The organism is Streptomyces sp. NPDC006997, from assembly GCF_040635175.1.
Lineage (GTDB): Bacteria > Actinomycetota > Actinomycetes > Streptomycetales > Streptomycetaceae > Streptomyces.
In genome coordinates, this window is record NZ_JBEYHH010000016.1 from 1 (window position 1) to 199,744 (window position 199,744).

Annotated in this window: 171 protein-coding genes and 2 riboswitches; of the genes, 70 read left to right on the forward strand and 101 right to left on the reverse strand. The window is 72.7% G+C overall.

Annotated elements, in window-relative coordinates; all coding sequences use genetic code 11:
- Positions 1-174 precede the first annotated feature (174 nt).
- Positions 175-591, reverse strand: coding sequence for a hypothetical protein (locus tag ABZ659_RS17425; protein ID WP_360220050.1), 417 nt, complete (start codon positions 589-591; stop codon positions 175-177).
- 128 nt (positions 592-719) lie between these two features.
- On the opposite strand from ABZ659_RS17425, the gene ABZ659_RS17430 reads away from it, so the two are divergent.
- A complete protein-coding gene (locus ABZ659_RS17430) occupies positions 720-1,367 on the forward strand; it encodes a uridine kinase (RefSeq protein WP_360220053.1) in 648 nt (215 codons plus the stop codon).
- Between the two features lie 274 nt (positions 1,368-1,641).
- Here the strand turns inward: ABZ659_RS17430 and ABZ659_RS17435 are convergent, their stop codons facing one another.
- Complete coding sequence (locus tag ABZ659_RS17435; RefSeq protein ID WP_360220056.1) at positions 1,642-2,433, reverse strand: SigE family RNA polymerase sigma factor; 792 nt, start codon at positions 2,431-2,433, stop codon at positions 1,642-1,644.
- A gap of 183 nt (positions 2,434-2,616) precedes the next feature.
- On the opposite strand from ABZ659_RS17435, the gene afsQ1 reads away from it, so the two are divergent.
- The 5 genes from afsQ1 (at position 2,617) to ABZ659_RS17460 (ending at position 6,460) form a co-directional block, all read left to right on the forward strand.
- Complete coding sequence (afsQ1, locus tag ABZ659_RS17440) at positions 2,617-3,294, forward strand: two-component system response regulator AfsQ1 (RefSeq protein ID WP_360220059.1); 678 nt, start codon at positions 2,617-2,619, stop codon at positions 3,292-3,294.
- Between the two features lie 89 nt (positions 3,295-3,383).
- Entirely contained in the window at positions 3,384-4,904 is a 1,521-nt protein-coding gene (locus ABZ659_RS17445; RefSeq protein ID WP_360220062.1) for a HAMP domain-containing sensor histidine kinase, read from the forward strand.
- On the forward strand, positions 4,904-5,521 hold the full coding sequence (locus ABZ659_RS17450) for a hypothetical protein (protein WP_360220065.1): 618 nt from the start codon (positions 4,904-4,906) through the stop codon (positions 5,519-5,521). The genes ABZ659_RS17445 and ABZ659_RS17450 overlap by 1 nt, the downstream gene beginning before the upstream one ends.
- Positions 5,522-5,617: 96 nt before the next feature.
- Positions 5,618-6,169 carry a VanZ family protein gene (locus ABZ659_RS17455; RefSeq protein WP_360220068.1) on the forward strand — a complete coding sequence of 184 codons (552 nt, stop codon included), beginning with the start codon at positions 5,618-5,620 and terminating at the stop codon, positions 6,167-6,169.
- Between the two features lie 87 nt (positions 6,170-6,256).
- Entirely contained in the window at positions 6,257-6,460 is a 204-nt protein-coding gene (locus ABZ659_RS17460; RefSeq protein WP_360220071.1) for a PspC domain-containing protein, read from the forward strand.
- A gap of 83 nt (positions 6,461-6,543) precedes the next feature.
- Here the strand turns inward: ABZ659_RS17460 and ABZ659_RS17465 are convergent, their stop codons facing one another.
- Together ABZ659_RS17465 and ABZ659_RS17470 are read right to left on the reverse strand one after the other, a co-directional pair.
- Positions 6,544-6,912 (reverse strand): ATP-binding protein, encoded by a 369-nt coding sequence (locus ABZ659_RS17465; protein ID WP_360220074.1) that lies wholly within the window; start codon positions 6,910-6,912, stop codon positions 6,544-6,546.
- A 168-nt stretch (positions 6,913-7,080) separates the two neighbouring features.
- Complete coding sequence (locus tag ABZ659_RS17470; RefSeq protein ID WP_360220077.1) at positions 7,081-8,220, reverse strand: adenosine deaminase; 1,140 nt, start codon at positions 8,218-8,220, stop codon at positions 7,081-7,083.
- Positions 8,221-8,550: 330 nt separating this feature from the next.
- Between ABZ659_RS17470 and ABZ659_RS17475 the strand changes: the two genes are divergently transcribed.
- The gene (locus tag ABZ659_RS17475; RefSeq protein WP_360220080.1) at positions 8,551-9,309 is read left to right on the forward strand and encodes an alpha/beta hydrolase; all 759 of its coding nucleotides are present in this window, start codon (positions 8,551-8,553) and stop codon (positions 9,307-9,309) included.
- Between the two features lie 51 nt (positions 9,310-9,360).
- Here the strand turns inward: ABZ659_RS17475 and ABZ659_RS17480 are convergent, their stop codons facing one another.
- Positions 9,361-10,323: a LysR substrate-binding domain-containing protein gene (locus ABZ659_RS17480; RefSeq protein WP_360220083.1), complete on the reverse strand. Its 963-nt coding sequence runs from the start codon at positions 10,321-10,323 to the stop codon at positions 9,361-9,363.
- Between the two features lie 63 nt (positions 10,324-10,386).
- Here ABZ659_RS17480 and ABZ659_RS17485 point away from each other — a divergent pair, with 63 nt between their 5' ends.
- Together ABZ659_RS17485 and ABZ659_RS17490 are read left to right on the forward strand one after the other, a co-directional pair.
- Positions 10,387-11,658: an MFS transporter gene (locus tag ABZ659_RS17485; RefSeq protein WP_360220086.1), complete on the forward strand. Its 1,272-nt coding sequence runs from the start codon at positions 10,387-10,389 to the stop codon at positions 11,656-11,658.
- Positions 11,659-12,278: 620 nt separating this feature from the next.
- Positions 12,279-13,295 carry a sigma-70 family RNA polymerase sigma factor gene (locus ABZ659_RS17490; RefSeq protein WP_360220089.1) on the forward strand — a complete coding sequence of 339 codons (1,017 nt, stop codon included), beginning with the start codon at positions 12,279-12,281 and terminating at the stop codon, positions 13,293-13,295.
- On the opposite strand, the gene ABZ659_RS17495 is transcribed toward ABZ659_RS17490, so the two are convergent.
- The 14 genes from ABZ659_RS17495 to ABZ659_RS17560 form a co-directional block, all read right to left on the reverse strand.
- Positions 13,179-13,565, reverse strand: coding sequence for an STAS domain-containing protein (locus tag ABZ659_RS17495; protein WP_360220515.1), 387 nt, complete (start codon positions 13,563-13,565; stop codon positions 13,179-13,181). The genes ABZ659_RS17490 and ABZ659_RS17495 overlap by 117 nt on opposite strands.
- A complete protein-coding gene (locus ABZ659_RS17500; protein WP_360220092.1) occupies positions 13,561-14,139 on the reverse strand; it encodes a Uma2 family endonuclease in 579 nt (192 codons plus the stop codon). Before ABZ659_RS17500 ends, ABZ659_RS17495 begins: the two co-directional genes overlap by 5 nt.
- Before the next feature lie 95 nt (positions 14,140-14,234).
- Entirely contained in the window at positions 14,235-15,512 is a 1,278-nt protein-coding gene (locus ABZ659_RS17505) for a thymidine phosphorylase (protein WP_360220095.1), read from the reverse strand.
- Between the two features lie 83 nt (positions 15,513-15,595).
- Complete coding sequence (locus ABZ659_RS17510) at positions 15,596-15,988, reverse strand: cytidine deaminase (RefSeq protein WP_360220097.1); 393 nt, start codon at positions 15,986-15,988, stop codon at positions 15,596-15,598.
- Positions 15,985-17,259, reverse strand: coding sequence for an ABC transporter permease (locus ABZ659_RS17515; protein WP_360220100.1), 1,275 nt, complete (start codon positions 17,257-17,259; stop codon positions 15,985-15,987). Before ABZ659_RS17515 ends, ABZ659_RS17510 begins: the two co-directional genes overlap by 4 nt.
- Positions 17,256-18,380 (reverse strand): ABC transporter permease, encoded by a 1,125-nt coding sequence (locus tag ABZ659_RS17520; RefSeq protein ID WP_360220103.1) that lies wholly within the window; start codon positions 18,378-18,380, stop codon positions 17,256-17,258. Before ABZ659_RS17520 ends, ABZ659_RS17515 begins: the two co-directional genes overlap by 4 nt.
- Positions 18,380-19,996 (reverse strand): ABC transporter ATP-binding protein, encoded by a 1,617-nt coding sequence (locus ABZ659_RS17525; protein WP_360220518.1) that lies wholly within the window; start codon positions 19,994-19,996, stop codon positions 18,380-18,382. The genes ABZ659_RS17520 and ABZ659_RS17525 overlap by 1 nt, the downstream gene beginning before the upstream one ends.
- 365 nt (positions 19,997-20,361) lie before the next feature.
- Complete coding sequence (locus ABZ659_RS17530) at positions 20,362-21,411, reverse strand: BMP family ABC transporter substrate-binding protein (RefSeq protein WP_360220106.1); 1,050 nt, start codon at positions 21,409-21,411, stop codon at positions 20,362-20,364.
- A gap of 310 nt (positions 21,412-21,721) precedes the next feature.
- Positions 21,722-22,780: a BMP family ABC transporter substrate-binding protein gene (locus ABZ659_RS17535; protein ID WP_360220109.1), complete on the reverse strand. Its 1,059-nt coding sequence runs from the start codon at positions 22,778-22,780 to the stop codon at positions 21,722-21,724.
- 254 nt (positions 22,781-23,034) lie between these two features.
- Positions 23,035-24,264, reverse strand: coding sequence for an amidohydrolase (locus tag ABZ659_RS17540; protein ID WP_360220521.1), 1,230 nt, complete (start codon positions 24,262-24,264; stop codon positions 23,035-23,037).
- Positions 24,265-24,545: 281 nt separating this feature from the next.
- Positions 24,546-25,616 (reverse strand): hypothetical protein, encoded by a 1,071-nt coding sequence (locus tag ABZ659_RS17545; RefSeq protein WP_360220112.1) that lies wholly within the window; start codon positions 25,614-25,616, stop codon positions 24,546-24,548.
- Positions 25,617-25,663: 47 nt separating this feature from the next.
- Positions 25,664-26,602 (reverse strand): N-acetylneuraminate synthase family protein, encoded by a 939-nt coding sequence (locus tag ABZ659_RS17550; RefSeq protein WP_360220115.1) that lies wholly within the window; start codon positions 26,600-26,602, stop codon positions 25,664-25,666.
- Between the two features lie 13 nt (positions 26,603-26,615).
- Entirely contained in the window at positions 26,616-27,884 is a 1,269-nt protein-coding gene (locus ABZ659_RS17555) for an N-acylneuraminate cytidylyltransferase (RefSeq protein WP_360220118.1), read from the reverse strand.
- 35 nt (positions 27,885-27,919) lie between these two features.
- A complete protein-coding gene (locus ABZ659_RS17560; RefSeq protein WP_360220121.1) occupies positions 27,920-29,269 on the reverse strand; it encodes a DUF6716 putative glycosyltransferase in 1,350 nt (449 codons plus the stop codon).
- A gap of 198 nt (positions 29,270-29,467) precedes the next feature.
- Here ABZ659_RS17560 and ABZ659_RS17565 point away from each other — a divergent pair, with 198 nt between their 5' ends.
- From ABZ659_RS17565 to ABZ659_RS17610, 10 genes are all read left to right on the forward strand, one after another.
- A complete protein-coding gene (locus tag ABZ659_RS17565) occupies positions 29,468-30,454 on the forward strand; it encodes a glycosyltransferase family 2 protein (protein ID WP_360220125.1) in 987 nt (328 codons plus the stop codon).
- Positions 30,454-31,788: a polysialyltransferase family glycosyltransferase gene (locus tag ABZ659_RS17570; RefSeq protein WP_360220128.1), complete on the forward strand. Its 1,335-nt coding sequence runs from the start codon at positions 30,454-30,456 to the stop codon at positions 31,786-31,788. The genes ABZ659_RS17565 and ABZ659_RS17570 overlap by 1 nt, the downstream gene beginning before the upstream one ends.
- A 168-nt stretch (positions 31,789-31,956) precedes the next feature.
- A complete protein-coding gene (locus ABZ659_RS17575; RefSeq protein ID WP_360220131.1) occupies positions 31,957-33,180 on the forward strand; it encodes a hypothetical protein in 1,224 nt (407 codons plus the stop codon).
- On the forward strand, positions 33,177-35,375 hold the full coding sequence (locus tag ABZ659_RS17580; RefSeq protein ID WP_360220134.1) for a polysaccharide pyruvyl transferase family protein: 2,199 nt from the start codon (positions 33,177-33,179) through the stop codon (positions 35,373-35,375). Before ABZ659_RS17575 ends, ABZ659_RS17580 begins: the two co-directional genes overlap by 4 nt.
- Before the next feature lie 122 nt (positions 35,376-35,497).
- Positions 35,498-36,463 (forward strand): glycosyltransferase family 2 protein, encoded by a 966-nt coding sequence (locus ABZ659_RS17585; protein WP_360220137.1) that lies wholly within the window; start codon positions 35,498-35,500, stop codon positions 36,461-36,463.
- A 3-nt stretch (positions 36,464-36,466) separates the two neighbouring features.
- Positions 36,467-37,822 (forward strand): polysialyltransferase family glycosyltransferase, encoded by a 1,356-nt coding sequence (locus ABZ659_RS17590; RefSeq protein ID WP_360220140.1) that lies wholly within the window; start codon positions 36,467-36,469, stop codon positions 37,820-37,822.
- 62 nt (positions 37,823-37,884) lie between these two features.
- Positions 37,885-38,967 (forward strand): acyltransferase, encoded by a 1,083-nt coding sequence (locus tag ABZ659_RS17595; RefSeq protein ID WP_360220143.1) that lies wholly within the window; start codon positions 37,885-37,887, stop codon positions 38,965-38,967.
- 90 nt (positions 38,968-39,057) lie between these two features.
- Positions 39,058-39,984: a class I SAM-dependent methyltransferase gene (locus ABZ659_RS17600; RefSeq protein WP_360220146.1), complete on the forward strand. Its 927-nt coding sequence runs from the start codon at positions 39,058-39,060 to the stop codon at positions 39,982-39,984.
- Between the two features lie 133 nt (positions 39,985-40,117).
- Entirely contained in the window at positions 40,118-41,269 is a 1,152-nt protein-coding gene (locus ABZ659_RS17605) for an acyltransferase (protein ID WP_360220149.1), read from the forward strand.
- A 221-nt stretch (positions 41,270-41,490) separates the two neighbouring features.
- Positions 41,491-42,390, forward strand: coding sequence for a class I SAM-dependent methyltransferase (locus ABZ659_RS17610; protein ID WP_360220524.1), 900 nt, complete (start codon positions 41,491-41,493; stop codon positions 42,388-42,390).
- 1 nt (position 42,391) lies between these two features.
- Here the strand turns inward: ABZ659_RS17610 and leuE are convergent, their stop codons facing one another.
- A complete protein-coding gene (gene leuE, locus ABZ659_RS17615) occupies positions 42,392-43,039 on the reverse strand; it encodes a leucine efflux protein LeuE (protein ID WP_360220152.1) in 648 nt (215 codons plus the stop codon).
- A gap of 141 nt (positions 43,040-43,180) precedes the next feature.
- A complete protein-coding gene (locus ABZ659_RS17620) occupies positions 43,181-44,761 on the reverse strand; it encodes a methylmalonyl-CoA mutase family protein (RefSeq protein WP_360220155.1) in 1,581 nt (526 codons plus the stop codon).
- A 162-nt stretch (positions 44,762-44,923) separates the two neighbouring features.
- On the opposite strand from ABZ659_RS17620, the gene ABZ659_RS17625 reads away from it, so the two are divergent.
- Positions 44,924-45,736, forward strand: coding sequence for a L,D-transpeptidase family protein (locus ABZ659_RS17625; protein WP_360220158.1), 813 nt, complete (start codon positions 44,924-44,926; stop codon positions 45,734-45,736).
- 241 nt (positions 45,737-45,977) lie between these two features.
- Here the strand turns inward: ABZ659_RS17625 and ABZ659_RS17630 are convergent, their stop codons facing one another.
- The 7 genes from ABZ659_RS17630 to ABZ659_RS17660 form a co-directional block, all read right to left on the reverse strand.
- Positions 45,978-46,967, reverse strand: coding sequence for a hypothetical protein (locus ABZ659_RS17630; protein WP_360220161.1), 990 nt, complete (start codon positions 46,965-46,967; stop codon positions 45,978-45,980).
- Positions 46,967-47,641, reverse strand: a complete 675-nt coding sequence (locus ABZ659_RS17635; RefSeq protein WP_360220164.1) for an RNA polymerase sigma factor — start codon at positions 47,639-47,641, stop codon at positions 46,967-46,969. Before ABZ659_RS17635 ends, ABZ659_RS17630 begins: the two co-directional genes overlap by 1 nt.
- A gap of 725 nt (positions 47,642-48,366) precedes the next feature.
- A complete protein-coding gene (locus ABZ659_RS17640) occupies positions 48,367-48,945 on the reverse strand; it encodes a TetR/AcrR family transcriptional regulator (RefSeq protein WP_360220167.1) in 579 nt (192 codons plus the stop codon).
- Between the two features lie 116 nt (positions 48,946-49,061).
- Entirely contained in the window at positions 49,062-49,427 is a 366-nt protein-coding gene (locus ABZ659_RS17645; RefSeq protein ID WP_360220170.1) for a DUF1330 domain-containing protein, read from the reverse strand.
- Between the two features lie 1,216 nt (positions 49,428-50,643).
- On the reverse strand, positions 50,644-51,495 hold the full coding sequence (locus ABZ659_RS17650; protein WP_360220173.1) for a hypothetical protein: 852 nt from the start codon (positions 51,493-51,495) through the stop codon (positions 50,644-50,646).
- A 61-nt stretch (positions 51,496-51,556) separates the two neighbouring features.
- Positions 51,557-52,189, reverse strand: a complete 633-nt coding sequence (locus ABZ659_RS17655; RefSeq protein WP_360220175.1) for an RNA polymerase sigma factor — start codon at positions 52,187-52,189, stop codon at positions 51,557-51,559.
- A gap of 119 nt (positions 52,190-52,308) precedes the next feature.
- A complete protein-coding gene (locus tag ABZ659_RS17660) occupies positions 52,309-52,740 on the reverse strand; it encodes a hypothetical protein (RefSeq protein WP_360220178.1) in 432 nt (143 codons plus the stop codon).
- Positions 52,741-53,061: 321 nt separating this feature from the next.
- Between ABZ659_RS17660 and ABZ659_RS17665 the strand changes: the two genes are divergently transcribed.
- Entirely contained in the window at positions 53,062-55,761 is a 2,700-nt protein-coding gene (locus tag ABZ659_RS17665; protein WP_360220181.1) for an FG-GAP-like repeat-containing protein, read from the forward strand.
- 127 nt (positions 55,762-55,888) lie between these two features.
- On the opposite strand, the gene ABZ659_RS17670 is transcribed toward ABZ659_RS17665, so the two are convergent.
- The 3 genes from ABZ659_RS17670 to ABZ659_RS17680 all read right to left on the reverse strand — a co-directional run bounded on the left by ABZ659_RS17670 (position 55,889) and on the right by ABZ659_RS17680 (position 58,793).
- Positions 55,889-56,239, reverse strand: coding sequence for a hypothetical protein (locus ABZ659_RS17670; RefSeq protein ID WP_360220527.1), 351 nt, complete (start codon positions 56,237-56,239; stop codon positions 55,889-55,891).
- Positions 56,240-56,490: 251 nt separating this feature from the next.
- Positions 56,491-57,048 carry a hypothetical protein gene (locus ABZ659_RS17675; protein WP_360220184.1) on the reverse strand — a complete coding sequence of 186 codons (558 nt, stop codon included), beginning with the start codon at positions 57,046-57,048 and terminating at the stop codon, positions 56,491-56,493.
- A gap of 152 nt (positions 57,049-57,200) precedes the next feature.
- Positions 57,201-58,793 carry a family 20 glycosylhydrolase gene (locus ABZ659_RS17680; RefSeq protein WP_360220530.1) on the reverse strand — a complete coding sequence of 531 codons (1,593 nt, stop codon included), beginning with the start codon at positions 58,791-58,793 and terminating at the stop codon, positions 57,201-57,203.
- Between the two features lie 204 nt (positions 58,794-58,997).
- Between ABZ659_RS17680 and ABZ659_RS17685 the strand changes: the two genes are divergently transcribed.
- The 9 genes from ABZ659_RS17685 (at position 58,998) to ABZ659_RS17725 (ending at position 65,411) form a co-directional block, all read left to right on the forward strand.
- Entirely contained in the window at positions 58,998-59,534 is a 537-nt protein-coding gene (locus tag ABZ659_RS17685; RefSeq protein WP_360220187.1) for a 2-oxo-4-hydroxy-4-carboxy-5-ureidoimidazoline decarboxylase, read from the forward strand.
- A gap of 166 nt (positions 59,535-59,700) precedes the next feature.
- Positions 59,701-60,081 (forward strand): succinate dehydrogenase, cytochrome b556 subunit, encoded by a 381-nt coding sequence (sdhC, locus tag ABZ659_RS17690; protein ID WP_360220190.1) that lies wholly within the window; start codon positions 59,701-59,703, stop codon positions 60,079-60,081.
- A gap of 5 nt (positions 60,082-60,086) precedes the next feature.
- Positions 60,087-60,566, forward strand: a complete 480-nt coding sequence (locus ABZ659_RS17695; RefSeq protein ID WP_360220193.1) for a succinate dehydrogenase hydrophobic membrane anchor subunit — start codon at positions 60,087-60,089, stop codon at positions 60,564-60,566.
- A gap of 19 nt (positions 60,567-60,585) precedes the next feature.
- Entirely contained in the window at positions 60,586-62,340 is a 1,755-nt protein-coding gene (gene sdhA, locus ABZ659_RS17700) for a succinate dehydrogenase flavoprotein subunit (RefSeq protein ID WP_360220196.1), read from the forward strand.
- Positions 62,340-63,107, forward strand: a complete 768-nt coding sequence (locus ABZ659_RS17705) for a succinate dehydrogenase iron-sulfur subunit (RefSeq protein ID WP_360220199.1) — start codon at positions 62,340-62,342, stop codon at positions 63,105-63,107. The genes sdhA and ABZ659_RS17705 overlap by 1 nt, the downstream gene beginning before the upstream one ends.
- 97 nt (positions 63,108-63,204) lie before the next feature.
- A complete protein-coding gene (locus ABZ659_RS17710) occupies positions 63,205-63,630 on the forward strand; it encodes a VOC family protein (RefSeq protein ID WP_360220202.1) in 426 nt (141 codons plus the stop codon).
- A 107-nt stretch (positions 63,631-63,737) separates the two neighbouring features.
- Positions 63,738-64,133: a hypothetical protein gene (locus ABZ659_RS17715; protein WP_360220205.1), complete on the forward strand. Its 396-nt coding sequence runs from the start codon at positions 63,738-63,740 to the stop codon at positions 64,131-64,133.
- On the forward strand, positions 64,130-64,621 hold the full coding sequence (locus tag ABZ659_RS17720) for a DCC1-like thiol-disulfide oxidoreductase family protein (protein ID WP_360220208.1): 492 nt from the start codon (positions 64,130-64,132) through the stop codon (positions 64,619-64,621). Before ABZ659_RS17715 ends, ABZ659_RS17720 begins: the two co-directional genes overlap by 4 nt.
- A 37-nt stretch (positions 64,622-64,658) precedes the next feature.
- Positions 64,659-65,411 carry a TetR family transcriptional regulator gene (locus tag ABZ659_RS17725; protein WP_360220211.1) on the forward strand — a complete coding sequence of 251 codons (753 nt, stop codon included), beginning with the start codon at positions 64,659-64,661 and terminating at the stop codon, positions 65,409-65,411.
- Here the strand turns inward: ABZ659_RS17725 and ABZ659_RS17730 are convergent.
- A complete protein-coding gene (locus ABZ659_RS17730; protein WP_360220214.1) occupies positions 65,408-67,828 on the reverse strand; it encodes an MMPL family transporter in 2,421 nt (806 codons plus the stop codon). The two genes, ABZ659_RS17725 and ABZ659_RS17730, sit on opposite strands and share 4 nt — an antisense overlap.
- 147 nt (positions 67,829-67,975) lie before the next feature.
- Here ABZ659_RS17730 and ABZ659_RS17735 point away from each other — a divergent pair, with 147 nt between their 5' ends.
- Positions 67,976-68,665: a response regulator transcription factor gene (locus tag ABZ659_RS17735; RefSeq protein ID WP_360220217.1), complete on the forward strand. Its 690-nt coding sequence runs from the start codon at positions 67,976-67,978 to the stop codon at positions 68,663-68,665.
- Between the two features lie 5 nt (positions 68,666-68,670).
- Positions 68,671-70,134, forward strand: coding sequence for a HAMP domain-containing sensor histidine kinase (locus ABZ659_RS17740; RefSeq protein ID WP_360220533.1), 1,464 nt, complete (start codon positions 68,671-68,673; stop codon positions 70,132-70,134).
- Positions 70,135-70,336: 202 nt separating this feature from the next.
- On the opposite strand, the gene ABZ659_RS17745 is transcribed toward ABZ659_RS17740, so the two are convergent.
- Positions 70,337-71,605 carry a metallophosphoesterase gene (locus ABZ659_RS17745; protein WP_360220220.1) on the reverse strand — a complete coding sequence of 423 codons (1,269 nt, stop codon included), beginning with the start codon at positions 71,603-71,605 and terminating at the stop codon, positions 70,337-70,339.
- Positions 71,606-71,656: 51 nt separating this feature from the next.
- Positions 71,657-71,896, reverse strand: coding sequence for a hypothetical protein (locus ABZ659_RS17750; protein ID WP_360220223.1), 240 nt, complete (start codon positions 71,894-71,896; stop codon positions 71,657-71,659).
- A gap of 103 nt (positions 71,897-71,999) precedes the next feature.
- Between ABZ659_RS17750 and ABZ659_RS17755 the strand changes: the two genes are divergently transcribed.
- Positions 72,000-73,304 carry a D-alanyl-D-alanine carboxypeptidase gene (locus tag ABZ659_RS17755; RefSeq protein ID WP_360220536.1) on the forward strand — a complete coding sequence of 435 codons (1,305 nt, stop codon included), beginning with the start codon at positions 72,000-72,002 and terminating at the stop codon, positions 73,302-73,304.
- On the opposite strand, the gene ABZ659_RS17760 is transcribed toward ABZ659_RS17755, so the two are convergent.
- Positions 73,252-74,193, reverse strand: coding sequence for a YihY/virulence factor BrkB family protein (locus ABZ659_RS17760; protein ID WP_360220226.1), 942 nt, complete (start codon positions 74,191-74,193; stop codon positions 73,252-73,254). The genes ABZ659_RS17755 and ABZ659_RS17760 overlap by 53 nt on opposite strands.
- 131 nt (positions 74,194-74,324) lie before the next feature.
- On the opposite strand from ABZ659_RS17760, the gene ABZ659_RS17765 reads away from it, so the two are divergent.
- Together ABZ659_RS17765 and ABZ659_RS17770 are read left to right on the forward strand one after the other, a co-directional pair.
- Entirely contained in the window at positions 74,325-75,512 is a 1,188-nt protein-coding gene (locus tag ABZ659_RS17765) for an FAD-binding oxidoreductase (protein ID WP_360220229.1), read from the forward strand.
- Between the two features lie 20 nt (positions 75,513-75,532).
- Positions 75,533-76,327, forward strand: coding sequence for a decaprenylphospho-beta-D-erythro-pentofuranosid-2-ulose 2-reductase (locus tag ABZ659_RS17770; protein WP_360220232.1), 795 nt, complete (start codon positions 75,533-75,535; stop codon positions 76,325-76,327).
- Here the strand turns inward: ABZ659_RS17770 and ABZ659_RS17775 are convergent.
- The 3 genes from ABZ659_RS17775 to rocD all read right to left on the reverse strand — a co-directional run bounded on the left by ABZ659_RS17775 (position 76,321) and on the right by rocD (position 79,609).
- A complete protein-coding gene (locus ABZ659_RS17775) occupies positions 76,321-76,908 on the reverse strand; it encodes a 2'-5' RNA ligase family protein (protein WP_360220235.1) in 588 nt (195 codons plus the stop codon). The genes ABZ659_RS17770 and ABZ659_RS17775 overlap by 7 nt on opposite strands.
- 318 nt (positions 76,909-77,226) lie before the next feature.
- A complete protein-coding gene (trpS, locus tag ABZ659_RS17780; protein WP_360220238.1) occupies positions 77,227-78,240 on the reverse strand; it encodes a tryptophan--tRNA ligase in 1,014 nt (337 codons plus the stop codon).
- A gap of 163 nt (positions 78,241-78,403) precedes the next feature.
- Positions 78,404-79,609: an ornithine--oxo-acid transaminase gene (gene rocD / locus ABZ659_RS17785; RefSeq protein ID WP_360220241.1), complete on the reverse strand. Its 1,206-nt coding sequence runs from the start codon at positions 79,607-79,609 to the stop codon at positions 78,404-78,406.
- Between the two features lie 115 nt (positions 79,610-79,724).
- Positions 79,725-79,812: riboswitch (ZMP/ZTP riboswitch) on the forward strand.
- A gap of 44 nt (positions 79,813-79,856) precedes the next feature.
- Here rocD and ABZ659_RS17790 point away from each other — a divergent pair.
- Positions 79,857-81,305: a glycine hydroxymethyltransferase gene (locus ABZ659_RS17790; protein ID WP_360220244.1), complete on the forward strand. Its 1,449-nt coding sequence runs from the start codon at positions 79,857-79,859 to the stop codon at positions 81,303-81,305.
- Between the two features lie 49 nt (positions 81,306-81,354).
- Here ABZ659_RS17790 and ABZ659_RS17795 read toward each other — a convergent pair whose 3' ends face one another.
- From ABZ659_RS17795 to ABZ659_RS17805, 3 genes are all read right to left on the reverse strand, one after another.
- Positions 81,355-82,077: a hypothetical protein gene (locus tag ABZ659_RS17795; RefSeq protein WP_360220247.1), complete on the reverse strand. Its 723-nt coding sequence runs from the start codon at positions 82,075-82,077 to the stop codon at positions 81,355-81,357.
- Positions 82,078-82,205: 128 nt separating this feature from the next.
- Entirely contained in the window at positions 82,206-83,084 is an 879-nt protein-coding gene (locus ABZ659_RS17800; protein WP_360220250.1) for a hypothetical protein, read from the reverse strand.
- The gene (locus tag ABZ659_RS17805) at positions 83,077-83,691 is read right to left on the reverse strand and encodes a sigma-70 family RNA polymerase sigma factor (protein WP_360220253.1); all 615 of its coding nucleotides are present in this window, start codon (positions 83,689-83,691) and stop codon (positions 83,077-83,079) included. Before ABZ659_RS17805 ends, ABZ659_RS17800 begins: the two co-directional genes overlap by 8 nt.
- Positions 83,692-83,863: 172 nt before the next feature.
- On the opposite strand from ABZ659_RS17805, the gene ABZ659_RS17810 reads away from it, so the two are divergent.
- On the forward strand, positions 83,864-85,039 hold the full coding sequence (locus ABZ659_RS17810; RefSeq protein ID WP_360220256.1) for a PP2C family protein-serine/threonine phosphatase: 1,176 nt from the start codon (positions 83,864-83,866) through the stop codon (positions 85,037-85,039).
- A gap of 54 nt (positions 85,040-85,093) precedes the next feature.
- On the opposite strand, the gene fxsT is transcribed toward ABZ659_RS17810, so the two are convergent.
- On the reverse strand, positions 85,094-88,153 hold the full coding sequence (gene fxsT, locus ABZ659_RS17815) for an FxSxx-COOH system tetratricopeptide repeat protein (protein ID WP_360220259.1): 3,060 nt from the start codon (positions 88,151-88,153) through the stop codon (positions 85,094-85,096).
- A 198-nt stretch (positions 88,154-88,351) separates the two neighbouring features.
- Between fxsT and ABZ659_RS17820 the strand changes: the two genes are divergently transcribed.
- Entirely contained in the window at positions 88,352-88,477 is a 126-nt protein-coding gene (locus tag ABZ659_RS17820; RefSeq protein WP_360220262.1) for a hypothetical protein, read from the forward strand.
- Positions 88,478-88,493: 16 nt separating this feature from the next.
- Here ABZ659_RS17820 and ABZ659_RS17825 read toward each other — a convergent pair whose 3' ends face one another.
- A complete protein-coding gene (locus tag ABZ659_RS17825; protein WP_360220539.1) occupies positions 88,494-89,870 on the reverse strand; it encodes a PLP-dependent aminotransferase family protein in 1,377 nt (458 codons plus the stop codon).
- A gap of 125 nt (positions 89,871-89,995) precedes the next feature.
- Here ABZ659_RS17825 and ABZ659_RS17830 point away from each other — a divergent pair, with 125 nt between their 5' ends.
- Entirely contained in the window at positions 89,996-90,523 is a 528-nt protein-coding gene (locus tag ABZ659_RS17830) for a carboxymuconolactone decarboxylase family protein (RefSeq protein ID WP_360220265.1), read from the forward strand.
- Between the two features lie 100 nt (positions 90,524-90,623).
- Here ABZ659_RS17830 and ABZ659_RS17835 read toward each other — a convergent pair whose 3' ends face one another.
- The 3 genes from ABZ659_RS17835 to ABZ659_RS17845 form a co-directional block, all read right to left on the reverse strand.
- Entirely contained in the window at positions 90,624-91,430 is an 807-nt protein-coding gene (locus ABZ659_RS17835) for a hypothetical protein (protein WP_360220268.1), read from the reverse strand.
- Between the two features lie 280 nt (positions 91,431-91,710).
- A complete protein-coding gene (locus tag ABZ659_RS17840) occupies positions 91,711-92,076 on the reverse strand; it encodes a hypothetical protein (RefSeq protein WP_360220271.1) in 366 nt (121 codons plus the stop codon).
- On the reverse strand, positions 92,063-93,820 hold the full coding sequence (locus tag ABZ659_RS17845; RefSeq protein ID WP_360220274.1) for a hypothetical protein: 1,758 nt from the start codon (positions 93,818-93,820) through the stop codon (positions 92,063-92,065). Before ABZ659_RS17845 ends, ABZ659_RS17840 begins: the two co-directional genes overlap by 14 nt.
- Before the next feature lie 114 nt (positions 93,821-93,934).
- On the opposite strand from ABZ659_RS17845, the gene ABZ659_RS17850 reads away from it, so the two are divergent.
- Positions 93,935-94,897: a helix-turn-helix domain-containing GNAT family N-acetyltransferase gene (locus ABZ659_RS17850; protein WP_360220277.1), complete on the forward strand. Its 963-nt coding sequence runs from the start codon at positions 93,935-93,937 to the stop codon at positions 94,895-94,897.
- 23 nt (positions 94,898-94,920) lie between these two features.
- Here the strand turns inward: ABZ659_RS17850 and ABZ659_RS17855 are convergent, their stop codons facing one another.
- The 4 genes from ABZ659_RS17855 to ABZ659_RS17870 all read right to left on the reverse strand — a co-directional run bounded on the left by ABZ659_RS17855 (position 94,921) and on the right by ABZ659_RS17870 (position 99,547).
- Positions 94,921-95,910: a malate dehydrogenase gene (locus tag ABZ659_RS17855; RefSeq protein WP_360220280.1), complete on the reverse strand. Its 990-nt coding sequence runs from the start codon at positions 95,908-95,910 to the stop codon at positions 94,921-94,923.
- Positions 95,911-96,268: 358 nt separating this feature from the next.
- Positions 96,269-97,417, reverse strand: coding sequence for a DUF2690 domain-containing protein (locus ABZ659_RS17860; RefSeq protein WP_360220283.1), 1,149 nt, complete (start codon positions 97,415-97,417; stop codon positions 96,269-96,271).
- A gap of 644 nt (positions 97,418-98,061) precedes the next feature.
- Complete coding sequence (locus ABZ659_RS17865; protein WP_360220286.1) at positions 98,062-98,703, reverse strand: DUF3017 domain-containing protein; 642 nt, start codon at positions 98,701-98,703, stop codon at positions 98,062-98,064.
- Complete coding sequence (locus ABZ659_RS17870; RefSeq protein ID WP_360220289.1) at positions 98,693-99,547, reverse strand: bifunctional methylenetetrahydrofolate dehydrogenase/methenyltetrahydrofolate cyclohydrolase; 855 nt, start codon at positions 99,545-99,547, stop codon at positions 98,693-98,695. The genes ABZ659_RS17865 and ABZ659_RS17870 overlap by 11 nt, the downstream gene beginning before the upstream one ends.
- A 256-nt stretch (positions 99,548-99,803) precedes the next feature.
- Here ABZ659_RS17870 and ABZ659_RS17875 point away from each other — a divergent pair, with 256 nt between their 5' ends.
- On the forward strand, positions 99,804-100,496 hold the full coding sequence (locus ABZ659_RS17875) for an RDD family protein (protein WP_360220292.1): 693 nt from the start codon (positions 99,804-99,806) through the stop codon (positions 100,494-100,496).
- A gap of 60 nt (positions 100,497-100,556) precedes the next feature.
- Here ABZ659_RS17875 and ABZ659_RS17880 read toward each other — a convergent pair whose 3' ends face one another.
- Positions 100,557-101,552, reverse strand: coding sequence for a helix-turn-helix domain-containing protein (locus tag ABZ659_RS17880; RefSeq protein WP_360220295.1), 996 nt, complete (start codon positions 101,550-101,552; stop codon positions 100,557-100,559).
- Positions 101,553-101,859: 307 nt separating this feature from the next.
- Between ABZ659_RS17880 and ABZ659_RS17885 the strand changes: the two genes are divergently transcribed.
- Positions 101,860-102,597: an FHA domain-containing protein gene (locus ABZ659_RS17885; RefSeq protein WP_360220299.1), complete on the forward strand. Its 738-nt coding sequence runs from the start codon at positions 101,860-101,862 to the stop codon at positions 102,595-102,597.
- A gap of 21 nt (positions 102,598-102,618) precedes the next feature.
- Here the strand turns inward: ABZ659_RS17885 and purH are convergent, their stop codons facing one another.
- A complete protein-coding gene (gene purH / locus ABZ659_RS17890) occupies positions 102,619-104,190 on the reverse strand; it encodes a bifunctional phosphoribosylaminoimidazolecarboxamide formyltransferase/IMP cyclohydrolase (protein ID WP_360220302.1) in 1,572 nt (523 codons plus the stop codon).
- The gene (purN, locus tag ABZ659_RS17895; RefSeq protein WP_360220305.1) at positions 104,187-104,834 is read right to left on the reverse strand and encodes a phosphoribosylglycinamide formyltransferase; all 648 of its coding nucleotides are present in this window, start codon (positions 104,832-104,834) and stop codon (positions 104,187-104,189) included. The genes purH and purN overlap by 4 nt, the downstream gene beginning before the upstream one ends.
- Before the next feature lie 256 nt (positions 104,835-105,090).
- Here purN and ABZ659_RS17900 point away from each other — a divergent pair, with 256 nt between their 5' ends.
- Positions 105,091-105,894, forward strand: coding sequence for a hypothetical protein (locus ABZ659_RS17900; RefSeq protein ID WP_360220308.1), 804 nt, complete (start codon positions 105,091-105,093; stop codon positions 105,892-105,894).
- A gap of 12 nt (positions 105,895-105,906) precedes the next feature.
- On the opposite strand, the gene ABZ659_RS17905 is transcribed toward ABZ659_RS17900, so the two are convergent.
- Complete coding sequence (locus tag ABZ659_RS17905; protein ID WP_360220542.1) at positions 105,907-107,682, reverse strand: DUF6350 family protein; 1,776 nt, start codon at positions 107,680-107,682, stop codon at positions 105,907-105,909.
- A gap of 174 nt (positions 107,683-107,856) precedes the next feature.
- On the opposite strand from ABZ659_RS17905, the gene ABZ659_RS17910 reads away from it, so the two are divergent.
- Positions 107,857-109,035, forward strand: coding sequence for a sigma factor-like helix-turn-helix DNA-binding protein (locus ABZ659_RS17910; protein WP_360220311.1), 1,179 nt, complete (start codon positions 107,857-107,859; stop codon positions 109,033-109,035).
- A gap of 76 nt (positions 109,036-109,111) precedes the next feature.
- Here ABZ659_RS17910 and sucD read toward each other — a convergent pair whose 3' ends face one another.
- The 5 genes from sucD to ABZ659_RS17935 form a co-directional block, all read right to left on the reverse strand.
- Positions 109,112-109,999: a succinate--CoA ligase subunit alpha gene (gene sucD / locus ABZ659_RS17915; RefSeq protein ID WP_360220314.1), complete on the reverse strand. Its 888-nt coding sequence runs from the start codon at positions 109,997-109,999 to the stop codon at positions 109,112-109,114.
- 28 nt (positions 110,000-110,027) lie between these two features.
- The gene (sucC, locus tag ABZ659_RS17920; protein ID WP_360220317.1) at positions 110,028-111,209 is read right to left on the reverse strand and encodes an ADP-forming succinate--CoA ligase subunit beta; all 1,182 of its coding nucleotides are present in this window, start codon (positions 111,207-111,209) and stop codon (positions 110,028-110,030) included.
- Between the two features lie 314 nt (positions 111,210-111,523).
- The gene (locus ABZ659_RS17925; RefSeq protein WP_360220320.1) at positions 111,524-112,702 is read right to left on the reverse strand and encodes a VWA domain-containing protein; all 1,179 of its coding nucleotides are present in this window, start codon (positions 112,700-112,702) and stop codon (positions 111,524-111,526) included.
- A 124-nt stretch (positions 112,703-112,826) separates the two neighbouring features.
- Entirely contained in the window at positions 112,827-115,241 is a 2,415-nt protein-coding gene (locus ABZ659_RS17930; protein WP_360220323.1) for a DUF5682 family protein, read from the reverse strand.
- Positions 115,242-115,313: 72 nt separating this feature from the next.
- Positions 115,314-116,489: an AAA family ATPase gene (locus ABZ659_RS17935; protein WP_360220326.1), complete on the reverse strand. Its 1,176-nt coding sequence runs from the start codon at positions 116,487-116,489 to the stop codon at positions 115,314-115,316.
- Between the two features lie 132 nt (positions 116,490-116,621).
- On the opposite strand from ABZ659_RS17935, the gene ABZ659_RS17940 reads away from it, so the two are divergent.
- The gene (locus tag ABZ659_RS17940; RefSeq protein ID WP_360220329.1) at positions 116,622-117,989 is read left to right on the forward strand and encodes an SWIM zinc finger family protein; all 1,368 of its coding nucleotides are present in this window, start codon (positions 116,622-116,624) and stop codon (positions 117,987-117,989) included.
- 148 nt (positions 117,990-118,137) lie between these two features.
- Positions 118,138-119,760 (forward strand): DUF5691 domain-containing protein, encoded by a 1,623-nt coding sequence (locus ABZ659_RS17945; RefSeq protein WP_360220333.1) that lies wholly within the window; start codon positions 118,138-118,140, stop codon positions 119,758-119,760.
- Positions 119,761-119,834: 74 nt separating this feature from the next.
- Here the strand turns inward: ABZ659_RS17945 and ABZ659_RS17950 are convergent, their stop codons facing one another.
- Positions 119,835-120,251, reverse strand: coding sequence for a cobalamin B12-binding domain-containing protein (locus ABZ659_RS17950; RefSeq protein WP_360220336.1), 417 nt, complete (start codon positions 120,249-120,251; stop codon positions 119,835-119,837).
- A gap of 455 nt (positions 120,252-120,706) precedes the next feature.
- On the opposite strand from ABZ659_RS17950, the gene ABZ659_RS17955 reads away from it, so the two are divergent.
- Both ABZ659_RS17955 and ABZ659_RS17960 read left to right on the forward strand, forming a co-directional pair.
- Positions 120,707-121,585: an alpha/beta fold hydrolase gene (locus ABZ659_RS17955; protein WP_360220339.1), complete on the forward strand. Its 879-nt coding sequence runs from the start codon at positions 120,707-120,709 to the stop codon at positions 121,583-121,585.
- Positions 121,586-121,797: 212 nt separating this feature from the next.
- Entirely contained in the window at positions 121,798-123,348 is a 1,551-nt protein-coding gene (locus ABZ659_RS17960) for a M23 family metallopeptidase (protein WP_360220342.1), read from the forward strand.
- A gap of 93 nt (positions 123,349-123,441) precedes the next feature.
- Here the strand turns inward: ABZ659_RS17960 and pcrA are convergent, their stop codons facing one another.
- Positions 123,442-125,892 (reverse strand): DNA helicase PcrA, encoded by a 2,451-nt coding sequence (gene pcrA, locus ABZ659_RS17965; protein WP_360220345.1) that lies wholly within the window; start codon positions 125,890-125,892, stop codon positions 123,442-123,444.
- Between the two features lie 293 nt (positions 125,893-126,185).
- Positions 126,186-126,357: riboswitch (cyclic di-AMP (ydaO/yuaA leader) on the forward strand.
- Positions 126,358-126,364: 7 nt separating this feature from the next.
- On the opposite strand from pcrA, the gene ABZ659_RS17970 reads away from it, so the two are divergent.
- Entirely contained in the window at positions 126,365-127,567 is a 1,203-nt protein-coding gene (locus ABZ659_RS17970; protein WP_360220348.1) for an NlpC/P60 family protein, read from the forward strand.
- A gap of 53 nt (positions 127,568-127,620) precedes the next feature.
- Here the strand turns inward: ABZ659_RS17970 and ABZ659_RS17975 are convergent, their stop codons facing one another.
- Positions 127,621-127,974 carry a hypothetical protein gene (locus tag ABZ659_RS17975; protein ID WP_360220351.1) on the reverse strand — a complete coding sequence of 118 codons (354 nt, stop codon included), beginning with the start codon at positions 127,972-127,974 and terminating at the stop codon, positions 127,621-127,623.
- A 414-nt stretch (positions 127,975-128,388) separates the two neighbouring features.
- Here ABZ659_RS17975 and ABZ659_RS17980 point away from each other — a divergent pair, with 414 nt between their 5' ends.
- Positions 128,389-129,447: a C40 family peptidase gene (locus tag ABZ659_RS17980; protein WP_360220354.1), complete on the forward strand. Its 1,059-nt coding sequence runs from the start codon at positions 128,389-128,391 to the stop codon at positions 129,445-129,447.
- Positions 129,448-129,471: 24 nt separating this feature from the next.
- Here ABZ659_RS17980 and ABZ659_RS17985 read toward each other — a convergent pair whose 3' ends face one another.
- Together ABZ659_RS17985 and ABZ659_RS17990 are read right to left on the reverse strand one after the other, a co-directional pair.
- A complete protein-coding gene (locus tag ABZ659_RS17985; protein WP_360220357.1) occupies positions 129,472-130,218 on the reverse strand; it encodes a response regulator transcription factor in 747 nt (248 codons plus the stop codon).
- Positions 130,215-131,507, reverse strand: a complete 1,293-nt coding sequence (locus ABZ659_RS17990; protein WP_360220360.1) for a PspC domain-containing protein — start codon at positions 131,505-131,507, stop codon at positions 130,215-130,217. Before ABZ659_RS17990 ends, ABZ659_RS17985 begins: the two co-directional genes overlap by 4 nt.
- Positions 131,508-131,696: 189 nt before the next feature.
- Here ABZ659_RS17990 and ABZ659_RS17995 point away from each other — a divergent pair, with 189 nt between their 5' ends.
- The 4 genes from ABZ659_RS17995 (at position 131,697) to ABZ659_RS18010 (ending at position 136,119) form a co-directional block, all read left to right on the forward strand.
- Positions 131,697-133,190 carry a PspC domain-containing protein gene (locus ABZ659_RS17995; protein ID WP_360220363.1) on the forward strand — a complete coding sequence of 498 codons (1,494 nt, stop codon included), beginning with the start codon at positions 131,697-131,699 and terminating at the stop codon, positions 133,188-133,190.
- Complete coding sequence (locus ABZ659_RS18000) at positions 133,177-133,476, forward strand: hypothetical protein (protein WP_360220366.1); 300 nt, start codon at positions 133,177-133,179, stop codon at positions 133,474-133,476. Before ABZ659_RS17995 ends, ABZ659_RS18000 begins: the two co-directional genes overlap by 14 nt.
- A gap of 152 nt (positions 133,477-133,628) precedes the next feature.
- A complete protein-coding gene (locus ABZ659_RS18005) occupies positions 133,629-135,176 on the forward strand; it encodes a recombinase family protein (RefSeq protein ID WP_360220369.1) in 1,548 nt (515 codons plus the stop codon).
- A 349-nt stretch (positions 135,177-135,525) separates the two neighbouring features.
- Positions 135,526-136,119 (forward strand): recombinase family protein, encoded by a 594-nt coding sequence (locus ABZ659_RS18010; protein ID WP_360220372.1) that lies wholly within the window; start codon positions 135,526-135,528, stop codon positions 136,117-136,119.
- Here the strand turns inward: ABZ659_RS18010 and ABZ659_RS18015 are convergent.
- Positions 136,095-136,625 carry a DoxX family protein gene (locus ABZ659_RS18015; protein ID WP_360220375.1) on the reverse strand — a complete coding sequence of 177 codons (531 nt, stop codon included), beginning with the start codon at positions 136,623-136,625 and terminating at the stop codon, positions 136,095-136,097. The genes ABZ659_RS18010 and ABZ659_RS18015 overlap by 25 nt on opposite strands.
- A gap of 331 nt (positions 136,626-136,956) precedes the next feature.
- The gene (locus ABZ659_RS18020; RefSeq protein ID WP_360220378.1) at positions 136,957-138,246 is read right to left on the reverse strand and encodes a hypothetical protein; all 1,290 of its coding nucleotides are present in this window, start codon (positions 138,244-138,246) and stop codon (positions 136,957-136,959) included.
- A 176-nt stretch (positions 138,247-138,422) separates the two neighbouring features.
- On the opposite strand from ABZ659_RS18020, the gene ABZ659_RS18025 reads away from it, so the two are divergent.
- The gene (locus ABZ659_RS18025) at positions 138,423-139,310 is read left to right on the forward strand and encodes a DUF4429 domain-containing protein (protein ID WP_360220381.1); all 888 of its coding nucleotides are present in this window, start codon (positions 138,423-138,425) and stop codon (positions 139,308-139,310) included.
- Positions 139,311-139,330: 20 nt separating this feature from the next.
- On the opposite strand, the gene ABZ659_RS18030 is transcribed toward ABZ659_RS18025, so the two are convergent.
- Entirely contained in the window at positions 139,331-140,125 is a 795-nt protein-coding gene (locus ABZ659_RS18030; RefSeq protein ID WP_360220545.1) for a class II aldolase/adducin family protein, read from the reverse strand.
- A 150-nt stretch (positions 140,126-140,275) separates the two neighbouring features.
- Here ABZ659_RS18030 and ABZ659_RS18035 point away from each other — a divergent pair, with 150 nt between their 5' ends.
- Positions 140,276-140,761: a pyridoxamine 5'-phosphate oxidase family protein gene (locus ABZ659_RS18035; RefSeq protein WP_360220384.1), complete on the forward strand. Its 486-nt coding sequence runs from the start codon at positions 140,276-140,278 to the stop codon at positions 140,759-140,761.
- A gap of 7 nt (positions 140,762-140,768) precedes the next feature.
- Here the strand turns inward: ABZ659_RS18035 and guaA are convergent, their stop codons facing one another.
- A complete protein-coding gene (gene guaA, locus ABZ659_RS18040) occupies positions 140,769-142,346 on the reverse strand; it encodes a glutamine-hydrolyzing GMP synthase (protein ID WP_360220387.1) in 1,578 nt (525 codons plus the stop codon).
- A gap of 308 nt (positions 142,347-142,654) precedes the next feature.
- Between guaA and ABZ659_RS18045 the strand changes: the two genes are divergently transcribed.
- Positions 142,655-142,960 (forward strand): chorismate mutase, encoded by a 306-nt coding sequence (locus ABZ659_RS18045; RefSeq protein ID WP_360220390.1) that lies wholly within the window; start codon positions 142,655-142,657, stop codon positions 142,958-142,960.
- Between the two features lie 768 nt (positions 142,961-143,728).
- On the opposite strand, the gene ABZ659_RS18050 is transcribed toward ABZ659_RS18045, so the two are convergent.
- The 9 genes from ABZ659_RS18050 to ABZ659_RS18090 form a co-directional block, all read right to left on the reverse strand.
- Positions 143,729-145,516: a GMC family oxidoreductase gene (locus ABZ659_RS18050; protein WP_360220393.1), complete on the reverse strand. Its 1,788-nt coding sequence runs from the start codon at positions 145,514-145,516 to the stop codon at positions 143,729-143,731.
- A 60-nt stretch (positions 145,517-145,576) separates the two neighbouring features.
- Positions 145,577-147,208, reverse strand: a complete 1,632-nt coding sequence (locus ABZ659_RS18055; protein ID WP_360220396.1) for a succinic semialdehyde dehydrogenase — start codon at positions 147,206-147,208, stop codon at positions 145,577-145,579.
- Between the two features lie 104 nt (positions 147,209-147,312).
- Positions 147,313-148,764: a serine/threonine-protein kinase gene (locus ABZ659_RS18060; protein ID WP_360220399.1), complete on the reverse strand. Its 1,452-nt coding sequence runs from the start codon at positions 148,762-148,764 to the stop codon at positions 147,313-147,315.
- An 8-nt stretch (positions 148,765-148,772) separates the two neighbouring features.
- The gene (locus ABZ659_RS18065) at positions 148,773-150,458 is read right to left on the reverse strand and encodes a serine/threonine-protein kinase (protein WP_360220402.1); all 1,686 of its coding nucleotides are present in this window, start codon (positions 150,456-150,458) and stop codon (positions 148,773-148,775) included.
- A gap of 81 nt (positions 150,459-150,539) precedes the next feature.
- Entirely contained in the window at positions 150,540-151,730 is a 1,191-nt protein-coding gene (locus tag ABZ659_RS18070; RefSeq protein WP_360220406.1) for a serine/threonine-protein kinase, read from the reverse strand.
- A 123-nt stretch (positions 151,731-151,853) separates the two neighbouring features.
- The gene (locus tag ABZ659_RS18075; RefSeq protein ID WP_360220548.1) at positions 151,854-153,659 is read right to left on the reverse strand and encodes a protein kinase; all 1,806 of its coding nucleotides are present in this window, start codon (positions 153,657-153,659) and stop codon (positions 151,854-151,856) included.
- Positions 153,660-153,810: 151 nt separating this feature from the next.
- Positions 153,811-156,468: a protein kinase gene (locus ABZ659_RS18080; protein ID WP_360220409.1), complete on the reverse strand. Its 2,658-nt coding sequence runs from the start codon at positions 156,466-156,468 to the stop codon at positions 153,811-153,813.
- Between the two features lie 165 nt (positions 156,469-156,633).
- Entirely contained in the window at positions 156,634-158,598 is a 1,965-nt protein-coding gene (locus ABZ659_RS18085; protein ID WP_360220551.1) for a serine/threonine-protein kinase, read from the reverse strand.
- A 258-nt stretch (positions 158,599-158,856) separates the two neighbouring features.
- Positions 158,857-160,563: a glycerol-3-phosphate dehydrogenase/oxidase gene (locus tag ABZ659_RS18090; RefSeq protein ID WP_360220412.1), complete on the reverse strand. Its 1,707-nt coding sequence runs from the start codon at positions 160,561-160,563 to the stop codon at positions 158,857-158,859.
- Positions 160,564-160,823: 260 nt separating this feature from the next.
- On the opposite strand from ABZ659_RS18090, the gene ABZ659_RS18095 reads away from it, so the two are divergent.
- Positions 160,824-162,032: a nucleotide sugar dehydrogenase gene (locus tag ABZ659_RS18095; protein ID WP_360220415.1), complete on the forward strand. Its 1,209-nt coding sequence runs from the start codon at positions 160,824-160,826 to the stop codon at positions 162,030-162,032.
- A gap of 553 nt (positions 162,033-162,585) precedes the next feature.
- Here the strand turns inward: ABZ659_RS18095 and ABZ659_RS18100 are convergent.
- The 4 genes from ABZ659_RS18100 to ABZ659_RS18115 form a co-directional block, all read right to left on the reverse strand.
- Positions 162,586-163,710: a GuaB3 family IMP dehydrogenase-related protein gene (locus ABZ659_RS18100; protein WP_360220418.1), complete on the reverse strand. Its 1,125-nt coding sequence runs from the start codon at positions 163,708-163,710 to the stop codon at positions 162,586-162,588.
- A 107-nt stretch (positions 163,711-163,817) separates the two neighbouring features.
- Complete coding sequence (guaB, locus tag ABZ659_RS18105; protein WP_360220421.1) at positions 163,818-165,320, reverse strand: IMP dehydrogenase; 1,503 nt, start codon at positions 165,318-165,320, stop codon at positions 163,818-163,820.
- Positions 165,321-165,461: 141 nt separating this feature from the next.
- Complete coding sequence (locus ABZ659_RS18110; protein WP_360220424.1) at positions 165,462-166,058, reverse strand: sigma-70 family RNA polymerase sigma factor; 597 nt, start codon at positions 166,056-166,058, stop codon at positions 165,462-165,464.
- A gap of 338 nt (positions 166,059-166,396) precedes the next feature.
- The gene (locus ABZ659_RS18115) at positions 166,397-167,008 is read right to left on the reverse strand and encodes a response regulator transcription factor (protein ID WP_003948568.1); all 612 of its coding nucleotides are present in this window, start codon (positions 167,006-167,008) and stop codon (positions 166,397-166,399) included.
- A 379-nt stretch (positions 167,009-167,387) separates the two neighbouring features.
- Between ABZ659_RS18115 and ABZ659_RS18120 the strand changes: the two genes are divergently transcribed.
- On the forward strand, positions 167,388-167,726 hold the full coding sequence (locus tag ABZ659_RS18120) for a WhiB family transcriptional regulator (RefSeq protein WP_360220427.1): 339 nt from the start codon (positions 167,388-167,390) through the stop codon (positions 167,724-167,726).
- Positions 167,727-167,767: 41 nt separating this feature from the next.
- Here ABZ659_RS18120 and ABZ659_RS18125 read toward each other — a convergent pair whose 3' ends face one another.
- Positions 167,768-168,664 carry a LysR family transcriptional regulator gene (locus ABZ659_RS18125; RefSeq protein WP_360220430.1) on the reverse strand — a complete coding sequence of 299 codons (897 nt, stop codon included), beginning with the start codon at positions 168,662-168,664 and terminating at the stop codon, positions 167,768-167,770.
- 80 nt (positions 168,665-168,744) lie between these two features.
- Here ABZ659_RS18125 and ABZ659_RS18130 point away from each other — a divergent pair, with 80 nt between their 5' ends.
- The 3 genes from ABZ659_RS18130 to ABZ659_RS18140 all read left to right on the forward strand — a co-directional run bounded on the left by ABZ659_RS18130 (position 168,745) and on the right by ABZ659_RS18140 (position 171,117).
- Positions 168,745-169,413 (forward strand): MOSC domain-containing protein, encoded by a 669-nt coding sequence (locus ABZ659_RS18130; RefSeq protein WP_360220433.1) that lies wholly within the window; start codon positions 168,745-168,747, stop codon positions 169,411-169,413.
- Positions 169,414-169,529: 116 nt separating this feature from the next.
- Positions 169,530-170,303 carry an SDR family oxidoreductase gene (locus tag ABZ659_RS18135; protein ID WP_360220436.1) on the forward strand — a complete coding sequence of 258 codons (774 nt, stop codon included), beginning with the start codon at positions 169,530-169,532 and terminating at the stop codon, positions 170,301-170,303.
- A 103-nt stretch (positions 170,304-170,406) separates the two neighbouring features.
- Positions 170,407-171,117, forward strand: a complete 711-nt coding sequence (locus tag ABZ659_RS18140; RefSeq protein WP_360220439.1) for an ester cyclase — start codon at positions 170,407-170,409, stop codon at positions 171,115-171,117.
- Positions 171,118-171,198: 81 nt separating this feature from the next.
- Here the strand turns inward: ABZ659_RS18140 and groL are convergent, their stop codons facing one another.
- From groL to ABZ659_RS18160, 4 genes are all read right to left on the reverse strand, one after another.
- Positions 171,199-172,824, reverse strand: coding sequence for a chaperonin GroEL (gene groL / locus ABZ659_RS18145; protein ID WP_360220442.1), 1,626 nt, complete (start codon positions 172,822-172,824; stop codon positions 171,199-171,201).
- A gap of 127 nt (positions 172,825-172,951) precedes the next feature.
- A complete protein-coding gene (groES, locus tag ABZ659_RS18150; protein WP_132856129.1) occupies positions 172,952-173,260 on the reverse strand; it encodes a co-chaperone GroES in 309 nt (102 codons plus the stop codon).
- Positions 173,261-173,507: 247 nt separating this feature from the next.
- Entirely contained in the window at positions 173,508-174,200 is a 693-nt protein-coding gene (locus tag ABZ659_RS18155) for a polysaccharide deacetylase family protein (protein WP_360220446.1), read from the reverse strand.
- Complete coding sequence (locus ABZ659_RS18160) at positions 174,197-175,093, reverse strand: polysaccharide deacetylase family protein (RefSeq protein WP_360220449.1); 897 nt, start codon at positions 175,091-175,093, stop codon at positions 174,197-174,199. The genes ABZ659_RS18155 and ABZ659_RS18160 overlap by 4 nt, the downstream gene beginning before the upstream one ends.
- 144 nt (positions 175,094-175,237) lie before the next feature.
- On the opposite strand from ABZ659_RS18160, the gene ABZ659_RS18165 reads away from it, so the two are divergent.
- Positions 175,238-176,449, forward strand: coding sequence for a methyltransferase domain-containing protein (locus tag ABZ659_RS18165; RefSeq protein WP_360220452.1), 1,212 nt, complete (start codon positions 175,238-175,240; stop codon positions 176,447-176,449).
- Positions 176,450-176,494: 45 nt separating this feature from the next.
- Here ABZ659_RS18165 and ABZ659_RS18170 read toward each other — a convergent pair whose 3' ends face one another.
- From ABZ659_RS18170 to ABZ659_RS18190, 5 genes are all read right to left on the reverse strand, one after another.
- Positions 176,495-177,766 carry a sigma-70 family RNA polymerase sigma factor gene (locus ABZ659_RS18170; RefSeq protein WP_360220455.1) on the reverse strand — a complete coding sequence of 424 codons (1,272 nt, stop codon included), beginning with the start codon at positions 177,764-177,766 and terminating at the stop codon, positions 176,495-176,497.
- A 48-nt stretch (positions 177,767-177,814) separates the two neighbouring features.
- Entirely contained in the window at positions 177,815-178,168 is a 354-nt protein-coding gene (locus tag ABZ659_RS18175) for a YciI family protein (protein WP_360220458.1), read from the reverse strand.
- Positions 178,169-178,278: 110 nt separating this feature from the next.
- Positions 178,279-179,349: an LCP family protein gene (locus tag ABZ659_RS18180; RefSeq protein WP_360220461.1), complete on the reverse strand. Its 1,071-nt coding sequence runs from the start codon at positions 179,347-179,349 to the stop codon at positions 178,279-178,281.
- 82 nt (positions 179,350-179,431) lie between these two features.
- Complete coding sequence (locus ABZ659_RS18185) at positions 179,432-180,784, reverse strand: endo-1,4-beta-xylanase (RefSeq protein WP_360220464.1); 1,353 nt, start codon at positions 180,782-180,784, stop codon at positions 179,432-179,434.
- Positions 180,785-180,907: 123 nt separating this feature from the next.
- Positions 180,908-181,960, reverse strand: coding sequence for a LacI family DNA-binding transcriptional regulator (locus ABZ659_RS18190; protein ID WP_360220467.1), 1,053 nt, complete (start codon positions 181,958-181,960; stop codon positions 180,908-180,910).
- A gap of 213 nt (positions 181,961-182,173) precedes the next feature.
- Here ABZ659_RS18190 and ABZ659_RS18195 point away from each other — a divergent pair, with 213 nt between their 5' ends.
- From ABZ659_RS18195 to ABZ659_RS18210, 4 genes are all read left to right on the forward strand, one after another.
- Positions 182,174-183,541 carry an extracellular solute-binding protein gene (locus ABZ659_RS18195; protein ID WP_360220470.1) on the forward strand — a complete coding sequence of 456 codons (1,368 nt, stop codon included), beginning with the start codon at positions 182,174-182,176 and terminating at the stop codon, positions 183,539-183,541.
- The gene (locus tag ABZ659_RS18200; protein ID WP_360220473.1) at positions 183,538-184,437 is read left to right on the forward strand and encodes a sugar ABC transporter permease; all 900 of its coding nucleotides are present in this window, start codon (positions 183,538-183,540) and stop codon (positions 184,435-184,437) included. The genes ABZ659_RS18195 and ABZ659_RS18200 overlap by 4 nt, the downstream gene beginning before the upstream one ends.
- Positions 184,438-184,498: 61 nt before the next feature.
- A complete protein-coding gene (locus ABZ659_RS18205) occupies positions 184,499-185,350 on the forward strand; it encodes a carbohydrate ABC transporter permease (RefSeq protein WP_360220554.1) in 852 nt (283 codons plus the stop codon).
- A gap of 53 nt (positions 185,351-185,403) precedes the next feature.
- Positions 185,404-187,713, forward strand: a complete 2,310-nt coding sequence (locus ABZ659_RS18210; RefSeq protein WP_360220476.1) for a glycoside hydrolase family 3 N-terminal domain-containing protein — start codon at positions 185,404-185,406, stop codon at positions 187,711-187,713.
- 17 nt (positions 187,714-187,730) lie between these two features.
- Here the strand turns inward: ABZ659_RS18210 and ABZ659_RS18215 are convergent, their stop codons facing one another.
- The 5 genes from ABZ659_RS18215 to tsaB all read right to left on the reverse strand — a co-directional run bounded on the left by ABZ659_RS18215 (position 187,731) and on the right by tsaB (position 191,627).
- Positions 187,731-188,927 carry an NAD(P)/FAD-dependent oxidoreductase gene (locus tag ABZ659_RS18215; protein ID WP_360220479.1) on the reverse strand — a complete coding sequence of 399 codons (1,197 nt, stop codon included), beginning with the start codon at positions 188,925-188,927 and terminating at the stop codon, positions 187,731-187,733.
- 169 nt (positions 188,928-189,096) lie between these two features.
- A complete protein-coding gene (locus ABZ659_RS18220) occupies positions 189,097-189,363 on the reverse strand; it encodes a hypothetical protein (RefSeq protein WP_360220482.1) in 267 nt (88 codons plus the stop codon).
- Complete coding sequence (gene tsaD, locus ABZ659_RS18225; protein WP_360220485.1) at positions 189,360-190,451, reverse strand: tRNA (adenosine(37)-N6)-threonylcarbamoyltransferase complex transferase subunit TsaD; 1,092 nt, start codon at positions 190,449-190,451, stop codon at positions 189,360-189,362. Before tsaD ends, ABZ659_RS18220 begins: the two co-directional genes overlap by 4 nt.
- Positions 190,444-190,938 carry a ribosomal protein S18-alanine N-acetyltransferase gene (gene rimI, locus ABZ659_RS18230; protein ID WP_360220557.1) on the reverse strand — a complete coding sequence of 165 codons (495 nt, stop codon included), beginning with the start codon at positions 190,936-190,938 and terminating at the stop codon, positions 190,444-190,446. Before rimI ends, tsaD begins: the two co-directional genes overlap by 8 nt.
- A gap of 35 nt (positions 190,939-190,973) precedes the next feature.
- Positions 190,974-191,627 (reverse strand): tRNA (adenosine(37)-N6)-threonylcarbamoyltransferase complex dimerization subunit type 1 TsaB, encoded by a 654-nt coding sequence (gene tsaB, locus ABZ659_RS18235; RefSeq protein ID WP_360220488.1) that lies wholly within the window; start codon positions 191,625-191,627, stop codon positions 190,974-190,976.
- A gap of 112 nt (positions 191,628-191,739) precedes the next feature.
- Between tsaB and ABZ659_RS18240 the strand changes: the two genes are divergently transcribed.
- Positions 191,740-192,294: a hypothetical protein gene (locus tag ABZ659_RS18240; RefSeq protein ID WP_360220491.1), complete on the forward strand. Its 555-nt coding sequence runs from the start codon at positions 191,740-191,742 to the stop codon at positions 192,292-192,294.
- Positions 192,295-192,308: 14 nt separating this feature from the next.
- Here the strand turns inward: ABZ659_RS18240 and ABZ659_RS18245 are convergent, their stop codons facing one another.
- The 5 genes from ABZ659_RS18245 to ABZ659_RS18265 form a co-directional block, all read right to left on the reverse strand.
- Positions 192,309-192,485, reverse strand: coding sequence for a hypothetical protein (locus tag ABZ659_RS18245; RefSeq protein ID WP_360220494.1), 177 nt, complete (start codon positions 192,483-192,485; stop codon positions 192,309-192,311).
- Positions 192,486-192,685: 200 nt separating this feature from the next.
- Positions 192,686-193,279, reverse strand: a complete 594-nt coding sequence (gene tsaE, locus ABZ659_RS18250; RefSeq protein WP_360220497.1) for a tRNA (adenosine(37)-N6)-threonylcarbamoyltransferase complex ATPase subunit type 1 TsaE — start codon at positions 193,277-193,279, stop codon at positions 192,686-192,688.
- Positions 193,245-194,498 carry an alpha/beta hydrolase gene (locus ABZ659_RS18255; RefSeq protein WP_360220500.1) on the reverse strand — a complete coding sequence of 418 codons (1,254 nt, stop codon included), beginning with the start codon at positions 194,496-194,498 and terminating at the stop codon, positions 193,245-193,247. The genes tsaE and ABZ659_RS18255 overlap by 35 nt, the downstream gene beginning before the upstream one ends.
- A 122-nt stretch (positions 194,499-194,620) precedes the next feature.
- Complete coding sequence (gene alr / locus ABZ659_RS18260; RefSeq protein ID WP_360220503.1) at positions 194,621-195,793, reverse strand: alanine racemase; 1,173 nt, start codon at positions 195,791-195,793, stop codon at positions 194,621-194,623.
- Positions 195,794-195,908: 115 nt separating this feature from the next.
- Positions 195,909-197,342 carry an NAD(P)H-hydrate dehydratase gene (locus ABZ659_RS18265; protein ID WP_360220506.1) on the reverse strand — a complete coding sequence of 478 codons (1,434 nt, stop codon included), beginning with the start codon at positions 197,340-197,342 and terminating at the stop codon, positions 195,909-195,911.
- A 144-nt stretch (positions 197,343-197,486) separates the two neighbouring features.
- Here ABZ659_RS18265 and ABZ659_RS18270 point away from each other — a divergent pair, with 144 nt between their 5' ends.
- Entirely contained in the window at positions 197,487-198,632 is a 1,146-nt protein-coding gene (locus ABZ659_RS18270) for a hypothetical protein (RefSeq protein ID WP_360220509.1), read from the forward strand.
- A gap of 40 nt (positions 198,633-198,672) precedes the next feature.
- Entirely contained in the window at positions 198,673-199,050 is a 378-nt protein-coding gene (locus tag ABZ659_RS18275) for a nuclear transport factor 2 family protein (RefSeq protein WP_360220512.1), read from the forward strand.
- Positions 199,051-199,744: the final 694 nt, after the last annotated feature.

Below are 199,744 nucleotides of genomic sequence, written 5' to 3' on the forward strand. Positions count from 1 at the left end.
CGGGGTCAAGGGTCGGCCGCAGGCCGATCGGCGCAGCCGACGCGGAGCGACAGCGCAGCGCCCTTGAGGCCGGGACGCGGAAGCACGACCCTGGCCAAAGAAGCGGGCGGCCCCCACGGCAACTTGTCCGTGCGGGGTGCCCCCAACCCGGCACCCAGCCCCCCCGAGGGGCGTTCAGCCCCCCAGCAACCCCGCCACCTGCCCTACCTGCCTCACCCCCGGAAGGCTCCCCACCGACGGTGCCTGGGCGACGGGGCGGGTCAGAGCCTGGGACGTCAGCGGCTGGAAGTCGGCGAGCTGTGTGCCCACGCCGTTGTCGAGGGGGTCGACGCCCGTGCCCGCGAGGGGGTTGGGCTTGAGGCCCGCGAGAGGGCCCGTGACGTAACCGACCGAACCGGTGAGGGCCTGGACACCTGCCTGGGGGTCGATGTTGCCGAGGGAGGTGGGCCGGTAGTTCACCATGCCCAGCATCTGCTGGGCGTCCGCCGCCGCGGACGTGGCGGTGCCCGCGCCGAGGGCTACCCCGGCGAGGGTGAGGACGGCGAACGTCCGTCGGGGAGTGGACTGTGAGGAGTCGTTACGGGCCGTCATTGCCGTCCACCTTTTCTGCCGCGCTGGGTAATCGGGTCGACACGAAGGGTATTTGACACGTGACGTGGGCTTCAAAGCCGACCCGCTGAGTCGTTGACTGGGCGGGGGATGCCTCACACTGGTGTCCCGTGAGTCCCCATCCGCCCATACCCGCGCGAGTCGTGCTGCTCTGCGGCCCTTCCGGCTCCGGCAAGTCCCTCCTCGCGGCCCGCTCCGGCCTCCCGGTGCTACGGCTCGACGACTTCTACAAGGAGGGCACCGACCCGACGCTCCCCCTCGTCACGGGGAGCGCGGACATCGACTGGGACCACCCCGACTCCTGGGACGCGGACGCCGCCGTCACCGCCATCACCGAGTTGTGCCGCACGGGTCGTACGAACGTCCCGGTGTACGACATCTCGCTGAGCGCCCGTACCGGCGAGGACGGCGTCGACATCGGGCGGACCCCGCTGTTCATCGCGGAGGGCATCTTCGCCGCCGAGATCGTCACCCGGTGCCGTGAGCTGGGGGTCCTCGCCGACGCGCTGTGTCTGAGCCGGGGCCCGGTGAAGACGTTCCGGCGCCGCTTCCTGCGGGACCTGAAGGAGGGCCGCAAGTCGGTGCCGTTCCTGCTGCGCCGCGGCTGGCGGCTGATGCGGCAGGAGCGGACGATCATCGCCCGGCAGACGGCACTGGGCGCCCACGCCTGCGACCGCGACGAGGCGCTGGGCCGCCTGGCGTCGGCGGCGGGCCGCTGCCCGTCGTCGTCCCCGTCCTCCCCGCAGACGGCGGCGTGAGGGCGTAGCGGCGCACACAGAACAGCGGGACTGGATGGACCCCCCGGCCCTCCAGTCCCGCTCTCCGCGGGGCTCCCCCGAACCCCTGTGGTGCTCCCCCGTGTTCCCCTTTCCCCGCTCCCCCTTACTCCCCCGTGCTTCCCCCGTGATACCCCGTGGTGCTTCCCCCGTGGGGTGAGGGTGAGGAATCCCCCCCGGGTTCCCCGTCCTCGTAGTCAGGAGTCCCGGGCATCCCCCGTGATACACCCCGGCCCCGAACTTCTCTGGATTTTTTTCACGCGACCAGTTCGCCGAAGGCGGCCTCCTGGTCACGGCCGAAGCTGAGGACCTCGTCCTCGCGCAGCCGGCGCAGCGAGCGCCAGATGCTGGACTTCACCGTGCCCACGCTGATGTCGAGGATCTCCGCGATCTCCGGGTCCGTGCGGCCCTCGTAGTAGCGCAGGACCAGCATGGTGCGCTGGAGTTCGGGGAGCCGGGCGAGCGCCTGCCACAGGACCGCGCGCAGTTCGGTGCCGCGCATCGCGTCCGTGTCGCCGACGGTCTCCGGCAGTTCCTCGGTCGGGTACTCGTTCAGCTTGCGGCGGCGCCACGCGCTGATGTGCAGGTTGGTCATCGTGCGGCGCAGGTAGCCGCCGACGGCCGCCTTGTCGGTGATCCGGTCCCACGCGCGGTACGTCGAGAACAACGCGCTCTGGAGCAGGTCCTCGGCCTCGAAGCGGTCGCCGGTGAGGTGGTAGGCGGTGGCGTACAGGGAGGCGCGGCGCTCCTGGACGTAGGCCGTGAACGCGGCTTCCGCGTCCGCGGACGGCGTCGCCGGGCGGCGCTCTCCCGTTTCCTCCCGGTACGCGGTTCCCCCGTGCGCTTCCCCCGTGGGCGCGTCAACCACCGTCATGAAGGCGGTGTGCTGACGCCCGGTGCCGCGCACGCACCCCCGCCCTCCCCCAAGCTCTCGGCTCCGCTCGAGCAGGGAGGTCCCCCCATCGGCACCGGACTTCTCGGAACCCCGGCTCACGTCGTGCAGCCGAGTGATCACTGCGCTGGTGCTGTTGCCGTGCAGCGTGTTCATCTCGCGCCCCCCGTCGTGGACTTCCGGTGTTCGGTCTGGCTTCCGTGCTGTGTCGAGAATCCTGCCTCGGGCACTTCATCGCCGTGTCCGTCGACTGTCACAGACCTGTCACAGGGGCGCGTCGTACGGCCGTAGCCGTACAGGTGTCGAAACCCCCACCCCCCATGGGCCAGAATGACCCCCGTGCCTTCCCTGTTGCTGATCGAGGACGACGACGCCATCCGTACGGCCCTGGAACTGTCATTGACGCGCCAGGGACACCGGGTCGCGACCGCTGCCAGCGGTGAGGACGGTCTGAAACTGCTCCGTGAGCAGCGGCCGGACCTGATCGTGCTGGATGTGATGCTGCCCGGCATCGACGGGTTCGAGGTGTGCCGTCGCATCCGGCGCACGGACCAGCTGCCCATCATCCTGCTGACCGCGCGCAGCGACGACATCGACGTGGTGGTGGGCCTGGAGTCCGGCGCCGACGACTACGTCGTCAAACCGGTGCAGGGACGGGTGCTGGACGCCCGGATCCGGGCGGTGCTGCGGCGCGGCGAGCGGGAGGCGAACGACGCCGCGACGTTCGGCAGCCTGGTGATCGACCGGGCCGCGATGACCGTCACGAAGAACGGTGACGATCTCCAGCTCACCCCGACCGAACTGCGGCTGCTGCTCGAACTGAGCCGACGGCCGGGGCAGGCGCTGTCCCGGCAGCAGTTGCTGCGGCTGGTGTGGGAGCACGACTACCTCGGTGACTCGCGGCTGGTGGACGCCTGTGTCCAGCGGCTGCGCGCCAAGGTCGAGGACGTGCCGTCGTCGCCGACCCTGATCCGTACCGTGCGTGGTGTCGGCTACCGGCTGGATCCGCCTCAGTGACCCACCAGCAACATGAGCGACAAGAGCACGGTGATGAACGCGACGGGCACGGCGGGCACGGCGAGCCGCGTGGCTGGGTCGGCGCCCTCATGCGCAAGGGGATATGGTCCCGGCTCCGCCTGACCAGTCTGCGGCTGCGGCTGGTCGTGGTGTTCGGGCTGGTCGCGCTGACCGCGGCGGTGTCCGCGTCGGGGATCGCCTACTGGCTCAACCGGGAGGCGGTGCTCACCCGCGCCCAGGACGCCGTACTGCGCGACTTCGAGAGCGAGATGGAGAACCGCGCGGGCGCGCTGCCCGAGCACCCCACGCGGGACGAGTTGCAGCGGGCCGCGGGTCAGATGGCCACCGGTGGTCAGCACTTCACGGTACTGCTGGTCGCCGAGGACGCGAGCGGTCTGCCGGTGTACGGCGGTTCCGGGGGCCTGAACGGGTTCGCGCTGGCCGACGTGCCGGAGTCGCTGCGCGCCGCCGTCAACGAGGAGCAGCCGGTCGACTCCGGCAACGCGTCGCCGTACCACCTGTACTGGCAGCGGATCGTCGACGACGGCACCCCGTACCTGGTGGCCGGGACGCGGGTGATCGGGGGCGGGCCGACCGGGTACATGCTGAAGTCGCTGGAGCCGGAGGCGAAGGACCTGAACTCGCTGGCGTGGTCGCTCGGCATCGCCACCGCGCTGGCGCTGATCGGCTCGGCGCTGCTCGCGCAGGCCGCCGCCACGACCGTACTGAAGCCGGTGCACCGGCTGGGTGTGGCCGCGCGGCGGCTCGGCGAGGGGCGGTTGGACACCCGGCTGCGGGTGTCGGGGACCGATGAACTCGCCGACCTCTCGCGGACGTTCAACAGTGCCGCGGCGGCCCTGGAGAAGCGGGTCGACGACATGGCCGCGCGGGAGTCCGCCTCGCGGCGGTTCGTGGCGGACATGAGCCATGAGCTGCGTACCCCGCTGACCGCGATCACCGCGGTGACCGAGGTGCTGGAGGAGGAGCTGGAATCGGAGGGCGGCGGTATCGACCCGATGATCGAGCCCGCGGTGCGGCTGGTGGTGAGCGAGACGCGGCGGCTGAACGACCTGGTGGAGAACCTGATGGAGGTCACCCGCTTCGACGCGGGCACCGCCCGGCTCGTCCTCGACGACGTCGACGTGGCCGACCAGATCACCGCCTGCATCGACGCCCGCGCCTGGCTGGACGCGGTCGAGCTGGACGCCGAGCGCGGCATCCACGCCCGGATCGACCCGCGGCGTCTCGACGTGATACTCGCCAACCTGATCGGCAACGCGCTCAAGCACGGCGGGTCGCCGGTGCGGGTGTCGGTGCGGGACGCGGACGACTCGGTGACGATCAGGGTGCGGGACCACGGGCCCGGCATCCCGGAGGACGTGCTGCCGCACGTCTTCGACCGGTTCTACAAGGCGAGCGCCTCCCGGCCGCGCTCCGAGGGCAGCGGGCTCGGGCTGTCGATCGCCCTGGAGAACGCGCACATCCACGGCGGCGAGATCACCGCGGCCAACTCTCCGGACGGCGGCGCGGTGTTCACGCTGCGACTGCCCCGGGACACCTCCGAGGACGTGGACTCGGAGAAGGGCACGGCTCGGGAGGGGGACGCGTGATGGGCGTACGGCGGAGGATGGTGTTCCTCCCCGTGCTGACCGGGCTGGCCGCGGTGCTCGCCGGGTGCGGGATACGGCCTACGGAGGTGCCGACGGACTTCGGTCCGGCGCCGTCGCGGGCGCGGTGTTCGCTCGCGGGGCCCGACGTCGCCAACCAGACCTCACGCGGGATGCCGGTGCGGGTGTTCCTGCTCTGCGGGTCGTCGCTGGTCGCGGTGGACCGGACGATACGGGTTCCCGAGGTCGACTCGGAGACCGGGCGGCGGGTGCTGGTCGCGCAGGGCCTGCTGGACGAGCTGGCCCGTACGCCGACGACCGCGGCGAGGGAGGCCGGGTACGCCACCGCCGTACGGCCCGGTACGAGGGTCAGCGGGCCGCGGCGCGGGGACCCCGAGGACGCCCTGCGGCTGAGCAGCGCGCCGGGTGACCTGTCGGCGTACGCCCTCGCGCAGATCGTCTGCACGTTCTCCGACTCGGCGGCGGCGGGCGAGGTCGACGGGTCGGTGGTCCTGGGCGGGCCGGAGTCGGAGACGTTGCGCCGGTACGAGTGCACGGAGGGGGTGCGGGCGCGGCCGGGCGCGGGGGAACCGCCTTCCGGGGAGGTGTCGGCCGGGTGAGCGCGCGGGGGTGTCCTGGGGGTGTGGTGTATGCCTCATGAAGGCGGAGGGCGACATCCCGGAACCGATCGTGCCGAAGGCCGCGTCTAGGGGGGCGTGCAGCGTCAAGGCTCCATGGGCGGCAGCGCCGCGATCCACGTCCGTGTGACAGGGGGTGTCCTCCTCGTCGCGTATCTCGCGTTCGTCGCCTGGTTCACGCTGCGCCCCCTGGACGTCCCCTGGGTGATGCCCGCCAACCTGCGGCCCTTCGCCGGTATCCGGGCGGATCTCGCGCTGGGCTGGAGGCAGGCGGCGCGGTGCGTCGGGGAGGGGCTGGCGCTGCTCGCCCCGCTGGGCGTGCTGCTGCCGCTGGCGGGCGGCAGGCTGACCGTGTCGCCGTGGGCGTCGCTGTTCCGTACGGTCGCCGCCGGGGCCCTGCTGTCGCTGACCATCGAGCTGTTGCAGACGGGCGTGCCCGGGCGGGTCGTGGACGTCGACTCGCTGCTGCTCAACACCGCGGGCGTGGGGCTCGCCCACCTCGCCGTCGTGCCGGTCACCCGTGCCTGGCTGCGCCGCCGGTGCGCGTCGGGGCCGCGGGTGCCGCCCGTGGCGGACGAGGTGGGTCAGGGGCGGACCCCGACGATTCCCAGGGTCGGGATCGCCCCGTAGAGCGACGCCTCTCCCGCTTCGTTTGCCTACTGTTGGGGGTAGCAGAGACGAATCGACGGACACACACGGTGTCCCGAAGGAGGAGCCATGTCCCGCCTCGCCCGCCCCACCAACGGCCGCGTGATCGGCGGCGTGTGCGCCGCGCTGGCCCAGCGCTTCGGCACCTCCGCGAGGACGATGCGGGTGATCTTCCTGGTCTCCTGCCTGCTGCCGGGCCCGCAGTTCCTGGTCTACCTCGCGCTGTGGTTCCTGCTGCCCGCGGAGGACAAGGCCACGCGTACGGCGTGGTAGTGCGCCGCGTGCGCACGCCGACGGGGCGCACCCCTTGGGTGGGGGTGCGCCCCGTCGGCGTGTGCGGGGGGGGCGGGGCGGGGTCAGCCGCCCAGCGGGATGCCGTTGACCGGCGTGCCCTGGACGGGCAGGCCCTGCGTCGGGAGTCCGCCGAGGAGCGCGGCGGCCGGGCCGGTCGGGCCCTGGGCGAGCAGCTGCTGGACGGCGGGCTGCGCGGCCGTCAGCCCGGCGCCGACCGCCCGCTGGCCCTGCGCGAGCGCCCCGCTGCTGCCCGGCACCGTCTGCTCCAGGTTCTGCGCGGGCAGCGCGCGGACGGCGGTGTCCAACACCCGGTTGCTGACACCGGCGACATCGGGGGCGGCGTTCGCGGCACCCGTGCCGGCGGCGGCGAAGGCGGCGCCGAGGGCGGCGACGCCGAGGGTCTTTGCGGTCGTGGCGGCAGACTGCTTCATGGTGAATAACGTCCTTGGGAACGAACTGAATGGGAGCGGTCCAGGAACGTAAACACGGCAAGCCGTTCGCCGCAAACATCGAAATGCGGATGGGCGGGGAATTGCGGGTGGTATGCGGCGGAGCGGGCTTGTTGTGGGTTTGAGGCTAATGCGCTGGCCAGGAGCCTTTCAGCGGAACAGCCATTCGGATTTCAGGGTGGCGTATCCGGGCTTGATCACGTCATTGATCATGGCCAGTCGTTCATCGAAAGGGATGAATGCTGACTTCATAGCATTGACGGAGAACCACTGCATGTCGTCGAGCGTGTAACCGAACGCGTCGACAAGGTGCTCGAATTCCTGGCTCATGCTGGTGCCCGACATCAGGCGGTTGTCCGTGTTGACCGTCGCGCGGAACTGGAGCTTGCGCAGCAGCCCGATGGGGTGCTCCGCGTAGGAGCTGGCGGCGCCCGTCTGGAGGTTGGAGCTGGGGCACAGCTCCAACGGGACGCGCTTGTCGCGGACGTACGCGGCGAGGCGGCCGAGGGTGACCGTGCCGTCGTCCTGGACCTCGATGTCGTCGATGATGCGCACGCCGTGGCCGAGGCGGTCCGCGCCGCACCACTGGAGCGCCTGCCAGATCGACGGCAGTCCGAACGCCTCACCGGCGTGGATGGTGAAGTGGTTATTCTCCCGCTTGAGGTACTCGAAGGCGTCCAGGTGCCGGGTGGGCGGGTAGCCCGCCTCCGCGCCCGCGATGTCGAAGCCGACGACGCCCAGGTCCCGGTAGCGGTTGGCCAGTTCGGCGATCTCCAGGGCGCGGGCGGCGTGCCGCATCGCGGTGAGCAGGGCGCCGACGCGGATGCGGTCGCCGTTCGCCTGCGCGCGCCGTTCGCCCTCGCGGAAGCCCTCGTTGACCGCCTCGACGACCTGTTCCAGGGTGAGCCCGGCCTCCAGGTGCTGTTCGGGGGCGTAGCGGACCTCGGCGTAGACGACGCCGTCCGCGGCCAGGTCCTCCGCGCACTCGGCGGCCACCCGGACGAGCGCTTCGCGGGTCTGCATGACGCCGACCGTGTGCGAGAACGTCTCCAGGTACCGCTCCAGGGAGCCGGAGTCGGCGGCCTCCCGGAACCAGACGCCGAGCTTCTCGGGGTCGGTCTCGGGGAGCCGTGTGTAGCCCGTCTCGTGGGCCAGGTCGACGATCGTGCCGGGGCGCAGGCCGCCGTCGAGGTGGTCGTGCAGGAGGACCTTGGGGGCGCGGTGGATCTGCTCCGGGGTCGGGGAGTTGGCTGCCCTGGTGGTGTGGGTCCGGTCAGTCTCGCTCGTCATTTCCGCACTCTAGCGCCTACGCGCGTAGATCGTGCGCTGAATCGCGGCTTCGGCGGTTCCGGTTCGGGGCTCGTGCGGGTCCGGTTCGGGGCTCGTGCGGGTCCGGTGCGGGGCTGGGGAGGTTCGGGGTACGCGGCTCGCGCGGGTTCGGGGCTGAGGCTGGGGCGGTTCGGGGTACGCGGCTCGCGCGGGTTCGGGGCTGAGGCTGGGGCGGTTCCGGGTTCGGGGCTTGTACGGTGCCCCACTTCGCGGCTTGTACAGTTCCGCCGATATGTAACGGTGACCGCACGGACGGGTGGCGTATACCCGCGATTCTGACACTGTTCTGTCATGGTGCAGCAAGCGACGGCGGCCCGCAGGGCCCGGCTGGGGCGGGTGTTCGGACCGGTACCGACGGCGGTGAGCGGCGTGGCGCTGCTGCTGCCCGCGGGCGACGAGGTCTCGGGCCGCAAGCCCTCCCCCCTCGCGGTCGCGTCCGTCCGCGCGCTGGGGCGGCGGCTGGCGCGGGTGGGGCGGGCGCAGGGGCTCGCCGTCCACGTCGTCCACTACCGCTACCGCGGCTGGAACGGCAGCGAGGCGCATCTGGCGCGGGACGCGGCGTGGGCCGTCGACGAGGCCGTACGGCTCTACGGTGACGTATCCGTCTGTCTCGTCGGGCGGGACATGGGCGCGCGGGCCGCGCTGCACGCGGGCGGGCACGAGGCCGTCAACTCCGTGCTGGCGATCGCGCCCTGGCTGCCGGAGGACGATGTGGCGGCGGCGCCCGAGCCGGTGAAGCAGCTCGTGGGGCGGCAGGTGCTGATCGTGCACGGCACGAACGACGAACGGACCGATCCGGAGCTGTCGTTCCGGCTGGCGGCGCGGGCGAAGAAGGCGAACCGGGAGGTGTGCCGGTTCGAGGTGCACTCCGACCGGCACCGGTTGCGGCAGCACCGGGCGGAGGTGGCGGCGCTGTCGGAGGACTTCGTGATGGGGGCGCTGTTCGGGCGGGCGTTCTCGCGGCCCCTGCGGGACGCGTTCGCGGCGCCGCCGCCGTTGGGGTTGCGGATGCCGTTGGCCGCGGGGTTCGGGGGGAGTTGGCGGCGGTAGGGGGGTGCCCTGGGGGCGGTGGGGGGAGCGGTAGGATGCGGCTTGTTCGGGTTACGGCAGCAGGTTGCCCCTTCTCGACAGCAGGAACTTCTTGAACGCCGCGACCGGTGGGGTGTCCGGGTGGCCCTCCAGCCAGGCGACGCCGATCTCGCGCGCGGCGCGGGGTGCGGTGACGGAGAGTTCGACGACGCCGGGGCGGGGGACGGCCGGGGGCGGGAGGAGGGCGACGCCCAGTCCTGCCGCGACCAGGCCCCTGAGGGTCTCCGCCTCCTCTCCCTCGAAGGCGATGCGCGGTCTGAAGCCCGCCTCGTTGCAGAGGTCGTCCGTGATGCGGCGCAGGCCGTAGCCGGGTTCCAGGGTCACGAACGCCTCGTCGGCGGCCTCCGCGAGGCGGACGCGCCTGCGGGCGGCGAGGCGGTGGTCGGCCGGGACGACCAGGCGCAGCTTCTGCTCGTCCAGGCGGCGGGCGACCAGGTCGGGGTCGGTGGGGACGGGTGAGGTCAGGCAGAGGTCCAGTTCTCCGGCGCGGAGGCGTTCGATCATGGCCTCGCCGTAGTTCTGGACGAGGCTGAAGCGGACCCTGGGGTGGTCGGCGCGGAAGGCGTGGATCAGGCCGGGGACCGTCTCGGCGCCCATGGTGTGCAGGAAGCCGAACGCGACCTTGCCGGTGGCCGGGTCGGCGTCGGCGCGTACCTCCTCCACGGCGCGTTCCACCTCCGCGAGGGCGCGCTCGACGTGGGTGAGGAAGGTGCGGCCCGCGGGGGTGAGGGAGACGGTGCGGCCGTGGCGGGCGAACAGGTCGACGCCGAGGTCGTGTTCGAGGCGGACCAGGGCGCGGGAGAGCGTGGACTGGGGGACGTTCAGCTCCTGGGCGGCGCGGGTGACGTGCTCGGTGCGGGCGACTCCGGCGAAGTGGGCGAGGCGGGGGGCGAGGCGCGTGACGATGTCTGGTGCGTCACTCGTTGTGTCACTGGTTGGTGACAGGCGGGGCTGGGAGCTGGCTTGATGCGTCACGGGAACGATTATGGAGGTTCTGTGCATTGGACGGATGAGGCAGGGCGTTCGTAGGTTCGGGGTATGTCTCCTGCCAGTACCGGGGCGTCCACGGTCGTGGGCGCCGTCTCCGTCGCCGTTGATCCTGTCCCTGTTCCCGCTGTCCCCGACGGACGTATGGAGCCGGGTGGTCCCGGTTACCGGCGGATGAGCTTCGCGCTGTTCCTCGCCGGGGTCGCCACCTTCGCGCTGCTGTACTCCACGCAGGCGCTGCTGCCGTTGGTCTCCGGGGAGTTCGGGGTGACGGCGAGTGCGGCGAGCTGGACGGTGGCGGCGGCGACGGGTGGGCTCGCGCTGTTCGTGCTGCCGATGAGCGCGCTGTCGGAGCGGTTCGGGCGGCGTGCGGTGATGACGGGGTCGCTGGCGGTGGCGGTGGGTGTGGGGCTGGTGGTTCCCTTCGCGCCGTCGTTGCCGGTGTTGGTCGCGTTGCGGGCGGTGCAGGGCGCCGCGCTGGCCGGGCTGCCCGCGTCGGCGACGGCGTACCTGGCGGAGGAGGTCCGGCCGAGGGCGCTGGTCACGGCGATCGGGCTGTTCGTCGCGGGCAACAGTGTGGGCGGGATGAGCGGGCGGGTCATCACCGGCTGGGTCGCGCAGGAGTGGGGCTGGCGGGTCGCCGTCGGGGTGATCGGGGTCGTCGCGGTGGGGTGCGCGGTGGCGTTCCGGCTGCTGCTGCCGTCGCCGCGGCACTTCGTGGCGGGGTCGTTGCGGCCGGGGGTGCTGGTGCGGACGGTACGGGAGCACCTGGGGAATCCGCTGCTGCGGCGGCTGTACGCGATCGGTGCGCTGTTCATGACGGTGTTCGGGGGCGTGTACACCGTGATCGGGTACCGCCTGACGGAGGCGCCGTTCTCCCTGCCGCAGGGGGTGGTGGGGTCGATCTTCCTGGTGTACCTGGTCGGGACGGTGTCGGCGTCCGGTGCCGGGCGGCTGGTGGGGCGGCTGGGGCGGCGGGGTGCGCTGTACCTCGCCGGGGGGACCACCGCGGCCGGGCTGCTGCTGTCCCTGACGGACTCGCTGGGGGCGGTGCTGGCGGGGCTGGTGCTGATCACCGCCGGGTTCTTCGCGGGGCACGCGGTCGCTTCGTCGGCGGTGAGCAAGACGGCGTCACGGGGGCGGGCGCAGGCGGCCGCGTTGTACCAGTCCGCGTACTACATCGGGTCCAGTGCGGGGAGCACGGCCGGCGCGATGGCGTTCCACGCGGGGGGCTGGGGTGGGACGGTGACGGTCGGGCTGACGGCCGTGGCCGGTGTCGTCGCCATCACCGTGGCGGGGTCACGGGCGGCTGCCCGGGCGTGACGTATGCCTGCGGCGGCCTGTGGCTGTTTGGTGGGTGGCTGGGGTAGCGCTGTCCGCCCGGGGGTGGTGCGGGGCCGCGCCGGGGGGTGTCCGTCCTCGGAACCGCGCGGGCTGTGGGCTTCGGGGGTGTACGGGGTTTTCCGCGCGAACCACTGCGGGCGGACACCCCCCGACACGTCCCCTTCCGTGGTACGGCGACTGCGGGCCGTCGCCCACATCCGGCCTGGGTGCGGGCCGTCGCCCGGATCCGTCCTCGCTGGGGGCCGTCGCCCCCATCCACCCTCGCTGCGGGCCGTCGCCCACACCCACCCTCGCTGCGGGCCGTCGCCCACACCCACCCTCGCTGCGGGCTCGCCTGCCGCCCTGGCTGCGGGCAGTCGTGCCGCTGGGGCGATGGGGTCCCCCTGCTCGACGTGCCTGGGGGGAGGCACCCCGCCAGCGCCGGGCGCCCGGCCCGCCCTCGCGCCAGCGGCCACGTCGGGGCGGAGGAAGAACACCCCAACCCCTGCTGACCTGCTACTTCTCCGCTCCGGACGCCATTGTCAGTGGGCTGCGGTAGCTTCCAAGGTGCCGGGCGCGATGGGCGCTACCGGAATGCCACAGGGGTGGGTGGACGGACGATGAGCAACGGCACGGCGACGACGACGGAGCTTGAGGCGGAGCTGGAGAAGTACCGCGTCGAGCTGACCGGGTACTGCTACCGAATGCTCGGATCCTCGTTCGAGGCCGAGGACGCGGTGCAGGACACGATGGTCCGGGCCTGGCGGAGCTACGAGAAGTTCGAGGGGCGGTCCAGCCTCCGGTCGTGGCTCTACCGCATCGCGACGAACGTGTGCCTGGACTCGCTCACCGCGGGCAACAAGCGCGCCAGACCGATGGACCTGACAGAGGCCACCCCGCTGGCGCAGGCGGCGCTGTCGCCGCGTCCCGATCACACCTGGCTGGAGCCGATGCCGGACGCCCGAGTGCTGCCCACCACCGCGGACCCGGCGGAGGCCGCCGTCGCCAAGGAGTCGGTGCGGCTGGCGTTCATGGCGGCGTTGCAGCAGCTGCCGCCCAAGCAGCGGGCGGTGCTGATCCTGCGGGAGGTGCTGGCGTGGAAGGCGAGCGAGGTGGCCGAGTTGCTCGGCACTTCGGTCGCGTCGGTGAACAGCGCCCTCCAGCGGGCCAGGGCGACCCTCGCCGAGCGGGCGGACAGCGGCGCTGACGCGGCCGTGTCCGACCCGCTGGACGAGGAGCAGCAGAAGCTGCTGGAGCGGTACGTCGCGGCCTTCGAGGGCTACGACATGACCGCGCTGACGGCGCTGCTGCACGAGGACGCCGTCATGACGATGCCGCCGTTCGACCTGTGGCTGCTCGGTCCGTCGGACATCACCGGGTTCATGACGACGTTGGGCGCGTCGTGCGCCGGGTCGCGGCTGCTGCGGGTGGAGGTGAACGGGCTGCCCGGGTTCGCGCACTACAAGCCGGACGAGGAGGCGGGTGGTTTCACTCCGTGGGCGGTGCAGGTGCTGGAGATCTCAGGGGGACGCATCACTGGGTTCCACTGCTTCCTCGACACCAAGCGGTGGTTCCCGCTGTTCGGGCTGCCCCTCCACCTCGAAGCGGAGACCGACCAGGTCGAGGAGGGCAGGTAGTCCGGGGGCGGGGTTACGGAGGCGGATGTGGCCTCCGGCCCGTTTCGCCGTGAGTTGGAGGCGGGCGAGGAGGTCGACGGTCGTCAGGCCGGGTGGTCCGAGTCCGGCGACATCGCAGACGACGACTCTGACGGCGGCCCCCTCCAGCCGTACCCGTACGTCCTCACAGAGTCCCGTCACCTCGTCCCGGGTGACGGGGCCTACGAGCACGAGTTCGGCGGGTGTCTTGGCGTCCACGATCGGTAGACCGGGTGGACGCCGCGAACTAATCGGCGGGGAACTCCGACGTGTCGATGACCAGGTCAAAGGGGGCAGGCAGCTTGATCGGCTCGCCGAACTTGGCCGTGCTCAGGGGGCGGTAGACGTCGCCCTTCGGGTCTCCGTAGAGCGTCGCGGTGGCGCCTTCCGGAGCCCAGCGGTCGACCAGGAGGTAGAGGGGGATACCTGCGGTGGCGTAGGCGGCGGGCTTGGTGATGCGGTCATGACGGGCATTGGACTGGGAGGTGATCTCCACGACCAGTTCGGCCAGGGCGGCTGGCATGTGCCTCTCTGTGTCCTCCCGGACCGGCGCCACTACAAGGTCTGGGATGAACATGCCCATACGTGAGGGAATGGCGATGCTCTGCGTCTGGAACACCTCCCAGTCCTCGGGGATCACCGAGAGCAGACGACGATGGATGCGTGCCGCAGTGAGGTTGTGACGGTACGCGGGAGAAGGTGACACGGTGATGATCCCCTCGATGATCTCCACCTTGCTGCCCTCAGGCCATTCCATCTCCTCCCAGAAGCGGACGAGGTCGTCCCAGTTGTGCTCGGGGTCATGGCTGACGGTGAGTGCGCTCATGGCGGTCCCCTATCGGTGCGTCACCGGGTCCAGCATGGCGAACGGGACCGGTGCTGGTCCACCGATCCCGTTCACCCGAATGAGGAAACCGCTGGTCAGGCAATACGTTCCAGCACCACGGGGGATGCCGTGAAGTCCGTGCCGGGCTGCGCGATGTCGTAGGCGTTCGTGAGGGAGTCCAGGGCATACGCGAAGCGGTCGGGGGTGTCCGTGTGGAGGGTCAGGAGGGGCTGGCCCTCGGTGACCGGGTCGCCGGGCTTGGCGTGCATCTCGATGCCTGCGCCTGCCTGGACCGGGTCCTCCTTGCGGGCGCGGCCCGCGCCGAGGCGCCAGGCGGCCACGCCGATGTCGTAGGCGTCCAGGCGGGTCAGTGTGCCGGACGCCGGGGCCTTGATCACGTGCTGTTCGCGGGAGGTGGGCAGGGGGGCGTCCGGGTCGCCGCCCTGGGCGGTGATCATGCGGCGCCAGACGTCCATCGCCGAACCGTCGGCCAGGGCCTTCGCCGGGTCGGCGTCGTGGATGCCCGCCGCCGCCAGCATTTCGCGGGCCAGGGCCAGGGTGAGGTCTACGACGTCCGCGGGGCCGCCGCCGGACAGGACCTCGACCGACTCTCGGACCTCCAGGGCGTTGCCCGCGGTGAGGCCCAGGGGGGTGGACATGTCCGTGAGGAGGGCCACCGTGCGGACGCCGTGGTCCGTGCCCAGGCCCACCATCGTGGCCGCCAGCTCGCGGGCGTCCTCGATCGTCTTCATGAAGGCGCCCGTGCCTACCTTGACGTCCAGGACCAGGCTTCCGGTGCCTTCCGCGATCTTCTTGGACATGATGGAGGAAGCGATCAGGGGGATCGCCTCCACCGTGCCCGTGACGTCACGGAGGGCGTACAACTTCTTGTCGGCGGGGGCCAGGCCGTCGCCCGCCGCGCAGATCACCGCGCCGGTGGTGTCCAGGACGTTCAGCATCTCGGCGTTGGAGAGCAGGGCCCGCCAGCCCGGGATCGACTCCAGCTTGTCCAGGGTGCCGCCGGTGTGGCCGAGGCCCCGGCCGGAGAGCTGCGGGACCGCCGCGCCGCAGGCCGCCACGAGGGGGGCGAGGGGGAGCGTGATCTTGTCGCCTACGCCGCCCGTGGAGTGCTTGTCGGCGGTGGGACGGGTGAGGGAGGAGAAGTCCATGCGCTCGCCGGAGGCGATCATGGCCGCCGTCCAGCGGGCGATCTCGCGGCGGTTCATGCCGTTGAGGAGGATGGCCATGGCGAGCGACGACATCTGCTCGTCGGCGACCTCGCCGCGGGTGTACGCGTCGATGACCCAGTCGATCTGCGCGTCGCTGAGTTCGCCGCGGTCCCGCTTGGTGCGGATGACGGAGATGGCGTCCATGGCCATGGGGTTCCTTACCTTCCGAGTGGTTCAGGAAGTGTGCGGCCCCTCCGGGTGTGGTCCGGAGGGGCCGCAGTATCGCGTCAGGTGGTGAGGTGGTCGGGGCCGAAGGCCTGGGGCAGCATCTCGGAGAGCGGGAGGATGCCCGCGGGGGTCTCCAGGAGCAGGTCCGGGCCCCCGTGTTCGTAGAGCAGTTGGCGGCAGCGGCCGCACGGGACGAGGATGTCGCCCTTGCCGTCCACGCAGGTGAAGTGCGTGAGGCGACCGCCGCCGGTGCGCTGGAGTTCCGAGACCAGGCCGCACTCGGCGCACAGGCCGAGGCCGTACGAGGCGTTCTCCACGTTGCAGCCGGAGACGGTGCGGCCGTCGTCGACCTTCGCCGCCACGCCGACCGAGTAGCCCGAGTAGGGGGCGTAGGCGTGGGTCATGGCCTCGCGTGCCACCTCGCGCAGGGCGTCCCAGTCGGCGTCGGTCACTTGCCCTGTCCCTTCCGGTACGGCAGGCCGTCCGCCTTCGGCATCCGCAGGCGCTGCGCCGAGAGGGCCAGGACCAGGAGCGTGATGACGTAGGGGGTGGCGGAGACGACCTGGTTGGGGACCTCGTTGGTGCCCGCGTACCAGGCGAAGACCGCCGCGCCGACGACCAGGGTGATCACCGCGGGGACGTAGCTCTTGCGGATCGCCAGCCAGATCGCGCCGATCAGGAGGAGCAGGGCGCCGAGGAGGAGGAGCGCGTGGACGTTCTCCGAGCCGCCGCGGAGGTTGAGGCTGTCGGTGTAGCCGAACAGGCCCGCGCCGATCGCCAGGCCGCCCGGCATCCAGTTGCCGAAGATCATCGCGGCGAGGCCGATGTAGCCGCGTCCGCTGGTCTGGCCCTCCAGGTAGAAGGGGTTGGCGACGATGGAGAGGAAGACGCCGCCCAGGCCCGCGAGCGCGCCGGAGACGATCACGGCGATGTACTTGTACTTGTAGACGTTGACGCCGAGGGACTCGGCGGCGATCGGGTTCTCGCCGCAGGACCGCAGGCGCAGACCGAACGGGGTGCGCCACAGGACGTACCAGGTGCCCGGGATCAGCGCCACCGCGACCAGGGTCAGCCAGGAGACGTCGGTGACCAGGCCGCCGAGCAGGCCCGCGATGTCGGAGACGAAGAACCAGCCCTGGGCGTTGAGGTCCCGGAGCCAGTCGGAGAGGCCGGGGACCGTGAAGTGGCCGAGGGAGTCGACCGGCGGGGACTGCTTGGCGGAGCCGCCCTGGTGGCCCTCGAAGGCGAGGGGGGCCAGGTAGCGGGTGGCGCCCAGGGCGAGGATGTTGATGGCCACGCCGGAGACGATGTGGTTGACGTTGAAGGTGACCGTCACGATGGCGTGCAGCAGGCCGCCGAGCGCGCCGCCCGCGAGGCCGACGAGGACGCCGCTCCACGGGCCCCACTGGAAGCCCGCCCAGGCACCGAACCAGGTGCCGAGGATCATCATGCCCTCAAGGCCGATGTTGACGACGCCCGCCCGCTCGGCCCAGAGGCCGCCGAGGCCCGCGAGGCCGATCGGTACGGCGAGCTGGAGGGCGGTGGACATCTGGCTGACGTTGGTGATGCCGTCCGCGCCGGTGATGATGCGGACGAGCGAGGTCAGTGCCAGCGCTCCGGCGATGACCAGGAGCAGGACCGGCAGGGAGAGGCGGCGGCCGGTGGGTGCCGCGGGCGTCAGCGTCGGCTGGTTGACGTCGGTCGCCGAGGTCGTCGTGGTCATCGGCCAGCCACCTCCTTCGTGGTGTTGTTGTCGACGCCGAGCGCGTGCCCGGCGGCCAGTTCGGCGCCGACCTGGCGCTGCTGGCGGCGCAGGCCCCATTCGCGTACGGCTTCGTAGGAGACGACGACCGCGAGGACGATCACGCCCTGCATGATGACGGCGATCTCCTTGTCGTAGCCGTGGAAGTCCAGCTCGGGCGACGCCTTGTCGAGCCAGGCCCACAGGAGGGAGGCGAAGGCGATGCCGACCGGGCTGTTGCGGCCGAGCAGGGCGATGCCGATGCCGAGGAAGCCGATGCCGGTGGGGAAGCTGCGGCTGAAGGTGTGGGTGTCGCCCATGAGGATCGGCAGACCCGCGAGACCGGCGACGGCGCCGGAGATCAGCAGGGCGGAGAGCACCATCCGCTTGGGGTCGACGCCGCTGGCCGCGGCGGCGGTCTGGGAGGCGCCGGAGGCCCGCAGGTCGAAGCCGAAGCGGGTGCGGTTGAGGACGACCCAGTAGCCGACGCCGAGCAGGGCGGCGAGGACGACCAGGCCGTAGATCTCGCCCGCCGCGCCCATGTCGATACCGGGGACCCAGCCGGACTCGGACATCTCGCCGGTGGTGCTGTTGTTGCCGACCTTCTCGCCGAAGACGTCGGGCAGCCACATGTAGGAGATGAGGGAGACGGCGACCGCGTTGAGCATGATGGTCGCGACCACCTCGCTGACGCCCCGGGTGACCTTCAGGATGCCAGCGATACCGGCCCACAGCGAGCCGGTGAGGGCGGCGGCCAGGAGCAGCAGCGGGATCTGGATGACCGACGGCAGGTCCATGTGGGCGCCGACGATGGCGGCGATCATGGCGCCGAGCTGGTACTGGCCGTCGACGCCGATGTTGAACAGGTTCATCCGGAAGCCGATGGCCACCGCGAGCGCCGCGATGTAGTACATCGAGGCCTGGTTGATGATCAGGACCTGGATGTCGGAGAACGTGGCCTGCTCGAACATGATCGAGAACGGCTCGAACGGGTTCTTGCCGGACGCGACCAGCACGATCGCGCTGAGCACGAAGGCCACGGCGAGCGCGATGACCGGACCGGCCAGCGCGAGGAGCACGCGCTCCTTGTCGAACTTCTTCATCAGCGGGCCTCGTCTTCCGGAGCCTCGGGGGCCTGGGCCGGGGTCTCGGGGGTCTCTTCGTGTGCGAGGTGTCCGGAGGCCGCGCCGGTCATGGCGGAGCCCAGCGCCTCCGGGGTGATGGTGGCCGGGTCGGCGTCCGCGACCAGCCTGCCGTTGTAGACCACCCGGAGGGTGTCCGACAGGCCGATCAGCTCGTCCAGGTCGGCGGAGATCAGCAGCACCGCGAGGCCCTCGCGGCGGGCGGCGCGGATGTGGTCCCAGATGGCGGCCTGGGCGCCGACGTCCACACCGCGGGTGGGGTGGGCGGCGATCAGGAAGCGCGGGCCGCTGCTCATCTCACGGCCGACGATCAGCTTCTGCTGGTTGCCGCCGGACAGGGAGGCGGCGGTGACGTCGATGCCGGGGGTGCGGACGTCGTACTCCTCGACGATCCGGCGGGTGTCCTCCTGGGCGGCCTTCGGGTTCAGCCAGACGCCCTTGGCGTTGGGCCGTTCGGTGACGTGGCCGAGGATGCGGTTCTCCCAGAGGGGGGCCTCCAGGAGCAGGCCGTGGCGGTGGCGGTCCTCGGGGATGTAGCCGATGCCCTGCTCGCGGCGTTTCCGGGTGGGCCAGGCGGTGATCTCCTCGCCGGCGAGGGTGATCGTGCCGGAGTCGGCGTGCCTGAGGCCGATGAGGGCGTCCACCAGTTCGGTCTGGCCGTTGCCCTCGACGCCCGCGATGCCGAGGACCTCGCCCGCGTGGATGGTGAAGCTGATGTCGTCCAGCAGGGCCTTGCCGCTGGGGGCGGCCAGGTGGAGATGGTCGACGGTGATGACGGGGCGGTCGGTGACCGTGGACTCGGCGGTCTCCGGGGTGGGCAGTTCGCTGCCGACCATCATCTCCGCGAGCTGGCGGGACGTCGTCTCGGCGGGGACCGCGGTGCCGACGGTGGTGCCGCGGCGGATGACGGTGATCTCGTCGGCGACGGAGAGGACCTCGCCCAGCTTGTGCGAGATGAAGATGACCGACAGGCCCTCGGCGCGCAGTTCGCGCAGGTTGGCGAAGAGGGCGTCGACCTCCTGCGGGACCAGGACCGCGGTGGGCTCGTCCAGGATCAGGGTGCGGGCGCCGCGGAAGAGGACCTTGAGGATCTCCACGCGCTGGCGGGCGGCGACGCCGAGTTCCTCGACCAGGCGGTCCGGCTCCACGCCGAGGCCGTAGCGGTCGGAGATCTCCTTGATCTTGCGGCGGGCCTTGGCGCCGATGCCGTACAGCTTCTCGCTGCCGAGGACCACGTTCTCCAGGACCGTGAGGTTGTCGGCGAGCATGAAGTGCTGGTGGACCATGCCGATGCCGCGGGTGATGGCGTCGGCGGGCGAGTGCAGGGTGACCTGCTCGCCCTCGATGGTGATGGTGCCCTCGTCCGGCTTCTGCATACCGTAGAGGATCTTCATCAGCGTGGACTTGCCCGCGCCGTTCTCGCCGACGAGGGCGTGGACGGTGCCCTTGCGGACGCTGAGGTGGATGTCGTGGTTGGCCACGACGCCGGGGAAGCGCTTGGTGATCCCGGCGAGTTCGACGGCGGTCTGCTGACCGTTGACCGCCGCTCCGGCCGGAGGGCTGCTGGACGCGTTGATGGCGCACACTCCTGGGGACGGGGGTCGTCTACGCGCGTAGCGCCCCTACGGCATTCAAAGGGTCGACGCACCGCTGACAACGGGGTACGGGGAGAGGCCTCTTCCGTGGGAAAAGCCTCCCCGTACCCCGTTGAGCGGACGTAACCCCGCGGTTACACGCTGCTCAGGGTCTCGGGCATGTCTCGTGGATCCGGTCGGTGTCCCGGGTCCCGGCACAGGTGGCCGCCGCGCTGCCGTCAGTCGCCATGGCCCCGCCACGACTCCCTCCTCCGCCTCGCGGCCGCACCCGCCGGACCCCGGTCGGGCTGGCCACAACCTACCGCCGATCTACGGCGTTCCGGCCCATCGAGCGACCCCCTGTTTCGTCAGCTCGACTTGACCTCGATCTCGCCGCTGATGATCTTCTCCTTGGCCGTCTCGATGGCCTTCTGGAGGTCGGCGTCGCCCTTGAACGCGGGGTTCGAGTCGGACAGGCCGACCTCGCCCGTCTTCAGATCGCCCTTGACGATACCGGTCGCGGGGCTTCCGTCCTCGACCGACTTCGCCAGGTTGTAGACGGCCTTGGCGACGTCCTTCATCGCCGAGGTGAGGATCGAGTCCTTGTACCGGGCGAGGGCTTCCTGCTCGTACTGGTCGGAGTCGACGCCGATCGCCCACACCTTGTTGGCGGCGGCGGCCTCGATCACGCCCTGGCCGGAAAGACCGGCCGCCGCGTACACGACGTCGGCCTTCTTCTCGATCTGGCCCTCGGCGGCCGACTTGCCCTTGTCGGGGCTGGAGAAGCCGCCCTCCTCGGCCGTCTGGGTCAGGTACTGCGAGAGCACCTTCACCTTCGGGTCGGTGTCCGTCACGCCCTGCTCGAAGCCCGCCTGGAACTTGTGGATCAGCGGGATGTCCACACCGCCCACGAAGCCGACGGTGTTCGTCTTGGTGGACTTGGCCGCGGCGACACCGGCCAGGTACGACGCCTGCTCCTCGGAGAAGACCAGGTCGGCGACGTTGTCGGCCTCGATGGTGGCGTCGTCGACGATGCCGAAGGTGGTGTCCGGGAACTTCTCCGCGGCTTCCTTCACGGCGGCGGCGTACGCGTAGCCGACGCCGATCACCGGGTTGTAGCCCTGCTTGGCCAGCGAGGACAGCCGCTGGGCCTTGTCGGCGTCGGTCTCGCCGTCGGTGGGCTCGATGTCGGCCGTCTGGTAGCCGAACTCCTTCTTCGCCTGCTCCAGGCCCGCGAAGGCGGCGTCGTTGAAGGACTGGTCGCCCTTGCCGCCGACGTCGTACGCGATGGCGAGGCCCTTGTCACCCTTTGACTCCGAGGAGGCGTTGTCGGAGGAGGTGCCGCCGCAGGCGGAGAGGGCGAGGGCCAGAGAGGCGGTCGCTGCGCCTGCGACCGTGATCCGGGAAATCCGGCGCATTGTGGTGCTCCTGTCGTACTGGCGGGTCCGGAGAAGAAGGGGGTACCCACACTTCCCGGGGTCGCTTAGCGCCGGGACGGTTCAGCAACGGCGCTGGCTTTTCCGCAGATTAACGCGCGTAGACCTGCCTGAAAACCCCTTCTGTCCGCCTTGTTATGTCCCCGTGTTCTGGGGGGCGGAGAGCTTGGTCACAGGCCCTGGGGAGGGTGGCGGTGGGTGACGTCCCGGTCGCGGGGTGGTCCGGGCACGCCGAAGCGGGCGGGGCTGGGGGCGCCCGCCCGCTTCGTGCGTGTGGTACGACCGGTGACGGCTACTCGGTCTTGACCTTGATCGAGCCGTCGATGATGCCTTCCTTGGCCTTGGCCACGGCGTCCTGGAGGCCCTCGATCTCGGCGAACTCCGGGTTGGAGTCGGACAGGCCCACGCCGTCCACCTTCAGGTCGAAGGTCTGCGTGCCGGTCAGCGGCTCCCCGTCCTCGACGGACTTGGCCAGCGCGTACACGGCGCCGCCGACGTCCTTGAGGGCGGAGGTGAGGATGTAGTCCTTGTACGCGGCGAGGGCTTCCTGCTCGTACTGGTCGGAGTCGACGCCGATCGCCCAGACCTTGGCCTTGGCCGCGGCCTCGATCACACCCTGGCCCGACAGACCGGCCGCCTGGTAGACGACGTCGGCGTTCTTCTCGATCTGGCCCTCGGCGGCGGCCTTGCCCTTGTCGGGGCTGGAGAAGCCGCCCTCCTCGGCCGTCTGGGTCAGGTACTGCGAGAGCACCTTCACCTTCGGGTCGGTGTCCGTCACGCCCTGCTTGTAACCGGCCTCGAACTTGTGGATCAGCGGGATGTCCACACCGCCCACGAAGCCGACGGTCTTGGTCTTGGTGGCCTTGGCGGCGGCGACACCGGCGAGGTACGAGGCCTGCTCCTCGGCGAAGACGAGGGAGGCGACGTTGTCGCCCTCGACGACGGAGTCGATGATGCCGAAGGTGGTGTCGGGGTACTTCGCGGCGACGGCCTCCATCGCGGGGCCGTAGGCGAAGCCGACGCCGACGACGGGGTTGTAGCCCTGCTTGGCGAGGGAGGCCAGCCGCTGCTCCTTGTCGGCGTCCGTCTCGCCCTCGGTCGGCTCGATGTCGGCGGTCTTGTAGCCGAACTCGTCCTTGGCCTTCTCCAGGCCCGCGAACGCGGCGTCGTTGAAGGACTGGTCGCCCTTGCCGCCGATGTCGTAGGCGATGGCGAGGCCGAGGTTCTCCTTGCCACCGTCGCTGCCGCTGTCGTTGTCGCTGTCACTGCTGGTACCACCGCAGGCCGTGGCGGCGAGCGCGAGCGACGCGATCCCCACCGCGACGCGGGTCAGTCTGGATATCCGACGCATCGTGAAGTTCCCCATTCTCCAAAGCCCCGCAGCGGGTGCTCAGTTCGGCGCACATTAACGCGCGTAGACACTCCTGGGAACGGGGTCTTGGGCGGACGTTATCCATTCGTGCCGATGGCCGGTTACGCCCCTGTGAACCACCGGATCGAATGGGGTGCGGTAGGACAAGGTGCGCGCGCCGGAGCGCCGCGCGCACCACCTTGCCGGGGGCCGGGCGGGCCCGCAACCGGAGCCCGCCCGGTGCGGACTACGGGCTACCAGCCGCCGTCGACCAGCGCCGCCGCCGTGAAGAGTTCCACGCCTACGGTGATCGCGTGCTCGTCGACGTCGAAGTCACCCTGGTGGAGGTCGCGGACCACGCGTTCGCCGGGGGTGCGGACGCCGAGGCGGGCCATGGCGCCGGGGACGTGTTCGAGGTACCAGGAGAAGTCCTCGCCGCCGAGGCTCTGCTCGGTGCCCTCGACGGAGTCCGCGCCGCGGCGGACGGTCATCGCGTCGCGGAGGAGTTCGGTGGCGTCGGGGTGGTTGACCACGGGCGGGACGCCACGGACGTAGTTGATCTCCGACTTGGCGCCGTACAGGTTGGCCACCTCGTCGACGGCCGCGTGCACCACGTCGGGCGCGGTCCGCCAGGTGCCCAGGTCCAGGCAGCGCACCGTACCGGACAGCTCGGCGTGCTGCGGGATGACGTTCGGGGCGTGGCCGGACTCGATACGACCCCAGGTCACGGCGAGTCCGGCGCGGGTGTCCACGCGCCGGGCGACGATCGCGGGCACGTCGGTGACCACCCGGGCGACGGCGGTGACCAGGTCGGTCGTCAGGTGCGGGCGGGCGGTGTGGCCGCCGGGGCCGTCGAGGGCGATCTCCAGCCGGTCGCAGGCGGAGGTGATGGCGCCCTGGCGCAGCCCGATCCGCCCGGCGTCCACGCGGGGGTCGCAGTGCACGGCGATGATCCGGCCCACGCCCTCCAGCGCGCCGCACTCGATGACGTCGGCGGCGCCGCCCGGCAGCACCTCCTCGGCGGGCTGGAAGATCAGCCGCACGGGGCGGGGCAGCAGGCCGCGGCGGTGCAGGTCGGCCAGGACCAGACCGGCGCCCAGGACGACGGTGGTGTGCACGTCGTGGCCGCAGGCGTGGGCGCGGTCGGGCACGGTGGAGCGGTAGGGGCACTCGGTCTTGGCGTCCGGGATGGGCAGCGCGTCGATGTCGGCCCGCAGGGCGAGGACGGCGGGGCCGTCGTCCTGGGGGTCGCCGATGTCGCAGACGAGTCCGGTTCCGACGGCGAGGACGCGCGGTGCGAGGCCCGCCTTCTCCAGCCGGGCCTTGATCGCGGCGGTCGTGCGGAACTCCTGGTTGCCGAGTTCCGGGTGCATGTGCAGGTCGCGGCGGAACGCGACCAGCTCGGCACGCAGCGCCTCCGGCAGCGTGCCGGGCAGCGCGGCTTCCCCGGGGGCGTCGGCTTCGGCTTCGGACTCCAGTGACATCAATTGCTTCACCCTCTGAAGGGTAGGACGCCCGGACGGCCAACTGACCCGAGATCAACAAAACTTCAGCCCGTTAGGGGAAGAAAACCTGGCCGCCGGACGCATAGGCGTCGGGATGGATGGGTAGACTCGCCGGATTTTCGATCCTGCTGAGCCACCGGCGCCCACCCGCTCCCTCACGGATACCACGCCCCACTCGACCCACGCTCGCGCGTTCATCTGGCGGACGGGACTGTGGCACGAGGCGGGGCCGAGGATCCGCGCCCCGCCGCGGCGGCGGCTCAGGTGCCGGGTACCGGTACCGCCAGCAGGCGGTCGACTCCGCGGGCGGTACCGGTGACGCCGTCGAGGAAGCCCTGGGCGCGCGGGGAGGCGCCGCTGGTCAGCCAGTCGGGGTCGATGTCGCAGACGGCGACCCTGACCCCCGTACCGGCGAGGGCGAGCGGGAGGGTGTGCACGACCGTCGAGGGGAAGCTGAGGATGGTCCGGCCGATGGGGCCGCGGCGGGCGATCAGCTCCAGCGGGAGGTCGGGGCGGACGATCTCCAGGCCGGTCTCCAGGGAGAGCCGGTGCAGTTTGTCGGCGCTCTCCCGGCGGTGCGCGAAGTAGCGGGTGGCGCCGTGCGCCTTGGCGAGGGTGCGTACGGCCTCCAGGTACCGCTCGCCGTCGACGACGCCGGTCTCCACCAGGGAGGTGCCGACCAGGTCGGCGCCCTTGGTGATGCGGGGCGGGCCGAAGCGGGCGCGGGTCCAGGAGAAGTCGTTGGTGGTGGTCTCCACGCCGCCGGGGGCCTCCTCGATCGGCATCGAGGAGAAGACCGTGACCCGGCGCCGCTCGCCGGGGGTGAGGCGGCGCCGGGCGGCCGACGAGACCGGGCCGAAGACCAGGTCGCGGGGGCCGGGGCGGCTGCCCTTGCGGTGCCAGCGGACGAGGCGTTCGCCGCGGGCGAGCTGGGTGACGAACTCCATGGTCGCGGTGCCGTCGTCGACGACGACCAGGTCACGGGCGCGCGTGATCGTCAGCAGCAGTTGGACGTAGCGGGAGAACGGGTCGCCCATGACGATCCGTTCGGCGCGGCGCAGCGGGCCCACCAGGGAGCCGATGGTCTGGAAGGGCGCGGCGGCGCCGCCCCGCGCCTCCTCCCAGCGGACCTCGTGCCCCTCTTCCCGGGCCAGCTCGGACATGCGTCGGAGCTGGCCGCGGGTCATCGGGTCGATCGGGGAGAGCACGACGAGCGTGAGGTCCGCGCCGGGGGCGTGGCGGTGCGCCCACTCCAGCGTGTTCAGGAGCTGGACCGGGCTCTCGACGAAGGCGAGAGTGGGGGCGCTGGCGTTCCCGGCGCGGGTGCTCATCGGCGTACGACCGTCCCGTCGTAGGGGGTGTGCGGGTGGGGTGTTGCTCAGACGGCGACGGGCTCGCCCGCGGCGGCGGCGATCTCCGCCTCGGCGACGACGCCCTGGACGCGGCGGAGCTTCTTCATCGGGCCCAGCTCGGAGTCGTAGACCTTCTTGACGCCGTCGCCGAGGGAGGACTCGATGGTGCGGATGTCGCGGACGAGGCGCTGCAGGCCCTGCGGCTCGACGGAGGCGGCCTGGTCGGAGCCCCACATGGCGCGGTCGAGGGTGATGTGGCGCTCGACGAAGACGGCGCCGAGGGCGACCGCGGCGAGGGTGGTCTGCAGGCCGGTCTCGTGGCCGGAGTAGCCGATCGGGACGTTCGGGTACTCCTGCTGGAGGGTGTTGATGACGCGCAGGTTCAGCTCCTCCGCCTTCGCGGGGTAGGTGGAGGTGGCGTGGCAGAGCAGGGTGTTCTCGCTGCCGAGGACCTCCACGGCGTGCCGGATCTGCTTGGGCGTGGACATGCCGGTGGAGAGGATGACCGTGCGGCCGGTGGCGCGCAGGGCGCGCAGCAGCTCGTCGTCGGTGAGGGAGGCGGAGGCCACCTTGTGGGCGGGGACGTCGAACTTCTCCAGGAAGGCGACGGCCTCGGTGTCCCACGGGGAGGCGAACCAGTCGATGTCGCGGCTCTTGCAGTACGAGTCGATCTGGCGGTACTCGTCCTCGCCGAACTCCACGCGGTGGCGGTAGTCGATGTAGGTCATCCGGCCCCAGGGGGTGTCGCGCTCGATGTCCCACTGGTCGCGCGGGGTGCAGATCTCCGGCGTGCGCTTCTGGAACTTCACGGCGTCGCAGCCCGCCTCGGCGGCGGCGTCGATCAGCTTGAAGGCGTTCTCCAGCTCACCGTTGTGGTTGATCCCGATCTCGCCGGTGATGTAGACGGGCTGACCCGGACCGGCGGTCTTCGAACCGAGGGCGCGCAGACGGGAGTTGGTGCTCATGTCAGGGGGTTCCTTACTGGGTGAGGGGGTCGAGAGAGTCGAGCGAGGGTCCGAGGAGCCAGCTGGCGATCTCCCGGATCGCGCCGTCGCCACCCGGGACGGTGGTCACGGCACGGGCGGCGCCACGGACGACGTCGTGGGCGCTGGCGACCGCCACGGGCCAGCCGACGAGGGCGAAGCACGGGAGGTCGTTGACGTCGTTGCCGACGTAGAGCACGCGCTCGGGCGCGATGCCCTGGTCCTCGCACCACTGTTTGAGGGCGAGGTCCTTGCGGTCGACGCCGTGCAGCACCGGCAGCCTGAGCTTGCGGGCGCGGGCGGCGACGACCGGGTTCTGCTCGGTGGACAGGACCAGCATCCGCAGCCCGGACCTGCGCAGGGCGGCGATGCCGAGTCCGTCGCCGCGGTGTACGGCGACGAATTCCCGTCCCTCGGAGTCGATCAGCACCCGGTCGTCGGTCTGGGTGCCGTCGAAGTCGAGGACGACCGCGTCGATGTCGTCGGCGGTCGGCAGGGCGCCGGGGCGGTCCGCGTCGAAGAGCGGGGCGAGGGCGCGGGCGCGGGCCAGCTCGTGCGGGTCGTCGATCTCCAGCACGCGGGCGGGGTCGGTGCGCACGAGTTCGGTGTGGCCGAAGAAGCGGTGGCCGTGCTCGCGGAAGCCGGGGGCGGCCATGGCGTAGGCGGCGCCGGTCTCCAGGAAGTCCTGGGGGCGGTCCTGGCGGCGCGGGCGGAAGGACTTGTCGTGGTTGACGCCGTAGCCGCCGGTCGCCGGCTCCGCCGCGGAGTCGGTGTCGGTGGCCTCCTGGTCGGCGTCGCGCCAGACGAAGCCGTGGAAGGGGGCGACGGTGACGGCGGTGTCGGCGCCGTTCTGGGCGACCGCGGCGGCGACCCCGTCGATGTCCTCGCGGACGAGGAAGGGGCTGGTGCACTGCACGAGCAGCACCACGTCGACCGGGGCGCCGTGCAGCGTCTCGTGGGCGTCCATGGCGTGCCGGACGGCGGCCTCGGAGGTGGCGGTGTCCCCGGCGATGGCGGCGGGCCGCAGCACGACCTCGGCGCCCGCCTCCCGGGCGGCGGCGGCGATGGCGTGGTCGTCGGTGGAGACGACGACGTCGGTCACCAGGTGGGCGGCGCGGCACTCGCGTACGGCGCGGGCGACCAGCGGGACGCCGCCGACGGGGGCGAGGTTCTTCGCGGGCACGCCCTTGGAGCCGCCCCGCGCGGGGATCACCGCGAGCACCCGGCGCTTCGTCGCGCCCGGTGTCGCTTCCGGGTGGGTCATGGGCTGTACTCCTGGCTTCGAGGAAGGCGGGTGGGTCACAGCTCCCCCATCCGCCGGATGACGGGGGCGACCCGCTGGACGCCGTGCCGGTAGGCGCCGCGGGCGGCGCGGCGGACTATCTGCCGGACCGGTCCGGGGTCGCGGTCGTGGGCGGGGGCGCCGGGCAGCGGGGTGCCGTCGGGGCCGAGGTGGTGGCGGGCGAGGATGCCGGGGAGGTAGCCGGGCGCGGTCACGGGCGTGTAGTACGGCGTGATCGGCGGGAGTCCCCCGGGGGTCGCGAGGAGCTTGGCGATGCGTTCGCGGGCCGCGTCGAAGGCGGTGGCGTAGGTGCCGTCGGCGCACACGCCCTGCCGGGCGGTCCACGCCTCGTCGGCCTCGGGGCGGTGTCCCGCGTCGAGCTGCTCCCAGGAGGCGAGGCAGCCGGAGCCGGTGAAGTGGTGGTTGCCGAGGGTCTCGCGGATGCCGAGGTCGGTGAGGACGACGGTGGGGATCCGGCGGTGCAGGGACTCCAGGGCGGCCGTGGAGCTGACCGTGACCAGCAGGTCGGTGCGGTCCAGGACCTCGCCCATGTTGCCGTAGACGAGCCGGAAGTTGGGCGGGAGTTCGCCGTGCCGCTGGGCGAGCTTCTGGTAGGGCAGTTCCTCGATGTGGGTGGTGTGCTCGCCGGGCTTGGAGCGCAGTTTCAGGAGCACTTCGCGCTCGGGGTGCAGCCGGGCGTGCCGGATCAGCCGGTCGAGGAGGTAGGTGCGGTCCGTGCGGCTGTCGGGGACGGAGGGCTGCGCGGCGAAGACCACGGTGTACGGGTCGTGTTCGCCGGTGTAGGGGGTGCCGCCGAGGAACGGCAGGGCCACCTCGGTGACCGTCGAGGAGTCGGCGCCGACGCCGTCGTACACGGCGCGGAACCGGTCGGCGTCCTGGCGGGAGTTGGCGAGGACGAGGTCCGCGCCGTGCCGGAGCAGCAGGCCGTCGGCGAGCTTCTCGTAGACGACGCCGACATAGCCGGTGACGATCACGGGCCGGTCGGCGCGGCCCTCGAAGGCGCGTGCCAGTCCGTGCAGCATCGCCTGGGTGCCGCCGCCGACGAGGGACAGCACGAGGACGTCGTACCGCTCCCGTTCCATGGTGCGCAGGAACTCGACGGCGGTGACCTCGCGCAGCGAGTCGGCGCGCACGCCGACCTCGGCGAGCTGCCGGGGGGTGGGGGTGGCCCGGCCGCGCAGCAGGAAGCCGTCGAGCGCCGCGGTGACTTGCGTCCCGTCGAGCGGTCCGGCTTCCATGGTCGGGCCCGGAACGATGCGGCCCGCGGTCAGCGCACCCCATTTCCAGCGGGTGTCGGAGTCCGCGAGTACTGCGATCCGTGGGGGCTTCGTTGTACTTGGTGGCACAGCTCAAAACCTAGGGAGGAATTCCTAGTTGTGGACGAACCGCCACGCAACAAAAAGTAAACAGCAGACCACCGAAAGCCGAACTGGCCCGTCAACCCCCAGGAAGTACACGGGATGCACCAATCCGACACACCGAGTTCACCTTCTGTACCCCGAGTCGCAAGTTCCGCCGCCGGGCCCCCTCCTAGGCTTTCCCGGGTGCCCAAGCTCTCCGTGATCGTGCCGTTCTACAACGTCCAGCAATACGCCCCGGACACCTTGAGAAGTCTTCGCGCAAATGCTCGAAAAGACTTCGAATTCATCCTCGTAGACGACCATTCGAGGGACGAAACCCCGGCCATTCTCGAACGCGCTGCCGAGGACCTCGCCCGGTACGCCGAGGTGCGCCACGTCCGTCACGAGGTGAACGGCGGGCTCGCCACCGCCCGCAACACCGGGCTCGACCTCGCGCGGGGCGAGTACCTCACCTTCCTGGACGGCGACGACTGGCTGGCCCCCGGCTACCTGGAGCAGCTGGTCGCCGCCATCGAGGCGCTGGGCTGCGACTTCGTCCGCACCGACCATGTGCAGGCCACCGCGCGCGCCCGCTCCGTGCACCGGGCGCCGGTCGGCCGCCGCGACGAGGTGCTGGACCCGCGCGCCGCGATCCTCCCCGTGGACCGCACCACCTCCGTCGACTACGCCTACGCGTGGGCGGGCGCCTACCACCGGCGCCTCCTCGACCGGGGGGTCCTGCACTTCACCGACGGGCTGCGCACCGCCGAGGACCGGCCGTGGATCTGGAAGCTGCACCGCGAGGCGGACTCGTTCGCCGTGCTGGGTCTGCTCGGCGTCTTCTACCGCCGGGGCGTGGCCAACTCGCTCACCCAGATCGGTGACGTCCGTCAACTCGACTTCATCCGCGCCTTCGACCAGGTGGTCGCCGAGACCGCCGCCGACCGCGACGCCGACCGGCTGCTGCCCAAGGCGGTGCGCACCTACTGCGCGATCATCGCCCACCACCTGTCGGAGATCGAGAAGTTCGAGGCGCCGGTCGCCAAGCAGCTGCGGGTGAGGGCGGCGGCGGCCATAAGGCGGATGCCGCAGGACGCGCTCGGCGACGTCCTGGAGACCATGGACCTGCGGCGCGCCGCCAGGCTGCGGCGGCTGCGGCGCCGGATCACCACAGCGAAGGCGGCTGCCTGATGTCCCGTACCACCCAGATCTTCTGCGTCTCCACGCTCTACGGCGCCGCCACCCTGGCCGCCGCGGTCGACGCCGACTGCTTCGACCCCGCGGACCGCCGGATGCTGCTGGTGTTCAACAACGCCGTGACCCCGGAGACCACCCCGGCCGTGCACGAGATGCCCGGCTTCGGGGCGCTGCGCGACCGGTTCGACGACGTCGTCCTCTACAACGACGCCATCCGCCCCTTCCACCCGGGCGCCTGGTCGCCGCGCTCGGACGACCTGCCGCTGTTCGAACGGTACCTGCGGCAGCTGTGGGGGCTGGGCGACGACCGGGTGGCGCTGGTCCTGGAGTCGCTCCAGGTCAACCCCTCGCTCGCGCTCGCCCAGGTGTTCACCGGCGCCCCCGTGCACGTCTACGCCGACGGGCTGATGAGCTACGGCCCGACCCGCAACAAGCTGGACCCGCTGGTCGGCACCCGGGTGCGGCGGCTGCTCCACCTGGACCTGGTGCCGGGCCTGACGCCGATGCTGCTCACCGAGTTCGACGTGCCCGCGCGGGTGGTGCCGACACAGGCGTTCACCAAGGTGCTCAGCAGTCTCACCGGCGCCTCCGGCGAGCTGCCCGCGGTGCCGGAGAACGCGGCGCTGCTGCTCGGCCAGTACCTGTCCGCGCTGAACATCCTCACGCCGGACGAGGAGGAGGAGCTGCACGTACGGATGATGCGGGGCGCCGTGGCACGCGGGCACCGGTCCGTGGTGTTCAAGCCGCACCCCACCGCCCCGGCCCGCTACAGCCTCGCCCTGGAGGCGGCGGCGGCCGAGCTGGGCGTGGAGCTGACGGTGCTCGACTCTCCCGTCCTCGCCGAGGCGCTGTTCGTCCGGACCCGGCCCGCGCTGGTCGTCGGCTGCTTCTCCACGGCGCTGTTCACGGCGTCCGCGCTGTACGACCTTCCGGTGGCCCGCGTCGGCACCGAGCCGCTGCTCGACCGGCTCACGCCGTACCAGAACAGCAACCGGGTCCCGGTCACCCTGGCCGACGCGCTGCTGCCCGACCTGGAGGGGCGGGGCGGTGACGGCGGGCCCCTCCCGGCCGAGCTGCTGGGCCCGCTGCTCACCACGGTCGGGTTCACCATGCAGCCGCAGGTCTACCCGGCCCTGCGGCCCGCGGCGGAGCGGTTCCTCGCCGCGCACTACGGCCCGCTCGTCCAGCGCTACTTCAAGCGCCGCCGCCTGACCTCGCTGGGCCTGCCCGGCGGTATCCCGGAGCGGCTGGCGTTCCTGCCGCGCAACTCCACGGCGCGCCGGGTGGTGCGGCGGGCCCGGGCGTTGCGGAAGGCGGTCAGACGCTGAGGCGGTCCCCGGAGGCTGGGGTGGGTCGTTCTCTCGACCCGCCTCCGCCCCTCGGACCGCCAGGTCGGCTGTTCGAAGGGGACTGTTCACCGGCCATGCACCGGGAAGCCACCTGCGATCGCTCGCGGTGGGGCACATTCGTCCTCCGATCGGAGGACGGTGAAACGCATGACGAACCCCCTGGCGGGGCTGTTCAAGGCACGGCAGAAGGACGCCGCCAGACGGGACCTGTACGCCCGTGGTCTGCGCCGGTGCGGCGCCTACCTCGCGGAGCACGGCAGCACCTCGACGGCCGGTCAGGCCCGGCTCGCGCAGGCGGTCGGTGTCCTGACCGCCGCCCTGGACACCCCGGCGGCCGACCCCTTCGACGCCCTGCTCCAGGTCGGTGAGCGCGCGCTGGAGGCCGGGGGGCCGGACGAGCTCCGGCTCGCCCTCGACCTCGCGGAGGTGTCGGCCGCGCTGCGGCAGCGGTCCAAGGGGGCCTGGCGGCTGCGCGGGCTGGCCCTGGACGGGCTCGGGCGGGACGCCGAGGCGCTGGAGAGCTACGAGCGGTACCTGGCCCTGCTCCCCGACCCGGCGCACGCGGCGCCCCGGGTCGCCCGCAGAACGGCCACCCTGCGCGGACGGCGGACCTGCCTGGCCGAGGCCACCGCGCTGCTGCCCGGACCGGCGGTCACCGCGCCCGAGTTCGCCGCCCGGGTCCGGGAGCACACCGCCCGGCACGGCCTCGGCGACCCCGGGACGCGGCGGCTGCTGGACCTGTACGGCCGCCACCAGCGGCTGGTCGAGCGGGAGGCGGTGGCCGAGGAGCTGATCGGCGCGAGCACCCCCGTCGGCGCCGGTGACCTGCGCGCGCTGGTCGCGGACCGGGCGGTGTGCCTGGTGGCGAACGCCGCCGACGTCGCCGCCAGCGGGCTCGGCGCGGAGATCGACGGCTACGACGTCGTGGTGCGCTGCGACTCCTTCCGCCTGCGTGCCGAGGGCACCGGCGAGCGCACCGACCTGCACGCCGTCACCCTGCGCGGGGACAGCCCCTGGGAGGGGCCAGCCTGGACCCGGCGGGCCGGTGTCCGGCTGGTGTTCGGGGACCCGGCGGCGGCCTGGCGGCGTGCCGTCCGGGAGCGGCTGGTGCCCGGCGCGCAGGGCCAGGTCGGCGACGCGTCCCTGCGCCGGCCCCTGACCGACCCCGCGCTGCTGGGCGAGGGCGGCTGGGGCCCGGCCACCAGCACCGCCTTCACCGTCCTGCGGCTGCTGGACTTCCTGGACGTCAGCGCCCGGCTGGACCTCGTCGGCTTCGCCCCGCCCGGCCGGCTGCGGCCGGAGGAGGCCGAGTGGGTCATGGACCACGCCCAGCACGTCGACGACAGCAAGATGAGGATCGCCCTGCGATGACGCACTCCTCCGCGGACGACCGCAGCACCATCACCGGCAAGCGCCGGGTGGCCTTCGCCGTCCACACCGACGCGGACCGGCTGCCCGACGTGGCCGTCCTGCTGCGCAGCCTGGCGCTGACCAACCCCGGCGTGTGCGAGGACGTCGTCGTCCTCCACCCCGGCCTGCCCGAGGACGCCTTCGACGGGCTGCGCAGGCTGCACCCCCGGATCGTGACCCGCCGCGCGGCCGACCGCACGGAGGCGTTCCGGCTGGCGGAGTACGACACCGTCATCGCCCTCGCCCCCGGCATGGTCGTCCTCGGCGACCTCGGCGAACTGCTGCGTCTGCGGCACGGGGTGGCCGCCGTACCGCAGGTGTCGTACGACGCGGACGGCACGGAGCGGCGCGCGGTGCTGCCGGACGGGCTGTACGTCGTCCAGCGCGCCGACGTCGACGACGCCGCCCCCGACCCGGCCGCGGGCGGGCCGCTGACGGTGCTCGACGCGCGCTACGACTTCCTCGCCCGGCGGCTGCGCGACGACCTGCCGGTGCCCGCCGACGTCGCGGTGCTGCGGTTCACGGGGCCGGCCGACGCGCCCGGTCACGGTCCGGCCACCGAGGCGTGGCGCCGCTTCACGATGGCCGACGAGGACTTCTGGGCGGCGTACTGCGCCCTGCCCGGCGGCCGGCACCCCGACCTGCTGGCGCTGTGCGCGCCGCCGCTGCTCGCGGTGCGGTCCTCCCTCGCGCTGGCCCACACGGTCGCCGACGTCTACCGCCGCCAGGGCCGCTACGACGAGGCGGTGGACGTCCTGGCGCCGGTGGTGGCCGACCGGCTGGACGCGCCGCGCTGCCAGGAGACGCTGGGCCTGTGCCTGATGGCGCTGTCGCGGTACGACGAGGCCGAGGCGCGGCTGCTGCTGGCGGCGGCGTCGCCCGACGTGGCGCCGCGGGCCTTCGCGCAGCTCGCCCGGCTGGCCTGGCTGTGCGGCCGTACGGCCGACGCGCACGCCTACGCCCGGCAGGGCCTGTCCGCCGACCCGGCGGACGCCGGGTGCCACGCCTGGTCCGTGCGGACCGCCGGACCGGCGCAGCGGGGGGACGGGGACGACGACACGGACGCGCCCGCCGAGCAGTTGGCGCACGTGGCGCTGTTCGCGGAGGGGCGGGAGAACGCGGGCGACAAGGTGCTGCCGGAGGCGGTGCGGTTGTGCTTCGGCGCCGACACCGGCCCGCGCCGCTGGTACCGGCAGCCGGTGCACCGGCTGGTCGACGAGGCGGCGCTGGAGCGGCTGAACGCCCGGCGCGGGATCGTCGTGGGCGGCGGCGGGCTGTTCCTGCCGGACACCTCGCCCAACGGCAACAGCCACTGGCAGTGGAACGTCCCCGACGACGTGCTGACCCGGATCAGCGTGCCGCTCGCGGTGTTCGCGGTCGGCTACAACGTGTTCGACGGGCAGCTCTACCGCCGCAACCGGTTCGCGGAGAGCCTGCGCGTCCTCGTCGAGCGGTCGGCGTTCTTCGGGCTGCGCAACCACGGCTCCATCGACCGGGTCCGCGAGCTGCTCCCCGCCGGACTGCGCGACCGGGTGCGCTACCAGCCCTGTCCGACCACGGTGGCCCGGCAGCTGGTCCCCGGCTGGACGGACCCCGCGGAGCGCTCGGACACGGTGCTGGTGAACTGCGCCTACGACCGCGAGGGCCTGCGCTTCGGCCACGACTACGGCCACTTCCTCGCCGAGATGGCCACCGCGCTGCGGCGGCTGCGGGACCGGGCGGAGGTGCGGTACGCCGCCCACATGCCCGCCGACGAGCGGTTCGTGCACGACCTGCGCCGGGAACACGGCGTCACGCTGCGCGTCGAGCCGCTGTACGACATGACGAACGACGCCGTCCGCGCCCTGTACGCCCGTTCCCTGCTCGTGGTCGGGATGCGCGGGCACGCCGGGATGATCCCGTTCGGCTGCGGCACCCCGATCCTCAGTCTGGTCTCGCACCCGAAACTGGCGTACTTCCTCTCGGACATCGGCCACCGCGAGTGGGGTCTGTCGGTGCACGAGCGGGAGTTGGGCGCCCGGCTGGCGGAGCGGGCCACCGCGGTCCTCGACGACCACCCGGCCGCCGTGGCGGACGTGCACGCGGCCCAGGAATTCCTGTGGAAGACCACGCGGTCGAACCTCGACGAGCTGCGGGAGATCTTCAACCTCCGGTGAGTCGCCAAGAATTCACTTTCCCCGTGAATGGAATTCACCTGCCGGTGTCCGCACCGCCACCGCCTCTCACAGGAGGCCGCTAGCCTGTTCTAATCTCCATCCCCCGAACGTGAGAGGCCCGCGTGCCCAGACTGTCCGTTGTCGTCCCCATGCACAATGTGGGGGCTTTCGCCGAGGCCACTCTGCGAAGTCTCGCCAACAACGCGGACCCGGAATTCGAGTTCCTGATCATCGACGACTGTTCGACGGACTCCACCCCCTGGGCGATCGACCGCTGGGCGGAGAAGCTGCCGAACTGCACGGTGATCCGGCACGACCAGAACAGGGGCATAGCCCACGCCCGCAACAGCGGAATCGACGCGGCGGACGGCGAGTTCCTCACCTTCCTCGACGGTGACGACTGGTACGGCCCCGGACACCTCGCCGAACTGGTGCGCGCCATAGAGGAACTGGGCTGCGACTTCGCCCGCACCGACCACGTCCAGGCCACCGGCACCCAGCGGGTAATCCGGCGGCCCCCGGCGCGGGTGCGCAACGCCGTGATGGACCCCCGCGACGGCATCGCGCCCGCCGACACCGAGACGATGGTCGACTACCCCTTCGTCTGGGCGGGGATCTACCGCCGGCACCTCTTCGACGACGGTGCCATGCGCTACGAGACCCGGCTGCGCACCGCCGAGGACCGGCTGTGGATCTGGCGCCTGCACCTGAGGGCCCGCAGCTACGCCTCCCTCGGCCTGAACGGCGTGTTCTACCGGCGCGGCGTCGCCACCTCGCTCACCCAGGTCAAGGACGACCGCCAACTGGACTTCATCCCGGCGTACGACGCCCTCCTGAAGGACGTGCGCGAGGACGCCGAGAGCGACCGCTTCCTGCTCAAGGCGGTGCGGACGTACTGCGCGATGATCGCCTTCCACGTCGGCAAGGCGGACGAGTACGAGGCGTCGGCGGCCCAGCGGCTGCGACGGGAGGCGCGCGCCGCGCTGCACCGGATGCCCGAGCGGGAACTCGCGGAGACCCTCCGCACCATCGACAGGACCCGAGGCAGGTTGCTCAGCCGCCTGCGTGACGGGCGGAAGGCTGCCTGACCCATGCCCCACCGCACCCAGATATTCCAGGTCTCGACCCTGTACGGGGCCGCCACCCTGGCCGCCGCGCTCGACGCGGGCCGGTTCGGGCCGCGCGGGGACGTCCGCCGCGTCCTGCTGGTCTCCCACAACGCGGCGATACCGGAGACCGCGCTGCGCCTGGACGAGATGCACGGGTACGCCCGCATAGCCGCCCGCTTCGACGCGGTCCTCAGCTGGAACGAGGCGATACGCCCGTTCCACCCCAGCGCCTGGGGCCCCCGCGGCCACGACACCGTGATCTGGCAGAGGGCGTTCCGCCTGGCCTGGGGCATCGACGAACACGACCTGGTCGACCTCGTCGTCGAGTCGATCCAGGTGAACCCGGCCCGCGCGCTGACCGCGATCTTCTCCGAGAGCGCCGTCCACGTGTACGCCGACGGCCTGATGAGCTACGGCCCCACCCGGGACAAGCTGCCGCTGACCATCGCCAGCCGCATCCGGCGGCTGCTGCACCTCGACCTGATCCCCGGTCTGACGCCGCTGCTGCTCTCCGAGTACGGCGTGGCGCCCGAGGTCGTCCCGGACGACGCGTTCCGCGCGGTCCTCGACGAGATCTCGCGGGACGCCGCCGACGACCCGCGGCTGACGCCCGTCCTCGACGCGGCGCCCACGGCGGTGCTGCTGGGCCAGTACCTGGCCGCCATCGACGTCCTCAGCCCGCGGGAGGAAGAGGACCTGCACGTCCGGATGCTCACCGCCGCCGCGCGGGCCGGGCACCGGTCCGTGGTCTTCAAGCCCCACCCCACCGCCCCCGCCAGCTACTCGGCCGCCCTCAGCAAGGCCGCCGCGGAGGCGGGCGTACGGCTCACCGTGCTGGACGCGCCCCTGCTGGCCGAGACGCTCTACCAGCAGTGCGCCCCCGAACTCGTCGTCGGCTGCTTCTCCACGGCCATGGTGACCGCCTCCGCCTACTACGGCGTCCCGGTCGGCCGGGTCGGCACCGCGCTGGTGATGCGGCGGCTCAAGCCCTACCCGAACAGCAACCGGGTACCGCTGGCCGTCGTCGACCACCTGGTGCCCGACCTGGAGCGCGGCGACACCACCCCGGCCCTGGTCGGCACGGCGCCCGAGTCACTGCCGCCGCTGGTCCGGGCGATCGGCTACGCCATGCAGCCCAAGACGTACGCCAGCCTGCGGGAGCCGACCGAGCGGTGGCTGCGCGACCACCTGGCGGACAGCCCCGGCTACTACTTCCCCGAACTGCGGCTGGCCGAGCTGGACCTGCCCGGCAGCAGCCCGCAGGTCCGGGCGCGGCTGCGGGTGCGGCGCGCGCGCAGAGCGGTGCGCTCCGCCGTCCGCCGCGGCGCGAAGAAGTGACCCCGGGCCGCCAGAGCCCCACCCCCGATCCCCGCACGACGAAGACACCTGGGAGTTCCGCGGTGCCGAACGAGACCGCCGTACGTCTGCCACAGCAGAGCAGCGCCCCCTCGGGGGCCGGCGCCGAGGCGCGGGAGCACCGCTTCGACGTCGACCTGATGCGGCTGATCTGCTCCGCCACCGTGATGCTGGGCCATGTCGGCGCCCAGTTCATCCGGGCCACCGGGAACGACTCGGCCGAGGGGGCCGGGTCCTACTGGGTCGGGCACGTGGCCGAGGCGGTCAACCCGTTCGCCGTCCCGATGTACTTCGCCATCGCGGGCTGGGCCGTGCTGTCCGGCGCCCCGCCGCGGGACAGCGGCCGCATGGGGAAGCGGCTCGTCCGCAACACCGTGCCGCTCTTCGCGTGGACGGCGGTCTACCTGGCCTGGGCCTGGCTGCGGAACCGCAACGACGAGCCCATGACCGACCTGGCGGTCGACTCCCTCTTCGGCTCGGTGCAGCCCGCGTACCACCTGTGGTTCATGTACACCTACATCCCGATCATCGCGCTGCTGGCCTTCGCCTCCCTCATCCGGGCGGGACAGCGGCCCTGGCGGTTGGGCGCGGTGCTGTTCGCCATCGCGGTCGCGCCGAGCGTGCTGAGCACCCTCACCGAGGTCACCGACCACGAACTGCCCACGGTGGCCTGGGGCTTCGGCACCTACTCCCTGGTGTACGCGGTCGGCGGCGCGCTGCTGTTCAGCCTCCCCGCCGGGACCGTGCGCTGGCGCTGGCCGCTGGTCGCGCTGCTGCCGGTCACGATGGCCGGGTGCCTCTGGTACAACACGCAGGTCCACTACGTCATCCCCAACGCGCACCTGTTCGTGGCGGTGATGAGCGTCTGCGTGCTGCTGCTGGTCAGCAGGGTCCGCGTCCCCGAGAGGCGCCGCCCGCTGCTGCGCAAGCTGGCCGGTGCCGCGCTCGGCGCGTACATGGTGCACGTCCTCTTCGTGGAGGAACTGGTCACCCCCCTGGTCTCGGCGGACCTGTCCGCACCGGCGGCGGCCCTGCTGCTGGTCGGCCTGCTGGCCGCCGTCATGACGCTGTCGTTCGCCGCCAGCCTGCTGTGGGGGAGGCTGAACCTGCGTCGTCTGCTCGGCTGACCGGCCGGTCAGCGCCCCGCCCCCGGCCTTTCCCCCACCGCGAACCGCGCCACTCCGAAGCGACTTACGACGGATCGAGGTCTTCGCACGATGAAAAGGCGTTCCCTGCTCACCAGCTCGGCCTCCCGGCGCCTGCTGCGCCCGGTCGCCGACCTCGTCGACCAGCGCATCGACCGACGGCTCCGCTCGGCGGCGGCCGACAACTCCGCCCAGCTGGAACGGCTGCGGGAGGCCGTGGAGCGGGCCGGGGGCCACCAGCTCGCCGTCGACATGCTCCTGGGCCCCGGCGGCCGGGGCCTCTCCCGGACCGTCTACAAGGGCCCCCTGGAGCGGCTGCACACCGAGCTGACGGAGCTGGTCGGGGACCGGGAGTCCGCCGTCCGGGGCGTCGCCACCGCCTACCGGCTGCTGATCGCGCTGGAGTCGCTCGGGGTGGGCCGGATCGCCGGGGGCACCATGAACATCTGCGGCAAGCTGGCGGCCATACCGCTGCTCGACCCGCCGAACGACGAGATCCTGGAGATCGGCACGCTGTACGGCATGTTCTCCGCCGGGCTGGTGCGGATGATGGAGCGCGACGGCCGCAGCCCCGGCGTGACCATCGTCGACCCGTTCGCCGGGGTACAGCTCCAGCCCGGCACCGACCGCCGCCCCGACCCCACCGGCGCCCCCGTCGACGAGCACGCCGTGCGCACCAACCTCGCCCTGGCCGGTCCGGCGGGCGCGGCGGCCCGCGTCCAGCGGGGCTTCTCCGAGGACCCCGACACCCGTGCGGCCGTTTCCGACCGCGCCTACGGCGTCATCGTCATCGACGGCGACCACTCCCTGGCGGGCGTCCTCGCCGACCTCCAGTGGGCCGAGGAGATCGCCGCCCCCGGCGCGGTGGTCGTCCTCGACGACTTCGGCGACGCCAGGTGGCCCGGCGTGAAGGACGCCGTGGACAAGCACCTGGCGCGGGAGACGCGGTTCACCTACCTGGGCAAGGCGGCGCACTCGGCGTTCCTGAGGGCCACCTGAGCGCAACCTGTACGACCTTCAGGTGAACTGTGCGGGTGGGTCCCGCAAATCGCCACCTCTTCGAACGGAGGTGCGTGACACGGCGCCCTAAGGTCGGGGTGTTCCAGCCCGGCGGACCCCGAGAGGTGCCAGCGTGACCGAGACGGTCGTGAACACCACACAGCCGTCGGTGACGGCCACCGCGCCCGGCGTCCCCGCCCCCGCGCCCGCGCCACACCGCGCACGGGGCTCCGGCGGCAGGCTGCGCGCCCTGGACGGGCTGCGGCTGCTGGCCGCGCTGATGGTGGCGCTGTACCACTACGGCGGCCGGGGCGGTGACGTCAGCCGGGCCTGGGGGACGTCACCGCGGACGCAGTTCCCGACGCTGCACACGGTGTTCGCGTACGGCCCGCTCGGGGTGCACATCTTCTTCGTGATCAGCGGTTTCGTGATCTGCATGAGCGGCTGGGGCCGCCCGCTGCGGTCCTTCTTCGCCTCCCGCGCCGCCCGCCTGATGCCCGCCTACTGGGTCGCCGTCGCCCTGGTCACCGCCGTGTTCGCGCTGCCCGCGGTGGCGTACGACGCGGTCACCCCGAGCGAGGCGCTGCTGAACCTGACCCTGCTCCAGGAACCGCTCGGCGCGCACCGGGTGCTCGGCGTGGACTGGACGCTGTGGGTGGAGATCCGCTTCTACGCGCTGTTCGCCCTGTGTGTCGTGCTGCCGGGCGCCGACCGCCGCCGGGTCGTGCTGTTCTGCGCGGTGTGGACCCTGGCGGCGGCGCTCACCCAGGCGTCCGGGGAACCGTTCCTGGAGGTGCTGCTGATGCCGGAGTACGCGCCCTTCTTCATCGGCGGCATCGCGCTCCACCTCATCCACCGGGACCGCCGCGACCTCACCGCCTGGGGCCTGCTGGCGGTGAGCTGGCTGACCGGACAGCACATCGCGGTGTCCCACCTCTGGCACGGCGACCACCCCGGGCAGTTCTCCTACCGCTCGGCCACGGTCGTCGTCCTCATCGTCACCTTCGGCTTCGCGGCCGTCCTCGCCATCGCGCTGGGCTGGCTGGACTGGGCGAACTGGCGCTGGCTGACGGTCGCGGGCGCCCTGACGTACCCGTTCTACCTGGTCCACGAGCACCTGGGCTGGGTCGTCATCAAGGTGCTCCACCAGGACCTCGGCGTCCCGTCCTGGGCCACCTTCGCCGCCACCCTCACCGCGATGCTGGCCCTGGCCTGGCTGCTCCACCGGCACGTGGAGCGCCGGGCGACCCCGGCCCTGCGCAAGGCACTGATCGAGCGAAATTAGCCTTATTTTCTCGTTTTGGGAGGTTTGCTCCATTTTCAACGGGCAGTCACTGAGCAGTTCCTGACCGCATCCCGCAGAAGGAAGTGCTCCCGCACATGAGCAACGCACACAGCGCCGTGCGCCACGACGCCCCGAGCGGCCCCCCGGGCCAGACGGCGGACCCGACGCCGCCGCCCCGCCGTCTCGACGACGTCCGCGGCTGGTTCCCCGTACTCGACCAGATGCTCTTCGCCTGGCTCCTCGACCGGCAGGAGGCCCTCGGCACCCGGGGCGACCTGCTGGAGGTCGGGGTCTTCATGGGCAAGAGCGCGATCTTCCTCGGCCGCCACCTGCGGCCCGGCGAGCGGTACACGGTGTGCGACCTCTTCGAGGGCGACGCCCCCGACGACGCCAACCAGGCCGAGTCCCGCACGTCGTACGCCACGCTCACCCGGCGCGCCTTCGAGACGAACTACCTCGCCTTCCACGACGACCTCCCGCGGATCCTCCAGGGCCCCAGCTCCCTGGTCCCCGCCGAGGTGCCCGCGGGCTCCTGCCGGTTCGCGCACATCGACGGCTCCCACCTCTACGACCACGTGTACGGCGACATCGGCGCCGCCCGGGACGTACTGCTCCCGGACGGGGTGGTCGTCCTGGACGACTTCCGCTCCGAGCACACCCCCGGCGTCTCCGTCGCCGCCTGGGAGGCCGTGCTCAACCGGGGGCTGCGCCCGATCTGCCTGAGCACCCAGAAGCTGTACGGCACCTGGGGCGACCCGGAGCCCGTCCAGGAGGAGCTGCTGGCCATGGCGCGCGGCCGGGACGACTGCCACCTGAGCGTGCAGGGGGCGGCCGGCCACCGCCTGATCCGCCTCAAGGCCACCCGGGAGACGCAGGCCCCGCCGTTCCCCCTCTCCCGGTACGGCCAGTCGCCACCGGAGACCCCGGAACCGGCGCGGCCACAGGCGCAGACGCCGGTACCCGTGCTGGTGCCGGTGACGCGTCAGCCCGCGCCGCCCGCCGCGCCGCGCCGACGCCCCCGCGGCCGCGCCCGCCGGCTCGCCGTCGACCTGCTGCCGCCCCTGCTCACCCGCGCCCTGGTCAACGCCCGCGCGGCACGGCGCCCGCCCGCCCGGTCGTGAGCTACGTGCTCGCCAGCGACAGCTTCACCGCGAACCCCAGGAACAGCGCCCCCGCCGCCGAGGTCGCCCCCGCCGACAGGCGCCTGCGGCGGCGGAACGCGGCGGCCAGCCTGGTGCCGCTGAATATCAGCGCCGTCAGGTAGAGGAAGCTGGCGAGCTGCGCCAACGTCCCCAGGACGACGAAGGAGAGCGCCGGATAGGCGTACCCCGGGTCCACGAACTGCACGAAGAAGGCGACGAAGAACAGGATCGCCTTGGGGTTGAAGAGGCTGATCACCAGCGCCCTGCGGTACGGCCGCTCATCGGCGGCGGACTCCGGCGCGGCGTCGGCGACCGGCGACCGCCGCGCCCGCCACGTCCCCCACGCCGCCCGCAGCATCCCGACCGCGAGCCAGGTCAGGTACCCGGCGCCCGCGTACTTCACGATCCCGAACAGCACGGCGTTGGCCTGGAGCAGCGAGGCCACCCCGGCCGCCGACAGCGTCATCAGCACGGTGTCCCCGCACCAGACCCCGGCCGCGGCCGTGTACCCGGCCCGCACCCCGCGCCGGGCGGCCACGGAGAGGACGTAGAGGGAGTTGGGGCCGGGCAGCAGGACGATGAGGATCAGGCCCGCGAGGTACGTGGGGAGGTCGATGACACCGAACATGGACAGGAGTGTCGCACGCCCGGGGTCAGCTCCCGCTGTGGTAGGCCGTGGCGTCCTCCTTGTCGGGGCCCACTCCTCACGAGCGTGACCGGAGGCGGGCGGTCTCCGCCCCCGGTCGTCCCCGCGAGGGAATCGCCCAGGTCAGAAGGCGTCGCTCGGGACGTACGTCCCCCACACCTCCCGCAGCGCGTTGCACACCTCGCCCACCGTCGCCCGCGCCCGCAGCGCGTCCTTCATCGGGTACAGGACGTTGTCCTCGCCCTCGGCGGCCTTCTTCAGCGCGGCCAGGGCGGCGTCCACGGCCCCCTGGTCGCGCTCGGCGCGCAGCTTCGCCAGCCGCTCCGCCTGCTGCGCCTCGATGGCCGGGTCGACGCGCAGCGGCTCGTACGGCTCCTCCTCGTCGAGCTGGAAGCGGTTGACGCCGACGACGACCCGCTCGCCGCTGTCGGTCTCCTGGGCGATGCGGTAGGCGCTGCGCTCGATCTCGCCCTTCTGGAAGCCGTGCTCGATGGCGTTGACCGCGCCGCCGAGGTCCTCGACCTTGCGCATCAGCTCCAGCGTCGCGGCCTCGACGTCGTCGGTCATCTTCTCGATGACGTAGGACCCGGCGAACGGGTCGACGGTCGCCGTCACGTCCGTCTCGTAGGCGAGGACCTGCTGGGTGCGCAGCGCGAGCCGGGCGGACTTGTCGGTGGGCAGCGCGATGGCCTCGTCGAAGCTGTTGGTGTGCAGCGACTGGGTGCCGCCGAGGACCGCCGCGAGCCCCTGGACGGCGACCCGGACGAGGTTCACCTCGGGCTGCTGGGCGGTGAGCTGCACGCCCGCGGTCTGGGTGTGGAAGCGCAGCATCAGCGACTTGGGGTTCTTGGCGCCGAACTCCTCCTTCATCACCCGCGCCCAGATCCGGCGGGCGGCGCGGAACTTGGCGACCTCTTCGAGGATCGTCGTCCGGGCGACGAAGAAGAAGGAGAGGCGGGGCGCGAAGTCGTCGACGTCCATCCCGGCCGCGACCGCCGTCCGGACGTACTCGATGCCGTCGGCCAGCGTGAACGCGATCTCCTGCGCGGGCGACGCGCCCGCCTCGGCCATGTGGTAGCCGGAGATCGAGATGGTGTTCCACTTGGGGATCTCGGCCTTGCAGTACTTGAAGATGTCGGCGATCAGCCGCAGCGACGGCTTCGGCGGGAAGATGTACGTCCCGCGCGCGATGTACTCCTTCAGCACGTCGTTCTGGATCGTGCCGGTGAGCTTGTCCGCGCTGACGCCCTGCTCCTCGGCGACGAGTTGGTAGAGGAGCAGCAGCAGGGCGGCGGGGGCGTTGATCGTCATCGACGTCGAGACCTTGTCCAGCGGGATCCCGCCGAACAGCACCCGCATGTCGTCGACGGAGTCGATCGCCACGCCGACCTTGCCGACCTCGCCGTGCGCGATCGGGGCGTCCGAGTCGTGGCCCATCTGGGTGGGCAGGTCGAAGGCGACCGACAGGCCCATGGTGCCGTTGGCGATCAGCTGCTGGTAGCGGGCGTTGGACTCCGCCGCGGTGCCGAAACCGGCGTACTGGCGCATCGTCCAGGGGCGGCCCGTGTACATCGAGGGGTAGACACCGCGCGTGTACGGGTACGAGCCCGGCTCACCCAGCTTCCGAGCCGGGTCCCAGCCCTCGAGGTCGTCCGGACCGTAGACCGGCTCGATGGGGAGTCCGGACTCCGACTCGCGTGCCATGGTGCGCCTCCGCGTTACTTGGGTTACTCGCCAGTACGGCCGTCCCTTCGCCACGGACTGTAGCGGCGGCCGTGCGCCCGGTGGAGTGCTCCACGCTGGGACCTTCCTCACAACGATGCCCCGTGGTTGGCCCGCCGTCACGGACGGGGAAGGATCCAGGGCATGAGGACCACGAGGCCGTACCTCACCGCCGCGCTCGCCCTGCTGGTGGCGACGGTGGCGGGCTGCACGGTCCAGCCCACCGGGCCGGACGGGAAGCCGGTGCCGCCGGTGCGGTTCGAGACGCCGTCGACCGCGCCGACACCGTCGAAGGGCGGCACCACGTCCGCCCCCGCCGCCGCGCCGCGGGTGCTCTACGCGCGCGGTGCCAGCGGCCCGGGCGTACGCGAACTCCAGGCCCGGCTCCGCCAGATCGAGTGGCTCTACGACGGACCGACCGGCACCTACGACGACCTGACCGAGCAGGCCGTACGCGGCTTCCAGGACAAGCGCGGGCTGCCCACGACCGGCGCGACCGACACCGTCACCTGGGAGCGGCTGCTGGGGATGACCCGGGAACCGGGCAGGTGGGAGCTGTACCTGATGGGCGGCCAGCCCGCCGACGCGCCCGACCCGCGCTGTCTGACGGGGCGGGTGCTGTGCGTCAGCAAGTCCAGCCGCACCCTGCGCTGGATGGTCGACGGCCGGACGGTGTCGGTGATGCCGGTGCGGTTCGGCTCCGAGTACACCCCCACCCGGGAGGGCGTGTTCGAGGTCTACTGGAAGTCCCGGCACCATGTGTCCACGCTCTACGACTCCCCCATGCCGTACGCCATGTTCTTCAGCGGCGGGCAGGCCGTGCACTTCTCGTCGGACTTCGCGGCGCAGGGGTACGCGGGCGCGTCCCACGGGTGCGTCAACGTGCGGGACGAGGCGGCGATCGCGGATCTCTACGGTCAGGTCAGGAACGGCGACAAGGTCGTCATCCACTGGTGAGGTTCTGCTGGTGGGGGGCGCGTCTCGGGGTGCTGGCTTCTTCTGGGGCGCGGGCGGGACCGGGGGAACGTGTCCCGCCCGCGCCGAGATGCACGAGCCCTGGGTACGGGGGGAACCCCGGCTCTGTGCCGCGGAGCCGATGACCAGTCGGCTCACTCATTACTGCGTCTGGAGGGCCGAAAGTGTCACACCCTTCGGGAGGGAATCTCAGACGCGGGACGAAAGCACAGGTAGCGAACGCTCACGGAGCACGGTGACCCTTGCCGTTGCCCTCGTCCTCGCCCTTGTCCTCGCTGTCGTCCTTGCTCTTGCCTTCGTCCTTCTCCCCCTTGCCCTGGTCCCCGTCGGCCTTCTCCTGGTCGCCGTTGTCGTCACCGCGGCTGTCATCGCCGTTCTCCTCGGCCGTGGTGGCGGGGGTTTCGGGGAGGTCCGGGGTGTTCTTCTTCAGGGCGTGGTCGCAGAACTTCGGGACGCGGGACGGGCCGCCCGCCGCCCCCTCAAGGGCGCGTCGGCGGCTGGCGTCGAGGCTCTTGCCGTCGCGGAGGTCGCGGCAGGCGGAGGTGACGGCGGCGGAGGCGGACGGCCAGCCGCCGGGCGTGGTCGCGCGGTCGCCGCCGGCCGGGTCGCCGGTGTCGCCCTTCCCGGCGGGCTCGCGGGAGGCGCCGGGGGTGGAGGCGGTGGCTCCGTCGCCGGGGGCCGCGGTTCCGGTGCCACCGCGGTGGGTGCCGTCCGAGGACGGTGGGACCAGCGGGCGTTCGGGGGTCACGGCCGCGGAGACGGAGCTGGCGGGTGCCGGCGCACCGTCCTCGAACGGCGTCGGCAGGACTCCGGTTCCGGCCGCCACGGCGACCCCGCCGACCATGCCGACGGTGAGGGTGGCGGCCAGCCCGAACCGCAGGGGGCGGCTCCAGCGCGGGCGGCGCGGTACGGCACGGTGACCCTCGGCGCGGACCAGCCCGACGTCGGCGGGACGGGCTGCGGGGTCGCTCGCGCCGAGGGCGGCGCGCTGCCCGGCACGCTCGGCGCGCACCTGGCGGAAGGCGGCCAGCGCGGCCTCCTCGCCTGGAAGTTCCCCGCTGGTCAGCGGGGTGGGAGGGGAGATCGCGCCCAGGGCTTCGGCCAGCCTCCGGGCCGGTTCACCGGCGTCGGCGCCGACGGTGTCGAGCGGCTCTCCGCGCAGCAAACGCTCCGCCGTGTCGCGGTCCAGCCACCTGTACTGCTCGTCGGCCATCACACATCCTTCTGCGTCCGCGCGCGCGTATGCGTCACAGTCGCGGACGTCACCGCCCGGCCGCGCGGTTGCCGCGGGGCGGGGACGGCTTCGAGCACTCCGACGGATTCCGGATCGTCGGCGAGCTGCTCGCCGAGCAACTCCGCGAGCCGCTTCAGCCCGCGGTGCGCGGCGGTGCGGACGGCGCCGGGGCGCTTGCCGAGGGTGTCGGCGGCGGTCTTGGCGTCGAGGCCGACGACGACCCGGAGGACGACGGCCTCGGCCTGGTCCTGGGGCAGCCCGGCGATGAGGGAGAGGGTGCGGTCCGTGGCCATCGCCTCGATGGCCTCACCCGCGGTGTCGGACTCGGCGGCGTGTCCGGTCAGCTCCGTCTCGTCGCCGCCGATGGCGGGGCGGCGGCCCCGCATCCGGATGTGGTCCAGGGCGCGGTTGCGGGCTATGCGGGCGGCCCAGCCGCGGAAGCGGTCGGCGTCGCCGGTGAACCGCTCCAGGTCGCGGGCTATCTGGAGCCAGGCCTCGGAGGCCACGTCCTCCGCGTCGGGGTCGCCGACCAGCGTCCGGACGTATCCGAGCAGCCGTGGGTGCACCGCGCGGTACACAGTACGGAAAGCGGTCTCGTCCCCGTCCTGTGCCGCAAGCACCGCGGCGGTCAGCTCCGCGTCGTCCCCCAGCACCGACACCCCTCTTCGCGCCCAAGCCTGGTCCTGCCTCGTGTCCACCTGTCCGTGGATCGGCGCGAACCGCACGTTACGGCCTGAAACCGTTCCCCGTCCATGTCCGTAGAAGATGCAACTAACTCGTGACGCGGTGGGGTGTGACAGAAACCGCACCCCCGGCGCTGTAGGAAGTACGGGCCGCCGCGCGGCCCGTGCCGCGCGACGGCCGGGGCCTCTCCTGTGGGGGGTGGCGGCCCTGGCCGTCTCGCGTACCACCCTAGGCGACCTGCTGTTACCCGGGGCCCGAAACGTCTGCGTGACCAGGGCGTCCAGCACCCCACCACTCCTCCCGAGCCTGACGCGCTGGTCCGGTTCTGGTGATCCCGTCAGCGCCTCGGACCCCTCGCCCGAGCGTCGCACCAGGGGTGCACCGCGGTGGCGGCACGCCCGCCATCCCACGGCAACAGCCGCCGCCGGAAGAGCGGGCGATGGGTTCCGCTCATGGAGGTAGGCGCGTGAGTCCCGCCGACTTCGTGGGCTCCCGGCGACAGGAGGTTTTCGCGCGTGTCGCGCAGCATCGGTTCTCCTCGACGGTGGTGCCGTGAAAGATGAACGCTGAACGATTTGAGCACCCCCACGAGGACGCTCGTGGGACCGTGGGACGGGGCTGCGGAGGGGTGACGCACCCGCGGCCGGACCATCCCGGCGCCCGGCATCCGGACGTCTGCAAGCTCCCGCCCCGGCTACTCGGTTTCGCCGACCGGGCGGCCTTCGACGCTTCCGGTCACGGCCTCGCGGACCGCGCGGAGGATCTGCTCCGACAGGTCGGTCCCCGTCGTGGCGCGGGCGAGCAGTATGCCGCCCACGAGGGCGGCCAGGGCCGCCAGTCCGGCGTCCCCAGGAGCTATCCACTCCGCCATCGTCCGGACACCGTCGGCGTAGGTCCGCCGGTGCTCCGGGTGACGTGCGGTGTCCCCGGCGAAGCCGGCCGCCGGGCAGCCGCTGCCGGGGTCGTCGCGGTGCTCGACGGAGAGGTAGGTCTCGGCGAGCGAGCGCCACGCGGCCGCGTGCCCGCCGGCCTGCTCATCCATGGACGCCAGGTACCGGGCGTTGTCCGCCAGGCCCTTGGCCATTGCCTCGTCGACCAGCGCGCCCTTCGAGGCGAACTGCTTGTAGAAACCGCCCTGAGTGAGACCGATGGACTGCATCACGTCGACGATGCCGACCTCGGCGACGCCCTTCTCCCGGATCAGGCGGGAGGCGGCCTCCACCACCCGCTCCCGGTTGGCCTTCGCTTCAGCCTGTGAGACGCGGCCCATCATTCACCTTTCGTAGTCTCGGATGTTCACCCGGCCTGCCACGGTCCGCGGCAAAGGCGCCCCGGCAGCCCGCCCGCTGGCCGGCCCGCGCGGACGCCCCGCGCCCGCACCACGCGAGGTCAGCCCTGGGAGCCGGACGCCGCCAGGACGGCCGCGCGGACCTGCTGGGCGAAGCCGCGGACGGTGTAGTCCTCGGGCAGGCTGTCGATCAGCACGATGTCGGCGATCGCGTTGTTGAGGCGCAAGGGCAGGATCGCCTGGTATTCGGGCGAGTTGTACCAGGCGTCGGCGGCGGCGCGGTCGGGGAACTCCATGAGGACGACCAGCCCCTGCCACCCTCCCTCGATGACGGTGGGCTCGCCGTTGGCCAGCCACTTGCCGCCGAAGGGGTGCGCGGTGCCCTCGACCCGCTCCAGGTACGACAGCCCCTCCTCGTTCGGGACGCCGCCGGGGATACGCAGGTGGTTGATCAGGTAGGTACTCATGTCGGTTCTTCCGTGAAGAGGTTCGACCCGAAGGCCGTCCGGCTTTTAGATTACATCCGTCATCTTACACCGGCGAGATCCAGTCCCCGCGATCCCACGAATAGATGTTCAGTGGCATCTATCACATGGGCGTCCGGCCGGAGTGGCAGAAGGATGGGGTGCGGCTCCGTCGTTCTGCACCGGGTCCGGCACACGAGCCAGTGATGCACCGCCCGCAAACGGCCCCGCCGGCGAGGAGGGTGCAGGAGAGGTGACGAGCGTGACGGACACAGCGGGCGCGGCCGGCATCGGCGCAGCGGATGCGGCTCCCGCCGGGGATCCCGGGTTCCTGGCCCACGTGGCCGCCAACTTCCGGCAGTGGAGGCGCCGTTCATCCTGGCGGACGCTCGCAAGGGAGCGGCCCGCGGCGACGCCTTCTACGTCGCTGGATGCCTCTTCCGCGCGGTCGGACTTCTCGTACACGCGCTGCACGCTCATGCCAGGTGCCAGGTGCCAGGTGCCAGGTGCCAGGTGCTGGGTGCTGGGTGCTGGGTGCTGGGTGCCCAACGGAAAGGGCAACGTGCAGGCCGCTGCAGGACTCCCGAGCGCTCCTGCGGACTTCGCGGGACGCGCGCACGCGTTGCTCTCCGCGCTCGGTACCACCTCGGACACGCTCGCTGCCGCAGTTGACGACGCCGACAGGCCGGTCACCGAGGTGTGCGGAGAGTTCGCCCGGTGACCAGCACGTCCACGGTCGGCGAAGATCGCCGGTCTCGGGCCGGACCGCTGCAGGACCCGGCGCACGGTGGCCTCGGCAGGAGCGATCGGGCCGCTGGGTTCACGGCACGGGCCGCCCAGAAAGTCGACTGGCTGACCGGGTCGGACTCTCCGATCTTCCGCCAGCAGAGCGAGATCAGCAGTGTCGCAAGAGTCCGGGCCTGTGTCGTGGCTCGACAGGCGCGCTGGCTGCCGTAGAGAGCGGGCAAACCGACCAGCAGGAGGCCGTCACGCCGGTTGGCCAGGTCGACCAGGTCGGGGGAGAAGCCGTGCAGATCCCGAGCCGCATCGCAGGATCCGGATCAGTGAGGAACTCCACGAGCAGATCCCGCTCCCGGTTCCGGTCGACCACGTCGTCCGGCTTGGTCGGCAGCACCTTCTTGACTCGCCCTCGCACATATCGACTGCAACGGAACACGTCCAAGTCCACTTCGACGCGCTGGGAGAACCGGGCGGGTCGCTACTGGTTCTTCCCGTTGCTGATTTCGGCATTCTCGGCGTTGTCGGCCTTCTCCGAGATGTCCGCGTTCTCTGCGTTCTCTGCGTTCTCTGCGGTGTCCGCATTCTCCGCGCTCTCTGCGTTCTCCGCGTTCTCGTTCGCCGGGGCGGTTGGGGCGTTGGATTTGCCGGTTGCCGTGGGCTTGGGGGGTGCGGTGGGGCGGGGTGGGGTACTGGGACGGGAGGGCCGGGAGGGGGTGGGGGCCGTCGCCTGGGCTGTCTGCCGGGCGCAGTACGCGTCGATCTCCTTCTCGCCGCCCGCTGCCGTCACCAGTCGCTGCCAGGCGGTGGCGTCCAGGGCCTTGCCGCTGTCCTTGACCTTCTCGTACGCCGCGCAGTGCGCCTCGGTGTCCTGGGCGGTGGGCGGGTGCGCCGGGGCGGTGGACGGGGCGCCGGTGCCCGCGGAGCCGGAGTCGGGGGCGCTGGCCGAGGTCCGGGGGCCGCCCCGGGGCGTGTCCGCGTCGTCGGCCGTGGACCCGGCCGAGCCGATCGCGGCCACCGCGACGCCGCCCAGCGTGAGGCTGCCGAGCACCACGGCGAGCGTCGCCTTCAGCGAGCGTCCGGCGCGCCGGTGCGGACGGGGGCGCCAGTCGTCCCGGCGTCGGGTGCGGGCGCGGGCGCGGTGCGCTCCCGCGTCCCGGGCGGCACGGAACGCCACGACGGCGCGCTGCTCGGCGTCGGCGTCGATCCGGGTGTCGCGCAGGGCGAGGGCGAGCAGCGCCTCCAGGGCGCCGTCCTGCTCCGCCCACCAGGGGTCGCCGGGGCGCCCGTGCCGACGGCCGGAGACTCCGCCGCCGCTCAGCCGTTCACCCATGTCCGCTTCCGTCCCTGTCCGCCTCGCTGACCCGATCCGGTCCGGCAATTGTCGGTGGCTGTCACTTCGACTCCCCCAGCGTCCGGGGGCCGTCATCCGTCACACCCCCGGAAGCGGAATCCTCGACTCCGAGGCGGCGGGCGAGGCGCTTCAGGCCGCGGTAGGCGGCGGTGCGGACGGCGCCGGGACGCTTGCCGAGGACGCGGGCCGCGGCGGGACCGTCCAGGCCGACGACCACCCGGAGCAGTACCGCCTCCGCCTGGTCGCGCGGCAGTTCGCGGACGAGGCTCAGGGCGTGCTCGGTGGAGAGCGACTCCATGGCCTGGTCATGGGTGGTGTGCGGTCCGGGCAGTTCCAGTACGTCCTGTTCCAGCGCGCTCGGCCGGGGCCGTACCCGCTGGCGGCGCAGGTGGTCGAGCGCCCGGTGCCGGGCGATGGTCGCGGTCCAGCCGCGGAACCCCGCCCCGTCCCCCCTGAACCGCCCGAGGTCCCGGGCTATCTCCAGCCACGCGTCGGACGCCACGTCCTCGGCGTCGTCGCCGACCAGTCCGCGCAGATAGCCCAGCAGGCCCGGCTGCACCAGCCGGTACGCCACCGCGAACGCGGCCTCGTCCCCGTCCTGCGCCCGCGCGACGGCCGCGCCCAACTCCCCGTCGTACGCCTGTGCGCGCCGGGGTTCCCCTCCCTGGCCCAAGACTGTCCTCGTTCGTACGGCTCCGTTGCTCGTCCGCGCCGTGTGACACGCATCGGCCGTGTCGACGCCCCCCAAGGTCATCAGCGTCGGTGCGCACAGAAGTGTCACAGGTCGTCAGGTCAGGCCGCCGATCTCCGGGTGCGGCCGTGCAGGGTCAGGTAGAAGGTGTGCAGGGACTCGTCGGGGCCGCCCGCCTCGAAGCGGTTGAGGACCTTGCCGAGGGGGTTCCAGATCCGGCCGTCGGGCATCCGCACCCCGACCGGCTGGCCGAGGACGGCGCGCTGGTCGGCGTCCAGGTCCACCCAGACGGCGCCCGCGCGGCGCACCAGCACCTCACCGACGTAGGCGCCCAGGCCGCACAGCGTCTCGTGGGCCCGCTCCTCGTCGGCGCCGCCCTTGCGCAGCCCGTCGAGCAGGAAGTCGACGATGCGCAGACTGCGGACGGAGTAGTCCAGCGGCAGCCGGTTGCGGGCGGTGACACGTGTGACGAACTCCGTGGCGCACGGACGCATCGCGTGCGCGCACGGCACGTACGCGTCGGCTCGGCTCATGAGACCCCACCCCTTCGCTCGGTGTCGGGGAGCGCACAGCGGTCCCCCTCAGTCCCAGCGGACGCCCGTCGTGAAACGACACGAGGTAGGGCCATGTCGAATGTCACATCGGAAGTGCGGGCCGCCCGTACAACCTTTTCCCCGTCTCAGGGATCTGTCGTGTTCATGGGAAAGGTGAGTGTGTAACCTAACCCGCGCCATTCATATGATGAATGCGCCTGGCGTGACTGCATCTACTGATCTTCTGCGGCCTTTCGTGGCCTGTTTTGGGGTGGGTTCGTCTTGAGCCGTCGTACGTCGCACGCGTACCGACCACTGAGTTTGAAGCGCAGGGCCTGGCTGACGCTGGGTGCTGTCGTCCTGGGCGGCGGAGGTGTCGCGACCTACGCCCTGGCCAGCCCGTCCGATGGACCGGACGCGGCGGCCCACGGCCGTGAGAAGCGGCCCGTCGAGGTCTACGACCTCGCCCTGAAGGGCACCGGCAAGCAGGAGCGCGAACTGCCGCGCACCAGCACCGAGCAGTTCTCCCTGCTCGGCGTCTCCTGGACCGGGCCCCGGGTGCAGGTCGACGGCACCGCGCAGGTGCGGACCCGCAGCAGCGAGACCGGCGAGTGGACCGGCTGGCAGGACCTGGAGCTGGGCGTGGACCCGCCGGAGGGCGTCGAGCCGGGGATGCGGGGCGCCTCCGAGCCGCTCTGGGTCGGCCCGTCCGACGGCGTCGAGGTGCAGGTCGTCCGGGACGACGGCACGGCGAGCGCCGGGCTGCCCAAGGGCCTGGAGGTCAACCTCGTCGATCCGGGCGTGGTGACCACCGCCGAGACCAAGTCCATCGGCACCGAGATCGAACCGGCCGCGTTCGCCGCCGAGACGGCCAGCCCGTCCGCCACGGAGTCCGCCGCGGGCACGGTCGCCGAGACCACCGGGACCGCCGAGTCCACCGAGTCCACCGGCACCAGCACCGAGAGCGCGACGGCCACCGCGACCGACACCGCCTCGCCGGACGGCTCCACGAGCGCCTCGCCCACGGACACCGCGAGCGCCTCGCCGTCGCCGACCGAGACCGTCCCGACCGCCCCGCCGTCCACCGTCACCCAACCGCCCATCACCAGCCGGGCCGGCTGGGGCGCCGACGAGTCGATGGTCGAGGACCCGCCGTCGTACCTCGACAAGGTGCAGGCCGTCTTCGTGCACCACACGGTCGGCTCCAACAGCTACAGCTGCGCCCAGTCGGCGTCGCTGGTGCGCGGCATCATGGCGTACCACGTGCAGGTCAACGGGTGGAACGACCTCGGCTACAACTTCCTGGTCGACAAGTGCGGCCAGATCTTCGAGGGCCGCGCGGGCGGCACCGACCTGCCCGTGATGGGCGCGCACACCTACGGCTTCAACACCTACTCCGCCGGCATCGCCGTCCTCGGCGACTTCCAGGGCGACCCCGCCAACGGCATCCCCGCGGCGCGTCCGACCCGGGCCACGCTGGAGTCGGTGGCCCGTGTCGCCGCCTGGAAGCTGGGCCAGTACGGCGGCGACCCGACCGGCAAGGTCACCCTGACCGCCGGTGGCGACACCGGCGTGTGGGACAAGGGCGAGGAGGCCACCCTCAACCAGATCTCCGGCCACCGCGACGGCTACGCCACCGAGTGCCCCGGCGCCACCATGTACGCCAAGCTCGGTGAGATCCGCCGGTTCGCCGCCAGCGCGGGCGCCAACTCGGCCATCCCGACCTCGGACTTCAACCGCGACGGCGTCAACGACCTGGTCGCCGGTCTGCCGAAGAGCAACCGCGTCACGCTGGTCCCGGGCGGCACCGACGGTCCCGTCGCCGAGCTGAAGCGGACGATCAGCCAGGGCAGCCCCGGGGTGCCCGGCGGTTCCGAGTCCGGCGACAGCTTCGGCACGGACAGCGCCTGGGGCGACTACAACGCCGACGGCTACGCCGACCTGATGATCGGCGCCCCCGGCGAGGACGACACCAGCGGCCACGCCGACCGCGGCGCGGTGACCGTGCTGTACGGCCCCGGCCTCGACCGCGGCTTCTCGTTCAGCAGCAGCTCCGGCATCACCGCCTCGGGCGCCAGGCTCGGGTCCACCGTCACCAGCGGCGACTTCAACGCGGACGGCCGGGCCGACGTCTTCACCGCGGGCACCGGCCACGGCGGCAGCTACCAGATCCGGCTCGCGGGCGGCACCATGGTCGCCGGCAAGCTGACCTCCGCCTCCGGCTCGATCTCCGCCCTGGACGCCGCGACCGGCGACTTCAACCGGGACGGCTACGCGGACGTCGCCCTCAACTACCGCGACAACGGCGGCATCGGCCGCGTCGTCCGGTTCGCGGGCTCGGCGAACGGCCTCACCAAGGTCGGCGTCCTCTCCGTCAAGGGCGGCCGGTCCATCACCGCGGGCGACTTCAACGGCAACGGCTACGACGACATCGCCATCGGCCAGCCGTACACCAGCGAGTCCGGTGCCTTCGAGGGCGGCCAGGTCACCATGCTGTTCGGCACCTCGTCCGGCTTCACCACCTCCGGGATGCGCGTCCTCCACCAGGACACCAGCGGTGTCCCGGGCGGCGCCGAGCCCGGCGACGGCATGGGCTTCTCCGTGTCCGCGGGCGACTACGACGACGACGGGTACGCGGACCTGCTCGTCGGTGTGCCCAACGAGGACATCACCCGCAGCGGCACCAACCGGTCCAACGCGGGCATGGTCATCCTGCTCAAGGGCTCCTCGTCCGGGCTGACCGGCTCCGGCGGCAGGGCGTTCCACCAGGACGCCAGCGGCATCAGCGGCGTGACCGAGACCAACGACAAGCTCGGCACGGCCGTCGTCCTGCAGGACCTGTCCGGCTGGGGCCGCGCCGACCTCGCCATCGGCGCCCGCGGTGAGGACGACTACGACGGCGTCATCCTCCAGCTGGACAGCGGCAGCTCCGGCATCGACGTCAGCGGGCACCGGTACTACTCCCGCAGCGACCTCGGTACGCCGTCCGGCGGCAACCTCGGCGCGATCCTGATGCCGTAGCCCGCGCCCCTTCCGGGAACACGGGAACACGTCAACACGGAACCGGCCGGAGCCCTCGGGGCCCCGGCCGGTTCTGCTGTGCGGATGTCCTTCCGCGCGCTGGCGCGGAGTTCCTGTCGTACGCTCCTCAGCCGCGCCCGCCCGCCGTGGCGTCCCGGCACAGCAGCCGCAGCGAGCCGCCGTCCCCCGCGAAACAGCGGCGGGCCTCCGCGACCGGGTCCCACAGCCGCCCGTCGGGGGTACGCACCCAGTGGTCGCCGCCGGACGTCCACCACTCGGCGCCCGTCTGCCGGACGATCACCTCACCGGCGTACGCCCCGAAGCCGCGCAGCACGCTCTCCACGGCCGGGGCCGGTGTGCCCACCTGGCGCAGCTCGTCGATCAACCGGTCGACCCGCCACAGGCTCTGCGCGGTGTAGTCGAGACGCACCCGCGCCCCCTCCCGCATGGTCGCCACCGCGTCCGCCGCCCAGCGCACCGGTTTCGCGGCGGCGGGCGGTCTGCCTCCGCCCCGGTCCGCGCCGGTCCTCGCCCCGGCACCCGTCCCCGTCGCCGCACCGGTCGCTGTCCCAGCCGCCGTGCCACTCGTCGTCGCGGTCGTCACAGTCGTCGTCACAGTCGTCACATACGGTAGAGCGGGGTCGCGGGCCATTTCATCACCCGGTTGCGGGCGGCTTCCCGGAACCGGCGCACAGCCGGCCCACCGCGCCCGCGTGGCGGTCACACGGCTCAGCCGCCGACCCGGGCCCGCCGCGACACCACCGCGCGCAGCACCCGGCGCCCCTCGACGGTCACCTCAAGCGCCGGGCGCAGTCCGCCCGCGCCCCGCCCGGCGAGCAGCTCCAGGACGGTGACCTGCCGCCGCAGCTCGGCGGCGACCAGCGGCGACATCTCCTCCGTACGGCCCTCCCCGCGCGGGTCGGCCCGGTCCGCGCCGCCCCCGGCGGGGTCGAGCAGGCGGTGGGCGCGGAGGGAGGCGACCGAGCAGGCGTCGGCCCACACGCGCAGCGCCTCGGCGGTCCGCGTCCCGGGGGCGGTGGCCAGCATCCGCCAGGCGAGCAGCGCGGCCTCCTCCCCGGCGGCGGGCTCCGCGCCGAGCCTGCCGCGCGCCTCCGCCAGCAGCGCGCCCCACGCGTCCGCGTCGCCGCCCTCCGCGAGGCTGGACCACAGGGGCCGCAGCACCTCGTCATCGCCGCCCAGCAGCGGCACGCACCGATCCAAACAAGCCAGAGCGCTGGCAGCCAGTCCGCGCTCGTCGGCCCGCCCGATCAGTTCCACCAGGCTCATCCACGCCTCCCTCACCGGGGCGCCATGCCTTACGGAGCCCGCACTTTCCCTTACTGCGCGCTACAGCCCGGGAATGTCACAGCGCCCGCCACCGGACCGGTCAGGGAAAGACAACAGCATGTTTTCAGCCAGCGGTACCCCGCTCGCGCACTTCAGCCCAACCGGTCCGCGAGCCGCCGGAAATCCGCCCACGACAGCTCCGGCGTCCCCGGGTCCCACAGCTTCTGCACCGTCGCCCGCAGCGGCAGCCGGATCCCGGCGGCCACCTGGTCCTGGGTCTGCGCACCGGCCAGGTCGCACCACACCGCGAGGGAGCCGCCGAGTATCTGGCCCTCGTACCGCTCGTCGACCGCCTGGGTGCCGCGCAGCACCCGGGGCGTCCACTGCTCGTAGATGCGCTGGCCGGTCGGGTAGACGAAGGTCTGCGGCTCCCCGAGGACGTAGTAGAGGAACTCGTCGTTGTAGTTGACCAGCTTGCGGCCCGCGCTCAGGTACTCCACCGGCTGGCGGGCGCCGATCTCCTTGCCGGTCCAGTACGCCACCCGGACGTCGTCGCCGGGGCTCGCCTCCGTGCCGCGGTAGAAGCCGTCGTTCCAGGCGCGCGGGGAGCGGCCGTGCGCGCGGACGGTGTCGGCGCGGTCCGCCAGCCACCCCGTCGCCAGGTCCGCGACGGTGGCCCCGGCGCCGTACCGCTTCCGTGCCGCCGCCGCGAGCTGCGGGTAGGACGCCTCGGGGTCGGCCGCCGTCAGCGCCTGGTACTCGTCGCCGCCCAGGTGCCACTGCCCGCCGGGGAACAGGTCCACGTACTCGTCGAGCAGTTCGTCCACCAGCGTGGCGGCGTCGGCCCGCGAGATGTCCACGGCCCCGCGCACCGCGTTGCCCGCCGTGTCCCGCAGCTGCAACCGCGGGTGCGCGGCGATGACGGCGCCCAGGTGTCCGGGCGAGTCGATCTCGGGGACGACGGTGATGTGCCGCTCGGCCGCGAGGTCGACGATCCGCCGCACCTCCGCCTTGGTCAGCCGCTGCTCGGAGACGACCTCGGGGTGACGGTCGGACTCGATGCGGAAGCCCTGGTCGTCGGAGAAGTGCAGCCCGAGCTGGTTGAACTTCAGGTCCCCCAGCTCCCGCACCCGGTCCTCGATCCAGGAGGCGGTGAAGTGCTTGCGCGCGATGTCCAGCATCAGCCCGCGCTGCGCCTTGGCGGGCGCGTCCCGCACCACCCCCTCGGGCGCCGTGCCCCCGTCGCCGACCACCTGCTTCAGCGTCCGGGTGCCGTAGAACACCCCCGCGTCGCTCGGGCCGCTGATCTCCACCCCGCCACCGCGCACGGCCAGGGTGTACGACTCCGCCCCGGCCCCCTGGTCCCCGCCCAGCGCCAGCCGCACGTCCCCGGCCCGCGTGTCGTCCTTCTCCCCCGCGTACGTCAGCCCCAGCTCACCGGCGAGCAGCCGCCCCTCGTCGGCCAGCGCGCCGTCGTCGACGACCACCCGCAGCCCCTTCTCCGGCCGCCATCCCGGACCGCGCGCCGGGGTGTGCTCGCGCACCGCGGGTATGGTGCGCGGCGCCGTCGAGAGCGGGTAGGACCGGCTGGGGCTCGGCGACGGGGAGGGCGAGCGCGAGGAGCTGGCGGAGGCGGCCCCGGACGGACTGATCGCCGACCCGCCGTCCCCGCCCCCCGAGGCGGACCACAGGCCGAGGCCGACCCCACCCGCGATCACGACGAGGCCGACGCCCGCCGCTATCAGTCCCTGCCTGTGTGTTCCGCGCTCCGTCGGGCGGCGCCTGTGCTGACTCACCCCGCCAACGTAAGGCCGGAGTGGACGGCGGGCGTCCACCACACGTTCCGAAACTCTTCCGTCCGGGTGAATTTCGGGCATCCCTCGGACACGTCATGACCACGGTCGATAACGTGACCGCACATCTCCCACACCGTCCCCTGCCGAAGCCCCGTGACGCCCACACACCTCCCCGGCCACGTCGCCATACCCCAGCTGGACCGCTTCAACGGCGCTCCCGCCGCCGACCCCCAGCCGACCCTCCTCAGCTGCCTGCGCAGCCACCGCTGGGCCCACCGCATCACCGCCCACCGCCCCTACCCCGACCTCGGCTCCCTCCTGGCCGCCTCCGACGAGGCCGCCTACGACCTGTCCCCGGCCGACCTGGCGGAGGCGCTGGCGGGGGAAACGTTGCCAACGCTTCCGGAGGACACGTACGAGGCGGCGTACACGGCACTGAACGCGGCGTACGCGGCATACGAGGCGAAGTTCGGGCACGTGTTCGTGATCAGCCTGGACGGCGCCACCGCCACGCAGACGGTGAACAGAGTCCTGGAGGCCATCCGGTCCCGTCTGGCCCACGACCCGGAGGAGGAACGCCAGGTGGCGGTGGAGGAACTCCGGAGCCTGGCCAAGGCGCGGCTGACCAGCGCACTCGGCGGTGCGAGGAACCCCGCGGCCCGCCACAAACGGCCCACACCCGGGAGATAACGGGCGAATCCCCCATCCGCGTGCCAGTTTGATCACACAGACAGGCCCACTGTAAGCACCACGGGTATCCGTCGCTACCATGCTGGGGGCCGGTGGACCGTACCCGGCCGGGCCCGACCGACAGAAAGCCGGCGCGGCCCCAATCCCCGCTCCCGGAGGGACTTCCGTGCCGGCTGGAACGCTGTACCGCGGCCGGGAAGGAATGTGGTCCTGGGTGGCTCACCGAGTCACCGGCGTCCTCATCTTCTTCTTCCTGTTCGTGCACGTCCTGGACACGTCTCTCGTCCGTGTCTCCCCCGAGGCCTACGACGAGGTCGTGGCCACGTACAAGACGCCGATCGTCGCCTTGCTGGAGTACGGCCTCGTCGCCGCCGTCCTCTTCCACGCGCTCAACGGTCTCCGCGTCATCGCCGTCGACTTCTGGTCGAAGGGCGCCCGCTACCAGAAGCAGATGCTGTGGACCGTCGTCGGCCTGTGGGTCGCGCTGATGCTCGGGGCGATCTACCCCGTCCTCGGCCACGCCGCTCGTGAACTGTTCGGGAGCTGACGCCCATGTCCACCATTGAGAGCCCCACCGCCGTCGGCCCCGTCGAGGGGACGCCCGTCTACGGCGTCGACAACCCGGCGCCGCTGATCGAGGCCCCGCGCAGGCGCACCAAGAAGTCCCCGAAGTCGACCCGGGGCAACTTCGAGATGGCCGCCTGGCTGTTCATGCGGCTGTCCGGCGTCGTGCTGGCCGTCCTGGTCGTCGGCCACCTGATCATCCAGCTGGTGCTGGACGGCGGTGTGTCGAAGATCGGCTTCGCCTTCGTGGCGGGCCGCTGGGCGAGTCCGTTCTGGCAGGTCTGGGACCTGTCGATGCTGTGGCTCGCCATGCTGCACGGCACCAACGGCCTGCGCACGGTCATCAACGACTACGCCGAGCGCGCGAACACCCGGCTGTGGCTGAAGGGCCTGCTCTACACCGCCGCGGTCTTCACCATCCTGCTGGGCACGCTGGTGATCTTCACCTTCGACCCGAACATCCGCTAGGCACGGGGCTGCGAGAATCATGAAGATCCACAAGTACGACACCGTCATCGTCGGCGCCGGTGGCGCCGGTATGCGCGCGGCCATCGAGTCGACCAAGCGCAGCCGCACCGCGGTGCTCACCAAGCTCTACCCCACCCGCTCCCACACGGGCGCCGCGCAGGGCGGCATGGCCGCCGCGCTGGCCAACGTGGAGGAGGACAACTGGGAGTGGCACACCTTCGACACCGTCAAGGGCGGTGACTACCTGGTCGACCAGGACGCCGCCGAGATCCTGGCGAAGGAGGCCATCGACTCCGTCCTCGACCTGGAGAAGATGGGCCTGCCGTTCAACCGCACCCCGAACGGCACCATCGACCAGCGCCGCTTCGGCGGCCACAGCCGCAACCACGGCGAGGCGCCGGTGCGCCGGTCCTGCTACGCGGCCGACCGCACCGGCCACATGATCCTCCAGACGCTGTACCAGAACTGCGTCAAGGAGGGGGTGGAGTTCTTCAACGAGTTCTACGTCCTGGACCAGCTGATCACCGAGGTCGACGGCATCAGGAAGTCGGCCGGTGTGGTGGCGTACGAGCTGGCCACCGGCGAGATCCACGTCTTCCAGGCGAAGGCCGTGATCTACGCCTCCGGCGGCTGCGGCAAGTTCTTCAAGGTGACGTCGAACGCGCACACGCTGACCGGTGACGGTCAGGCGGCGGTGTACCGGCGCGGGCTGCCGCTGGAGGACATGGAGTTCTTCCAGTTCCACCCGACCGGCATCTGGCGCATGGGCATCCTGCTGACGGAGGGCGCCCGCGGTGAGGGCGGCATCCTCCGCAACAAGGACGGCGAGCGCTTCATGGAGAAGTACGCGCCGGTCATGAAGGACCTGGCCTCCCGTGACGTCGTCTCGCGCTCCATCTACACGGAGATCCGCGAGGGCCGCGGCTGCGGTCCCGAGGGCGACCACGTCTACCTGGACCTCACCCACCTGCCGCCGGAGCAGCTGGACGCCAAGCTCCCGGACATCACCGAGTTCGCCCGCACCTACCTGGGCATCGAGCCGTACACCGACCCGATCCCGATCCAGCCCACCGCGCACTACGCGATGGGCGGCATCCCGACCAACGTCGAGGGCGAGGTGCTCGCCGACAACACGACCGTGGTGCCGGGCCTGTACGCCGCCGGTGAGGTCGCGTGCGTGTCGGTGCACGGCGCCAACCGGCTGGGCACCAACTCGCTGCTCGACATCAACGTCTTCGGGCGCCGCGCGGGCATCGCCGCCGCCGAGTACTCCCAGACGGCGGACTTCGTCGAGCTGCCGGAGAACCCGGCGGAGTTCGTGCGGGCGCAGGTGGAGAACCTGCGCGACTCCACGGGCACCGAGCGGGTGGCGACGCTCCGCAAGGAGCTGCAGGAGACCATGGACGCCAACGTCATGGTGTTCCGCACCGAGCAGACGATCAAGACGGCGGTCGAGAAGATCGCCGAGCTGCGGGAGCGCTACAAGAACGTGGCGATCCAGGACAAGGGCAAGCGGTTCAACACGGACCTCCTGGAGGCCATCGAGCTGGGCAACCTGCTCGACCTGGCCGAGGTCATGGCGGTCTCCGCCCTGGCCCGCAAGGAGTCCCGCGGCGGTCACTACCGCGAGGACTACCCCAACCGCGACGACGTCAACTTCATGCGCCACACCATGGCGTACCGCGAGGTCGGCGCCGACGGGTCCGAAACCGTCCGTCTCGACTACAAGCCGGTCGTCCAGACCCGCTACCAGCCGATGGAGCGTAAGTACTGATGGCAACCCCTGTTCTGGACAAGGCCGAGGCGGGCGCCCAGGCGACGGCCTCCCCGTACATCACCGTCACCTTCCGGGTCCGGCGCTTCAACCCGGAGGTCGCGGCGGAGGCGACCTGGGAGGACTTCCAGCTGGAGATCGACCCCAAGGAACGCGTCCTCGACGGCCTCCACAAGATCAAGTGGGAGCTGGACGGCACGCTGACCTTCCGCCGTTCCTGCGCCCACGGCATCTGCGGTTCGGACGCCATGCGGATCAACGGCAAGAACCGGCTGGCCTGCAAGACGCTGATCAAGGACATCAACCCCGAGAAGCCGATCACGGTCGAGCCCATCAAGGGCCTGACGGTCCTGAAGGACCTGGTCGTCGACATGGAGCCGTTCTTCCAGGCGTACCGGGACGTGATGCCCTTCCTGATCACGAAGGACACCAACGAGCCGACGCGCGAGCGCTTCCAGACCGCCGAGGACCGCGAGCGCTTCGACGACACGACCAAGTGCATCCTGTGCGCCGCGTGCACGTCCTCGTGCCCGGTGTTCTGGAACGACGGCCAGTACTTCGGCCCGGCCGCGATCGTCAACGCGCACCGCTTCATCTTCGACTCGCGTGACGAGGCGGCGGAGCAGCGTCTGGAGATCCTCAACGACCGGGACGGCGTGTGGCGCTGCCGTACGACGTTCAACTGCACGGACGCCTGTCCGCGCGGTATCGAGGTCACCAAGGCGATCGCCGAGGTGAAGCGGGCGCTGATCACGCGCCGCTACTGATCCCCCGGTACGTCCGTGAAGGGCCCGCTTCCCCCGGGAGGCGGGCCCTTCGGCGTGCCCGGCGCGGGCGTGGGCGGGGCCGACCTAACCTGATGCCATGTCAGATGATGAGTCGTACGAACTGCTCGGGTTCGACAACGTGCTGCTGCCGGTCGGGGACCTCGGCCAGGCCGTGGAGTTCTACGAGCGCGCCGGGTTCGCGGTGGGGTTCCGGTTCGACGAGGCGGGGATCGCGCTGCTGAAGGTCGGCGACGAGACGCCCGGGATCCTGCTGCGGCACGAGGAGGGCATCGGCCACCGCCCGCCGCCGTGGCCCGCGCCGCGCGTGTGGCTGGAGGTGCCGGACGCGCGCGCGACGGCCCGGGAGCTGGCCGGCGCGGGCGTCACACCGCTGGACGAGCCGTTCCCCGCGGTCACCGGCTGGACGGTCGAGGTCGCCGACCCCTGGGGGAACGTCGTCGGCTTCACGGACTACTCCAAGCGCCCGGCGCTGGGGAGGCGGGGGGCGCAGCCGGTGTCGTAGTGACGTAGCGCTCACCCCCACCTCCACCGATGGTGTTGAACACGTTCAAAAAGCGCTCTAGAGTTCCCCTGTCAGCGTTTTGAACGCGTTCAAAGAAGGGTGGGGGCATGGACCGCACGGTCATCGCCTACGTCATCTACCTGGTCGTCAGCATCTCCCTGACGGTCTGGGTGGCCCGCACGCTCAGCCACAACGGGCGGATCTTCCTCTCCGACGTGCTGCACGGCAACGAACAGCTCGCCGACGCCGTCAACCACCTGCTGGTCGTCGGCTTCTACCTCGTCAACCTCGGCTTCGTCGCCCTGTACCTGAGCGGTGACGAGACGATCAGCGACACGCGCGGCATCTTCGAGGCGCTGTCGACCAAGCTCGGCGTGGTGCTGCTGGTGCTCGGCATGATGCACCTCGGCAACGTCTTCGTCCTCAACAGGATCCGGCGGCGCGGGGTGCTGGAGCGCGAGCAGGTGCCGCCGGTCGCGCCGCAGGACTGGGCGCGGGCGTGACGGCGGCCACCGCACCGGGCCGGGACGCCGCGCGCGTCCCGGTCCGCGGGCTCACGGTCCTCTACGACGCCCAGTGCCCGCTCTGCGCCCACGTCCGCGACTGGCTGCGGCGGCAACGGCAGCTGGTGCCGCTGGAACTGGTACCGGCGGGGTCGGAGGAGGCCAGGCGGCGCTTCCCGGGCCTGGACCACCGCACCACCCTGGACGAGATCACCGTCGTCGGGGACGCCGGTCAGGTCTACCGGTCGGCCGCCGCCTGGATCGTCGTCCTGTGGGCGCTGCGCGAACACCGGCCGCTCGCCCACCGGCTGGCCACGCCCACCGGCGCGGTGTTCGCCAAGGGGGCGGTGCTGGCCGCCGCGAAGTGGCGCGCGGCGCGGTGGGGCGGTGAGGCGTACCAGCGCGCGGACGGCTGGGTCTACCGCGCCCACCAGGGCTGGACGTACGACCCGCCGCGGTGCGACGACGGAACGTGCGCGACGGCCTGAGACGTACCGCGTCCTGAGTACTGGTTAGGCTCGTTCCGTGCCCCCGAACAACGCAGCAGGCCCCGCCGAGGGTGCCGCGCCCAGCAAGTCCGAGCAGACCCGCGCGCTGATCCTGGAGACGGCGATGCGGCTGTTCGAGGAGCGCGGCTACGACAAGACCACGATGCGGGCCATCGCCAAGGAGGCGGGCGTCTCCGTCGGCAACGCCTACTACTACTTCGAGGGCAAGGAGCACCTGATCCAGGGCTTCTACGACCGTATCGCCGCCGAGCACCAGGCGGCGGTCCGGGAGGTCCTGGCCCGGGAGACCGACCTGGAGGCGCGGCTCGCGGGCGTGCTGAAGGCGTGGCTGGACGTGGCCGGCCCCTACCACCAGTTCGCCGTGCAGTTCTTCAAGAACGCCGCCGACCCCGACAGCCCGCTCAGCCCGTTCTCCGCCGAGTCGGAGCACGCGCGCGTGGAGGCCGTCTCCGTCCACCGCGAGGTGCTGCGGGGGGCGACGAGGACCAAGGTCCCGGAGGAACTGCGGGACGTGCTGCCGGAGCTGATGTGGCTGTCGCAGATGGGTCTCGTCCTGTACTGGATCTTCGACCGCACGGCGGGGCGCACCCGCAGCTACCGCCTCGCGGAGCGCGGCGCCCGGCTCACCGCGCGCGGGGTGGCGCTGTCCCGGTTCCGGGTGCTGCGGCCCCTCGTCCGCGAGGTGCACGAGCTGTTCACGGACTTCCTGCCGGGGATGACGAAGGGGGGACCCGGTGGGTCCCCCCAGGAGCCGTCCGGTACCGGCTAGTTGACCGCGTCCACCTCGCCCTCCGTCAGTTCCACGTCGAAGACGACCGGCTCGGCGTCGACGGCGACGTGCCGGGCGCGGGAGCCGTGGTCCGGGGCGGTGGCCGACAGGACGTAGGAGCCGGGGGACGGGACCGAGACGATGTAGGAGCCGTCGGCGAGTGAGGTCACCCGGTCCAGCTGGCGTCCGGACCTGGAGAGCAGGGTGACCGCCGCGTCCGCGACCGGGGCACCGTCGGCGGTGCGGACGTAGCCGTGGATCGCCGAGGCGCCGCCCTCGGCCGCCGTCTTCTCGGGGGCGTCCTCCCGGGGCTCCACCGCGAGGTGCGGCAGCCGCTTGTCCAGCCCGGCGGGCAGCCACCAGTTGGCGTTGCCCAGCAGGTGCATCGCGGCCGGGACCAGGGCCGTACGCAGGATGAACGCGTCCAGCGCGACCGCCGCCGCCAGGCCGATGCCCGCCATCGCGCCCTCCATGTCGCCGCTGAGGACGAACGCGGAGAACACGCAGATCATGATGAGCGCGGCGCAGTTGATGACCCGGCTGGTCTCGGCGAGGCCCACCCGGACCGCGCGGGCGTTGTCCTTGGTGTGCACCCACTCCTCGTGCATCCGGCTGACCAGGAACACCTGGTAGTCCATGGAGAGGCCGAACAGCAGCGACAACATGATGACCGGCAGGAACGCCGTGATCGGGCCCTCCTTGCCGACGCCGATGAGGTCCGTGCCCCAGCCCCACTGGAAGATCGCCACCAGCACGCCGAACGACGCCGCCGCCGCGATGAGGTTCATCAGCGCCGCCGTCAGCGGCACGACCAGCGAGCGGAACGCCACGAGGAGCAGCAGGAAGCCCAGCGCGATGATCGTGGCGACGAAGTACGGCAGCCGGTCGCCGGTCACCGCCGCGAAGTCCTTGAAGACCGCCGTCACCCCGCCGACGTGCGCCTCGACCCCGGCCCCGGGTATGACGTCGTCGCGCAGCCGGTCGATGAGGAGGTCCGTCTCCTCGGACTGCGGGGACGTCGTCGGCACCACGTTGATCACCGAGACGCCGTTCGCGGTCGGTGCGGCGGCGACCTGGGCGACGCCCTCGGTGTCCTCGATGCCGGAGATCAGCGAGGCGGGCGCCGGGCCCTCGACGACGACCTGGAGGGGGCCGTTGACGCCGGGTCCGAAGCCCTCGGCGAGCAGGTCGTACGCCTGCCGGGTGGTCGTGGAGTCCTGGTGGTTGCCCTGGTCGGTGGCGCCGAGGCGGATCGACAGCACGGGCAGCGCGAGCACCGCCATGACGACGAGGGCCAGCGCGGCGATCGACCTGGGGCGCTTCTGCACGGTGGCCGACCAGCGGGCGGCGAGCCCGCTCGCCTCCTCCGACTCCGGTCCCGACGCGGCCAGCCTGCGGCGCTGGCGGCGGCTGAGCACCTTCATGCCGAACAGGCCCAGCAGGGCGGGCAGCAGGGTGATCGCGGCCAGCACGCTCAGCACCACCGTCAGGGAGGTCGCGATGACCACGCCGTCCAGGAAGCGCAGGTTCGTCACCAACATGCCCGCGAGCGCGATGCAGACGGTGCCGCCCGCGAACAGCACCGCGCGGCCGGAGGTGTTGAGGGAGGTGACGGCGGCGTCCTCGGGTTCGGCGCCGCGCAGGATGCCGCGCCGGTGCCGGGTGACGATGAACAGGGCGTAGTCGATGCCGACGCCGAGGCCGATCAGCGAACCGAGCAGCGGCGCCACCTCGGGCACGTCGGTGACATGGCTGAGCAGCATCGTGGCGAGCATCCCGGTGCCGACGCCCGCGATCGCCACGACCAGCGGCAGCAGCATCGCGAACAGCGAGCCGAACGCGAGGAACAGCACGACGGCCGCGGCGATGATGCCGACCAGCTCGGCGGTACCGGCGGGCGGCTCCTGGGTGCGGGCGATCGCCTGGCCGCCCAGCTCCACCTGGAGGCCGTCGCCCCCGGCGGCCTGCGCGGTGTCGACGACGTCCTCGACCAGCTCCTTCGGGATGGCGTTGGCCTGCTCCCGGAAGGTGATCTGGGCGTACGCGATCGACCCGTCCCGGCTGATCTGCGCCGCCCCGCGCTCACCCTGGTAGGGGCCCGCGACCTCGCCGACCCCGTCCATCCGGGATATCTCCGCGAGCGCGGGCTCGATCCGGGACCGTACGGCGTCGTCGCGCACCGTGCCGTCGTCGGTCTTCCACACCACCGTGTCGGTGTCGCCCGCGCGCTCCGGGAACGCCTTCTCCATCAGGTCGTAGGCCGTCTTGGAGTCCGTGTTCGGCAGGGAGAACACGTTCGCGTAGTCCGTGCCCGCCGACGTGGCCGTGAAGCCAAGGCCGAACAACGCCCCCACCCACACCACCAGGACCACCAGCCGGTGCCTGAAACACCACCGTGCCAATGCCGCCACGTTCATCGCTCCTTCGATCCGGTTGGTCCCCCAGGTCCTGGCCAACAGGATTGGCGGTGGCACGCGCGCGTGAACACCGAGCCCGGGGGATTCTCAAGGAACTCCAAAGCGAACACCCGGGCGACTGTCAGCGGGGGCGCCGATACTGGGGGCATGACGACGGTTCCCGGCACCGTGCTGGTCGTGGAGGACGAGGAGTCCATCGCGGACGTGCTCGCCATCGCCCTGCGCTACCACCGGTTCGAGGTGATGACGGCGGGCTCGGTCCGCGAGGCCCTCGCGCTCGCCGAGCGCACCCGGCCCGACGCCGCCCTGCTCGACGTCATGCTCCCCGACGGCGACGGCCGCGCCCTCGGCCGTGAACTGCGCGCCCGCCGCCCCGACCTGGCGGTGGTGTTCCTCACCGCGCGGGACTCACCGGCCGAGATCGTCGGCGCGCTCGGCTTCGGCGACGACTACATCACCAAGCCGTTCAACATCGACGAGGTCGTCGCCCGGATCACCGCGGTCCTGCGCCGCACCCGCCCGGCCGACGTCCTCCCCCAGCGCCCGCCCCTGCGCTACGGCGACCTGGAGCTGGACGAGACGACGTACTCGGTGCACCGCGCGGGCCGCACGGTCCAGCTCACCCCCACCGAGTACGCGCTGCTGCGGTTCCTGGTCCGCAACGGCGGCCGGACCGTCCCCAAGGAGCAACTCCTGCGGCACGTCTGGCAGTACGAGCACGCGCCGACCGAGTCGACCGTCGTCGAGACGTACATCAGCTACCTCCGCCGCAAGCTGGACACCCTCGGAGCGCCGGTGATCACCACCCGCCGCGGGGTCGGGTACGGGCTCGCGTGACCGGCGTGTGGCCGCCGCTGACAGCCTGGCGCGGGCTCTGCCGACGCGGCGGCGGGCTGCACTCGCTGCGCGCCAAGCTGACGCTGGCGAACGTGGCGCTGCTCGCGCTGGGCATCGTGCTGGCGACCGCGGTGAGCCTGATGGGGATGCGGCACTACCTGCTGTCGCAGATCGACAGCGAACTCGGCGAGATGCGCCGCTCGCTGAGCGGGCTCCCGCTCACCGCGGAGCAGATCGACTCCTTCAGCGCGCTGGCGCTGGTGCGGGAGCGGCTCGCGCCGCCGACCTCGGACGACCGGCCGCGCCCCGACTCCATCGTCACCGCCGTCGACACGGACGGCCGGGTCAAGGAGTTCGCCGGGATCGCCCCGACCGACACCCAGCGCGAGCTGGCCAGGGCGGTGGCGGACCCGCGCGCGCTGGCCGCCGACGACGAGCCGCACGACGTCAGCGTGCACGGCACGCCCTACCGGGCCACCGCGTCCCGGCTCGCCGACGGCACCCTCATCCTGATGGCCTCCTCCACCGCCGCCCTGCACACCGGTGTCGCCAAGGCGCTCAAGCTGGACCTCGCCGTGGGCACCGCGCTGCTGGCGCTGCTGGCCTGGCTGACGATGGTCAGCGTGGGGCGGCGGATGCGCCCGCTGGAGGACATGGTGGAGACGTCGACGGCGATCGCGGAGGGCGACCTGACCCGCCGGGTGCCCTCCAGCAGCGATCCGACGCTGGAGGTCGAGCAGTTGCGGGTGGCCCTGAACTCCATGCTCCACCAGGTGGAGTCGGCGTACCGCACGCGCGAGCGCAGCGCCGACCAGCTGCGGCGCTTCGTCGCCGACGCCTCCCACGAACTGCGCACCCCGCTGTCCGCGATACGGGGCTACCTCCAGCTCTACGACAAGGGCATGTTGAGCGACCCGGACGACCGCAAGCGGGCCTGGGCGCGGGTGATGGCGGAGGCCGACCGCATGGGGCGCCTCGTCGACGAGCTGCTGACGCTGGCCCGTCTGGAGCAGCAGCCCGAACTGCGGTTCCGCAACGTGGACGTGAGCCGTCTGGTGCGGGAGGCGGCCGACGACCTGCGCGTCCAGCAGCCGGAGCGGCCGGTCACCGTCGACGCCGAGGGTGCCGTGCTGGCGCACGCCGACGAGTCCGGGCTGCGGCAGATACTGGGCAACCTGGTGGGCAACGTCCGCGTGCACACGCCCGCCGACGTGCCGGTCCGCCTCGCCGCCGACCGCGACGGCGACGGCCGCGTCCGGCTCCGCGTCAGCGACGAGGGCCCCGGCCTGCCCGCGGACGACGCCGCCCGCATCTTCGACCGCTTCTTCCGCGCCAGCGGCGGCCCCGGCAGCGGCCTCGGCATGGCCATCGTGCGGGGGGTGGTGCGGGCGCACGGGGGGCGGGTGGAGGTACGGACGGCACCGGGGAAGGGGCTGTCGGTGACGGTCACGCTGCCGCACCCGCTATAACCGCATTCGCCGTCGCTGCGGGCAGTCGTGCCGCTGGGGCCGGGGCCCACCCCGGCAGCGTCCTGGCACCGCTGCGGGCAGTCGTGCCGCCGGGGCGCGGCGCCGGTGGGCGCTGGGGCCCCCTGGTCGACGAGCTTCGGGTTCGGGGAGGCACGCCGCAGCGCCGGGCCGCGCGATCCACCCCCGTCACGCCGTCACGCCGTCACGCCTGCCGCGACGCCAGCTCGATCACCGTGATGTCCGACTCCGCCCCCACCCGGGTAGGCGGCCCCCAGGCCCCCGCCCCCCGCGTCACATACAGCTGCGTGTCCCCGTACCGCTCCAACCCCGCCACCGTCGGATTCGCCGCCGCGGCGAGCAGGTTCCCCGGCCACAGCTGCCCCCCGTGCGTGTGGCCGGACAGCTGGAGGTCGACCCCGTGGTCCACCGCGTCATGGATCTGCACCGGCTGGTGCGCGAGCAGCACGCACGCCCGCCCCCGGTCCCGGTCCCCCAGCGCCTTGGTGAAGTCGGGCCCCTGCCCCTCGTCCTCCCCCGCCACGTCGTTGACCCCGGCGAGGTCGAAGTGCGGCAGCTCGGTACGGGCGTTCTCCAGTGGCCGCAGCCCCAGCCGCCGCACCTCGTCGACCCACTCCGCGGCACCGGAGAAGTACTCGTGGTTCCCCGTGACGAAGAACGACCCGTGCCGCGCCCGCAACCCCGCCAACGGCGCCGCCGCCGGCCCGAGGTTCCGCACGCTCCCGTCGACGAGGTCACCGACGACCGCGATGAGGTCGGGCTGTGTGGAGTTGATCGTGTCGACGACCTTCCGCGCGAACCCCCGGCCGAGCACCGGGCTCAAGTGGATGTCGCTGACGACGGCGATCCGGTAGCCGTGCGCCGCCCGCGGCAGCTTGGCCAGCGGCACCGTGACGCGCTTCACAGCGGGCCCCTTCAGCACGCCGTAGGTCCCGGCGCCGACGGTGCCCACGGCCACCGCCGCCGCGGTACCGGCGACGACGCGGGAGACGAACAGACGACGTGAGGGGTCGTCGACGACCACGGGCGCGGGCCCCTGCTCGCCGTCGTCCGGCACCGTCCCGCCCGGTCCGCCGCCCGCCGCCGGTACCGGCTCCGGCCGGGGTATCCCCGCCGCGGTGGCGGGCGCCCGCGTGCGGGCCCGGCGCTCCAGGAACCGCCGGAGCAGCGGCCGTACCGCCTCCCCGGCGACCACCGCGAGCAGCAGGTAGACCGACAGGGCCAGCCACAGGAAGCCCGGCCAGGCGAGCGTGCGCTGGAGCCAGAACGGCGCGTCGGTGCGCTCGGCGACCAGGGCGCCGACGGCGAGCGCCCAGCCGCCCGCGACCAGCACGGCACCGGCGCGGCGAGCGGGGCCCGGAGCGCGGGTGGTGTCGCGGAAGAGTCGGCGCCACAGGTACCAGTTGGCCGTCACCAGGACGGTCAGCGCCAGCAGCGCGAAGACGATCACCATGAAGTTCGATTCCCCTCGGCCGAGGCCGGTCGGTGGTTCCGTACGGCCCGGCTATGACGTGGCGCGCAGTGCGCGCAGTCCGCGCAACCCGATGCCCCCGATGACCGTCCCCAGTACGAAGGAGACGACGGCCAGCGTCAGATGCACCCAGAAGTACGCCGTCGGGCTGCCGTCGTCGAACGCGAGCCCGCTGCTGTCCTTGACCAGGTTCTTGACGAAAGTGACCCAGATGACCCAGCTCCACACCCCGAAAGCGAGCAGGAACCAGGAGAGGGGGCGGCTGAGTTTCATACGTCCAGTATCGCCGCCGGGTGGCCGGTTCCTGGGCCGGGGTGGGGGCCGGGGCGGGACTTCGCGGCGTAGGCCAGGTACTTTCTCGGTCGTGCCCGCTCCCATGAAGACCACCGGACGGCCCACCCGCCGGTCCCTGCTGGTCACTTCCGCCGTCCTGCTCTCCTGCTCGCTGTCCCTGTCGGTGACGGCGCCCGCCGCGTCCGCCGCGCCGAAGCCGTCGCCGAGCGCCTCGGTGACGCCACCGGCGAACATGTCCACCGTGGGCGGTGAGCGGCTCGGTCAGCCGGGCACCCAGGTCAGCCTGGCGGCCGGGGTGCCGGTGCTGCCGAAGGACCTGTCCGCGCGGTCGTGGATCGTCGCCGACGCCGAGTCCGGCGAGGTGCTCGCCGCGCACAACGCGCACTGGCGGCTGGCCCCGGCGAGCACCCTGAAGATGCTGTTCGCGGACACGCTGCTGCCGAAGTTCCCGAGCACCACCGAGCACAAGGTCCTCCCGTCCGACCTCGCGGGCATCGGCGCCGGGTCCAGCATGGTCGGCATAAAGGAGGACGAGACGTACACCGTCCACGACCTGTGGCTCGGTGTGTTCCTGCGCTCCGGCAACGACGCCGTGCACGTGCTGTCCGCGATGAACGGCGGGGTCGAGAACACCGTCGCGGAGATGAACGAGCACGCCGAGGAGTTGCAGGCCCTCGACACGCACGCGGTCAGCCCGGACGGCTACGACGCGCCCGGACAGGTGTCGTCCGCCTACGACCTCACGCTGATCGCCCGCAGCGGGCTCCAGAAGAAGGACTTCCGCGAGTACTGCTCGACCCTGACCGCGAAGTTCCCGGGCGAGACGAAGAAGAACAAGAAGGGCAAGAAGGTCCGGACGTCCTTCGAGATCCAGAACACCAACCGGCTGCTGACGGGCGACTACGACATCTCCCAGTACCAGGGCATCGCGGGCGTCAAGAACGGCAACACCACCAACGCGGGCGCGACCTTCACCGGGGTCGCCGAACGCGACGGCAAGGTGCTGCTCGTCACGGTGATGAACCCGCAGCAGGGCGAGCACAACGAGGTCTACCGGGAGACCGCGCGGCTGTTCGACTGGGGGTTCAAGGCGGCCGGGAAGGTCGAGCCGGTGGGTGAGCTGGTCGCGCCGAAGGGCGCCGAGACGGGCGGTGACGGCGCGCAGGCGAGCGCCCAGCCCGGCGCCAACCCCTCCGGTCAGGCCGGTGGCGCGGGTAACGCCTCGGGCAAGCCGGTGGCGAGCGCCCCCGCCGCGTCGGGTTCCAGCGGCATCGGCATAGCGCTGGCCCTCACCGGCGGACTGCTGGTGCTGCTCGCGGGGGGCGCGTTCCTGGTCAACCGCCGCTGGCCGCTGCCGGATCTGGTACGCCGCCGGAGCCGCCCCTGACGCCGTCCGCCTCGGCGGCGGGATCCGCGGCCCCGGCGTCCTTGCTCGGGGTCGCCGTCCAGGCCGCGCAGTACAGCACCAGCTTCGAGGTGAAGTTGATCCACAGCAGCAGGGCGACCGGCACGCCGAACGCGCCGTACATGTTCTTCGCGGCCACGCCCTGCATGTAGCCGCTCAGCAGCAGCTTCAGCAGTTCGAAGCCGAGCGCCCCGACCAGCGCGCCGACGACCAGCCGGTGCCGGGTCGGCTCCGCGCCGGGCAGCAGGGTGAGCACGTACAGCAGGAGCAGGAAGTCGGCGAGTACGGCGACGGCGAACGCGGCGACCTGCAACAGGGCGCTGCCGAAGCCCTGTTCGGCGAGACCGAGCTGGCGGGCCGTCCAGCCGACGGCGGCGGAGGCGACGGTGGACGCCGCCAGGGTGACCAGCAGCGCGCCGCCGAGGCCGAACAGCACGCCGAGGTCCTTGGCCTTGTGCAGCAGGGGGTTGTCGTCGCTGTCCGGCAGCTCCCACACGGCGCGCAGGCAGTCCCGGACCGAGCCGACCCAGTTGACGCCGGTGAACAGCAGCAGGGCACCGGCGATCACCCCGATGGTCCCGGCGTTGTCGGCCACGGCGCCGATGTCGAGCTGCTGCTTGGTGATGCCGGGGAACTGTTCGGCGATCCTGTCCTGGAGGTCGGCCTGCTGGGCGCCGCTGAGGGTGGCGGCGGCGATCGCGGCGGCCACGGTGAGCAGCGGGAACAGCGCGATGAAACTGGTGAACGTCATCGCGGCGGCCAACCGGGTCCACTTCACCCGGTCGAGGCGCTCGTACGACCGCCAGGCGTGCGTGGCCGTCAGACGGGTCATCCAGGGCCCGACGACGGGGAGGTTCTTCAGCCAGTCCATGATCCGAACCCTGCCCTCCTCACTCGCCCCCGATGTCCGGGTGCCCCGGATCGGGGGAAAGCTGCCGTCCCGACCGGACCGGTCAGCGTTTCACACCTGAACGTCCCGTTATGGGCGATACGGTCACCGGCATGTCCACTCCCACCACCACCCGTCTGATCCGGCCACGGTCGTACGAGGAGACCGTCGCCGCCGTCCGCGACTGCGGCGCGCGGGGCGGCATCGCACGCGGCGGCCTCGCGCGGGGCGGCTTGACGCGCGGGGGCGGCGCGTGGGGCACGGGACGGGCGCACGGGGACGCCGCGCGCAACGCGGGCGGCGCCGTGCTCGACATGACCGGCCTGGACCGCGTGCACGCCGTCGACGCCGACGACGGGACCGTCCTGTGCGACGCGGGCCTCCCCCTGCGCCGACTGGCCGAGGCACTGCTGCCGCTCGGCTGGCTCCCGGCGGTGCTGCCCGCCGACGGGCCCACCACGGTCGGCGCCGCCATCGCCGCCGACGTCCACGGGCCCGACCACCCCGTCTCCGGCGCCTTCTCCCGGCACGTGCTGGCGCTGGAGCTGCTCACCGCCGACGGCCGGATCGTGAGCGCGCTGCCGGGCACCGACCTGTTCGACGCCACCACCGGCGGGCTGGGCCTGACGGGCGTCATCCTCACGGCGACGCTGCGGCTGCGGCCGGTGGAGACCTCCGTCCCGCGCGTCCGCACCGAGCGCGCGACGGACCTCGACGACCTGCTCGCCCGGATGACCGCCACCGGCCACCGCCCCACGGCCGCCCGCGTCGACACCCGTGCGCGCGGGACGGCGCTGGGCCGCGCGGTACTGCTCCACGGCGACCGGACGCCCCACACGGTGCCGCGCGGCGCCGGGGGCCTGCTCGGCGCGGTCCGCTCCTGGCCGTGGGGGTACGGCCGAGGCGGCGTCGTCCGCTACCAGGTCGCCGTCCCGAGCGGGCAGGAGGAGGCCCTGCGCCGGATCGTGCGCCGGATCTCGGGGCGCCGCCGCCCGTCCTCCCCCGCGCTGCTCACCCGCCTGGGGGAGGCCGACGCGGGCTGGCTGTCCTTCCCCGTGCCCGGCTGGAGCCTGGCCGTGGACCTGCCGGCCGGGCTGCCCGGACTCGCCGCGCTCCTCGACACCCTGGACGAGGAGGTCGCCCACGCGGGCGGACGCGTCCGCCTCGCCGGGGACTCCCGGTTGCGGCCCGACCTGCTCGCCGCGATGTACCCACGGCTCGCCGACTTCCGCGCCCTGCGCGCCGCGCTGGACCCGCGCGGGATCTTCACCTCGGACCTGTCTCGCCGTCTCGCCCTGTGACCCCCGCAAAAGGAGCTGTCGTGAAGGACGCCTTCGGCCTGCCCCAGTCCCTGCTCGTGCTCGGCGGTACCTCCGAGATCGCCCTCGCCACCGCCCGCCGACTGATCACCCGCCGCACCCGCACGGTGTGGCTCGCCGGGCGCCCCTCCCCCGCCCTGGAGACGGCGGCCGGTCAGCTGCGCGCCCGGGGCGCCGAGGTGCACACCGTCGCCTTCGACGCCCTCGACCCCGACTCCCACGAGACCGTGCTCGGCAAGGTCTTCGCCGAGGGCGACGTCGACATGGTGCTGCTCGCCTTCGGCGTCCCCGGCGACCAGGCCAGCGACGAACGCGACCCGGCGAGCGCGGTCCGGGTCGCCCAGACCAACTACACCGGCGCCCTCTCGGCCGGCCTGGTGAGCGCCCGCGCGCTCCAGGCGCAGGGCCACGGCTCCCTGGTGGTGCTGTCGTCCGTCGCCGCGGAGCGGGCCCGCCGCACCGACTTCATCTACGGCTCCAGCAAGGCCGGGCTCGACACCTTCGCGCAGGGCCTCGGCGACGCGCTGCACGGCACCGGCGTGCACGTGATGGTCGTACGCCCCGCGACGGTCGTCCGCTCCGGCACTGGCGTACGCCCCGGGCCCGGCCGGGCGCGGCTGCTCGGCGGGCTGCCCGAGGCGCCGCTCACGACCACGCCGGAGGCCGTCGCCGCGGCGATCGAGCTGGGGCTGCGCTGCCGCTCGGAGACGGTGTGGGTGCCCGGCTCGCTCCGGCTGCTGATGTCGGCGCTGCGGCATCTGCCGCGCGGGGTGTTCCGGCGGCTGCCGGTTCAGTAGCGCTCGGCGGGCAGGCTGCCGCGCTCGGCCGGCGCGGCGGCCTGCGGCGGCACCACCGGGCCGCCGAAGGTGAACTCGCGCAGCTTGCGCCAGATCCCGTCGGCGCCCTGTTCGTAGAGGGCGAAACCGGTGCAGGGCCATTCGGCGGCGTAGTCGGCGAGTTCCTCGTAGGCCCGGTCCATGGCCTCCTCGGCGATGCCGTGGGCCACGGTGACGTGCGGGTGGTACGGGAACTGGAGGTCCCGCGCCACCGGCCCGGAGGCGTCCCGGACCTGCTTCTGGAGCCAGGCGCACTCCTCGCCGCCGTCCCTCACCCGCACGAACACCACCGGGGACAGCGGGCGGAAGGTGCCGGTGCCGGACAGCTTCATCGGGAAGGGCCGCCCGGCCGCCGCGACCTCGGTGAGGTGCGCCTCGATCGCGGGCAGCAGCGCCTCGTCGACCTCCGTCGGTGGCAGCAGGGTGACATGCGTGGGGATGCCGAGAGCCGCGGCGTCGCCGAAGCCCGCGCGCCGCTGCTGGAGCAGGCTGCCGTGCGGCTCCGGGACCGCGATCGACACCCCGATCGTTACGGTCCCCACGTCGTCTCCCGTCGTCCTGGTGGTGAGCAGGGTCGGCCGCTGGTACGGCCGTCCGGCTTTCGACTGTACGGCCACGGCCAGGCTCGGGGCAGGCGCAGCCGGAGTGATGTGCAGCGCTGTGCGGTGCGCCGTGGCGCGGTGGTGCATCGTGTGGGGGGTTGGGGGCGGCTGCCCCGGCGTTCGTGCCCCGTGCCGGACGGTGCCGCGCGCCCTCAGGCCCGGTCGCCCGAGACCCGGTGCCTGAGGCCCGGTCGCCCGAGGCCCGGTGCTTGGGGCTCGGTGCCTGAGGCTCGATACCTGGGGCCCGGTGCTTGGGCCTCAGTGCTTGGCCGGCAGGAAGCCCACCCTGTCGTACGCCTGCGCCAGTGTCTCCGCCGCGACGGCGCGCGCCTTCTCCGCGCCCTTGGCCAGGATCGCGTCCAGCGACTCCGGGTCGTCCAGGTACTGCTGGGTGCGCTCCCGGAACGGCGTCACGAACTCGACCATGACCTCGGCGAGGTCCGTCTTGAGCGCGCCGTAGCCCTTCCCCGCGTACTTCTCCTCCAGTTCCCCGATACCCGCCCCGGTGAGGGTGGAGTAGATGGTGAGGAGGTTGCTTACACCCGGCTTGTGCTCGGCGTCGTAGCGGACGACCGTGTCGGTGTCGGTGACGGCGCTCCTGACCTTCTTCGCGGTGGCCTTGGGGTCGTCGAGGAGGTTGATGAGCCCCTTCGGCGTGGACGCCGACTTGCTCATCTTGATCGACGGGTCCTGGAGGTCGTAGATCTTCGCCGTCTCCTTGAGGATGTACGGCTTCGGGAGGGTGAAGGTCTGGCCGAAGCGACCGTTGAACCGCTCGGCGAGGTCCCGGGTCAGCTCGATGTGCTGGCGCTGGTCCTCACCGACCGGCACCTCGTTGGCCTGGTAGAGCAGGATGTCCGCGACCTGGAGGACCGGGTAGGTGAACAGCCCGACGGACGCGCGGTCGGCGCCCTGCCTGGCCGCCTTGTCCTTGAACTGGGTCATCCGGCTGGCCTCGCCGAACCCGGTGAGGCAGTTCATGATCCAGCCGAGCTGGGCGTGCTCGGGGACGTGGCTCTGCACGAACAGCGTGCACCGCTCCGGGTCCAGCCCGGCGGCCAGCAGCTGTGCCGCGGCGAGCCGCGTGTTGGCCCGCAGTTCCCCCGGGTCCTGCGGGATCGTGATCGCGTGCAGGTCGACGACCATGTAGAAGGCGTCGTGGGTCTCCTGGAGCGCCACCCACTGGCGGACGGCGCCGAGGTAGTTGCCGAGGTGGAACGAGCCTGCGGTGGGCTGGATTCCGGAGAGCACACGGGGTCGATCAGAGGCCATGCCCAGCATTCTCTCATTGCCCACACCCCTTCCAGGGCATGGGGATTCCCCTCTTCCGACAGGGGCCCCGGTTCCTGTTCGGGCGTGGGCCCCAGCCCGTGTCCCAGCCCGTGTCCTGGCCCGTGTCCTGGCCCGTGCCCTGGCCCGTGCCCTGGCCCGCGGCCTAGCCCGCCAGGACCGCCCTCAGCTGGTCCAGTCCCCAGTCCAGGTCCTCCTGGGTGATCACCAGGGGCGGGGAGATACGGATCGTCGAGCCGTGGGTGTCCTTGACCAGGACGCCGCGGTCCATCAGCCGCTCCGAGATCTCCCGGCCCGTGCCGTACGCCCGGTCGACGTCCACGCCCGCCCAGAGGCCGCGCCCCCGCACCGCCGTGACCCGGCCGCCGCCCTTCAGCGCGGCCAGCTCCCGGTGCAGGTGCCCGCCCAGCTCCGCCGCCCGCGCCTGGTACTCGCCCGACCGCAGCATGGCGATCACCTCCAGCGCCACCGCGCAGGCCAGCGGGTTCCCGCCGAACGTCGACCCGTGCTCGCCCGGCCGGAACACCCCGAGCACCTCCGCCGACGACACCACCGCCGACACCGGCAGGATCCCGCCGCCGAGCGCCTTGCCCAGCACGTACATGTCCGGCACCACTCCCTCGTGCTCGCACGCGAAGGTCCGCCCCGTGCGGCCCAGGCCCGACTGGATCTCGTCCGCCACGAACAGCACGTTCCGCTCGCGGGTCAGCCGCCGCACCGCCGGGAGGTAGCCCTCCGGCGGCACGACCACCCCCGACTCGCCCTGGATCGGCTCCAGCAGCACCGCCACCGTGTTCTCCGTCAGCGCCTGCCGCATCGCCGTCAGGTCCCCGTACGGCACGATCTGGAAGCCCGGCGTGTACGGCCCGTAGTCGGCGCGGGCCTCCGGGTCCGTGGAGAAGCTGATCACCGTCGTCGTACGGCCGTGGAAGTTGCCGCCCGCCACCACGATCTTCGCCATCTCCGCGGGCACGCCCTTGATCCGGTACCCCCATTTGCGTGCCGTCTTCACCGCCGTCTCCACCGCCTCCACGCCGGTGTTCATCGGCAGCACCATCTCCATGCCGCACAGCTCGGCCAGCTGGGCGCAGAACGCCGGGAACCGGTCGTGGTGGAAGGCCCGCGACGTCAGCGTCACCCGCTCCAGCTGGGCCCGCGCCGCGTCGAGCAGCCGACGGTTGCCGTGCCCGAAGTTGAGCGCCGAGTAACCGGCCAGCAGATCCAGGTACCGGCGGCCCTCCACGTCCGTCATCCACGCCCCGTCGGCGGCGGCCACCACCACCGGCAGCGGGTGGTAGTTGTGCGCGCTGTGCGCCTCGGCGGCGGCGACGAGGTCTTCCGTAGCGGTCACGGCAGCTCCACGAGGTGGTCCGGGACGGGGGTCGGCACACCAGGCCTACCCCCTCCCCACCACGCTCGCATGTTGGACGGGAGAACCGGCCCGCGCGACGTGCCCGGTAGGCTGATCCACGGGCCGTGACTGGCGCGCTGGGATGGGACCGACCATCGGGGAGCGGCCCGCGCGAGCGAGTGCCGTGCGCCTGGGCCGAACCGTGAACCGTGACCACGCCGCAAGCCACGCCGTCCGGAGGCCGACCATGCCAGACCAGTCCCTCTCTTCCGAGTCCACCGCCTTCCGCGCCGCCCTCGACGTGATCCGCGCCGTCGAGCCGCGCGTCGCCGACGCCATCGGCCAGGAGGTCGGCGACCAGCGCGAGATGCTCAAGCTGATCGCCTCCGAGAACTACGCCTCCCCGGCCACCCTGCTGGCGATGGGCAACTGGTTCAGCGACAAGTACGCCGAGGGCACCATCGGCCGCCGCTTCTACGCGGGCTGCCGCAACGTCGACACCGTGGAGTCCCTCGCCGCCGAGCACGCCCGGGAACTCTTCGGCGCCCGCCACGCCTACGTCCAGCCGCACTCCGGTATCGACGCCAACCTCGTGGCCTTCTGGTCCGTCCTCGCGCAGCGCGTCGAGGCGCCCGCGCTGGAGAAGGCGGGCGTCCGCCAGGTCAACGACCTCTCCGACACGGACTGGGCCGAGCTGCGCCGGGCCTTCGGCAACCAGCGGATGCTCGGGATGTCCCTGGACGCGGGCGGCCACCTCACCCACGGCTTCCGCCCGAACATCTCCGGCAAGATGTTCGACCAGCGCTCCTACGGCACCGACCCCGCCACCGGCCTGATCGACTACGACGCGCTGCGCGCCTCCGCGCGGGAGTTCAAGCCGCTGATCATCGTCGCCGGTTACTCCGCCTACCCCCGGCTGGTGAACTTCCGCGTGATGCGGGAGATCGCCGACGAGGTCGGCGCCACGCTGATGGTCGACATGGCGCACTTCGCCGGTCTGGTCGCGGGCAAGATCCTCACCGGCGACTTCGACCCGGTGCCGCACGCCCAGATCGTCACCACGACCACCCACAAGTCGCTGCGCGGCCCGCGCGGCGGCATGGTCCTGTGCGACGACTCCCTGAAAGACCAGGTGGACCGGGGCTGCCCGATGGTGCTGGGGGGCCCGCTGCCGCACGTCATGGCCGCCAAGGCCGTCGCTCTCGCCGAGGCCCGCCAGCCCTCCTTCCGGGACTACGCCCAGCGCATCGTGGACAACTCCCGCGCGCTCGCCGAGGGTCTGATGCGGCGCGGCGCCACCCTGGTGACGGGCGGCACGGACAACCACCTCAACCTGATCGACGTCGCCACCTCCTACGGCCTCACCGGCCGCCAGGCCGAGGCCGCGCTGCTGGAGTCCGGCATCGTCACCAACCGCAACGCCATCCCAGCCGACCCGAACGGCGCCTGGTACACCTCCGGCATCCGCATCGGCACCCCCGCCCTCACCACCCGGGGCCTGGGCACCGCCGAGATGGACGAGGTCGCCGGGCTCATCGACCGGGTCCTCACCACCACCGAGCCCGGCACCACCAGCAAGGGCGCGCCGTCCAAGGCGCAGCACGTCCTGGACGCGAAGGTCGCCGACGAGATCTCCCGCCGCGCCACCGACCTGGTCGCCGGTTTCCCGCTCTACCCGGAGATCGACCTCGGCTGATCCGTCAGCGGGCTCCGCTGGCCCCGCGCACCTCGCGCCCGCGTCCCGCTCACGCGTCGACATCCCGTAGCTCCTGCCGGGGTCCCGGCTCCGCCCGGAGCCGGGACGTGGACAGCCACGTCAGCGCGAGCGGGCGCAGCAGCAACGCCAGCACGGCACCGGCAGCCGCACCCGGGAGCGCCCACCACCAGCCTCCGTCGCCGCCACCCGACGCGGCGGCGGTGGCCGGGGCGACCGACGCGGTGGCCGTCGGTTCCCCGCCGACCGACCCCGCGGAGCCGGTCGCGGCGGTCTCCGTGCGCTGGGGGTAGCTCGGTGCCACCGTCGGCTCCTGCACGGGGCCCAGCACGCCGAGGTCCTTGAACAGGGACCGCAGCCGCGCGGGCTGTTCGGCGCGATGCCAGGTGCCGGTCCACTGGTCGGGGTCGGTCGAGGTGTGGATCCACACCAGCCCGTCGTCGGCGGTCAGATGGACCATGTCGATGCGCCAGGGCTCTATGCCGTGCAGCAGCCAGGTGACGGTGACCTGCCGCCCCTCGACCAGTTCGCCGTCCGAGGGTTCGGCGCCGTCGGGCACGGGCTCGCCGTCGAGCAACGTGTCCAGGGCGGCGTACTCCTCGTCGGAGTAGTACAGCCCGGCGGCCTCCTGGCTCCACGGTGACACCACGAGCGCGCTGGTCGGTCCCCCGGCCGACGCGGACGGGGCCACCCACAGCAGCAGCAACGTCCACGTCACCGCCAGCGCCAGTCCGCCCGCCGTCAGTCGCCTCATGCCGATGTCCATCACGGCCCCCTGCCGAGTGATCCCCAACCCGTGCGGCCCGTCCGCGGGCCGCCTGTCACTTCTGGTACACCGCCCGCCCCCTCGGGGTTCCCACCTCGGCCACAGGAGTTCGACCGCTACGGCCGCCGCACCGACCTGGCGATCTCCACCGCCCGCTCCTTCGAGGGCACGCCCTCCAGCCGGAGCGTCACCGGGGCGTCGCTCCACAGCCCCCACAGCAGCGTCGGGCCCGCCGTGCGCGTCTCGCGGGTGTAGCGGGTGCCGTCCGGGGCCACCAGCCAGTAGGCCAGCCGGTGCGGGCGGGGGAACCACAGGGCCGGGTCGGGCGGGCCGTCGCCGAGCTGGAGCCACTGCGGCTGCTCCCGCACGGTCTTGGCGAAGCCGATGTCGAGGTGGGCCGGATGCTCGTCCAGCCGTATCGTGCGCCCCCGCTCCCGCCAGCACAGCGTCACCAGGAACCGCCCCCGCGGCTCCCGGCTCACCGCGACCGCGTCGGGAGCGCCGAGCGCCCCCGGCACCAGCGGCCGGAACCCGGCCTCGCGCTCGGCCCGGGCCAGCGACACGGACCGACCGCAGCCGGGCACCTCAGCGGGGGCCGGCGGCGGCGCCGTCGGGTCGTACCGCACCTCGACACCGCCGAAGCCGAACCAGTCGACGACCTCGGCCCGCACCGGGGGCGTGAGCGCCAGCACGGTGAGCAGCCCGCACAGGACCGCCGTCAGCGAACGCCACCGCGTCCGCGTCCACCGCCGCGCCGCCCGCAGCCGCGCCCCGGCCGCTCCCGCCGGGTCGGCCGCCGCCGGGTCGGCCACCGGCACCGGCAGCTGTTCGGCCAGTATCCGGGCCAGCACCCGCTCGGCCATCGTCTCCGCCCCGGCGTCCCCCGGCCGGTCCAGCGACCGCCCCAGCGCCCGCAGCTCCTCCGGCAGCCGGGAGCGGGAGCCCTCCGAGCGCTCCGGATCACCCGACTCCGGCCCCTCACGCCGCTCACGCATCTTCCTCACCCCCTGCCCCCGTCTCCGTCCCGGGCTCGAAGTCCGGCAGCAGTCGGCCCAGCTTGCGCAGGGCGCGGTTCAGGCGGGACTTGACCGTGCCGCGGGGCCAGCCGAGGGCCTGGGCCGTCTCGGGCTCGTCCATCTCCAGCAGATAGCGGTAGGTGACGACCAGGCGGTGCTCCTCGCTCAGCTTCTCCAGGGCCGCCAGCAGGGCCGTACGCCGCTCGGTCTCCAGCGTGGCGACGGCCGGGTCGGCGGACTCCGGTATCAACGGCTCGGCCTCGGCGAAGGCCGCCTCACGGCCCGCGAGCGTGCGCTGCCGCGCCGCCGTGCGCACGGTGTTGCGCGCCTCGTTGGCGACGATCGACAGCAGCCACGGCTTGAACGCCGAGCCGTCCCTGAACCGGCCCAGCGCGCAGTACGCCTTCACGAACGCCTGCTGCACCACGTCCTCCGCGTCCGCCCCCGCCCCGAGCGCCGTGGCCGCCCGCAGTGCGATGCCCGTATGGGCGCGCACCAGCTCCGCGTACGCCTCCGGCTCCCCGGCGCGTACACGTGCGATCACCGCGGCCTCATCGACGATGCGGCCCCCCTCCCGCGTCCTCACACTCTTCGTACACCGCCCGACCCCGATCGGTTCCCACCCCGGCCCCCTGACTTCCGGAACCCCGCACCGTCCCGGTCACCACACGGCCCCGACCACCGCGCCCCGTCCGCCCACCGGTGTGAGACCGCGAGGCGGGACGAGTCGCGGCAAGGAGGGAGGCGACGAGGTGGGGATGCCGGTGCCCGACGGCGGCCTGTTGGAGGAGTTCCTCGCCGACGCGGCCAACTTCGCCCTGGACCTGGGCACGGTGATCGCGCGCTGTTCCACGGCCCTGGGCCTCCAGCACTCCGTCGTCTACCTCGCCGACCTCCAGCAGCGCCGGTTGCTGAAGATGACGGACACCGCCGCCGCACTGCCCATCGACGGTTCGCTGGCGGGCTGGTGCTACCGCACCCAGGCGCTGCGGGTGGAGGAGTCGGAGACGGGCGGCGTGGTCGCCTGGTTCCCGCTCCTCGACGGGGCCGAACGGCTCGGCGTGCTCGCCGTGCACGGGCCCGCGCTCACGCCGGTGGTCCTGTGCCGGGGCCGCGCCCTCGCCTCCCTGCTCGCCATAACGATCACCTCCAAACGGGCGTACAAGGACTCCTTCGTACGGAGGACCCGTACCGAGCCGATGCAGCTGCCCGCCGAGATGCTGCGCGCGTTCCTGCCGCCCCGCACCATCGGCACCGCCCACGTCGTGTCGACGGCGGTGCTGGAACCGGCCTACGACATCGGCGGCGACGCCTTCGACCACTCGCTGACCGATACCACCCTGCACACGGCCGTCCTCGACGCCATGGGCCACGACCTCGCGTCGGGCCTGACGACGGCGGTGTCCCTCGCCGCCTGCCGCAACGCCCGGCGCACCGGCGCGAACCTGCCCGAGCCGGTGACCTGCGTGGACGACGCGCTGGCGGCGTGGCTGCCGGACCAGTTCTGCACCGGGGTGATCGCCCGGCTCGACCTGGCGACCGGCGTGCCGCGCTGGATGAACTGCGGGCATCCGGCGCCGCTGCTGATCCGGGACGAGCTGCCGGTGATCGACGAGATGGCGCGCCAGCCGGACCCGCCGATGGGCCTGCCGTTCCTGCTCGCGGGCCGCCCCCGGCAGACCCACGAGGTCACCCTCGAACCCGGCGACCGGGTGCTGATGTACACCGACGGCGTCACCGAGGCCCGCACCCGCGAGGGCGAGGAGTTCGGCCTGCGGCGCTTCGCCGACTCCATCATCCGGGCGACCGCCGCGGGCGAACTCGCCCCCGAGGTGCTGCGCCGTCTGATCCACTCCATCCTCGACGCCCAGAGCAGCCGGCTGCGCGACGACGCCACGATCCTGATGTTCGAGTGGTGGCCCCCGACGACGTGACGCACGCGCGCGGAGTCGTACCGGCCGCACGCGCGGAGCCGTGCCACGCGCCCCTCACTCCCGCCCCCGCCACCGTTCAAGCTGCTCGCGGGTGGCCGATGTGTCGGGGTGGTCGGGGCCCTGGATGCGGACCTGGTCGGCGAGGAGGGCTTCGAGAGTGGTGACGGCGCCTGTCTGGTCGCCCGCCTCTCCCAGCCAACGGCCGAGACCGCTGCGGGTCTTCAGGGCCAGCAGCGAGTCGGGGCCGTGGGCGCGCACGATGTCGGCGTGGAGTTCGGCCAACGCCGTGGCGGCCCCCGCGGCGTCCCCTTCCTCCCCCAGCCAGTGGGCCAGGTTGTTGCGGGTGGACAGGGTGCCGGTGTGGTCGGGACCCAGGACGCGCGTCTGGTCCGCCAGCAGCTCCTCCAGGGCCACGACGGCCCCCGCCCGGTCCCCCGTGAGTGCCTGGAACGCGGCCAGGTTGGCGCGCGTGGTCAGGGTGTCCGGGGCGTCGGGGCCGAGGATGCGCAGCCGGTCGTCCAGGAGTTCCCGGAACGTGGCGGCGGCGCCTTCCGCGTCCCCGGACATGCCGAGGAAGTAGGCCAGGTTGTTGCGGGTGACCAGGGTGTCGGGAGCGTCGGCGCCGAGTACCCGCAGCCGGTCGGGGAGGAGGGCTCTGAGAGCGGCGACGGCGCCCGCGAGATCACCGCTCTGACCGGCCCAGGACGCCAGGTGGTGCCGGGTGGTCAGGGTGTCCGGGTGGTCGGGGCCCAGGACGCGTGACTGGTCGGCCAACAGCCCCTCCAGCTCGGCGGCGGCACCCGCCGTGTCCCCCGCCGTCCCCCGGGCGAAGGCCAGGTTGCGCCGGGTGATCAGGGTCTCGGGGGCGTCGGGACCGAGCACCCGGACCACGTCCGCGAGCAGCGTCTCGTGGGCGGGAACGGCATCCGCCGTGATCCCGGCCTCGCCCCGCCAGCGGGTCAGGTTGATCCGGCTGACCAGGGTGAGGTAGGCGTCCGGTCCCTGGACCCGCAGATGGTCGGAGACGAGTTCTTCGTAGGCGGCCACCGCCCCGGCCGCGTCGCCGGTCAGTCCGCGGAAGTACGCCAGGTTGTTGCGGGTGGTGAGGGTTTCCGGGGCGTCGGGGCCGTACACGCGCAGGGTGTCGGCGAGCAGTTCCTCGAACGTGGCGGCGGCCTTGCCCGCGTCTCCCGCCAGCCCCTGGCAGCGGGCGAGGTTGCCCCGCGCGCTGAGCGTGTCGCGGTCGTCCGGTCCCAGGACCCGCAGCATGTCCGAGACCAGTTCCTGGAACGCGGTGCTGGCCCCGGCCGTGTCCCCTGCCTCGCCCTGCCAGTACGCCAGGTTGTTGCGGGCGGCGAGGGTACTGCGGTGTTCGGGGCCGAGGTGGCGCAGGCAGGCGTCCGCGAGGCCCTGGCTGGCGGTCAGGGCCGCGCCGACCTGACCGGTCCGGCCCAGGTCGGTGATGGCGCGCGTGAGCACGGGGTGGGCACCGGTGTCCCTGGCGAACAGGGCGGCTCCCGAGGTGTCGCGGAGCGCGGCGGCGTTGGCGCGCAGGACCGGGCCCAGCTCGCCCGGGGCGGTCTCCGGCCACCTGTGCAGCAGGCTGTCGGCCGCGGCGCGGACCAGTCGGGTGAGAGACTCCGGCCCCGCGTCCCCGCCCGCGACCAGGCTCTCGCGGGTGGCGCGCTGGATGAGCTGGTGGACCCTGACCTCCTGGTGGGTGGCGTTGCGGTCGTGGTCGAGGAGGCTGTGCCGGTGCAGCACGCGCAGCGCCCGGTCCACCGCGGCGGCGTCCACCGCCGTCTCCTCCCCCCTCCGCGGGTGGTCCGGGGAGCCCGCCGCCCCGCGCTGCCGGGAGTCGGTGAGGTGGTCCAGCGCGGGAGGGCTGGTCAGCGCGGTCTGCGGGATTCCCGCGCCGTCCAGGACGGCGGCCAGTTGCAGCAGCGGCCGGGCCAGCCCCACGGGGTCGGTGCGGTCCGCGTGGCCGATGGACAGCTCCCAGGTGGCGCTGGCGATCCGCTCGTGGTCGTCCGGCAGCGAGTCCGGGCCGGGGACGGAGCGGGCCAGCAGTTGGGTCGCCAGCCGCCGCCGGTACGCGGGGACGGTGCTGCCGTCGTCGACGATGTAGGCCGCGGCCTGTGCCAGCCAGATCGGCAGGTGTCCCAGATCGGCGGCGAGCGCGGCCAGTTCGGAAGGGTCCTGAGGCGCGGGGAGCTTGGCGGTGAGGTAGGCGCGGGCCTCCTCGGCGGTGAACACGCCGATGTCGACGATACGGCGGCCGGAACCGCTCAGGGCGGCCTCGCGGAGCCGGGTGGTGACGACGACCCGTCCGCCCACCGAGGTGTCGGCCACGGGCCACAGCCCGTTGACGTCGGCCGGGCGCCGCACGTCGTCGAGGACGACCAGCCAGCTCCGGTCGGTGGTCTCCGCCCAGGTCAGGAACGTCTCAGCGGCGAGGCCGGGATCGTCCGGTTCGGCCAGCGGCAGCCCGAGCCGCCGTGCCGTGCGGGCGTAGGCGGTGACGATGCCGTCGCGGGTGGCGGCGTTCACCCAGACCAGGACCTGCGTCCCGGCGGCCCAGGCACGCCGCGCGTGTGCCGCGGCGAGCTGGGTCTTGCCGACACCGCCCATGCCGAGCAGCACCTGGGTGAGCACGACCGTCCCGCTCTCGTCGACCGCCGCCGTGAGACGGGCGGCGGCCTCCCGCTGCTGGAAGCAGTCCGCCGCGCGCGGCACCACGCCCTCCCGGACCCGCGGCACCGGCTCGGCGGGCGGCGTGTGGTGGGCCGTGGCCGGGCGCCCGCCCTTGCCGCTCCGTTCCGCTCGGGCGCTCCGCCAGGTCCGTTCCCACCACGCGTCGTCCGGGGCGACGTAGGAGGGTGTCCTCGTGCGCGCACGGGCGCGTAGGTACGTCACCAGGAAGCGGGCGGCGTCCGGGTCCGCGGGGACGTTCTTGCCGTTGCGCCACTCGCTCCACGAGGACGACGTCACCCTGACCCGCGGGCGCTGGCGGCCGCCCTGTCGTTCGATCTCACCGCCGGTCGGCTCTCCGGCGGCCCGCCACAGCTCGCGCAGGGCCCGCGCCCATCTCTCGGTCGAGTCCGGCTCGGCCACGGCCCCCGCCTTCCGTCACGTCCGGGCCGGAACCGTCCGGGAAAGGCTCCCCGGCCCCCGCGCCCCTTCCACGACCAGCTTGCCCGTCCGGCGACCGGTGGGCACCGCGATCCGGAAAACATTCCGGAGTGGCCTCCTCGACGGAGCACGTCCCGGCACCCGCCGGGGTCGTCCGTACAAGTCCAGGGAGGGACCGCCGTGTTCGACCGTCCGTTCTGGCGGGGCCTTACGCGCCTCGCCGTCATCGCCACCGTCTGCGCCGCCGCCAACGCCGTCGGCGCCGGACTCGTTCAGCTCACCGTCTGGTGGTTCACAAGCCGCTGACCCCCACCCCCGCCCGCTACGGCAGCGCCCTGCACAACGCCTCCAGCGTCCCCGCCCACGCGTGGTCGGGCGGGGTCGCGTAGCCGACGACCAGGGCGTCCGGGGCTCGGGTCGTCGTGGGGGTGGCGGGGTGGCGGTAGCGGGACAGGCCGTGGACCGCCAGGCCGTGCCAGGCGGCGGCGCGTACGACGGCCTGTTCCGTGCCGGGCGGCAGCCGGAGGACGGCGTGCAGTCCCGCCGCGATGCCCGTGACCTCGACCTCGGGCGCCCGCTCGGCCAGCGCGCCGACCAGCTCGTCCCGGCGCCGCCGGTACCGCAGCCGGGCGGCGCGCACGTGGCGGTCGTAGTCGCCGGAGACGAGGAACTCGGCGAGGGTCAGCTGGTCCAGGACGCCCGGGGCCGTGCCGCCGAGGCACCGGACCGTCTCCGCGGCGAGGGACGGCGGCAGCACCAGCCAGCCCAGCCGCAGTCCGGGGGCGAGGGACTTGCTGGCGGTGCCCAGATAGGCGACGTGGTCCGGGGCGAGGTCCTGGAGGGCGCCGATCGGCTGGCGGTCGTAACGGAACTCGCCGTCGTAGTCATCCTCAAGGATGAGACGGCCGGTACGGCGGGCCCAGTCGACCGCCGCCGCCCGGCGCTCGGGGCGCAGCGCCACGCCGAGGGGGAACTGGTGCGCGGGGGTGAGCAGCATGGCCGCCGCGTCCGGCGGGGGTGCGTCGGTGCGGGTGCCGTGGTCGTCGAGCGGGAGGGGGAGGGTGCGCAGACCCGTCCGCTCCACGAGGTTCCAGTGCACGTCGAGGCCGTAGGACTCCACGGCCAGCGCGCCGCCTGGCCCGCGGGCGCGCAGCACCTCCGCGAGCAGCCTGACGCCGTGCGCGAAGCCGGAGCAGATGACGACGCGGTCGGGGTCGGCGCGTACGCCGCGGGCCCGGGAGAGGTAGGCGGCGAGCGCGGTCCGCAGTTCGGCACGGCCGCGCGGGTCGCCGTACCCGAGGGCGTCGTGGGGCGCGGCGGCCAGGGCGCGGCGGGCCGCCCGGAGCCACGGGGCGCGCGGGAAGGAGGCGAGGTCGGGGGTGCCGGGGACGAGGCTGTACGCGGGTCCGCCGGGCGGACGCCCCCGCGGTGCCGGACGGTCCGGCGTCGGCGGCAGCGCGCGGTCGGCGACCCGGGTGCCGGAGCCCTGGCGGGCGGTGAGCCAGCCCTCGGCCACCAGGTCGGCGTAGGACTCGGCCACCGTGTTGCGGGCGATGCCCAGGTCGGCGGCGAGGGAGCGGGAGGAGGGCAGCCGGGTGCCCGGCGCGAGACGGCCGCCGCGGACGGCCTCCCGCAGCGCGTCGGTCAGACCCCGGCGCAGCCCCGGACCGGCGGGTTCCAGATGCAGGTCGAACCCGATGCCGACGCCGTCGGCGCCCTCGTCACCATCCGAAGCAGCGCCCGAAGCGGCGCCCGAAGTGGCCCATGGTTCCGGCATGGAAATGGACCATACCCCTGGGCCTTCCGCTGCCTACGCTCGACGCCATGACGAACAGCGAGACCGCGCCGCGGACCACCCCCGACGACACCCCTTACGCCCCCGAGCCCGCCTCCCGCCTCGACTGGGCCGCCCTGGCCCCGGACGTCTACAAGGCGATGGTCCGCCTCGACGCCGCCAGCCAGCAGGGGCTGGACCGCACGCTCCTCGAACTGGTGAAGGTCCGCGCCTCGCAGCTGAACCGCTGCGCGCTCTGCCTCGACATGCACAGCAAGGACGCGCTGGCCGCGGGGGAGAGCGCGGAGCGGCTCATCCAGCTCAGCGCCTGGGAGGAGTCGCCGCACTTCTACACCGAACGGGAGCTGGCCGCCCTGGAGCTGACCGACGCGGTCACGGTCCTGACGGACGGTTTCGTGCCCGACGAGGTGTACGCGCGGGCGGCCAAGCACTTCCCGGAGGAGGAGCTGGCCCGCCTCATCGCCTCGATCACGGTGATCAACGCCTGGAACCGGTTCGGCGTGACCTGCCGCCGCGCGCCGGGGCACTACCAGCCGGACGGCCAGCGCCGCCCCTGAGCGGCGCTGACAGCCACGGAGCTGGGGCGCGTCGCGAAAGTCCCGTCGTCCGCCCGCAGGGCGGGCCGAGCGGCGTCTGGCGGGACGTTCGCGGCACGTCCTAGTCGCACGCGTAGTGGGGCGGGCAGAAGTAGCCGAGCGCCGTGCGCAGCATCTCCCGCTCGTCCTCGCGGCCGTCGGCGTCGGGGCCGTAGGCGGCGACGGCGTACAGGTTGCCGTCGGCGGCCACGAAGCGTTCGTCGACGACGTGCCAGGGGCCGGCGTCGGGTTCGCCCTTGATGGCGTCGGCGAGGTACTCCAGCCGGGAGCCCGCCTCGCTCACCCGCTCCAGGGAGAGTTCCTCGAAGCCGTCGGCCTTCGGGGTGTCGTCGGAGAGGAACAGCTCGAAGGACGCCTCGGGGGAACTCTCCGCCACCTGGAACACCTGGAGCCGCAGCTCGCCGTCGGCGCTGCGGTAGTTGACGATGTCCATGCCGTACTGGGAGTCCACCGCTTCCCGGGTCCAGCCCACGGGCCGGGCGATGGTGAAGCCCTCGGCGTCGTCGTACAGCTCGTACCCGGCGGGCACGTCGACCGTGGCGGAGGGCGACGGCGACTCCTCCGGGGGCGACGCCTCGCCGTCCGCCGGTGAGGCGTCACCGCCGGGCGGTGGCTCCGACACCGGGGCGGTGCTCTCCGAGGTCGCTCCCGCGGCCCCGCTCGCCTTCCCCTTGCCGTCCGCGTCCGCGCCCCCGTTGCCGTCTCCGACGACCAGCGTCAGCACCAGCGCCACGGCGGCCCCGGCGACGGCCGCGCCGCCCAGCACCGTCCACAGCGTCCTGCGGCTCAGCCCGAGCCCGCCGCCGCCCCGCTGGGGCAGCTCGGGGCTCGACCAGCCGCCCCCGGGCGCGAAGTCCGGGGGCGGCACGGACGGCGGTACGGTCGATGGCGGGACGACGGGCACCGGTGGTGGCGGCGTCACCGGGGCCGGGTTTGCCGGAGCCGGAGCTACCGGGGCCGGAGCTACCGGAGCCGGGGTCACCGGAGCCGGAGCTACCGGTGCCGGGGGCACCGGGGCCGAAACCGGGGCCGGGGTCACCGGGGCCGAAACCGGTGCCGTCGGTGCCCGGCCCGCCGTCTCACCGCCGTCCTCCCACCGCTGGGCGTCCTCGTTCCAGTACCGCTGTCCCCCGCTCATGGCGAACCCCTCACATCCCCAGCAGCCCGGCGACCGTGCCGGCCGACGCGAACAGCGTCAGCACGGACTGGGCGTCCTCCAGCAGTTCCCGCAGCCGCTGCCGACGGGACTGCCCCGCCGTACCGGTGCGGTCGATCTCCTCCTCGGTCTCCGCGAGGGCCGCGTCCAGCCGCGTGGTCTGCTCGCTCTCCCGCAGCCGGGCGAGGTCGGCGCGCAGTTCCCTCACCGCTTCGAGGAGTTGCTCGGCGTCGGCGTCGCGGCTGGCCGGGACGGTGGTGTTGTGGGTCTCGGCATGGCCGTGGCTGCCGAAGGCGAACGCGGAGTTGTCGGCGCGGCCGATGTGGACGTTCGGGGGCGGGGGCTCACTTGCCGCCATCGCTGACCGGTCCCTTCTGCGGCTCGGGGCCGCTGTTGACGGTGGAGGAGCTGGCGTGGTCGCCGAAGGCGAAGGAGGAGTTGTCGGCGCGGCCGATGTGTACGGCGCCCTCGCTGACGTTGATGATCTTCTGTACGAACTCGCCGGTCTCGTACCCCGCCTCGGCGAGGGCCAGCCGTACGCCGTGCCCGATGCGGTCCTGGACGGTGCGCAGGTACCGGGCGACGTCCATCTCCTGGAAGGTGGAACCGTCCGGTACGCAGGCCAGTTCGCGTACGGAGACGGCGGGTCCGTCGGGCAGCGCGACCGCGTGGCCGCCGGTCAGCAGCCGCCAGCCGTAGCGGACCCCGCGGCCGAGGGTGACCAGGGACAGGCCCAGCGAACGGGGTGTCAGCACCACGGCCGTCAGCGCCTTGCCGACGACGTTGTCGTGCCGGAGCCGGTGGGCGGCGCGGTCGGCGTCCTTGAAGTCCGCGCGGACCGGGGTCAGCACGTGCGGGGCGATCTCCAGCATGAGCATCCGGCCCTGGGTGTGGATGCGGACGAAGACGGTGACGACCAGTTCCTCCTCCCAGCCACCGACGCGGACGCGCAGGAAGTGCCGCCGCTTCTCGCCGCCCTCCTCGACCGCGCGAGCGCGGTGCTGCTCGAACTCCTCGGGCCCGTAGGGGGCCTGGTCGCGCCGGAGCAGGCCCTCGGCGGGCAGGAACACGCACTCGTCGATCTCCAGCCGCCGCAGCCGGTCGCGGACGGCGGGTCCGGCGTACTCGGCGGGCACCCGGAGCTGTTCGAGCAGCGGCCGGATCCGCTCCAGGATCGCCCGGTTGCTGAGCGGCTGCTGGGTGGCGTCCTCGTCGGGGCGGAGCTCGACGGCGAGCACCCAGGTGTCGTAGGCGGCTCCCGCGCCGCAGAACGGGCGGGCCTCGTGGTACATCACCAGCGGCGCGTGCTGCTCCACGCGGATGCGGTGCATCACCCGCCGGAACCGCTGCCCCTCGGCCCGTTCGGCGGGGTCACCGGCCGCGTCCGGGAAGCGCTCAGGGGAGAGTTCGGCGGTGAGGGCGCGGGCGAACTGGCCGCGCCGCGCGGCGACGCACAGCGCGATCAGCGCCAGCACCCCGAGCGCCATCCACGCCTGCCAGGGATCGATCAGCTCGGCGAGGTCGTCGGAGGAGGGCAGTACCAGGTCCGTCAGGCTCGACGTCTCGGGGTCGCCGTAACCGTAGGAGTCGTACGACGAGTCGTACCCCCCGGAGTCGTCGGCGCCGTCGCCGAAGGCGATCCCGAGGGCGACGAGCAGGAAGTACGCGAAGAGGACGCGTCCCGACCAGCGGGCGAGGAAGGCGGCGGCCCTGCGGTACAGCGGCGGTTCGGCGGCACGGCCCCGGAACCAGGGCGCTACGGCGAGCAGCAGGCTGGGGTAGAGCACTCCGGCGAGCAGCCAGCCGCTGAGCGGCAGTCCCACGATCCACAGTCCGACGACGGCGGCGGCCCAGAGCTGTTCCTGCTTGCGGGCGCGCAGCGCGTGGGCGAGGACGCGGGCGGCGTCGATGCCGAGGGACGGTGCCACGATCCGCTGTTCGTCGAGGTACAGCTCGTCGATGACGCGGTCCCGGTAGCGGGGGTCCAGGTAGGCGCCCGCGCACAGCAGCCGGGTGGCCTCGCTGGCGTAAGGCGGGATGGGCGGGGGGTCCGCGAGGGCGGACCCGGGGTCGGTCTGGTGTGGCACGTGCGCGGTGGTCACGCCTCTCCCCCGAGGTGACGACAGTTGACGGCGCATCAGCATAGGGCGGATGCGGGGCACTGTCCGCATCCTTTGACCTTCCGCTCCCTGGTTCCTTGACTAAAGTCAAGGACCATGGAGTCCTCCGCGCCCGGCCGTGCGCAGATCGCGGCCTTCCGCTGTTTCAACCGCTACCTCACCCGCCGCATCGGCGTCCTCGACGACCACTACCTCGGCCAGGACCGCCCGCTGGGCGAGGCCCGGCTGCTGTTCGAGATCGCCGGGGGTCCACAGGGCCAACAGGGCGTCTCCCTGCGCGAACTGCGCGCCCGGCTCGGCCTGGACGCCGGGTACCTGAGCCGGATGGCGAAGGCGCTCCAGGCGCAGGGCCTGGTCACCCTCGCCGCCGACCCCCGCGACCTGCGGCTGCGCACGGTCACGCTGACACCGGCCGGGCGGGCGGAGGTCGGGGAGCAGGACCGGCGCTCCGACGCCCTGGTGGCGGGCCTGCTGGCGGGGCTGACCCCGGCCCAGCGCGACCGGCTGACGGAGGCCATGGACACCGCCCGGCGGCTGCTGCGCCTCGCCGCGATCACCGTCCGCCCCGTCGACGCCGCCGACGCCGACGCCCGCGCCTGTCTGGACGCCTACGCCGCCGAGATCGACGCGCGGTTCCCCGAGGGCTTCGACCGGTCCGACCTGGTGCGGGCCGCGGAGGTGTCGGGCGCCGCGGGCGCCTTCCTCGTGGCGTACGAGGAGGGGGCGCCGGTCGGCTGCGGGGCGCTGCGGCTGCTGGCGGCCGACGTCGGCGAGATCAAGCACGTCTGGGTGGCGCCCACCGCCCGCCGTCTGGGCCTGGCCCGCCGGATCCTCGGGGAGCTGGAGCGGGAGGCGGGCGCCCGCGGCCTGGACGTCGTACGCCTCGACACGCACGCGACGCTGACCGAGGCGCGGGCGATGTACGCGGCGTGCGGGTACCGGGAGATCCCGGCGTACTCGGACCACGTCTACGGGGCGCACTGGTTCGAGAAGCGGCTCGCGCACGACGAGACCGCTCATGGCGAGACCCCGCCCCGGACGGACCGGGACGGGGCCTGAGAGGACCCTGCGCGCGGGAGGCGTCAGATGAGGCCGAGGCCGCGGACCGCCTCGCGCTCCTCCTCCAGCTCCTTGACGGAGGCGTCGATGCGGGCGCGGGAGAAGTCGTTGACCTCCAGGCCCTGGACGATCTCGTACTTGCCGCCCTCGCAGGTCACCGGGAAGGAGGAGATGAGCCCCTCCGGGACGCCGTAGGAACCGTCGGACGGGATGCCCATGGAGACCCAGTCGCCGTCGGCGGTGCCGTTGACCCAGGTGTGGATGTGGTCGATGGCGGCGTTGGCGGCGGACGCGGCCGACGAGGCGCCACGGGCCTCGATGATGGCGGCGCCGCGCTTGGCGACGGTCGGGATGAAGTCGTCGGCGAGCCACTTCTCGTCGTTGACGACCTCGGCGGCGTTCTTGCCCGCGACGGTGGCGTGGAAGATGTCCGGGTACTGGGTGGCGGAGTGGTTGCCCCAGATCGTCAGCTTCCTGATCTCGGAGACCGGGACGCCCGTCTTCTTCGCCAGCTGGGTCAGGGCGCGGTTGTGGTCCAGGCGCGTCATCGCCGTGAACCGCTCCGCCGGTACGTCCGGGGCGGCGGCCTGCGCGATCAGCGCGTTGGTGTTGGCCGGGTTGCCGACGACCAGGACGCGGACGTCGTCGGCGGCGTGGGCGTTGATGGCCTGGCCCTGCGGCTTGAAGATGCCGCCGTTGGCCTCCAGCAGGTCGCCGCGCTCCATGCCCTTGGTGCGGGGGCGGGCGCCGACGAGGAGGGCGACGTTGGCGCCGTCGAAGGCCACGTTCGGGTCGTCGCTGATGTCGATGGACTGGAGCAGCGGGAACGCGCAGTCGTCCAGTTCCATCGCGGTGCCCTCGGCGGCCTTCAGGGCCGGGGTGATCTCCAGGAGGCGCAGGCGGACCGGCACGTCCGCGCCGAGCAGCTGGCCGGAGGCGATGCGGAAGAGCAGGGCGTAACCGATCTGGCCGGCCGCGCCGGTGACGGTGACGTTCACGGGAGTGCGGGTCATGGCGTTCTCCGTATGACAGCTGGCGGTGGGGCGTCCCTGCCCCGGTATCCGGATGATCGATCTCTTGGCGTCAAGAGATCTCTCGGCGGTCAGGCTACCGCGCCTCCGCCATCCCGCACGGCCGCCCCGGTGTGGCCCGTCCCACAGAGGGCGTACCCCCGCGGGAAAGGGGCGGCGGCCGCTCGTCCGGGAGAGGAAAGACGAGAACGGCCGCCTGTGGGGGTACCGACTCCGCCGGACTCCCGTGGGGGGTACGGTTCGCGTGCCCGCGATGGGCGGGGCCATGCCTGCCGCGGCCCGGGTTTTCCCACCGCCCGCCCGCGGGCCTGCGGGCCCACTGGGTGCGGCGGTTGTGGGCTTACCGCGTGCAGCCCGCCTCACCCGAGGCCAGCGTCGCGCACACCACCGCGTCGGCGGCCTTCCGGACGGCGACCATCGGGGTGTACGCGTCGGTGTCCCCGGCCACCGTGACGGACCCGTCCTGCGTGGCGCCGCCCGCGGTCACCCGCACGGCGTCGCCCGGCACGGCCTGGCTGATACGGCCCCACGCGGCACCGCAGGTCTCGCTGTACCGCACCTCCACCACCGTGGTGCCCACGGTGACGGTCCGGGCGGTCGCGGCCAGGTCGCCGCCGCACCCCGTCTCCTCCGCGTCCTTGCCGGTGCAGCCCTCCCCGACGCACCGCACGCCGGGCGGCAGCTTGACCTCGGCGGTGGCGGTGGGGGTGGGCGAGGGGGCGGAAGCGGCCCCGTCGGAGTCGCCGCCACGGCTGGCGAGCAGATAGGCGGCGACGGCCACGCCCAGCACGCCGACGCCGCTGGCGAGGACGAGACCGAGGCGCCGCCCCCTGCCCGAGCCAGGGCGCCGGGCCGCCGCGGGGGTGCCGCCCGGCGGAGGGCCGAACGCCCCCGGCGTCGGCACCGGCGTCGGCGCGGTCGCGGGAGTCGACACCGGCACCTTCCTGCGCGGGCCCATCGGAGCCGGTCCGGTGTACCCGGCGACGCCCCAGGAGTTGGGGCGGCTCGGGGCCGCGTCCGCGTCGGGGGCGGTGGGCTGGGCCGGGACCGTCGGGACGACGCCCGCGGGCCGCCCCGCGATCCCGGGGGTGGCCGTCGCGTGGCCGCCCTTGCGGGCCGACTTGTTCCCGGCGCCCGCCGGGGAGGGGCCGAACTCGCCGAGCGCGGCGCGCGCCTGCGAGATCTTCATGGCCTCCATGGTCAGGTCGCGACGCATCTCCGAACGGCTCCAGGCCCGTTCGGCCAGCTCCCACATGGTGGTGAGGTGCACGGGGTTGGTGCCGGTGACCTCGGCGAGGGCGACGACGGCGCCCTTCGGCGCGAGCGGCCGACCGCCCAGGTAACGCTCCCAGGACGTCTTGCTGTAGCCGGTCTGGTCGGCGACCGCCGCGACGCTCAGCCCGCTGCGGTCCACCAGTCGGCGCAGCTGGCTGGTGAACTCCCTGATCTGCGGATCGAGTTCCTCCGGCAGGTCCTTCCAACGAGGCATCGCTTCCCCCCTCTTCCCCCCGCTACGTGCTGGTTGTCGCCGCGCGGCCCCCGGCCCCCCGGGGAGGCGCGGGGTCAGGATCCCCGTTGCCGGGCCACGGGCCCACCCGCCCGCGCCAACCTGCCGATACGGCGACACCACGGACACACCCCGGTGACCTCGGGGGCACCGGTGGTCTCCCTGCCCCTGACGCGCAAGCGCGCCACGGTCGTTCCAGGGCGTTGTGGCAGGTCGCGGACACCGTAGCGGAACGGTCACTTCCGTGCCACAGCGCACGGACAGGCGTTGAACACCCCGCTCCGCTCACGGAAGTGTGGACCGCGGCGGCGGCCCGTCCCTTGGCCCGGGGGAGGGGACGGGTCGCCGCGTCCGCGCAGGGCCCGGCGTGCGACGTTCGCCCCGTGGCGACGCCCGGCACGCCGCGAGCCTGCACCGGACGCCGCTCCCTGACGGGCAGACGTCGCCCGCCGCGGCCCTAGTGCCGTGACCGGAAAGGTTTGCCGAGAGGCTCGCGGCGTCCGGTGCGGTGCATCGCAAGGCGGAGCATCGCCCGCGTACTGGATGTACTCGGGTGATGCGACAACGCGGCGAGGTGCCGTGCCGGGCGCCGCGCCGCGAGCCGGTGAACCTTTCCGGTCACGGCACTAGCTGCTGACGGTGAAGTGCAGGGTGTCCTTGAGGAACGGGATCTCCAGCAGGGGGTTCGGCTGCACCATCATCGCCAGCAGGACGATCGTCAGGCCGAGGACGCCGTAGGTGGCGATGTCGGTGAAGCGGGAGCGCACCGCGAGCATTCCGACGCCGGGCAGCAGCCAGCGCAGGGCGGCGCCGCCGAGCAGGGCGACGCCGATCAGCATCGTCCCGTACCGGAACTGGTCCAGGGCGGTGAGCAGCAGGCCCGCGCCGACCACGCCCAGCACCAGCAGCGTCGGCCACTGCCGGGCGGGCGCCGGGGCGGCACCGGACGCGGCCCGGCCGCCGCCCTCGGGCCGGGCGGTGTCCCGGGTGAACAGCGGGAACCGCCGGGTGACCCGACGCGGCCTGCCCTCCGCGTCGGGGACGCTGATGGGGTCGCGGACGGTCAGCTCGGAGTCGTCGGCTTCAGCGGGGTCGGTGGCCCGGTGGGATCCGGCGGCCCCCGCAGACCCGCCCGACCCGTCGGCGCCCTGGGGCTCGTCCGGCCCTTCGGTCTCCCCGGGCCCGGCGGCACTCCCCGCTGCCTCGGCGGCTACGACGGCCTCGGCGCCGTCGGCCTCAGCCTTCGCCCCCGCCCTCTCAGCCGACACTGCGTTCCGCCGCCTCGACCACGTTGACCAGGAGCTGGGCCCGGGTCATCGGGCCCACGCCGCCGGGGTTGGGGGAGATCCACCCGGCGACCTCGGCGACGTCGGGGTGGACATCGCCGACGATCTTGCCCTCGGCACTGCGGGAGACCCCGACGTCGAGGACCGCGGCGCCCGGCTTGACGTCCTCGGCCCGCACCAGGTGGGCGGAGCCCGCCGCGGCGATGACGATGTCCGCGCGGCGCAGGTGCGAGGCGAGGTCCCGGGTGCCGGTGTGGCACTGCGTCACCGTGGCGTTCTCGCTGCGCCGGGTCAGCAGCAGCGGCATCGGGCGCCCGATGGTCACCCCCCGGCCGACGACCACGACCTCCGCGCCCTTGATCTCGACGCCGTGGCGGCGCAGCAGGGTGAGGATGCCGTTGGGGGTGCAGGGCAGCGGCGCGGGCTCGTTGAGGACCAGGCGGCCGAGGTTCATCGGGTGCAGGCCGTCGGCGTCCTTGTCGGGGTCCATCAGCTCCAGGACGCGGTTCTCGTCGATGCCGCGGGGCAGCGGGAGCTGGACGATGTAGCCGGTGCACGCCGGGTCCTCGTTCAGTTCGCGTACGACCGCCTCGATCTCCTCCTGCGTCGCCGTGCCCGGCAGTTCGCGCTGGATGGAGGCGATGCCGACCTGGGCGCAGTCGCGGTGCTTCCCGGCGACGTACTTCTGGCTGCCGGGGTCGTCCCCGACGAGGATGGTGCCGAGGCCGGGCGTGACGCCCTTCTCCTTCAGCGCCGCCACGCGGGCGGTCAGATCGGACTTGATCGCGGCTGCGGTGGCCTTGCCATCGAGAATCTGGGCAGTCATGCCCCCATCCTCGCGGATAACCGCCCCTGGGGACCAATCGCGCCCGTTGATCACCAAGCGATCAGGAGATTGCACTTGCACAACACAAACTGAATGCGACTGGACAAATTCAGGCAGCCTGAAGAACGATGAGCGGCGCAATACCGCGGTTCATGTTCGGGGGGCAAACCGCTCACATCGTGACCACTCGTGATGTTCGTGACGTTCCTCGTGTCGACCCGCGTCGTCCCCGCCCCTGCACGAAGGAATGTCGCCCATGAGTTTCGGCTCCCCCAACAACCCGTACGGCGAGCAGCCGCAGCAGCCGCAGCAGCCGGGGTACGGCTACCCGGGCCAGCAGCCGCCCGGCTACGGCTACCCGCAGGCCCCGGGCGTCCCCCCGCAGGGCGGCGGCTACGGCGGCTACCCGTCCTACCCGGCCGGCGCCCCCGGCGTCCCGGGCGGTATGCCCGGTATGCCGCGGGTGGCGTCGATGGGCCGCCGCTTCGGCGCCCGACTGCTGGACGGCGTCGCGTTCCTCGTCATCTACTTCGTCCTCGGCCTGCTCGGGCTCGCCGGCTCGGCGTCCGCCATCAACGACTGCGACCAGCCCACCGGCTCCGCCGCCTACGAGGCGTGCGTGGAAGACGGCTTCGGTGACCTCGTCGCCTCGATGATGGTGGTGTTCGTCATCATGGCGGCCATCGGCCTGCTCTACGAGTGGCTGCTCACCGCCCTGCTCGGCGGCACCCTCGGCAAGCTGGCCGTGGGCATCCGGGTGGTGAACGTCAACACCGGCCAGAAGATCGGCCTGGGCTCGTCGTTCATCCGCTGGATCATCCCGATCGTGGGCAGCTTCGCCTGCGGCATCGGGCAGTTGCTCGTCTACCTGTCCCCCTTCTGGGACAAGTCGGGCCGCCAGCAGGGCTGGCACGACAAGGCCGCGAGCACGATGGTCATCCAGAACTAGACCCACCGCCGGGGCCGTGTCCCACCCGCACCCGGGGGACACGGCCCTCACGCGTTCCCCTCAGCCCCGCTCCCCCGCCGCCCGCAGCACCGACGCCCCCGCGGGCGTCAGGGTGTGCAGCACCTGGGCCCCCTCGCGGACGCTGGTGATCAGGCCCGCGTCGCGCAGGGCGGTGGCGTGCCGGCTGGCCGAGGACGCCGACACCCCCGCGGCGCGGGCGAGTTCACCGGTCGTCGCACCGGAGGCGGCGGCGTGCAGGGCGGCGGCCCGGGTACGCCCGAGCAGCGCGACCAGGGACCTGCCGGAGCTGTCGGTGTCCGCCTGCGGCGAGCGGTGCTCGTCGAGCAGCGGGTACCACAGCACCGGCGGCAGCTCGGGATCCGCGAAGCTGACGGGCTGGCCCCAGGTGAAGTAGGAGGGGACGAGCGTCAGTCCACGGCCGTTGAGGTGCAGGTCCCGGTCCTCGGGGTAGCTGGCCTCCAGCACCGGGGGCCGCCACCGCATCCCGGACCCCTGCCCCAGGGAGGCCAGCAGCCCCTCCACCCCGCCGTCCAGCAGGGCCCGGCAGCGCGCCGCGCGTTCCGCGTCGACACGGGCCCGCACGTGGTCCTGGTAGGGCGCCACGACGGCCTCGTGGTAGTCGCGCAGCAGCCGTACGAACTCCTTGCGGGTGCCCAGGTCGGCGAGTTGGCCCACCCAGGCGGGGGCGCCCACGGCCTGGTCCAGCAGGGCCATCTCGTGCCGGATCCGGCGTCCGGGAGTGGCGAGGATCAGCTCCGCCCCGGCCTCGATGCTGCCGTCCGTGCCGACCGGCGTCAGGAAGTCCGGGAAGTACGTGGCCCTCGGGTAGAGCGGCAGCAGCACGTTCCGCACGGCGCGTTCCAGTCCCCTGCGGTGCAGTTGCAGCCGGGCGGAGCGGAACCATCCCGCGTACGCCCAACGGCCCTTGCGGGACTGGAACCGGTGCAGGCTCCCCGCGATCTCCCAGAGTGGGTCGGAGGTCGCGGCGAGCCGGGTTCTGGCAAGGTCGAGCTCACTGAAATGGATGCGCAGCACCTTGTTCCCCCGTTGAACTCAGCATTTGCACTCAGCCGCAACAGCATGGACCGGTAGCACGTCCGGGGGCAATTGTGAGACCGCACAGAGCCCCCCTCACACCCCCCACCCGAGGACCCCACCTTGGCCATCGACATTCCCCCGAGACCGGCGAGGGCGACGCAGCCCCGGAGCACCGTCACGGGCGTCACCTGAGCCCCGACGGACACCCGCTCCTCGTCGGCAACCAGTACCCAGGGGAACGTACCGCCCGCTGGGGCACGGCCACCATCGCGGTCCACCAGGCGTGAGAGAAGGCGCTTCAGCCATGTACAGCATCATCGTCGTACCACCGAAACATGCCGCCACCCACGACCACATCCACCTCACCAGCGGCGAACGGCTGCCCTTCGGCAGCGCGCGGACACCGGGAGGCCTGACCATCCCGCACCCGGGCGTGCTGCCCCGCGCGGGGGAGATCACCGCGAACGGCACCTACTGGTTACTGAGCAACCTCAGCGACGACCACACGTACGTCGTCGAGAACCCGGAGGGCGCGGGTGAGCACGTCAAGATCGCGCCGGGCCGGGTGGAGGCGCCGGTACCGTTCGAGTTCGGGCGGCTGGTGCTGCTGGCGGGCGGTGACCTGATACCGATCGACGTCTGGGCGCCCCGGCACACCTTCCGCAGCGCCGCCCGGCACGGGCTGACCAGCTCGCCCACGGCACCGGCGTTCAGCCTGGACCGCACGAAGCGCTACTTCGCCGTCCTGGTCGCCCTGTGCGAACCCCGCCTGCGCGGCGCGCCGCACGCTCCGCTGCCCGCCGTGGAGGAGTTGGTGGAGCGTCTGCGCCCGACGTGGCCGACGGTCAGCCGTACGGCGGTCCACTGGAACATCGACTACCTCGCCCTGAAGCTGCGGCTGCGCCCGGACCACGACCCCCTGGAGTCCGCCCGCCCGCACCACGGCAGGCGGGAGTCCCTGGTCTCCCTGGCCCTCCGCTTCAACCTGGCCCGCGAGGACGACCTCTCCGTCCTCACCGAGTACTGCGCCGGCCCCCGTTGACGGGGGCCGGCCGGTCCGCCGTCAGTGGAAGAAGTGCCGCGTCCCCGTGAAGTACATCGTGACGCCCGCCTTCTTCGCGGCCTCCACGACGAGTTCGTCACGGACCGAGCCGCCCGGCTGGACGACCGCCCTGACCCCGGCCCCGGTGAGGATCTCCAGGCCGTCCGGGAAGGGGAAGAACGCGTCGGAGGCCGCGTAGGCGCCCCGCGCGCGCTCGGCGCCCGCCCGCTCGACGGCGAGCCGCGCGGAGTCGACGCGGTTGACCTGGCCCATGCCGACGCCGACGGAGGCGCCGTCCTTGGCGAGCAGGATGGCGTTGGACTTCACCGCGCGGCACGCCTTCCAGGCGAACGCCAGCTCGGCCAACTCGTCGGCCCCCAGCGCCTCGCCGGTGGCGAGGGTCCAGTTCGCGGGGTCGTCGCCGCTGGCCTGGAGGCGGTCGGTGACCTGGAGGAGGGCGCCGCCGTCGACGGGCTTGACCTCGACCGGGTTGCCGGGGCCCTCGGGGCAGCGCAGGACGCGGAGGTTCTTCTTCTTGGTGAGGGCGTCGAGGGCGCCCTCCTCGTAGTCGGGCGCCACGATGACCTCGGTGAAGATCTCGGCGACCTGCTCGGCCATCTCCTTGCTGACCGGCCGGTTGACCGCGATCACGCCGCCGAACGCGGAGAGCGGGTCGCACGCGTGGGCCTTGCGGTGCGCCTCGGCGACGTCCGCGCCGACGGCGATCCCGCACGGGTTGGCGTGCTTGATGATCGCGACGCAGGGCTCACCGTGGTCGTACGCGGCACGGCGGGCGGCGTCCGTGTCCGTGTAGTTGTTGTACGACATCTCCTTGCCGTGCAGCTGCTCGGCCTGGGCGAGGCCGCCGGTGCCGTCGACGTAGAGCGCGGCGGGCTGGTGCGGGTTCTCGCCGTAGCGGAGGGTGTTGCTCCGCTCCCAGGTGGCGCCGAGGAAGTCGGGGAAGGAGGAGTCGTCCACGGGCGCGTACTCGCTGGCGAACCAGCCGGCCACCGCGACGTCGTACGCCGCCGTGTGCCGGAACGCCTCCGCGGCGAGACGCTTGCGGGTGGCGAGGTCGAAGCCGCCCGCGCGGACGGCCCCGAGCACGTCGGCGTACCGGTCGGGGCTGGTGACGACGGCGACGGACGGGTGGTTCTTCGCCGCGGCGCGGACCATCGACGGGCCGCCGATGTCGATCTGCTCCACGCACTCGTCGGGCGAGGCGCCCGAGGCGACGGTCTCCCGGAACGGGTAGAGGTTGACGACGACCAGGTCGAACGGCTCGACCTCAAGCTCCTTGAGCTGGCGCTGGTGCTCGGCCAGCCGCAGGTCGGCGAGGATGCCCGCGTGGACCCGGGGGTGCAGGGTCTTGACCCGGCCGTCCAGGCACTCGGGGAAGCCGGTCAGCTCCTCGACCTTGGTGACGGGGACACCGGCGGCGGCGATGCGGCCCGCGGTGGACCCGGTGGAGACCAGTTCCACGCCCGCCTCGTGCAGGCCGCGGGCGAGGTCTTCGAGGCCCGTCTTGTCGTAGACACTGACGAGCGCGCGCCGGATCGGCCGCTGGGTGCTCCCGTTGCTCTCGGCGGTCACTGGATAACTACCTTTCGTCCCTCAATGCGATAGCCGTTGCGGGCGAGCCGCCCCACGACCTCGACGAGCAGCCTTCGCTCGACTTCCTTGATGCGCTCGTGCAGAGCGGCACCCTCGTCCTGGTGGTCCTCGTCCCGGACCTCCACCACGCCCTGCGCGATGATCGGCCCGGTGTCGACGCCGTCGTCGACGAAGTGGACGGTGCAGCCGGTGACCTTGGCGCCGTACGCGAGCGCGTCACGGACGCCGTGGGCGCCGGGAAAACTGGGCAGCAGGGCCGGGTGCGTGTTGACGAACCGCCCCCCGAACCGGGCCAGGAACTCCTTGCCGACGATCTTCATGAACCCCGCGGAGACCACGAGGTCGGGTGCGTGCGCCGCGACCGCGTCGGTGAGGGCGGCGTCCCACTCGTCCCGGGTGGCGAAGTCCCTGACCCGGCACACGAAGGTCGGCAGCCCCGCGCGTTCGGCCCGCGCGAGCCCTTCGATGCCGTCGCGGTCGGCGCCTACGGCCACGATCTCGGCGCCGTAGGCGTCGGCACCGGTGGTGGCGATGGCGTCGAGCAGCGCCTGGAGGTTGGTGCCGGATCCGGAGACCAGCACGACGAGGCGCCTGGCACTCCTGGCCACGGGCTTGGCGGCCACGCTGGGGCCCTTTCTCGGGGAAGCGTTTTTGTATAGTCGTACGAATGCTTCGCGCCCCTCGATACGGGGAAGTGTACGAAGCGGCCGACCGTCAGCAACGATACCGGCACACCGGGCGGCCCCCACGGGACGGGGGCGTGGCCGGAAGGTAGCGTCTGGGAGGAGTGGGTTCGGGAACGTGGCCGGGGGTCGGCGCGTTCTCCTGGTGACAGCTCACCGCAGACAGCCGTATCGCCTAAGGGAAGACGCTCATTTGATGCCGGACCGCAGCCCGCGACTCCTCACGCTCCCCCCGCAGTCGGTGCCGGGAGGGGCGCGCAGCGGCGTGGTGGCGCTGCGGGAGCGCCCCGCCTCGCCGCCCGACGCGTCCGAGGGTGACCAGCGGGGTGACCAGCGCGGGGCTGGTCAGGACGACAACCCCTTCGCGCCGCCGCCGGAGGGCACGCCCGACCGGCCCTGGCAGCCGCGTCGGCCGACCGGTTCCGACGAGGGCTCCGACGAGTCCGGGGACTCCGAGCGCGGCGGTCGCTCTCCGTGGGGCAGCCGCTGGAGCGACCGGCAGCCCGGCCGCTCCCAGGGCGGCGGGTTCGGCGAGCGGCCCGGCAGCTCCCCCGAGGGCTCCGGCGGCAACGGCCCGGGCCCGGGCAACATGCGCTGGGACCCGACCGACCCGGCCCAGCGCCGTGCGCGGTACTCGCTGCTGGGCGGTATGTGGGCCTTCTTCTTCGCCCTCTTCAGCTGGCCGTACGCGGCGCTGCTGCTGGGCGCGCTCGCCCTGTACTGGGGCATCAGCGCCCTGCGCGCCAGGCCGCGCAACGCCGACCCGGACGCCCCGGCCGCCGGGACGCCGGCCCCGGGCCGTCCGCAGTCCGCCGCGGCGATCAGCGGCCTGGTCACGGCGTCGCTGGCGCTGGCCCTGGTCGCGGCGTCCTTCACCGCCCAACTCGTCTACCGCGACTACTACACCTGCCGCAGCGACGCCCTCACCAACGAGGCCCGCCAGGCGTGCAGCAAGCTGCTGCCGGAGGAGTTGCGGGGGGTGTTGGGCACGGAGGGCTGAGCCGGTCCCTGTTCACGGGGTCAGTGGGGGGTCGGGTCGCTCGGGATCGGGGTGGGCGTGCTTCCGGGCGAAGCCGAACCAGGCGGCGAGGGCGGCGGTGCGGCTCGTCCTGGGGGTGGCCTCGGCGGCCTCCTCGTCCTGACTCCGGGCCTGATCCCGCTCCTTCTCCTGCCCGTCCGCCGCGGGTGTTCCGGCCACGCTCCGGCGCCGCCAGCGCTTGCGGCCGGGCGCCGTGTCGTCCGCCCGCACGGCGTCGGACGGCTCGCTCCGCCCCTCCTCAGCCTCCGTCGGCTGCCGCCGCACACGCCAACGCCGTCGCTCCTGGGACTCCGTAGGCGTCCTCTGGGACGGTTGGGGCCCCTTGGGCTCCTTGGGCTCCTTGGGCTCCTTCGGTTTCTTTGGTTTCTTGGACTCCTGGGGTTCCTTCGACTTCTTTGGTTTCTTGGACTCCTTTGGTCTCTTGGACTCCTGGGGTTTCTTGGGCTCCTGGGGTTCCCGGGGCTCAGCCACCGCCGGTGAGGGCGGCGCCGGGGCCTTCTTGGGCTCGCGGCAGCGCCAGGCCCGTACCCCCGCCGCCACCGGTGCCGCCACCGCGGCCGTCCACAGCAGGGTCGCGGCGCCCACCTGCCACCACACGGGGCCGAAACGGGCCAGGGCGGCCACGCCCAGGGGGCCGCCCGCGAAGGCGGCGAGGGCGGACATGCCGGTCGCGCAGAGCAGCGCGGCCAGGACGGTGGCGGTCACGGTCCGGCCGGGCCGCCAGGCGGCCGTGCGGTCACCGCCACGCGGGGCGGCCACCCCCGCCACGAACCACCCCACCGTCATCCCGCTCAGCACCGGTACCGCCAGCACCGCCCACCGCAACGGCGTCCCAGCCCCCTCCCCCGGTACCGCCGCCAGCAGCGGGAACGGCGGCAGCAGGGGGGCCGGGGCGGCGGCCAGCGGGCTGGTGACCCGGCCGACGCCGAGACAGAACCCGGGGCCGAGGGCGTAGGCGGCGCCCCACACGGCCGCGTTCGGCACCAGCGCGAGACAGAGCAGCAGCACCGCGAACCGGCCGGACAGGCCCTCCGTCAGCTGGAGGAACGCCGTCCGCGTCGCCCCGCCGTGCCACACCAGCGACACCGCCACCAGCAGCGCCCCGCCGCCGCCGTACGCCACGATGCCGGCGCCCGCGCCCCGCACCGCCGCCGCGAACCGCTCGCGCGCCGCCGCGCCGAGAAGCCGCCGCCGTACCCGGCGCGGCACCCGCGCCAGCACGCCGTCCACGGGGTGCCGGGGGCGGCCGTACGCCGTCCACACCCCGGACGCCGCCGCACCCATGGCGAGCAGCGGCAGCAGGGCGACGGTCCACCGCCACGAGGGCCGCAGGTCGCCGCCCACCGCGTAGAGCAGGGCGGCGCCGCCGACGGTGAGGTAGCCGAGGACGACGCCCGCCCACGCCGTACCGCCGGAGACCGGCACGGCGGGGGCGCCCTCGTCGTCGCCGTCCACCGCGTCCCGTGCCGCCCGGTGCACCAGCCACACCGGCAGCGCCAGCAGCAGCAGCGGGGTGACGCCGACCGGGGCGGGCACGCCGGAGAGGGTGTCGACGCGGACCAGGTCGGCGCCGTGCGCCAGCAGCCACAGCGCGGCGGCGACGTGCAGCGCCGCGCCGGGTCCGCTGTCGGGATACGGCGAGGTGATCCACAGCACCGTGGCCAGCACCGCGAAGAGCCCCAGCCCCAGCCCCGCCGCGACCGCGCCGCCCACGAGACCGGCGACCAGCCCGGACGGCCGTCGGCTCATCCGGGCGAGCAGCGGTGGCAGGGGGGTGCGGAGGGGCGGGGACGGGGGGTGTTCGGGGGTCGGGATCACGTTCGCCATGCTGCCAACGACACGCGCCTTTCCGTCGTAACAAGCGAACCTCCGACGTGTCACTCAATATGTGTTTATGTACTTTTTCGTACGAAAGGGTTCCCGGTGACGCAGAGCCCCGCCACCCCGCTCCCACCTCCCAAGGAACGCCGACGCCTGCGCGACGCGGCGGGGTTGACACAGGCTCAGCTCGCGGCTCGGGTGGGGGTCAGCCGTGCGACGGTACGGGCGTGGGAGACCGGCCGCACTACTCCGCTCGGCCGCAGGCGGGAGGCGTACGCGAGGCTGCTGGCGGAGTTCGACGCCACGGCGTCCCGGCACCGGACGGCCCCGGGCGAGGACCAGGACCTGGACCCGGCGCCGGTGCCAGCGCCCGCGGCGGCGGTGAGCCTGGAGAAGGAGCACACCCGCGCGAACACCACCGCCCAGGCCTCGGAGCCGACCCTCACCCCTGCCCCGACCCCCCGGGCCGTTCCGGACCCGACCCCGCTGACCGCCGCCCAGGCCTTCGACGCCCTCTACGCCTTCTGCGCCCCCGCCCTCGTACGCCAGACCTACCTGCTCACCGGGCGCCGGGAACTGGCCCGGGAGTCGGTCGAGCGGGCCTTCCAGCAGGCGTGGGACCGCTGGCCCGAGGTGGCCGTCGACCGGGACCCGGCGGGCTGGGTACGGGCGGCGGCGTACGAGTACGCCCTCTCGCCCTGGCACCGCTTCCGCCCCCGCTACCGGCACCCCGAACCCCCGCCCGCCAGCCCTTCCCACCGGGCCCTGCTGGACGTCCTCATGGACCTCCCCCCGTCCTACCGCCGCACCCTCCTCCTCTACGACGGTGTCGGCCTCGACCTGCCCGAGACGGCGGCGGAGACGGAGGCGAGCACCAGGGCGGCGGCGAGCCGTCTGCTGCGCGCCCGCGAGGCCGTGACCACCCGGCTCCCGGACCTCGCCGACCCGCCCACCCTCCACCGCCGCCTCGCCGAACTGGCCTCCACGGAACGCCTGCGCGCCGCGAGACCCCCCACCGTCCGCGCCTCCAGCGAACGCCGCGCCCGCTTCTGGACCCGCGCCGCCATCGCCTTCACCATCACCCTCATCAGCGCCACCACCCTCTCCCTCCGCACGGCCCCGACCCGGTACGAGCCACCGGTGCCGCCGGGGGAGACGGTCCAGGGGGTACCACCGCGCTCGGCTCCCGGCCCGCTGTCGGAGGAGGCGCTGGAACTCCGGGAGGCGTTGCGGGGCGCGGCGGAGAGCGGCCCGGAGAGACTGCTGCCGACGCCGGGCTAGCCCGCGCGCGGGAGCGGAGACGCCGGTGGGCCCGCACCCACGCCGGGTACGGGCCCACAGGAGTCGAGGCAGTCGATCAGCTCGCGCTCAGGATCTCCCGCGCCAGCTTCGCCGTCTCGGTCGGCGTCTTGCCGACCTTGACGCCCGCCGCCTCCAGCGCTTCCTTCTTCGCCTGGGCGGTGCCGGACGAGCCGGAGACGATGGCACCGGCGTGGCCCATGGTCTTGCCCTCGGGCGCGGTGAAACCGGCGACGTAGCCGACGACCGGCTTGGTCACGTTCTTCGCGATGAAGTCGGCGGCCCGCTCCTCGGCGTCGCCACCGATCTCGCCGATCATCACGATCAGGTCGGTGTCCGCGTCGGCCTCGAACGCGGCGAGCGCGTCGATGTGCGTCGTGCCGATGATCGGGTCACCGCCGATGCCGACGGCGGTCGAGAAGCCGATGTCGCGCAGCTCGTACATCATCTGGTACGTCAGCGTGCCGGACTTCGAGACCAGACCGATGCGGCCCGGCTTGGTGATGTCGCCGGGGATGATGCCGACGTTGGACTGACCGGGCGTGATGATGCCGGGGCAGTTCGGACCGATGATGCGGGTCTTGTTGCCCTTCTTGCCCGCGTACGCCCAGAACGCGGCCGTGTCGTGCACGGCGATGCCCTCGGTGATCACGACGGCCAGCGGGATCTCGGCGTCGATCGCCTCGACGACGGCGTCCTTGGTGAACTTCTCCGGTACGAAGATCACGGAGACGTTGGCGCCGGTCTTCTCGATGGCCTCGGCGACCGTCCCGAAGACGGGTACCTCGGTGCCTTCGAAGTCCACGGTCTGCCCCGCCTTGCGCGGGTTCACGCCGCCCACGACGTTGGTGCCGTCACCGAGCATGAGCCTGGTGTGCTTCATGCCCGTGGCGCCCGTCATGCCCTGGACGATGACCTTGCTGTCCTTGTTGAGCCAGATAGCCATGGTGTGTTGGTGTCCTCGTCCTGAGTGCTTACTTGGCGGCGTGGGCCAGCTCGGCGGCCTTGTCGGCCGCGCCGTCCATGGTGTCGACGCGCTGGACCAGCGGGTGGTTGGCGTCGGTGAGGATCTTCCGGCCCAGCTCGGCGTTGTTGCCGTCGAGGCGGACGACCAGCGGCTTGGTGACCTCCTCGCCGCGCTCCTGGAGCAGCTGCAGGGCCTGGACGATGCCGTTGGCGACCTCGTCACAGGCGGTGATGCCACCGAAGACGTTGACGAAGACGGACTTGACGTCCGGGTCGCCGAGGATGATCTCCAGGCCGTTCGCCATCACCTGGGCGGAGGCGCCGCCACCGATGTCCAGGAAGTTGGCGGGCTTGACGTTGCCGTGCGCCTCACCGGCGTACGCGACGACGTCCAGGGTCGACATGACCAGACCCGCGCCGTTGCCGATGATGCCGACCTCGCCGTCGAGCTTGACGTAGTTGAGGTTCTTCTCCTTGGCGGCGGCCTCCAGCGGGTTGGCCGCGGCCTTGTCGTGGAGCTCCTCGAAGTCGGGGTGGCGGAACTCGGCGTTGTCGTCGAGCGACACCTTGCCGTCGAGGGCGATGACCTCGCCGCCGGCGACCTTGGCCAGCGGGTTCACCTCGACCAGGAGGGCGTCCTCCTTGATGAAGGTGTCCCACAGCTTGACCAGGACGTTGACGACCTTGTCCGCGACCTCGGCCGGGAACTTGGCGGCCTCGACGATCTCGCGGGCCTTGGCCTCGTCCACCCCGTCGATCGGGTCGATCGGCGTCTTGGCGACGGCCTCCGGACGGGTGGCCGCCACCTCCTCGATCTCCACGCCGCCCTCGACGGAGGCGATGGAGAGGAAGGTGCGGTTGGCACGGTCGAGGAGGAAGGAGACGTAGTACTCCTCGACGATCTCCGGCGCGGTCTCGGCGATCATGACCTTGTGGACCGTGTGGCCCTTGATGTCCATGCCGAGGATGTCCGTCGCCCGCGCGACGGCCTCGTCCGCGCTGGCGGCCAGCTTCACACCGCCCGCCTTGCCACGACCACCGACCTTCACCTGCGCCTTGACGACGGACTTGCCGCCCAGACGCTCGGTGATCTCGCGCGCCGCCTCAGGCGTGTCGATGACTTCACCGGCCAGCACCGGTACATCGTGCTTGGCGAAGAGGTCCCTCGCCTGGTACTCGAACAGGTCCACGCGCTTCCGTCCCTATCAGTGATCTCGCGGTTCGTTGGATGCGTGGGCGTGCCGCGAAGGGCAACGTGACGACGTCCGCTGTGTCACAAGGAAAGCGCACACGGTGTCCGAGGGCGCGGCATGTCCGCCTCGCAGGTTATCCCCGGTTGGCGAAGCTCTCTAAATCGCATCTCACACGTGAGCGGTGATACCTGTCACATGATGCCGCCCTCTCCGGCACCCAGTGCCGCGAGTGAGGGGGCTCACCAGGTCGGGGCCGCCCTGGTGAGCCCTCTGATCAGCGCCTATGGCTCAGCGTAGGGAGCGGGACGGGATCACGCTCCCTTTCCCTGGGCCGTATCGGGTATCGGCAGCGGACGCTTCTCGATCGCCGCCGCCATCACCTCCGGGAACAGGTCCGGCGTGCAGGCGAACGCCGGTGCGCCGAGGCCCGCGAGCGCGGCGGCGTGCTCCCGGTCGTAGGCGGGCGCCCCCTCGTCGGACAGCGCGAGCAGCGTCACGAACTGCACCCCGGACGCCTTCATCGCCGCCACCCGCTTCAGCATCTCGTTGCGGATGCCGCCCTCGTAGAGGTCGCTGATCAGTACGACGACGGTGTCCGCGGGCCGGGTGATCTGCGACTGGCAGTACGCCAGCGCCCGGTTGATGTCCGTACCGCCGCCGAGCTGGGTGCCGAACAGGACGTCCACCGGATCGTCCAGCTGGTCGGTGAGGTCGACGACGGCCGTGTCGAAGACGACCAGGCGGGTGCTGATCGACCGCATCGACGCCAGCACCGCCCCGAACACCGACGCGTACACGACGGACGCCGCCATCGACCCCGACTGGTCGATGCAGAGGACGACCTCCTTCTTCACCGACTGCGAGGCACGCCCGTAGCCGATCAGCCGCTCCGGGACGATCGTGCCGTACTCGGGCAGGTAGTGCTTGAGGTTGGCCGCGATCGTGCGGTTCCAGTCGATGTCGTGGTGGCGGGGCCGGTTGATCCGGGCGCTGCGGTCGAGCGCGCCGGTGAGCGTGGCCCGGGTACGGGTGGCGAGTCGCTTCTCCAGGTCCTCGACGACCTTGCGCACGACGGCACGCGCCGTCTCCTTCGTCGTCTCCGGCATCGCCTTGTTGAGGGAGAGCAGGGTGCCGACGAGGTGCACGTCGGCCTCCACCGCCTCCAGCATCTCCGGCTCCAGCAGCAGCGTGGACAGCCCGAGCCGGTCGATCGCGTCCCGCTGCATGACCTGCACGACGGACGACGGGAAGTACGTCCGGATGTCCCCCAGCCAGCGCGCCACGGAGGGCGCCGACGCCCCGAGCCCCGCCGACCGGTCCTTGCCCGTCTGCGGTTTGTCGCCCCTGCCGTACAGCGCGCTGAGCGCGCCGTCCATCGCGGCGTCCCGCCCGGTCAGCCCGCATCCGGTGCCGTCGGCGGCATCACCGCCGAGCACCATCCGCCACCGCCGCAACCGCTCCCGCCCGGCGTCGACCACGTCGGCCGTCATACCCCCACCCCCGCAGATCCGTGCGCCTCGCCGACGCCCGCCGCTCCGGCGGCCCCGTCCACCGCCCACAGCCACGCCACCGGAGGCACGGCAGCCGCTCGTCCGACGTCCATCACGTCCGCCTTCATGCCCCTGCCCCCGCCAGCTCGTGCCCCTCGCCGACCCCCGTCGCCTCGACGGTGTCGTCCCTCCCCAACAGCAACCGCACCACCGGCAGCACGGCGTCGGCCCGCCCGGCGTCCAGTTCCGGGGCGAAGCCCGGTATCCCGGCGCCCGTGGCCCGTGCCCGGCTCGGCTCCCCGGGTGCTCTGCGCACCAGTTCCCCGAGGGTGCGGCGGACGCCGGGTTCGTACGCCGAGAAGGTGCGGCGCAGCAGTGGCAGCACGTCCGTGAACGCCTCCGCGGACACCCCGGTCAGCCAGCCGTCGATCAGCGCGAGCAGCCGTTCGTCGTGCACGAGGAGCATTCCGCCGCCGCCTCCGCCGACGAACCCCTCGATCCACGCGGCGGCGTCGGCCGGTGGCGTCCCCGGGGACAGGGCGAGCCCCATCAGCCGTGCCGCGTCGCCCGCCTCCACCTCCCCGTCGTCCAGCAGCAGCCGCACGGCCCGCCCCCGGATCACGCCGGGCACGGTGTCCCGGGCGGACAGCACCCGCAGTACGCCGTGCCACCGGTCACGCAGTCCGGTGTGGGCCGGGGCGGCCGTCTCCGCGGCGTCCCCGAGCAGCCCCACCGCGCCGTGCACCGCGTCGACGTGACGCCGCATCGCGTCGGCGGCGTCCGCGTCGAGCGCGGCGCAGGCCGGGGGCAGCCCGACGAACACCCGCTCGGCGAGGCCGGCGGCGACCTCCGTCAGCGCCCCCGTGTCCGTGCCGCGCACGTCGCCGTAGCGCAGGGAGCGCACCAGCGCGGGCAGGGCCTGCGCGAGGTGGCCGACGTCCGTGTCCAGGGCGGCGCGGTCGGCGAGGATCCGCATCACCACGGGCAGCGCCCGCGCCAGGTCGGCCAGCAGGCAGTGCTCGGCGAGGCCGGTGACCTCGGCGAGGCCCTGCGCGGTGGTGGCGTCGGCCTCCGCCCTGGCGGTCGCGGCGGCCAGCACGGTCGTCCCCCACACCCCGGCCTCGGCGACCCGCACGGACAGCTCGGGCTCCCAGCGCAGCCGCCAGGTCTCCCGGAAGGTGCCGGTGCTGCCCCGCGAGGACGCCGGTTCGCCCCAGCCGACGCCGAGCAGCCGCAGCCGGTGCAGCAGCCTGCTGCGCTCGCCGTCGGTCTCCTTGCGCAGGTCCAGTTCCAGCTCCCGCTCCAGCGCCTCCGGCTTGAGCCGCAGCCGCCGCTGCAAGCGGGTCAGGTCCCGCTGCAACGGCACGGCGGGCGCCGACGGCGGCACCTCCCCCAGCACGTCCCCGACGACCAGCCGGTCGTGCACCAGCGCCAGCGGCACGTCCGAGCCCTCGCACATCACCGCCCGCACGGCGTCCGTGGTCTCGCTGAGGCCGGGCAGCGGACGGCCGCGCATCGCGGCGAGCGTCTCGGCCAGCCGCACCGCCTCGATGACGTGCGCCGAGGACACCATCCGGTCCTCCTCGCGGAGCAGCCCCGCCACCCTGGTCAGCCAGCGCTCGACCGGCCGGTCCCGCGCCCCGAACAGGTGCCCGTACCAGCCGGGCGAGTCGATGCCCGCGCCGTACCCGCTGGCCCGCGCCAGCCTGCGGTACGTCCAGGGCACCCACGTCATGTCCGTCTTGACCCTGGGCAGCCCCCTGAGCAGCGCCCGGTCCGCGCTGACGGTCGTCCTGCGGCGCAGCGCGGGCACGTGCCACGCCCCGCACACCACGGCCACGTCCTCCCCGAACTCCTTTAGCGCCGCCCGCATCTGGAGGCGCATGTGGGCCTCGCGCACCAGGTCCCGGTCGTCACCACCGCTGCCGTACGTCTCACGCAGCGCCGCCATCGCCTCCTCCAGCGCGGTGAACGGCGCGAACGCGTCCCCCGCGCCGACGCCCCGGTGCTCGACGACGTCCTCCCACCAGCGCTCCGGGTCGTCGTAACCGGCGGCTTCGGCGAGCACGGCGAGGGGGTCCACGCGGACGTCCGGCCCCTGGGGCTCGCCTTCCGTCCCTCCCCCGCTGGCCTCCGGGGCGGGGGCGTCGGCGCCGGTCCCCTCCTCCGGCGCCCCTCCCCTCTCCCACGCCAGGGAGTGCGTCGCCGGGAGGTCGATGAAGCGGGCCGGGACGTCGTGCTCCAGCGCCCAGCGGATGGCGACCCACTCCGGGGAGAACTCGGCCAGCGGCCAGAAGGCCGAGCGGCCGGGTTCGTCCACGGCGTGGGCGAGCAGCGCGACCGGGGGCCGCATCTCCTCGTCGGCGGCGAGCGGGATCAGCGCGTCGGCCTCCGGCGGGCCCTCGATCAGCACGGCCCGGGGCCGCGCCGCCGTCAGCGCCGCCCGCACCGCGCGTGCCGACCCCGGGCCGTGGTGCCGTACCCCGAGCAGCAGCGGCCGGGCCGGGCCGCCGCCCGCGTTCCGCTCAGCCTCGCTCACACCGTCCCCCTTTGGGTTTGGGCTTGGGCCAGCCCAGGTCGTCGTCCACCCGTGCCCCGCGCAGCGTGCCGGTCATGCGCTCACCTCCCGGCAGGCCCGGTAGAAGTCCTTCCAGCCGTCCCGCTCGCGGACGACCGCCTCCAGGTACTCCTGCCAGACCACCCGGTCCGCCGCCGGATCGCGGACGACGGCGCCGAGGATGCCCGCGGCCACGTCGCCGGACCGCAGCACGCCGTCACCGAAGTGCGCGGCCAGCGCGAGTCCGTTGGTGACGACGGAGATCGCCTCGGCGGTGGACAGGGTGCCGCTGGGCGACTTCACCTTCGTCCGGCCGTCGGCCGTGACCCCGTCGCGCAGCTCACGGAAGACGGTCACCACACGGCGGATCTCGTCGATGCCGTCGGGCACGGCGGGCAGGTCCAGCGAGCGGCCGATCTGGTCGACGCGCCGCGAGACGATGTCGACCTCGGCCTCGACGCTCTCCGGCAGCGGCAGCACCACCGTGTTGAAGCGGCGGCGCAGGGCGCTGGACAGGTCGTTGACACCGCGGTCGCGGTCGTTGGCGGTGGCGATCAGGTTGAAGCCGCGGACCGCCTGCACCTCCTGGCCCAGCTCCGGTATCGGCAGCGTCTTCTCCGACAGGATCGTGATCAGCGTGTCCTGCACGTCGGCCGGGATCCGGGTCAGCTCCTCGACCCGCGCCGTCATCCCCTCGGCCATCGCCCGCATGACCGGGCTGGGCACGAGGGCGTCGCGGCTGGGGCCGTGGGCGAGCAGCTGCGCGTAGTTCCAGCCGTACCGGATGGCCTCCTCCGGTGTTCCGGCGGTGCCCTGCACCAGCAGTGTGGAGTCCCCGCTGACCGCGGCGGCCAGGTGCTCGGACACCCAGGTCTTGGCGGTGCCGGGAACGCCGAGCAGCAGCAGGGCGCGGTCGGTGGCGAGTGTGGTGACGGCGACCTCGACGATGCGGCGCGGGCCCACGTACTTCGGCGTGATCACCGTGCCGTCCGGCAGGGCGCCGCCGAGCAGGTACGTCGCCACGGCCCACGGCGACAGCTTCCAGCGGGCCGGACGCGGTCGGTCGTCCTGCGCGGCCAGCGCGGCGAGTTCGGCCGCGAAGGCGTGCTCGGCGTGCGGTCGCAGCGCCTCGCTCGGCTCATCTCCCCGCGCTTGCGCGGATGCCGGTTCAGCGGATTCCGGTTGCGCGGACGCCGGTTCCACGGATGTCGGTTCTACGGACACAGACATGGCTGAGGCCCCCTCAAGCTCGGCCGGTTCGAATCTGGTGTCCACCGTGCACCATCCCACTGACAATCGCTCTGACCTGCGACGATGTGCTCGTCAGGCCGATTGTCAGTGGGGGGATCTACCTTCGATGGCATGACTCAGCAGGGGGTGCGCTGGACTGCGGACCAGGTGCTGGCACTGGCGCCTGACGCCGCGTCACGCAAGGCGGGCAGCAAACTCGGGGCGGCGGGGCCGTGGTCCGAGGCGGGGAGTACCGACGAGGGGACGGTGTGGGGCCTGTGCAAGGGCAGTGGCAGCAAGCCGTATCAGACGGTCGTCGACATCGCGGACGCCTCCGGGCCCGCGTACAAGTGCAGTTGTCCGAGCCGGAAGTTCCCGTGCAAGCACGCGCTCGGGCTGCTGCTGCTCTGGGCGGGCGGCGACGGCGCGGTGCCGGGTGCGGAGCCCGGTGCGGAGCCGCCGGACTGGGCGGAGCAGTGGCTGGCGGGCCGGAGGAAGCGCGCGGAGGACAGGAAGGCGGCGGGCGGTGGGGGTTCCGCGTCGGGTCAGGCTGACCCGGAGGCGGCGCGGCGGCGGGCGGAGCGCCGGGCGGCGCGGATCACCGCGGGCGCCACGGAGTTGGAGCAGCGCCTGGCCGACCTGCTGCGCGGCGGACTGGCCGCTGCGGAGCAGGCGGGGTACGGGCTGTGGGAGGAGACCGCGGCCCGCATGGTCGACGCCCAGGCGCCCGGCCTCGCGGCGCGGGTGCGGGAGTTGGGGGCGATACCGGGGACGGGGCCGGGCTGGCCGGTGCGGTTGCTGGAGGAGTCCGCGCTGCTCCACCTCCTCGACCAGGGCTGGCTGCGCCGGGAGCGGCTGCCCGAGGACCTCGCGGCGACGGTGCGCTCCCGGGTCGGTCTGCCCGCCTCGGCGGAGGGCCCGCCGGTGCGCGACCGCTGGCTGGTCCTCGCCCGGTACGACACGGCGGACAGCAAGCTGACCACCCGCCGCGTCTGGCTGTACGGCACCGACTCCGGGCGTACGGCGCTGCTCCTCTCCTATGGTGCGGCGGGCCGCGCTCCGGAGCTGGCGCTGCCGGTGGGGCTCGCGCTGGAGGCGGAGGTGTCCGCCTATCCGGGCGCCGGGCAGGCACGGGCTTCCCTGGGCGAGCAGTTCGCCCCGCCCGCGCCGGTGGCGACGCGTCCGCCCGGGGTGTCGACGGCGGAGGCGGCCACGCGGTACGGCGAGGCGCTGCGCGCCGACCCCTGGCTGGATTCCGTCCCGGTGACGCTGGACCGGGTCGTACCGGCCCCGGACGGCGACTCCTGGCAACTCGCGGACGCCGACGAGGAGGCGGCCCTGCCGCTCACCCCCGTCGCGCGCTCGCGGCCGGGCCTGTGGCGGCTGGTCGCCCTGTCCGGCGGCGCGCCGGTCAAGGTCTTCGGCGAGTGCGGCCACCAGGGCTTCACCCCGCTGACGGCCTGGCCCGAGGGCGCGGGAGCGGCGGTGCCCTTGTGCTGACCGCCCACCGGACGCGCCGCCACGGCGGGACCGGACGCCCGCAGTCCAGCCCTCACCCGGCCGTAGGCATCACCCTCACCGGGCGGCACCCCGCACCGGCCACGCCACTCGCCCCACCCGTCTCACCGATCCCACGGAAAGGACCCCTGTGACCAGGACCTCCGCTCCCACGGACCCGACCGCGCCGGGTGCCCCCTGGGAGGAACTCGTCACCACCGCGCTGCTCGGCACCGAGCGCCGCACCCCGCCCGGCACCGCGCCGGGCCGGGAGGCACCGGTGGCGCTGCTGGACGCGGCGGCCGTGGAGACCGTGCGGCGGCGGGCCGGGCTGCGGCCCGCGCGGGCGGCCACCCGGCTCGCTCCGGCCCCGGAGGAGACCCGCGCGCCGCTGCCCGACGCGGCGGCCCGCAGGCTGGCGCTGCTGCTCGCCGACCGTCCCGGCGCGGGCGGCGGCGGGCGGCGGGGCACGGCGCCCGATCTGATGGAGCTGCTGCCGCAGTGGCTGACGGCGGCCAACGCCCGGGGCTTCGCCGCACCGTCCGAGGCACTGCCCGCGCTGCTGGACGCGGCGAGGGGCCGTACGGACCTGCGCCCCGCGGTGCTGATTTTCGCGGGACCGCGCGCCCTGTGGCTGGCCCGGCTCAACCCGGACTGGCGGTTCGCCCTGCGCGCCACGCCGGGCGGGGGCGCCACCCTGCCGCACCTGGACGACGCCGGGCGGGTGGAGCAGGTGTGGCAGGAGGGCCTGTTCGCGGAACGGGTCGCCCTCCTCGCCGCGATACGCGCCCGGGAGCCCGCCGCCGCGCGGGAGCTGCTGGCGTCGACGTGGGCGACGGAGCGGGCCGAGGACCGGCTGATGTTCCTCGACTCGCTGCGTACCGGTCTCGGCGCGGCGGACGAGCCGTTCCTGGAGCAGGCGCTCACCGACCGCAGCCGGAACGTACGGGCCACGGCGGCGGAGCTGCTGTCGGCGCTGCCGGGTTCGGCGCTGGCCGCGCGGATGGCGGTGCGGGCGGGAGCCTGTGTGGCCCTGGACCACACGGGCGACGGGCCGGTCATCTCCGTCGAGGCGCCGCACGAGTGCGACGCGTCCATGGAGCGGGACGGCGTGGTCGCCAAGGCACCGACGGGCCGGGGGGAACGGTCCTGGTGGCTGGGTCAGTTGGTGGAGGCGGCCCCGCTCGACAGCTGGCCGCGGCGGCTGGGCGGACGGACCGCGCGGGAGATCGTGGCGCTGCCGGTGGCGGACGACTGGCGGGCCGAGCTGCACGCGGCCTGGTGCCGGGCGGCCGTGCGGCAGCGGAACGCCGAGTGGTCGCGGGCGCTGCTCGGCACCCCCGCGGCACCGGAGGCGGGCGGTCCGGGGGCGGTGTCCCTGGCCGAGCGCGCCAAGCTGCTCGGCACGCTCGGCGCCGGGGAACGGGCGGACTGGGTGGCCGGTTTCATCGCCGCGCACGGCCTGTCGGAGGCGTTCCAGCTGCTTGGCGTCTGCGGGGTGCCGTGGTCCGCGCCGCTGGGGCGGGCGGTGGTGGACGCGCTCAACATCGCCCGGGACGCGGGGAGTTACCCATGGAGCTTCAGCGGGGTGATGGGGTTGGCCGAGCGCTGCCTCGACCCGTCCGAGGCGACCCGTCTGGACGGCCTGCTGGCCGTGCCGGAGGAACCGGAGGACGCGTCGCCGGGGGCGGGCGGCTACTGGTCGGAGGCGTTCCAGCGCCTGGTCACGACCTTGCGGCTACGGGGGACGATGCTGGCGGAACTGGAGGCGTAGCGAACGCCGCCACCCCGCCGCCGGACACGGCACGGGCCCGGATCCGGCGGCGACCCCTCTGGATCCTCGCCGTCCTACGCCCCGGCGGGCTGCCGCACGTTGGCCCGTACCCAGTCCACGATCGACGCCGTCGTCGCGCCCGGCGTGAAGATCTCCGCGACGCCCTTCTCCTTCAGCGGCGCGATGTCCCCCTCGGGGATGATGCCGCCGCCGAAGACCAGGATGTCCTGGGCGTCGCGCTCCTTGAGGAGGTCGATCACCGCGGCGAAGAGCGTGTTGTGCGCACCGGAGAGGATGGACAGCCCGATCGCGTCGGCGTCCTCCTGGATCGCGGTGTCGACGATCTGCTCGGGAGTCTGGTGGAGGCCGGTGTAGATGACCTCCATACCGGCGTCCCGCAGCGCCCGTGCGATGACCTTGGCCCCGCGATCGTGGCCGTCGAGCCCCGGCTTGGCCACCACCACGCGGATCGGACCGGCTGCCACACCCATCACTGCCTCCATGAAGCGACTACATCCTCCGTACCCGACAAGTACCGCACACATCGCGCGGGTCGCGCATGTGGCGCATACCACTCATTCACGGCGGAGTCCCCGCACCACGTCGGACGGGGAAGTGAACGAACGTTATCGCCAGCATCCCGCAACCGGCAGTTTCGGGGCGTGGAGCGAGGGGGAAATCACACGGTGGGACACGTTCGCCGCGCACCGTTCCGAGTCTCCGCGGCCCAGACGCCGCGCACCCCCGCGGCCGTAGGGCCGCGGCGACCGGCGGAACACGCGCCACGGGAGCCGCTACGAGGTTGCCGCACCCCCGCGCCACAGGCCGCGCGGCCCGGGGGTGCGGCACCGCACACCCACGCACCGTCACGCGCCTCAGCCCGGCTTCCCAACCAGGGCACACGGGGGAGAGAGCCGTCCTCCGGCGTGCCGACAGGAGGTCGGCCATGAAGGTCACCGGGCTGCTGCCCATCCGCTTGCTCCCCTTTCCAGCTCCCGGCCGACTGGCGGGACTCTCCCTGGCCCTGCTGAGGGCGACGGCGCTCGAAGTCGCGATCCTCGCGGGCCACCTCCTCCTCTATCCCTCCGGCATCATCCAGGAACGCCGCTCGGAAGAGACTGGACCGGCGCCGGACGGCGCGGCCCCACTGCCGACGCGGGCGCTGCCCCCGGTCGTGCTGCTGCACGGGTTCATCGACAACCGCTCGGTCTTCGTCCTGCTGCGCCGCTTCCTCGCCCAGCACGGCAGGCAGCAGTTGACGTCGCTCAACTACTCCCCGCTGACGTGTGACGTGCGCACCGCCGCCGCGCTCCTCGGTCGGCACATAGAGGAGATCTGCCAACGCACCGGCAGCGACCGGGTCGACGTCGTGGGGCACAGCCTGGGCGGGCTGATAGCGCGGTACTACGTGCAACGGCTCGGCGGCGACACGCGCGTACGCACCCTTGTCACCCTCGGCACCCCCCACTCGGGTACACGGGTCGTGCCGATGGCGAACGCGCACCCCATCGTGCGCCAGATGCGCCCCGGTTCGGCGTTGATGGAGGAGCTGTCCCGGCCCGCGCCGGACTGCCGTACGCGATTCATCTGTTTCTGGAGCGATCTGGACCACCTGATGGACCCGGTGGCGGCGGCCCGCCTCGACCACCCCGATCTGCCCACGCAGAACGTGCAGGTCACCGGCATCGGACACCTCGCCCTGCCGGTCCACCCCGCGGTGGCGGCCCGCATACGGCAGGCCCTCGACGACACCTCCACGGACACGTCGGCCCCGGCGCGGACCGGCACCCGCGCCGCGCGCGCCAACGGCCTGCGCCTGGCGTGAGAACGGCCGGGAGGGCGGCCGGAGACAGCGCCCGACGGTCGAACAATCTTCGAACACAAGGCCAAGCCTGCGCCTACCGACCGCCAAAAGGCGGCCGAATGCCCGTTTCCTGCGGGCGTGAAACCTGCTGAAGATTGTCGTGCCCGCGTACCGCCGGGTACAGTCGCCGCACTGCTCTGGCAGCCCCTGTTGTCGAGGCGAAAGAGAAGTTGGTGAACGATCGTCACCCGTCGGGGACCATGACGTCCCCGGCTCCGGCTTCCGACGCCGCCTCCGCGCACTACGCGCCCTACGGCGGTCAGGAAGCCCAGTACGGTGACCTCACCACGTACGGCGACCATGACGCCACTGGTTTTGAGGGCGGCTACGGCGCCACCACCCACACCACCGCCGCCTTCTCCGCCGACCCCCTCTTCGGCGCCCTCCCGGACCACGGCCAGGCCACCGGCGCGTACGACGCCACCCAGTGGGCCACCGGCGGCCACCAGACGCTGGACTACGACCCGTACGCCGCCCAGCACCACGCCGCCTACGACGCCAGCGCCTACGACACCGGCGCCCACGACACCGTGAACTGGACAGCCGAGCACCAGCAGCTCGCCGGTATCCCCCACCAGGCGACGGGCAACGACACCAGCGGCCAGTGGGACGCGAGCGCCTGGCTCCCGCCCGAGCAGTCCACGGGCGCGGCACCCGACCAGACCCAGCAGTGGGACTGGGGCACGCAGACCTTCGAGACCGGCACCTACGACGCCACGCAGTGGAACTCCGACGGCACCGGACACGACGAGCACGGCTACCCGCGGGACGCCTACGCGTCCCAGGCGGATCACGACCCCTACGGCCAGCACCAGGTCCCGGACCACGAGGGCTTCCCTGATACCGGGGCGCCCGACGCCCACCAGGAAAGCACCGACGACGAACCCGAGTTGAGCCGCACCGGCGAACTGCCCGCCGTGGAGCCGCTCCTCGACGACCAGGAAGAAGGCGCGCCGCTCCCCGCCACCCGCGCCGCGGCCCGCGCGTCCCGCTCCCGCCGCCGCCAACCCGCCCGGCGCTCCGCGCTGCTGACCGTCGCCGTCCCGTCGGCGTGCGTGATGGGCGTCGCGGGGATCGCCGCCGCCTCGGTCAGCGGTTTCAGCGAGGACGAGCAGGAGGCGCCCGCGTCCGCCGCGGACGCACCGCCGGTGAAACCGGCCGCCGCCAACGACAAGCTCGCCACCCAGCTGGAGTCCCTCACCGCCGAGGCGAACGACTTCGGCGACCGGGTCAGCCGTACCCAGGAGCGCATCGACCTCAAGGCGGAGCAGGAGGCCGAGCAGAAGCGGGCGGCGGCGGAGGCGGCCCGCAAGGAGCGGCTGCGCCCGAAGTTCGCCCTGCCGGTCGCGGCGCACGGGCTGAGCGCCTACTACGGTCAGGCGGGCATCAACTGGATGTCCGTGCACACCGGCATCGACTTCCCCGTCTCCTACGGCACCACGGTGATGGCCGCGACCGACGGCACCGTGCGCACCGAGTACAACACCGCCTACGGCAACATGATGATCGTGACCGCGATGGACGGCACGGAGACGTGGTACTGCCACCTCTCCAGCTACCAGGTCCCGTCCGGTACGACGGTGAAGGCGGGCGACGCGATCGCGTTCTCCGGCAACTCCGGCAACTCGACCGGTCCGCACCTGCACTTCGAGGTCCGGCCCGGCGGTGGCTCGTCCATCGACCCGCTGGCGTGGCTGCGCAGCCACGGCCTGGACCCGTCGTAACGCGTCAGCCGTAACGGTTCTGCCAGCGCTGCCAACGCCAGCGGGCCCGCCGTACGGCACGGGCCCACCCCCGCTGGCCCGTGCGCGCGCTCCCTACAGCTTCTCCACCGGCGCGTACCGCAGCAGCAGCCGCTTCGGCTTGGCGTCGCCGAAGTCGATCGTCGCCTCGGCGTTCGCGCCCGTGCCCTTCACCGCCGTCACCGTGCCGAGCCCGAACTGGTCGTGGGTGACCCGGTCCCCGACCGCCAGCGCGACCACCGGCTTCTCGTCGGTCCTGCGGGTGGCGAACCCGGACGCCCCCGAAGCCGAGGACCGTGAACGCGACGACGACAGGGACGCCGCCACGCCCGAGACCGGGCCCGCCGGGGCCGCGGAGCCGCCGGTGCGCTTCCAGTCCACGTGCTCGCCGGGGATCTCCTCCAGGAAGCGGGAGGGCGGGTTGTACTGCGGCTGGCCCCAGGCGCTGCGCATCGCCGAGCGGGTGAGGTAGAGCCGCTCGCGGGCGCGGGTGATGCCGACGTAGGCGAGGCGGCGCTCCTCCTCCAGTTCCTTGGTCTGGCCGAGGGCGCGCATGTGCGGGAAGACGCCGTCCTCCATGCCGGTCAGGAAGACGACCGGGAACTCCAGGCCCTTGGCCGTGTGCAGGGTCATCAGGGTGATGACGCCGTCGCCGTCCTCCTCGTCGGGGATCTGGTCGGAGTCGGCGACCAGCGCGACCTGCTCCAGGAAGTCGGCGAGCGTGCCGGACTCCTCTTCCCCGCGTTCCTGCTCGAACTCCAGCGCCACGGCCGCGAGTTCCTGGAGGTTCTCGATACGCGTCTCGTCCTGGGGGTCGGTCGACGCCTGCAACTCGGCCAGGTAGCCGGTGCGTTCCAGGACGGCTTCCAGGATCGTCGCCGGACCGGCGCCGGACTCGACGATCGTCCGCAGGTCCTCCATCAGCGTGTTGAACCGCTTGACGGCGTTGGTGGACCGCGCGGCCATGCCGTACGCCTCGTCGACGCGGCGCAGCGCCTGCGGGAAGCTGATCTTCTCGCGCTGGGAGAGCGCGTCGATCATGGCCTCCGCACGGTCGCCGATGCCGCGCTTGGGCACGTTGAGGATGCGGCGCAGCGGGACGGAGTCCTCCGGGTTGGCGAGCACCCGCAGGTAGGCGAGGACGTCCCGGACCTCCTTGCGCTCGTAGAAGCGGACCCCGCCGACGACCTTGTAGGGCAGGCCGACGCGGATGAACACCTCTTCGAAGACACGGGACTGGGCGTTCGTCCGGTAGAAGACCGCGACGTCCCCGGCCTTCGCCTCGCCCGCGTCGGTGAGGCGGTCTATCTCGTCGGCGACGAACTGCGCCTCGTCGTGCTCGGTGTCGGCGACGTAGCCGGTGATGCGCGCGCCCGCGCCCGCGTTGGTCCACAGGTTCTTGGGGCGGCGGGACTCGTTGCGCTCGATGACGGCGTTGGCGACGGTGAGGATCGTCTGGGTGGAGCGGTAGTTCTGCTCAAGGAGGATCGTCGTCGCGTCCGGGTAGTCCTCCTCGAACTGGAGGATGTTGCGGATGGTCGCACCGCGGAAGGCGTAGATCGACTGGTCGGCGTCACCGACGACGCACAGCTCGGCGGGGTCCTGGTCCTCGCCGGAGGGGCCGACGAGTTCGCGGACGAGGGCGTACTGCGCGTGGTTGGTGTCCTGGTACTCGTCGACCATGACGTGCCGGAAGCGGCGGCGGTAGTGCTCGGCGACGTCCGGGAAGGCGCGCAGCAGGTTGACCGTCGTCATGATCAGGTCGTCGAAGTCGAGGGCGTTCGCCTCGCGCAGCCGTGACTGGTACAGCGCGTACGCCTGGGCGAGCGTCTTCTCGAAGCCGTCGGTGGCCTGGGCGGCGAAGTCCTCCTCGTCGACCAGCTCGTTCTTCAGGTTGCTGATCTTGGCGCTGAACGACTTGGGCGGGAACCGCTTCGGGTCGAGGTCCAGGTCGCGGCAGACCAGGGCCATCAGACGCTTGGAGTCGGCGGCGTCGTAGATCGAGAACGACGAGGTGAAGCCGAGCCGCTTGCTCTCCCGGCGCAGGATGCGCACGCACGCGCTGTGGAACGTCATCACCCACATCGCGTTCGCGCGCGGGCCGACGAGCTGCTCGACGCGCTCCTTCATCTCGCCCGCGGCCTTGTTGGTGAAGGTGATCGCGAGGATCTGCCCGGGGTGCACACCGCGGTCGGCCAGCAGGTGGGCGATGCGGTGGGTGAGCACCCGGGTCTTGCCGGACCCGGCTCCGGCCACGATGAGCAACGGGGAACCCGCGTGCACGACGGCGGCGCGCTGGTTGTCGTTCAGCCCCGCGAGCAGGGCGGCGGAGTCCACCACCGGGCGGGGCGCGCCGTCGCGGTAGTAGGCGTCGCGGTCCGGGGGCACGTCGAACTTCCCGCTGAACAGATCGTCCGGAACCGGCTCCGGTACGTGATCGTCCTCGGGCGGCGGCGGGGGTTCGTCCGCGGGGCCGCGCTGGGCCTGGAGGTCCGCCAGGAAGCTGTCGTCAAAGAGGCTGCTCATCGCTCTCCGAGTCTAGGGTGCCGCACTGACAACCGGAGCCGGATCCCGCCGACCCGGCGCCCGCACCGCCCGGGACCGCCGCGGTCCGCGCCACGGCCCCGGACCGCCCCAGCCCGCGCGCCCCTCGCCCCGACCGTCACGGATCACTCCAGCCCGGACACGGTGAGCGACGTTCCGGATAAGGTCACGAAAATGTATCGGGCATATCACCCACCAACCTTCACAGCCACCACACGAGTTGGCTACGGTGCCGAGCGGGCCGTACGACCCCCTCCGGCGAACGTCGCCGGGCCGCGCGGCCTCCGCCGAGTCCGGCGTGCCCGCGTGGCAGTGGCCGGAGCCGGGGACCCACCGATCCCGGGGTGAATCGGCTCACTCCTCCTGAGGGAGTGGCCGTAGGGCAACCCTTCCGAACCACCCGCCCGAACCCGACAGCTAACCCGGTAGGCGGTACATGGAAGGAGTCGCCTCCTTGGCGTCGCACCGCAAGTCACGTGCCGCGGGCAGCCGCGTGGCCGGTATCCGCACCCCCGGCCTGGCCACCGCCGCCCTCACCTCCGTGGCCCTGCTCTCCCAGACGGCCAACGCGGCCCCCTCGGACGACCGGCCGAGTCTGGAGGAGGTCGAGAAGAAGGTCGACGACCTCTACCGCCAGGCCGAGTCGGCGACCGAGAAGTACAACGCGGCCAAGGAGAAGACCGCGAAGCAGCGCAAGCAGGTCGACACCCTCCTCGACGACGTCGCCAAGCGCACCCAGAAGCTCAACGACGCGCGCGAGGAACTCGGTTCCTACGCCGCCGCCCAGTACCGCACCGGCGCCGCCGCCCCCACCACGGCGACCTTCCTGCTCGCGGACTCACCGCAGGACTACTTCGACCAGACCCAGCTCATGGGGCGGCTCACCAGCACCCAGAAGTCGGCGGTCGACGACTACTTCGCCGAGCAGACGGCGACGATGGAGAAGCGCCAGGAGGCCACCGACAGCCTTGAGACGCTCACCGAGTCGCGGGACGACCTCAGGACGGCCAAGTCCACCGTCCAGAAGAAGCTCGCCGACGCGCGCGACCTGCTGTCGGAGCTGACCGCCGAGGAGAAGGCGCGGCTCGCGGCGATCGAGAAGAAGAAGCAGGAGGAGGCCGAGCGCAAGGCGGCCGAGCTGGCCCGCCAGCAGGCCGAGGAGCAGCAGCGCCAGGAAGACGAAGCGGCAGCGGCAGCGGCGGCGGCCCAGGAGCAGGAGAGCGGCACCTCCGGCGCGACGGGCTCCACCGGCACCTCCACCGGTACTTCGACGGACCCCGCGGCCGACTCCTCGTACGCCTCCAAGGCCGAGAAGGCGCTCGCCTTCGCCCGCGCCCAGATCGGCAAGCCGTACGTCTGGGGCGCCACCGGCCCCGACTCCTACGACTGCTCCGGACTGACCCAGGCCGCCTGGAACGCCGCCGCGATCTCCCTGCCGCGCACCACCTACGACCAGGTCAACGCGGGCACCACGGTCTCCCTGTCCAGCGCCCAACCCGGTGACCTGGTCTTCTTCTACGACGACGTCACCCACGTCGGCATCTACATCGGCAACGGCATGATGATCCACGCCCCGAAGCCCGGCGCCTACGTGCGCGAGGAGTCGGTCTACTACGACGGCGAGTCCTCCATCCACAGCGTGGTACGGCCCGCCTGACGCCCACGCTTCCTCCGGGGGCCGGGCACGGGCCGGGCCCCCGGAGCGGGACCTCAGGTCCAGAGCACCGCGATGAAGATGTTCGTCGTGGTCAGCAGGCCGACCAGGCCGAAGAGGCCCTTGTCCACCTTCTCCTCGTCCCGCTTCACGTAGACGAGCCCGAGGATCACGATCAGCAGGGCCAGCTTCACGCCGATCTTGACGTTGTCGAGGGTCCGGTCGTCGGCCTGGTTCAGGCCGACCAGGACCACACCCGTGACCAGCATCGTCAGGGCGCCGTGCAGCATCGCGGGGACGAAGCGGGCGGTGCCCTGCCCCATCGCCTTCATTTGGGTGAGGAAGCCGCCGAGCAGCGCGGCGATTCCGATGACGTGCAGGCCGACGAAGAGGTGGATGAGTACGTCCATGGAGCCGGAGCCTAGCCACGGCCACCCCGCCGTCCGACACCGGCCCACCCCTACGGGGCCCTTCTGCCGCGCCTTGCATATATGCGCCCATAGCAGCCGCCCCGCCGCGTCGGCTCCCGGTTTCCCCACATCGGTCAGCGCACCGCGCGAAGTCGACGGCCCGCCTCGGGAGCCCCGGTCATCCCCGGTCGTCCGGCGATCCGCTGGAGTCACTTCCGTACAACGTGTCACCGGCTGGACACGCCCGGGATTAGCGTCCTCCCCCAGGTGACCGGCTCCCCAACCCGCCCTCGCCAGGGGCGGCGTCGGCCACCCCCGCCGAGAAGGTCCGGCGGCGGTCCACTCCCCTGTGCGGGCCGCCGACGGGCGCGTCCCCCCGCTCCTCACGGCCGTACGAAAGGATGTGCAGCCCAGGTGGCAGCGCACCGCAAGCCCCCACAACGTCCGGCAGGCGGCACCACCGTCCGGACCGCCGCCACCCTCGTCCTGGCGGGCGCGGCCACCGCGACCGCCTTCGACGGCACCGGGCACGCCCAGCCGGACCTCACCCCGGCGCAGGTCAGGGCCAGGGTCCACCAGCTCTACCAGGAGGCGGAGGCCGCCACCGACCAGTACAACGGGGCCCGGGAGAAGGCCGAGGCCGCCGAGGAGCGGCTGGCGGAACTGCGCGACGAGGCGGCCCGCAAGGAGGACCGGCTCAACTCGGCACGCGAGGAACTCGGTTCGGCCGCGGCGGCGCAGTACCGCGGTGGCACCCTCGACCCCACGCTCCAGCTCGCCCTCTCCGACGACCCCGACCGCTACCTCGACGGCGCCGCGTTCGCCGAGCGCGCGGGCCACCGGCAGGCCACCACCGTCACCCGTGTCCACCAGCAGATGCGGGAGATCGAGCGGTTGCGTGGCGCCGCCCGCGTGGAACTGGCCTCCCTGAAGTCACGCCAGACGGAGCTGAAGCGCCACCGGCGGACCATCACCGGCAAACTGGACGCCGCCGAACGGCTGCTCGACCGGCTGTCGGCCGGCCAACGCGCCCGCGTCACCTCCCCCGCCGCCCCCGACCGCGCCTCCCGTGCCTCGACCGGCCCCCGCGACAGCCTTCCCCCTCCCACCACCGCCGCCCCCGACTCCCGCACCGCGGCGGCCGTCTCCTACGCCTACCAGGCCCTCGGCAGCCCCTACGTCTGGGGCGCCACCGGCCCCGACGCCTTCGACTGCTCCGGCCTGACCCAGGCCGCCTACCGCGCCGCCGGGGTCTCCCTGCCCCGCACCACCTACGCCCAGATCGGCGCCGGACGCCGGGTCTCCCGCTCCGAACTCCTCCCCGGCGACATGGTCTTCTTCTACTCCGGCATCAGCCACGTCGGCCTCTACGTCGGCGGCGGCCAGATGATCCACGCCCCGAACCCTGCCTCACCGGTACGGCTGGCCCCGATCAGCGAGATGCCGTTCGCGGGGGCGACCCGGGTGGTGTGAGCGCGGAGTCAGTGCGAGGCGGCCTCACACCAGCCGTCGCGCCGTGGCCCATCTGGTCAGCTCGTGCCGGTTGGACAGCTGGAGCTTCCGCAGGACCGCCGAGACATGGGACTCGACCGTCTTCACGGAGATGTAGAGCTGCTTGGCGATCTCCTTGTAGGCATAGCCCCGGGCGATGAGCCGCAGCACCTCACGCTCGCGCTGGGTGAGGCGGTCGAGGTCCTCGTCGACCGGCGGGGCGTCGGTGGAGGCGAACGCGTCGAGGACGAACCCGGCGAGCCGCGGCGAGAAGACCGCGTCGCCCTCCTGGACCCGGAAGATCGAGTCGACCAGGTCGGTGCCGGTGATCGTCTTGGTGACATAGCCCCGGGCACCGCCCCGGATCACCCCGATCACGTCCTCCGCCGCGTCCGAGACGGACAGCGCGAGGAAGCGGACGGGCTGCTCGGCGTCCGCCATCAACGGGGCGCACCGGCGCAGCACTTCCACCCCGCCGCCCCCCGGGAGGTGCACGTCGAGGAGGACGACCTCGGGGCGGGTCGCCGTGATCACCGTGACCGCCTGGTCGACGTCGGCGGCCTCACCGACCACCTCGACGCCGGTCTGCTCGGTCTGGCCGATCTCGGCCTGGACGCCGGTGCGGAACATGCGGTGGTCGTCGACGAGGACCACCCGCACCCGGCGTCCGGGCGCACCGCCGCCCGCGGGTGGCGCGGACTCGGCCGACTGTGCCGCTGCCGCGGTGCCGTTCGTCTCGGAAGGGTCGCTCATGACGTCTTCTCCGCCCTCTCCATCTCCAGCTCGACCTCCGTGCCGCCGTCCGGCACCGCGCGCAGTCGCGCCGTGCCGCCGTGGCGCTCCATGCGGCCGATGATCGATTCTCTAACGCCCATGCGGTCGGCGGGTATCGAGTCGAGGTCGAAGCCGGGGCCGCGGTCGCGGACGGACACGAAGACCGTCTTGCCCTCGACTTCGGCGTAGACCTGGACGGCGCCGCCCTCGCCACCGTACTTGGCGGCGTTCACCATTGCTTCGCGCGCGGCCTGCATCTGGGCGGCGGTCTTCTCGTCGAGGGGGCAGTCGCCCACGACGACGACCTCGAGCGGGACGCCGTGCTTGTCCTCCACCTCCGCGGCGTTGCGCCGCACCGCCTCGGCGAGGGTGGTCGGCTCGTCGGCCTCGTCCTTGCCGGTTCCCTCGGGTTTGTAGAGCCAGGTGCGCAGGTCGCGCTCCTGGGCGCGGGCGAGACGCCGTACCTCGCCGGGGTTGTCGGCGTTGCGCTGTATCAGCGTCAGGGTGTGCAGCACCGAGTCGTGGACGTGGGCGGCGACCTCGGCGCGCTCCTGGGCGCGGATGCGCATCAGACGCTCCTCGGAGAGGTCCTGGGTCATCCGGACCAGGTAGGGACCGGCGAGCAGGGTTATCCCGACGAGGACGGCGAGGGCGGCCTGGAGGACCGAGCCGAGGTGCGCGGCGGAGCCCTTCAGGACGAAGATGCCGGTCACGCCCGCGGTGACCAGCAGGACACCGGCCACCGTGCGCAGCAGGTTCAGCGTGCGCCTGCGGCGGCCGACCTCGACCCAGCGGGCCCGGCGGGCGTTGTCCGCCTGCCGCCAGACCAGGGCGACGCCCGCGCCGACGAGGACGGTGGGCCAGAGGTACGCCTGCGCCCCGGTGCCGAGGTTCACGTTGCCCACGAAGATCATGGCCACGACGACCATGAGGAGCAGGGCGACCAGCTGTCCCTTGTCCGGTTTGCGGGTGACGAGCCTGCGGCGGCCGTCGGGTGAGGTCTCCGTGTGGACGAGGGACGGGGGGCGCTGGGCCTCGACCCCGCCCACGCCGAGCGGGACGAAGAACCAGAACGCGGCGTACAGCAGGGCGCCGAGACCGTCGGCCATGAACAGGCCGACGAAGACCAGGCGCACCCAGACCACGGGCAGCCCGAGATGCCCGGCGAGCCCCCGCGCCACGCCACCGAGCCAGCGTCCGTCGCTGCTGCGGTAGAGCTTGCGCGGCGGCCGCGGTGACATGACTGGCGCTGCTGCGGCTTCCGGCATGTCATCGATGGTCACACGACGGCCGGGCCCGGGCATCAGGGTCTGTCCCCGAGACTCCCCTGATCTTCCCGGGGTGCGGACGCCGCCCGGCCTCGAACGCTTCCCCCGCGTCGGGTCAGGGGTGATTTCAGGGTTCGGCCAGGGTCGTACCGACTGCCGCGGCGGCGGATCGCCCGTCACCATGGACTCATGACTGATCACCAGCACGCCGCGGACGCCGTGCCCGAGGCGGGGCCTCCGTCCGACGCGGCAGCCGCGGCCGCCGCGGGTGAGGAACCACGCGCGCACGGACACGCGGACGCGCACGGGCACACGCACCCGGGCGCGCGGAGGGAAGCGGCACCACCGGGCCCACCCGGCTCCGGCGGCCCGTCCGGCTCCGGCGGCCCGTCCGCCGAGACGGACGTGATCGAGACGTTCCGCAAGTTCCGTCGTGAGCGGCGGCACAAGATGCTGGCCGGGGTCTGCTCGGGTCTCGGGCGGCGCTGCCACATGGACCCGGTGATCTTCCGGATCACGCTCGCCGTGCTCTCCGCGACCGGCGGCATCGGCCTCATCTTCTACGGCTTCGCCTGGCTCTTCGTCCCCTACGAGGACGAGGAGGAGAACGAGGTGCGCAAGCTCCTGACCGGCCGGGTGGACGGCCAGGCGCTCGCGGCGGTGCTGTTCGCGCTGGTCGGCTGCGGGGTGTTCCTGTCGATGCTGCGCAACGGCGGCGTGCTGACCTTCGCCGTCGTCCTCTCCATACTGCTGGCGGGCGCCGGGTACTGGTCACAGCACCGCGACGCCCCGGACCCCGACCCCCTGGCCGCGCAGGCCGCCGCCGACGCCCCACCCGAGGCCCAGGCGCCACCGGTCCCGGCGGCCTACCCGTCCTGGTGGCGCGACCCGATCGTCAAGGACGGCACCCACGTCGGCGGCACCGGCTACCTGTGGGGGCCGTCGGACTCCCGGGAGCGGGACATCGCGGCGGCCGTCAACATCGGCCGGGGCAATTCCGCCCAGGCGACCATGGCGGGCTGGCAGGCCCAGCCGCCGAAGCCCCGCGGCCCCCGCTGGACGGGTGGCTGGATCGCCCTGCTCGCCTTGGTCGCGGGCTCCCTCGGCACCGGGCTCAGCTGGGAGGAGCAGCCGCTCGGCACGAGCCTCCAGATCGGTCTCGCGGGAATGCTCATCGTGCTCGGCCTGGGCATCGCGGTCAGCTCCTTCCTGGGCCGCACCGGCGCCGGTTCGGTGTTCCTGGTGATCATCACGGCGGGCCTGCTCGCCGTCGCCGCGGCCCTGCCGAAGGACATCACCACGCACTGGACACGCACGACCTGGGAGCCCACCGCGGTGTCCCAGGTCAGGCTGAAGTACGAGCTCGGCACCGGCGTCGGCACGCTGGACCTGTCCGGGCTGGACCTCACCGGGGACCGGACGCTGTCCACCAGCGTGGAGGTCGGCCTGGGCCAGCTGCGGGTGATCGTCCCGCGGGACGCGACCGTGAAGGTGAGCGTCGAGGTCGGCGTGGGCGACATCCAGCTGCCCGGCGAGGAGCGGCAGGACGTCGACGTCCAGCCGGGCCGGTACGAGGAGAGAACCCTGGCCCCCGCCAAGGGGGGCGAGGGTGCGGGCGGCACGCTCGACCTCGATCTCGAGGTCGGCGTGGGACAGGTGGAGGTGAGCCGTGCTGCGTCATGAGTTCCAGCCCGGTCGGCTGGTCGCGGGGTTCTTCGTCAGCGTCGCGGGCGTCATCTACGCCGGTGACGCGGGCGGAGCCTGGGAGACACCGTGGTTCGTGGTGATCCCGGTCGTCACCGGCGGCCTCTGCCTGGCAGCCGTCGCGGGACTCGTGGGCCGCGGCATACGCCGCCACCGCCGGTCGAGCCGACCCGGCTCCGGCTCCGGCTCTGCCTCTGGATCTGGCCCCGGCTCCGGCTCGACCGCGTCACCCGACCCGGAGCCACACCCCCGGAGTCGGAGCTGACCCGCGTCAGCTCCGCCTCTCCACCCGTCCCTGACGCCGCGCGCGCCAGACGGCGTCCAGCGACAGCAGCGGGGCCCCGGCGAGGACGAGGGGCAGCCAAGCCATCAGATATGCGAGGTCACTTGCATATCGCTGTTGTAGCGTCGTGATCCATGAAGCCTGTGCGCGTACTGATCGCCCTCAGGATCAGCAACGAGACCGACGCGTCCACCTCGCTGGAGCGACAACTCCAGGACTGCACGGCCTATGTGAACGAGAGGCAGCATCTCGGGTGGCAGGTGGTGGGAGTAGCCAGAGACGCTCACATCTCCGCCACCAAGTCACACCCCTTCGAGAGACCGGAACTCGGAGAGTGGCTGAACAACCGAGCCCCCGAGTTCGACCTGTTGCTGTTCTGGAAGATGGACCGGTTCGTCCGCAAGGTCGTCGACATGCAGGACATGATCAAGTGGGCGACCGCACATGGTGGCAAGGCCTTGGTTTCGGTCAAGGAACCCGTGCTCAACATGATCGGCCCTTTCCGGCATGTCATCATCGACCTGTTCGCGGCTATCGCCGAAACCGAAGCGCAGAACATCTCCATGCGCGTCAAGTCGTTCCAGAGCTACGCCAAATCGAAGAACGTCTGGGCCAAGGGAAACCCGCCCTACGGCTACGAGTCGTTCCGGGACACCGACGGCGCGATGAGGCTTCGGGTCCGGGAGAATCAAAAGCAAGTCATTCGAGAGATGTACAAGCGAGTAGTCGAGGACGGAGAATTTTACTCCACCATCTGTGATGAATTCAACGCCAGAGGGATTCTTTCCCCTGCGGGCGAGAGGATGTCGGAGCGGCGAAAGAAGAACGGCACACCCACGCCTGTGTGGCGGAGTCGCACCATCACCAACATCCTGAGGTCGGAAACCATCCTCGGCTGGAAGTGCGAAGAGGTGAAGGTCCCCGGAAAGAAGTACGGGACACCGCAAGCCATCCTCACATCTGAAGGGAAGATTCGGATGGCAGACCCCATTCTCACGGACGAAGAATGGGCGAAGCTCCAGCAGGAGATGAACGGGCGCCCCGGTGCCGCGCGCCGCTCCACAAAAAACACGACCGCCTATCGCGGAGTTGTCCTCTGCGGCGGCTGCGGGAGGAACTTGTACCTCTTCAACCCGGAAAGACAGCAAGGCAGGCCGGTGTACCGGTGCAACAAGTCAGCAAATCGGGAGTCCTGCGGCAAGGGGTACACCTTCCGGGCCGAGAAGGTGGAGGGGCTTGTCGAGACGATGATCCTCGGAACCATCGGGGACTTCCCTATGCATGAGCGCCACTACGTAAAAGGGTCGAACAACTCTCAGAGGCTTCGGGAGATCGAGGAGTACGCAACGGAACTCCAGAGATCCATCCGCCCCGGCGGCAAGAACTCATCGGGATTCGCGAAGAAGGCCACGGAAGAAGAGATTGCAGCCCTCTACGAGGAACACGATTCCCTGGCGGCCGAGGGAGACAAGCCGGACAGGTATGAGTACCGGGACACCGGGGAGACCTTCCGCCACATGTGGGAGAGGAACAAGGGAAATGAAGCCGAAAGGACACGTCACCTGCTGAAGGCAGGGATCACCATCCGGCTACACCCACTCACCAAGGGAGTCTCCAACACCACCGACTTCGGTGGAGAGGTGGACCTAGGAAACAGAAGTGAACCATTCACTATTCACTGACTCTGCGAGCATCCTCCTCGAAGGGGATGCCCACTGACAACAGTGGTTTCTGGAGACTTTTTTCGTGGGGGAGTATACCCCCCACATTGCATATGTACGTGTCCTTTGCTGAAGTCCGGGACCGAGCTCATCAAAAGTGAGAGCGAGGTCACACGGTGACCGACAGGGGCCCCGGGAGCTTTCTCAGAAAGCCTCTAAAGACCCTTATTCCGCAACCGGAATAGTCCAGAGTCGGCATGGGCGAGGGACAACGGCCTGCGTAGCGTCGATCAGCGAGGTTCCAACAGGGGCCGGAGCCAAGGGGACACCATGGCACGCGAGAAACTGACTCGTCTCACTGGCAAGTCCGATGACGACACCCACCACCCACCTCATCGGCCACGCCCGAGTCTCAACTGGCGACCGGGAGGCACAGTTCCAGCGCGATGCCCTCACCGCAGCGGGATGTTCTCCGATCTTCCCGGACAAGGCATCCGGCAAGAACACCGACCGCCCCGAACTGAGCGCAGCACTCGCCTACCTCAGAGAGGGAGATGTCCTGGTCGTCTGGAAGCCGGACAGGCTCGGAAGGTCCCTCATCGACCTTGTGGGCATCGTGGACGGCCTGAGGGAGCGCGGGATCGGCTTCAAGGAGCTCACGGGGGCCCTCAGCGCCGTAGACACCACCTCTGCGGACGGTCGGCTCTTCTTCCAAATCATCGCCGCCATGGCCGAGTTCGAACGTTCTCTGATCAAGGGCAGGACCAAGGCCGGACTAGAGGCGGCCAAGGCGCAAGGGCGCACCGGAGGGCGCCCCACGGTCGTCACCGATGATCTACTGACCGTCGCCAGAGCAAGGAAGGGCAAGGGCGAGAGCATCAGCGCCATCGCCAAAGCTCTAGGAGTGTCCAGGGCGACGCTGTACAGGCACCTGTCGGACTACCAGGCGGACTCTGACCGCTGATGCCGTCGGCCCCTGATCAGGGCGTCCAGTGACCAGTACGGGGCTCCGGCCAGCACCAATGGCACCCAGCAAAACATATACGGGAGATCGTTGCCGTAGTAGTAGGGGTCAGAGGCCCAGCTGACGGTGAGCCACAGGCTGAGGGAGATCAGCGCCCCGCCGAGGGAGGCGAGGCGGGCGAGGAGACCGAGGAGGGTGCCGATGCCGACGGCGAGTTCACCGAGGGCGATGGCGTAACCGAAGCCGACGGGGCTCTTCAGGGCGAGGTCGACCAGGGCCGGGATGGCGGAGGAGTCGCGGACGCCGCGCATCAGGTCGCCGATCGACCCGGCCCCGGCGTCCCGCATGAAGGCGCCGTCGGTGAGCTTGTCCAGACCGGCGTAGACGAAGGTGACCCCGAGGAAGATCCGGAGCGGAAGGAGGGCGTAGCGGGTGGCGGTGTCCCGCCAGCTGCCGTCGCCCCCGAGACGGGGGGTGCGCGTATCCGTGGGGAACCCGTGTGTCATCGCTGCCGCTGCCTCTCCACCCATTACCGTACGCACGGCCGAAGGGCCGCACGCACGACCATACGCACGGCGGGGGAAGACCGCTCAGTCCTCGTCCACCGGATCGTCGTCGAGACCCGTGCTCCCCCCGTCACGCTCTACCCCGCCACGCCACGCCCCGCCACGCGCCGCCACACCCCGCGCCGCCATACCCCGCCCCGCGCCGCCACGCCCCGCCCCGCGCCGCCACACCCCGCCACACCCCGCCCCGCGCCGCCACACCCCGCGCCGCCATACCCCGCCCCGCGCCGCCACGCCCCGCGCCGCCACGCCACGCGCCGCCATACCCCGCTCACTCCGTCACATCGATCACATACGCCCCCGTCTCCACGCCAGCCGCCGTCACCACCCGTACCTCCACCTTCCCCGGTTCGACATCGACCGGTACCGGGACGGTGAGCAGGCCGTCGGTGGGGTTGCTGAAGCCGCCGGAGACGGGGACCAGGGGGACATGCACATGGACAGCACCCACCCGCACGACCATCCGGGACAGCCGGTCCGCGGTCCCGGCGCCGGGCGGTACGAAACCGGCGCCGCGGATCTCGATGTCCTCGCCGGTGCGGATCGGCGCGTCCAGGTCGCCCGCCTCCCGGGCGCGCACCACGGAGAGGATCACGGGCCGCCCGCCGTCGGCGTACTTCCCGGCGAAGTAGGTCGCCGCGGACACCAGCACCACCACGGCGAGCCCCCAGGGCAGGTCGGGCAGCTGATCGGGGCGGCGGGCCAGCCGTACCGCCGCGAACAGCAGGGCGACGGCGCTGATGACGACGTACTGGATGTCGCCGAAGGTGCCCCGCCCGGAGTCGTCGGTGAGCAGGTCGGCGGCGCGCGGCCGGTGGGCCCGCACCTTCTGGAGCCGCTGCCCGAGCACCCGGACGCCGACCACCCGCCGCACCACGACGGCGATCGCGCAGACCACGGCGAGCACGGTCACCATGCCCGCGCCCCGGGCGAGTTCGAGTCCGTCGATCAGGGCGTCCCGTTCGGCGGGGCCGGAGGCGGCGGCGAGCCGACCCACCAGCACCAGCACGGCGTACGCCACGAAGAGCACCCACACCGCGGCCACCGCGCGGGAGGTGGAGAGCCGGTTGTCCTCACCGATGACGGGGGCCAGCGCGCCGCCGCGCGCCCGGTGGTACCAGGAGGCCGCGGTCAGGGCGGCGGCCAGCAGCAGCGCGGCGGCCAGACCGGCGGTGCGCGCGGCCGTCCAGCCCGAGCCGGTCGCGGTGAGCGCCTGCACCAGCAGCAGGAGCACCACGCCCGCCCACACCGTGACCGCGGTGCGGCGCCACAGCCCGGCCAGCCAGGCGTCGCCCTCGGCCCGGCCGCGATCGGCGACGAGCTGGGCGGACTGGGTCAGTTCGTCGGAGACCCACTGGCGGGAGGCCGCGGCCGAGTGCGCCACCGCGGCGGGCAGTCCGTGTCCGGCCGCGAAGCCGTCCCGCAGCCGCAGGAACGCGGCGACCGCTCGCCGGTGCCCCTCGCGGGCCCCGTGCGGACAGTCCCCGCACGTGCAGCCGCCCCCATGGGCAGCGCCGCGCGCCTCCGGCTCACCACCCCTACTCGCCTCCTGCACCGCCACGCCCCGCAACCGCCTTCCGACCGGTCGAACCCCGCCGCAGCTCCCGTAACTCCTGTGCGACGACAGCGAATTGTGCCCTACGCCCCGTGCGCCACGCCCGGCAGGTGGGAGGTCGCCGAGGACTCATGAGGGTGAAGGCACGGCCGCCGTGTTGACCCGGCTGCGAGAATCTCCGTATGGCCGAGATCATCCAGCGTGACGGGACCTGGGCCTTCGACGGCACAACGATCAGGATCACGCCGGGACTTCACCGCTCCGTGCCGTTGTTCCGGCAGACGTACGGGGAGATCGCGGTGCCGCTGGAAGCCGTCTCCAGCGTGGTCTTCGAACCGGAGCGCAAGCGCGGGCGGCTCCGGCTGCGGCTGCGCGAGGGCGCCGACCCGCTGCTGCACGCCACCGGCGGCAGGCTGCCCGACCCGGCCGACCCCTACCGGCTGGTGGTGAACGTGGACCGCTCGGGGGTCGCCGAGTACCTCGCCGAGGAGGTACGCCAGGCGCTCCTCCTCGACCAGGTGCCCAGGGACCCGACGAAGACGTTCCTGCTGCCCGGCCCGCCGGTGCCGGTGTCGGTGCGGTCGTCCGACGGGACGGTGTCCTTCGACGGCGTCCAGGTGCGGATCGACTGGAGCGCCACCTCCGACCGGGTCAAGCGCGCGACCGGCCCGCGGATCCTCGCCCTCGGTGAGCTGGTGCAGGTGGAGTGGCTGCCCAACACCGGCTACGAGAACGGGTTCCTGCGGTTCGTGACCCGGGAGACGGCGTACTCCAAGATGCCGCCCGAGAAGGACCCGTACGCCCTGGACCTGTGGGGCAGCGCCCGGCGTGACCTGCTGACCGCGCTGGTCGCCACGGCGGTCACCGCCCGGCTGCCGCACCCGTCCACCCGCACGGGGGCGCCGCTGGCCCGGCTCCCGCACCAGCCGACGGCCGCGCTGCCGCCGACCGCCGACCACCACGACGTCCTGCTGCGCCGCCTGCGGGAGCTGGGCGAGCTGCACCGTGACGGGGTGCTCACCGACGAGGAGTTCGCCCGCACCAAGGCGGCGGTGCTGCGGGAATTCTGAGCGCGCCCGGTGAGCGGGGCTCAGCTCAACAGGTCCGGCTCGCTGCGGCTGATGTCCTGCCACAGCGGCTGGTAGTTGATCCACGCCATGAGGTCGCCGCCGAGCTGTTCCCGGGTGGCGACGGCCTGCTTGTGGTCGATGAGGACGGGGCGGCCCGCGGCCCGCGCGGTGAGCTGGACCTGGCAGGAGCGTTCCATGGACAGGAACCACCAGGCCGCCGCGTCCACCGAGCCGCCGACCGTCAGCAGCCCGTGGTTGCGCAGCACCAGCGCCTTGCCCGAGCCGAGCGCGGCGGCGATCCGGCGGCCCTCCGCGGCGTCGACGGTGACGCCGCTGTAGGAGTCGTACAGGGCGTGGTCCTCGTAGAAGGCGCAGCTCTCCTTGGTGATCGGGTCGAGGAGTTCCCCGAGCGCGGCCAGGGCGCGGCCGTGCACGGAGTGGCAGTGGGCGACGGCGACGACGTCGGGGCGGGCGGCGTGCACCTGGGCGTGCACGGTGAAGGCGGCCTGGTTGACGTGGTAGGCGCCGTCGATGACCTGGCCGTCCTGGTTGGCCAGCACCAGGTCGCTCACCGTGACATGGCCGAACGGCAGCCCGAAGGGGTTGACCCAGAAGCAGTCGGAGAACTCCGGGTCGCGGGCCGTGATGTGCCCGGACACCCCGTCCTCCAGACCGGACCGTCCGAAGATCCGCAGCGCGCCCGCGAGGCGTTCCTTGCGGTGGCGGCGCTCGTCCTCGACGGAGTCGTGCCGCGGCGGCATGGCGAACCGCAACCGGTCGGTGGGCTGGGGTTGAGGGGGGTTTGGCCCGAGCATGGGTCCTCCGGCGCTGGGTTCCGTCACGGGCGGGAAGTTACCCTCGGTCAGCCCAGGATGACAGGGCCACGCGGACAATCGGCACCCACCCGCGACTCGGGTACCCGATACCTGACAGGGGATGTCGGGAATCGGCGCGAGACTGCCGCCATGGCACCTGTCACGGCGACGAACTGGGCCGCGTTCACCGCGGCCGAACCCGCACTGGCCCGGACGGTCGAGGAACGCTTCGGGGCGTTCACCCACCACGTCCTGGCCACCCTGCGCAGGGACGGCTCCCCCCGAACCAGCGGCCTGGAGGTCCGCTTCCTCGACGGCGAGCTGTGGCTCGGCATGATGCCGGGCTCGCTCAAGGCGCTCGACCTGCGCCGCGATCCGCGCTTCGTGCTCCAGGCCAACCCGGGCGGCGGCACCGGCATGGGCGGCGGGGACGTGCGCGTGGCCGGGCGGGCGGTGGAGGAGCGGGACCCGGCGCGGAAGGCCAGGTACGGCGAAGAGGTGGAACCGCCGGAGCCGTTCCTCCTCTTCCGCGCCGAGCTGACGGAGGTGGTCCGCACCTCCGTCGAGGACGACACCTACCTGGTCGTCCAGGTCTGGCAGCCCGGCCACGCCCTGCGCACGGTCAAGCGCACGTGAGGGCCGGCTACTCCCACTCGATCGTCCCCGGCGGCTTGCTGGTCACGTCCAGCACCACCCGGTTGACGTCCGCCACCTCGTTGGTGATGCGGGTGGAGATCTTCGCGAGGACGTCGTACGGCAGCCGCGACCAGTCGGCGGTCATGGCGTCCTCGGAGGAGACCGGGCGGAGCACGATCGGGTGGCCGTAGGTGCGGCCGTCGCCCTGGACGCCGACGCTGCGGACGTCGGCGAGCAGCACCACCGGGCACTGCCAGATGTCGCGGTCGAGTCCGGCCGCCGTCAGCTCCTCGCGGGCGATGGCGTCGGCCTCCCGCAGCAGGTCGAGCCGCTCCTTGGTGACCTCGCCGACGATCCGGATGCCGAGGCCCGGGCCGGGGAACGGCTGGCGCTGGACGATCTCCTCCGGCAGGCCCAGCTCCTGGCCGACCATGCGGACCTCGTCCTTGAACAGCTTGCGCAGCGGTTCGATCAGCTGGAACTCCAGGTCCTCCGGGAGCCCGCCGACGTTGTGGTGGGACTTGATGTTGGCGGTGCCGGTGCCGCCGCCGGACTCGACGACGTCCGGGTAGAGGGTGCCCTGCACCAGGAACTCCACCGCGGGGCCCTCGTCGGCGATGATCTCGGCCTGCGCCTGCTCGAAGACGCGGATGAACTCCCGGCCGATGATCTTCCGCTTCTCCTCGGGGTCGGAGACCCCGGCCAGCGCCTTGAGGAACCGCTCCTCGGCGTCCACGACCTTCAGCTGGACGCCGGTCGCGGCGACGAAGTCCTTCTCGACCTGCTCGGTCTCGCCCTTGCGCATCAGTCCGTGGTCGACGTACACGCAGGTGAGCTGGGAGCCGATGGCCTTCTGGACGAGGGCGGCGGCGACCGCGGAGTCCACGCCGCCCGACAGCCCGCAGATCGCGCGCCTGTCGCCGACCTGGGCGCGGATCGCCTCGACCTGCTCCTCGATGACGTTCCCGGTGGTCCAGTCCGGCTTCAGCCCGGCGCCGCGGTACAGGAAGTGCTCCAGCACCTGCTGGCCGTGCGTGGAGTGCATGACCTCGGGGTGGTACTGGACGCCGTACAGCTTCTTGTCGTCGTTCTCGAAGGCGGCGACCGGGACGACGTCCGTGGACGCGGTCACGGTGAAGCCCTCGGGGGCGGCGGAGCAGGCGTCGCCGTGGGACATCCACACCGACTGCTCGTCCGGGGTGCCCTCGAAGAGGGTGGACGACGCCTTGGAGACGTGCAGCGGCGTACGGCCGTACTCACGGGCGCCGGTGTTGTCGACGGTGCCGCCGAGGACCTGCGCCATGAGCTGGAAGCCGTAGCACATGCCGAAGACGGGGACGCCGGACTCGAACAGCTCGTGGTCCAGGCGCGGGGCGCCCTCCGCGTACACCGACGAGGGGCCGCCGGAGAGGATGATCGCCGCCGGGTTCCTGGCGAGCATCTCCGCCACCGGCATGGTGCTCGGCACGATCTCGCTGTAGACCCGCGCCTCGCGGACGCGTCGGGCGATGAGCTGGGCGTACTGCGCGCCGAAGTCGACGACCAGGACGGTGTCGGGGGCGGCGGCGGGGGTCGCTGGTGACACGGGTTGCCTTCCGGCGGCTGGAAAGGGGTGGTGGCACCGATTCTACGGGGCGCCCGCGCGTGATCCCCGTCTCAGGATGCGAACCCGCCTCCGGCCTCCCCGCTCCCCCGGGCATACTGGCCCCATGCTCACGCACCAGACCTACGTCTTTACCTATGGCGACCGGCCCACCGGCTGCCATGGTCGTGCTGCTTGAGCAACTGACAAGCCACATTCCAGGCGCCCCGGGCCGACAAGGTCCGGGGCGCCTGGCGTTGCGCGGACCGTGCCGCTCCGGGACCCCGGCCCACCCCTCGCAAGGAGTCCCCATGGCCACCCTCGACACCTCCTCCCCGCACTCCCTCACCGTGACCGGCGCCCGTACCGCCGACGCCGCCGAGGTGATCAACGGCGCCCGGGAGCGCATCGACGCGCTCGACGACCGGATCATCGGTCTGATCCAGGAACGGATGGCGGTCTCCGCCGTCATCCAGGACGCCCGGATCTCCTCCGGTGGCCGCCGGGTGAACCTCTCCCGGGAGATGGAGGTCCTCGCCCACTACCGGGACGCGCTGGGCAGGCCCGGTACGACCCTGGCGATGACGCTCCTCGAACTGTGCCGGGGCCGGATCTGAGCCCCGTCCGCTCCCGACTCTCACCCGTACGGCGCGTGACGCGCCCCGCCCGGCCTCGTTGTTCCGGGTGTCCGTGCCAGCCAGGGGCGGGCCCGAGAGAACCACGCGTGGCTCACTGGAGCGATGAGACGTACGGATCGTGCCGTGCGTCGTGGGACCTCGCTCCGGACAGTGACCGGACGGCAGGGGACAGCAGCCCGGTCACCCAAGAGAACGGTCGGCCCCGGGGACGCCCGGGGCCGACCGCCGGACCGCCCAGCGGCAACCAGAGACCCGATCCCACCGAGACCAGCGGCGCACTCCCCCGGCGCCGCTCCCCGCGCACCGGCGAGGCCCTGACGCCGGTGCTGACGGAGAAGGGCCCCGCGGCCGAGCGCCGCGGGGCCCTTCGCTGTGCGCACACGGGACCCACTATGTGACACAGGCCACATGAGAATTCCGTGGGAGCCGGGACAACCATTGCCCGGCGTCGCGGATCAAACCTGCTGTACCGAGGGTCACACCCCCACCAAGCCCGCACAGAGGTCAGAGGTCTCATGAAACTGCGCCGCGCGATCGCCGCGGTGGCCGCGACGGCCCCGCTGGCGCCGCTGGCGGCTCCGTCCGCCTTCGCGGTACGGCGACGAAAGGCCGGCCCCGACGCCTGACCGGACCACCGGCGCCGTCGGCGCCGACGGGTGCTGACGGGTGCTGACCACCGCGGAGGCACCGCGCACAGACAGGGGGACCTGCGCTCGGAGGGGGGCGCAGGTCCCTCCTCACATCCGCCTAGCCTTCCTTCGGCGGCACCACCGGTACCGGCAGCAGTGGCAGCCGCAGCGCGCCGAACGCGTCCGCGGGGACCGCCGGTGCCTTCGGCTCGACCGGTCGCAGGCGCTCGTACGCCGCTCCCTGGGCGGGGCGGGGGTCGGCCTCGCCCTTGTTGGGCCAGTACGACATCGCGCGTTCGGCCTGCGCGGTGATGGTGAGGGACGGGTTGACGCCCAGGTTCGCGGAGACCGCGGCGCCGTCGACGACGGAGATGCCGGGGTGGCCGTACAGACGGTGGTACGGGTCGATCACGCCGGTCTCGCGGGAGGCGCCGATGGGGCAGCCGCCGAGGAAGTGGGCGGTGAGCGGGGTGCCCATCAGCTCACCGATGTTGGAGCCCGCGAAGCCGTTGATCTCGGCGGCGATCGCGGACGCGCCCTCCGTGGCCGCCCTGATCTGCTTGGGGTTGGGCGCGCCGTGGCCCTGCCGGGCGGTCAGCAGGCCCTTGCCGACGCCGTCCGGTTTCAGGTACGTCGTCAGGGAGTTGTCCACCGACTGCATGACCAGGCCGATGATGGTCCGCTCCGACCAGCGCCGGTTGGACAGCGACCGCAGCACCAGCAGCGGGTGCCGGGCGGCGTTGCGCAGCCAGGCCAGCGCGCGGGAGGAGCCCTCGGCGTACGGCACCTGGAGGATGGACAGGCCGCCCATCGCGTTGGAGCCCTTGCCGTAGCGGACCGGTTCGATGTGGGTGTCGGCGTCCGGGTGGATGGACGACGTGATGGCGACGCCGCGGGTGAAGTCGGCCCTGGCGTGCCCGGTGAGCTTGCGGTAGCGCCGGTCACTGGTCTGGGCGCCGACCAGGGCCTCGGAGTTGGTGCGGGTCAGCTCGCCGAGCCGGTCGGATATGCGCGGCAGCTGCCCGCCCGCCCGCATCCGGTGCAGCAGGGTCTGGGTGCCGTAGGTCCCGGCGGCGAGGACGACGCGCCGGGCGGTGAGGACGCGGCCCTCGCCCTTCTTACGGTTGCCGGTCGGCACGGTGGTGACGGCGTAGCCGCCCCGGGAGTCGTCGGTGAGGGAGACGACCGTGGTCATCGGGTGGACGACGGCGCCCGCCTTCTCGGCGAGGTGGAGGTAGTTCTCGGTGAGCGTGTTCTTCGCGCCGTGGCGGCAGCCGGTCATGCACTCGCCGCACTCGTTGCAGGCGGTGCGCGCGGGCCCGGCCCCGCCGAAGTACGGGTCGGGCGCCTTCTCGCCGGGTGCGGCCTTCGCCTTGCCGTCGGCGTCCGCGCCGTCGCCGAAGAACACGCCGACCGGCGCGAGGTGGAAGGTGTCGCCGACGCCCATCCGCTCGGCCGCCGCCTTCAGATGGACGTCGGAGGGGGTCATGGTCGGGTTGAGCCGCACCCCGAGCATCCGCTGGGCCTGGTCGTAGTACGGCTTCAGCTCCTCCTGCCAGTCCGTGATGTCCCGCCACTGGGGGTCCTCGAAGAACGGCTTGGGCGGGACGTAGAGGGTGTTGGCGTAGTTGAGGGAGCCGCCGCCGACGCCCGCGCCTGCCAGGACCATGACATTCCCGAGCAGGTGGATGCGCTGGAGGCCGTACATGCCCAGCTTGGGGGCCCACAGGTAGTTCTTCAGGTCCCAGGAGTTCCGGGGGAGCGTCTCGCGGGTGAAGCGGCGGCCCGCTTCGAGGACGCCGACGTCGTACCCCTTCTCCGTGAGGCGCAGGGCGGTCACGGAGCCGCCGAAGCCTGAGCCGATGACGATGACGTCGTAGTCGTAGCCACGGGTGTCCTGGGGCACGGTCGCTCCTCCTTGAGTACGTGCGGGGCCGGCAAGGGCGGCGGGTGGGGGCTGGTTGGTCTAGCGGAACCGGAACGCCTTCATCAGGCGCAGGCTGCGGGTCATGAAGGCGGCGTACCGCTCGTCGTCCATGCCGAGCGCGGGCGCCATCGGCAGCAGCCGCTGGTGGGCGACGGTCTGGGCCTCGGTGTACTTGAGGATGCCCTCCGCGCCGTGGCGGCGGCCGAGCCCGGAGTCCTTCATGCCGCCCATCGGGGACTGGACGCTGCCGTAGGCGGCGGCGTACCCCTCGTTGATGTTGACGGTGCCGCTGCGCAGCCGGGCGGCGAGGTCGCGGCCCCGGCGGGCGTCCCGGGTCCAGACCGAGGAGTTGAGGCCGTACGGCGTGGCGTTGGCGCGTTCCACCGCCTCGTCGTCGGAGCCGAACCGGTAGACGGCGACGACCGGCCCGAAGGTCTCGTCGGAGCAGACGGTCATGGAGTCGGTGACGCCGTCGAGGATGGTCGGCTCGTAGAAGTACGGTCCGACGTCCGGGCGCGCGGTGCCGCCCGCGACGACGGTGGCGCCCTGCTCCACGGCCTCCTCCACGTGGCGGGTGACGGTCTGGAGCTGGCCCGGCCCGACCAGCGAGCCCATGTCGGCGCCGTAGGCGAGGGAGGTGCCGAGCCGCATCGCCCTGGTGCGGGCGGCGAAGCGCTCCAGGAAGGCGTCGGCGACCGACTCGTGGACGTAGAGCCGCTCTACGGAGATGCACAGCTGGCCCGCGGAGGAGAAGCAGGCCCGGACGGCGCCCGCGGCGGCCTTGTCGAGGTCCGCGTCGTCGAGGACCAGCATGGCGTTCTTGCCGCCGAGTTCGAGGGAGACGCCGACGAGCCGGGCGGCGGCGCCCCGCGCGACCTCGCGGCCGGTGCGGGTGGAGCCGGTGAAGGACACGTAGTCCGCGTGCCGGACGACCTCCGGCCCGACGACCGGGCCGTCCCCGAGGACGACCTGCCAGACGTCGGCGGGCAGTCCGGCCTCGACGAGCAGGTCCCGCGCCCAGAGCGCCGTGAGGCAGGTCTCCGTGTCCGGCTTCATCACGACCGCGTTCCCCGCGACGAAGGCGGGCAGCGCGTCGCCGACCGACAGCTCCAGGGGGTAGTTCCAGGGCGCGATCTGGCCTACGACGCCCCGCGGATGGCGCAGTTCGGTGACCCGGGTCAGCGCGGGTACGGCGCCCGCGTGCCGCTTGGGCTTCAGGTAGGCGGCGGCGCGGCGGCCGTAGTGCCGGGCGGCGACGGCGACGGCCTGCACCTCCTCGTGGGCGTGCAGCCGGGCCTTGCCGGTCTCCAGCTGGATCAGGTCGAGGATCTCGCCCTGGCGTTCCAGGACCAGGTCGTGGAAGCGGAGCAGGACGGCGGCCCGCTGCCGCAGCGGCGTCCGGGCCCACACCTGCTGTGCGGCGCGGGCGGCGGCGAAGGCGCGCGCCACGTCCTCGGGCGTGGACTCCGGCAGGTCGGCCAGCTTCTCGCCGGTGAACGGCGTGTGGTTGGCGGTCCGGCCGGAACCGGTCACGCCCTTGGTGAGGTGGGCGACCAGTTGGGGGGTGACCACATCGGCGGCGGTACGGGCGCCCGCCGGGGCGGGGGCGAGGGGGTTGGTGCCGCTGCGACCGCTCCCGGCGGTCTCTTCCATGGCCTGCGCGTCCGTCATGAGCCGCAGAGTATGCCGGGGGGCGAGGTTTGTGTACCCGTCGGTAACGCGGATTCACCGAGCGCACACAACACGCCAGTGAACGCTGGCAACAAACGCGCTGATCAGGGCGTAGTTCGAGAGGAAAGGAAGGGCGACTGGTCGTTTCCTATCTCCAGCCGGTCACGGGCGCCCTCGAAGACCTCGGTGCCCTCCCGTTCGTCGGCGGTGCCCCGGGGCATGTCGACGCGCAGCTGGTACATCCGCCGGTCGCCGGTGCGGAACAGCAGCTCCAGCGCGCGGGCGGGGGAACCGTCCGACCGGAGGTACGCCGTGTCGGCGACGACGGCCTCCTGGCCCCGCACGCTGGTGCGGGTGTAGCGCGTGCGCGCCCCGTCCCAGTGCTCACGTGCCCGGCGCGCCTGGCTCATCGGGGAACGGGGGGCGGCGTCCCACTGGGTGAGCCGGACCTGGACCGGCGCGTCGGCGTCGGCGTACACCACCAGCCGGGGCGGATCGGCGGGCCCGCCACGCCGCGCGGACTCCGCGTAGCCGACGGGGAGGGCGAGCACGGCGTCCATGTCCGGTTCGTGATGCTCCGTCCAGGTCACCCCGGCGCTCGCGGTCTCGGCCGTGGCGGGCGGGAGCAGGGCGGCGCCGAGGAGGACGACGGTCAGCAGCAGCGCGCTGAGGAGGGGGAGGGCGGCGGGGTGCCGGAGAGGGTGGCGGGGGCTGCCCGGCACCCTCTCCGGCACCGGCACCGGCGTGTCGTACGCCGTCTCGGCCTGAGCCTCGCTCACCTCTCCCGTGACCGCTTCCTCCCGCTCCCCCGGCGCCTCCACCCCGGCCACCGCCGCCAACCCGGCGGCCACCTCCCCGGGGTCCGGGCGCCGGGCCGGGTCCGCGTCCAGGAGCCGTACGAGCAGCGGTTCCAGCGGCCCCCCGTCCGCCACGGCCGCGTCCAGCAGCGCCCCCAGCGACCACAGGTCGGACGCCGGACCCGCGCCGCGCCCCGCGGCCCGCTCGGGCGCGACGAACCCCCCGTCGCCGTCCAGGTCGCCCGCGAACCCGAAGTCGGTGAGGACGACCCGGCCGGTGCCCGACTCGACCAGGACGTTGGTCGGCTTCAGGTCCCGGTGCACGATCCCGACGGAGTGCGCGGCGCGCAGCGCGCCCAGCACGGCGAGGCCGATCCGGGCGGCCTCGGGCGGGTCGAGCGGCCCGCGCCCGGTCAGCGCGCGCAGGGTCTCGCCCCGCACCAGCTCCATGACGATCCAGGGGAGCCCGTCGGCCCCGTCGCCCTCCCCCACCACCACGTCGTGCACGGACACGGCCGACGGGTGGTCGACGCGGGCGGCGGCGCGGGCCTCGTGGTGGAGCCGGTGGGCGGCGCGCCGGTACGCCTCGCCCTCCGGGTCGCCCGGTAACCGGGGCTCCTTCACGGCGACCTCCCGCCCCGCCCGCTCGTCGTACGCCCGCCAGACGGTGCCGGTGGCGCCGGAGCCGAGGGGCTCGACGAGCCGGTAACGCCCGGCGAGCGGCGGTCCGCCGCCCTGCTGTGCTGCGCCGTCAGTCATGTCTCGGTCTACCGGCTCCTGATGTCCCAGTTGTCGAGCACGACGCGCGCGATCTCCCGGCTGTCGTCCACGAAGTGCCCGTCGCCGGGGCCGTCGATGGAGAGCCGGTACAGGTCGCCGTTCTTGGCGACGTAGTAGTAGATGCGGTACTCGCGTCGGCTCGGGTTGGTGTCGCCGGTCGTGTAGGCGATCGTGTTCTCGGCGGCCTTCGCGCCGTGGTAGGTGGTCTCCTTCGGCTCGCCCCTGGGGGCGGGCTCGGAGGCCATGTTCCAGCCGTACTCGCCGTCCTTGAGCGTGTCCCAGTCCGCGTACGCCTGGTCGAGGGCCCGGCCGGGGATCTCGCCGTCCGCGTCGTCCTTCTTGATGTCGCGGTCCGCGGTGACCGACATCAGCCCGCTGGGATCGGCGTACGTGGCGACCGTCCCGTCCGAGTCCTCCGCGGGCGGCAGCTTCTTGAACCCGTCCGGCAGCGCGACGCTCACGCCGACCTTTTCGCCCAGGTCGTGCGTCTTCCAACCGTCCGGCAGCGGTCCCGCGAACGGGTCGGCGACCACCAGGTACGCCGCCACCGCCGCCGCGACGACCACCGCGCCGAGCCCGAGCAGGGCCTTGCGGCCGACCCGGACGCCGGGCGGCTGCGGGGCGGGACCGGCGACGGTCACGACCTGCGTCGGCGCGGGCTCCGGGGGCTTCGCCGTGGCCTCCAGCAGGGCGCGCACCTGGGCGGCGTGCGGGCGGCGCGCCGGGTCCTTCTGGAGCAGGCCGTTGATGGCGTCGGCGAGCGGGCCCCGCGCGGTCGCGGGCGGCGCGGGCGTGGCGTTGAGGACGGACTGGAGGGTGGCGGGCGTGTTGCTGCGCCGGAACGGCGACACGCCCTCCGTCGCCGCGTAGAGCACGACGCCCAGCGACCACAGGTCGGAGGCGGCGCCGGGGCGCTGGCCGAGCACCCGCTCCGGGGCGATGTACTCGGGGGAGCCGACGAAGCCGCCGGTGTCGGTGAGGTTGGTCTCGCCCTCGATCTGGGCGATGCCGAAGTCGGTGAGGACGACCCGGTCGTGCCGTCCGAGCAGGACGTTGTCCGGCTTGACGTCCCGGTGCAGGATGCCGGCCGCGTGCGCGGCCTCCAGCGCGCCGAGCACTTCCAGGCCGATGCGGGCGGCCTCGCGGGCGTCGAGCGTGCCCTCCTGGAGGGCGGCGCCGAGGGAGCGGCCGTGCACCAGCTCCATGACGATCCAGGGCTGGCCGTCCACCACGGCCACGTCGTGCACGTTGACGACGGCCGGGTGGTCGAGGCGGGCGGCGGCGCGGGCCTCGCGGCGCATCCGCTCGAAGGCGTTGGCCCGTTCACGCTCGGGAAGGTGGTCCGGGACGCGCGGTTCCTTGACCGCGACCTCACGGTCCACCGTCTCGTCCTTGGCCCGCCAGACCGTGCCCATGCCGCCGTGCCCGAGCTTGGCGACCAGCCGGTAGCGCCCGGCGATCAGCCGCCCGGCGCCGGGGTCGGCGGGGGGTGCGGCGGGCGCGGCGGGCCCCGTGGGCACGGCGGGCCGGGGCGGTACGGCCGGAGGCGCCACCTGGGTGGGTGCCAGGTAGGGGTTGTCCGGGTGGGGCAGGCCGGCGGGCGGGTTGGGCGGTTGCAGACCGAAACTCGTCGGCTCGTCGGCCCCGTAGCGGGCTCCCCCGTTGCTGCTCATGGGTTCATGCATATCGCGCCGGGCGCGTCCGGAGCCACCACGAGCGCTCCGCGGTCACAGACCCGTGACGCGGCTTGCCGCTTATCTCCCATTTACGCCCGTGCCGGGGCTGGTGCTCGTGGCCGGGGTCGGGGTCGTGGTCGGGGTCGTGGTCGTGGTTGGGGTCGTGGTCGTGCTCGCGGTAGCGGTCGCGGTCGCGGTCGCGGGCGACACCGTCGGCGGCCTGGTGCTCCTCGGCGGCGAGGTGGTCGTCACGGTCGTCACCGTCCCCGGCGTCGGCCCCACCGGCCTACCCTCCCCGCTGAACAGCAGCGCCACCGCCGACACCCCCGCCACCGCCACCGCGGCCACCAGCACCACCCCCGCCAGCAGGCTCCTGCGCGGCCGTACCGTCCGCACCGGCTCCGGCGCACCGGGCCGCAGCTCCGGCTCCGGCATCCGTCCCGTCGCCCGGAACTCCCGCAGCATCCGCTCCGCCTGCCCCGCGTCGAGCCGCCGGTCCGGGTCGCGCTCCAACAGCCCCAGGACGACGGGCAGCAGCGGCCCGACCTCCTCCGGCGGGCGGATCTCGTCGGACAGCACGGCGTGCAGGACGCCGCCCAGCGAGTCCCGGTGGAACGGCGACCGCCCGCTCAGCACCGCGCACAGCAGCGCCCCCAGCGACCACAGGTCGGCCGCGGGGCTCGTACCGCCCCCGGACATCCGCTCCGGCGCGGTGTACTCGGGCGAGCCGACGAAGGTGCCGTTCTCGGTGAGCGTGGTCGCGCCGGGGATCTGCGCCACCCCGAAGTCGCTGAGGACGACCCGGTCGCTGCCGGTCTCGACCAGGACGTTGGCGGGCTTGATGTCCCGGTGCAGGATGCCCGCCGCGTGCGCGGTGCGCAGCGCCCCGAGCAGCCCGATGCCGATCCGGGCGGCCTCGTCCACGTCGACGGGCCCCCGCTCCGCGATCCGGTCGGCGAGCGAGTCGCCGTCCACGAACTCCATCACCGTGTACGGGCGTTCGTCGTGCTCGACGACGTCGTGGACCACGATGATGTGCGGGTGCCGCAGCCGGGCCACCGCCCGCGCCTCGCGCAGGGTGCTCTCCCGCTGCCGTCGCGCCTCGTCGGCGGTGAGCGAGGGGTCGAGGAACAGTTCCTTGACCGCGACCCGGCGCCCGAGCAGCCGGTCGGTGGCCCGCCAGACGACACCCATGCCGCCCCGCCCGAGCGGGGTCTCCAGCCGGTAACGCCCCGCTATGACACGCCCGTCCGACCTCTCGGTCCCCATGCGTCTCATCATGCCGCAGGAGGCGAGGGCGACTCCCTGGTCAGAGCCCGAAGTTGGCCGACAACCGACGCCCCGCGACCGGCCCGCCCGGTGCCGCGCGGGGTCTTCGGGGGCCCGCCGGGACTACGGGGTCCCCGGCCGCCACCCCTGCAACACCGTCTCGAACTGCTCGCGCGTCGTCGGCCAGTCCGCCGCCGCCGAGGACATGTAGACCACGTACTCCGTGCCGTCCCGGTCGAAGTAGGTCAGCTCGACGGCGTGCCGCGGCCCCGGGAACTCGGTGTCCTTGGCCAGCGCCGTCCAGGTCCACTCCCACCGCGCGGCGGGCCGGTCCCGGTAGACCTCCTCCGCCAGGGTCACCCGCTGGTAGTCCACGAGGCGCTGGAGCTGCTGTTCGAGGTCGAGCTGGTGCTCGTAGGCGCTGGGGAACTGCGGGGACTCGTCGACGGCGATCCGGATGAACGTCCGGCCGCCGTCCGGCGTGTAGTCGATCTGGTTCCCGTCGTTCACCACCCGCTCCCAGTCCGCGCCGGGCACCGCCAGGCTGAACCCCGCGGGGTCCTCCTTGCGCACCCACCCGTCGGGCAGCGCGCCGCCGGAACCCGAGGCCGGGGAGGCGGAGTCGGACGGCGAGGGCGAGCCCGTGGAGGTGGCCGTGGGTGTGGGGGACTGCGTGGGCGACTCGGACGCCGAGACCCCGCCCCGGTCCCGGTCCCGGTCCCGCCCCGCGTCCCACGCCATGATCCCCACCGCCGTACCGCCACCGACCACCGCGGCGAGTACGACGACCAGCGCGAGCGTACGCAGCCGCTGCCGCCGCGACTGCTCGGGCGGCGGCGCCTGGGCACCGGGAAACACCCCGGTGTGGGCGCGCGTGTCGGGGCCAGGCTGCGCGGGATAGCCGGTCGGCGTGGTGGAACCGGGCTGCGCGGGATAGCCGGTCGGCGTGGTGGAACCGGGCTGCGCGGGATAGCCGGGGTGGGCGCCCGGCCCACCGGTCTGCGGCGGGAAGCCGGTCCGCGCCGTGGGCCCGGTCGCCCCGGCCGCCAGCCCGGCGCCGATCGTCCCGGGCGTGGCGTGCCCGGTCGGCACGTACCCCTGCGCCTCCCGGGGCCACCGTCCCTCCGCCGCCTCGGCCAGCATCCGCTCCGCCGCCGCGGAGTCGGGGCGTTCGGCCGGATCCTTGCGCAGCAGGGCGGTGATGACGGGCCCGAGCGGCCCGGCGTAGTGCGCGGCGGCGGCGTCCTCCTCGACGACCGCCTGCATGGTCGACAGCGGCGAGGTGCGCCGGAACGGTGATCTGCCCTCCACCGCCGTGTAGAGCGTCGCGCCGAGCGCCCACAGGTCGGAGGAGGGGCCGGGATCGTGGCCGCGGATCCGCTCGGGGGCGAGGTAGTCGACCGAGCCGACGACCTCCCCGGTGCGGGTGATGGTGGAGTCGCCCTCGATCTGGGCGATGCCGAAGTCGGTGAGCAGCACGCGTCCGTCGCGGGCGAGCAGGACGTTGCCGGGCTTGATGTCGCGGTGCAGGACACCGGCGGTGTGCGCGGCGCGCAGGGCGCGCAGGACCCACAGGCCGATCCGGGCGGCCTCGGCGGGTGCGAGGCGGCCGTCCTCCTTGACCGCGTCGGCCAGCGAGCGGCCCTCGACCAGTTCCATCACGATCCACGGGCGGCCGTCGTGGTCGAGCACGTCGTGCACGGTGACGACGGCGGAGTGGTTGATCCGGGCGGCGGCGCGCGCCTCCGCGCGGGTGCGGGCGAGGAGGCGTTCCTGGTCGCTGTCGGAGACGTAGTGCGCGGCCGTCAGTTCCTTGATGGCGACGGCCCGGTGCAGCACCTCGTCATGGGCGCGCCACACCCGGCCCATGCCGCCGCTGCCGATGGTGTCGACGAGCCGGTAGCGGCCCGCGACGAGCGCGCCCTGCATCTGATCCACGTTCCCCCGCAATGTCCTTGGCAGGTTCAGGTTAGGGACCCGTCCCCGTCCGGGGAACCTGCGCGGGGCCTTGGAGACCGCACTGTGACGGTTGTCGCTTTCCGTGACGGACGGGAACCGTACCCGCCGTACCCGAAGGTGTTCAGCCGGTGATCTCGTACGTCGCGGACGCCTGCTCGAACAGCCTTGTCACCTCGTCCCGTTCGGTCTCCGGGCCGCGCACCTGCACCACGTGGTAGCGGTCGCCGGCGAGGATGGCGAGGTTGCGCACGAACACCTCGGCCCCCTCGCCGTCACTCCAGGTGAACTGCCCCTCGGCCATGGTCCGTCCGCCCACCCGGATCGTCTTCAGACCGGTGGCGGTGGCCCAGGTCGACTCGCGGTACGGCTGCAACTCCCTCTCCCGCTCCCGCTGGTAGGCCATCGGGTCGCCGCCGTACTCGCCGGTGCCGTCCCGCCCGGGGACGACGATCAGCTCGTAGTCGCCGCGGTGGTAGACGACCTGGCCGTTGCCGTTCTTCGGGGTGCGCTGCCAGCCCTCGGCGACGGCGACCCGGAAGCCCTCGTCGTCCGTGCGGAGCGTGAACCCGTCGGCGACCTCGGGGCCGGTGGTCTGGGTCTGGCCCGACTCGCCTGACCCGGTCGCCGAGGGCGGCGCGGTCTGGTCGGGCCGTGGCTCGCTGCTGGCCTCCGGCGAGGGGTCGGCGGGCGCCGGGCTGACCTGGCCTGCGGCGCCGGTCCGTTCGGCGTCGCCCGCCCCCTCCTCGTCCGCCCTGGGCATGAAGAGCATGGCGTACGCCATCACCCCGGCCAGCGCCAGCAGGACGAGCAGCAGCAGCGTCCGGCCGAGGGACCGGGGTGAACGGGACCTCTCCTTGCCCCGCTTGTGCCGCCCGTGCGGCGCGGGCAGCCCGGCACGCCGTCGGCGCACCAGCTCACCGCGGCGGCGGATGACCGGCAGCCGGGTGGTCTCGACCGGCGGTGCGGCGACGACGTGCAGGCCCGCGTCCGGCTCGGGCGCGGACCGCACCAGGGAGCGCAGCCAGCCGCGCAGCTCCTCGAAGTCGAGGCGTTCGGTGGGGTCCTGACGCAGCAGCGACTCCACGACCGGGCGCAGCGGACCGCACTCCTCCGCGAAGGCGGGCGGCTCCGCGCACACCATCTGCACCAGTTCGGCGGTCGACTCCTCCGGGTACGGCGCGTGTCCCTGTACGGCCCTGAAGAGCAGCGCGCCCAGCGCCCACAGGTCGGTCGCGGGACCGATGGGCGCGGCCAGCTGCCAGTTCTCGTGCACCGGACCGGCCTGCTCCGGCGCCCAGCGCTCGGTGACCGGGCCGACGACCGCCATCCGGGCCTGCCTGGCCCGCTCGGCCGCCAGCGCGGTGGCGGGCCCGCGCCGCACGGGCGCCCCGGGGGCCGGCTCGTCCCAGCGGCCCGTGCTCGGCGCGGGCACGGCGGCGCCACCGGCGGGGAGCGCGGAACGCCCCTGCACCGGTCCGAGCGCGGGCGCCTGCCCGGGCCCGCCCTGCGCCACACCGTCGCCCTGTCCGTTGGCCTGCCCCGGCACCGGCCCGCTGCTCCGCGTCGGGAAGCCCTGGGCGCTGTCCGGTTCCGCGGGCCGGGGCGCCGCGGCCCGCCAGGCGGCGCCCCGGACGCCGTAGGGGTCGGCTATCTGCCCCGGCGGCACACTGCTCTCGCCCTGCACTCCCTGCTGGGCGACGTACGGCGCCGGACCGACCTCGCGGGGTCCGCCCTCGGCCGGGGGACGGGCCCCCGGCAGCGCCGTACGGCCGTTCTGCGCCTCCTGTACCCGGGCCGCCGCCCGCGCGCCCGCCCGGTACGCGGCGATCGCCCCGGCCCGTGCGGCCCGGATGTCTCCCCCGGTACCGCCCGTACCGCCGTCACCAGCGCCGCCACCACTGCCGCCGCTCTCCGGCACCCGCCGCGCCACCGCGGCCGACGGGCCGCCCGCGCCGCCGCCACCGCTCGGCCCGACGGCGCCGTCCGCGCCGGTGACCGGCAGCGGCCCCGCCGCCCGCGCCTCGATCGCGGCCCGCCGCGCGGCCTCGGGATCAGGACCGGCCGGACCAGCGGGGCCCACGGGGCCTGCCGGACCCGTCGGGCCAGCCGCGCCCTGGGCCGGAACCCCTGGCGCGCCGTCTCCCGGACCCTCGTCCTCCCGTGGCACCGGGTCGTACCCGCACAGCGCCTCCTCGGCCGCCCCGGCCGCCAGCCCGGTCAGCATGACCCGGCCGTCGTCGCAGACGAGCACCGTGCGCGCGGTGATGTTCCGGTGGGTCCAGCCGTGCGCGTGCAGCACCCTCAGCGCCATGAGCACGTCGGAGGCGACCTCGGCCGCCCGGTACGGCGTCAGCGGCTGCTCGGCCAGCAGCGCCGCCAGTGGCCGGGCGGCCACCAGCTCGCTGACGACCCACAGCGAACCGCCCTCGGCGAACACGTCGAAGACCTGGTCGAGCCGGGGGTGGTCCGGTATCCGGGCCGCGGCCTGCGCCGCCTCCATCGCCCGCCGTACGACGGGATCGGTGGGCGTGCGCGTGCCGCCACGGGCGGGGGGCCGCCGGGCCGCCGCGCCCCGGTCGCGCCGGGTGAAGCCGTCGGGCAGTCCCTCGGCGTCGAGCACCTCGGCCTCGACGACCTCCGGCAGCGGCACCTGCCGTATCAGGACCTCCTGGCCGCTGTAGGTGTCGAAGGCCCGCGTCTCGGTGAGTTCGTACTCCTCGGAGGGGGGCAGCGGCAGGCGGTAGCGGTCGGCGAGTACCCGGCCCGCATAGTCGTCCACGTTGGCCTCCCCCGGCCGCCCGGCTGGTCACATCCGTTCGAGTGGCGTCCCGTTCCGGATTCTTTCCGGCTGCGTACGGTTCGCAACCACTCACGATACGTGCCGGAGGCAACCCACAATGACGGGATGCCGGATCTCAGGCCGCGAATCTGGTAAGTGCCGTGCTCAGGGCTTCGGTTCGAAGGTCTTCGTCAGTGTCCGCCATGTACTCCTTCGCAGCCCGCTGCCCCATTCGGCGGCCTTGGCCGTGTACATCAGCGCGTACCCCTGGCTGTCGCTCACGACGAACCCGCGGTCGATCGTCCGGTACCTGGTCCCTCCGTCGACGTAGGTGAACTCCCAGTCGGCCGTGTTCCAGCCGCGGTAGCCCACCTCCTCTATGCGGATCCGCTTGTACTGCGAGCGCGTCATGTAGCGCTCCTGGCTCTCCCAGTCGGCGACGGGGTCGCCCTTGGGCGTGGACGTCCAGGCGACGAGCAGCTTCTGCCCGCCGGGTCCGGTGAAGCGGTCCCCGGCGGCGTCGGACGACCGGTACTTCCAGCCGTCGGGCAGCCCGATGGAGTACCCCTGGCCGCCCTGGTACACCGACTTGGCGCCCTCTTCGGCGGCGTCGTCGTCCTTGGAGTCCCCGGACCCGTCCCCGTCCCCGTCGTCGGAGTCGGCGGTGTCGTCCGCCTTGCCGGAGTCGTCGTCGGAGTCGGCGGCGCCGCCCGGTGCCGTGGCGGTGCCGCCCGGCGACTGACCAGCCGTCGCCGCGCCGTCGGTGCCGACGGCGCCCTTGTCGTCGTCCTTGGTGTCGGCGCTGGCGGTGGCCGCGGTGCCCCCGCCACCGGTGTTCTTCTCGTCGTCACCGCCGAGGGTGAGCGCCAGGACGGTGCCGAGCACGGCGAGCACCAGGACCACGGCGATGACCACCAGCGTCCGCCGTGGCACCACGTCGGTCAGCGGCGCCCTGGGCACGGACCTGGGCGCCACGTCCGGCGGCGGCGTCATCACGGGCCAGCCGGAACTCCGGCCCCCTGCGGCGGGGCTGGCACCCACGGAGGCGGTGCCCACAGCCGGGGCGGCCGCACCGCTGGCGGCGTCGGCCCCTTCCGGGGCGCCCGCCTTCGCCGTCCCGGCCGCGCCCGCCGCCACGGCGGCCTTGCGGGTGGCGCGCAGCGCTCCTCGGAGCCGCTCGCCCGCGCCGCCGCCCGCGGGCCCGTCCGGCTTCGGCGGCAGCGGTACGACCTTGGTGGCGTCCGCGGGTTCGGCCGCCGTCCGCGCGGGGGCGTGGATGACGGCGTTGAGCATCCTGCGGGCGCCCGCGTCGTCGAGGCGCTCGGCGGGATCCTTGTTGAGGAGGCCGTAGATGACGTCCCGGAGCGGGCCCGCGTTCTTCGGCTCCTCCAGCGGCTCGGTCATCACCGCGGTGAGCGTGGCGATCGCGGAACCCTTGTCGTAGGGCGGGCTCCCCTCGACGGCGGCGTACAGCAGCCCGCCCAGCGACCACAGGTCGGCGGCCGGACCGGGCTTGTGGCCGCGGGCACGCTCCGGGGAGATGTAGGAGGGGGCGCCGACGAGCATCCCGGTGGAGGTGATGGACGGGTCGCCCTCGACCTGGGCGATGCCGAAGTCGGTGAGCACCACCCGGCCGTCGTCCGCGATCAGCACGTTGGACGGCTTCACGTCCCGGTGCAGGATGCCCTCGCGGTGGGCCGAGCGCAGCACGTCGAGCACGGCCAGGCCGACCTCGGCGGCCCGCACGGGCTCCAGCAGGCCGTCCTCACGGATGACCTCGGCGAGCGACTTGCCCTCGACGAGTTCCATCACGATCCACGGCCGGTCGTCCTCCTGGACGACGTCGAAGACCGTCACCGCGCTGTTGTTGCGGATCCGCGCGATGGCCTTGGCCTCACGCAGGGTCCGGGTGATCAGCCGGCGCTTCTCCTCCTCGTCGATGTTCGACGGGAACCGCAGTTCCTTCACGGCGACCGTGCGCCCGAGGGTTTCGTCCTCCGCGCGCCACACCGTGCCCATACCGCCGCGGCCGAGCACTCCGCCCAGCCGGTACCGACCGGCGAGAAGACGGTCGTGGTTGTCCTGACGAGTCTCCTGACGGGATGTACCCGCCCGCTCCGCCTCCGACATGCGTCCCCTCATGCAACCCGCCCTGACAGAGCCTCCATTGTCCCTCACCCGACAAGTGCCTAACGCCCAGGGTGGCCCTCGTGCCCCACCCGTCCCGGCAACCGCCACCCCTACCCGGAACCACGCCCTCCGCAGATCACTTCCCGCCATGGATTCCAAGGCCGACGCGGCGTCACCCCGGCTGTTCCCAGCCGCCACACGGGCCTCCGCCCGCCCCCGAACAGCCACGTCGGGTCCGCGGTGCCACCTCCGCCGACGTCACAGCGGCACTATGTCCGGCGCCCCGAGGCGGGCCGCGTCCGCCGTCAGGTCGTCGGGCTGGCGCTGCGACTCCCGCTCGGCCTCCACCCGCTTGTCGTAGTGCTCTATCTCCCGCTCGGTGTGGTCCTCGTCCCAGCCGAGCACGGGCGCCATCAGCTCCGCCGCCTCCCGGGCGCAGCGGGTGCCCCGGTCGAAGGTCTCGATGGAGATCCGGGTGCGCCGGGTCAGGACGTCGTCCAGGTGCCGGGCGCCCTCGTGCGAGGCGGCGTACACCACCTCGGCGCGCAGGTAGTCCTCGGCGCCCTTCAGCGGCGCGCCCAGCGTGGGGTCGGCGGCGATGAGGTCGAGGACCTCCTCGGCCAGGGAGCCGTACCGGTTGAGCAGGTGCTCCACGCGGACGACGTGCAGCCCGGTGCGGGCGGCGGTGCGCGCCCGCGCGTTCCACAGCGCGCGGTAGCCCTCGGCGCCCAGCAGCGGCACGTCCTCCGTGACGCAGTCGGCGACGCGCAGGTCCAGCGCGTGCACGGCCTCGTCCACGGCGTCCTTGGCCATCACCCGGTACGTCGTGTACTTGCCGCCCGCGACCACGACGAGCCCCGGCACCGGGTGGGCGACGGTGTGCTCGCGCGAGAGCTTGCTGGTGGCGTCCGACTCGCCGGCGAGCAACGGGCGCAGCCCGGCGTAGACGCCCTGCACGTCGTCCCGGGTGAGCGGCACCGCGAGGACGGAGTTGACGTGCTCCAGCAGGTAGTCGATGTCGGCGCTGGAGGCGGCCGGGTGGGCCTTGTCGAGGTCCCAGTCGGTGTCGGTGGTGCCGATGATCCAGTGGCGGCCCCAGGGGATGACGAACAGCACGGACTTCTCGGTGCGCAGGATCAGACCGGTGGTGGAGTGGATGCGGTCCTTCGGCACGACGAGGTGGATGCCCTTGGAGGCGCGGACGTGGAACTGGCCCCGCTCGCCCACCATGGCCTGGGTGTCGTCGGTCCACACGCCGGTGGCGTTGACGACCTGCCGGGCGCGGACCTCGTACTCGCCGCCCGCCTCGACGTCCTGCACCCGGGCGCCGACGACCCGCTCGCCCTCGCGCAGGAAGCCGGTGACCCGGGCGCGGTTGGCCACCTTGGCGCCGTAGGCCGCGGCGGTGCGCACCAGGGTGGCGACGAAGCGGGCGTCGTCCATCTGCGCGTCGTAGTACTGGAGGGCTCCGACCAGCGCGTCCTTCTTCAAGGCGGGCGCCACCCGCAGGGCGTGACGGCGACTCAGGTGCCGGTGCACGGGCAGCCCCCGGCCGTGCCGGCGGGCCATCGACATGGCGTCGTAGAGGGCGACGCCCGAGCCCGCGTACAGCCGCTCCCAGCCCTGGTGCTGGAGGGGGTAGAGGAACGGCACCGGTTTCACCAGGTGCGGGGCGAGGCGCTCCAGCAGCAGGCCGCGCTCCTTGAGTGCCTCACGGACGAGGGCGAAGTCGAGCATCTCCAGATAGCGCAGGCCGCCGTGGACCAGCTTGCTCGACCTGCTGGACGTGCCGGACGCCCAGTCACGCGCCTCGACCAGGCCGGTGGACAGGCCTCGGGTCACCGCGTCGAGCGCGGTGCCCGCGCCGACCACGCCGCCGCCCACGACCAGTACGTCCAGCTCGCGCTCGGCCATGGCCGCGAGTGACTCGGCGCGCTGCGCCGGTCCCAGTGTCGCTGTCCTCACCGTTGCCTCCCGCTCCTACGTCGCGTCGGCCACACCCGTGTGGCGGGGCCCGGTCCGTATCCCCTGCCCAAATTCTGACCGTCTTGCCCGGCTTCAGCCACCAGTCACCCCCAGCCTGTGGATAACCCCGCCGAAAACACGCCCAGCCAATCCGTCAAAACGGTCATATTTACTCCTAGTCTGACATTGCGCTCGCTCGTTCTGTCCACAGCGCTTGCGCACCTGTCCCGCTTCGGCTACTGGGAAGGACGGCCCACGCCATGCCCGCAGATCTCGCCGTCATCGGACTCGGCCCGCTCGGCCTGCCGCTGGCCCAGGCCGCCGTCGCCGCAGGCATCCCCACCGTCGGCTACCGCACCGGCCCGGAGCCCGGCTCCCTCAGCCCCGCGGAGCTGCGCCGGATGCTCTCGGGGGGCTTCCGGCACGCCGTGGGACCGGCGGAACTGGGCCGGGTGCGCACCGCCGTCATCTGCGCCCCCACCCCGCGCGGCGCCGACGGCGGGCCCGACCTGGGCCAGGTGGAGGCCGCCGCCCGCACCCTGGCCGCCCGACTGCGCCCGCACACCACGGTGATCCTCGAATCCCCCGTCCCGCCCGGCACCACGGAGGACTTCCTGCGCCCCCTCCTGGAAGAGGGCTCCGGACTGCGCGCGGGCCGCGACTTCCACCTCGCCTACTCCCCCAGCCGCGTCGACCCCGGCAACCGCGTCTTCACCCCGGCCAGCACCCCGAAGGTCATCGGCGGCCTCACCCCCGCCTGCACCGAGTCGGCCGCCACCTTCTACGGACGGCTCACCGACAAGGTGGTACGCGCGCGTGGCCTGCGCGAGGCGGAGACCGTGCACGTCCTGGAGACCAACTTCCGGCACGTCAACATCGCCCTGGTGAACGAGATGGCCGTCCTCTGCCACGGCCTCGGCGTCGACCTGTGGGACGTCATCCGCTGCGCGGAGACCAAGCCGTTCGGCTACCAGGCGTTCCGCCCGGGACCCGGCGTCGGCGGCCACGCCGTCCCCCAGGACCTCGCCAGCCACGCGGGCCGCCCGCTGCGCATGGTGGAACTCGCCGAGCAGGTCAACAGCCAGATGCCCCGGTACGTGGTCCAGCGCGCCGCCGCCCTCCTCAACGAGCACGGCAAGTCCGCCCGCGGCGCCCGCGTCCTCCTCCTCGGCGTCACCTACAAGCCCGACCTCGCCGACCAGCAGGCCACCCCCGCGCGCGAGATCGCCCTGCGCCTGCTGGACCTGGGCGCGTCGGTCAGCTACCACGACCCCCACGTCCCCGCCTGGAACGTCGCCGACCGCCCCATCCCCCGCGCGGACTCCCTCTACGAGTCCGCCGCCGACGCCGACCTCACGATCCTCCTCCAACACCACCGGACGTACGACCTCCAGGGCCTGTCGGTGAAGGCCCAACTGCTCCTGGACACCCGGGGCGCGACACCCACGGGGGCGGCGCACCGGTTGTGAAGGGGGGCGCGTGCGATGCGCGAGCCCCCGGAGCCGCTGGCATGGGCCGGACGACGCCGGTACCTTGGACGCAGGTGGAGCCCACCGCAGCGGCTACTGCAGCGGGCTCCGAGCCGTTGAGCAGAGTGTCCACCCCTAGTCTCTATAGGGGTGGCCGCTCAACGACCGTAGATCCACAAGACACACCTCCCCCGGAACTTCACCAACCGAAGTCGAGTGCGGTCCCAGCGGGTGGGCTTGCGGTGACGGCCCATGGCGCGCCCCCTTCCACGACGCCACCCATTAGCCCGGTAGGCAGCACGTTGGATGTCGGGCCGGGCCCCGAGGGCCGGGGTCCGGAACCGTTTCCTTGGAAGGGGGCGCCCCAGAGAACCGGGTCGCCGAGCAAGGACACTACCGCCCCACTTCGCCCGTTCGGCCCACATTCACCCGCAACACAACCGTGCGCCCCTACCACCCAACGCACGCCCCCACCAGCTCACTTGGGCACACGAAAGGGCCGGTCACCCCACCCGGAGTGACCGGCCCTGAGCGGCCGTACGGGAACCCTTGGCTATCGGCGGTGCTGTGAGTCCGCCACCGTCACCTCGACCCGCTGGAACTCCTTCAGCTCGCTGTACCCGGTCGTGGCCATCGCCCGCCGCAGCGCGCCGAAGAGGTTCATGGAACCGTCGGGGTTGTGGGACGGCCCGGTGAGGATCTCCTCGATCGTGCCGACCGTGCCGAGGTCGACCTTCGTGCCGCGCGGCAGTTCCTCGTTGACCGCCTCCATGCCCCAGTGGTGGCCCCTGCCCGGCGCGTCGACCGCCCGCGCGAGCGGGGAGCCCATCATCACCGAGTCGGCGCCGCAGGCGATCGCCTTGGGCAGGTCACCGGACCAGCCGACACCGCCGTCCGCGATGACGTGCACGTACCGGCCGCCGGACTCGTCCATGTAGTCCCGGCGCGCGGCGGCCACGTCGGCGACCGCCGTGGCCATCGGGACCTGGATGCCGAGCACGTTGCGCGTGGTGTGCGCCGCGCCGCCGCCGAAGCCGACGAGCACACCCGCGGCGCCGGTGCGCATCAGGTGCAGCGCGGCGGTGTACGTGGCGCAGCCGCCGACGATCACCGGCACGTCGAGTTCGTAGATGAACTGCTTCAGGTTCAGCGGCTCGGCCGCGCCGGAGACGTGCTCCGCGGAGACCGTCGTCCCCCGGATGACGAAGATGTCCACGCCCGCGTCGACGACGGCCTTGGAGAACTGGGCGGTGCGCTGCGGGGAGAGCGCGGCGGCGGTGACCACGCCCGAGTCGCGCACCTCCTTGATCCGCTGCCCGATCAGCTCCTCCTTGATCGGCGCCGCGTAGATCTCCTGGAGGCGCCGGGTCGCGGCCTCGACCGGCAACCCCACGATCTCGTCGAGCAGCGGCTGCGGATCCTCGTACCTCGTCCACAGCCCTTCCAGGTTCAGCACGCCCAGGCCGCCCAGCTCACCGATGCGGATCGCGGTGGCCGGGGAGACGACCGAGTCCATGGGGGCGGCCAGGAAGGGCAGCTCGAAGCGGTAGGCGTCGATCTGCCAGGCGATCGAGACCTCCTTCGGGTCCCGCGTACGACGGCTCGGGACGACGGCGATGTCGTCGAACGCGTACGCCCGGCGGCCGCGCTTGCCGCGCCCGATCTCGATCTCAGTCACTGTCTGTGGCCTTTCCCTGATGCGTTGCAGCGCTTTCCAGTATCCCCGACGGGCATGACGAAGGCGGCCCCGGAACCCTCCGGGACCGCCTTCGGTGAGACCGCCGCCTACTTGCGGCTGTAGTTCGGTGCCTCGACCGTCATCTGGATGTCGTGCGGGTGGCTCTCCTTCAGGCCCGCCGCGGTGATGCGCACGAAGCGGCCCTTGGACTCCATCTCCCCGATGGTGGCGGCGCCGACGTAGCCCATGGTCTGCCGCAGCCCGCCCACCAGCTGGTGCAGGACGTTGGCCAGCGGGCCGCGGTAGGGCACCTGGCCCTCGACGCCCTCGGGCACCAGCTTGTCGTCGGAGGCGACCTCCGCCTGGAAGTAGCGGTCCTTGGAGTACGACCGGCCCTGGCCGCGCGACTGCATGGCGCCCAGCGAACCCATGCCGCGGTAGGACTTGAACTGCTTGCCGTTGATGAACAGCAGCTCGCCCGGCGACTCCTCGCAGCCCGCGAGCAGGCTGCCCAGCATCACCGTGTCGGCACCGGCGGCCAGCGCCTTGCCGATGTCGCCGGAGTACTGCAGGCCGCCGTCGCCGATCACCGGGACGCCCGCGGGACGGGCCGCGAGGGCCGCCTCGTAGATCGCGGTGACCTGCGGGACGCCGATACCGGCGACCACGCGCGTGGTGCAGATCGAGCCGGGGCCGACGCCGACCTTGATGCCGTCCACACCGGCGTCGATGAGGGCCTGGGCGCCGTCGCGGGTGGCGACGTTGCCGCCGATCACGTCGACGCCCACACTCGACTTGATCTTCGCCATCCAGCTCAGGGCGTTGCTGTTGTGGCCGTGGGAGGTGTCGACGACCAGGAAGTCCACCCCGGCCGCGGCGAGCGCCTGGGCGCGCTCCAGGGCCTCGGGGCTGGCGCCGACGGCGGCACCGACGAGCAGCCGGCCCTCGGCGTCCTTGGCGGCGTTCGGGTACTTCTCGGCCTTGACGAAGTCCTTGACCGTGATCAGGCCCTTGAGGACGCCCTCGTCGTCGACGAGCGGCAGCTTCTCGATCTTGTGACGGCGCAGCAGCTCCATGGCGTCCTGCCCGGAGATGCCGACCTTGCCGGTGACCAGCGGCATCGGCGTCATGACCTCGCGCACCTGACGGCCGCGGTCGGTCTCGAAGGCCATGTCGCGGTTGGTGACGATGCCGAGCAGCCTGCCCGCCGGGTCGGTGACCGGGACGCCGCTGATGCGGAACTTGGCGCAGAGCGCGTCGGCCTCGCCGAGCGTGGCCTCGGGGTGCACGGTGATCGGGTCGGTGACCATGCCCGACTCGGACCGCTTCACCAGGTCGACCTGGTTGACCTGGTCCTCGACGGACAGGTTGCGGTGCAGGACGCCGACGCCGCCGAGGCGGGCCATCGCGATCGCCATCCGCGACTCGGTGACCTTGTCCATGGCGGCGGACAGCAGCGGGATGTTGACCCGGACGTTGCGGGAGATGCGGGACGAGGTGTCGACCGCGTTGGGCAGCACCTCGGATGCGCCCGGCAGCAGCAGCACGTCGTCGTAGGTCAGCCCGAGTGTCGCGAATTTACCGGGCACTCCGTCGACGTTTGCAGTCATGACACCTTCCCCAAATGGCCTTGCTCGGTGCGGATGTCCATGCTAACGGGAATGAGGGGTGTCTCATTCCACGGTGGGAACCCGCTCCGGGCTTCGTATGTTCGTACGGAAACGGCTCACCGCCTGTTCACCGAAGGGGCGTCACTGCTCCGCCAGCGCCCGCAACCGGCTCAGCGCCCGGTGCTGGGCGACGCGTACGGCGCCCGGTGACATTCCCAACATCTGGCCGGTCTCCTCCGCCGTGAGACCCACCGCGATCCGCAGCAGCAGCAGCTCGCGCTGGTTCTCCGGGAGGTTGGCCAGCAGCTTCTTGGCCCACTCGGCGTCACTGCTGAGCAGGGCGCGCTCCTCGGGCCCGAGGGAGTCGTCGGGCCGCTCCGGCATCTCGTCGGAGGGCACGGCCGTGGACCCGGGGTGGCGCATCGCGGCCCGCTGGAGGTCGGCGACCTTGTGGGCGGCGATGGCGAAGACGAACGCCTCGAAGGGGCGCCCGGTGTCCCGGTAGCGCGGCAGCGCGAGCAGGACGGCGACACAGACCTCCTGCGCGAGGTCCTCGACGAAGTGCCGGGCGTCGCCCGGGAGCCGGGACAGCCGCGTACGGCAGTAGCGCAGCGCCAGGGGGTGGACGTGGGCCAGCAGGTCGTGGGTGGCCTGCTCGTCCCCGTCGACGGCGCGGTGCACGAGACCGCCGATCGCCCCGGGCGCCTGAGCCCCCTGGGTCGCCTCGTCGTCGCGCATCGGTCCATGGTGCCCTGCGGACGACCGGTCCGCGGCACCGCCTCCGCCGTTGTGCACTGAAGCGTTATGAGCAGGTGCGCCGGAACTCATCCCCTGCGCCCTCCCCTTCCGCTCGACCGACTCGTCCCCGAGGAACTCCACACCTCAAGGATGCGGCATCCGCGGCGAAACGAGCAGCGGGCCGTTGAGGGACGGCTCGCACCGCGCCCCGACGGGGCGCGGGGCAGCGTCGACATGCGGCTCCGCCGCGTGGCGTGACCAGCCCGTACGGTCCACACGAGACCACTCACGGACGACGGCGGACGAGTGGCGACCGACCACCCGTCGCACCGGGGCACTCAGCGAACGAGCCCCCACCGGAAACCCAGCGCCACGGCATGGGCCCGGTCGGACGCGCCGAGCTTCTTGAACAGTCGCCGGGCGTGCGTCTTGACCGTGTCCTCGGAGAGGAACAGCTCCCGCCCGATCTCCGCGTTGGACCGCCCGTGGCTCATCCCTTCGAGCACCTGGATCTCACGCGCGGTGAGCGTGGGGGCCGCCCCCATCTCGGCGGACCGCAGCCGCCGCGGCGCGAGCCGCCACGTCGGGTCGGCGAGGGCCTGGGTCACCGTGGCGCGCAGCTCGGCGCGCGAGGCGTCCTTGTGCAGATAGCCGCGCGCCCCGGCGGCGACCGCGAGGGCCACGCCGTCCAGGTCCTCGGCGACGGTGAGCATGATGATGCGCGCACCGGGGTCGGCGGACAGCAGCCGCCGCACCGTCTCGACGCCGCCCAGACCGGGCATACGTACGTCCATCAGGATCAGGTCCGAGCGGTCGGCGCCCCAGCGGCGGAGGACTTCCTCCCCGTTGGCCGCGGTGGTCACGCGCTCGACGCCGGGCACGGTCGCGACCGCGCGGCGGAGCGCCTCTCGGGCAAGCGGGGAGTCGTCGCAGACGAGGACGGATGTCATGGCCGTCCTCCGCAGCTGATGCGCGTCACCTTGAGCCTCCAGGCTGGTACGAATCGTCACCTGTGCGGTCGACCGTCTCGGACGCCTGCCCGAGCGCTTGTGTTTTCAACCGCCTCCGCACTCTCAACGACGGTCACTCGAAAGAGTTACGGGGCCGCACGCCGTCTTCGGCACTCTACGTGAGGGGGCGGACACAGCGCAGATACGCGCGGCAGACCCGCAAGGTTTCATCACAACCATGCCCCATTTAGCCGTATTTCTTCCCATCCACTGGTGTCTGAGACTAGATTCGCAATGAGTCATATTTTCATCTCCTTAGATCGTAGTTGTACGGTCGTGGGCACCGTATCCACCCAGAACGGCTACAAGGGGTCACGCAATGGCAGATTTCTCCCGCCTTCCCGGACCGAACGCGGACCTGTGGGACTGGCAGCTGCTGGCTGCCTGTCGCGGGGTGGACAGCTCGCTCTTCTTCCATCCGGAGGGCGAGCGCGGGGCGGCACGGAGCGCCCGAGAGAACTCGGCCAAAGAGGTCTGCATGAGGTGCCCGGTGCGCGCCCAGTGCGCGGCGCACGCGCTGGCGGTCCGCGAACCGTACGGCGTGTGGGGCGGGTTGACCGAGGACGAGCGCGAGGAACTGATGGGCCGGGCCCGGCACCGACTGGTCTCGGCGTCGGCGTCTGCGTCCGGCGGCCGGGCCGAGGACCCGAACAGCTGAAGGAACGTTTCCGCACCGATCCCTTCTCTTAGCCGGCTCCGCTAGCGCGCCGCCGCCCGCGTCAGCTCGTCCAGCGTCGCCGCCACCGCGGGCACCTGGGCCAGGTCGGGCAGCGTCAGCGCGACGATCTCCCGCCGCACCGCCGGTTCCAGCGTCACCGCGCGGGCGCCCCGGGGCCGTACCGACTCGATCGCCAGCTGGGGCAGGACCGCGACCCCCAGACCGGCGCCCACCAGGCCGACCACCGCGGGGTAGTCGTCGGTGGCGAAGTCGATGCGCGGGGTGAAGCCCGCCCCCTCGCACACCTCGACCAACTGCCCACGGCAGCGCGGGCACCCGGCGATCCACGGCTCACCGGCGAGTTCACCGATGGCGACGGACCCCGCGCGCGCGAGCCGGTGCCGCTCGGGCACCAGGGCCACCAGCCGGTCGGTCAGCAGCGGCCGTACGACGAGGTCGTCCCACTCCTCCGCGCCCGCCGCGCCCTCGTAGCGGAAGGCGAGCGCGAGATCGCAGTCCCCCTCCCGCAGCAGCGCCACCGACTGCGGCGGCTCGGCCTCCTCCAGGGAGACCCGGGTGCCGGGGTGCGCGGCGCGCAGCGCGGCGAGCGCGGTCGGTACGAGGGTGGAGCTGCCGCTGGGGAAGGAGACCAGCCGGACCCGCCCGGCGCGCAGCCCGGCGATCGCGGCGACCTCCTCCTCGGCGGCGGTGAGCCCGGCGATGATCCCCGCCGCGTGCCGCACCAGCGCCTCGCCCGCCTGCGTCAGCCGCATCTCCCGGCCGCTGCGCACCACCAGCGGGGTGCCCACGGACGCCTCCAGCGCCTTCATCTGCTGGCTCACGGCGGGCTGGGTGCAGCCCAGTTCCCGCCCGGCCGCCGAGAACGAACCGGTGGCGGCGACGGCGCGCAGCACACGGAGATGACGGGCCTCGATCACCCCACGAGCATAAGCGAGTCTTGGGTACGGCGGTGAATAAGGCGTCGACACTTTGACCACTGCTCGCCTACCGTGCGGCCATGCAGCTTCTCTCGGTGAACCTCGGCCAGGCCACGGCCGTGCCCTACACGGACCAGCCGGACGGCCTGACCGGCATCGACAAGCGCCCGGTGGACGGGCCGATACGGGTGGCGGCGCCCGGACCGAAGGGCGTCGGCGGCAGCGGTCTCGCCGGGGACGCGATCTGCCACACCCGGCACCACGGCGGCGCCCACCAGGCCGTGTACGCCGTGGCCCGCGAGGACCTCGACGACTGGGAGCGCGAGCTGGGCCGCACGCTGGCCAACGGCGCCTTCGGCGAGAACCTCACCACCTCCGGCCTCGACGTCTCCGGCGCGCTGATCGGCGAGCGGTGGCGCGTCGGCGGCGAGGTGGTCCTGGAGGTCACCAGCGGCCGGATTCCCTGTCGTACCTTCCAGGGCCACATGGGTGAGAAGGGGTGGGTGCGGCGGTTCACGGAGAAGGCGGCGCCGGGGGCGTATCTGCGGGTGATCACGCCGGGGGAGATCCAGGCGGGCGACCCGGTGGAGATCGTGCACCGGCCGGACCACGAGGTGACGGTCGCCCTGTCGTTCCGCGCGGGCACCACGCACCGGGAGCTGCTGCCCCGGCTGCTCGCGGCGGGCGAGGCGCTGCACCCGGAGGAACTGGCGACGGCGCGGAGGTACGCCGAGAAGTACGGATCCTGAACTCTGCGGGTGACGCCCGGTCAAGTACGTCCGCTTCGCTGGCCGTTGGCCTGACACGGCCCGCGGGGGCGGTACGGGCGGCGGACGAAGGGGGTCCGGGTAACTAATCTTGGGCCATGACAACGGCTCTGATTACGGGATCGACCGCGGGGATCGGCGCCGCGTTCGCGCGGCGGCTGGCGGCTGACGGGCACAACCTGGTGCTGGTGGCCCGGGACACCGGACGGCTGCGGGAGCAGGCGACCGAGCTGCACGACCGGCACGGCATCGAGGCGGAGGTGCTGACGGCTGACCTGTCGACGGACAAGGGCATCGAGGCGGTCGCGGACCGGCTCGGGGACCGTAGGAACCCTGTCGACCTGTTGGTCAACAACGCCGGTTTCGGCAACAAGGGCCGCTTCCTCGACGTGCCGATGGCCGACGAGCTGACCATGCTCAAGGTGCACTGCGAGGCGGTGCTGCGGCTGACGTCGGCGGCGGTCGCGGGGATGCGGGAGCGCGGGCGCGGCGGTGTCGTCAACGTCGCCTCGGTGGCGGCGTTCGTGCCGCGCGGGACGTACGGCGCGTCCAAGGCGTGGGTCGTGCAGTTCACGCAGGGCGTGGCGCGGGACCTGGCGGGCAGCGGGGTGCGGCTGATGGCCCTGTGCCCCGGGTTCGTGCGCACCGAGTTCCACGAGCGGGCCGGGATGGGCACCGACAACATCCCCGGCTGGATGTGGCTGGACGCCGACAAGCTGGTGGCGGCGGCGCTGGCCGACCTGGCCCGCGGCAAGACGGTGTCCGTCCCCGACGCCCGGTACAAGGCGCTGATGGGCGTGGTGAAGGTGGTGCCGCGCGGGCTGCTGGGCGGGATGACCTCGAAGACGGGCCGCAAGTACGGCCCGCAGTAGCGCCCGACCTCTCCGGTCCGCCCTCCCCGGTCTGTCCCCGGTGGGAGAATGGTCGTGACAAACCCGTGCAAACCGGATACCCGGGCAGCCGGGAGGTGGCGCCATGACCTTCGTACAGCTCATCGACTGCAGGACGAGCCGGTTCGACGAGATGGACCGGCTGATGGACCAGTGGGTCGAGAAGACCAGGGGGAAGCGGACCGCGACGCACGACGTGATCGGCAGGGACCGGTCCGACGGCACGCACTTCGTCGAGCTCGTGGAGTTCCCGTCGTACGAGCAGGCGATGGAGAACTCCCGGCTGCCGGAGACGGACCGGATCTTCCAGGAGATGGTGGCCCTCTGCGACGGACCGCCGACCTTCACGGACCTCGACGTGGTGCGGGACGAGCAACTCCTCAAGACGACCGCGCGACGGTTCTACGACCTGCTCGCCGCGGACACCCCCGAACTGCCGCCGCTGGACGAGGTGCTCGCCGAGAACTACCACGACCACGACCCGGCCAACGTCGAGGACAGCATCGGCATGGACCACATCCGCCGCGAGATGGAGATGTGGCGCGGCGCCTTCGACTTCACCTTCGACCTCCACGACCAGCTCGCCGATGGCGACCGCGTCTGCAACCGCTGGACCTGGCGCGGCACCCACAAGGGCGACTTCATGGGCATCGCGCCCACCGGCAGGCAGGCCACGATGACCGGCACGACCATCTTCCGCTTCGGCGACCACGGCAAGATCACCGAGGGCTGGTGGCAGTACGACCGCCTGGGGCTGATGGACCAGCTGGGGGCGCTGGAAGAGCTGGAGCGGTAGCCGCGGCCCGGAAGCGGGAACAGCCGGAGGCCCGGCACCCTTCGCGGGGTGCCGGGCCTCGGAGCTGACGTACGAGGTGCGTCAGTGCGCGTGGCCGTGGCTGTGGCCGGCCGCGGCGGGCTCTTCCTCTTCCTTCTTCTCGACGACCAGGGTCTCGGTCGTGAGGAGGAGGGAGGCGATGGAGGCGGCGTTCTCCAGGGCGGAGCGGGTGACCTTGACCGGGTCGATGACGCCGGCCTTGAGCAGGTCGCCGTACTCGCCGGTGGCGGCGTTGTAGCCGTTGCCCTTCTCCAGCTCGGCGACCTTGGAGACGATGACGTAGCCCTCCAGGCCCGCGTTCTCCGCGATCCAGCGCAGCGGCTCGACGGCGGCCTTGCGGACCACGGAGACGCCGGTGGCCTCGTCGCCGGTCTTGCCGAGGTTGCCCTCCAGGACCTTGACGGCGTGGACCAGGGCGGAGCCGCCACCGGAGACGATGCCCTCCTCGACCGCGGCGCGGGTCGCGGAGATGGCGTCCTCCAGACGGTGCTTGCGCTCCTTCAGCTCCACCTCGGTGGCGGCGCCGACCTTGATCACGCACACGCCGCCGGCGAGCTTCGCGAGGCGCTCCTGGAGCTTCTCGCGGTCCCAGTCGGAGTCGGTGTTCTCGATCTCGGCCTTGATCTGGTTGACGCGGCCCTCGACGTCGGCCTTCTCGCCGGCACCGTCGACGATCGTGGTGTCGTCCTTGGTGACGGTGATGCGGCGGGCGGTGCCGAGGACGTCGAGACCGGCCTGGTCGAGCTTGAGGCCGACCTCCTCGGAGATGACCGTGGCGCCGGTGAGGACCGCCATGTCCTGGAGCATCGCCTTGCGGCGGTCGCCGAAGCCCGGGGCCTTCACCGCGACGGCGTTGAAGGTGCCGCGGATCTTGTTGACGACCAGGGTCGACAGGGCCTCGCCCTCGACGTCCTCGGCGATGATCAGCAGCGGCTTGGAGGAGTTCGTCTGGATGATCTTCTCAAGCAGCGGCAGGAGGTCCTGGATGGAGGAGATCTTGCCCTGGTTGATGAGGATGTACGCGTCCTCCAGGACGGCCTCCATGCGCTCCTGGTCCGTCACGAAGTACGGCGACAGGTAGCCCTTGTCGAAGGCCATGCCCTCGGTGAAGTCCAGCTCCAGGCCGAAGGTGTTGGACTCCTCGACGGTGATGACACCGTCCTTGCCGACCTTGTCCATCGCCTCGGCGATCAGCTCGCCGACCTGCTGGTCCTGGGCGGACAGCGCGGCGACGGCGGCGATGTCGGACTTCTCGTCGATCGGGCGGGCGGTCGCGAGCAGGTCCTCGGCGACGGCGGCCACGGCCGCGTCGATGCCCTTCTTCAGGGCGGCCGGGGAGGCACCGGCGGCGACGTTCTTCAGGCCCTCGCGGACCAGCGCCTGGGCCAGCACGGTGGCGGTGGTCGTACCGTCACCCGCGATGTCGTTGGTCTTGGTCGCCACCTCCTTCACCAGCTGGGCGCCGAGGTTCTCGTACGGGTCCTCGACCTCGACCTCGCGGGCGATGGTGACGCCGTCGTTGGTGATGGTGGGGGCGCCGAACTTCTTGTCGATGACGACGTTGCGGCCCTTGGGGCCGATCGTCACCTTCACGGTGTCGGCAAGCTTGTTGACGCCGCGCTCAAGGGCGCGACGGGCGTCCTCGTCGAACTTCAGGATCTTCGCCATGGCAGCGGGAGCCCTCTCGGAAAGCTAGAAAGCTGGGGGTAAAGACACTGCGCCCCGGGCGCCCGGCTTCGTTATCGGTCGCGGGGGCAGCCAGGGGCGCAGTGTGAAGCAAGGAGCTTCGGGTGAACTACTTCTCGATGATCGCGAGGACGTCGCGGGCCGAGAGCACGAGGTACTCCTCGTTGTTGTACTTCACCTCGGTGCCGCCGTACTTGCTGTAGAGCACGACGTCGCCGACGGAGACGTCGAGCGGAAGACGGTTACCGTCCTCGAAGCGGCCCGGGCCCACGGCCAGGACGACGCCCTCCTGGGGCTTCTCCTTGGCGGTGTCCGGGATGACCAGGCCAGAGGCCGTGGTCTGCTCGGCGTCCAGCGGCTGGACCACGATGCGGTCCTCGAGCGGCTTGATGGCAACCTTGGAGCTGGCGGTCGTCACGATCCGACCTCCCCCTTCGGAGATCTCACGGGGTTAACTGTCTGAGGTGGCGACCAGGTCGATCCGTCGTCGCGGGTGCCGGACCTGCCCGTCGCGTAGTTGGCACTCTCCGGTGGGGAGTGCCAGACCCGAGACTATGACCGCGATTAGCACTCGGTCAAGCGGAGTGCCAATTGCCTGCGGCGCGGCGCGGGATTTCAGCCCGGCGCGGGGGCCTCGTCCGCAAGCGCCGGACGGGCTGACACCGCTACAGGTAGTCCTCCAGGCGGCCCACCCGCAGCCCCGCCGCCGCCACCTCCCGCAGCACCCGCCGGGTGCGGGTCACGACCGCCGCGCGGTCGGCGTCGTCCGGGGTCACCGAGATGATGTCGCCGGGGCCCAGGCGGTGCGGGGCACGGGTGTAGCGCAGGCCGGTGCCGGTGGCGGTGGCGCGCCAGAGGGTGACGGCGGTGACGCCGCAGTCGGCGGCGGCGCGGCGGGTCGTGAGGTCGTGGGTGCCGTACGGGGGGCGCAGCAGCCGGGGGCGGACGCCGAAGCGGGCGTGGAGCTTGCGCTGCTGGCCGCAGATCTCGGCGCGCTGCCCGGCGTACGGCAGGCCGCGCAGGGCGGTGTGGTCGAGGGTGTGGTTCTGCAGGCCCGCGCCGACCGAGCGGAGCCGGGCGAAGTGGCCGTAACCGGGGCCCGCCACCCGGTCGGTGAGGAACAGCGTCACCGGGAGCCGCAGGTCGCGGATGGTGGCGACGAAGCGCGGGTCGCGTTCGGCGCCGTCGTCGTAGGTGAGGAAGACGACCGGGTCCCGGGTCGGCACCCGGTCGACGACGGGCGGCAGCCGGGACTCGGTGCCCGCCGCGCGGGCGTCCGCCCGGGGCGCGGGCTGCTGCGCGCACCCGGCGGCGACGGCGGTCAGGAGCAGCAGCGGGAGCACGGCCCGGGGCCTCACAGGTAGTCCTCCAGGCGGGCCACCGCGTAGCCCTTCGCCGTCACCTTGTCGAGGAATCGGCGCATCATGTCGGGCATGGTGCCCTTCCAGTGCGCGCGGCCCCGGAAGTGGCTGAGGACGATGTCGCCGGGGTGCAGGTCGCGGTCCCACTCGCGGTAGTCCCAGTGGTCGACGAAGACCTCCTCGCTCCACAGCGGCACGTACTTGATGCCGCAGGACTTCGCCGCGATCAGCGTGCTCTTGTCGTAGTTGCCGAACGGCGGGCGGAAGAGCGTGGGGCGGGTGCCGTAGCGCTTCTCCATGACGGCCTGCATCCCGCAGATCTCCCGCTCCTGGCGGGCGTACGAGAGGGCGGGCAGGTAGGGGTGGTGGAGGGTGTGGTTGTTGAGGGTGGCGCCGTCGGCCCGCATCCGCCGGAAGTAGCCGTAGTCCTCCTTGATCAGGTAGTCGCTGAGGAACGCGGTGTACGGGATCCCCAGCTCGCGCGTCATGCGCAGGAACTCCGGGTCCTTCTCGGCGCCGTCGTCGATGGTGAGGAAGACGACCTTGTGGCGGGTGGGCACGGTGGTGAAGACCGGGGGGAGGTTCCGGTTCCGGTGGCCGTCCACCTCGAAGCCCTCGCGGGTGCGGATGCGGGGCTTGCGGGCGGGTGGCGGCGGGGCCGTCAGCGGTACCCGGCGCAGGTGCCAGCGCCGGGCCGCCGCTACCCGGGCGGTGTGCGCGGCCTGGAGCCGGGTGGCGTAGGAGTGCAGGGCGCGGGCGGCCGGGGCGTGCAGGTGCGGCTGCTGGCCGGGGGCGGGACCGGCCTCGGCGCCGGAGCCGAGGGTGCCGGGCGCGCACGCGGAGGCGATGGTGGCGGTGGCGGCGAAGCCGAGCAGCAGGGCGCGCCTCACCCACGCCCTCCCCCTCCCGCCACCTTGTCCTACATCGTTTTGTCCTACTACTCGCATGGTGCGGGATCCTCGCAGCACCCCCGCCCCCGCCCCCGCCGACACCGCCGCCCATCCCCGCACCATCCACCGACTGGCCGACAGCGCGTGCCGGGGACCGAAGACAATGAGGCGGTGAACGAACCGGTGAACGACCCCCTCGCCCCCCTCCGCACCCCCGAGGGCCTGGCCCTCCTCGACGCGGTGCGCGGCACCGACCCCGCCCAGGAACTGGCCGTCGCCACTCGGCTGCGCCGCGAGCACCCCGCCGAGCTGGTGTCGGCGGCGCTGGGGCAGGCGCGGTTGCGGCAGCGGGCGGTGGCCAAGTTCGGGGCCGAGGACGCGCCGCGGATGTTCTTCACCCCGCACGGCGTCGAGCAGTCGACGCGGGCGAGTGTGGCGGCGTACCGGGCGCGGCGGCTGACCGCGCTGGGCGTGACCTCGGTGGCGGACCTGTGCTGCGGGATCGGCGGGGACGCGATCGCCATGGCCCGCGCGGGCATCCGGGTGCTGGCCGTGGACCGGGACCCGCTGACGGTGGCGGTGGCGCGGGCCAACGCGGAGGCGCTCGGGCTCGCCGGGCTGGTCGAGGTGCGGCAGGCGGAGGTCACGGAGGTCGACGTCTCGCCGTACGACGCGGTGTTCGTCGATCCGGCGCGTCGGGGCGGGCGGGGGCGCGTCTTCGACCCGGAGGCGTACTCCCCTCCGCTCTCCTGGGCCGTGCGCGCCGCCGCGCGGGCCCCGCACGCCGCGCTGAAGGTGGCGCCCGGCATCCCGCACGAGGCGGTGCCGCCGGAGGCCGAGGCCGAGTGGGTCTCGGACGGCGGGGACGTGAAGGAGGCGGTGCTGTGGTTCGGGACGGAGCCGGGCGCCGTCCGCGCGACCCTGCTGCCCGGTCCGCGCACGCTCCTGGGTCGCGGGCTGCCCGATCCGGAGGTCCGGCCGGTGGGGCGGTACCTGTACGAGCCGGACGGCGCCGTCATCCGCGCGCACCTGGTCGCCGAGGTCGCCGAGGAGCTGGGCGGCGGACTCCTCGACCCGACGATCGCGTACGTCACCACCGACACCGCCCGCCCGACGCCGTACGCCACCGGGTACGAGATCACCGACCACCTGCCCTTCAACGTCAAGAAGCTGAAGGCGCTGCTGCGGGAGCGGCGGGTCGGCACGCTGACCGTGAAGAAGCGGGGGTCGGCGGTGGAGCCGGAGGAGCTGCGGCGGAAGGTCAAGCCGCAGGGTCCGGGCGCGGCGACCGTGTTCCTGACCCGGGTCGCCGGGGCCCCGGCGATGCTCGTCGGCCAGCCGCTGGCAGGCGGCTAGGGCGTCCTGCGGAAGCCCCGCCTGCCGCCCGGCGCCTGGCACGCCCTAGCGGCCCTCCGCGCGGCCCAGCAGCAGCTCCCGTTCCCGCGCGTTCCGGGTCAGCGCCGCCGCGCGCGCGAACTCCGCGCGCGCCTCCGTCGTACGCCCGAGGCGCAGCAGCAGGTCGCCGCGGACGCTGGGCAGCAGGTGGTAGTCGCGCAGGGCGGGTACGGCGACCAGGCCGTCCACGATCTCCAGTGCCGGTCCCGGCCCCTCGGCCATGGAGACCGCCACCGCGCGATTCAGCTCGACGACGGGCGACGGGGCGCGGGCGGCGAGCATGGCGTACAGGGTGGCGATCCTGGCCCAGTCGGTGTCGTCGTAGGACGGCGCGTGGGCGTGGCAGGCGGCGATGGCGGCCTGGAGGGCGTACGGGCCGAGGGGGCCGCCGGTGGTGGTGGCGCGGGTGAGGGCGGTGATCCCGCGGGCGATGAGCAGGCGGTTCCAGCGGGCCCGGTTCTGGTCCCTGAGCAGGACGGGGGTGCCGTCGGGTCCGGTGCGGGCGGCCATCCGGGACGCCTGGAACTCCAGCAGCGCGGCGAGGCCGTGCGCCTCGGACTCCTCGGGCATCAGCCCGGTGAGCTGCCGGGCGAGGCGGAGCGCGTCCTCGCAGAGCGCCGGGCGCAGCAGGTCGTCGCCCTCGGTGGCGGCGTACCCCTCGTTGAAGATCAGGTAGATGACGTCCAGCACGGAGCCGAGGCGGGCCTCGCGGTCCGGGCCGTACGGCACCTCGAAGGCGACGTTCCTGCGGGCGAGGGTGCGTTTGGCGCGGACGACGCGCTGGGCGACCGTCGGCTCGGGCACCAGGTAGGACCGCGCGATCTCGGCCGTGGTCAGACCGCCGAGCAGCCGCAGCGTGAGCGCGCAGCGGGCCTCGGCGGACAGCACCGGGTGGCAGGTGGTGAAGACGAGGCGGAGCAGGTCGTCGTCGATGTCCTCGGGGTCGGCGGGCTCCGGCGGCGGGGCGGCGTCGGCGAGGTCGCGGCCGATCTCGGCGAGCTTGCGGGCGTAGTTCTCCCGGCGCCGGACGAGGTCGACGGCGCGGCGGCGGGCGGTGGCGGTGAGCCAGGCGCCGGGGTTGTCGGGGATGCCGTCGCGGGGCCACTGCTCCAGGGCGGCGACGAGGGCGTCCTGGGCGAGTTCCTCGGCGATGCCGACGTCCCGGACGACGCGGGCGGCGGCGGCGATGACCCGTGGGGACTCCATGCGGAAGACGGTCTCCACGGTCTGGACGGTCTCGACGGTGGAGCGGGTGTCTGCGGTGGGCTGTGGTCGCACAACCCACCATCAGACACCTGTCGGGCTCCCAGGCCAAGCGTGTTCTGCTCAGCCCTCCACGACCTCCCGCACCTCGCAGAAGAGCTGGAACTCGTCGCCGTGGATCTTCAGGAACCGCTTGGTCCACTCGATCGCCTCGGCCCTGTCCTTGCACTGCATGAGCGCGTAGCCGCCGACGACCTCCTTGGTCTCGGTGAACGGCCCGTCGGTGACGGACGCCCGCTCGCCGTCCCAGTGCACGCGGGTGCCCTGCGCGGTCGGCGTCAGCCCGGCGGTGTCGAGCAGCACCCCGGCCTTGGTCATCTCCTCCAGCAGCTCTCCCATCCGCTGCATCAGCGCTTCGCTCGGGCCGTCGGAGGCGGTGTTCTCGTCGATCGTCACGAGCGACAGGAAGCGGGGCATGGTGACTCCTCGGATCGGTGGTGGCGGGGTCTCTCCCCGCCTCTCACCCTTGCGTCGATCGGGAGAGGCGCGGATCGACACGCCGCCGGAAAAAAATCACGGGAATCTTCTCAGCGCAGCGACTCCCACAGTTCCCCCGCCTCCGGCTCGTCCGCCACCACCCGGTTGCGGTCCCACGTGGCCGGGACCACCGGCATGGTCACCGTCGTCACGTTCTCCGCCGCCAGGCCCCGCAGGCTCCGCCCCAGCCCGATCAGCTCGCCGAGGGAGTCGAGCCCGGTGTCGGTGGTCAGGTTGCCGGTCACCGTGTCGGCGACGCGGTAGAGACCGGCCGGGTCGGTGAGCAGGCTGGTGGCGGAGACCTGGGTGAGCAGGGCCTTCACCAACTGCTGCTGGAGTTCGATGCGGCCGAGGTCGCTGCCGTCGCCGACGCCGTGCCGGGTGCGGGCGAGCGCGAGGGCCTGCTCGCCGTCGAGGTGGTGGGTGCCCGCCTCCAGGGTGAGGTGGCTGTCCTCGTCGTCGATGTCCTCCCCGGTGGTGACGGTGACCCCGCCGAGGGCGTCCACCAGCTTCGCGAACCCGGCGAAGTCCAGTTCGACGTAGTGGTCCATGCGGACGCCGGTGAGCGTCTCGACGGTCTTGACCGCGCACACCGGCCCGCCCACCGCGTAGGCGGTGTTGAACATGGCGTTCTGCTGCTCGTAGGTCTCGCCGCCGTCCTCCAGCGGGCAGGACGGGCGGGTGACGAGGGTGTCACGCGGGATGCTGACGACGGTCGCCGCGGTGCGTCCGGCGTCGAGGTGGACGACCATCGCGGTGTCGGAGCGGGCGCCGCCCTCGGGGCCGCCGCCGAGCTTCCGGTTCTCCGCGCCGGTGCGCGAGTCCGAGCCGAGGACCAGGATGTTCAGGGAGCCGGTGGGCACCGGGGAGGCGGTCGTCCCCGCGTCGGCCGGGGTGGTCTCGGCGCGCGGCGGCCGGTCGTCGCCGAGGGCGTTGTTGATGTCGACGCCGGTGATGTTGTCGTTGAGGTGCCAGTAGACCCAGCCCGCCGCCCCGGCCCCCAGCGCCAGCGCTCCGGCGAGGGTGAGGCCGACGACCTTCAGCAAGGTCGGCCGTCGGCCCACTGGTTCGCCGTCGTCGCTGTTCCCGTTCTCGTCACGTCCCGCCACACACAGGAACATAAGTGCGAAATATTACGCGGGGGAACGTGAGCCGCCTTTTCTTGGGAAAATCTCAGATTCCACGACGTCCTGACGTGCCTGGTCAGCCCAGCGTCACGACGGGCACCGGATTGCCGCCGCTCCAGGTGCCGTTGAACCCGAACGTCACCGAACCGCCCCGCGGGACCGTGCCGTTGTAGGAGGCGTTGGTGCAGGTGACCGCCGCGCCCGACTGGGTGCAGGTGGCGTTCCAGGACTGGGTGACACGTTGGCCCGCGCCGTAGGTCCAGGTCACCCGCCAGGCCGAGAGCGCGGTGTCGGCGCAGTCGACGCGCACCTCGCCGGTGAAGCCGGTGTCCCACTGGTTGACGACGCCGTAGGTCGCCGTGCAGCCCTCGCCCGGTGGCTCGGTGGTCCCGCCGAGGGACGCGGCGATCGCGTCGTACGCCGGTTTCGGCGCGTAGGCCTCGTCGTACGGGGTGGCCGCGCCGTAGCCCTCGAAGAAGTCCGGGATCCAGGAGTCGGAGTCGGTGAAGCCCCACACGGTGGCGCCGGTGCAGCGGTCGACGGCGACGCAGGCGTCCATGACGGCCCGGTAGTCGGCGGCCTGCTGGGCCAGCTTGGCCTCGGTGGCCGGGAGCTGCATCCGGATGTCGAGCTCGGTGATGGCGACGTCCACGCCGAGGTCGGCGAAGCGCTGGATGTTCTGCTGGAGGGTGCCGGGGACCTGGCCGAGGATGAGGTGCGCCTGGAGGCCGACGCCGTCGATCGGGACGCCGCGTTCCTTCAGGGACCTGACCAGGTCGTACAGGGCGGTGGACTTCGCGTTGACGCCCTCGACGTTGTAGTCGTTGATGTAGAGCCGGGCGTCGGGGTCGGCGGCGCGGGCCCGAGTGAGCGCCTCGGCGATGTAGTCCTGGCCGAGGGCGTCGGACCACAGGGTCTGGCGGTAGGTGCCGTCCTCGTTGAAGGGCTCGTTGACCACGTCCCAGGCGGCGACCCGGCCCCGGTAGCGGGTGACCTCGGTGTCGATGTGGTCCATGAGCAGGGTGCGCAACTGTGCGGGCGTGAAGCCGCCGTCGGTCAGCCAGGACGGGTTCTGGCTGTGCCAGACGAGGGTGTGGCCGCGCACCCGCTGGCCGTGGGCTTCGGCGAAGTCGACGATCTGGTCCGCCTCCGCCCAGTTGAAGGAGGAGCGGCTGGGCTCGACCGACTCCCACTTCATGGCGTTGCCGGGGGTGAGCCAGTTGAACTCGCGGGCGGCGACCTCGGCGTATGTGCCGTTCAGCTTGGAGCCGGTGACCGCGGTGCCGATGGCCTTGCCCTGGGCGGCGGCGAGGTCGCGCAGGGGGGCGTCGGCGGCGTGCGACGCGGGGGCGGCGAGGAGTAACGCGCCGGCCGTGGCGAGGCCGGTGACCAACGAGGTGAGGGAGAAGCCTGATCTCAGAGATCTCATGCGGGTGCCTCCGAAATTTTCGGCTGTAAAACCGATTGACTTCGGTGGAGTGTTGGCGTCACCGCCCCCTCCGTCAATACGGCGACTTCCGGACAGCCCGCTCCCGGCCACCGCTTCCCGGCGTCAGAACGGCGGCGCCCCCGTGCTGCTGCGCACCACCAGACTGGTCGCCAGCTCCACCCGGGTCGCCGCGGAGGTCGCGTCGTCCCCGCGCCCGAGTTCGAGCACCAGCCGCGCCGCCGCCTCCGCCATCTCCGTGAGGGGCTGCCGTACGGTCGTCAGCGGCGGGCCCACCCAGCGGGCCACCGGCAGGTCGTCGAAGCCGACCACGCTGACGTCCTCCGGGATCCGCAGCCCCAGCTCGCGCGCCGCCTCGTACAGCCCGAGCGCCTGGAGGTCGTTCCCGGCGAAGACCGCGGTCGGCCGGTCCTCGCGGCGCAGCAGCTGGAGCCCCAGCCGGTAGCCGGACTCGTGGTGGAAGTCACCCGGCCTGATCAGGTCGGGGTCGACCGGCAGCCCCGCGGTCTCCAGGGCGGCCCGGTAGCCGTCGACGCGGGCCCGGCTGCACATCATCCGGGACGGCCCGGTGATCGCCCCGATCCGGGTGTGGCCCAGTTCGACCAGGTGCCGGGTGGCGGCGAGGCCGCCCTGCCAGTTGGTGGCGCCGATGGACGGCACGTCGGTGCCGGGGTCGCCGGCCGGGTCCATCACCACGAACGGGATGGAGCGGCTGGTCAGCAGCGCCCGCTGGGACTCGTCCAGCTCGGACAGGACCAGGATCACCCCGTGCGGGCGGCGGGCGGCGACCTGGTCGGCCCAGGTCCGGCCCGGGGTGAGCCGCCCCGCGCTCTCGGAGAGGACGACGCTCAGCCCCGCGTCCCGCGCGACGTTCTCCACCCCCCGGATGACCTCCAGGGCCCAGGCGCTCTCCATCTCGTGGAAGACCAGGTCGAGCAGGGGCGAGCGGGTCGCCTCGGCCCGCCGCCGCCGGTAGCCGTGGGTGCGCAGCAGTTCCTCGACGCGGGTGCGGGTCGCCGGGGCGACGTCCGCGCGGCCGTTGAGGACCTTCGAAACAGTCGGCGCGGACACACCGGCCTCACGGGCGATCTCGGCGAGGGTCGCGGTCTGCGGGGACCGTCCTGTCGTCTGGGTTTGAGCGCGTTCCGGGGCAGTCATGCTGGCGATCGTATCTCTGCACGCCCTCTTGACGGACCCCCTGCGGCGCCATAGGTTCCCCAAAACATTCGGAACGTCATCCGAAACATTCGCGTTACGGGACCGCATCACGTGCCGGAAGCAGTGTCGCAGCACGTGCCGGGACCCGCACCGCTCCGGTGGCGCCCGAACCAACGCTCATCCACGTGCTCGACATTCGCGAGAGGTGCGGTCATGGAGTCCACAAGAGGGCAGTCCAACGGCGGGCGGCCCGGCGGCGCAGGCCAGGACAGCCGGACGTTCAGCAGGCGCTGGGTCCTGGGAGCCGGCGCGACCACGTTGCTCGGCGCCGGTCTGACCGCCTGCGGATCCGGCGACGGCTCCGGCGGCAGCGGCGGCGGCACCCTCACGGCGTTCGTCTACGGCGACGACGCGGTGAAGGTGCAGCAGGCGGCCGTGGACCGGTTCAACAAGTCCGCCGCGGCCAAGAAGGCGGGCGGCAAGATCAAGCTGGAGCGGATCCCCGGCTCCGACTACTCGCCCAAGCTGCGCACCGCCATGGGCTCGCCCAGCGCCCCGGACCTGTTCTTCAACTGGGGCGGCGGCTCCATCAAGCCGTACAAGGAAGCCAACAAGATCGTCGACCTCACCGAGATCATCGAGGACGACAAGGTCCTCAAGGACGGCTTCCTGCCCTCGGTGCTCTCCGCCGGCGACCTCGACGGCCACCACTACGGCATCCCGATGCGCGGGATGCAGCCGGTGATCCTCTTCTACAACAAGTCCGTCTTCGAGGAGCACAAGCTCCAGCCGCCCACCACCTGGGACCAGCTCCTCGACAACAACGCCAAGCTGAAGAAGGCGGGCATCACCCCCTTCGCGCTCGGCGGCTCCGACACCTGGCCCGAGCTGATGTGGCTGGAGTACCTCGTCGACCGCATCGGCGGCGAGCAGGTCTTCCGGCGCGTCCAGAACGGCGACTTCGAGGGCTGGGGCGACCCGGCGATGCTCCGGGCCGCCGAACTGGTGAAGGAACTCGTCGACGACGGCGCCTTCGGCTCCAAGTTCACCTCGGTGTCCTACGTCAACGGCGGCGCCCCCGCGGTCTTCGCCAAGGGCAAGGCCGCCATGCACCTGATGGGCTCCTGGGAGTACTCGACCCAGCTCGGCAAGTTCCCCGACTTCGCCAAGAAGAACCTGGGCTGGGCCGCCTTCCCCAGCGTCGAGGGCGGCACCGGCGACATCAGCAACGTCGTCGGCAACCCCACCAACTACTGGTCCATCCACAGCCGCGCCGGCAACAAGGACGCCGCGATCGCCTTCCTCAGGGAGTGCGCCTCCCAGCAGTACGCCAAGGACCTGGTCGCCAACGGAGACGTGCCGACCACCTCCAACGCGGCCCTGCTGCTGAACAAGGCGCCCAACCCGGAGTTCGCCAAGTTCCAGTACGAGATGGTCGAGAAGGCCACCGCGTTCACCCTCTCCTGGGACCAGGCGCTCGGCGACGAGCTGGGCACCAAGATGCACACCGAGATCAGCAAGCTGTTCGCGGGGAAGTCCTCCCCGCAGCAGTTCGTGGATGCCTGCAAGGGGCTGAAGTGAGCGTTACGGTCCCTGAGAAGACCGCACGGACCGGCAGGTCAGGCAGGACCCGGGTGGGGCGTCCGCACGCCGCCTGGGCCCTGCCCGCCGTCCTGTTCTTCGCGTTCTTCGCGATCGTCCCGATGGCGCTGGCGTTCTACCTGTCCTTCACCAAGTGGGACGGCCTCACCGACCCGCAGCCCGTCGGCTTCGACAACTGGCAGCGGCTCCTGGACGACCCGCGCCTGACCCAGTCCCTGACGCTGACCATCCTGCTGACCGTCACCAGCTGGCTGTTCCAGACCGTCGTCGCCCTGCTGCTCGGCGTCTGGGCGGCGGGCCCGCAGCGCAACCGGGCGATCCTGTCCGCGATCTACTTCACGCCGCTGCTGCTGTCGTCCACCGCCGTCGCCATCCTGTTCTACGCCCTGCTCGACCCGAACTTCGGCATCATCCAGAAGGACACCCTCGGCTCCACCAACGGCGCCTTCCTCGCGATCGTGTTCGTCGGCGGCTGGCAGTTCATGCCGCTGCACACCCTGATCTACCAGGGCGGCGCCCGCCAGATCCCCGCCGTGCTCTACCAGGCGGCGGCCATCGACGGCGCGGGCCGCTACCGCCAGTTCTTCTCGATCACCCTGCCGCAGCTCCGCCACACCATCACCACCTCCTCGGTGCTGATCATCGTCGGCTCGCTGACCTACTTCGAGACCGTCCTGATCCTCACCAAGGGCGGCCCCGGCACCGACACCGCGATCCTGCCGTACCTGATGTACGAGGCGGGCTTCCGCAACTACGACTTCGGCTACGCCAGCGCCATCGCGTCCTTCCTGGTCCTGGTGGCCACCGGCCTGTCCCTGCTGCTGGTCCGGCTGACCGGCTTCGGCCGTATGCGCAGCACCCGCGAAGGGATGTGACGTCATGTCGCACGACACACTGCCGCGCCCCGCCAGGACCCGTGGATCCTCGCCCCAGCACATGAACAGCGCGCACCGCCGCCGACGCCGCCACTGGACCAGGCGCGCCAACCCGGTCGCGGGCCTCGGCTCGCTGGTCTGGCTGGTGATCGTCCTGATCCCGGTCTACGCCATGCTGTCGGCGTCCCTGACCCGCCAGGAAGACGCCCTCACCGGCAACCCGCTCAAGCCCCCGAGCAACCCCACCCTCGACAACTACAACACCGTCCTCGAGAGCGACTTCGCCCACCTGCTCACGAACACCGCGATCGCCGCGGTGTCCGTCGTCGCCCTCGTCCTCGTGCTGTCCATCCCGCTGGCCTACGTCGCCGTCCGCACCCGCAACCGCTGGTCGGGCACCGCCTTCCGGGTCTTTCTGCTCGGCGTGGCCATCCCCGCGCAGGCGGTCGTCGTCCCGCTGTACCTGATCATCTCCGAACTCGGCCTCTACGACAGCCTGCTCGCCGTCATCCTCCCGACGGCGGCCTTCGCCATGCCCGTCTCGGTGCTGGTGCTCGTCGGCACCCTGCGCGACATCTCCGAGGAGATGTACGAGGCCATGGCCCTCGACGGCGCGTCACCCCTGCGGATGCTGTTCCAGCTGACGATCCCGCTGGCCAAGGGCGGTATCAGCACCGTCGTCATCTACTCCGCGCTCCAGGCATGGAACAACTTCCTGTTCCCGTTGATCTTCACCCAGTCCGACGGCCCGCGCGTGCTCACGCTCGGCATCTTCAACTACGTCAGCCAGTTCGGCGTGAACATCCCGGCGCTGCTCGCCTCGGTCGTCCTCTCCGGCATCCCGATCTTCGTCGTCTACCTGGTGGCCCGCCGTGCCCTGGTCAGCGGCCTGATGGGGGTGGGCGGCAAATAGGACCCGGCACCCGCACCCGCCCTCTGACGACGCCTCTCAACGACTGGAGTTCCATGACCACCGCCCCTTGGCGCGACCCCGCCCTGCCCGCCGCCGCCCGCGTCGACGACCTCCTCGCCCGCATGACTCTGGAGGAGAAGACCGCCCAGCTGTACGGGGTGTGGGTGGGCGCCGCCACGGACGGCGACGGAGTCGCCCCGCACCAGCACGACATGACCGTCGACTTCGACTGGGACGATCTGGTCACCCGGGGTCTCGGCCAGCTCACCCGCCCCTTCGGCACCGCCCCCGTCGACCCGGCGACCGGCGCCCAGGCCCTCGCCCTGGCCCAGCGCCGGATCAGCGAGGCGGGCCGCTTCGGCATCCCCGCGCTCGCGCACGAGGAGTGCCTCGCCGGGTTCACCGCCTGGCAGGCCACCGCCTACCCGGTGCCGCTCGCCTGGGGAGCCACCTTCGACCCCGCGCTCGTCGAGGAGATGGCCCAGCACATCGGCCGCGACCTGCGCTCGGTCGGCGTCCACCAGGGCCTCGCCCCGGTCCTGGACGTCGTACGCGACCTGCGCTGGGGCCGGGTCGAGGAGACCATCGGCGAGGACCCGTACCTGGTCGGCACCGTCGGCGCCGCCTACGTCCGGGGCCTGGAGTCGACGGGGATCGTCGCCACCCTGAAGCACTTCGCCGGGTACGCCGCCTCCGCGGGCGCCCGCAACCTCGCGCCCGTGCGCGCGGGCGTCCGCGAGTTCGCCGACATCACCCTGCCCCCGTTCGAGTTCGCCCTGCGCGAGGGCGGCGCCCGCTCGGTGATGGCCGCGTACAACGAGACCGACGGCGTGCCCGCCTCCGCCGACGTCCACCTCCTCACCGAACTCCTCCGCGACACGTGGGGCTTCACCGGCACCGTCGTCTCCGACTACTTCGGCGTCGGCTTCCTGGAGACCCTGCACCGCGTCGCGGGCACCCCCGCCGAGGCGGCGCACGCGGCCCTCGAAGCGGGCATCGACGTCGAACTGCCCAGCCCGAAGTGCTACGGCGACGCGCTGACCGAGGCGGTCCGCGCGGGCGACGTCCCCGAGCGGCTCATCGACCGGGCGGCCCGCCGCGTGCTGCTCCAGAAGTGCGAGCTGGGCCTGCTCGACGAGGACTGGCAGTCGGAGCCCGGCGAGCGCATCGACCTGGACTCGGCCGCCAACCGCGCCCTGGCCCGCCGGATAGCCGAGGAGTCGGTGGTCCTCCTCGACAACCCGGACGCCGTGCTGCCGCTGGCCCCGGACACCCGGATCGCCGTCGTCGGCCCCCGCGCCGCCGACCCGCTCGCCATGCTCGGCTGCTACTCCTTCCCCTCCCACGTCGGCACCCACCACCCCGACAAGCCGATGGGCATCACCATCCCGACCGTCATCGAGGCGCTCCGCACCGAGCTGCCCGACGCCAAGGTGACCTTCGCGGAGGGCTGCGGCGTCGCGGACCCGGACACCTCCGGCATCGAGGAGGCGGTCGCGCGGGCCGCCGAGGCCGACGTCTGCGTGGCGGTCCTCGGCGACCAGGCGGGCCTCTTCGGCCGCGGCACCTCCGGCGAGGGCTGCGACGCCGCCGACCTGCGGCTGCCCGGCGCCCAGAGCGAACTCCTGGACGCCCTCGTCGCCACCGGCGTCCCGGTGGTGCTGGTGCTGCTCACCGGCCGCCCCTACGCCCTCGGCCGCTGGCACGGCCACCTCGCCGCCGCCGTCCAGGCGTTCTTCCCCGGCGAGGAGGGCGGCCCCGCCGTCGCGGGCGTCCTCTCCGGCCGCGTCACCCCCTCCGGCCGCCTCCCGGTCAGCGTCCCGCGCGACCCCGGCGGCCAGCCCTGGACCTACCTCCAGCCCCCGCTCGGCCTCGCGGGCGAGGTCAGCAACCTCGACCCGACGCCGTTGTACCCGTTCGGCCACGGCCGCTCGTACACGACGTTCGCGTGGACGGACTTCGGCGGCGCCGAGGAGACCGAGATCGGCACGGACGCCTCCTACGACATCGCTGTCAACGTCGCCAACACCGGTGACCGGGAGGCCGCCGAGGTCGTCCAGCTCTACCTGCACGACCCGGTGGCCAGCGTCACCCGCCCCGACGTCCGGCTGGTCGGCTACCAGCGGGTGCGCCTCGCCCCCGGCGAGAAGGCCCGCGTGACCTTCCGGTTCCACACCGACCTGTCCGCCTTCACCGACCGCACCGGCCGCCGGGTCGTCGAGCCCGGCGCCCTGGAACTGCGCCTCGCCGCCTCCAGCGCGGACGTACGGCACACCGCGCGCCTGACGCTGACCGGCCCGCGCCGCGAGGTGGGCGTGGACCGGCGACTGCGGTGCGAGACGGAGGTGACGGCCGCAGGGTGAACCCCGCACGGGTCGGCTCAGGAGGAGACGTCGGCCTCGGCCCTCCGCCGCTCCCGGTACTCCTCCAGCACGTTGAACACCGGTACCAGTCCCGTCGCCCGCACATCCACGCTGAACAGCCGCATCGCGGCCTCGCGGGCGGCGGGACCGCTCCGCAACTGCTCCCACAGCAGCCGGCGCACGCCCACCGTCTCGGGGGTACGGGCCGTCAGCGCCTGGAAGAAGTGCCGCGCCGCGTACTCGATGCCCGCCGAGTCCTCCGGCCGGGCCCGGTCGTACCCGTTGGCCCGCCCGTACCTGGCCAGGCACACCGCGTCCTCGACGCCCATGGTGAAGTCGATGCCGAGCAGCGGGTGCTGGTGGCCGACCGCGTCGCCGACCATCGAGATCCGGCCGTACTCGTAGGTCCTCCGGAGCCGGATCCCCTCCCCCGACCAGGTGATCCGCTCCGGCTCCCCGGCCGCCCGGAGCAGCGGGTCGTGCAGCTCCGGCGGCAGCATCGGCACGTAGTGCTTCTCCAGGTACGCCCGTACGTCGTCGTCCGGGGGCCGCTCCTCGGGGAGGTCCAGGGCGATCCCCAGCAGGTCGCGGCCCATCGCGTGGACGCGGGCGCAGCGCCCGTGCTCGTCGGTGATCACCCGGGCCTGCTCGTAGCCGGTCAGCCCGGTGCCCTCCAGCATCAGGGAGGCGGTGTGCGAGGTGACGGCCTGCGGCACGTCGCCGTACATCCGCTGGCGCACCGTCGACCAGCGGCCGTCGGCGCCGACCAGCAGATCGGCGCGGAACTGGGTGTCGAACTTGCCGCGCGTGGTGTGGACCGAGCCGTCGAGTTCGACGTTGAGCACCTGGACGCCGTAGAGCACCTCGGCCTCCATGCGGTCCATCAGGCTGTCCCGCATCGCCTGGACCAGGTCCGGGTACGGCGTGACGAGGGGCTGGGCGTCGGGCGGGAACCGCAGCTCCACGGGTTCGCCGCCGCCGTGCTCGTAGAGGGTGACACCGGTGCCGCGCACGCGCCGCTCGGGCGGCAGCTCGACCCCCCAGCGGTCCAGCAGCTCCAGGGCCGGCGGGAAGATCATCTCCGCCGTCGGCCGGGGCGTCGGCTGCTCGAAGACCTCGACCATCAGGGAGCGCCAGCCCTGGTCGGCGAAGGCGTGCGCGGTCGCGCAGCCCACCGGCCCGGCGCCGGCGATGAACACGTCCGCGTGGTTCATGGACACCTGTGGATCGGCCACTGTGGCCCCGTCCCTCGGGAACTGCGCCCCGGCCGGTACGCCGACCGGGGCCTGCCGGGCAGGTACGGTACGCCGCCCCGGCGGACGGCGGCGCCCGTCAGCCCCGTACGGCTGAACTACCGGCGTACGGCCTTGACCTGACCGGACGTCAGCGTGTAGGCCCCTCGGCCACCGACTCGAACCGCCAGCGGTGCACCGGGCGGCTGGTCAGCCCCTGGTCGGGCTCCGGCAGTTCGGGCAGGTCGGCGTCGTAGGGCGCGTCCCACCAGGTGATGACGAGGACCCGGTCCTGCGGGGCGCGGAAGACCTCCCGGCGCAGCGGCTCCCCGGCCAGCTCCTGGGCGCGGGCCCAGGCGAGGAGGTCCGCTCCCCGGCCGGGCACCGCCCGCGCCTCCCACATCAGGGCGACGGTCACGAGTACAGGTTCTCCCCGCTCACCTCGTGCGCGTGGTCGTGGCCGGGGCCGGGCACGTGCGGGTCGGTCACCGGCAGCGAGGAGTCGGCGGACAGGTCCCAGGCGGAGGCGGCCCGGTTCCGGGCGACCATCTCGGCGCCGAGCGCGGCGACCATCGCGCCGTTGTCCGTGCACAGCTTGGGCCGCGGCACCCGCAGCCGGATCCCGGCCGCCTCGCACCGCTCCTGGGCGAGCGCCCGCAGCCGCGAGTTGGCGGCCACACCGCCGCCGATCATCAGGTGGTCGACGCCCTCGTCCTTGCAGGCCCGTACGGCCTTGCGGGTGAGCACGTCGACGACCGCCTCCTGGAAGGAGGCCGCCACGTCCCGCACCGGCACCTCCTCCCCCGCCGCCCGCCTGGCCTCGATCCAGCGGGCCACGGCGGTCTTCAGCCCCGAGAAGGAGAAGTCGTACGCCGGGTCGCGCGGCCCGGTCAGCCCGCGCGGGAACGCGATCGCCGCCGGGTCGCCCTCGCGCGCGTACCGGTCGATGACCGGGCCGCCCGGGAAGCCCAGGTTCAGCACCCGGGCGATCTTGTCGAACGCCTCGCCCGCCGCGTCGTCGATGGTGGCGCCCATCGGCCGGACGTCGGAGGTGATGTCGGAGGACAGCAGCAGCGACGAGTGCCCGCCGCTGACCAGCAGCGCCATCGTCGGCTCGGGCAGCGGGCCGTGCTCCAGCTGGTCGACGCAGATGTGCGAGGCCAGGTGGTTCACGCCGTACAGCGGCTTGCCCAGCGCGTACGCGTACGCCTTCGCCGCCGACACCCCGACCAGCAGCGCACCCGCGAGCCCGGGCCCCGCGGTCACCGCGACGCCGTCGAGGTCGCGGGCGCTGACCCCGGCCTCCCTCAGCGCGCGCTCGATGGTGGGGACCATCGCCTCCAGGTGCGCCCGGGAGGCGACCTCCGGCACGACACCGCCGAAGCGGGCGTGCTCGTCGACGCTGGAGGCGATCGCGTCGGCCAGCAGGGTGGTGCCGCGGACGACACCGACGCCGGTCTCGTCGCAGGAGGTCTCGATCCCCAGGACCAGGGGTTCGTCAGCCATGGGACTCGGTTCCTTCGGAGTCGGGGGGCGTGTCGGGTACGGAGTGGGCGGGGTCGGTGAGCCGCATGACCAGGGCGTCCACGTTGCCCGGCTGGTAGTAGCCGCGCCGGAAGCCGACGGCCTCGAAGCCGAACCGCTCGTACAGCCGCTGCGCGGGCGCGTTGTCGACCCGGCACTCCAGCATCACCTCGGCGCACTCGAAGGCCGTCGCCGCCCGCAGCAGCTCGGTCAGCAGCCGGGAGCCGAGGCCGGTGCCCCAGCGGTCCCGGGCGACGGCGATGGTCTGCACGTCGGCCAGCTCACCGGCGGCGGCCAGCCCGGCGTACCCCACGACGCGGTGGCCGTCCACCGCGACCAGGTACCGCCGGGTCGCCCCGGGCCCGCGCGCGTGGGCCAGCTCGGACCAGAACATGCCCCGCGACCAGGCGTCCTCGGGGAACAGGTCCCGCTCCAGCTCAAGCACCGGGCCGATGTCCCACCAGCGCATCTCACGCAGGAGCAGGGGAGTCGTCTCGGGCGCGGTCACCTGGGCGTGACCACCTTGTAGTTCTTGGGCACCTGGGCGTCCGGCCGCCGCAGGTACAGCGGCCGGGGCGCCGCCAGCTCCTCCCCCGCGGCCAGCCGCTCCACCGCCAGCCGGGCCAGCGCGGCGGCGGAGACGTGCTCGGGCTCGTGGACCTGCGGGAACGTGTCGGGGTAGAGCAGCGCGCCCGCGCCGACCGCGGGCAGCCCCGCCACCTGCTCGGCGATGTCGGCGGGCCGGTCCACGGCCGGGTCGGTGAGCCGGGTGCGCGAGTCGGCGTAGCGCGCCCAGTACACCTCCTTGCGCCGGGCGTCGGTGGCCACGGCGAACGGGCCGGGCAGGTCCGCGGCGTACGCCAGTCCGTCCAGTGTGCACACGCCGTGCACCGGCACGCCGAGCGCCAGCCCGAAGGTGTCGGCGGTCATCAGCCCGACCCGCAGCCCGGTGTACGGGCCGGGACCGGTGCCCACGACGATCGCGGTGACGGCGTCCAGTGAGCGCCCCGCCTCCCGGAGCACCCGGTCGACGGTCGGCAGCAGCAGCTCACCGTGGCGACGTGCGTCGACCTGACCGGCGGAGGCGAGGACGTCCGTGCCGTCGTGCAGGGCGACGGTCACGGCGGGGGTGGCGGTATCCAGAGCGAGCAAGAGCACGCGAACAGCCTACGGCTCCCGCGCCGCGCGCACGGCCGCCCGGGTCGGGGGCGCCCGCACTGCTACGGTCGCCGCAGACCCGGCCGGACATACGAGGCAGAGGTGGACGAAGGTGGCAAGCAGCAGCTCGGGGATCGTGGTCGGGCTCACCGCGGCGGCCCTCGGAGCGGTCGGGTACCTCACCTACCAGGCGTCCGCCGACGTCCCCCTCGCGTTCACCCGCCCGCAGGCGGCGGCGTCCCTGGCGGCGCTGGCGTCCAAGGCCCCCCGCGACGTCCGGCACCCCACGGCGCTGCCCGCCCACTCCGGCACGGGCAGACGCGTCGTGTACTCCCTCGACGACGACCGGGTCTGGCTGGTCGAGGACGACGGCACGGTCCGGCGCACCTTCCGGGTCGCGCCCAGCGCGGTCGATCCGGCGCCGGGCGCCTACACCGTGTCGTCCCGCTCGGGCCGGATCACCGGCTCGGACGGCGTCCCCGTGGAGCACGTGGTCCGCTTCGCCACCGTGGAGGGGGTGACGGTCGGCTTCAGCGCCGCCGTGCCGGGCGCGATCCCGGCACCCGGCCCGAGCGCGCGCACGGGCGGCATCCGGGAGACGCGGGCGGACGGCGACGCGATGTGGGCGTTCGCGACGGTGGGACGCCGGGTGGTCGTGATCCCGTAGCGCCCCAGGCTCTTTCAGGCGGCTTCGCGCGCCCGCTCGACCGGTGCCGAGCCGCCGTACGGCTCCGGGTCGCGCGGCGGCCGGGAGATGAGGTCGGCGGCGGCGCAGGACGCCAGCAGGTCGCGCATGGACACGCCGTCGGGGAACCCGGGCACCACGCGGGGGGCCTCGTCTCGTTCGCTGACCGTCATGGGGCGCCTCCTGAAGTGCGGGGGCGGATGCGGTTAGGTATACCTAACCAACGCTGGATACCATCTGAACACGCCGAAGGCACCCCGCGCAACAAGGTCCCGACAACGTGTCGGAAAACGCGAGGGGTGGCGGCCGTGACGGTGAACGCTGAGGTCAGGCGGTGGGCACGCGGAATCCGGTGGAGGCCCGTGCGCGCCGCTCAGGCGGTGAGCACGCCGAGGTCGGCCCCGGCCCAGCGCTCCCCGATCCCGGTGAGGGTCACGTGGCGCACCTCGTCGGTGGTGTCCCCGACGGCCCGGTGGATGGCGAGGTGCAGCCGGTCGTCCGTCAGCTCCTCGACCTTGCCCTCGCCCCACTCGACCACGATCACCGAGTCCGGCAGCGAGACGTCGAGATCCAGGTCCTCCATCTCGTCGAGCCCGCCGGAGAGCCGGTAGGCGTCGACGTGGACGAGCGGCGGCCCCTCCCCGAGCGACGGATGGACCCGGGCGATCACGAAGGTCGGCGAGGTGACCGCCCCCCGGACGCCGAGCCCCTCGCCGAGCCCACGGGTCAGGGTCGTCTTGCCCGCGCCCAGTTCCCCGCTGAGCATCACGAGGTCACCGGCGCGCAGCAGCTTGGCGAGCCGACGGCCCAGGTCCCGCATCTGCTCGGGCGAGGTGACGACCAACGCGGTCTCAGCCGGACTCCCCGCCGGGGTCTCACCCGGATTCCCCACCGGGTTCTCAGGGTTCCCAGCCGGGTTCTCAGCCGGGTTCTCAGCCGGGTCGTGCGGTGCTGCTGGTGCTTCCATAGCCACTTACGGTAGCCCCTGCGGGCACGGCACCCACGCGCGTGAGCAGGTCCGCGAGCCGGTCGGTGACCACTTCCGGGTGCTCCAGCATCACCAGGTGCCCGGCGTCCGGTACGAGGACCAGTTCGGCGTCCGGCAGCAGGTCCGCGATGGCCTCACTGTGCTCACTGGGCGTCACCAGGTCCCGCACCCCGGCCAGCACCAGCACCGGTATGTCGGCGAAGTACACCAGCGCCTCGGTCTTGTCGTGCTCGGTGAACGCCGGGTAGAACTCCGCGACGACGTCGATCGGCGTCCCCTCGATCATCCGCTCGGCGAACCGCTCCACCGCCGGATCGATCTCACGGGCGGCGAACGAGTACCGCTTGATGATCCCGGCGAACAGGTCGGCGGTCGCCCGCCGCCCCTTCTCCACCAGCTCGGCCCGCTGCCCCAGCGCCCTCAGCACCCCCGGCAGCACCCGCCGCACCGCGTTCACCCCGGCGACCGGCAGCCCGAAGTTGACCTCGCCGAGCCGCCCCGACGACGACCCCACCAACGCGACCCCGACGACCCGCTCCCGCACCAGCTCGGGGTACTGGGCCGCCAGCGCCATGACCGTCATACCGCCCATGGAGTGCCCCACCAGCACGAGCGGCCCCTCCGGCGCGGCCACGTCGAGCACCGCCTTCAGGTCCTGCCCGAGCTGGTCGATGCTGACCGGCCGCCCCTCCTGGAGCTGCGCCACCCCGCGCCCGGACCGCCCGTGACTGCGCTGGTCCCAGTGCACGGTCCGCACGACACCGCGCAGCGCCGCCCGCTGGAAGTGCCAGGAGTCCTGGTTGAGGCAGTACCCGTGGCAGAACACGACGGTCACCGGGGCGGGCGCCTTACGGCCGAACAGCCGACGCCTGCGGGGCGCGAGCTGCGCCTCCGGGTCGACGTCGTCCACCTCGAAGTACAGCTCGGTGCCGTCCTCTGCGTACGCCTTGCCGGGCAGCCCGCGCAGGGCGCCGTACGGACCGGCGGAGTCCAGCGCGAGGCGGGCCTGCTGCCGCATCCCGCGCCCGACGGTCAGCCGCTCGATGGCGACGCCCGCCGCCGCACCCGCGGCCAGCACGCCTATCGCGGTGCCCGCTATGCCGGTCGCCCTGCGCCAGCTCCCCGCGGCGGCCCCCGTGGCGGAGGCGACGGCCGCGGCAGCCGCGTCCGCGACACCCTCCGCAGTGCTCTCGCTCACGTACCGCTCCTCTTCGCCGTACCCGTCCCTGCCGCGCTGCCGTGCCCCTCTGCGAGTTACCCGTCCGGCGGTCCGCTCACGTGCCCCGGGCACTCACCCGGACGTTTCACCCACATGGCCGCTCACTCCGCCGCCTCGTCCACATAGACGCGGGGAACGCGCGTCCCGATGCGGGTGACGATCTCATACGCGATGGTCCCGGCCGCCTGGGCCCAGTCCTCGGCGGTGGGCTCCCCGCGGTCACCGGGCCCGAACAGCACCGCTTCCGCACCCACCGCGGGCTCGTCGCCACCCAGGTCGACGACGAACTGGTCCATCGCGATCCGCCCGGCGACGGTCCGCCACTTCCCGCCGACCAGCACCGGCCCGGCACCGGAGGCGTGCCGCGGTACCCCGTCGGCGTACCCCAGCGGCACGAGGCCCAGGGTCGTCTCACCCGGCGTCGTGTAGTGGTGCCCGTAACTGACACCGTGCCCCGCCGGTACGCGCTTCACCAGGGCCAGCGAGCCGGACAGGGTCATCACCGGCCGCAGCCCGAAGTCGGCCGGGACGCCGACCTCGGGGCCGGGCGAGATGCCGTACAGCGCGATCCCCGTCCGGACGAGGTCGAAGTGGGACTCGGGCAGGGTCAGGGTGGCGGGCGAGTTGGCGATGTGCCGCACCTCGGGCCGCACGCCCTCCCGCTCGGCGTACCCGACCATCTCCCGGAACGCGCCGAGCTGCGCCGCGATGGACGGATGCCCCGGCTCGTCGGCGCAGGCGAAGTGCGACCACAGCCCGGTGACCCGGAGCAGCCCCGCACGCTCGGCGTCCAGGGCGGCGCCGACCAGCTCCGCCCAGTCCCCCGGCTGACAGCCGTTGCGCCCGAGCCCGGTGTCGGCCTTGAGCTGCACCCGAGCCGCCCGCCCGACGGCCCGCGCGGCCTCGCTGACCTCCCGCAACGCCCACATCGCGCTCACGGACACGTCGAGACCGGCGTCGATGGCCTCCCGCCAGGGCCCGCCCGGCGTCCACAGCCAGCACATGATCCGCACGTCGTCCGGCAGCCCGCCCCTGGCCCGCAGGACCAGCGCCTCCTCCGGCGTGGCCGTCCCCAGCCAGCTCGCCCCCGCCGCGACGGCGGCCCGCGCGCAGCGCAGGGCACCGTGCCCGTACGCGTCCGACTTCACGACGGCCATCAGCGCCGCCCCCGGAGCCCGCCCCCGCAGGGCACGCACGTTCGCCCGCAGCGCGGCCAGGTCGATCTCGGCGCGGGCGCGCAGCGGGGCGGTCGGCAGAAGTGCTGTCTCAGTCATCGCGCCCAGTCTCTCAGAGGGCACTGACACGAGGTCCCGCGTGCCGGGCGGGAGGGGGCCTGCGCACGGCGGCGTCACTACCGCCAGCCAGGCCCCTTCAGTCCGCCACGCCCCGTCAGTCACACACGTCCCGCCAGGCCCCCGGAACCGCCTCCGCGACGTCATGCGCCCCCACGGGAGCCCCGTCCGCCGCGAACCTCCCGGCCAGCCCGTGCAGATACGCCCCCACGCTCCCCGCGTCCAACGCCGACAGACCGGCCGCGAGCAGCGACCCGACGAGCCCCGACAGCACGTCCCCGCTCCCGGCGGTGGCCAGCCACGACGTCCCCGTGGCGTTCACCCGTACGGCCCCGCCCTCCGGGTCGGCGACCAGGGTGGTCGACCCCTTCAGCAGCACGGTCGCCCGATACCGCCGGGCGAGTGCGCGTACGGCGTCCAGCCGCCCGGCCTCGACCTCCTCACGGGCGACGCCGAGCAGGGCGGCGGCCTCTCCGGCGTGCGGCGTCATCAGAGTGGGCGCGGTACGCGCGCGTACGGCGTCGGGGTCGGCCAACCGCAGCCCGTCGGCGTCCAGCAGCACCGGCACGTGGGCGGCGATCACCTCACCCACGGCGGAGGCGTCGTCGGCGGCGCCCGGCCCCACGACCCACGCCTGCACGCGACCGGCGTGCCGGGGCCCCTGGTCCGACACGAGCGTCTCGGGGAACCGCGAGATCACGGCGTCCTTGGCGGGCCCGACGTACCGCACGGCACCGGCGCCTCCGCGCAACGCCCCCGCGACGGCCAGGACAGCGGCCCCGGGGTACCGGGCGGACCCGGCCGCGATCCCGACGACACCCCGCCGGTACTTGTCACTCTCGGCGCCGGGTACGGGCAGCAGCCGGGCCACGTCAGCGTGCTGGAGGGCCTCCAGCTGACCGCCGCCTTCCGGCAACTCCAGCCCGATGTCGACGAGCCGCACGACCCCGGCGTACTCCCGCGCGGGATCGACGAGCAGCCCCGGCTTGTACGCCCCGAAGGTCACGGTGAGATCGGCGCGTACGGCGGCCCCCCGCACCTCCCCGCTGTCGGCGTCGACCCCACTGGGCAGATCGACGGCGACGACGGCCCCGGGCCCCTTCCGGGCAACCTCGGCCAACTCGACGGCGACCCCCCGGAGCCCGCCCTTCCCCCCGATGCCGACAATCCCGTCGAGCACGAGGTCGGCCCGCCGGATGAGCGCCGGGGCGTCCTCGACGGAGGCGACACGCCCCCCGGCCCTCCTCAGGGCTGCGAGCCCACCCCCGTGCACCCGCTCGGGATCGAGAGGCACGGCGGCGACCCCCGCCCCCCGCCGGGCGAGCCGCGCCCCGGCGTACAGGGCGTCACCCCCGTTGTCCCCGCTCCCCACGAGCAGCACGACGCGCCGCCCGTACACCTTCCCCAGCAACTCGGCACAGGCGGCGGCGAGCCCGGCGGCGGCCCGCTGCATCAGGGCCCCTTCCGGGAGCCGTGCCATCAACACCCGCTCGGCCGCCCTGACGGTCTCCACGCTGTAAGCAGTCCGCATAACCCGAGTCTCTCCCGTCCACGCCGTCCCGTACCGATCAGTGCCGCCCCCATTGACGCTTCGCCACCCCGTTGCCAAACTCCCCCACCCCACAGGATGAATCGATTCACTCGAACCGGTTCGACGGAAGGACACCGGACTCTCATGGGACGCAGAGCCGCACTCCTGGCCGCCACCACCGCAACGGCTCTCCTCACCGCTGCGGGCGCCCTCACCACCGCCCCCACGGCAGCGGCGGCTGCCTGCGGCGAGGGCACGTACCACGCGGAGGCCACCCTGAACGGCAGCACCTGGACGGCCCGCCGGGGCGGCAGCACGGTCTACACGGGCACGGACATGCGTACGGCGGTCCAGTCGGCGATCAACAGCCTGACGTCCGGCCGCACGGCCAAGGAACGGGTGGTGGTCCGAGGCTCGGGCAGCATCCCGGCGTCCACCCGCATCAGCCTCCCCTCCTACACCGCCCTGGACGTCTGCGGCACGATCAACGTCACCGGCTCCGGCTCGGGCGACCAGGCCCCGGTCTACTCCAGGGGCACGAGGGACGTGGAGGTCCGGCACCTGAATGTCACCGGCACCCCGCTCTACGGCGTCTTCATGCGCAACGTCGTGAACGCGACCCTGGGCCAGATAGACATGCGCCTGTCGTCGGGCCTGGGCATCCGCATCGACAACAGGGGCGACACCTCGCAGTGGACGCGCAACGTCCGCATAGACAACGCCTACGTCTCCGGCGCCTCGAACCACGCGGTGGAAACGTACGGAGTGGACGGCCTGACGATCGGTACGGTGACGGCGAGGAACGTCGGCTACTCGGGCCTGCTCCTCAACCAGACCGTCAACGCCGTCGTGGGCAAGGTGGACGCGGACGGCGCGGGCACCGGCACGGGCTACGCGGCCTTCCGCATGGCCAACCGCAACGGCAGGGTGGGCAGCGGCTACCCGACCAACATCCGTGTCGGCGAGGTAGTGGCCCGCGGCGGCGGTCGAGGCGTCTTCTGCGTCTCGGAGAGCGGCGGCGCGGTCATCGACCGGATCACCCTCTCCCACACGGGCAACAACGCCATCCTCATCGAGAACTGCTACAACGTGAACGTCGCGGCGCAGGGCGGCACGGTGACGGGCGGCGGCGAGATCCGCCTGGCGGCCCGCACGGAGTTCCCGAACAACGACAACATCACCATCCAGAACCTGACGGTGACCGACTCGGCGATCCGGGAGTACCCCTGCGGCACGAACACCACGTTCCGCAACAACACCCTGATCAACAGCACCCACTCGGTCTGCTGAGCGCCCTCCCGTCCCCCACCCCGGCTGGTACTACTGGTACATGCAGGAAGAGACCGCGCGGTCAGCGATCGACACGTTCATCTCCGCCTTCAACGCCTCGGACGACAGCTATGTGACGTCGCTGCTCTCCCAGGCGCTGACCTCGGACGTGGTCTTCTGGGGCCCGCTGGGTCGCAGCGAGGGGATCGAGGCGGTCGAGCAGTTCGTCCTCGACATCCGACGCCACCCGGCGGGCGCCGGCACGATGGTGCGCTGCTCGGCGGTGGACATGCCGGACGAGTGGGCCAGGTACCAGTGGGTCTTCACCACCCCGGACGAAGGCCCCCGCCTGGCGGGAACGGACGTAGTCCACCTCCGCCGAAGCCTCATCGACCAGATCATCGTCTTCGCGGGCGAGATCAAACCGCCGATGCGGTGAGCGACGTGCGCGCGTTGCTGCGGAGCCCTGCTGAAGGGGTTGCCGTGGGGGCCGCCCGCTTCTTTTGCCAGGGTCGTGCTTCCACGCCCCGGCCTCAAGGGCGCTGCGCTGTCGCTCCGCGTCGCCTTCGGCGATGGCCCTTCGGGCCACCCTTGACCCCGGGCCGCTCCAGCACGGGTGAGAAGCGCGCGGGCGGCCCGGAAAGACGGGGGGCCGGGCCCTGTCAATCCCTTGGGCGGGTTTCCAGGCGGGCCGGGATGTGGGGGCGCGCTGGCGCCTCGCCAGCACGCCGGGCCGGTTTAGCGGCTTGCGGCCCGGTGGGGGTGGAGGGGTGTGCGCCGGGTGGGTGGCAGGGCTGGCCGGAGTGTGTGGGACGCGCTGGCACCTCGCCAGCACGCCGGGCCGGCTTAGCGGCAGGCGGCCCGGTGGGAGTGGAGGGGGCGCGGACCCTGAAGTGGGCTGGGCGGCAGGCATCGGAGGGGCGAGCAGAGCGTGTTGATGAGAAGAGCGGGGGCTGAGGGGCCAGGGAGCGAAGGGTGTGCCTCTGCTGTCACATCTGCCTCAGGAGTGAGGTGGGCGGGAGTGATTGGCGCCTTTGGCTCACCACCCACCCGACCCTTGCAGGAAGGACCCTGGACTCCTTCCTCCTGGTCAGGAACCCCGTGGGTCAAAAGGGCCAAACACTGCCCGGAGC

Excerpts from the sequence above, each read along its gene's own strand:
- ABZ659_RS18215 (WP_360220479.1), bottom strand. The coding sequence starts at position 188,927 with ATGAACCACGCGGACGTGTTCATCGCCGGCGCCGGGCCGGTGGGCTGC.
- ABZ659_RS17735 (WP_360220217.1), top strand. The coding sequence starts at position 67,976 with ATGACGACGGTTCCCGGCACCGTGCTGGTCGTGGAGGACGAGGAGTCC.
- alr (WP_360220503.1), bottom strand. The coding sequence starts at position 195,793 with ATGACTGAGACAGCACTTCTGCCGACCGCCCCGCTGCGCGCCCGCGCC.
- ABZ659_RS18110 (WP_360220424.1), bottom strand. The coding sequence starts at position 166,058 with ATGCGCGACGACGAGGCGACCCAGGGGGCTCAGGCGCCCGGGGCGATC.
- ABZ659_RS17575 (WP_360220131.1), top strand. The coding sequence starts at position 31,957 with ATGACGAACCCCCTGGCGGGGCTGTTCAAGGCACGGCAGAAGGACGCC.
- ABZ659_RS18245 (WP_360220494.1), bottom strand. The coding sequence starts at position 192,485 with ATGACGGTCAGCGAACGAGACGAGGCCCCCCGCGTGGTGCCCGGGTTC.
- ABZ659_RS17530 (WP_360220106.1), bottom strand. The coding sequence starts at position 21,411 with ATGCGCCGGATTTCCCGGATCACGGTCGCAGGCGCAGCGACCGCCTCT.
- ABZ659_RS17640 (WP_360220167.1), bottom strand. The coding sequence starts at position 48,945 with ATGATGGGCCGCGTCTCACAGGCTGAAGCGAAGGCCAACCGGGAGCGG.
- ABZ659_RS18210 (WP_360220476.1), top strand. The coding sequence starts at position 185,404 with ATGACCACCGCCCCTTGGCGCGACCCCGCCCTGCCCGCCGCCGCCCGC.
- ABZ659_RS18115 (WP_003948568.1), bottom strand. The coding sequence starts at position 167,008 with ATGACATCCGTCCTCGTCTGCGACGACTCCCCGCTTGCCCGAGAGGCG.
- ABZ659_RS18030 (WP_360220545.1), bottom strand. The coding sequence starts at position 140,125 with ATGCTCGGGCCAAACCCCCCTCAACCCCAGCCCACCGACCGGTTGCGG.
- ABZ659_RS17985 (WP_360220357.1), bottom strand. The coding sequence starts at position 130,218 with ATGAGCGACCCTTCCGAGACGAACGGCACCGCGGCAGCGGCACAGTCG.
- ABZ659_RS17790 (WP_360220244.1), top strand. The coding sequence starts at position 79,857 with ATGCCAGACCAGTCCCTCTCTTCCGAGTCCACCGCCTTCCGCGCCGCC.
- ABZ659_RS18185 (WP_360220464.1), bottom strand. The coding sequence starts at position 180,784 with ATGAGATCTCTGAGATCAGGCTTCTCCCTCACCTCGTTGGTCACCGGC.
- ABZ659_RS17850 (WP_360220277.1), top strand. The coding sequence starts at position 93,935 with ATGGAGTCCTCCGCGCCCGGCCGTGCGCAGATCGCGGCCTTCCGCTGT.
- ABZ659_RS18065 (WP_360220402.1), bottom strand. The coding sequence starts at position 150,458 with ATGAGCAGCAACGGGGGAGCCCGCTACGGGGCCGACGAGCCGACGAGT.
- ABZ659_RS17765 (WP_360220229.1), top strand. The coding sequence starts at position 74,325 with ATGTCCACTCCCACCACCACCCGTCTGATCCGGCCACGGTCGTACGAG.
- ABZ659_RS18130 (WP_360220433.1), top strand. The coding sequence starts at position 168,745 with ATGCAGCTTCTCTCGGTGAACCTCGGCCAGGCCACGGCCGTGCCCTAC.
- ABZ659_RS17470 (WP_360220077.1), bottom strand. The coding sequence starts at position 8,220 with ATGACGAGCGAGACTGACCGGACCCACACCACCAGGGCAGCCAACTCC.
- ABZ659_RS17490 (WP_360220089.1), top strand. The coding sequence starts at position 12,279 with ATGAGCAACGGCACGGCGACGACGACGGAGCTTGAGGCGGAGCTGGAG.
- ABZ659_RS17460 (WP_360220071.1), top strand. The coding sequence starts at position 6,257 with ATGTCCCGCCTCGCCCGCCCCACCAACGGCCGCGTGATCGGCGGCGTG.
- trpS (WP_360220238.1), bottom strand. The coding sequence starts at position 78,240 with ATGGCCTCTGATCGACCCCGTGTGCTCTCCGGAATCCAGCCCACCGCA.
- ABZ659_RS18205 (WP_360220554.1), top strand. The coding sequence starts at position 184,499 with ATGAACAGCGCGCACCGCCGCCGACGCCGCCACTGGACCAGGCGCGCC.
- ABZ659_RS17610 (WP_360220524.1), top strand. The coding sequence starts at position 41,491 with ATGCTCTTCGCCTGGCTCCTCGACCGGCAGGAGGCCCTCGGCACCCGG.
- ABZ659_RS17745 (WP_360220220.1), bottom strand. The coding sequence starts at position 71,605 with ATGGTGATCGTCTTCGCGCTGCTGGCGCTGACCGTCCTGGTGACGGCC.
- ABZ659_RS18035 (WP_360220384.1), top strand. The coding sequence starts at position 140,276 with ATGGCACCTGTCACGGCGACGAACTGGGCCGCGTTCACCGCGGCCGAA.
- ABZ659_RS17540 (WP_360220521.1), bottom strand. The coding sequence starts at position 24,264 with ATGTCACTGGAGTCCGAAGCCGAAGCCGACGCCCCCGGGGAAGCCGCG.
- ABZ659_RS17695 (WP_360220193.1), top strand. The coding sequence starts at position 60,087 with ATGTCCACCATTGAGAGCCCCACCGCCGTCGGCCCCGTCGAGGGGACG.
- ABZ659_RS18195 (WP_360220470.1), top strand. The coding sequence starts at position 182,174 with ATGGAGTCCACAAGAGGGCAGTCCAACGGCGGGCGGCCCGGCGGCGCA.
- ABZ659_RS17545 (WP_360220112.1), bottom strand. The coding sequence starts at position 25,616 with ATGAGCACCCGCGCCGGGAACGCCAGCGCCCCCACTCTCGCCTTCGTC.
- ABZ659_RS17475 (WP_360220080.1), top strand. The coding sequence starts at position 8,551 with ATGGTGCAGCAAGCGACGGCGGCCCGCAGGGCCCGGCTGGGGCGGGTG.
- pcrA (WP_360220345.1), bottom strand. The coding sequence starts at position 125,892 with ATGAGCAGCCTCTTTGACGACAGCTTCCTGGCGGACCTCCAGGCCCAG.
- ABZ659_RS17935 (WP_360220326.1), bottom strand. The coding sequence starts at position 116,489 with ATGTCTGTGTCCGTAGAACCGACATCCGTGGAACCGGCGTCCGCGCAA.
- ABZ659_RS18175 (WP_360220458.1), bottom strand. The coding sequence starts at position 178,168 with ATGCCCCGCTTCCTGTCGCTCGTGACGATCGACGAGAACACCGCCTCC.
- ABZ659_RS17795 (WP_360220247.1), bottom strand. The coding sequence starts at position 82,077 with ATGAGGCGACTGACGGCGGGCGGACTGGCGCTGGCGGTGACGTGGACG.
- ABZ659_RS18025 (WP_360220381.1), top strand. The coding sequence starts at position 138,423 with ATGGCCGAGATCATCCAGCGTGACGGGACCTGGGCCTTCGACGGCACA.
- ABZ659_RS17995 (WP_360220363.1), top strand. The coding sequence starts at position 131,697 with ATGACTGATCACCAGCACGCCGCGGACGCCGTGCCCGAGGCGGGGCCT.
- ABZ659_RS17580 (WP_360220134.1), top strand. The coding sequence starts at position 33,177 with ATGACGCACTCCTCCGCGGACGACCGCAGCACCATCACCGGCAAGCGC.
- ABZ659_RS18075 (WP_360220548.1), bottom strand. The coding sequence starts at position 153,659 with ATGCAGGGCGCGCTCGTCGCGGGCCGCTACCGGCTCGTCGACACCATC.
- ABZ659_RS17925 (WP_360220320.1), bottom strand. The coding sequence starts at position 112,702 with ATGACGGCCGACGTGGTCGACGCCGGGCGGGAGCGGTTGCGGCGGTGG.
- ABZ659_RS18275 (WP_360220512.1), top strand. The coding sequence starts at position 198,673 with ATGCAGGAAGAGACCGCGCGGTCAGCGATCGACACGTTCATCTCCGCC.
- ABZ659_RS17940 (WP_360220329.1), top strand. The coding sequence starts at position 116,622 with ATGACTCAGCAGGGGGTGCGCTGGACTGCGGACCAGGTGCTGGCACTG.
- ABZ659_RS17465 (WP_360220074.1), bottom strand. The coding sequence starts at position 6,912 with ATGAAGCAGTCTGCCGCCACGACCGCAAAGACCCTCGGCGTCGCCGCC.
- ABZ659_RS17620 (WP_360220155.1), bottom strand. The coding sequence starts at position 44,761 with ATGGCACGCGAGTCGGAGTCCGGACTCCCCATCGAGCCGGTCTACGGT.
- ABZ659_RS17950 (WP_360220336.1), bottom strand. The coding sequence starts at position 120,251 with ATGGGTGTGGCAGCCGGTCCGATCCGCGTGGTGGTGGCCAAGCCGGGG.
- ABZ659_RS18190 (WP_360220467.1), bottom strand. The coding sequence starts at position 181,960 with ATGACTGCCCCGGAACGCGCTCAAACCCAGACGACAGGACGGTCCCCG.
- ABZ659_RS18005 (WP_360220369.1), top strand. The coding sequence starts at position 133,629 with ATGAAGCCTGTGCGCGTACTGATCGCCCTCAGGATCAGCAACGAGACC.
- ABZ659_RS18045 (WP_360220390.1), top strand. The coding sequence starts at position 142,655 with ATGGCCACCCTCGACACCTCCTCCCCGCACTCCCTCACCGTGACCGGC.
- ABZ659_RS17990 (WP_360220360.1), bottom strand. The coding sequence starts at position 131,507 with ATGCCGGAAGCCGCAGCAGCGCCAGTCATGTCACCGCGGCCGCCGCGC.
- ABZ659_RS17715 (WP_360220205.1), top strand. The coding sequence starts at position 63,738 with ATGGACCGCACGGTCATCGCCTACGTCATCTACCTGGTCGTCAGCATC.
- ABZ659_RS18180 (WP_360220461.1), bottom strand. The coding sequence starts at position 179,349 with ATGTTCCTGTGTGTGGCGGGACGTGACGAGAACGGGAACAGCGACGAC.
- leuE (WP_360220152.1), bottom strand. The coding sequence starts at position 43,039 with ATGTTCGGTGTCATCGACCTCCCCACGTACCTCGCGGGCCTGATCCTC.
- ABZ659_RS17755 (WP_360220536.1), top strand. The coding sequence starts at position 72,000 with ATGAAGACCACCGGACGGCCCACCCGCCGGTCCCTGCTGGTCACTTCC.
- ABZ659_RS17590 (WP_360220140.1), top strand. The coding sequence starts at position 36,467 with ATGCCCCACCGCACCCAGATATTCCAGGTCTCGACCCTGTACGGGGCC.
- sdhA (WP_360220196.1), top strand. The coding sequence starts at position 60,586 with ATGAAGATCCACAAGTACGACACCGTCATCGTCGGCGCCGGTGGCGCC.
- ABZ659_RS17760 (WP_360220226.1), bottom strand. The coding sequence starts at position 74,193 with ATGGACTGGCTGAAGAACCTCCCCGTCGTCGGGCCCTGGATGACCCGT.
- ABZ659_RS17445 (WP_360220062.1), top strand. The coding sequence starts at position 3,384 with ATGCGCAAGGGGATATGGTCCCGGCTCCGCCTGACCAGTCTGCGGCTG.
- ABZ659_RS18140 (WP_360220439.1), top strand. The coding sequence starts at position 170,407 with ATGACCTTCGTACAGCTCATCGACTGCAGGACGAGCCGGTTCGACGAG.
- ABZ659_RS17515 (WP_360220100.1), bottom strand. The coding sequence starts at position 17,259 with ATGACCACGACGACCTCGGCGACCGACGTCAACCAGCCGACGCTGACG.
- ABZ659_RS17650 (WP_360220173.1), bottom strand. The coding sequence starts at position 51,495 with ATGGGTGAACGGCTGAGCGGCGGCGGAGTCTCCGGCCGTCGGCACGGG.
- ABZ659_RS18070 (WP_360220406.1), bottom strand. The coding sequence starts at position 151,730 with ATGGGGACCGAGAGGTCGGACGGGCGTGTCATAGCGGGGCGTTACCGG.
- ABZ659_RS18055 (WP_360220396.1), bottom strand. The coding sequence starts at position 147,208 with ATGACGGACGCGCAGGCCATGGAAGAGACCGCCGGGAGCGGTCGCAGC.
- ABZ659_RS17645 (WP_360220170.1), bottom strand. The coding sequence starts at position 49,427 with ATGAGTACCTACCTGATCAACCACCTGCGTATCCCCGGCGGCGTCCCG.
- tsaD (WP_360220485.1), bottom strand. The coding sequence starts at position 190,451 with ATGGCTGACGAACCCCTGGTCCTGGGGATCGAGACCTCCTGCGACGAG.
- ABZ659_RS17955 (WP_360220339.1), top strand. The coding sequence starts at position 120,707 with ATGAAGGTCACCGGGCTGCTGCCCATCCGCTTGCTCCCCTTTCCAGCT.
- ABZ659_RS17520 (WP_360220103.1), bottom strand. The coding sequence starts at position 18,380 with ATGAAGAAGTTCGACAAGGAGCGCGTGCTCCTCGCGCTGGCCGGTCCG.
- ABZ659_RS18060 (WP_360220399.1), bottom strand. The coding sequence starts at position 148,764 with ATGACTGACGGCGCAGCACAGCAGGGCGGCGGACCGCCGCTCGCCGGG.
- ABZ659_RS17625 (WP_360220158.1), top strand. The coding sequence starts at position 44,924 with ATGAGGACCACGAGGCCGTACCTCACCGCCGCGCTCGCCCTGCTGGTG.
- ABZ659_RS18265 (WP_360220506.1), bottom strand. The coding sequence starts at position 197,342 with ATGCGGACTGCTTACAGCGTGGAGACCGTCAGGGCGGCCGAGCGGGTG.
- ABZ659_RS17710 (WP_360220202.1), top strand. The coding sequence starts at position 63,205 with ATGTCAGATGATGAGTCGTACGAACTGCTCGGGTTCGACAACGTGCTG.
- ABZ659_RS17730 (WP_360220214.1), bottom strand. The coding sequence starts at position 67,828 with ATGAACGTGGCGGCATTGGCACGGTGGTGTTTCAGGCACCGGCTGGTG.
- ABZ659_RS18270 (WP_360220509.1), top strand. The coding sequence starts at position 197,487 with ATGGGACGCAGAGCCGCACTCCTGGCCGCCACCACCGCAACGGCTCTC.
- ABZ659_RS17660 (WP_360220178.1), bottom strand. The coding sequence starts at position 52,740 with ATGAGCCGAGCCGACGCGTACGTGCCGTGCGCGCACGCGATGCGTCCG.
- ABZ659_RS18010 (WP_360220372.1), top strand. The coding sequence starts at position 135,526 with ATGACGACACCCACCACCCACCTCATCGGCCACGCCCGAGTCTCAACT.
- ABZ659_RS17450 (WP_360220065.1), top strand. The coding sequence starts at position 4,904 with ATGGGCGTACGGCGGAGGATGGTGTTCCTCCCCGTGCTGACCGGGCTG.
- ABZ659_RS17855 (WP_360220280.1), bottom strand. The coding sequence starts at position 95,910 with ATGACCCGCACTCCCGTGAACGTCACCGTCACCGGCGCGGCCGGCCAG.
- ABZ659_RS17535 (WP_360220109.1), bottom strand. The coding sequence starts at position 22,780 with ATGCGTCGGATATCCAGACTGACCCGCGTCGCGGTGGGGATCGCGTCG.
- ABZ659_RS17630 (WP_360220161.1), bottom strand. The coding sequence starts at position 46,967 with ATGGCCGACGAGCAGTACAGGTGGCTGGACCGCGACACGGCGGAGCGT.
- ABZ659_RS17500 (WP_360220092.1), bottom strand. The coding sequence starts at position 14,139 with ATGAGCGCACTCACCGTCAGCCATGACCCCGAGCACAACTGGGACGAC.
- ABZ659_RS17860 (WP_360220283.1), bottom strand. The coding sequence starts at position 97,417 with ATGCCTCGTTGGAAGGACCTGCCGGAGGAACTCGATCCGCAGATCAGG.
- ABZ659_RS17485 (WP_360220086.1), top strand. The coding sequence starts at position 10,387 with ATGTCTCCTGCCAGTACCGGGGCGTCCACGGTCGTGGGCGCCGTCTCC.
- ABZ659_RS17800 (WP_360220250.1), bottom strand. The coding sequence starts at position 83,084 with ATGCGTGAGCGGCGTGAGGGGCCGGAGTCGGGTGATCCGGAGCGCTCG.
- ABZ659_RS17870 (WP_360220289.1), bottom strand. The coding sequence starts at position 99,547 with ATGACTGCCCAGATTCTCGATGGCAAGGCCACCGCAGCCGCGATCAAG.
- ABZ659_RS17975 (WP_360220351.1), bottom strand. The coding sequence starts at position 127,974 with ATGGACGTACTCATCCACCTCTTCGTCGGCCTGCACGTCATCGGAATC.
- groL (WP_360220442.1), bottom strand. The coding sequence starts at position 172,824 with ATGGCGAAGATCCTGAAGTTCGACGAGGACGCCCGTCGCGCCCTTGAG.
- ABZ659_RS18015 (WP_360220375.1), bottom strand. The coding sequence starts at position 136,625 with ATGACACACGGGTTCCCCACGGATACGCGCACCCCCCGTCTCGGGGGC.
- ABZ659_RS17570 (WP_360220128.1), top strand. The coding sequence starts at position 30,454 with ATGTCCCGTACCACCCAGATCTTCTGCGTCTCCACGCTCTACGGCGCC.
- ABZ659_RS17810 (WP_360220256.1), top strand. The coding sequence starts at position 83,864 with ATGCCGGTGCCCGACGGCGGCCTGTTGGAGGAGTTCCTCGCCGACGCG.
- ABZ659_RS18120 (WP_360220427.1), top strand. The coding sequence starts at position 167,388 with ATGGCAGATTTCTCCCGCCTTCCCGGACCGAACGCGGACCTGTGGGAC.
- tsaE (WP_360220497.1), bottom strand. The coding sequence starts at position 193,279 with ATGGAAGCACCAGCAGCACCGCACGACCCGGCTGAGAACCCGGCTGAG.
- ABZ659_RS17900 (WP_360220308.1), top strand. The coding sequence starts at position 105,091 with ATGCCGGACCGCAGCCCGCGACTCCTCACGCTCCCCCCGCAGTCGGTG.
- ABZ659_RS17750 (WP_360220223.1), bottom strand. The coding sequence starts at position 71,896 with ATGAAACTCAGCCGCCCCCTCTCCTGGTTCCTGCTCGCTTTCGGGGTG.
- rimI (WP_360220557.1), bottom strand. The coding sequence starts at position 190,938 with ATGCGCTGGTGGGACATCGGCCCGGTGCTTGAGCTGGAGCGGGACCTG.
- ABZ659_RS17905 (WP_360220542.1), bottom strand. The coding sequence starts at position 107,682 with ATGAGCCGACGGCCGTCCGGGCTGGTCGCCGGTCTCGTGGGCGGCGCG.
- ABZ659_RS17675 (WP_360220184.1), bottom strand. The coding sequence starts at position 57,048 with ATGAGCCTGGTGGAACTGATCGGGCGGGCCGACGAGCGCGGACTGGCT.
- ABZ659_RS17885 (WP_360220299.1), top strand. The coding sequence starts at position 101,860 with ATGTACAGCATCATCGTCGTACCACCGAAACATGCCGCCACCCACGAC.
- ABZ659_RS17705 (WP_360220199.1), top strand. The coding sequence starts at position 62,340 with ATGGCAACCCCTGTTCTGGACAAGGCCGAGGCGGGCGCCCAGGCGACG.
- ABZ659_RS17830 (WP_360220265.1), top strand. The coding sequence starts at position 89,996 with ATGACGAACAGCGAGACCGCGCCGCGGACCACCCCCGACGACACCCCT.
- ABZ659_RS17600 (WP_360220146.1), top strand. The coding sequence starts at position 39,058 with ATGAAAAGGCGTTCCCTGCTCACCAGCTCGGCCTCCCGGCGCCTGCTG.
- sucD (WP_360220314.1), bottom strand. The coding sequence starts at position 109,999 with ATGGCTATCTGGCTCAACAAGGACAGCAAGGTCATCGTCCAGGGCATG.
- guaB (WP_360220421.1), bottom strand. The coding sequence starts at position 165,320 with ATGACTGCAAACGTCGACGGAGTGCCCGGTAAATTCGCGACACTCGGG.
- ABZ659_RS18085 (WP_360220551.1), bottom strand. The coding sequence starts at position 158,598 with ATGTCGGAGGCGGAGCGGGCGGGTACATCCCGTCAGGAGACTCGTCAG.
- ABZ659_RS17425 (WP_360220050.1), bottom strand. The coding sequence starts at position 591 with ATGACGGCCCGTAACGACTCCTCACAGTCCACTCCCCGACGGACGTTC.
- ABZ659_RS17555 (WP_360220118.1), bottom strand. The coding sequence starts at position 27,884 with ATGACCCACCCGGAAGCGACACCGGGCGCGACGAAGCGCCGGGTGCTC.
- ABZ659_RS18095 (WP_360220415.1), top strand. The coding sequence starts at position 160,824 with ATGCCCGCAGATCTCGCCGTCATCGGACTCGGCCCGCTCGGCCTGCCG.
- ABZ659_RS17840 (WP_360220271.1), bottom strand. The coding sequence starts at position 92,076 with ATGGCGGCAAGTGAGCCCCCGCCCCCGAACGTCCACATCGGCCGCGCC.
- ABZ659_RS17550 (WP_360220115.1), bottom strand. The coding sequence starts at position 26,602 with ATGAGCACCAACTCCCGTCTGCGCGCCCTCGGTTCGAAGACCGCCGGT.
- ABZ659_RS18135 (WP_360220436.1), top strand. The coding sequence starts at position 169,530 with ATGACAACGGCTCTGATTACGGGATCGACCGCGGGGATCGGCGCCGCG.
- ABZ659_RS17505 (WP_360220095.1), bottom strand. The coding sequence starts at position 15,512 with ATGGACGCCATCTCCGTCATCCGCACCAAGCGGGACCGCGGCGAACTC.
- ABZ659_RS17875 (WP_360220292.1), top strand. The coding sequence starts at position 99,804 with ATGAGTTTCGGCTCCCCCAACAACCCGTACGGCGAGCAGCCGCAGCAG.
- ABZ659_RS17435 (WP_360220056.1), bottom strand. The coding sequence starts at position 2,433 with ATGAACACGCTGCACGGCAACAGCACCAGCGCAGTGATCACTCGGCTG.